Annotated in this window: 176 protein-coding genes, 8 tRNA genes and 4 pseudogenes (1 of these 188 only partly in view); 76 read left to right on the top strand and 112 right to left on the bottom strand. The window is 58.9% G+C overall.

Annotated features, from left to right (window positions below):
* From GF108_RS17630 to GF108_RS17620, 3 genes are all read right to left on the bottom strand, one after another.
* A partial coding sequence (locus GF108_RS17630; protein WP_153669408.1) for an elongation factor Tu occupies window positions 1-808 on the bottom strand: 808 nt, incomplete at its 3' end.
* A 235-nt stretch (window positions 809-1,043) separates the two neighbouring features.
* Window positions 1,044-1,117: transfer RNA gene (locus tag GF108_RS17625), tRNA-Gly, on the bottom strand.
* A gap of 25 nt (window positions 1,118-1,142) precedes the next feature.
* A tRNA-Tyr gene (locus tag GF108_RS17620) sits at window positions 1,143-1,227 on the bottom strand.
* A gap of 241 nt (window positions 1,228-1,468) precedes the next feature.
* Between GF108_RS17620 and rlmB the strand changes: the two genes are divergently transcribed.
* The 3 genes from rlmB to GF108_RS17605 all read left to right on the top strand — a co-directional run bounded on the left by rlmB (window position 1,469) and on the right by GF108_RS17605 (window position 3,613).
* The gene (rlmB, locus tag GF108_RS17615; RefSeq protein WP_153669406.1) at window positions 1,469-2,332 is read left to right on the top strand and encodes a 23S rRNA (guanosine(2251)-2'-O)-methyltransferase RlmB; all 864 of its coding nucleotides are present in this window, start codon (window positions 1,469-1,471) and stop codon (window positions 2,330-2,332) included.
* Window positions 2,333-2,423: 91 nt separating this feature from the next.
* Window positions 2,424-3,005 (top strand): cytochrome b, encoded by a 582-nt coding sequence (locus GF108_RS17610; protein WP_153669404.1) that lies wholly within the window; start codon window positions 2,424-2,426, stop codon window positions 3,003-3,005.
* Window positions 3,006-3,019: 14 nt separating this feature from the next.
* The gene (locus GF108_RS17605) at window positions 3,020-3,613 is read left to right on the top strand and encodes a YceI family protein (RefSeq protein WP_091921615.1); all 594 of its coding nucleotides are present in this window, start codon (window positions 3,020-3,022) and stop codon (window positions 3,611-3,613) included.
* An 18-nt stretch (window positions 3,614-3,631) separates the two neighbouring features.
* Here GF108_RS17605 and GF108_RS17600 read toward each other — a convergent pair whose 3' ends face one another.
* Complete coding sequence (locus tag GF108_RS17600; protein ID WP_153669402.1) at window positions 3,632-5,281, bottom strand: FAD-binding dehydrogenase; 1,650 nt, start codon at window positions 5,279-5,281, stop codon at window positions 3,632-3,634.
* 477 nt (window positions 5,282-5,758) lie between these two features.
* Between GF108_RS17600 and GF108_RS17595 the strand changes: the two genes are divergently transcribed.
* From GF108_RS17595 to GF108_RS17580, 4 genes are all read left to right on the top strand, one after another.
* Window positions 5,759-6,502 carry a LuxR family transcriptional regulator gene (locus GF108_RS17595; RefSeq protein WP_153669400.1) on the top strand — a complete coding sequence of 248 codons (744 nt, stop codon included), beginning with the start codon at window positions 5,759-5,761 and terminating at the stop codon, window positions 6,500-6,502.
* A gap of 81 nt (window positions 6,503-6,583) precedes the next feature.
* Window positions 6,584-7,246 carry an acyl-homoserine-lactone synthase gene (locus GF108_RS17590; protein ID WP_153669398.1) on the top strand — a complete coding sequence of 221 codons (663 nt, stop codon included), beginning with the start codon at window positions 6,584-6,586 and terminating at the stop codon, window positions 7,244-7,246.
* Window positions 7,243-7,446 carry a hypothetical protein gene (locus GF108_RS17585; RefSeq protein ID WP_153669396.1) on the top strand — a complete coding sequence of 68 codons (204 nt, stop codon included), beginning with the start codon at window positions 7,243-7,245 and terminating at the stop codon, window positions 7,444-7,446. The genes GF108_RS17590 and GF108_RS17585 overlap by 4 nt, the downstream gene beginning before the upstream one ends.
* Before the next feature lie 84 nt (window positions 7,447-7,530).
* Window positions 7,531-7,725 carry a hypothetical protein gene (locus GF108_RS17580; protein WP_153669394.1) on the top strand — a complete coding sequence of 65 codons (195 nt, stop codon included), beginning with the start codon at window positions 7,531-7,533 and terminating at the stop codon, window positions 7,723-7,725.
* Between the two features lie 29 nt (window positions 7,726-7,754).
* Here GF108_RS17580 and GF108_RS17575 read toward each other — a convergent pair whose 3' ends face one another.
* A complete protein-coding gene (locus GF108_RS17575; protein WP_370462204.1) occupies window positions 7,755-8,102 on the bottom strand; it encodes a response regulator in 348 nt (115 codons plus the stop codon).
* Between the two features lie 36 nt (window positions 8,103-8,138).
* A complete protein-coding gene (locus GF108_RS17570) occupies window positions 8,139-9,758 on the bottom strand; it encodes an ATP-binding protein (RefSeq protein WP_153669392.1) in 1,620 nt (539 codons plus the stop codon).
* A gap of 233 nt (window positions 9,759-9,991) precedes the next feature.
* On the opposite strand from GF108_RS17570, the gene blaOXA reads away from it, so the two are divergent.
* Window positions 9,992-10,807: a class D beta-lactamase gene (blaOXA, locus tag GF108_RS17565; RefSeq protein ID WP_153669390.1), complete on the top strand. Its 816-nt coding sequence runs from the start codon at window positions 9,992-9,994 to the stop codon at window positions 10,805-10,807.
* A gap of 33 nt (window positions 10,808-10,840) precedes the next feature.
* Here the strand turns inward: blaOXA and GF108_RS17560 are convergent, their stop codons facing one another.
* The 3 genes from GF108_RS17560 to GF108_RS17550 all read right to left on the bottom strand — a co-directional run bounded on the left by GF108_RS17560 (window position 10,841) and on the right by GF108_RS17550 (window position 12,655).
* Complete coding sequence (locus tag GF108_RS17560) at window positions 10,841-11,959, bottom strand: NADH:flavin oxidoreductase/NADH oxidase (protein ID WP_153669388.1); 1,119 nt, start codon at window positions 11,957-11,959, stop codon at window positions 10,841-10,843.
* A gap of 158 nt (window positions 11,960-12,117) precedes the next feature.
* Window positions 12,118-12,504 carry a DUF6632 domain-containing protein gene (locus tag GF108_RS17555; protein WP_153669386.1) on the bottom strand — a complete coding sequence of 129 codons (387 nt, stop codon included), beginning with the start codon at window positions 12,502-12,504 and terminating at the stop codon, window positions 12,118-12,120.
* A 75-nt stretch (window positions 12,505-12,579) separates the two neighbouring features.
* A tRNA-Thr gene (locus tag GF108_RS17550) sits at window positions 12,580-12,655 on the bottom strand.
* A 228-nt stretch (window positions 12,656-12,883) separates the two neighbouring features.
* Here GF108_RS17550 and GF108_RS17545 point away from each other — a divergent pair.
* The 4 genes and pseudogenes from GF108_RS17545 (at window position 12,884) to GF108_RS17535 (ending at window position 15,840) form a co-directional block, all read left to right on the top strand.
* On the top strand, window positions 12,884-13,657 hold the full coding sequence (locus GF108_RS17545) for an NAD kinase (protein ID WP_027231401.1): 774 nt from the start codon (window positions 12,884-12,886) through the stop codon (window positions 13,655-13,657).
* Between the two features lie 190 nt (window positions 13,658-13,847).
* Window positions 13,848-15,030, top strand: a pseudogene (locus tag GF108_RS17540) (DEAD/DEAH box helicase); the annotation flags it as partial.
* A 164-nt stretch (window positions 15,031-15,194) separates the two neighbouring features.
* Window positions 15,195-15,353: pseudogene (locus GF108_RS22770) on the top strand (ATP-dependent helicase); the annotation flags it as partial.
* A gap of 79 nt (window positions 15,354-15,432) precedes the next feature.
* The gene (locus GF108_RS17535; protein ID WP_370462203.1) at window positions 15,433-15,840 is read left to right on the top strand and encodes an NUDIX domain-containing protein; all 408 of its coding nucleotides are present in this window, start codon (window positions 15,433-15,435) and stop codon (window positions 15,838-15,840) included.
* A gap of 19 nt (window positions 15,841-15,859) precedes the next feature.
* On the opposite strand, the pseudogene GF108_RS17530 reads toward GF108_RS17535, so the two are convergent.
* Window positions 15,860-16,176 (bottom strand): annotated as a pseudogene (locus tag GF108_RS17530) (TfoX/Sxy family protein).
* Between the two features lie 57 nt (window positions 16,177-16,233).
* Complete coding sequence (gene sufA / locus GF108_RS17525; RefSeq protein WP_153669380.1) at window positions 16,234-16,608, bottom strand: Fe-S cluster assembly scaffold SufA; 375 nt, start codon at window positions 16,606-16,608, stop codon at window positions 16,234-16,236.
* A 118-nt stretch (window positions 16,609-16,726) separates the two neighbouring features.
* Between sufA and GF108_RS17520 the strand changes: the two genes are divergently transcribed.
* The gene (locus GF108_RS17520) at window positions 16,727-17,302 is read left to right on the top strand and encodes a hypothetical protein (protein ID WP_153669379.1); all 576 of its coding nucleotides are present in this window, start codon (window positions 16,727-16,729) and stop codon (window positions 17,300-17,302) included.
* Window positions 17,303-17,365: 63 nt separating this feature from the next.
* Here the strand turns inward: GF108_RS17520 and GF108_RS17515 are convergent, their stop codons facing one another.
* The 7 genes from GF108_RS17515 to GF108_RS17485 form a co-directional block, all read right to left on the bottom strand.
* Window positions 17,366-17,782 carry an SUF system Fe-S cluster assembly protein gene (locus tag GF108_RS17515; RefSeq protein WP_370462202.1) on the bottom strand — a complete coding sequence of 139 codons (417 nt, stop codon included), beginning with the start codon at window positions 17,780-17,782 and terminating at the stop codon, window positions 17,366-17,368.
* A complete protein-coding gene (locus GF108_RS17510; protein WP_153669377.1) occupies window positions 17,782-19,023 on the bottom strand; it encodes a cysteine desulfurase in 1,242 nt (413 codons plus the stop codon). The genes GF108_RS17515 and GF108_RS17510 overlap by 1 nt, the downstream gene beginning before the upstream one ends.
* Window positions 19,024-19,066: 43 nt before the next feature.
* Window positions 19,067-20,338: a Fe-S cluster assembly protein SufD gene (gene sufD / locus GF108_RS17505; RefSeq protein ID WP_153669547.1), complete on the bottom strand. Its 1,272-nt coding sequence runs from the start codon at window positions 20,336-20,338 to the stop codon at window positions 19,067-19,069.
* Between the two features lie 11 nt (window positions 20,339-20,349).
* Window positions 20,350-21,105 carry a Fe-S cluster assembly ATPase SufC gene (gene sufC / locus GF108_RS17500; RefSeq protein WP_027231410.1) on the bottom strand — a complete coding sequence of 252 codons (756 nt, stop codon included), beginning with the start codon at window positions 21,103-21,105 and terminating at the stop codon, window positions 20,350-20,352.
* 92 nt (window positions 21,106-21,197) lie between these two features.
* On the bottom strand, window positions 21,198-21,398 hold the full coding sequence (locus GF108_RS17495) for a hypothetical protein (protein WP_153669375.1): 201 nt from the start codon (window positions 21,396-21,398) through the stop codon (window positions 21,198-21,200).
* Window positions 21,398-22,924, bottom strand: a complete 1,527-nt coding sequence (gene sufB, locus GF108_RS17490) for a Fe-S cluster assembly protein SufB (protein ID WP_153669373.1) — start codon at window positions 22,922-22,924, stop codon at window positions 21,398-21,400. The genes GF108_RS17495 and sufB overlap by 1 nt, the downstream gene beginning before the upstream one ends.
* Window positions 22,925-23,094: 170 nt before the next feature.
* The gene (locus GF108_RS17485) at window positions 23,095-24,270 is read right to left on the bottom strand and encodes a cysteine desulfurase family protein (RefSeq protein WP_153669372.1); all 1,176 of its coding nucleotides are present in this window, start codon (window positions 24,268-24,270) and stop codon (window positions 23,095-23,097) included.
* Window positions 24,271-24,476: 206 nt separating this feature from the next.
* Here GF108_RS17485 and GF108_RS17480 point away from each other — a divergent pair, with 206 nt between their 5' ends.
* The gene (locus tag GF108_RS17480; protein ID WP_027231414.1) at window positions 24,477-25,151 is read left to right on the top strand and encodes an alpha/beta hydrolase; all 675 of its coding nucleotides are present in this window, start codon (window positions 24,477-24,479) and stop codon (window positions 25,149-25,151) included.
* Window positions 25,152-25,207: 56 nt separating this feature from the next.
* Here GF108_RS17480 and GF108_RS17475 read toward each other — a convergent pair whose 3' ends face one another.
* Window positions 25,208-26,338: an anhydro-N-acetylmuramic acid kinase gene (locus tag GF108_RS17475; RefSeq protein WP_153669370.1), complete on the bottom strand. Its 1,131-nt coding sequence runs from the start codon at window positions 26,336-26,338 to the stop codon at window positions 25,208-25,210.
* Window positions 26,339-26,438: 100 nt separating this feature from the next.
* On the opposite strand from GF108_RS17475, the gene tyrS reads away from it, so the two are divergent.
* Complete coding sequence (gene tyrS, locus GF108_RS17470) at window positions 26,439-27,692, top strand: tyrosine--tRNA ligase (protein WP_153669369.1); 1,254 nt, start codon at window positions 26,439-26,441, stop codon at window positions 27,690-27,692.
* 8 nt (window positions 27,693-27,700) lie between these two features.
* Here the strand turns inward: tyrS and GF108_RS22765 are convergent, their stop codons facing one another.
* On the bottom strand, window positions 27,701-31,021 hold the full coding sequence (locus tag GF108_RS22765; RefSeq protein ID WP_153669367.1) for a DUF3971 domain-containing protein: 3,321 nt from the start codon (window positions 31,019-31,021) through the stop codon (window positions 27,701-27,703).
* A gap of 200 nt (window positions 31,022-31,221) precedes the next feature.
* On the opposite strand from GF108_RS22765, the gene GF108_RS17460 reads away from it, so the two are divergent.
* Window positions 31,222-31,695, top strand: a complete 474-nt coding sequence (locus tag GF108_RS17460; protein WP_153669365.1) for a peroxiredoxin — start codon at window positions 31,222-31,224, stop codon at window positions 31,693-31,695.
* Window positions 31,696-31,813: 118 nt separating this feature from the next.
* Window positions 31,814-33,085 carry a M23 family metallopeptidase gene (locus tag GF108_RS17455; RefSeq protein WP_153669363.1) on the top strand — a complete coding sequence of 424 codons (1,272 nt, stop codon included), beginning with the start codon at window positions 31,814-31,816 and terminating at the stop codon, window positions 33,083-33,085.
* 10 nt (window positions 33,086-33,095) lie between these two features.
* Here GF108_RS17455 and prfB read toward each other — a convergent pair.
* The 3 genes from prfB to GF108_RS17440 all read right to left on the bottom strand — a co-directional run bounded on the left by prfB (window position 33,096) and on the right by GF108_RS17440 (window position 38,265).
* Window positions 33,096-34,224 (bottom strand): peptide chain release factor 2 gene (gene prfB / locus GF108_RS17450; protein WP_153669360.1). Its coding sequence is split into 2 segments (ribosomal slippage): window positions 33,096-34,154 and window positions 34,156-34,224, totalling 1,128 coding nucleotides; the frame shifts between segments, so codons are not numbered across the junction.
* Between the two features lie 104 nt (window positions 34,225-34,328).
* Window positions 34,329-36,788, bottom strand: a complete 2,460-nt coding sequence (locus GF108_RS17445; protein ID WP_153669358.1) for a penicillin-binding protein 1A — start codon at window positions 36,786-36,788, stop codon at window positions 34,329-34,331.
* Between the two features lie 271 nt (window positions 36,789-37,059).
* Window positions 37,060-38,265 carry an N-acetylmuramoyl-L-alanine amidase gene (locus GF108_RS17440; protein WP_153669356.1) on the bottom strand — a complete coding sequence of 402 codons (1,206 nt, stop codon included), beginning with the start codon at window positions 38,263-38,265 and terminating at the stop codon, window positions 37,060-37,062.
* A 704-nt stretch (window positions 38,266-38,969) separates the two neighbouring features.
* Between GF108_RS17440 and GF108_RS17435 the strand changes: the two genes are divergently transcribed.
* The 8 genes from GF108_RS17435 (at window position 38,970) to GF108_RS17400 (ending at window position 47,949) form a co-directional block, all read left to right on the top strand.
* Complete coding sequence (locus tag GF108_RS17435) at window positions 38,970-41,894, top strand: ribonuclease E/G (protein ID WP_153669354.1); 2,925 nt, start codon at window positions 38,970-38,972, stop codon at window positions 41,892-41,894.
* Between the two features lie 179 nt (window positions 41,895-42,073).
* Entirely contained in the window at window positions 42,074-43,465 is a 1,392-nt protein-coding gene (locus GF108_RS17430) for a M48 family metalloprotease (RefSeq protein ID WP_370462201.1), read from the top strand.
* 50 nt (window positions 43,466-43,515) lie between these two features.
* Window positions 43,516-44,307 carry a DsbA family protein gene (locus GF108_RS17425; protein WP_153669352.1) on the top strand — a complete coding sequence of 264 codons (792 nt, stop codon included), beginning with the start codon at window positions 43,516-43,518 and terminating at the stop codon, window positions 44,305-44,307.
* A gap of 124 nt (window positions 44,308-44,431) precedes the next feature.
* Complete coding sequence (gene aroQ, locus GF108_RS17420; protein ID WP_153669545.1) at window positions 44,432-44,875, top strand: type II 3-dehydroquinate dehydratase; 444 nt, start codon at window positions 44,432-44,434, stop codon at window positions 44,873-44,875.
* A 37-nt stretch (window positions 44,876-44,912) separates the two neighbouring features.
* Window positions 44,913-45,392 (top strand): acetyl-CoA carboxylase biotin carboxyl carrier protein, encoded by a 480-nt coding sequence (gene accB, locus GF108_RS17415; RefSeq protein WP_153669350.1) that lies wholly within the window; start codon window positions 44,913-44,915, stop codon window positions 45,390-45,392.
* Window positions 45,393-45,423: 31 nt separating this feature from the next.
* On the top strand, window positions 45,424-46,782 hold the full coding sequence (accC, locus tag GF108_RS17410; RefSeq protein WP_153669349.1) for an acetyl-CoA carboxylase biotin carboxylase subunit: 1,359 nt from the start codon (window positions 45,424-45,426) through the stop codon (window positions 46,780-46,782).
* A gap of 77 nt (window positions 46,783-46,859) precedes the next feature.
* Window positions 46,860-47,393 (top strand): leucyl/phenylalanyl-tRNA--protein transferase, encoded by a 534-nt coding sequence (gene aat, locus GF108_RS17405; RefSeq protein WP_246664015.1) that lies wholly within the window; start codon window positions 46,860-46,862, stop codon window positions 47,391-47,393.
* A 142-nt stretch (window positions 47,394-47,535) separates the two neighbouring features.
* Window positions 47,536-47,949: a VOC family protein gene (locus GF108_RS17400; protein WP_027231430.1), complete on the top strand. Its 414-nt coding sequence runs from the start codon at window positions 47,536-47,538 to the stop codon at window positions 47,947-47,949.
* Window positions 47,950-48,012: 63 nt separating this feature from the next.
* Here GF108_RS17400 and GF108_RS17395 read toward each other — a convergent pair whose 3' ends face one another.
* From GF108_RS17395 to gatB, 5 genes are all read right to left on the bottom strand, one after another.
* Window positions 48,013-48,402, bottom strand: coding sequence for a DUF2155 domain-containing protein (locus GF108_RS17395; protein WP_244532800.1), 390 nt, complete (start codon window positions 48,400-48,402; stop codon window positions 48,013-48,015).
* A 140-nt stretch (window positions 48,403-48,542) separates the two neighbouring features.
* The gene (locus tag GF108_RS17390) at window positions 48,543-48,947 is read right to left on the bottom strand and encodes an NADH:ubiquinone oxidoreductase subunit NDUFA12 (RefSeq protein WP_027231432.1); all 405 of its coding nucleotides are present in this window, start codon (window positions 48,945-48,947) and stop codon (window positions 48,543-48,545) included.
* Window positions 48,948-49,023: 76 nt separating this feature from the next.
* A complete protein-coding gene (locus GF108_RS17385) occupies window positions 49,024-49,512 on the bottom strand; it encodes a GNAT family N-acetyltransferase (protein WP_153669346.1) in 489 nt (162 codons plus the stop codon).
* Window positions 49,509-50,018 (bottom strand): GNAT family N-acetyltransferase, encoded by a 510-nt coding sequence (locus tag GF108_RS17380; protein WP_153669345.1) that lies wholly within the window; start codon window positions 50,016-50,018, stop codon window positions 49,509-49,511. Before GF108_RS17380 ends, GF108_RS17385 begins: the two co-directional genes overlap by 4 nt.
* Complete coding sequence (gene gatB / locus GF108_RS17375) at window positions 50,019-51,521, bottom strand: Asp-tRNA(Asn)/Glu-tRNA(Gln) amidotransferase subunit GatB (RefSeq protein WP_153669344.1); 1,503 nt, start codon at window positions 51,519-51,521, stop codon at window positions 50,019-50,021.
* Between the two features lie 218 nt (window positions 51,522-51,739).
* Here gatB and GF108_RS17370 point away from each other — a divergent pair, with 218 nt between their 5' ends.
* The 3 genes from GF108_RS17370 (at window position 51,740) to GF108_RS17360 (ending at window position 54,436) form a co-directional block, all read left to right on the top strand.
* Complete coding sequence (locus tag GF108_RS17370; RefSeq protein WP_153669343.1) at window positions 51,740-53,488, top strand: adenylate/guanylate cyclase domain-containing protein; 1,749 nt, start codon at window positions 51,740-51,742, stop codon at window positions 53,486-53,488.
* A 91-nt stretch (window positions 53,489-53,579) separates the two neighbouring features.
* On the top strand, window positions 53,580-53,963 hold the full coding sequence (locus GF108_RS17365) for a DUF6152 family protein (RefSeq protein WP_153669342.1): 384 nt from the start codon (window positions 53,580-53,582) through the stop codon (window positions 53,961-53,963).
* The gene (locus tag GF108_RS17360) at window positions 53,960-54,436 is read left to right on the top strand and encodes a DUF6644 family protein (RefSeq protein WP_370462200.1); all 477 of its coding nucleotides are present in this window, start codon (window positions 53,960-53,962) and stop codon (window positions 54,434-54,436) included. Before GF108_RS17365 ends, GF108_RS17360 begins: the two co-directional genes overlap by 4 nt.
* Here the strand turns inward: GF108_RS17360 and GF108_RS17355 are convergent.
* Window positions 54,433-54,876 (bottom strand): SET domain-containing protein-lysine N-methyltransferase, encoded by a 444-nt coding sequence (locus GF108_RS17355; protein WP_153669341.1) that lies wholly within the window; start codon window positions 54,874-54,876, stop codon window positions 54,433-54,435. The two genes, GF108_RS17360 and GF108_RS17355, sit on opposite strands and share 4 nt — an antisense overlap.
* A complete protein-coding gene (locus tag GF108_RS17350; protein WP_153669339.1) occupies window positions 54,873-55,502 on the bottom strand; it encodes a TetR/AcrR family transcriptional regulator in 630 nt (209 codons plus the stop codon). Before GF108_RS17350 ends, GF108_RS17355 begins: the two co-directional genes overlap by 4 nt.
* 92 nt (window positions 55,503-55,594) lie before the next feature.
* Here GF108_RS17350 and GF108_RS17345 point away from each other — a divergent pair, with 92 nt between their 5' ends.
* From GF108_RS17345 to GF108_RS17335, 3 genes are all read left to right on the top strand, one after another.
* Complete coding sequence (locus tag GF108_RS17345) at window positions 55,595-56,440, top strand: NAD(P)H-binding protein (RefSeq protein ID WP_153669337.1); 846 nt, start codon at window positions 55,595-55,597, stop codon at window positions 56,438-56,440.
* Window positions 56,437-56,925 (top strand): DUF1772 domain-containing protein, encoded by a 489-nt coding sequence (locus GF108_RS17340; RefSeq protein WP_153669335.1) that lies wholly within the window; start codon window positions 56,437-56,439, stop codon window positions 56,923-56,925. Before GF108_RS17345 ends, GF108_RS17340 begins: the two co-directional genes overlap by 4 nt.
* A 76-nt stretch (window positions 56,926-57,001) precedes the next feature.
* Window positions 57,002-57,784, top strand: coding sequence for a DUF4239 domain-containing protein (locus tag GF108_RS17335; protein ID WP_027231443.1), 783 nt, complete (start codon window positions 57,002-57,004; stop codon window positions 57,782-57,784).
* A gap of 11 nt (window positions 57,785-57,795) precedes the next feature.
* Here the strand turns inward: GF108_RS17335 and GF108_RS17330 are convergent, their stop codons facing one another.
* From GF108_RS17330 to GF108_RS17300, 7 genes are all read right to left on the bottom strand, one after another.
* Complete coding sequence (locus GF108_RS17330) at window positions 57,796-59,040, bottom strand: type VI secretion protein ImpB (protein ID WP_153669333.1); 1,245 nt, start codon at window positions 59,038-59,040, stop codon at window positions 57,796-57,798.
* 91 nt (window positions 59,041-59,131) lie between these two features.
* A complete protein-coding gene (gene recJ / locus GF108_RS17325; protein ID WP_153669331.1) occupies window positions 59,132-60,922 on the bottom strand; it encodes a single-stranded-DNA-specific exonuclease RecJ in 1,791 nt (596 codons plus the stop codon).
* Between the two features lie 77 nt (window positions 60,923-60,999).
* The gene (locus GF108_RS17320; RefSeq protein WP_153669329.1) at window positions 61,000-61,611 is read right to left on the bottom strand and encodes a hypothetical protein; all 612 of its coding nucleotides are present in this window, start codon (window positions 61,609-61,611) and stop codon (window positions 61,000-61,002) included.
* A 145-nt stretch (window positions 61,612-61,756) separates the two neighbouring features.
* On the bottom strand, window positions 61,757-62,740 hold the full coding sequence (glpX, locus tag GF108_RS17315; protein ID WP_027231447.1) for a class II fructose-bisphosphatase: 984 nt from the start codon (window positions 62,738-62,740) through the stop codon (window positions 61,757-61,759).
* A gap of 179 nt (window positions 62,741-62,919) precedes the next feature.
* Window positions 62,920-64,236, bottom strand: a complete 1,317-nt coding sequence (locus GF108_RS17310) for a homoserine dehydrogenase (protein WP_153669327.1) — start codon at window positions 64,234-64,236, stop codon at window positions 62,920-62,922.
* A 72-nt stretch (window positions 64,237-64,308) separates the two neighbouring features.
* Complete coding sequence (locus tag GF108_RS17305) at window positions 64,309-65,526, bottom strand: LL-diaminopimelate aminotransferase (RefSeq protein ID WP_027231449.1); 1,218 nt, start codon at window positions 65,524-65,526, stop codon at window positions 64,309-64,311.
* Between the two features lie 142 nt (window positions 65,527-65,668).
* Complete coding sequence (locus GF108_RS17300) at window positions 65,669-66,028, bottom strand: hypothetical protein (protein WP_153669325.1); 360 nt, start codon at window positions 66,026-66,028, stop codon at window positions 65,669-65,671.
* A 117-nt stretch (window positions 66,029-66,145) separates the two neighbouring features.
* Between GF108_RS17300 and GF108_RS17295 the strand changes: the two genes are divergently transcribed.
* The 3 genes from GF108_RS17295 to GF108_RS17285 all read left to right on the top strand — a co-directional run bounded on the left by GF108_RS17295 (window position 66,146) and on the right by GF108_RS17285 (window position 69,749).
* A complete protein-coding gene (locus GF108_RS17295) occupies window positions 66,146-67,966 on the top strand; it encodes an alpha/beta hydrolase (protein ID WP_153669323.1) in 1,821 nt (606 codons plus the stop codon).
* Window positions 67,967-68,325: 359 nt separating this feature from the next.
* Window positions 68,326-69,528 carry a YcbK family protein gene (locus GF108_RS17290; protein ID WP_370462199.1) on the top strand — a complete coding sequence of 401 codons (1,203 nt, stop codon included), beginning with the start codon at window positions 68,326-68,328 and terminating at the stop codon, window positions 69,526-69,528.
* Between the two features lie 145 nt (window positions 69,529-69,673).
* Window positions 69,674-69,749: transfer RNA gene (locus GF108_RS17285), tRNA-Glu, on the top strand.
* Window positions 69,750-69,869: 120 nt separating this feature from the next.
* Here the strand turns inward: GF108_RS17285 and GF108_RS17280 are convergent.
* Window positions 69,870-70,049, bottom strand: a complete 180-nt coding sequence (locus GF108_RS17280) for a hypothetical protein (protein WP_113280777.1) — start codon at window positions 70,047-70,049, stop codon at window positions 69,870-69,872.
* Window positions 70,050-70,369: 320 nt separating this feature from the next.
* Here GF108_RS17280 and sfsA point away from each other — a divergent pair, with 320 nt between their 5' ends.
* The 5 genes from sfsA to GF108_RS17255 all read left to right on the top strand — a co-directional run bounded on the left by sfsA (window position 70,370) and on the right by GF108_RS17255 (window position 74,546).
* Window positions 70,370-71,074, top strand: coding sequence for a DNA/RNA nuclease SfsA (sfsA, locus tag GF108_RS17275; protein ID WP_153669321.1), 705 nt, complete (start codon window positions 70,370-70,372; stop codon window positions 71,072-71,074).
* Between the two features lie 18 nt (window positions 71,075-71,092).
* The gene (map, locus tag GF108_RS17270; RefSeq protein WP_153669320.1) at window positions 71,093-71,923 is read left to right on the top strand and encodes a type I methionyl aminopeptidase; all 831 of its coding nucleotides are present in this window, start codon (window positions 71,093-71,095) and stop codon (window positions 71,921-71,923) included.
* A gap of 8 nt (window positions 71,924-71,931) precedes the next feature.
* Entirely contained in the window at window positions 71,932-72,732 is an 801-nt protein-coding gene (gene radC, locus GF108_RS17265) for a DNA repair protein RadC (RefSeq protein ID WP_153669318.1), read from the top strand.
* Window positions 72,733-72,827: 95 nt separating this feature from the next.
* Window positions 72,828-73,661: an AraC family transcriptional regulator gene (locus GF108_RS17260; protein ID WP_153669316.1), complete on the top strand. Its 834-nt coding sequence runs from the start codon at window positions 72,828-72,830 to the stop codon at window positions 73,659-73,661.
* Between the two features lie 129 nt (window positions 73,662-73,790).
* On the top strand, window positions 73,791-74,546 hold the full coding sequence (locus tag GF108_RS17255) for a 3-keto-5-aminohexanoate cleavage protein (protein ID WP_153669314.1): 756 nt from the start codon (window positions 73,791-73,793) through the stop codon (window positions 74,544-74,546).
* 29 nt (window positions 74,547-74,575) lie between these two features.
* Here GF108_RS17255 and tig read toward each other — a convergent pair whose 3' ends face one another.
* Complete coding sequence (tig, locus tag GF108_RS17250; RefSeq protein ID WP_153669312.1) at window positions 74,576-76,000, bottom strand: trigger factor; 1,425 nt, start codon at window positions 75,998-76,000, stop codon at window positions 74,576-74,578.
* A 642-nt stretch (window positions 76,001-76,642) separates the two neighbouring features.
* Between tig and GF108_RS17245 the strand changes: the two genes are divergently transcribed.
* The 4 genes from GF108_RS17245 to GF108_RS17230 all read left to right on the top strand — a co-directional run bounded on the left by GF108_RS17245 (window position 76,643) and on the right by GF108_RS17230 (window position 81,998).
* Entirely contained in the window at window positions 76,643-77,755 is a 1,113-nt protein-coding gene (locus GF108_RS17245) for an efflux RND transporter periplasmic adaptor subunit (RefSeq protein ID WP_153669540.1), read from the top strand.
* Window positions 77,752-80,919: an efflux RND transporter permease subunit gene (locus GF108_RS17240; RefSeq protein ID WP_153669310.1), complete on the top strand. Its 3,168-nt coding sequence runs from the start codon at window positions 77,752-77,754 to the stop codon at window positions 80,917-80,919. Before GF108_RS17245 ends, GF108_RS17240 begins: the two co-directional genes overlap by 4 nt.
* Window positions 80,920-81,002: 83 nt before the next feature.
* Window positions 81,003-81,449, top strand: coding sequence for a pyridoxamine 5'-phosphate oxidase family protein (locus tag GF108_RS17235; protein WP_153669308.1), 447 nt, complete (start codon window positions 81,003-81,005; stop codon window positions 81,447-81,449).
* Between the two features lie 466 nt (window positions 81,450-81,915).
* Window positions 81,916-81,998, top strand: a tRNA-Leu gene (locus GF108_RS17230).
* A gap of 26 nt (window positions 81,999-82,024) precedes the next feature.
* Here GF108_RS17230 and GF108_RS17225 read toward each other — a convergent pair.
* Both GF108_RS17225 and GF108_RS17220 read right to left on the bottom strand, forming a co-directional pair.
* Window positions 82,025-82,600 (bottom strand): GDYXXLXY domain-containing protein, encoded by a 576-nt coding sequence (locus tag GF108_RS17225; protein WP_153669306.1) that lies wholly within the window; start codon window positions 82,598-82,600, stop codon window positions 82,025-82,027.
* Window positions 82,597-83,709 carry a DUF2157 domain-containing protein gene (locus GF108_RS17220; protein ID WP_153669304.1) on the bottom strand — a complete coding sequence of 371 codons (1,113 nt, stop codon included), beginning with the start codon at window positions 83,707-83,709 and terminating at the stop codon, window positions 82,597-82,599. The genes GF108_RS17225 and GF108_RS17220 overlap by 4 nt, the downstream gene beginning before the upstream one ends.
* A 256-nt stretch (window positions 83,710-83,965) precedes the next feature.
* Between GF108_RS17220 and GF108_RS17215 the strand changes: the two genes are divergently transcribed.
* Window positions 83,966-84,112: a DUF1127 domain-containing protein gene (locus GF108_RS17215; RefSeq protein WP_081815883.1), complete on the top strand. Its 147-nt coding sequence runs from the start codon at window positions 83,966-83,968 to the stop codon at window positions 84,110-84,112.
* A gap of 158 nt (window positions 84,113-84,270) precedes the next feature.
* Here the strand turns inward: GF108_RS17215 and GF108_RS17210 are convergent, their stop codons facing one another.
* The gene (locus tag GF108_RS17210; RefSeq protein WP_153669302.1) at window positions 84,271-84,849 is read right to left on the bottom strand and encodes a hypothetical protein; all 579 of its coding nucleotides are present in this window, start codon (window positions 84,847-84,849) and stop codon (window positions 84,271-84,273) included.
* Window positions 84,850-84,987: 138 nt separating this feature from the next.
* On the opposite strand from GF108_RS17210, the gene GF108_RS17205 reads away from it, so the two are divergent.
* On the top strand, window positions 84,988-85,935 hold the full coding sequence (locus tag GF108_RS17205; RefSeq protein ID WP_153669300.1) for an aldo/keto reductase: 948 nt from the start codon (window positions 84,988-84,990) through the stop codon (window positions 85,933-85,935).
* A gap of 85 nt (window positions 85,936-86,020) precedes the next feature.
* A complete protein-coding gene (gene trmFO / locus GF108_RS17200; protein ID WP_153669298.1) occupies window positions 86,021-87,430 on the top strand; it encodes a methylenetetrahydrofolate--tRNA-(uracil(54)-C(5))-methyltransferase (FADH(2)-oxidizing) TrmFO in 1,410 nt (469 codons plus the stop codon).
* A gap of 127 nt (window positions 87,431-87,557) precedes the next feature.
* Here trmFO and GF108_RS17195 read toward each other — a convergent pair whose 3' ends face one another.
* From GF108_RS17195 to yajC, 4 genes are all read right to left on the bottom strand, one after another.
* Window positions 87,558-88,394, bottom strand: coding sequence for a phytoene/squalene synthase family protein (locus GF108_RS17195; RefSeq protein ID WP_153669296.1), 837 nt, complete (start codon window positions 88,392-88,394; stop codon window positions 87,558-87,560).
* A 12-nt stretch (window positions 88,395-88,406) separates the two neighbouring features.
* Window positions 88,407-88,796, bottom strand: a complete 390-nt coding sequence (locus tag GF108_RS17190; RefSeq protein WP_153669295.1) for an Mth938-like domain-containing protein — start codon at window positions 88,794-88,796, stop codon at window positions 88,407-88,409.
* A gap of 4 nt (window positions 88,797-88,800) precedes the next feature.
* Complete coding sequence (gene secD / locus GF108_RS17185) at window positions 88,801-91,068, bottom strand: protein translocase subunit SecD (protein ID WP_153669293.1); 2,268 nt, start codon at window positions 91,066-91,068, stop codon at window positions 88,801-88,803.
* A gap of 62 nt (window positions 91,069-91,130) precedes the next feature.
* Window positions 91,131-91,466 (bottom strand): preprotein translocase subunit YajC, encoded by a 336-nt coding sequence (yajC, locus tag GF108_RS17180; RefSeq protein WP_091921723.1) that lies wholly within the window; start codon window positions 91,464-91,466, stop codon window positions 91,131-91,133.
* A gap of 163 nt (window positions 91,467-91,629) precedes the next feature.
* Here yajC and GF108_RS17175 point away from each other — a divergent pair, with 163 nt between their 5' ends.
* Window positions 91,630-92,493, top strand: a complete 864-nt coding sequence (locus GF108_RS17175) for an ATP-binding protein (protein WP_153669291.1) — start codon at window positions 91,630-91,632, stop codon at window positions 92,491-92,493.
* Here GF108_RS17175 and GF108_RS17170 read toward each other — a convergent pair whose 3' ends face one another.
* The 15 genes from GF108_RS17170 to GF108_RS17100 form a co-directional block, all read right to left on the bottom strand.
* On the bottom strand, window positions 92,494-92,823 hold the full coding sequence (locus tag GF108_RS17170; RefSeq protein ID WP_153669289.1) for a type II toxin-antitoxin system HicB family antitoxin: 330 nt from the start codon (window positions 92,821-92,823) through the stop codon (window positions 92,494-92,496).
* Window positions 92,820-93,074 carry a type II toxin-antitoxin system HicA family toxin gene (locus GF108_RS17165; RefSeq protein ID WP_153669538.1) on the bottom strand — a complete coding sequence of 85 codons (255 nt, stop codon included), beginning with the start codon at window positions 93,072-93,074 and terminating at the stop codon, window positions 92,820-92,822. The genes GF108_RS17170 and GF108_RS17165 overlap by 4 nt, the downstream gene beginning before the upstream one ends.
* 143 nt (window positions 93,075-93,217) lie before the next feature.
* Window positions 93,218-94,537, bottom strand: a complete 1,320-nt coding sequence (locus GF108_RS17160) for a M23 family metallopeptidase (protein ID WP_153669287.1) — start codon at window positions 94,535-94,537, stop codon at window positions 93,218-93,220.
* Between the two features lie 193 nt (window positions 94,538-94,730).
* A complete protein-coding gene (locus GF108_RS17155) occupies window positions 94,731-95,384 on the bottom strand; it encodes a protein-L-isoaspartate(D-aspartate) O-methyltransferase (RefSeq protein ID WP_027231473.1) in 654 nt (217 codons plus the stop codon).
* On the bottom strand, window positions 95,381-96,139 hold the full coding sequence (surE, locus tag GF108_RS17150; RefSeq protein ID WP_153669285.1) for a 5'/3'-nucleotidase SurE: 759 nt from the start codon (window positions 96,137-96,139) through the stop codon (window positions 95,381-95,383). The genes GF108_RS17155 and surE overlap by 4 nt, the downstream gene beginning before the upstream one ends.
* A 17-nt stretch (window positions 96,140-96,156) precedes the next feature.
* The gene (serS, locus tag GF108_RS17145; RefSeq protein WP_153669282.1) at window positions 96,157-97,440 is read right to left on the bottom strand and encodes a serine--tRNA ligase; all 1,284 of its coding nucleotides are present in this window, start codon (window positions 97,438-97,440) and stop codon (window positions 96,157-96,159) included.
* A 64-nt stretch (window positions 97,441-97,504) separates the two neighbouring features.
* On the bottom strand, window positions 97,505-98,329 hold the full coding sequence (tatC, locus tag GF108_RS17140; protein ID WP_113280711.1) for a twin-arginine translocase subunit TatC: 825 nt from the start codon (window positions 98,327-98,329) through the stop codon (window positions 97,505-97,507).
* Entirely contained in the window at window positions 98,326-98,943 is a 618-nt protein-coding gene (tatB, locus tag GF108_RS17135) for a Sec-independent protein translocase protein TatB (RefSeq protein WP_153669280.1), read from the bottom strand. Before tatB ends, tatC begins: the two co-directional genes overlap by 4 nt.
* A gap of 58 nt (window positions 98,944-99,001) precedes the next feature.
* The gene (locus GF108_RS17130) at window positions 99,002-99,229 is read right to left on the bottom strand and encodes a twin-arginine translocase TatA/TatE family subunit (RefSeq protein ID WP_153669278.1); all 228 of its coding nucleotides are present in this window, start codon (window positions 99,227-99,229) and stop codon (window positions 99,002-99,004) included.
* Window positions 99,230-99,414: 185 nt separating this feature from the next.
* Window positions 99,415-100,140, bottom strand: a complete 726-nt coding sequence (gene scpB / locus GF108_RS17125; RefSeq protein ID WP_153669276.1) for an SMC-Scp complex subunit ScpB — start codon at window positions 100,138-100,140, stop codon at window positions 99,415-99,417.
* On the bottom strand, window positions 100,133-100,996 hold the full coding sequence (locus GF108_RS17120; RefSeq protein WP_172982663.1) for a ScpA family protein: 864 nt from the start codon (window positions 100,994-100,996) through the stop codon (window positions 100,133-100,135). Before GF108_RS17120 ends, scpB begins: the two co-directional genes overlap by 8 nt.
* Before the next feature lie 15 nt (window positions 100,997-101,011).
* Window positions 101,012-102,031: a beta-N-acetylhexosaminidase gene (nagZ, locus tag GF108_RS17115; protein ID WP_153669274.1), complete on the bottom strand. Its 1,020-nt coding sequence runs from the start codon at window positions 102,029-102,031 to the stop codon at window positions 101,012-101,014.
* A gap of 76 nt (window positions 102,032-102,107) precedes the next feature.
* Window positions 102,108-104,645, bottom strand: coding sequence for an SPOR domain-containing protein (locus GF108_RS17110; protein WP_172982662.1), 2,538 nt, complete (start codon window positions 104,643-104,645; stop codon window positions 102,108-102,110).
* A gap of 128 nt (window positions 104,646-104,773) precedes the next feature.
* On the bottom strand, window positions 104,774-106,531 hold the full coding sequence (gene argS, locus GF108_RS17105; RefSeq protein ID WP_153669270.1) for an arginine--tRNA ligase: 1,758 nt from the start codon (window positions 106,529-106,531) through the stop codon (window positions 104,774-104,776).
* A 63-nt stretch (window positions 106,532-106,594) separates the two neighbouring features.
* A complete protein-coding gene (locus tag GF108_RS17100) occupies window positions 106,595-107,803 on the bottom strand; it encodes a deoxyguanosinetriphosphate triphosphohydrolase (RefSeq protein WP_153669268.1) in 1,209 nt (402 codons plus the stop codon).
* Between the two features lie 168 nt (window positions 107,804-107,971).
* On the opposite strand from GF108_RS17100, the gene erpA reads away from it, so the two are divergent.
* From erpA to GF108_RS17085, 3 genes are all read left to right on the top strand, one after another.
* On the top strand, window positions 107,972-108,307 hold the full coding sequence (gene erpA, locus GF108_RS17095) for an iron-sulfur cluster insertion protein ErpA (RefSeq protein WP_027231485.1): 336 nt from the start codon (window positions 107,972-107,974) through the stop codon (window positions 108,305-108,307).
* 40 nt (window positions 108,308-108,347) lie between these two features.
* The gene (gene xth / locus GF108_RS17090) at window positions 108,348-109,127 is read left to right on the top strand and encodes an exodeoxyribonuclease III (protein ID WP_153669266.1); all 780 of its coding nucleotides are present in this window, start codon (window positions 108,348-108,350) and stop codon (window positions 109,125-109,127) included.
* Between the two features lie 237 nt (window positions 109,128-109,364).
* Window positions 109,365-111,701: a phosphocholine-specific phospholipase C gene (locus GF108_RS17085; protein WP_172982661.1), complete on the top strand. Its 2,337-nt coding sequence runs from the start codon at window positions 109,365-109,367 to the stop codon at window positions 111,699-111,701.
* A gap of 42 nt (window positions 111,702-111,743) precedes the next feature.
* Here GF108_RS17085 and GF108_RS17080 read toward each other — a convergent pair whose 3' ends face one another.
* The 7 genes from GF108_RS17080 to GF108_RS17050 all read right to left on the bottom strand — a co-directional run bounded on the left by GF108_RS17080 (window position 111,744) and on the right by GF108_RS17050 (window position 120,991).
* A complete protein-coding gene (locus tag GF108_RS17080; RefSeq protein WP_036814315.1) occupies window positions 111,744-112,538 on the bottom strand; it encodes a tetratricopeptide repeat protein in 795 nt (264 codons plus the stop codon).
* The gene (locus GF108_RS17075) at window positions 112,525-112,875 is read right to left on the bottom strand and encodes a hypothetical protein (protein ID WP_153669261.1); all 351 of its coding nucleotides are present in this window, start codon (window positions 112,873-112,875) and stop codon (window positions 112,525-112,527) included. Before GF108_RS17075 ends, GF108_RS17080 begins: the two co-directional genes overlap by 14 nt.
* Window positions 112,876-113,011: 136 nt before the next feature.
* Window positions 113,012-114,316, bottom strand: a complete 1,305-nt coding sequence (locus tag GF108_RS17070) for an OmpP1/FadL family transporter (protein ID WP_153669260.1) — start codon at window positions 114,314-114,316, stop codon at window positions 113,012-113,014.
* 393 nt (window positions 114,317-114,709) lie between these two features.
* Window positions 114,710-117,496: a valine--tRNA ligase gene (locus GF108_RS17065; RefSeq protein ID WP_153669257.1), complete on the bottom strand. Its 2,787-nt coding sequence runs from the start codon at window positions 117,494-117,496 to the stop codon at window positions 114,710-114,712.
* Between the two features lie 218 nt (window positions 117,497-117,714).
* Window positions 117,715-118,572, bottom strand: a complete 858-nt coding sequence (locus tag GF108_RS17060; RefSeq protein ID WP_153669255.1) for a PopZ family protein — start codon at window positions 118,570-118,572, stop codon at window positions 117,715-117,717.
* 206 nt (window positions 118,573-118,778) lie between these two features.
* Window positions 118,779-120,173 (bottom strand): TolC family outer membrane protein, encoded by a 1,395-nt coding sequence (locus GF108_RS17055; RefSeq protein WP_091945836.1) that lies wholly within the window; start codon window positions 120,171-120,173, stop codon window positions 118,779-118,781.
* Window positions 120,174-120,316: 143 nt separating this feature from the next.
* Window positions 120,317-120,991 carry a protein-L-isoaspartate O-methyltransferase gene (locus GF108_RS17050; RefSeq protein ID WP_153669253.1) on the bottom strand — a complete coding sequence of 225 codons (675 nt, stop codon included), beginning with the start codon at window positions 120,989-120,991 and terminating at the stop codon, window positions 120,317-120,319.
* Window positions 120,992-121,414: 423 nt separating this feature from the next.
* Between GF108_RS17050 and GF108_RS17045 the strand changes: the two genes are divergently transcribed.
* Window positions 121,415-121,966, top strand: coding sequence for a GGDEF domain-containing protein (locus GF108_RS17045; protein ID WP_051614898.1), 552 nt, complete (start codon window positions 121,415-121,417; stop codon window positions 121,964-121,966).
* A gap of 53 nt (window positions 121,967-122,019) precedes the next feature.
* Here the strand turns inward: GF108_RS17045 and GF108_RS17040 are convergent, their stop codons facing one another.
* Entirely contained in the window at window positions 122,020-123,471 is a 1,452-nt protein-coding gene (locus tag GF108_RS17040; protein ID WP_153669249.1) for an NCS1 family nucleobase:cation symporter-1, read from the bottom strand.
* Window positions 123,472-123,780: 309 nt separating this feature from the next.
* Here GF108_RS17040 and GF108_RS22760 point away from each other — a divergent pair, with 309 nt between their 5' ends.
* A complete protein-coding gene (locus tag GF108_RS22760) occupies window positions 123,781-124,950 on the top strand; it encodes an effector-associated domain EAD1-containing protein (protein ID WP_153669247.1) in 1,170 nt (389 codons plus the stop codon).
* A 140-nt stretch (window positions 124,951-125,090) separates the two neighbouring features.
* Here GF108_RS22760 and GF108_RS17030 read toward each other — a convergent pair.
* Window positions 125,091-125,164, bottom strand: a tRNA-Cys gene (locus GF108_RS17030).
* Between the two features lie 390 nt (window positions 125,165-125,554).
* Between GF108_RS17030 and GF108_RS17025 the strand changes: the two genes are divergently transcribed.
* Entirely contained in the window at window positions 125,555-126,220 is a 666-nt protein-coding gene (locus tag GF108_RS17025; protein ID WP_172982660.1) for a metallophosphoesterase, read from the top strand.
* A 78-nt stretch (window positions 126,221-126,298) separates the two neighbouring features.
* On the opposite strand, the gene GF108_RS17020 is transcribed toward GF108_RS17025, so the two are convergent.
* A complete protein-coding gene (locus GF108_RS17020; protein ID WP_036814496.1) occupies window positions 126,299-126,550 on the bottom strand; it encodes a hypothetical protein in 252 nt (83 codons plus the stop codon).
* A 235-nt stretch (window positions 126,551-126,785) separates the two neighbouring features.
* Between GF108_RS17020 and GF108_RS17015 the strand changes: the two genes are divergently transcribed.
* Window positions 126,786-126,860 (top strand) — tRNA-Asn (locus GF108_RS17015).
* 127 nt (window positions 126,861-126,987) lie between these two features.
* Here GF108_RS17015 and GF108_RS17010 read toward each other — a convergent pair.
* Entirely contained in the window at window positions 126,988-127,701 is a 714-nt protein-coding gene (locus GF108_RS17010; protein WP_153669243.1) for a DNA helicase, read from the bottom strand.
* Window positions 127,702-127,967: 266 nt separating this feature from the next.
* On the opposite strand from GF108_RS17010, the gene GF108_RS17005 reads away from it, so the two are divergent.
* The 3 genes from GF108_RS17005 to GF108_RS16995 all read left to right on the top strand — a co-directional run bounded on the left by GF108_RS17005 (window position 127,968) and on the right by GF108_RS16995 (window position 130,451).
* Window positions 127,968-128,276 (top strand): DUF6665 family protein, encoded by a 309-nt coding sequence (locus GF108_RS17005; RefSeq protein ID WP_113280697.1) that lies wholly within the window; start codon window positions 127,968-127,970, stop codon window positions 128,274-128,276.
* Window positions 128,277-128,445: 169 nt separating this feature from the next.
* Window positions 128,446-129,954, top strand: a complete 1,509-nt coding sequence (locus GF108_RS17000; RefSeq protein ID WP_153669241.1) for an NAD(P)H-hydrate dehydratase — start codon at window positions 128,446-128,448, stop codon at window positions 129,952-129,954.
* 77 nt (window positions 129,955-130,031) lie between these two features.
* Window positions 130,032-130,451, top strand: a complete 420-nt coding sequence (locus tag GF108_RS16995; protein ID WP_153669239.1) for a hypothetical protein — start codon at window positions 130,032-130,034, stop codon at window positions 130,449-130,451.
* A gap of 489 nt (window positions 130,452-130,940) precedes the next feature.
* Here the strand turns inward: GF108_RS16995 and GF108_RS22755 are convergent, their stop codons facing one another.
* From GF108_RS22755 to GF108_RS16975, 4 genes are all read right to left on the bottom strand, one after another.
* On the bottom strand, window positions 130,941-131,723 hold the full coding sequence (locus GF108_RS22755; protein WP_153669237.1) for a spore coat U domain-containing protein: 783 nt from the start codon (window positions 131,721-131,723) through the stop codon (window positions 130,941-130,943).
* A gap of 197 nt (window positions 131,724-131,920) precedes the next feature.
* Window positions 131,921-134,374, bottom strand: coding sequence for a fimbria/pilus outer membrane usher protein (locus GF108_RS16985; RefSeq protein WP_153669235.1), 2,454 nt, complete (start codon window positions 134,372-134,374; stop codon window positions 131,921-131,923).
* Window positions 134,349-135,017: a molecular chaperone gene (locus GF108_RS16980; protein WP_172982659.1), complete on the bottom strand. Its 669-nt coding sequence runs from the start codon at window positions 135,015-135,017 to the stop codon at window positions 134,349-134,351. The genes GF108_RS16985 and GF108_RS16980 overlap by 26 nt, the downstream gene beginning before the upstream one ends.
* A gap of 201 nt (window positions 135,018-135,218) precedes the next feature.
* Complete coding sequence (locus GF108_RS16975; RefSeq protein ID WP_153669231.1) at window positions 135,219-135,770, bottom strand: spore coat protein U domain-containing protein; 552 nt, start codon at window positions 135,768-135,770, stop codon at window positions 135,219-135,221.
* Window positions 135,771-136,305: 535 nt separating this feature from the next.
* Here GF108_RS16975 and GF108_RS16970 point away from each other — a divergent pair.
* Window positions 136,306-137,553: a cyclopropane-fatty-acyl-phospholipid synthase family protein gene (locus GF108_RS16970; RefSeq protein ID WP_153669229.1), complete on the top strand. Its 1,248-nt coding sequence runs from the start codon at window positions 136,306-136,308 to the stop codon at window positions 137,551-137,553.
* Window positions 137,550-137,912, top strand: coding sequence for an MmcQ/YjbR family DNA-binding protein (locus GF108_RS16965; protein ID WP_153669227.1), 363 nt, complete (start codon window positions 137,550-137,552; stop codon window positions 137,910-137,912). Before GF108_RS16970 ends, GF108_RS16965 begins: the two co-directional genes overlap by 4 nt.
* On the opposite strand, the gene GF108_RS16960 is transcribed toward GF108_RS16965, so the two are convergent.
* Complete coding sequence (locus GF108_RS16960) at window positions 137,909-138,400, bottom strand: Lrp/AsnC family transcriptional regulator (RefSeq protein WP_153669225.1); 492 nt, start codon at window positions 138,398-138,400, stop codon at window positions 137,909-137,911. The two genes, GF108_RS16965 and GF108_RS16960, sit on opposite strands and share 4 nt — an antisense overlap.
* A 151-nt stretch (window positions 138,401-138,551) precedes the next feature.
* On the opposite strand from GF108_RS16960, the gene ald reads away from it, so the two are divergent.
* Window positions 138,552-139,667 (top strand): alanine dehydrogenase, encoded by a 1,116-nt coding sequence (ald, locus tag GF108_RS16955; RefSeq protein ID WP_153669223.1) that lies wholly within the window; start codon window positions 138,552-138,554, stop codon window positions 139,665-139,667.
* 48 nt (window positions 139,668-139,715) lie between these two features.
* Here ald and GF108_RS16950 read toward each other — a convergent pair whose 3' ends face one another.
* The 9 genes and pseudogenes from GF108_RS16950 to GF108_RS16910 form a co-directional block, all read right to left on the bottom strand.
* The gene (locus GF108_RS16950; RefSeq protein ID WP_153669221.1) at window positions 139,716-140,189 is read right to left on the bottom strand and encodes a DUF1203 domain-containing protein; all 474 of its coding nucleotides are present in this window, start codon (window positions 140,187-140,189) and stop codon (window positions 139,716-139,718) included.
* Window positions 140,190-140,266: 77 nt separating this feature from the next.
* On the bottom strand, window positions 140,267-140,695 hold the full coding sequence (locus tag GF108_RS16945) for a hypothetical protein (protein WP_153669219.1): 429 nt from the start codon (window positions 140,693-140,695) through the stop codon (window positions 140,267-140,269).
* 203 nt (window positions 140,696-140,898) lie between these two features.
* Window positions 140,899-141,435, bottom strand: coding sequence for an N-acetyltransferase (locus GF108_RS16940; protein WP_036814320.1), 537 nt, complete (start codon window positions 141,433-141,435; stop codon window positions 140,899-140,901).
* Window positions 141,436-141,438: 3 nt separating this feature from the next.
* The gene (sseA, locus tag GF108_RS16935; RefSeq protein WP_370462198.1) at window positions 141,439-142,290 is read right to left on the bottom strand and encodes a 3-mercaptopyruvate sulfurtransferase; all 852 of its coding nucleotides are present in this window, start codon (window positions 142,288-142,290) and stop codon (window positions 141,439-141,441) included.
* Window position 142,291: 1 nt separating this feature from the next.
* On the bottom strand, window positions 142,292-143,035 hold the full coding sequence (locus GF108_RS16930) for an alanyl-tRNA editing protein (protein ID WP_153669217.1): 744 nt from the start codon (window positions 143,033-143,035) through the stop codon (window positions 142,292-142,294).
* The gene (locus GF108_RS16925; protein ID WP_153669215.1) at window positions 143,035-144,066 is read right to left on the bottom strand and encodes a cysteine synthase A; all 1,032 of its coding nucleotides are present in this window, start codon (window positions 144,064-144,066) and stop codon (window positions 143,035-143,037) included. The genes GF108_RS16930 and GF108_RS16925 overlap by 1 nt, the downstream gene beginning before the upstream one ends.
* Before the next feature lie 171 nt (window positions 144,067-144,237).
* Window positions 144,238-145,572 (bottom strand): DEAD/DEAH box helicase, encoded by a 1,335-nt coding sequence (locus tag GF108_RS16920; RefSeq protein ID WP_153669534.1) that lies wholly within the window; start codon window positions 145,570-145,572, stop codon window positions 144,238-144,240.
* Window positions 145,573-145,911: 339 nt separating this feature from the next.
* Window positions 145,912-147,100: pseudogene (locus tag GF108_RS16915) on the bottom strand (HPP family protein).
* A 123-nt stretch (window positions 147,101-147,223) separates the two neighbouring features.
* A complete protein-coding gene (locus GF108_RS16910) occupies window positions 147,224-148,087 on the bottom strand; it encodes a DMT family transporter (RefSeq protein ID WP_153669213.1) in 864 nt (287 codons plus the stop codon).
* A gap of 92 nt (window positions 148,088-148,179) precedes the next feature.
* Here GF108_RS16910 and GF108_RS16905 point away from each other — a divergent pair, with 92 nt between their 5' ends.
* Window positions 148,180-149,628, top strand: a complete 1,449-nt coding sequence (locus GF108_RS16905; RefSeq protein ID WP_153669212.1) for a PLP-dependent aminotransferase family protein — start codon at window positions 148,180-148,182, stop codon at window positions 149,626-149,628.
* Here the strand turns inward: GF108_RS16905 and GF108_RS16900 are convergent.
* Genes GF108_RS16900 through ade form a run of 4 tightly spaced genes read right to left on the bottom strand, consistent with a single transcriptional unit; the run spans window position 149,604 to window position 153,755 of the window.
* Window positions 149,604-150,140 carry a DUF1697 domain-containing protein gene (locus GF108_RS16900; RefSeq protein ID WP_153669210.1) on the bottom strand — a complete coding sequence of 179 codons (537 nt, stop codon included), beginning with the start codon at window positions 150,138-150,140 and terminating at the stop codon, window positions 149,604-149,606. The genes GF108_RS16905 and GF108_RS16900 overlap by 25 nt on opposite strands.
* The gene (locus GF108_RS16895) at window positions 150,137-150,685 is read right to left on the bottom strand and encodes a DUF1697 domain-containing protein (protein ID WP_153669208.1); all 549 of its coding nucleotides are present in this window, start codon (window positions 150,683-150,685) and stop codon (window positions 150,137-150,139) included. Before GF108_RS16895 ends, GF108_RS16900 begins: the two co-directional genes overlap by 4 nt.
* Window positions 150,685-151,944, bottom strand: a complete 1,260-nt coding sequence (ilvA, locus tag GF108_RS16890) for a threonine ammonia-lyase IlvA (protein ID WP_027231548.1) — start codon at window positions 151,942-151,944, stop codon at window positions 150,685-150,687. The genes GF108_RS16895 and ilvA overlap by 1 nt, the downstream gene beginning before the upstream one ends.
* Window positions 151,941-153,755 (bottom strand): adenine deaminase, encoded by a 1,815-nt coding sequence (ade, locus tag GF108_RS16885; protein ID WP_153669206.1) that lies wholly within the window; start codon window positions 153,753-153,755, stop codon window positions 151,941-151,943. The genes ilvA and ade overlap by 4 nt, the downstream gene beginning before the upstream one ends.
* 259 nt (window positions 153,756-154,014) lie before the next feature.
* Between ade and GF108_RS16880 the strand changes: the two genes are divergently transcribed.
* The 3 genes from GF108_RS16880 (at window position 154,015) to GF108_RS16870 (ending at window position 157,037) form a co-directional block, all read left to right on the top strand.
* On the top strand, window positions 154,015-154,992 hold the full coding sequence (locus GF108_RS16880) for a tripartite tricarboxylate transporter substrate binding protein BugD (RefSeq protein ID WP_091921795.1): 978 nt from the start codon (window positions 154,015-154,017) through the stop codon (window positions 154,990-154,992).
* Window positions 154,993-155,065: 73 nt separating this feature from the next.
* Window positions 155,066-155,527, top strand: a complete 462-nt coding sequence (locus tag GF108_RS16875) for a tripartite tricarboxylate transporter TctB family protein (RefSeq protein ID WP_027231552.1) — start codon at window positions 155,066-155,068, stop codon at window positions 155,525-155,527.
* Between the two features lie 7 nt (window positions 155,528-155,534).
* The gene (locus tag GF108_RS16870) at window positions 155,535-157,037 is read left to right on the top strand and encodes a tripartite tricarboxylate transporter permease (RefSeq protein WP_153669204.1); all 1,503 of its coding nucleotides are present in this window, start codon (window positions 155,535-155,537) and stop codon (window positions 157,035-157,037) included.
* A 5-nt stretch (window positions 157,038-157,042) separates the two neighbouring features.
* Here GF108_RS16870 and GF108_RS16865 read toward each other — a convergent pair whose 3' ends face one another.
* Together GF108_RS16865 and GF108_RS16860 are read right to left on the bottom strand one after the other, a co-directional pair.
* Window positions 157,043-158,548: a glycosyltransferase family 39 protein gene (locus GF108_RS16865; protein WP_153669202.1), complete on the bottom strand. Its 1,506-nt coding sequence runs from the start codon at window positions 158,546-158,548 to the stop codon at window positions 157,043-157,045.
* Window positions 158,549-158,635: 87 nt separating this feature from the next.
* Window positions 158,636-158,721: transfer RNA gene (locus GF108_RS16860), tRNA-Leu, on the bottom strand.
* A gap of 148 nt (window positions 158,722-158,869) precedes the next feature.
* On the opposite strand from GF108_RS16860, the gene GF108_RS16855 reads away from it, so the two are divergent.
* The 3 genes from GF108_RS16855 (at window position 158,870) to gpt (ending at window position 161,217) form a co-directional block, all read left to right on the top strand.
* On the top strand, window positions 158,870-159,622 hold the full coding sequence (locus tag GF108_RS16855) for a competence/damage-inducible protein A (protein ID WP_153669200.1): 753 nt from the start codon (window positions 158,870-158,872) through the stop codon (window positions 159,620-159,622).
* Between the two features lie 109 nt (window positions 159,623-159,731).
* Window positions 159,732-160,574: a universal stress protein gene (locus GF108_RS16850; RefSeq protein ID WP_153669197.1), complete on the top strand. Its 843-nt coding sequence runs from the start codon at window positions 159,732-159,734 to the stop codon at window positions 160,572-160,574.
* Between the two features lie 145 nt (window positions 160,575-160,719).
* Window positions 160,720-161,217: a xanthine phosphoribosyltransferase gene (gene gpt / locus GF108_RS16845; RefSeq protein ID WP_027231556.1), complete on the top strand. Its 498-nt coding sequence runs from the start codon at window positions 160,720-160,722 to the stop codon at window positions 161,215-161,217.
* A 3-nt stretch (window positions 161,218-161,220) separates the two neighbouring features.
* On the opposite strand, the gene corA is transcribed toward gpt, so the two are convergent.
* A complete protein-coding gene (gene corA, locus GF108_RS16840) occupies window positions 161,221-162,261 on the bottom strand; it encodes a magnesium/cobalt transporter CorA (protein WP_091945747.1) in 1,041 nt (346 codons plus the stop codon).
* Between the two features lie 244 nt (window positions 162,262-162,505).
* Here corA and GF108_RS16835 point away from each other — a divergent pair, with 244 nt between their 5' ends.
* Together GF108_RS16835 and GF108_RS16830 are read left to right on the top strand one after the other, a co-directional pair.
* Window positions 162,506-162,988 carry an NUDIX hydrolase gene (locus GF108_RS16835; protein WP_027231558.1) on the top strand — a complete coding sequence of 161 codons (483 nt, stop codon included), beginning with the start codon at window positions 162,506-162,508 and terminating at the stop codon, window positions 162,986-162,988.
* Window positions 162,989-163,599: 611 nt separating this feature from the next.
* Window positions 163,600-167,397 (top strand): vitamin B12-dependent ribonucleotide reductase, encoded by a 3,798-nt coding sequence (locus tag GF108_RS16830; RefSeq protein WP_153669196.1) that lies wholly within the window; start codon window positions 163,600-163,602, stop codon window positions 167,395-167,397.
* 119 nt (window positions 167,398-167,516) lie between these two features.
* Here the strand turns inward: GF108_RS16830 and GF108_RS16825 are convergent, their stop codons facing one another.
* Together GF108_RS16825 and GF108_RS16820 are read right to left on the bottom strand one after the other, a co-directional pair.
* Window positions 167,517-167,906: a nuclear transport factor 2 family protein gene (locus GF108_RS16825; protein WP_153669194.1), complete on the bottom strand. Its 390-nt coding sequence runs from the start codon at window positions 167,904-167,906 to the stop codon at window positions 167,517-167,519.
* A 127-nt stretch (window positions 167,907-168,033) separates the two neighbouring features.
* A complete protein-coding gene (locus GF108_RS16820; protein WP_153669192.1) occupies window positions 168,034-168,495 on the bottom strand; it encodes a nucleoside deaminase in 462 nt (153 codons plus the stop codon).
* Window positions 168,496-168,728: 233 nt separating this feature from the next.
* On the opposite strand from GF108_RS16820, the gene GF108_RS16815 reads away from it, so the two are divergent.
* On the top strand, window positions 168,729-169,856 hold the full coding sequence (locus GF108_RS16815; protein ID WP_153669190.1) for an LCP family protein: 1,128 nt from the start codon (window positions 168,729-168,731) through the stop codon (window positions 169,854-169,856).
* A gap of 9 nt (window positions 169,857-169,865) precedes the next feature.
* On the opposite strand, the gene arsC is transcribed toward GF108_RS16815, so the two are convergent.
* The 11 genes from arsC to GF108_RS16760 all read right to left on the bottom strand — a co-directional run bounded on the left by arsC (window position 169,866) and on the right by GF108_RS16760 (window position 179,883).
* On the bottom strand, window positions 169,866-170,288 hold the full coding sequence (gene arsC, locus GF108_RS16810) for an arsenate reductase (glutaredoxin) (RefSeq protein ID WP_153669188.1): 423 nt from the start codon (window positions 170,286-170,288) through the stop codon (window positions 169,866-169,868).
* A 78-nt stretch (window positions 170,289-170,366) separates the two neighbouring features.
* Complete coding sequence (dmeF, locus tag GF108_RS16805) at window positions 170,367-171,308, bottom strand: CDF family Co(II)/Ni(II) efflux transporter DmeF (RefSeq protein ID WP_153669186.1); 942 nt, start codon at window positions 171,306-171,308, stop codon at window positions 170,367-170,369.
* On the bottom strand, window positions 171,305-171,583 hold the full coding sequence (locus tag GF108_RS16800; protein WP_153669184.1) for a metal/formaldehyde-sensitive transcriptional repressor: 279 nt from the start codon (window positions 171,581-171,583) through the stop codon (window positions 171,305-171,307). Before GF108_RS16800 ends, dmeF begins: the two co-directional genes overlap by 4 nt.
* 161 nt (window positions 171,584-171,744) lie before the next feature.
* On the bottom strand, window positions 171,745-172,431 hold the full coding sequence (gene phoB, locus GF108_RS16795; RefSeq protein ID WP_027231564.1) for a phosphate regulon transcriptional regulator PhoB: 687 nt from the start codon (window positions 172,429-172,431) through the stop codon (window positions 171,745-171,747).
* Window positions 172,432-172,449: 18 nt separating this feature from the next.
* Complete coding sequence (phoU, locus tag GF108_RS16790) at window positions 172,450-173,175, bottom strand: phosphate signaling complex protein PhoU (protein ID WP_027231565.1); 726 nt, start codon at window positions 173,173-173,175, stop codon at window positions 172,450-172,452.
* Window positions 173,176-173,197: 22 nt separating this feature from the next.
* Window positions 173,198-173,971 carry a phosphate ABC transporter ATP-binding protein PstB gene (pstB, locus tag GF108_RS16785; RefSeq protein WP_244506641.1) on the bottom strand — a complete coding sequence of 258 codons (774 nt, stop codon included), beginning with the start codon at window positions 173,969-173,971 and terminating at the stop codon, window positions 173,198-173,200.
* Window positions 173,972-174,041: 70 nt separating this feature from the next.
* The gene (gene pstA, locus GF108_RS16780) at window positions 174,042-175,358 is read right to left on the bottom strand and encodes a phosphate ABC transporter permease PstA (protein WP_091945724.1); all 1,317 of its coding nucleotides are present in this window, start codon (window positions 175,356-175,358) and stop codon (window positions 174,042-174,044) included.
* On the bottom strand, window positions 175,355-176,821 hold the full coding sequence (pstC, locus tag GF108_RS16775) for a phosphate ABC transporter permease subunit PstC (protein ID WP_153669183.1): 1,467 nt from the start codon (window positions 176,819-176,821) through the stop codon (window positions 175,355-175,357). The genes pstA and pstC overlap by 4 nt, the downstream gene beginning before the upstream one ends.
* An 84-nt stretch (window positions 176,822-176,905) precedes the next feature.
* Window positions 176,906-177,949: a PstS family phosphate ABC transporter substrate-binding protein gene (locus GF108_RS16770; RefSeq protein ID WP_153669181.1), complete on the bottom strand. Its 1,044-nt coding sequence runs from the start codon at window positions 177,947-177,949 to the stop codon at window positions 176,906-176,908.
* A 408-nt stretch (window positions 177,950-178,357) separates the two neighbouring features.
* Window positions 178,358-179,146: an anti-sigma factor gene (locus GF108_RS16765; RefSeq protein WP_153669179.1), complete on the bottom strand. Its 789-nt coding sequence runs from the start codon at window positions 179,144-179,146 to the stop codon at window positions 178,358-178,360.
* The gene (locus tag GF108_RS16760) at window positions 179,143-179,883 is read right to left on the bottom strand and encodes a sigma-70 family RNA polymerase sigma factor (RefSeq protein ID WP_153669177.1); all 741 of its coding nucleotides are present in this window, start codon (window positions 179,881-179,883) and stop codon (window positions 179,143-179,145) included. Before GF108_RS16760 ends, GF108_RS16765 begins: the two co-directional genes overlap by 4 nt.
* A 310-nt stretch (window positions 179,884-180,193) precedes the next feature.
* Between GF108_RS16760 and GF108_RS16755 the strand changes: the two genes are divergently transcribed.
* The 3 genes from GF108_RS16755 to GF108_RS16745 all read left to right on the top strand — a co-directional run bounded on the left by GF108_RS16755 (window position 180,194) and on the right by GF108_RS16745 (window position 182,271).
* On the top strand, window positions 180,194-181,168 hold the full coding sequence (locus tag GF108_RS16755) for an MBL fold metallo-hydrolase (RefSeq protein ID WP_153669175.1): 975 nt from the start codon (window positions 180,194-180,196) through the stop codon (window positions 181,166-181,168).
* 22 nt (window positions 181,169-181,190) lie between these two features.
* Entirely contained in the window at window positions 181,191-181,646 is a 456-nt protein-coding gene (locus GF108_RS16750; protein ID WP_153669173.1) for a tetratricopeptide repeat protein, read from the top strand.
* A gap of 208 nt (window positions 181,647-181,854) precedes the next feature.
* Window positions 181,855-182,271: a hypothetical protein gene (locus GF108_RS16745; protein WP_153669170.1), complete on the top strand. Its 417-nt coding sequence runs from the start codon at window positions 181,855-181,857 to the stop codon at window positions 182,269-182,271.
* Between the two features lie 52 nt (window positions 182,272-182,323).
* Here GF108_RS16745 and GF108_RS16740 read toward each other — a convergent pair whose 3' ends face one another.
* The 6 genes from GF108_RS16740 to GF108_RS16715 all read right to left on the bottom strand — a co-directional run bounded on the left by GF108_RS16740 (window position 182,324) and on the right by GF108_RS16715 (window position 187,676).
* Window positions 182,324-183,112: a hypothetical protein gene (locus tag GF108_RS16740; RefSeq protein ID WP_153669168.1), complete on the bottom strand. Its 789-nt coding sequence runs from the start codon at window positions 183,110-183,112 to the stop codon at window positions 182,324-182,326.
* A 29-nt stretch (window positions 183,113-183,141) separates the two neighbouring features.
* A complete protein-coding gene (locus GF108_RS16735; RefSeq protein WP_153669166.1) occupies window positions 183,142-184,074 on the bottom strand; it encodes a DUF2950 domain-containing protein in 933 nt (310 codons plus the stop codon).
* A gap of 41 nt (window positions 184,075-184,115) precedes the next feature.
* On the bottom strand, window positions 184,116-185,603 hold the full coding sequence (locus GF108_RS22270) for a DUF3300 domain-containing protein (protein WP_210386091.1): 1,488 nt from the start codon (window positions 185,601-185,603) through the stop codon (window positions 184,116-184,118).
* 72 nt (window positions 185,604-185,675) lie between these two features.
* Window positions 185,676-186,005, bottom strand: coding sequence for a hypothetical protein (locus GF108_RS16725; protein ID WP_246663982.1), 330 nt, complete (start codon window positions 186,003-186,005; stop codon window positions 185,676-185,678).
* Between the two features lie 22 nt (window positions 186,006-186,027).
* Window positions 186,028-186,720, bottom strand: a complete 693-nt coding sequence (locus tag GF108_RS16720) for a L,D-transpeptidase (protein WP_027231578.1) — start codon at window positions 186,718-186,720, stop codon at window positions 186,028-186,030.
* Window positions 186,717-187,676 (bottom strand): glycine betaine ABC transporter substrate-binding protein, encoded by a 960-nt coding sequence (locus GF108_RS16715; protein ID WP_153669164.1) that lies wholly within the window; start codon window positions 187,674-187,676, stop codon window positions 186,717-186,719. The genes GF108_RS16720 and GF108_RS16715 overlap by 4 nt, the downstream gene beginning before the upstream one ends.
* A gap of 233 nt (window positions 187,677-187,909) precedes the next feature.
* Here GF108_RS16715 and GF108_RS16710 point away from each other — a divergent pair, with 233 nt between their 5' ends.
* The 3 genes from GF108_RS16710 to GF108_RS16700 all read left to right on the top strand — a co-directional run.
* Window positions 187,910-188,542: a response regulator transcription factor gene (locus tag GF108_RS16710; RefSeq protein ID WP_027231580.1), complete on the top strand. Its 633-nt coding sequence runs from the start codon at window positions 187,910-187,912 to the stop codon at window positions 188,540-188,542.
* Window positions 188,543-188,682: 140 nt separating this feature from the next.
* Window positions 188,683-189,948, top strand: coding sequence for an alpha/beta hydrolase (locus GF108_RS16705; protein ID WP_153669162.1), 1,266 nt, complete (start codon window positions 188,683-188,685; stop codon window positions 189,946-189,948).
* A gap of 9 nt (window positions 189,949-189,957) precedes the next feature.
* Window positions 189,958-191,034 carry the 5' portion of a hypothetical protein gene (locus tag GF108_RS16700; RefSeq protein ID WP_153669160.1) on the top strand. The gene runs 105 nt beyond the window's last position, so only the first 1,077 of its 1,182 coding nucleotides appear in the window; its start codon is at window positions 189,958-189,960; the stop codon falls past the right edge of the window.

Here is a 191,034-nt window from a genome sequence, read left to right as displayed (position 1 = left end):
CGCCGGCCTGGCCCTGGTCGAGCAGCTTGCGGAACATTTCAACGCCCGTCACCGTCGTCTTCGAGGTCGGACGGATGCCGATGATCTCGACTTCCTCGCCAACCTTGACGATACCGCGCTCGACGCGGCCCGTCACAACCGTGCCGCGGCCCGAGATCGAGAACACGTCTTCGATCGGCATCAGGAACGGCTGGTCGATCGGACGTTCCGGCGTCGGAATGTACTTGTCGACTTCCGCCATCAGCGCGCGAACCGCGTCTTCGCCGATTTCCTTGTTGCTGTCTTCAAGCGCGGCAAGCGCCGAACCCTTGACGATCGGAATGTCGTCGCCCGGGAAGTCGTACTTCGACAGAAGCTCGCGCACTTCGAGTTCAACGAGCTCGAGGAGCTCGGCGTCATCGACCTGGTCGACCTTGTTCAGGAACACGACGATGGCCGGAACGCCAACCTGGCGGGCCAAGAGGATGTGCTCGCGGGTCTGCGGCATCGGGCCGTCGGCAGCCGAAACGACGAGGATCGCGCCGTCCATCTGCGCAGCACCGGTGATCATGTTCTTCACATAGTCGGCGTGGCCGGGGCAATCGACGTGGGCATAGTGACGGTTGGCCGTCTCGTACTCGACGTGCGCCGTCGAGATCGTGATGCCGCGCGCCTTTTCTTCCGGCGCTGCGTCGATCTGGTCGTACGCCTTGTACTCACCAAAATACTTCGTAATCGCTGCCGTCAACGACGTCTTGCCATGGTCAACGTGACCAATCGTGCCAATGTTGACGTGCGGCTTGTTACGTTCAAACTTGCTCTTAGCCATAGCTGTCGTTCTCTCGTCATCACAACCGGCCTTGCGCCGGAACCATGTTTGTAGCTCAGACGAGACAGCAAGCCGTCCGTCAGCACATTCACCCGCTCAATCGCATGGCGATCGACCGGGTTCTGTCCAAGCTTGCTCGTTCATATGGAAAACACATGAGCGAAGTACAATGCTCAAGACAAAAATCGAAGAGCACCTCTGCGCGTTTTCACGCACATGTGGTGCCCCCTGAAACTGGAGCGGGTAGCGGGAATCGAACCCGCATATTCAGCTTGGAAGGCTGCTGCTCTACCACTGAGCTATACCCGCACATCATGGTGTTGGTCCCGGCGGATGGTGGAGGGGGTTGGATTCGAACCAACGTAGGCCAAGCCAACGGATTTACAGTCCGTCCCCTTTAACCACTCGGGCACCCCTCCGGTCATCGCCGATGGAACCACACCATAAGCACTCTCTCAAGCAGCCTGCCTGCGTTTGCCCTGGCCGCTGCTTGCGGAGGGCCTTATGCCGACTAGCCTACGTGGTGTCAACAGGTCACGGCAGAAAATGAATGGCTTGTTGAAACAAGCTGAAGAAATCTGCCTATCATGCCAGCAATGCCCGCGATTTTTGCCGAGATGTCTGTATCGCACCCATTGTCAAAAGGGTATATGTCCGGCCATGACCGAGCAAAAACCATCCCGAACGCCCAAAGATTCCCACTATGCGACGCTGCGTCGACAGTTTCGCGACCAGAAGGCAGGCGGCGCGCAGCAACCACAGCGCAGCCGGCGTCCCGCGGCGGAAGGCTCACAAGCGCCTGAAGGCCTCGTGCGGCTCTACGGGCTGCACACGGTGCGCGCGGCGCTCGACAATCCCAACCGACAGATCAAGCGCATGCTCGTTACGAAGAACGCTCTGGATCGCCTCGAGATCGGCGATTCGTCCGCGCTGCCTTTCGACGTCGAAATCGTCGATCCGCGCGCCATTGACCGCGAAACGGGCTCTGAGGCGGTGCACCAGGGCGTGATGATCGAGGCGAAGCCGCTCAAGGCACAATCCTTGAAAGCGCTGCAGGAGAGTTCGCTGCTATTGATTCTCGACCAGGTGACCGATCCGCACAATGTCGGCGCGATCATGCGCTCTGCCGTTGCTTTCGGGGCCGGCGCCATCATTACGACCGCGCGGCACAGCCCGCAGGAATCCGGCGTCCTCGCCAAGGCGGCGTCGGGAGCGCTGGAACTCATTCCGCATATCGAGGTCCGCAATCTTGCGGAAGCGATTGGCGAGTTGCACGAACTCGGTTTCACGACGATCGGGCTCGATTCGGAAGGTCCGCTTGAACTCGAACGAACGATGCAGAAGGGTCGAATTGCCCTTGTTCTCGGCGCAGAGGGCAAGGGGCTGAGGCAAAAGACGCGTGAGACGGTAACCCACCTCGCCCGGCTGGACATGCCGGGCGCGATCAAGTCGCTCAACGTTTCCAATGCCGCCGCGATCTCGCTTTACGCCGCGCAGCGCTTCCTTGCCGGCGATTCCGCTTAGATAAAAAGCCGCATTCGAATATAATCCGCGTCAGCAGTGTTCATCCTGCTCCAGTCGTCCCAAGTTCGGAGGGCTGGAATGGAGCACGCCCATGCTGCGCAACAGCAAAGAATCATTTGGCCTGATATCGATCCTGTTTCACTGGATCATCGGCCTCATCTTCATCGGCCAGATCGCTCTCGGCTATCTGATGGTGCGGATGAGCGATTTCACCCTCCAATTCAATCTCTACCAGTGGCACAAATCCTTCGGTTTCCTGATTCTCGGACTGTCTGCCCTCCGTCTGCTGTGGAAATCGGCCAATCAACGTCCGCGTGATCCCGCAACGCTGGGCCCGCTGGAGCGGGTGGCCGCGCATGGCGCGCACGTCATTCTCTACCTGAGCCTTTTCGTCGTGCCGCTGACGGGCTGGGCGATAGCCTCGAGTTCTCCCCTGCGGATACCGACATTCATGTTCGATCTCGTCGTCATACCGTCCTTGCCACTCGCGATTTCGGATAGCGCCGAGGCATTCTGGTCGGCGAGCCATGCCTGGCTTGCCTATCTCTCGGCGGCCGTTGCCATGCTGCATATTCTCGCGGCGCTCCACCATCACTTCTGGAAGAGGGACACAATCTTGCTGCGCATGCTGGCTCCAGGGGCCGTGCGAAACGGCGGCCGGCACGCAACCTGACAGGATCAAAAATCATGGAAACGAAACATGCGATTCTATCGGCGATCTCCGGCGCAAGCATTGCCGCGATCGTCGCCCTCACTCCAACGTTCGTGACAGCCGACACGCTCTCCGACGTTGCCGGACGCTACCGTATTCAGCCCTCCTCACGCGTGGGCTTTACGGTTTCGCAGGTTGGCGGCGGCGGCATCACGGGCGACTTCAAGAAATTCTCAGGCGTCTTTGCCTTGAACAGTTCCGATATAAAGCGATCCGAGATCGACTTCACGCTGTATCCGGAGAGCGTTTCGACCGGCGAGGCCCGGGTTGAAAGCTTCCTCAAATCCGACGCGGTATTTGATTCGGCAAATTTCCCGACCATCACCTTCAAATCGACGCAGATTACCCAGACCAGTTCCGATACCGCCCAGATATCGGGGATCCTGACGGCGCGCGGCAAGAGCAGTCCGGCAAATTTCCAGGCAAGTCTCGCCGATCACGGCAAGAACACCATCACCTTCCACGTGCAGGGTAAGCTGCTGCGGTCTCGCTATGGCATGGATGTCGGCACGCCGATTTATTCAAACGTCGTCCAGTTCGACATGACGATACGCGGACAGCGTTCCTGACAGAACGAAATGCGCTCGTTACACCGCCTTTGCCGCGGCTCGGCCGGCGGTGCGGCCGGAAAATATGCAGCCGCCGAGGAACGTCCCCTCGAGGGAATTGTAGCCGTGCATGCCACCGCCGCCAAAGCCTGCTGCCTCACCGGCCGCATAGACGCCTGCGAGTACCTCGCCATCCGCCTTGAGCGCTCTCGCGCTAAGATCGGTCTCGATGCCGCCAAGCGATTTGCGGGTGAGGATATTAAGCCGCACCGCAATCAGCGGACCATGCTTGGGGTCGAGAATTTTGTGCGGTGGCACCACGCGCACGAGGCGATCGCCGATATAGTTGCGCGCCCCGCGTATCGCCATGATCTGCACGTCCTTCGTGAAGGGATTGTCAACCTCGCGGTCGCGCGCTTCGATCTCGCCGCGCAGTTTCGCTTCATCGATGAGATTGTCGCCGGTAAGGGCGTTCATCCGGCGCACCAGATTGCCAAGATCCTTCTCGACGATGAAATCCTCGCCATTGTCGAGGAAGGCCTGGACCGGTGCCGGTACGCCTCCAAGCGCCCGTTTCAATACCTGCCGCCAACTCTTGGACGTGAAATCAGGGTTCTGCTCCGATCCCGACAGCGTGAATTCCTTCTTGACGATCGTATGATTGAGGACGAACCAGGAATAGTCGAACCCGCCTTTCATGATGTGGTCGAGCGTCGACAACGTATCGAAACCGGGCAGGCACGGAGCCGGCAGGCGTCTGCCTTCGGCATCGAACCATAGCGAGGATGGGCCCGGCAATATCCGGATAGCATGGTTGGTCCAGATCGGGTCCCAATTGTGCACGCCTTCCACGTAGTGCCACATGCGGTCGCTGTTGATCAGGTGAGCGCCGGCGCGCTCGGCAATCCCGAGCATAAGCCCGTCAACATGGTCGGGCACGCCGCTGATAAGGTGTTTTGGCGTGCCGAGGCGCCTTGGCCAATTACGGCGCACCAGATGATGATTACCGCCTATGCCGCCGCTTGCAACGATCACCGCCCCTGCCTTTAGCGAAAACGATGTGGAGACCGCGCGGGAACTCGGCTCGCTGCGCTTCACCTCGCTGGGCACGAGCACTTCGCCCTCGACGCCGTCGATCGTTCCGGCGCTCGACGACAGCGATGTCACCCGGTGCCTGAAGCGAAAGGAGACTAAGCCGCTGCGCTCGGCCTCCCGCGCCCGGCGGATGAAAGGTTCGACGACGCCGAGGCCGGTGCCCCAGGTGATATGAAAGCGCGGCACCGAATTGCCGTGACCCGTGGCGAGTGACCCGCCCCGCTCCGCCCAGCCGACGATCGGAAACCAGCGCATGCCCTGGGCATGCAGCCACGAACGCTTTTCGCCGGCAGCAAAGTCGATATAGGCTTCGGCCCACTGGCGGGGCCAATGGTCGTCCCGGCGGTCGAAACCGGCAGAGCCCAGCCAATCCTGCAGCGCCAGTTCACGCGAATCCTTGATGCGCAGGCGCCGCTGTTCCGGCGAATTGACGAAAAATAGGCCGCCGAACGAGCGCCAGGCCTGACCGCCAAGGGTTTGTTCCGGTTCCTGATCGACGATGATGACGCGCTTGCCGGCATCGGCCAACTCGGTTGCAGCCACCAAACCTGCAAGCCCCGCCCCGATTACGATGACATCCGCATCATACGCCATACTGATCTCCCCAAGGGCAAACGGGACCCGATTCGGATCGCCTCCAAGCCGCTTGCACCTAATTTTGCCCCGTGCAACCCAAACAAACTATTTATGTGGAGCGAGACGGCGTAAACCCTCCCCCAACCTTTTCCACTTATGCTATACTGCAATGGAACTTTTGGCCTCCGATCTAGTTAGGATGATATGAGCACAATTGTTGACTACCTACTCCCATGTTTGGTGTCATTCGCCCTCACTTACGGGATGCTCTATTTTGTCAGTACCGCACGTCCGCCGCAGCGCTAGCGGGTCCACTTCTTCACACCAACGAAGAGTATATCTGCCGTTGCATTCGAGGAATGCTATGGCGGTAGTCGTGCTCGGGTGACGGACCTGCTTCTGCTCCCATTTGCGCGTCTTAGACTATCGTTCAATACAGTTTGCCATAAACGAACTGTATTAAAGGTGGCGCAGGCGAATGAAGGATAAGAGCGCGTGACCTCCGCTACAGCGCATTCTATGAACCTCGATCGAAACTTCCTCAATCTGATCGAGGAGGCAACGTCGGTTCGTCATCACCCGCAGGTCCACGAACTGATCGGCCGCCTCGCGACAATCTACGAGCTGAGTTCCGTTGCCTATGTCGGCGTCAATCTTCCCGGGCCCGCTGGCGGAAATTGCTATGTCTCCACGACGTTTTTGCCGGATTGGATCGATCGCTATAACGATCAGAACTACTGGCAGCTCGACCCGGTCTTGAAGCAAGGCTTCTCGTCGATATTGCCTATCGATTGGGGCAAGTTCGACGTGACCAAGCCGCCATTGCGGCGTTTCTTTGGCGAAGCAGTGGAGTTCGGCGTCGGTAGGCACGGGCTCAGCTTTCCCGTTCGTGGCAGATATGGCGAAAAAGCTCTGCTTTCTGTTTCCAGCAATATGCCGCTCGGAAAATGGATCCGCTTCATGCCGTTCTGGACCCGCGATTTTCAGATCCTCGCTTTTCACATTCACCAGATGGTCCTGCGCGCCGAAGGCCACCGCGACCCAATGATAAAACTGTCGCCACGCGAGCTGGAGTGCCTGAAATGGTCGGCCGCCGGAAAGTCTGCGGGTGAAATCGGGACCATTCTTTCCTTGAGTGAAAAAACGGTGCGCTTTTATCAAGATCTTGCCCGGCGCAAGCTTGATGCAAAAAACCTTACCCACGCTGTCGCCAAGCTCTATTCGCTCGATTTACTCTGAGGATCAAAATACCCGAGTTCTCCGGTATGGCGCGGCCTTTGCCGTCGTCTAGACTGGCGCCGTATTAACGGGGTATTTCCCATGATTTATGTGATCGGCGCCGATGACTATATTTCGCATAACCATTTCCTCGACCAGATGTTTCGCCTTCGCGCCAGAGTATTCAAGGACCGCTTGAACTGGGACGTGCAAGTGCAAAACGGTCGCGAGATCGATCGGTTCGACACATTTGATCCGCTCTACTTGACCTCGATCAATGAACAGACCGGAAGGCTGCAGGGATCGCTCCGGTTGCTGCCAACCACAGGACCAAACATGTTGCGTGACGTTTTCGGCGCGCTCCTGCCCGATGGCGAGTTCATCGAAAGCCCGCTTATTTGGGAAAGCTCCCGCTTCTGCATCGACCCTGACCTTGCCGCCCCGCTCGACGGCCGGCTGAACAGCGTCACGACCGAGCTTTTTTGCGGTGTTGTCGAGGTCGGCCTCTTCGCCGGGCTGGACACCGTGGTTTCGGTCTACGATGCCCGCATGGCGCGCATTTTTCGGCGCGCCAACTGGGCACCGCGTTCCGTCGGCCTCCCCACATACTTTGGCGGCATCCTCACTCATGCCGGCATGTTCGAGATTTCGGACATCGCCCGCAAACGCCTGGTCAAAGCTGGTGATCGTCCCGACCCGGTGATCATGCAACTCAATCCCTCGCCCGCACTGTTCCTCAATGCACAGATGAGCAATCACCAATGAACGCCACGCGTAAAGAAAGTCTCGAATATATTGCCTCTTTGCTTCAGGAACTGGCGGATCTCGCCAAAGATCAGAAATTGCCGTTCCTCTCGTATCTGATAGAAATGGCCTACATCGAGGTAAGTGATCTGGTAAAGCAGCAAGTGTCTGGAAAGCACAATAGGCAATCAGATCGCTTCAACGGCTCCGACTTCCACTGAGCCGTATTCGACCAATTGCCAAGAGCGCCAAGGTGCGCAATGTGCTTAGTTGTGGGTCATGAAAGCTGCAACGCGGGAGAACATATGGCAACGGCGCGCAATGAAAATTTTGAACGACTTGAGGTGGCTAACAAAATCAGGATCGAGCTCGAGCGATTGAAAACAATCGCAGCGGCCGACGGCTGGTCGTCAGTCGTGACGCTCATTTCCATTGCGTTGGCGGAGGCCGAATTGCAGGTTGGAAGTTCGAGCCATTTGCTCACTCAAGGGGTTACATAACGGAAATTAAAATCGCCGACATGCGATTTCTAGAACGCGGCCAGAATACCTTCCAGCTCATTGAATTGGTAGGGTTTGCGCAGTAGCGGCCGATCGGCAAATTCCGGTGCGATATCTTCGAGCGAAAAACCGGATGAAAATGCAAAGGGAATGCCCTTATCGGCAAGCAAGCTGGCGATGGGAAATGAGTTTTCACCGTGCAGCGAGACGTCGAGGATCGCAGCGTCATATGCACCGGTTTCAACGAGGCCTATGCCTTCGCTCAAGGTAGAAGCAACATCCGGCACTTCAAAGCCCAGATCTTCCAGCATCTCCTGGATCATCATGGCGAGCAGACCTTCGTCCTCGACAACGAGAATTCTTGCCCCTTTGTTCACCGTCTAACTTTCCCCACTGTCACGATCCCACTATTCTTATCCAAGAACGTCTTTCAGTTTCAACGCCAGTTGATCGATCGTGAACGGTTTTGGCAGCAAATTGACGCCATGGTCAAGGACGCCATTGTGAACGATTGCGTTACGGGTATAGCCGGTCGTGAACAACACTTTTACGTCCGGCCGTTTCTGCCGCACGATATCCGCCAGTTGTCGGCCGTTGGTTTCGGGCAGCACGATATCCGTGAACAAAAGGTCGATATGCGGCAGCAACTCGATTTGCTGCAGGGCCTCTTTCGGTGTGCTCGCCTGGACGACGGTGTAGCCTAACTCACGCAGGGCATCGACCGTCATGTGCCGGACCTGCTCCTCATCCTCCACGACGAGGACAATTCTGGTGCCGTCGACAAGAGGCAGCGCCGTTTCCAGCGCATCTCCCGGTGCCGCGACATCCGCTTCGCCGTGATGGCGTGGCAGGTAGATTTTGACCGTCGTACCACGATCGATTTCGGAATAGATTTTGATGTGTCCGCCAGTCTGCTTGATATAGCCGTAGACCTGGCTGAGGCCGAGACCGGTCCCCTTCCCGGCGCCCTTCGTCGTGTAGAACGGATCGAACGCCCGCTCGATAACCTCCTTGGACATGCCGGTACCGGTATCGGTAATGCTGAGCATCACATATTGGCCGGGCTTAACCTCGTCATGCAGCCGCGCATAGCGATCATCAAGTTCTGCGTTGGCCGTTTCAATGGTCAGCTTGCCGCCACCGGGCATGGCGTCGCGCGCATTGATGCACAGGTTGATGATCGCGTTTTCCAATTGGCCGATATCCGCATGGGCCTTCCAGAGGCCGCCCGCCAGCACGGTCTCGATCTGGATATGCTCCCCGATCGTGCGGCGCAGCAGCTCGGACATGCCGCCGACGAGCTTGTTGCCGTCGACGGTCTCGGGCTTCAACGGTTGCTGGCGCGAGAATGCCAGGAGGCGGGCCGTCAAGGTCGCGGCGCGCTGGGCCCCCTCCTTGGCGTTCTGGATCGATTTTGCCAGGCGCGGATCCTCGGAGCCGGTGAGCCGTCGCGTCGCCATGTCGAGGCTGCCGATAATGATGGCCAGCATATTGTTGAAATCGTGGGCGACGCCGCCAGTCAGTTGGCCGATCGATTCCATCTTCTGCAACTGCCGGACTTTTTCCTGTGCCGCGACGCGCTCGTCCATTTCCGATCGCAGCTGGGCGGTACGGCGCTCCACTTTCGACTCCAGCGTCTTCGCGGCGTCCTCCAGTTGCTTCTGCAGGACCATCTGCTGCGCATGAGCAGCCGTAACCCGCTCCATCAGCGCAACGATGATCAACCCGTTGCAGAGAAAACCAATGAGTGCTGCCCATTGATCCGTGGTTTCAGGCAGGACGGAGTACACCGGATCGACAAAGAAATATTGCGCCAGGAACGCCGAAAGCGCCGTTGCAAGAACCCCCGGGCCCCATCGGCCGAGGAGGCTCGCAAGGAGAATCGCGGGATAGAAAAGCAGAAAATTGATGCCGCCGACATAAAGCCCGAGCCAGGCTCTGCAAACGAGCGAAACGGTAACGAGCACGACCGCAGTTGCGTAGCCGAGCCACGGACGCAGACGAATCGGATCGGTTGCAAGAAGCAAATTCATTTTTTGCAGATGCCCGGAAATATTCCCGGCCCCCATATTATACTAAGGATTGAAATGACACATGATTTGGCGCCCCGCAATAGGGCTGATCGCGCTGGTAAAACTTACCTGAAAGCCAAACTTGGGCAGGGTCTACACCCCAGCAGATCGTGGTGGTAACTTATATGCAATGTCCGTTGCTTAGCTTGGCAACTTGCACCCGGACCGAATAATCGAAAACAGCGGAGAATCTTTTGCAGAAGCTCAATCTTGCGGGGCTCGCCCTTCTGGCGCTCGGCTTTCAAACTGGCGTGTCGCAGGCGAAGAACATCTGCACCATCGTTGCCAATGCGTCCAATGGCAAAATCCTCGTGGAAAACGGCGATTGCAAAAGCCGGGTGACGCCAGCATCAACATTCAAGATCGCCCTGAGCGTCATGGGTTATGATTCCGGATTTCTCAAGGATGCCCACACACCAAGGCTGCCGTTTCGCGAAGGCTATCCGGATTGGCAAGGCGAGGACTGGAGACAGCCGACCGATCCGACTCGCTGGATGAAATACTCCGTCGTTTGGTACTCGCAGCAGATCACGCAGGCGCTCGGGGTCGATCGGCTGCGTCAATATGCGAACGCTTTCGGCTACGGCAACGCTGATTTTTCCGGCGATCCGGGTAAGAACAATGCACTGGAGCGGGCATGGATTAGTTCCTCACTGAAAATCTCGCCACTGGAACAGGTGCGCTTTCTTGAAAAGATCGCAAGCCAGAAGTTGCCAGTGGATCCGCGCGCCTATGAGATGACCAACAGGATCGTTGAAAGCAGCGAGGTGCCGGGCGGCTGGACCATCTCCGGCAAGACGGGAGGCGCCTACCCGCGCAAACCCGACGGCGCCTTCGACAGAAGCCGCGGCCTCGGCTGGTATGTCGGCTGGGCACGCAAAGGCGACGACACTCTGGTGTTCGCGCGGCTCACGCGGGACGAAAGTCGGCAAGCGACCTCGCCGGGGATTCGTGCCCGTGCTGCATTCCTGAAGGAGTGGCCGGCGCTTGCCGATGATTTGAAGCGTTGAGACGGGACGTACGGCCTCACGGGCTATTCGCCGCTATTTCTGGGCGGCGTTTCCGTCGAACAGGGTGCGGTACTGCCGTGGCTGCGACCGCAGATACTGGCTTGGTGCGGAAACCGTCTCGCCAAAATGTGCTGCCGCATGCCATGGCCAGCGCGGATCATAAAGCGCCGCCCTGGCAATCGCGATGAGGTCGGCATCACCGGTCACAAGGATCGCTTCGGCCTGTTCGAATTCGGTGATGAGGCCGACTGCGATGACCGGCATATGCGTCGCCGCCTTGACGGCGCGCGCAAACGGCACCTGGTAATTGGGACCAATTGCGATCTCCTGGTTGAATGCGAGCCCGCCGCTCGAAACATGGATGGCATCGCAGCCACGCTCTTCGAGGGCATGGGCGAAGGCGACCGTCTCTTCGATATTCCAGCCGCCTTCGGCCCAGTCTGTTGCCGACACGCGCATCGTGACTGGCTTCCCCGCCGGAAAGGCAGCACGGACTGTCTCGAAGATTTCGAGCGGAAAGCGCATGCGGTTTTCGAGCGACCCGCCATAGTCGTCCGTCCGTTTATTGGAAAGCGGCGACAGAAACTGATGCAGGAGATAGCCATGCGCGCCGTGGATCTGCACCGCCGCAAGGTCGAGCCGCGCCGCGCCCGCCGTGGCGTCGGCAAACGCCTTGCGCAATCGCGCCAGCCCGTCGCTGTCAAGCGCTGTCGGAACGTCGTAGCTGTCCTTGAAGGGAACGGCGCTGGGTGCAACCGTCTTCCAGCCGTTGGCATTGTCCGGCGGCAACTGGCTGCCGCCCTTCCACGGCAATTCGCTTGAAGCCTTGCGGCCCGCGTGACCGAGCTGGATGCCGATCGGCATGTCCGACCAGCGGCGAATGCCATCGAGGACGCGGCGCATCGCCGCTTCGCAGGCATCGTCGTAAAGGCCGACATCGCCGTAGGAAATGCGCCCCTCCGTCGTAACGGCGGTCGCCTCGATCGTCAGGAAGCCCGCGCCGGAATTGGCAAGGGTGCCGAGATGAATGAGGTGCCAATCGCTCATCTGCCCGTCTTGCGCGGAGTATTGGCACATCGGCGCAATGACGATGCGGTTGCTGAGACTTAGATCGCCGATCGACACGGGCGAAAAGAGCTTTGTTCCACTCATAGGACCTCCGAAAACCGCTTTATGTTCGAATGGCTTTGCCGCCACATGGTAGCGTAGTCCGGCACGGCTGGTAATGCACTTTTCGAACGCAGATAGTTCGATGATGTGCTGGAGAAGACCGGTTGCAGCGCGGCGGCGCGACCGTGCGAGACTTCGTTCTAGCGCTCCTTCGCTTCGCCGCCGGAATAGGTCAATCCACCGAGCACCGCAGCGACGAGCAATAGCGCTGGCACGTCGCCGAGCATATGACCGGAATGCGCACCGGGGCTGTAGGATTGGATCGCCATGATCAGCGCGTGCACGACACTCGACCAGATCGTAAAGTCGATGAGCGACCGATGTGCCATGGGATTTCGCGCCGCTCGAACCAGAAATATTCCAAGCGTCGCATAGATGCCCACGATCATCATGAAATAATGCGAAGCGGTCGGCGGGCCGTCATGCCACGCCCACCCTGACGGCCAGACAATCGCAAGCGGATAGAGGAGGCAAAATGCGACACCGAACACGACCAGGGCAATCTGCAAAATTTTCAGGCGTGACATGGGGCACTGCTTTGTTCAGGGAAAACGGCACGGTTTCGCGCTGCGGATGCTGTATAACGTCCTGACAAGTTTTAATGGTGCCCCCGGAGAGACTCGAACTCCCGACCCTCTGATTACAAATCAGATGCTCTACCAACTGAGCTACAAGGGCAGCGGCGTCCGCTTAGCATAAAGCTCGTTCCTGTAAAATTAAAAAATCGGCGGTGAAGCGATTTCGTCAACTTTTTTAGGCGTCGGCGGTTTTGCCAGATCAGCCCTGCCGTGCTACGCGGATAGCCCCGTGGGATAACATCGGCTGGTTGGAGCGAGGCCTAAATCGCGAGCACCTTGCCAGTTGAACAGCGCGCAATGAGGATCGACCGAGGATGAGCAGGCGGAAATGAACCGAAAAATAGAAACATTTGCCTTCGTTTCCTCAGGGACGCCCGATTCCGACGAGGCGATAAGCGAGCTTGCCCGGATCTATGGCCAGACCGAAGCGCGCAACGCCGACGTCATCGTCGCGCTTGGCGGCGACGGTTTCATGCTCGCCACGCTGCAGAACTACATGAACCAGGGCAAGATGATCTACGGCATGAACCGCGGTTCGGTCGGCTTTCTCATGAACGAGTATAAGGAAGAGGGACTTAAGGAGCGGATCGAGGCCGCACAAGCCGAAACCATCCGCCCGCTCAAAATGGTGACGGAGACGGCGGATGGCGAGAACTTCACAGCCTTTGCCCTCAATGAGGTGTCGCTGCTGCGCCAATCCTATCAGGCAGCGAAGATCCGCATCAGCGTCGATGGGCAGGTGCGGCTTGAGGAACTTATCTGCGACGGCGTCATGGTTGCGACGCCGGCCGGCTCGACTGCCTATAATCTCTCGGCGCAGGGGCCCATCATCCCGCTCGATGCGCGCCTTCTTGCGCTCACGCCTGTCTCGGCCTTCCGCCCGCGACGCTGGCGCGGCGCCCTTCTCCCAAACCGTGTGACCGTGCGCTTCGATATCCTCGAACCCGAAAAGCGCCCGGTCAATGCTGTCGCGGATCATACGGAAGTAAAGTCCGTCCTGTCGGTCACGGTTGAAGAAGCTTTGCAGATGCGCGCGACCATTCTGTTTGACAAGAACCATTCCTGGAACGAGCGAATTCTCAAGGAACAGTTCCTTTATTGACAACATTGGAATAAATTCGCGCCCAATTGTAACAAACTCTTAAATGTGACCTGCGCCAAGAGTTGACTTTTGCTCCCCTGCGCCGTAACGCCATTCAAGCAAAACGCTGTGCAATTCCAAAGACCAAGGCAATCCTGGTCGGATTATGGACAGGCGCAGCACCGACTGCAGATAGAAAGTTAAACCTCCGTTGACCACCTTTGCCGATCTGGGCCTTTCACCCAAAGTGCTCAATGCTGTAGAAGCAGCAGGATATACAATTCCGACACCGATCCAGGCTGGCGCCATTCCGCATGCGCTGCAGCGTAAGGACGTGCTCGGCATCGCCCAGACCGGAACGGGCAAAACCGCTTCCTTCGTGCTGCCGATGCTCACCCTGCTCGAACAGGGCCGCGCCCGCGCCCGCATGCCACGCACGCTCATTCTCGAACCGACGCGCGAACTCGCAGCGCAGGTCGAGGAGAACTTCGTCAAATACGGCAAGAACCACCGGCTGAATGTTGCCCTGCTCATTGGCGGTGTTTCGTTCGACGACCAGTTGCGCAAGCTTGAGCGCGGCGCTGACGTGTTGATCGCAACGCCGGGCCGCCTGCTCGACCATTTCGAACGCGGCAAGCTGCTGCTCAGCGCCGTCGACATTCTCGTCATCGACGAGGCCGACCGCATGCTCGACATGGGCTTCATTCCCGATATTGAACGCATCTGCAAGTTGATCCCGTTCACCCGGCAAACGCTGTTCTTCTCGGCGACGATGCCGCCGGAAATCACCAAGCTCACCGAACAGTTCCTGCATTCGCCCGCCCGCGTCGAAGTCGCGAAGGCGGCGACCACGGCCAAGACCGTCGAGCAGAAGCTGGTGAAGTCTGGGAAGAAGGATTGGGAGAAGCGAGCCGTGCTGCGCGACCTGATCCGCGCTGAAGACGAAGGCCTCAAGAATGCGATCATCTTCTGCAATCGCAAGAAGGATGTGTCGGAGCTCTTCCGCTCGCTCGTCAAGCATGAGTTCGATGCAGGTGCGCTGCATGGCGACATGGATCAGCGCGCGCGCACGACGATGCTTGCGAACTTCAAGGACGGGAAGCTCAAGATTCTGGTGGCCTCCGACGTCGCCGCCCGCGGCCTCGATATTCCGGACGTCAGCCACGTGTTCAATTTCGACGTGCCGATCCACTCGGAGGACTATGTGCACCGTATCGGGCGCACGGGCCGCGCCGGACGTTCCGGCAAGGCCTTCACCCTGGTGACGCCCGCTGACGTAAAGCACCTTTCATCGATTGAAAAGCTGATCGGCGAAGATATCAGCTGGCTCGACGGCGACCTCTCCACCCTGCCCGTTTCGACGGAACCCGAAGAGGCGCCGCGCCGCGGCCGCCGCAAGGCCGAGCCCAAGCGCCGGCCACGCAACGAAGGCCGCGAGCGCGAACGGCCCCAGTCAGAAATCGATATTCTCGCTGCCGCCGACAAGGCAAAGGACCCCGAAGAAGCGCCAGTCGTGGCCGAGGTCGCCGTAGCGCCGCGCAACGCCGACAAGCCGCACAGGGCAGCCATCAAGGCTGATAACGAACAGCGCCGCGGCAAGCCTTCACAAGCCGAGCCGCGCCGTGATCATCGGCGCGAGCGCGACGACCTTGGCTCGGCACCAGTCGGCTTCGGCGACGAAATCCCCGCCTTCATGCTGATCGACACCAAAATCTGAACCCAGGCAGTCTTGCCGAACCCCTTGCCCGTGAGCAAAGCTCAGGACCGGGATTCGGTTCAGACAGAAGGGGCTTCTCGTGCACACTCCGGGCGTCGGTTGCGGCATGGTCTTTTTGGATCGCGGCCGCATTCTCCTTCTGCAACGCAAGAAAAGCCCCGAGGCCGGAGCCTGGGGCATTCCCGGCGGCAAAGTGGATTTCCTCGAAACTGCCGAACAGGCCATACGCCGCGAAGCTCTCGAGGAGACTGGTCTTGAAGCCGGTATTGTCAGCTTGCTGGGCTTGAGCGAACAGCTCTTCCACGAAGAGCAACAGCATTGGCTCGGCATCCTGTATCTCGCAAAGACCTATACCGGCGAGGCCCGGCTGCTCGAGCCTGAAAAGCACCGCGGCATTGGCTGGTTTCCGCTCGGAGAGCTGCCGGAAAAGGTGACGATGCCGACGCTCCATGCCATCGACCTGTTGCGCGACCGAGCGGTCGTTTAGATAAATCCTGCCTCGGTATCTATTTCTTGGCGCGCAAAGATGCCTCATAAGCGCGCCGCGCCCACTCGCCATCATATCGGGATCGTCTATCGCCTCGTCCGGGATCGACCAGTAGGGCATGTCGACGGGCTTGTTCTTGCCGCTATAGCGCCATTGCCGACAGCCGGCGGCACTGAACGCGGGTGCCGAAACTGTATCAGCCTTGAGGAGAATCTCATCATCCACTTCAAGCGCGATGATCAAGCCATTGAAATAGATGCCTTTGCCGCCGAACATCCGCTTGATGGTCACGGGCCCGAGACCGGAGAAAAGATCATGAATCGCATCATTGTCCATGCAGGAACTATCGCAGGACAAGTACGGCGCGTCACGCCCGATTTGACAGGAGTAGTCTTAAGACGCGGCTGCAGCCAGCGCCTCAGGCTTTGCCGGCGTCAACTCGACTGATTCGCCGCAGCCGCAGGCCGACGTCTGGTTGGGATTGTTGAACACAAAGCCCGTGCGCAGCGTCGTCACTTCGAAATCCATCTGCGTGCCGAGGAGATAAAGCACGGCTTCCGGCGCTACATAGACCTTAACGCCGTCCTTCTCGACGACATCGTCACCCGGCTTTGCCTCGGTAACGAGATCGATCATGTATTCCATCCCTGCGCAGCCGCCCTTCTTGATGCCGACACAAATTCCCAGCGCATTCTCGCGCGTCGCGACAATCTCGCGGACGCGGTTGGCTGCAGCATCAGTCAACGTCATGACAGAAAAACGACCCATTTCTCATCTCTCTTCCTTGAGATCGCGGAACGATCACACAATACCATAGTTAATGTTACACAACCGTCACCGCAAGTGTTCAAACTGTCCCGGCCAACGATTGAGAGGCGGAGAGCCCATGAACCATCGCAATCTTCTCTACTGCAGCATCGCATTCGCCTTCCTTGCGCCAGCCTTCGCCTCGGCACAGGAAACGAAGCAGCCGGAACAAACGCAGGATCAGGGACAAACTCCGGCAAAACCCGCCGAACCCGCCGCCGAATCTCAAAACCAGACCCCGCCCGAGTATCTCGACAATCGCAGCACGCCGGAAACCCTGATCCGATCCTACTACAATGCCATCAACCGGCAGGAATATGCCCGCGCCTACAGCTATTATGCTCCAGACAATCCGCCCAAGCCTTTTGCCGAGTTTCAGAAGGGCTATGAGACCACGGCCTCGGTAAAAGTGCTCTTCGGCAAGGCCGAGGGCGAAGGCGCCGCGGGTTCCGCCTATTGGAGCAAGCCCGTTGCTATCGAATCGACCGACAAGGATGGCAAGACCGAAGTCTTCAACGGCTGCTATCGTTTGCGGCTCGCCAATCCGGCCATCCAGGGCGTGCCCTACGTCCCTATGTCGATCCTCGACGGAACGCTGGAGAAATCCGACAAGCCGCTCGAAGAAAGCGTTCCTGAGGGCTGCGAGGCGCCCTGACCAATTCATCGGACGGAGCCGAAGCCCGAGGGCTTGCGGCAAGCTATCCAAACAAGGAACGGCCTAATACCAGCCGACCGCAACCTGTGCCTCTTCCGACATCCGGTCGGGCGTCCACGGCGGATCGAAGGTCATCGTTACGTCGACGAAGCTGACGCCTTCGACGGCGCTGACTGCATCCTGCACCCATCCCGGCATTTCTCCGGCTACGGGGCAGCCCGGCGCCGTCAGCGTCATCTCGATCTTGACCGAGCGATCATCTTCGATATCTACCTTGTAGACGAGCCCGAGTTCATAGATATCGGCGGGAATTTCCGGATCATAGACGGTTTTCAGCGCACCGATGATGTCATCCGTCATCCGCGCCAGTTCATCGGCGGGAATAGCGGACGCCGACGCCGTGCCAACCGGCGTATGTACCGGATCGGCTGCAACCGTATCCTGCTTTTCAAGCGTTTCGACTTTATCGGCCATTATCATCACCCAAAGAATTTCCGCGCTTTCTCCAGCGCATCGGCAAGAACATCGATCTCGTTTCGCGTATTATACATGGCAAATGAGGCACGGCATGTCGACGTTACGCCAAATCGCTTCAGAAGCGGCTGCGCACAATGCGTACCGGCGCGCACCGCAACGCCGGCCCTGTCGATCACCATCGACACGTCATGGGCGTGAATGCCTTCGAGTTCGAACGAAATGATAGCGCCCTTGCCCTTGGCGTCGCCGAAAATGCGCAGTGAATTGATCTGCCGCAGACGCTCGTGGGCATAGTCGCGCAGATCTTCTTCATGCGCCAGAATTGCGCCGCGGCCGATCTTCTCGACATATTCGATCGCCGCACCAAGGCCGATCGCCTGGGCGATCGGTGGCGTACCCGCTTCGAACCGGTGCGGTGGATGGTTGTAGGTGACGATGTCTTCCGTCACCTCTTCGATCATCTCGCCGCCGCCCTGGAAGGGCCGCATCGCTTCAAGCTTTTCCTTGCGTCCGTAGAGCACGCCGATGCCCGACGGCCCGTAAATCTTGTGCCCGGTGAAAATGTACCAGTCGCATCCGAGATCCTGGACATCGACGGGCAGGTGCACCGCACCCTGGCTTCCATCGACCAGCACTGGAATGCCGCGTGCGTGGGCGATACGGACGATATCCTTGATCGGCGTCACGGTGCCAAGCACGTTCGACATATGCGTGATAGCGACGAGTTTGGTGCGCTCCGTGAGCCGCTTCTCGAATTCCTCGATATGAAACGCGCCTTGATCGTCGACCGGTACCCAGACGAGCTTGGCGCCCTGGCGCTCGCGAATGAAATGCCACGGCACGATGTTGGAATGATGCTCCATGATCGAGAGCACGATTTCGTCGCCCTCGCCGATATTCGGCATGCCATAGCCATAGGCGACGGTGTTGATTGCCTCCGTCGCCGACTTGGTGAAGACGATCTCGTCAACGGACGCCGCATTCAGAAAGTGCCGGACATTTTCACGCGCTTTTTCGTAGGCATCGGTCGCCGCATTGGAAAGGAAATGCAGGCCGCGATGCACATTGGCATATTCGTTGGAATAGGTATGCGTGATCGCGTCGATGACAGCCTGCGGCTTCTGCGCCGATGCACCATTGTCGAGGTAGACAAGCGGCTTGCCATAGACTTCGCGCGACAGGATCGGGAAATCGCGACGGATCGCCTCTACGTCGTAGCTGCTCGGAATGATCTTGGAGTCCATGATAGCCGCGTTATCCCGTTTTCCAGTTGACTTGGACGACCGCTCAGACGTGAGCGGCCAACCACTTGTCGAGGATGCCTTCAAGCGCTTCGACCAATTCCTCGTCTTGAAGCTCTTCGACGACCTCGGCCACGAATGCCTTGATCAGCAGCCCGCGTGCCTCGCTTTCGGGAATGCCGCGTGCCTGCAGATAGAACAGATGGTTCCCGTCGATTTCGGCAACCGTCGCGCCATGACCGCACGCAACGTCGTCGGCAAAAATCTCAAGTTCCGGCTTGGCGTCGAATTCGCCGTCGTCGGAAAGCAGGAGCGTGTTGCAGGCCATGCGCGCATCGGTCTTCTGGGCGATCTTGTTGACCTTGATCTGGCCCTGAAAGACGCCGCGCGCCCGGTCGGTCACGACGTTGCGGACGATTTCCACCGACGTCGTGTTCTCGACGAGGTGGCCGAGCGTCATCGTCACATCCGTATGGCTGTCGCCGCCGAGGAGATTGACGCCACGCAGCTGGAAGTCGCAGCCCTCGCCCTGGGCAAGCACGTGCACTTCCTGGCGAATGAGCTTGCCGCCAGCATTGACGACATAGAGGTTGAGCTTGGCGTTCTTGCCGATGGTGGCAATGAACTGAGCGAGCTGGGTCGACTGTTCGCCATGCTCGCGCAGGATGATCCAGGTAATTTCGCAATCGTCGGCAACTGTGACAGTGCTGATGCTCGTCGAGAAACCGTCGCCCTCGCCGCCTGCCTGGCGCTCGATGACCGTAGCCTTGGCACCCTTGCCGAATTTGACCGGAAACCGGACGTGGCCCTGGCCGCGCGTCTGAATATTCTGGAGTTCGAGCGGCGCACCAAGCTCGATGCCTTCGGCAACCGACACGGCCCAGCCATCAGTCACGTAGGCCGCGTTGATCTGGCCGATCGTGTCATCGCCATCACGGATGGCAAGTTCGCCGATCACCGATCCCTCCGACAGCTTTTCGCTGAACTTCTGGAATTCGACGCCATCAACTCTGGGCGCCACCAGGCTGACGCCGTTCGAAACCGCGGCAATGGCAGAGCCGGAAATAATCGGCAGCAATGCATTGGTGCCGGCTGCGCTGTCATAGGGCGCAACGCTGCGCAGCAGCGTCCGCAAATCGGTATAGTGCCAGGCTTCGACACGGCGCGAGGGCAGGCCCTGCTCCTTCAGCGCCTCAATGGCATTGTCGCGGGCGCTGGAGATCTCGCCATCGCCCGGCAGTTCGCCCATCCGGTCGACAAAGGCGTCGACCAGCGCGGCTTCCGCGGCCGTGGGCTGGCGTCTTGCGTGAACATTCATCATGACGCTCCTCAGGCTGCCTCGCCGATAATATCGGCGTAGCCGTTTTCTTCGAGGTGCAGGGCAAGTTCCTTGCCCCCCGACTTGATAACCTGACCCTTGTAGAGGACATGCACCGTGTCCGGAACGATATAGTCGAGCAGGCGCTGGTAGTGCGTGATAACAATTACGGCGCGATCCGGCGACCGTAGCGCATTGACGCCGTCGGCAACGATCTTCAGGGCATCGATATCGAGACCGGAATCCGTCTCATCGAGCACGCAAAGCTTGGGCTCGAGCAGTTTCATCTGCAGGATTTCGGCGCGCTTCTTTTCGCCGCCGGAAAAACCGACATTGAGCGGACGCTTGAGCATGCCGATGTCCATGTCGAGCGATGCGGCGGCGGTCTTGACGCGGCCGAGGAACTCCGGGATTTTCAGCGGTTCTTCGCCGCGCGCCTTGCGCTGCGAATTCATCGCCACCTTGAGGAATTCCATCGTGGCTACGCCCGGTATCTCCATGGGATACTGGAACGCGAGGAAAATTCCCTTTGCCGCACGCTCGGACGGGTCGAGATCGAGGATCGACTCGCCATTGTAGAGGATGTCGCCTTCCGTCACCTCATAGTCCTCGCGGCCAGCAAGAATATAGGAGAGTGTAGACTTGCCCGAGCCGTTGGGGCCCATGATGGCGGCAACTTCGCCGGCCTTGACGGTGAGGTTCAGGCCCCGGATGATCTCGGTGCCATCTTCGGCGATGCGTGCGTGTAGGTTTCTGATTTCCAGCATTTCATAGTTCCTTCGTATCCAGCGGGACCAGCAAACAGGCGATCCTCCGCTCAATTTCATGTCTAGGACGGATGACTCACGCCATCCTCAATTCAATTGTCGCCGCTCAGGCTTTTCAGGCGCTCGACCACGGATGCGAGCTCCTTGCGGGCCCGGATCAGTTCAGGTTCAAGCACACGTTCGGTCGCCGTGGACGAGCGCGCCAGCGTATCCGTCAATTCCTCGATGACTTCGCCAAGCTCTTCATAGCGCCGGCGCAACCTGTCGAGTTCTTCCTTCGTGGCGATGACCATTAACCGACGCTCCCCTCAAGGCTGATGCCGATGAGCTTCTGCGCTTCCACGGCAAACTCCATTGGCAGCTCCTGGATGACTTCCTTGACGAAGCCATTGACGATGAGCGCGATCGCCTCTTCCTCCGGAATGCCGCGTTGCATCACGTAGAACAGCGCGTCTTCGGAGATCTTCGAGGTGGTCGCTTCGTGCTCGAACTGCGCCGTGGCGTTCTTTGCCTCGATGTAGGGCACGGTGTGGGCGCCGCAGTCATTGCCGATAAGCAGCGAATCGCACTGGGTGAAGTTGCGCGCATTCTCCGCCTTGCGGTGCGCCGACACCTGGCCGCGATAAGTATTGTTCGACTTGCCCGCCGAAATGCCCTTCGAAATGATGCGGCTCGATGTGTTCTTGCCGAGATGCAGCATTTTCGTGCCGCTGTCGATCTGCTGATGGCCGTTGGAAACGGCGATCGAATAGAATTCGCCGCGCGAATTGTCGCCGCGCAAAATCACGGACGGATATTTCCAGGTGATCGCCGAGCCGGTCTCGACCTGCGTCCAGGAAATCTTGGAGTTGACGCCGCGGCAATCGCCACGCTTGGTGACGAAATTGTAGATGCCGCCCTTGCCTTCCGCATCGCCTGGGAACCAGTTCTGGACCGTCGAATACTTGATTTCGGCATTGTCGAGCGCAATGAGCTCGACCACTGCAGCGTGCAACTGATTCTCGTCGCGCTGCGGTGCGGTGCAGCCTTCGAGATAGGAGACGTAAGCGCCTTCCTCGGCGATGATCAGCGTCCGCTCGAACTGTCCGGTATCCCGCTCATTGATGCGGAAATAAGTGGAAAGCTCCATCGGGCAGCGCACGCCCTTCGGCACATAGACGAAAGAACCGTCGGTAAATACCGCGGAATTCAGCGTCGCATAGAAGTTGTCGGAGACCGGAACCACCGATGCGAGATACTTCTGCACGAGTTCGGGATATTCGCGGATCGCCTCCGAGATCGAACAGAAGATGACACCGGCCTTGGCAAGCTCAGCACGGAACGTCGTCACGACGGAGACGCTGTCGAACACGGCATCAACCGCGACCCGGCCTGACTTGTAGACGTTGTCGCTGACCTCTTCGTCGTCCGAATTGCTCGGTTCGCCCTGCTTGCGCACACCCGCAAGGATTTCCTGCTCTTTCAGCGGAATGCCGAGCTTCTCATAGGTACGCAGGAGTTCGGGATCGACCTCCGCAAGCGACGTCGGCCCGGTCTGGTTCTTCGGCCCGGCGAAGTACACCATGTCCTGGAAGTCGATCTTCGGATAGTTGACGCGCGCCCATGTGGGCTCTTCCATCGTCAGCCAGCGCTCGTAAGCCTTGAGACGCCATTCCAGCATCCATTCTGGCTCGTTCTTCTTGGCAGAGATAAAGCGAATGATATCTTCGTTGAGGCCCTTTGGCGCCTTATCCATTTCGATAAGGGTTTCAAAGCCATATTTGTACTGGTCCACGTCAAGGGTGCGGACCCGATCAATAGTTTCCTGCACGGCAGGCATTGGCGTTCTCCATCCACGCGGGGTTCAAGGTCCCGCAGTTGCAAACGTCAAGGCGTATGTCGTCTTGAATATTTGCTCCGTATGTAGTGCGCAATCGCGCGATTTAACACCCGGCTGACGCCGGATTTTTTCGGCTATCGACCGTAAACAGAGGTCGATAGCCGGAATTTCTACGCCGCATCCACGGCAACAGGTTTCGAACGGTCGCGGCGTGCGACGATTTTGGCCAATGCGTCGAGAAACGACGCAACGTCGCTTTCATCCGTGTCGGACGCTGTCGAAACTCTGAGGGCACCGGTGCCGCCACCAAAACCCATGGCGGCAAGCACATGGCTGGGGCCGACCTTGCCCGAGGAACAGGCGGACCCCGCCGATAGCGCGATTCCCGCAAGATCGAAAGCGATCTGCACGGTTTCGGCCTTCATGTCGCTCAGCGAAAAGAAGGTCGTATTCGGCAAGCGGTTGGCTCCCTCGCCATGGATGATCGCATCGGCCGCGATGGACTTGATGCCCTGCTCGATGGCGTCGCGCGTTTTGAGGGACCAGCCTCCGGCGTTCAGACGCCTGGTCGCGACCTCTGCCGCCGCGCCAAAACCTGCAATAACCGGCAGGGCTTCAGTGCCGGCCCGATGACCCTTTTCCTGGCCGCCACCGCGCACAAGCGCACGCGGCATGACCAGATCGGACACGGCCACAATGGCGCCGACACCCTTTGGACCACCGATCTTGTGTGAAGACAGGATGAGATAGTCAGCCGAAGTATCGGATATATTGAGCGCAATCCGTCCGGCCGCCTGAACCGCATCAACCACGAACAGGCCCCCGGTCGCTTTCACGACCTTGCCGATCTCGGCAGTCGGCTGGATAACACCGGTCTCGTTGTTCGCAGCCTGGACGGCCACCAGCGGCAGCCCCGCGCTTCGATCGTGGGCCTCAAGGGCGCGGCGCAGGAAATCAAGATCAAGGATGCCGTTGGCGTCGACAGGAACAATGGTGATCTGATCCGCGGGAAACTGGCCGCCTGCGAGAATGCACGGATGCTCGCTCGCACTTGCATAGAGATGGGAAAGGCGCATCGGCGCCCGTCCCATCATGAAATGCGGGGTCAGGAGGGTTGAAGCTGCCTCGGTTGCACCCGATGTAAAGAACACGTGGTCGGGCTTGGCGGCGACAAGCGCGGCGACATTCCGACGGGCGGTTTCCAAAATGGCCTTTGCCGCCCGGCCTTCCTGGTGAACGGACGATGGATTACCCGTCTGCATGAGCGCCTGGACGACAGCATCGCGAGCCTCCGGGATCAGCGGCGCGCTTGCATTGTAGTCCAAATAGGCGCGATTGCCGGCCATGGGTGGTCTTTGATCCTGTTCTTTATGAACACCGCGCTGCACAAAGCGCAATTTCCTTGAATTTTTGCCTCGGAACAGCCTATTAAGCCGCTTCGAGCAAAAATTCTATACCAGTTTTGAACGGTTCTAAACTGGTTTTATGGGCGCAGTTGGTTGCCGTCAAGTCCGGTCAACTACAACCGCCTGTGGCAAAGAGTGGAGTATACATGCCTGAAGTAATTTTCAATGGACCAGCGGGCCGTCTCGAGGGCAGATATCAGCCTTCGACGGAAAAAAACGCGCCGATCGCGATTGTCCTCCACCCTCATCCACAATTCGGCGGCACAATGAACAACAAGATCGTCTACGATCTGTTCTACATGTTCCAGCAGCGCGGCTTCACGACCCTGCGCTTCAACTTTCGCGGCATCGGTCGCAGCCAGGGCGAATTCGATCATGGTTCGGGCGAATTGTCGGACGCAGCCGGCGCGCTCGACTGGGTGCAGTCGCTGCATCCGGATTCGAAGACCTGCTGGGTGGCAGGCTACTCGTTCGGCGCGTGGATCGGCATGCAGCTCCTGATGCGCCGGCCGGAGATCGAGGGTTTCATCTCCGTCGCGCCTCAGCCCAACACCTATGATTTCTCGTTCCTCGCGCCCTGCCCCTCGTCCGGCCTGATCCTTCACGGCGATCAGGACAAGGTGGCACCGCCCAAGGACGTGCAAGGCTTGGTCGACAAGCTCAAGACCCAGAAGGGCATCACGATCACGCAAAAGACCATGGTCGGCGCCAACCATTTCTTCTCCGGCATGACCGATGAAGTCATTGCCGAATGTTCGGACTATCTGGACCGCCGCCTGAACGGCGAACTGGTTGAAGCCAAGCCGAAACGGCTGCGATAACGGGATTGAAGACTACGGATCCTCGGGACAGGCCCGAGGATCATGGTGAGCCCGATCTACCTCCGACCGGCAATTACCCCGCCTGACACCGGCGCTTTGCAACCCGTCGTCGTCGGCCAGGTCAAGGGCAGCCCGTAGAGGGCACGAACGGCGAGGTAGGCCCAGGCCTCCGCCTCCATCGAATCTCCATTGAAACCAAAATCTTCGGCGACGACGACCTTCGCGCCCGAAAGCCCCGCGCCGTCCGACAGGTCCTTCAGGATCGTTGCGTTCTTGCGCCCGCCGCCGCATATGATCCACAGCGACGGCGTTTCAGGTGCATAGGCACCCGCCTTCAATATGGCGTCGGCCGTCACTCTCGCCAGCGTTCGCGCCCCATCGGCAAGCTCGGCATCTCCGAGTTCCTCCAGGGTAAAATCATTGCGGTCTAGCGATTTCGGCGGCTGCAAATCGAAGAACGGTTTCGTCAAATAGCGTGTCACCGCCGCACCCACGATCTCGCCCTCGCTCGCGATGGCGCCGCCCGCATCATAGGCAATCCCGGCGCGGTCCTCGACCCACTGATCGATCAGCGTATTGCCCGGTCCCGTATCGAAAGCGATCGGATCGCCCTTTGAAGGCACGATCGTCACGTTGGAAATACCGCCGATGTTGACGAAGACCACCGGCCGGCCGTGGCTGAGTTCAGCGGGAACATGCCGCGTAAGCGCACTGTGATAGGCCGGCACCAGCGGCGCACCCTGACCGCCATGCACCATGTCGTTGGCACGCATGTCGTAGACGACGGGAATGCCAGTCACTTTGGCAAGAAGTTCGCCGTCGCCCAGTTGGACAGTCAAACCTTCGCCTGGTCGATGCAAAACGGTCTGGCCATGAAACCCAATAATATCAACATCTTTCAGATCGATCTTATAATCCGACAGAAACTGCTTCACGGCATCGCCGTGCCGCCGCGTCAGCTCTTCTTCGATCTGCGCGAGCGTTCCCGGCCGCTCATTGCGCCGCTGGATGGCCTTCGCCTCCCTGAGCGACGTTTCAATGCGGCGACGGAATGCCGTCTCGTAGGGCGTGAAGCCGGACGGCCCCCGCACGACATCGCCGCCCCCATCAGTTTCGACGAGCGCGATATCGATGCCGTCCATCGACGTTCCGCTCATCAGCCCGATTGCACGCCGTATTGCCGCCAAGACACTGCCTTTCTTGTGATTCGATTGAGAATGATGTTAAACGGCACCGTCTGTTAAGGCACATGCTTTGTGCCGTTTGATTCAATCAGGAAAATCCGAAATGTCTGCCTTCAAATCCGAGTTTCTGCACACGCTTTCCACGCGCGGCTTCATCCATCAGGTCTCCGACGAGGCCGGTCTGGATGCGCTTTTCGCCAAGGAAACCGTGTCTGCCTATATCGGCTTTGATCCGACGGCATCGAGCCTTCATGCGGGCGGCCTGATTCAGATCATGATGCTCTACTGGATGCAGAAAACCGGCCATCGCCCTGTCGCACTGATGGGCGGCGGTACCGGCATGGTCGGCGACCCGTCTTTCAAGGACGAGGCGCGCAAGCTGATGACGCCCGAGACCATTCAGTCCAACATCGATGGCATCAAGCGCGTATTCACCAATTATCTCACCTTTGGCGATGGTCCCCGTGACGCGCTGATGGTCAACAATGCCGAATGGCTTCTGCCGCTCAACTACCTCGAATTCCTGCGCGACGTCGGCCAGCACTTTTCGGTCAACCGCATGCTGTCGTTTGATTCGGTCAAGCAGCGGCTCGATCGCGAGCAATCGCTGTCGTTCCTCGAATTCAACTACATGATCCTCCAGGCCTATGATTTCGTCGAGCTCAATAAGCGCTACGGCCTGCGCCTGCAAATGGGCGGCTCGGACCAGTGGGGCAACATCGTCAACGGCATCGACCTCGGCCATCGCCTGGGAACGCCGCAACTCTACGCCCTCACCTCGCCGCTGCTGACGACATCTTCAGGTGCGAAGATGGGCAAATCGATGAATGGCGCCGTATGGCTCAACGCCGAACTCCTGAGCCCCTACGATTTCTGGCAATACTGGCGCAATACCGAAGATGCCGATGTGGAGCGCTTCCTGAAGCTCTACACGACACTGCCGCTGGATGAGATTAGCCGGCTTAGCGCATTGGGTGGTGCGGAGATCAACGAGACCAAGAAGGTTCTCGCCACCGAAGTGACGAGCCTGCTGCATGGCCGGAAGGCTGCTGAAGAAGCAGCCGAGACCGCGCGCAAGACTTTCGAGGAAGGCGCTCTTGCCACGAGCCTGCCGACAGTCGAGATCGCCGCAAGCGAACTTGAGGCCGGAATTGGTATCTTGACCCTTATTGTCAAGGCCGGGCTCGCCGCTTCCAACGGCGAAGCGCGCCGCCATATCCAGGGAGGCGCAGTTCGGATCAATGACGCCAGCATATCGGACGAGCGGGCTCAGGTCGGCGCTTCGGAGGTGACTGGCGATGGCGTGATCAAGCTCTCGCTCGGCAAGAAGAAGCACATCCTCATTCGCCCGGTCTGATCAAGTCCCTACTGGAACTCGAAGATCGAACGAAAGATGCCAGGAGCAATCACGGATATCGGGTTGACGATGATCTGCGGTTGCTTCAGCGGTCCCTGCAGCCGGTAGGTTATGCCGATGAGGCCGCGGTCGCGGCCATTGCCGAGGAACATGCCGAGGATCGGCAACTCGCCGAAGATTCGATTGATGCCGTAGGCCGGCATGAATGTTCCGGTCAGGTTCATGTTCCCTGCAGGATCGCTGAGAACGCCCTGAAACGTCGTGCCGATCGTCGGCCCACGGATCACGCCATTTGCAAGATTGATGTAGTTCGAGCCTTTCTCGATCTGCGAGAAGCCGCGATCGAACGTCACGCGCGACACGTCGATGTTCTTCTGCACGGCATCGTTGAGGCTCGTGCCGTTTGGCGAGGTTGACACCAGTTTGGCGAGCCGCGGCTCGTTCACGAGCGTGAAGTTCTGGGCATCGACCTGCCCGCGCAACGGCCCATCGCCTTTGGAGTCGAGGGCAACGCTAATGCTGCCTCCCTGCATCTTCTCGTAAAATCCGAAGAAGCGCAGCACCGCACCGGCTTCGCGCGACTGAAGGTTGATAGAGCGGGCGCCGCTCCCGGAACTATCCGTCGCAATCACCTTCTGGCCAGATTTGCTGATCGCGTTGAAGGCGAGACCCGAAACATTTGAGCCGACGCCCTCGTAGGAAAGCGAGACATTGCTGAAGGTTTCCTGATAAAATCCGACGACATTGTCGATGTCGGCATTTATCAGCACTCTCTGCTTGCCACCTGCCTCGCTGTTCTTCTGCTTCTTGTCCGTGATCTGGTTGAGCAAGGGCCGCGCGTCGAAGGCATTGCCCTTCACATCGACGCGGAAGCCATATTGCGTCCGCGCCACCTTGACCGTGATTTCGTCGCCGCGATTGAGCTTGACGTTATTGAAATCTGCCGAGCTCAAATCGCCGCCGACGACCTTGACATCGCCCTGGATGCGGAACGTGTCGCCCGCAATATCGAGATCCTTGATGATTGCCGTATCGCCGTCCTGCTGCAGGGCGAATTTTGCGGTGGCCTTCACACCGGCGCCCTTGGTCCAGCCGATTTGCGCCAGTTTTATCTCGGCCTTGGTCAAGTCCGCCGTTGCAACACGCGCGCCATCGGTACCCTTTGAAATATCGACCGAAATCGGGCCGGACAGCAGCGGGTCGAGCGCAGGAAACAGCGCGTTGCGTGTCTTGTCGTCGAGCCGCAGGGTGACGTTCTGCTCGCGCTTTGCCGTGTTGCCGCCCAGGGGTTCGAACAGTTCCACATCGGCGGGAATGCCGTTGAGTTTGGCTTCAGCATCAAGGCTCGCCCCCTCGCGGGTGACCGAAAGTGAACCACTTGCATCCGTGATCAACTGTCCGTCGATCTTCTTGGCGAGGTCGATGTTGGAGAGCGCCATCTCGGCGGTATATGTGAGGCTACCCGGGGGCGCGCGCCGCGTAATCGGGAATGAGACGAGCACGTGTGCCTTGACGTTCCCCTTGATGTCATCGGGCGTGAAGGGCAGGTTTTTTACGGCGTTTATGGGCTTGTAGCCGATGATTTCGGCGACGGCGGAAGCGTCGCCTGCAAGATTGAGGTCAAGATCGGCAAGCACCGGCCGTTGCGGTCCCCACGGGATGACCAGCGCGCCGCCGACAATATGTGCTTCGCGGTTGTTCGGGGTAATTGCAACGCCGTTCTCCAGGGAGATCGTCGTGCGCGCGCCGCGCACGCTGATCTTACCGTCGGCATTGCTGACCGGCGGCAGTTCACCGACGATATTGAAGTGCGAGCCCTGGACGGCAAAATCCGCCTGCAGTTCATCGGCTTCGAGCGGCGGCGGCTTGCCGGGGCCGTTGAACCGGCCCGCCGCGAAATTCAAGTCGATCCTGCTGTCACTGGTCGTTCCGCCGGAGAGATTTTCGAGAACCCACCGCCTCGCGCCGGTAGCGACCCAGACGGGCCATAACTGTTTGGCATGGGCAACGGGCATGTGTGGAATCTGCAGCGACATTTGCATGGCCGGCGTGCCATTGCCAAAAATCGCCCTGGCAAGACCCATCAACTCGCTGTCTTCGCCGGCACGTACGGAAATCTTCGGGATATCGAGCAATTTTTGCGAGGGCACGTATCGTCCCGACAAGCCGGCATCGAATGCCAGCGCCGGTTCGCTCGAGTCCTGCGGCGAGGACATTGCCTGGTTGGTACCGAGTTCGAACCGATAAGCCGGTTCCGCCGGATTTGTCGCGTCCGGGGTAATCGCGCCCGTGACGGTTCCCTTGAATGCACCAAAATGCAGCATCGAAGGCTTGAGATCGATCGCCTTCGACCCGGCAGCGTGCTCGAAATTGATCTGCGCAGCGACAGCCATATCGTCGACATTGCCGATTGAAACCGGCCCCTCGCCTATGTTGAGCGCACCCCAGACGCGGGCCGGCTCGCTCGCCGACCCGGCAAGACCGTCGAGCTTGATTTCGGCGAGATTGTCATAGGCAAGATAGGCGCCGTCAGGCTTAATGCCATCGACATCGGGCACAGGCGCATTGCCAAAAGTGCCTTGGAGAGGAATTTTGCTGATGTCGAGCGAAAACGCCTCGATTTTCGCGCCGACGGCCGAGCGCTTTGCCTGTGCGGCAATGGCGATTTGCTTGCCTCGCCACTCGACGGTTCCGTTGATGGCGACAGGCCCGCCAGTCTCTGACAGATCGAGATTGACGATCCGCAGTCGCTCCGGTGCACCGGCGATGGTGAAATCAAACGATGTGTCGGTGATTGTAATGTCGCGGGTCTCGCGCTGGTCGAGCAGCGACACCGCGCTTTCAAGTCCCGAAAAGATCAGGCGCGAGGCGCCATCGAGATCGACGAGACCCTGCGCGTCCCAGGGAACGAGGGTCATGAAATCGAAAGGTACCTTCGACGTCACCCTGATCTCGGCACCGTCGAGTTCGAGACGCTCGACCTTGACGCTACCCTGCAGCAGCGGCAGCGTCGCCAGACCGATCCGCACAGAACGGACATTGTTGATTTCGATGCCGCGCTTCGCGTCGGCAATGTTGACGTCCCTTGCCTCGAGGGCGACGTGATGGCGCTGGTCGAGTGATATCTGCGCCGACTGGATGGTTGCCGCAGTCTCCGGGCCGACAACCGATTTCAAGGCTGCCTGCGTGCGCCGGGTCAGGGCTTCGCCGCCTATGCCGACCCGCAGAACCGTAAAGGCTATGCCACCAAGAATGGCGACAAGAATGATGAACGAAAAGCAGGCGTTCGTTGCAATATGCAAACGCGAACGGCGCCGCGGCGTCGCCACGGGAGCCCTGCCGCGCTTATGAGCTGACGGGTAACGATGAAGTTTTGTGAAGTCGCGCTTCGTGAAGCGGACTTTTTCCGGTTTCTCTGTCAAATTCCCAAGCCAATTGAGGAATCATATGGGAAACCGTAGACGATTCCCTAGCCTCTGTAGTTGCGTAACTGAGGCGGGCATTCAATAATCAAAAGAAAGGCATTCATATGACAGTTCTGGACACTGGAAGCACCGCTCCGGACTTCACCCTGCCCCGCGATGGCGGCGGCGACATCACACTGTCCGCGCTGCGCGGCAAGCCGGTCGTGCTCTATTTCTACCCGAAGGACGACACCAGCGGCTGTACCCAGGAGGCGATCGAATTTTCCGGCCTTAAGCCGCAGTTCGAAGCGCTCGGCGCCACCGTTATCGGCATGTCCCCTGACGCCGTGAAAAAGCACGACAAATTCAAGACAAAGCATGATCTTAAGGTCGATCTCGTTGCGGACGAGGACAGGAAGATCATCGAGGCCTATGGGCTCTGGGTCGAAAAGAGCATGTACGGCCGCAAATATATGGGCGTAGAACGCACGACTTTCCTCATCGATGCGAGCGGAAAAATTGCCCGGGTGTGGAACAAGGTCAAGGTTCCCGGCCACGCCGCGGAGGTTCTCGAGGCGACGCGGGCGCTCAAAAGCTGATTTCTTCGCTTTTTCATTGCGAAATCAATGAGAATGCCCGGCTCTGTCAGGATTTATTAACCCTAACAGAGTGTAGTGATTTGCAGGAATTCAGCTGCGGATCGACGAACACACAGCCATGAAAAAGGTCAAGAGCTCCAGCATCTTCGGCACGATCAAGGAACCGCATACAATCATCATTGCGCGCGGCGAAACGATCCGCCATTTCAGCGTGAAGCCCTGGGCCGCGCTCCTCGGCGGGTCGCTAGCCGTGGGCTTTGCCGGAACCTACATCCTTGCCACATCCTACCTCGTTTTCCGCGATCAGCTCATAACCGGAAGCGTCGCCCGGCAGGCGCAGATCGAGCGCGCCTACGAGGATCGCATCGCCGCGCTCCGCACACAGCTCGACCGCGTTACCAGCCGCCAGCTTCTCGACCGGAAACTGGTCGAGGGCAAGGTTGCGGAACTTGTTCAGCGCCAGAAGCGCCTGACCGAGCAGCACCAAAAGCTTGCGCCCATGCTCAAACGCGCCGGCAATACCTTGCCGGCTGACGTTGCTCCACACCTCGCGATGGACAGCGACGCCGACAATATTGTCAGGTCCGAGGACGCCGATGCCTTCTATGGGATCGATCCGATCATCACCGGCCCAACCTCGACGACGCAAAAGCCCGCGCCGCGTGACGACAAGGCGAAAGCCAAGGTCAACAAGGCCGGACTGCTCGATTCCGTCGACCATTCGCTTGCGGCGGTCGAAACCAAGCAGTCCCGCCAGATGCAGACGCTGTCCAATTCGGCCTATGAAGCCGCCGACAAGATCCTCGACGCGCTTGCTGCGACGGGAATCAAACGGGCGGCCGGCGGTGAGACCGCCGGCGCCGGCGGCCCGCTCATTCTGGCAAGCTTTAAGCCAACCGCGCCATTCGACACGAAGCTCGCCGATTTGAATGATGCGTTGCATCGTCTTGAAGGCGCAAAGAAGCTGGCAAAGGCGGTCCCCATCGCCAACCCGGCGCCGGGCATGCCCGTATCAAGCTCCTTTGGCGTGCGCAGAGACCCGCTCATCGGCATGATGGCTTTTCACTCGGGCATGGATTTTCGCGCAATAGCGGGAACGTCGGTTCTTGCCACGGCCAACGGAACCGTGACTGCTGCCGAATATGCCGGCGGTTACGGCAATATGGTCGAGGTCGACCACGGCAACGGGCTCGTCACGCGTTACGGCCATATGAGCCAGATCCTCGTCAAGACGGGCCAGCGCGTCAAGCTCGGTGACGTTCTCGGCAAGGTCGGGAGCACAGGACGCTCAACCGGCCCGCACCTTCATTACGAGGTGCGCAGGAATGGCAACGCCGTCGATCCGACGACCTTCCTCGCCATCGGCCGGCAGATCGCTGCCGACCTCTAAAAATGCGGCTTTAGGCGATATCCTCGACGACCACGTCCGATCCATGAACGCGGTGCGCCAAGGCCGCTTCCATGAACTCGTCCACTGCGCCGTCAAGCACGTCCTGCGGGCTGGTGCTTTCGACACCGGTGCGCAGATCCTTCACCAACTGGTATGGCTGGAGGACGTAGGAACGGATCTGATGGCCCCAGCCGATGTCGGTCTTCGATGCGGAAATCGCATTTGCGGCTTCTTCGCGCTTTTCAAGCTCGGCCTCGTAAAGGCGAGCCCGCAGCATGGACCATGCGGTCGCACGATTTTTGTGCTGTGAACGTTCGGCCTGGCACTGTACGACGATGCCGGTCGCGATATGCGTGATACGCACCGCTGAATCGGTCGTGTTGACGTGCTGTCCGCCTGCGCCCGAAGCCCGGTAGGTATCGATGCGAACATCGGATTCGTTGACATCGATGGCGATGTTGTCGTCAACGACCGGGTAGACCCAGATGCTGGAAAACGACGTATGGCGGCGCGCATTCGAGTCGTAGGGCGAAATGCGCACCAGGCGATGAACACCGGATTCCGTCTTCAGGAGGCCATAGGCATTGTGGCCCTTGACGAGGATCGTAGCGGACTTGATACCGGCCTCTTCGCCATAGTGAACTTCGAGAAGTTCGACCTTCATGCCCTTGCGTTCCGCCCAGCGGGTATACATGCGAAGGAGCATATTGGCCCAGTCCTGGCTCTCGGTGCCGCCTGCACCCGAATGGACTTCGAGGTAACAGTCGTTGGCATCGGCTTCGCCCGAAAGCAGCGTGTCGATCTGGCGGCGATCCACATCCTGCTTGATGGCCCGAATTGCGGCTTCCGCCTCCGCGACGATCGACGCATCGCCCTCTTCCTCACCCATGGCGATGAGTTCGACATTGTCGTCCAGGGATTGGCTTAAGGTGCGGATGGAGTTGATGCCGTCTTCGAGCTGCTGGCGCTCGCGCATCAGCTTTTGTGCTTCCTGCGCGTCATTCCACAGCGACGGATCTTCGGCAAGCTGGTTCAGATAGCCCAGGCGTTTGATTGAAGCATCCCAGTCAAAGATGCCTCCTCAGCAGGCTTATGGCCTGCTTGATCTCGTCGACCAGCGTCTCGATTTCGGCGCGCATTGGCTGTCCGTTCCTTCTCTATGCTCGAATTTCGGCGGACCATATTGACTGGTCCGCGCGATGTAAAGTGTTCAGCTCTGCCTGAGATAGTGCGGGCCAGGCGGTCAGAAAAGACCGCCGCCACCGCCCTGAATGGCCCGGTTCACGTTTGGCGATTGCACCTCGACAGGTGAGCCTTCCGAGAACGTATCCATGCCGATGACCGAATAGGTGTCAGCAGGACCGGTGCCGGGCTTGAACGCTTCCATAATGACATTCGGGCCGTCCGGCGAGGCGCGCATGCCCGTCTTGCGGTCGATCGGGATGACCGTCATGCCCTCGGGTACGCGGAAATCGACGGAGCGCTGCCCCTGCAGGGCCGCTTCGGCGAATTCCTTGAATACCGGTGCGGCGAGGCCGCTGCCGGTAAAGCCATGGCCCATCGGCGATGGCGTGTCGTAGCCGAGATAGAGGCCGAAGACGAGGTCGGGCGTGAAGCCGATGAACCAGGCATCCTTCTCGTCATTGGTCGTTCCGGTCTTGCCGGCGATCGGACGATTGAGGCTCTTGAGGATCGTCGCCGTACCGCGCTGCACGACGCCTTCCATCATCGAGGTGATCTGATAGGCGGTCATCGGATCCAGCACCTGATCGCGGTCGTCGATCAGATCCGGCTCCGGCTGGTCCTTCCATTCGGTGGCCGTGCAGTTTTCACACTTGCGCTCGTCATGTTTGAACACGGTCTTGCCGTAGCGATCCTGAATGCGGTCGATCATCGACGGCGTAATCTTGCGGCCGCCATTGGCAATGATCGAATAGCCGGTCACCATGCGCAGCACCGTCGTTTCGCCCGAGCCAAGCGCCATGGCGAGAACCGGCAGCATCTTGTCATAGATGCCGAAACGCTCGGCATATTCGGCAACGAGCTTCATGCCCATGTCCTGCGCGAGGCGGACCGTCATCAGGTTGCGCGACTGTTCGATGCCGTAGCGCAGCGTCGATGGGCCGGCAAACTTGCCGCCATAGTTCTTCGGCGCCCATATGCCGAGGCTGCCGCCCTGGTCGATAGATATCGGACCATCAAGCACAACCGAGGCTGGCGTATAGCCATTATCGAGCGCGGCGGAGTAGACGAACGGCTTGAACGAGGAGCCGGGCTGACGCATCGCCTGCGTCGCGCGATTGAATTCGGATTCGGCAAAGGAGAAGCCGCCGACCATGGCAAGAACGCGTCCCGTATGCGGGTCCATCGCTACAGCGCCGCCGGCGATCTTCGGTACCTGGCGCAGCTGGAAGGCATCGTTGCTGCCCTCCTTCTTCTCAACAAAGACCACGTCGCCGACATTGAGCACGCCCTCGAGTGACTTTGCCGACGAGCGCTTGCCGTCGATGAGCAGCTTCAAGGCCCATTTTGCATCGGCCGCGTCGATCGTGCCCTGCTTGCGTTCGCTGACGACCTTGCCGGAAGTCTCGCGGTCGGGCTGCAGACCGATAGTCGCCTGCTGCGGCGTTACCTCGAGCACGACGGCAAGCTGCCATTCCGGCACGTCGGAAAACGCCTTGATCTCGGACAGCGGAATGCCCCAGTCGCCATTGGTTGAAATGGTCTTGAAGGCGCCGCGATAGCCGCGCGCCTCGTCATATTTGAAGAGCCCGTGCTGCAGCGCCTTGCGTGCCATGACCTGCAGCTTCGGGTCGAGCGTGGTACGAACCGAAAGACCGCCCTCATAGAGCGCGTTCTCGCCATATTTGGCGATGATCTGGCGGCGAACCTCTTCGCTGAAGTACTCGGACGCAAAGAGATAGTTGCCGGTGTGCCGCGGCGTAACGCCGAGCGGCTCGGCTTTCGCTTCCGTAGCTTCTTCCGCCGTCACATAGCCGTTCTCGGCCATGCGATCGATGACCCAGTTGCGCCGCTCAATCGCACGCTCCGGCTGGCGGAACGGATGGTAGTTGGAAGGTCCCTTCGGAAGGGCCGCGAGATAGGCAGCCTCCGCCACGGTCAGTTCATTCACCGACTTGTTGAAATATGTCAGCGCGGCGCCTGCAATGCCGTAGGAGTTGAGGCCGAAGAAAATCTCGTTGAGGTAAAGTTCGAGAATGCGGTCTTTCGAATAGGCCTGCTCGATGCGGAACGAGAGGATCGCTTCCTTGACTTTGCGGCCGATGGTCTGGTCATTGCTCAGGAGAAAGTTCTTGGCGACCTGCTGAGTGATGGTCGATGCGCCGACAGGCCGGCGCGTGCCGTAGTTCTGGATATTGGTAAGGACAGCGCGGAACAGTCCACTGATGTCGACACCCGGATGCTGATAGAAATTCTTGTCTTCGGCCGAAATGAAGGCAGCTTTGACCCGGTCAGGAACCGCCTGGATCGGCAAATAAAGCCGGCGCTCGCGCGCAAATTCCGCCATAAGCTGCCCGTCGGATGCATGAACGCGGGTCATGACCGGCGGTTCGTACTTTGCCAGAACTTCGTAGTCCGGCAGATCCTTGGAGATGCTGACGACATAAAGGGCCGCGCCAGCAGCGGCGATCAGCGCCATAACCGTGCCGATTCCGAAAAAATATCCGATCAAGCGTATCATAAGTATCCGGAACCCGTTTCACCAATTGGCACGTAAAATCAAAGCGAGCTTTCGATTCATGCAGATTGCGATGCAGGAATGGCCACAGTGAAAGCCAGCCCAAGTTCGGCATGTGCCAGGAGCGACGCCGAAAGCTCGTCGATGCCATTGATCGACAAATGTGACAAAGGCAAGGAAAACCCGTTTCCCTTAACAATTTAAATACCAAATGTGTAGTTTCGGCAACGCACGGGCGTGAGAATTTTCAATACAACCCTACCGTGCATAACTCCTAGTTGAGCGCGCCAGCCGTCTTCATTCCAGCAAATTCGCCGACCGCCGTGGCAAGTCTTTCGGCGACATGGCTCCGCCACGCCGGGTCGAGCATGAGCTTTTCGTCTTCCTGATTGGAGAGATAACCGATTTCAACCAGCACGGACGGCACATCCGGGGCACGCAGCACCTGAAAGCCGGCAAAGCGGTGCGGGTTGTTGATCATGTTCACATCTTTCTTGAGCGACTTCACCACGGTCTTGGCGAAACTCAGCGAGAAGTTGTGTGTCTCCCGGCGCGTCAGGTCCATCAATATGTCGGCGATTTCCGGCGCCTCGTTGTCGAAGGCGATGCCCGCCACGGCGTCGGCACGGTTTTCGCGGTCGGCCATGGCGCGGGAATCCGCATCGGAAGCCCGGTCGGAAACTGTGTAGACCGTTGCGCCGCGGATGTTGCCGCGATTGATCGTGTCGGCATGGATCGAGACGAACAGGTCGGCCTCGTACTGGCGGGCGATGCGCACGCGCTCGGACAGGCGCAGGAACGTATCGTCGTTGCGTGTCATCTCGACACGAATGCCGGAGATCTTCTGCAATTCGTCCCGCAACTGCTGCGCGAACATCAGCGTCACATTCTTTTCCAGGCTTCCGCCGGCACTCTCCGCGCCGCTGTCGATCCCGCCATGGCCGGCATCGACGACCACGGTGAACGGTTTCGGCGCCTGGCTTGCTTCACCGGGAGCGGCGGACGCCAATCGATCGCCGGTTGGCGTCGACGTCGTCGAGGCCGTCGTCTGGTTCTGCGTCTTCAATGCTTCCGCAAAGGCACGATCGGACGACGCGACGAGATCGGCGACAAGCCGGTAGCCGGGACTGTTATCGTTCTTGAGGACATCGATCCGTTCGACCGCAAAAGGACCCTTCAAGGTAAAGATGAGCCGCGAACGCGTTGCGTCGATCATCCCATAGCGCACATCGGTAATGAGACCCCGCGCCTCGGTCGATTTCTTGTCGAAGCCAAAAACCGTCTTTGGCATGTCGATCGCCAGGCGATGCGGATCGCCGAGCAGCATTGTCGAAATGTCCGGCTCCTGGTCGAAATTGATGACGACGCGTGTGCGCAGTTCGTCGCCGGCTGCCTGATAGGTCAAAGCGGCGAGATCGCCCGCCGCATGCGCGACAGCGCCGCCCTGCAATGAGACAACAAGGCCAAGAAATGCAGCCATGATTATCCGACGGAACACATTCACACCTTTGAAACTGAGCGGGCAGGCAATCCCCGCAAGCACCTCTCGGCCGACCAAACACGCACTGGAAGTCTGCTCAGGACCTATTATCTATGACTATTAGGTAAGGAGCCATGGTTAATAATCTCTTATTCAAGGTTATTTCGTTGCAGCCGCTGATGACACGATTATGAAGAAGGCCTTGTCATTAAGCGACACACCTCCTAAAAGCAAAGGTGAGTTACTTTCCGCCCTCCGGAATCAGCTCTTCGATGTCACCGCAAATGCCGGAAAGACAAGCGGAGCACAGACATGGCGGCGCGATGGCGAAGCTTCGCTGTAGGTAACCGACAAAAGGATTTGGCGCGCGCGGACAGGCATTGTCGGCAGCGCTTTGTGAACGGCAGATCGCGCAGACAAGGCGCATCGGGCCAGCCCCTAGCGGGGTGATAACAGTGGCGGCACAGCTGAAAAGCGTGCCATTCGTGAGGTCGTTTCGTCAGGAACAACAATGTTTGGTACAGATGTGACCATAACCGGCTTACAAGCCGCGGCTGCCTCAAGGCAGGTCCGCGCGTTGCCGCGTCTGTCTGTTTCTGCGAACTTTAATATATCCGGCAGATGTGAAGACGCGGCTCCAGATACCTTGAGGGTATCCGGGCTGTCTCGCGTTGTTAGCGTTGCAGCCGGGGAGAAGAATTATAATGTCGGACAAGATGCTAATCGACGCCTCCCACCAGGAGGAAACACGGGTTGTCGTGGTTCGCGGCAACCGGATTGAAGAATTTGACTTTGAGTCGGAACACAAGAAACAGATCAAAGGCAATATCTATCTGGCGCGTGTCACACGCGTAGAACCATCCCTCCAGGCTGCTTTCGTCGAGTATGGCGGTAATCGCCACGGCTTCCTCGCATTCAGCGAAATTCATCCTGATTACTATCAGATCCCGGTTGCTGACCGTCAGGCGCTGATCGAAGCGGAAGCGGAAGCGGCAAGCCAGGACGAAGATCACGAGGAACATGCAAGCGAGCAGCGCAGCCGCGATCGCAATGATCGCAGCTCGCGCAATCGCCGTCGCGGCCGTCGTGGCCCGCGTTCGGGCGAAGAATCGTCGAAGCTTGATGCCTCTTCGGAAGAGAACGCCGAGGAGAGTGCCGTCACGGACGAATCCTCTGAGGACGAAGCCGTCGTGGAAGTCGCTGCCGAAGAGGCGAGCGAAACCCAGTCCGACGAATCGAGCAGCCAGACGCGCGCGGCTTCGATCGATGCCGACGTGATTTCCGAAGCTGTCGTCGTCGACGGCGACCCAGAAGACACAGAGGACAACGAGACCCCGCGTTCGAAGAAGTCCGGTCGCCGCTCTGGTGACGACAAGGATGATGCGCACGACGAACTCGATGAAGTCGAATCGGTCGGTGCCGAGGATGCGATGGAAGAGGTGCCGACGCACCAGCGCTTCCAGCGCCGCCAGTACAACATTCAGGACGTCATCAAGCGCCGGCAGATCCTGCTCGTTCAGGTCGTCAAGGAAGAGCGCGGCAACAAGGGCGCAGCGCTGACGACGTATCTCTCGCTCGCCGGCCGCTATTCCGTGTTGATGCCGAACACTGCCCGTGGCGGCGGCATTTCGCGCAAGATCACCAGCGTACAGGACCGCAAGCGCCTCAAGGACATCGTCAAGGATCTCGAAGTTCCGAAAGGAATGGGCGTCATCCTGCGCACCGCCGGTGCCAACCGCACGAAGCCCGAGGTCAAGCGCGACTACGAATATCTGATGCGGTTGTGGGAGAACGTTCGAAGCCTCACCCTCGCCTCTACAGCGCCGACGCTGGTCTATGAGGAAGGCAGCCTCATCAAGCGATCGATCCGCGACCTCTATAACAAGGATATCACCGAGATCCTCGTCGCCGGCGAGAACGGCTACCGCGAGGCCAAGGACTTCATGCGCATGCTCATGCCGAGCCATGCCAAGGTCGTGCAGCCCTATCGCGAATTGACGCCGATCTTTGCCCGCAACGGCATCGAGGCGCAACTCGACCGTATGTTGCAGCCGCAGGTGACGCTGAAATCGGGCGGCTACATCATCATCAACCAGACCGAAGCGCTCGTCGCCATCGACGTCAACTCGGGTCGTTCGACCCGCGAACACTCGATCGAAGACACCGCGCTGCAGACCAACCTCGAGGCAGCTGACGAAGTTGCGCGGCAGTTGCGGTTGCGCGACCTTGCCGGCCTCATCGTCATCGATTTCATCGATATGGAGGAGAACCGCAACAACCGTGCGGTTGAAAAGCGGCTGAAGGATTGCCTCAAGGACGACCGCGCGCGCATCCAGGTCGGCCGAATTTCACATTTCGGTCTGCTCGAAATGTCGCGCCAGCGCATCCGCGCCAGCGTGCTCGAAAGCACGACGCAGGTCTGCGCCATGTGCGGCGGGACCGGACATGTGCGCTCGGCCTCGTCGATTGCGCTGCACGTCATGCGCTCGATCGAGGAATACCTGCTGCGCCATTCGCAGAACAATATCATCGTACGTACCACCGTTCCGACGGCGCTCTACGTGCTCAATCACAAGCGCCAGAATCTTGCCGATCTCGAGGCTCGTTTTGGTCTGACGATCAGCATCGAGGCCGATGATAGCGTTGGTGCACAGCACTTCGCCATCGACAAGGGTTCGATCGCACTCGGTCCCATCGTTCCGCTGGCGGAGACTCCGACGCTCGGTATCGCCGATGATTTCGAGGATGCCGACATTCCGGTCGAAGAAGCTGATGAAGTCGAAGACGTTCAGGCGGCTAATACGGCCCGCGTCGACGGCGACGACGGTTCGCGCAAGCGCCGGCGCAAGCGGCGGCGGCGTGGCGGACGTGACCGCCAGGAAGTTGCCGCGGGTGAGCCCGGTCAATCGGTTCGCAGCGACGACGATGCGGACGATGCTGATCAACCGCCCGTTCCAGGCGAGGATGCGGCCGCGAAGAAGGCACGCGAAGATGAGAACGAACGGCGTAAGAAACGTCGCCGTGGTCGCCGTGGCGGCCGCAAGAACCGCCGCGACGGCGATGACGGCGATAATTACATCGCTGCAAAAGCCGTCCCGGACGCGGAACCGGTTTTCGTAACCATACCGCTTCCCGATTTTGCCAAGGCAAAGACGATCGAGACGGTTGCCGATGAGGCCGAAGCTGCCTCCCTCGTCGCTTCGGTCGAGACACCTGCCGTCGAGCCAGTGGCCGAAGGGGTGATTGCGGTCATCGAAGAAGCGCCCGCCAAGAAGCCGGCCAAGCGCAAGTCGCGGGCAAAGGCTGCCGCCGAACCGGTGGAGGCCGCTGCCGAGCCAGTAGAAGCTGTCGCCGAAGCTCCCGCCAAGCCGAAGCGTGCACCGCGCAAGTCAACGAAGAAGGCCGTTGTCGAAGAGGCGGTTACTGCCGAGGAATCGCCTGCTCCGCAGCCGGAGACAGTCGAAGCCGAAGCGCCTGCGCAATCGCAGCCCGAGCCGGTCGCTGCCGAACCGAAGCAAGAGAAAGTTCCGAGCGAGCCGGTCGTTACATCTACCGTTGCTACGGAAAAGAAGAGCGAAGGTGAAGCGCAACCGAAGCGCGGCTGGTGGCAGAAGAAGGGTTTCTTCTGAGCCGCGGTCGATTGAATTGAAGACAAGAAGAACCGGCATTCGTGCCGGTTTTTCTTTATGAAAACCGGGATTTGGCTTGTGGCGCCGCAGATTTGCCGAATTGGGCAGATTTCACAAGGTGGGGAGGAGCTTGGGCTCCCTTTCATTCAAAGTTCGATTTCGATACCAATGGGACCATGATGACAATTCGCAGTTCGTGCCAATCGCTCGCGTCCCTGATGCGCCCCGCCCTCATCGCCCTGACCGCGGGCGCAATGGTGGTCGCCCAAGGTGCAGTCGCTCTTGCCCAGTCCCAATCATTGCCTATCGTCCGCGATGCCGAGATCGAGGCGCTGGTTACAGACTACGCCACGCCGATCATCAATGCGGCGGGCCTCGGCAAGCGTGCGATCAAGGTGGTCCTCGTCAACAACAGCAGTTTCAACGCTTTCGTTGACGGGCGCCGCATCTTCATCAACACCGGCGCGTTGCTGCAAGCCGAAACGCCCAATGAAATCATCGGCGTCATCGCCCACGAAACCGGCCATCTTGCCGGAGGCCACCAATTCAAGCTGCGCGAGCAATTGGCCAACGCCAAGACCATGGCCGTGGTAGCGGGTCTTCTCGGCGTCGGCGCTATCGTCGGTGGCGCCGCTGCCGGCGCGAGCGGCCTGTCGAAGGCAGGCGCCGGTATCGCGATGGGCGCGCCGGAAGTCGCGATGCGCAGCCTTCTCAATTATCAGCGCACGGAGGAGATGGCGGCGGATCGTTCAGCCATAACCTACCTTGCCGCAACCCAACAATCGGCCAAGGGCATGCTCACGACATTCGAGCGTTTCTCCAACGCACTGTCGCTGACGGGCACGCGCATGGATCCCTACCGCATCAGTCACCCGCTGCCGCGTGAGCGCATTGCCAACCTCGAGACGCTGGCCCGGGCAAGCCCCTATTTCGACAAGAAGGACAGCCCTGCCCTGCAGCAGCGTCACGATCTGATGCGCGGCAAAATCGCCGCCTATACCGGCGGGGGAGCCAGCGTCCTGCAAACCTTCCGCAAGGACCCGCAGAATATCGGGGCCCGTTACGGCGACGCGATCGCCACCTATCTCAACGGCTCGGCGCAATCGGCCTTGACGAAGCTTGACCCGCTGATCAAGGAGCAACCAAAAAACCCGTATTTCTACGAGATGCGCGGCGAAATGCTGTTAAAGCAAAACAAGGTGCAGGATGCTGCAAACGCCTTCGAGAAAGCAAGTTCACTCGATCCGCGCAAGTCGGGCCTGATCCGGATGAACTACGGCCGCGCCTTGATGCTGACGGGCACGCCGGCGAATCTCAAGATTGCCGTCGACGAACTCAAGACGAGCATTGGCCGCGACCGCGAATCCCCGGCCGGATACGCCTATCTGGCCCAGGCCTACGGGCAGATGGGTGACATGGCTCTCTCCGATCTCGCCAGCGCGAACGAAAAATTCTATTCGGGCAAGATCCAGGACGCTCAAATCTTCGCGACCCGTGCACAACGTGGCTTGAAAAGCGGCTCGCCCGAGTGGATACAGGCTCAGGACATTATCAGCGCCAAGCGCAAGTAGGATGCGGCAATCCCTCAGGGGACATAGTTTTTGAAAAAGGATACTCCATAATGGCAAAAGTCGCTCTGATTGGCGCAGCCGCAGGCCTCGTCAGCATCGCCGCATTGGCGCTCGGCTATCACGCAGGCCGGACCGATCTCATGGCCTCCGCACCGGACAAGACCGCGGTCACCGCTTCGACCACCGATCGCACCGAGATCGAAGGCATCGTGCGCAACTATCTGATCAATAATCCTGAGGTCATGCTCGAAGTGCAAACCGCGCTCAATACCAAGCAGGAAGCGGCGCAGAAGGAAGCCTCGACGCGGGTCATCGGCGAAAACAAGGACAAGATATTCCAGTCCGCCAATGACGCTGTCTTCGGCAATCCCACCGGCGATGTCACGATCGTCGAGTTCTTCGATTACAATTGCGGCTACTGTAAGAAGGCGCTCCCCGATATGGACGCATTGCTGAAGAGCGATCCGAACCTGCGCTTCGTCATGAAGGAATTCCCGATCCTCGGCGCCGATTCGACGCGGGCGCATATCGTCGCCAAGGCATTCAAGGCGGTCATGCCCGAAAAATATCTCGAATTTCACCGCGACCTTCTCGGCGGCGAAGGACGTGCGACCGAAGCTTCGGCCATGGCGATCGCCGTCAAGCTCGGCGCCAATGAAGCGCAGATCCGCGAAAAGATGAATTCGCCTGAGATCACAAAGAGCTTCCAGGAAACCTATGACCTTGCAAATAACCTCAGCATCACCGGCACTCCATCCTATGTCGTCGGAACTGAAGTAGTGCCCGGCGCCCTCGGTGCGGACGCATTGGCCGAGCGGATCAGCCATATTCGCAACAAATAGGTCTGAATATTTACTTCTGACTGCGAAAACCCGTTGTGGACAAGCAATAACGTGACTTTGCAGGCTTTTCGCTTGCCGATAAGCCGTCTATATGGGACCAGCATTTTCGAACCGTCCGGTAATCATGAAGCAAACGATCTTCGTCCTCAACGGCCCAAACCTCAACATGCTTGGCAAGCGTGAGCCGGGTATCTATGGCGCCGTGACTCTGGGCGACATCGAAGCCATGTGCCGGACCGAAGCCGAGGCACTCGGCTGCGAGATTGATTTCCGCCAGTCCAATCATGAGGGTGATCTGGTCAGCTGGATACAGGAGGCAGGCGAGCAGAAGGCATTGGTGTTGATCAATCCCGCCGCCTATACGCATACCTCCATCGCGCTGCATGACGCCATTAGGGCGGCATCGGTAACGCTGGTGGAAGTTCACCTTTCCAACATCCACGCACGCGAGTCGTTCCGCCACCACTCCTACGTTTCCTCTTTGGCCAAAGGGGTGATATGTGGCTTCGGGGCCGACGGCTACCTGATGGGCTTGCGCGCACTCATCAAGCTGGCAACGCCGCAGTAGCTGGCAGTGCCAATCAGAATAAGGGGCTTGAAAAAGCATGGCTAACAGAACCACCGGGATCGACAAGGTCATGATCCGCGATCTCGCGGAAATCCTGAACGATACGGACCTCACCGACATCGAAATCGAGCAGGGCGACCTCCGCATCCGCGTTTCGCGCCAGGTCACCGTGCAGGCGGCAGCCCCGCAGCCGTTTTATGCACAGGCGCCCGCGGCAGGTCCCGCTCCGGCAGCATCGCCCGCAGCGTCCGCGCCGGCGGCAGCACCCGCCGCCGATCCCTCGAAGAATGCCATCCCCTCGCCAATGGTCGGTACCGTCTATCTTGCGCCCGCACCCGGCGCACGCGACTTCATCCAGGTCGGTACCCAGGTGAAGGAAGGCCAGACGCTTCTGATCATCGAAGCAATGAAGACCATGAACCAGATCCCCTCGCCGCGCGCCGGCACGGTCACCGCAATCCTCGTAGCGGATTCCCAGCCCGTCGAATATGGCGAGCTGCTGGTCGTGATTGAGTGATGCCGGACCCCGTGGGTGAATCGAGAGCGTGATGTTTCAGAAAATTCTCATAGCCAACCGCGGTGAAATCGCCCTGCGCGTCCTGCGGGCCTGCAAGGAACTCGGCATTCAGACGGTGGCTGTCCATTCGACCGCCGACGCCGATGCCATGCATGTACGGCTCGCAGACGAAAGCGTCTGCATTGGACCGCCGCCCTCGCGCGAAAGCTATCTGAATATTCATCAGATCGTTGCCGCCTGCGAAATCACCGGCGCGGACGCCATTCACCCCGGTTACGGCTTCCTGTCGGAAAATGCCAAGTTCGCCGAGATCCTCGAGGCGCACAATATCACCTTCATCGGGCCCACCGCCGCGCATATCCGCGTCATGGGCGACAAGATCGAAGCCAAACGCACGGCGAAGCGGCTCGGTATTCCGGTTGTACCGGGCTCCGATGGCGGCGTCACCGACGACAAGGAAGCTGCGCGCATTGCGGCGGAGATCGGCTATCCGGTTATCATCAAAGCCTCCGCCGGTGGCGGCGGCCGCGGCATGAAGGTGGCGCTCAACGAGGACGAACTGTCGATCGCGCTCTCCACGGCGCGCACCGAAGCGGGCGCCGCCTTCGGCGACGATGCCGTCTACATAGAAAAATACCTGCAAAAGCCCCGCCATATCGAAGTCCAGGTCATGGGCGACGGAAATGGCAAGGCGGTACACCTTGGCGAACGCGACTGTTCCTTGCAGCGCCGGCACCAGAAGGTCTGGGAAGAGGCCAACTCACCAGCCCTGAACTCCGACGAGCGCGAGCGCATCGGCATGATCTGCGCGAACGCTATGGCCGATATGGGCTATCGCGGGGCCGGCACGATCGAGTTCCTCTACGAAAATGGCGAATTCTATTTCATCGAAATGAATACGCGTCTTCAGGTCGAGCATCCGGTGACCGAAGCGATTACCGGCATCGATCTGGTGCATGAGCAGATCCGTGTTGCCTCGGGCGGCGGGCTTTCGGTAACACAGGAGGAGATTCGCTTCTCCGGCCACGCCATCGAATGCCGCATCAACGCCGAAGACCCGCGCACCTTCACGCCCTCGCCGGGCAAGATCACGCATTTCCATACACCCGGCGGCCTTGGCATTCGCGTCGATTCCGGCGTCTATACCGGCTACAAGATCCCGCCCTATTACGACAGCCTCATCGGCAAGCTCATCGTTCACGGCCGCAACCGCGTCGAATGCATGATGCGCCTGCGCCGGGCGCTCGATGAATTCGTCGTCGACGGCATAAAGACCACACTTCCCCTCTTCCAGGATCTGATCAACAATCCTGATATCGCCAATGGCGACTATGACATTCACTGGCTGGAGAAATATCTGGCCGGAGATACCGCAGAAGAAGAGGCATGACGGGCAAGAACCCGGTAGAACCTTTCAAAATCGACCCCGCGTTGCTTTTGCGTGCCTACGCGACCGGGGTCTTTCCGATGGCCGAAGAGGCCGACAATCCGGAAATATTCTGGGTGCGCCCGGAAAAGCGCGGCATTATTCCGTTCGAGAATTTTCACGTCTCGCGCAGTCTGCGCAAGACCGTGCGCCAGGGTCGCTTTACCATCCGGCTCGACAGCGATTTCGCCGGCGTCATCGCCGGATGCGCCAGCGGGTCGGGCGAGCGTTCCCGCACCTGGATCAACCAGCCGATCCGCGAGGCCTATGGCAAGCTGTTCGAACTCGGTTACTGCCATACGGTAGAAGCCTGGCTTGACGGCCGCCTCGTCGGTGGACTCTACGGCATCGCCCTCGGGTCGGCCTTCTTCGGCGAAAGCATGTTTTCGCGCGAGCGCGACGCCTCCAAGGTCTGCCTCGTCCACCTTGTCGGTCACCTGATCGAGAAGGGCTTTACGCTCCTCGACACACAGTTCACCACGAACCATCTGGAGAGCTTCGGTGCAGTCGAGGTGCCGCGCCGCCAGTACCAGAAGATGCTGGAAAACGCACTGGCACAGTCCGCGGAATTCTGAACGGCGACATCCCGCTTCCACATTGTCGGTGTATGTTTTTTTCCGGCGGGTGCCGCGCAATTTTTTCTAAAAGAAAATGTCGACCCGGTGCGCACTCGTTCGTCTTAGGGAGGGAATAACCCGACGAACAAGGAGAATTGTCGTGAAGATCAATGCTTATCTGAACTTTGATGGAAAGTGCGAAGAGGCTTTCAACTTCTATGCCGGCGTACTCGGCGGCGAGATCGTCGCGATGATCCGTTTCGACGAAATGCCTGAAGGCAACGATATGCCGAAGGAACTTGCCAAGAATATCATGCATGCGACATTGCATATCGGCGACAATGTGCTGATGGCATCAGATGCACCGCCGCCCTATTTCCAGAAGGCGCAGGGCATGACGGTCGCCATCAACGTTGACACGCCTGCGGAAGCGGAGCGCATATTCTCTGCCCTGTCACAAGACGCGCAACACGTGCTGATGCCGCTCGGCGAAACCTCCTGGGCACAGCGCTTTGCGATGTTTACCGACAAATATGGGACACCCTGGATCGTCAACTGCCCGAAGCCGATGTAACTGATCGGATCGGACCGGCCGGCACGCTGGTGTCGGCCGGTTGAACGCAAATCTAGAGCGAAATCAGCTCTTTGCCGGTGCCGGCACATCCGACTTCTGCTTGCAGCTCTTCAGCCAGACATCGTAGACCGGATGCTCGACGGCATTGAGACCAGGGCTGTCGGCAAACATCCACCCTGAGAAGATGCGCCTGATCTTGCGATCGAGGGTGATTTCGTCGACCTCGACAAACGTATCCGTTTTCGGTGCCTCTGTATCCGGGCGCGTATAGCAGACGCGCGGTGTAAGCTGCAGCGCGCCGAATTGCACGGTTTCGCCGATATAGACGTCGAACGTGGTGATGCGGCCGGTAATCTTGTCGAGGCCTGAAAAGACAGCAATCGGATTGGTGATCTTTTCATCCGCCCGCGCCGGAGCAATCGCGGTGGCCGCAACAGCAGCGGCTGTGGCCATCACTCCAATCATCCGTGCAAACCTGGCGCGAAAGGGAACAGTCAGGGTCGAGCGGATCATTGCACTTCCGGGGTTAGCGGTGTCAGGGATTTCGATTCCAGCCAGTCGATAATGATCAATTGTGGCAGAAGAAGATCGGATCAGGCACCAGGCGTCCAGGCATCGTAATCGCCGGTGACGGTCGGACGATTGTCGCCATGGGCAATGGAGCCCTTGGGGCGATAAGCGGCTGGTGAACCGGTCAGATTGGGCTGGTGGCTCTTTTCCCAGCCATACGGCTTGTAATTTTCCTGCGATGGGGGCGTGTCGACCCGGTGGTGCATCCAGCCGTGCCATCCAGCCGGAATCGCCGAGGCTTCCGCATAACCGTTATAGACGACCCAGCGGCGCTTGCGCCCTTCCGAATCGAATGTGCTGAGGCCCTCGTAATAAATATTGCCGAGTTCATCCTCGCCGACCTTCGTACCCTTGCGCCAGGTAAAAAACCGGGTCCCGAGCGTCTGCCCGTTCCACCAGGTGAAAAATTGGGTGATGAAAGTCTTCATGGCAATCCTCGAACGATCTCGTTCAGCCTTTGGCAACTCAAGGGTTTATGGCGGTATCACCAAGGAATGGCAAGGGTCAAGTTGCCGCGTGAGCGGGCGCCAGCCGCAATTTGAAACCGGCATGGCTCTTCTCGAATCCGAGCCGCTCGTAAAAGCGGTGGGCGTCCGGGCGCTTGGCATTCGAGGTAAGTTGCACGAGCGCGATATGGCGCTCGCGCCCAACATCGAGACAATGTTCGATCAGCCTTGCCCCGATGCCCTTGCCGCGCATGTCGGAGCGTGTCTGCACCGCCTCGATCGCCATTCGTCGGGTACCACGGCCAGTCAGCGATGTTATGAACGTAACCTGCGCCGTGGCGACCACCTCGCCGCCCAGAATGCCGACGAAGAGCAAATCATTGGGACTGGCCTCGATAGCGGCGAAGGCCCGCTCATAGTCAGGCAACGCTGCAGGATCGGTCGTATCGCCATGGCCGCCGATTGCGTCGTCGGCAAACAGCGCGATCAGCGCGGGAAGATCGGCGCGCGTCGCTTCCCGGAAGGTAACATCTGTATCGACGTTCAAGGCGCCAGCTCATAGCCGGTCAGCGATTTTTCGAAAACAACGACCGAGATACCTGAATTAGGCTCGCCCCAATTCTCGATCCGGTTACTGGTCCGCTCGAATCCTCTGCTTTCATAAAAGCGGATAGCTTTCTGATTTGCCTCGATAACTTCAAGCTGCATCGAGAAGACGCCGGGAAACGCGCTTTCGACTTCGGCCAGCAGCAGCGAGCCGACGCCCTGCTTCTGGCGCTCGGGATGAACATAGAGCTGGTTGAGGATCGACAGCCTGTGATCCTTCTGCGAGGCATAGGCCATGCCGAGAATATCGGCACCGTCATCGGCGATGATGAATTCCGAATAGGGCTTGGCCAACTGCTTCTTCAACGCCTCCAGCGAATGATAGCGGCCGGTAATCGCCTTTACCTTCTCGGCTCCATATACGTCGTCATATGTTGCGTGCCAGGTTGTAACCAGCATTTCGTGGACGGCGTCGAGATCCTCTTTCGTGGCGCTGCGAACCCACATCTACTCGACAATCCCCAATTTCGCCTTGACGAGATCGCTGACCGCCTGCGGGTTGGCCTTGCCGCCGGTCGATTTCATCACCTGGCCGACAAACCATCCGGCGAGCGTCGGTTTCGCCTTTGCCTGTTCCACCTTGTCCGGGTTGGCGGCAATGACGTCATCGACAGCCTTTTCGATCGCGCCGGTGTCCGTCACCTGCTTCATGCCCCGGCTTTCAACCAGTTCGCGCGGGTTGCCGCCTTCGGTCCAGATAATCTCGAAGAGGTCCTTGGCGATCTTGCCGGAAATCGTGCCTTCCTTGATCAGGTCAAGGACAGCGCCGAGCTGGTCCGGCGATACCGGTGATTCCTCGATGCCCTTGCCCGCCTTGTTCAACGCCCCGAGGAGATCGTTGATCACCCAGTTGGCAGAAAGCTTGCCGTCGCGGCCCTTGGCTACGGCCTCGTAATAGTCGGCAATGGCCTTTTCGGTAACGAGGATCGACGCGTCATAGACCGACAATCCCTGCTCATTCACAAGGCGCAACTTCTTGTCGTCCGGAAGCTCGGGCAGATCGGCCTTCAACGTATCGACATAAGCCTGTTCGAACTCGAGCGGCAAAAGGTCCGGGTCGGGGAAATAACGGTAATCATGCGCCTCTTCCTTCGAGCGCATGGAGCGGGTCTCACCCTTGACTGGATCGAAAAGCCGCGTTTCCTGGTCTATGGCGCCGCCATCCTCGAGGACACCGATCTGGCGGCGGGCCTCATATTCGATGGCCTGTCCGACAAAGCGGATCGAGTTGACGTTCTTGATCTCGCACCGCGTACCGAATTCACCGCCCGGACGGCGCACCGACACGTTGACGTCGGCGCGCATCGAGCCTTCGTCCATGTTCCCGTCGCAAGTGCCGAGATAGCGCACAATAGTGCGCAGCTTCGTCAGATAGGCCTTCGCCTCGTCTGAGGAACGCAAATCGGGCTTCGATACGATCTCCATCAGGGCGACGCCGGACCGGTTGAGATCGACATAGGACATGGTCGGGTTCTGGTCGTGCAGCGACTTGCCCGCATCCTGTTCGAGATGCAGCCGCTCGATGCCGATTTCGATATCTTCGAAGTCGCCTTTGCGGTCAGGACCAACCGAGATGATCATCGCGCCCTCGCCGACGATGGGCTGCTTGTACTGCGAGATCTGATAGCCCTGCGGCAGGTCGGGGTAGAAGTAGTTTTTGCGGTCGAACACCGACTTGAGATTGATTTGCGCCTTGAGTCCGAGCCCTGTCCGGATCGCCTGGCGCACGCACCACTCATTGATCACCGGCAGCATGCCCGGCATCGCCGCATCGACCAGCGACACGTTGGCATTCGGCTCGGCGCCGAACTCGGTCGACGCACCGGAGAACAGCTTCGAGTTGGAGGTTACCTGGGCATGGACCTCCATGCCGACAACGATTTCCCAATCGCCTGTGGCGCCGGATATGAAACGCTTTGGGTCGGGCGTACGGGTATCAACTAAAGTCATGCTGCCTGTCATTCCTGGCTCATTCGTGTGTTCTATTGGCTAGTGCAATCCGCTCGGTCAGGCAAGTGTTTCTCATATGCGAAAGGCTGAAAGCCAAGCCCTAATCCCTCTGATGCAATAGCAAGCAGGGCAGACACGCAGTAATACACCGTCTTGGCGCATGCCAAACACCGTGATTAACTGAGTGCGTCAGATGGGGATCGGGGGCGACACCTGATATGGCAGATGAACGTGTCAAACGACGACTCGCTGCGATTTTCGTCGCCGACGTGGTCGGCTATACGCGCCATATGGAGCGGGATGAGGCCGGCACCCTCTCTCGCCTGAAGGCCCGGCGCCGCGATGTTCTCGACCCGCTGCTGCTCCGTCACGAGGGGCGCCTCGTTAAAATCCTCGGCGACGGAATTCTTGCAGAATTTGCCAGCGCCGCAAGCGCGGTTCGCTGCGCCGTGGAACTGCAGCGGGACATGGCCGCGGCCAATGAAGGATTGCCCGAGACCCGCCAGTATGTGCTGCGCATCGGTATCAGCCTTGGCGACGTCATCGTCGAGGGCAAGGATCTCTACGGTAACGGCGTCAATCTCGCCGTAAGGCTCGAAAGTCATGGCAATGCCGGCGACATAACGATCTCGTCCAACGTATTCGATCAGGTCTGTCGTGAGGTCGTTGCGGAGTATGACGATCTCGGGCCGGTTTCGATGAAGAATTTCGCCAAGTCGGTCCATGCTTACCGCGTCCGGCCGTGTCCGCAGCAGCCACCAGAAGCGGATGGCGGCCAGTCCACGCCATTGTCGCTGCCGCCACGGCCGTCCATTGCGGTACTGCCGTTCAATACGATGGGCGCCAATGCCGAGCATGGCGCCTTCGCCGATGGGCTTACCGAAGACCTCATTACCGAGCTCTCGCGCACGCCCGGCCTTTTCGTCATCGCCCAGCATTCAGCCTTTGCCTACAAGGGAAAACCAGTGGACGTCCGCCAGATCGCTACCGAGCTTGGCGTACGCTACCTGCTCGAAGGAAGCGCCCGCCGTTCAGCCGAGAGAGTGCGCGTCAACGTTCAACTCGTAGACACGCTCGGCGGCGGTTACCTGTGGGCCGAGCGATACGACCGTGAGATCGAGGATATTTTTGCGGTGCAGGACGACGTGGCCGCAAGGATCGTGGAGGCGCTTGTTGGACGACTTATCGTCCTGCCCATGCGCAATCGCCCAAAAAGCATGGAAGCCTATGATCTTTGCGTACGCGCACGCTCGCTTGGCTGGAATTCAGCCGGATCCCCTGAAGCCATCTACGAATCCATCGTCCTGCTGCAGCAGGCGATCGCAATCGATCCATCTTACGCCGAAGCCCATGGCTGGTTGGCATTCAATCTGTGGTCCACTTGGGCAAATGCCATGGATGCTACCGGGGACAACCGCAGACTGTCGCTTGAAATGGCTAAAAAGGCAGTGGCCCTCGATGCCAATGACGCTCAAAGTCGCTGGATATTGGGTTATCTCCTTGCCTATGAAGGGCGATGGTCGGAATCGGATGCGGCGTTCGATGCAGCGATCGCAATGGATCGTAACTCGGCGGACGCGCTGATCTTTCGTGCAGAACTTCTGGCGTTTGCCGGACGAGCGAGCGAAGCCATGGACGTCATGGAACAGGCGTTCCGGCTAAATCCGCATCCGACCGCCTCCTATTATTGGGAACAGAGCCTCGTATATTACGTCGCCGGGCAATATGAAAAAGCGATCGAAACCGTGCGCGGCGGCCCCGCATACCGCACTGGAGCCCGGCGCATTCTTGCTGCAAGTCTTGCGCAGGCTGGAAATCTCAACGAAGCCCGCCAGGAGGCAGCGCTTTTCATGGCCAACAACCCCAACTTTTCCATCGGAAAGTGGGCGGCATCGCAGCCCTTCCGCGATCCGGAGACGCGGCAATTGTTTGTCGAAGGATATAGCAAGGCCGGGCTGCCCGAGTGACGCTGCCCGGCCTTCACAAGACTGTTGTTTGGCCTTCCCGCTAATCGATGGGATAGTTTGACCTGTCAGGCAATTGAAAAGGGAGGCAGCCATGCAGGCGTTGTTAGGCCGAATTTTCAGTGGTGCCGCCGTTGCAGCGATATTCGCCACCGGCGCGCTCGCACATCACGGCTGGTCGTGGGCCGAAGCCGACCAGATCGAACTTCGCGGCATTATCCGGGAAATCTATATTGGGCCGCCGCACCCGACCCTTGATGTCGAAACCGCGAGCGATGGGCTTTGGCGCATCGAACTTGCCAATCCTAACCAGACCACGCGCGCCGGATTCATCGAGGGGTCGGCAAAAGAAGGTGATGAAATCATCGCGCTCGGCAACCGTTCCACTGACCCGCAAGAGAAACGCATGAAAGCGGTGAGGATTTCGGTCGCGGGCAAGACCTATGATCTTTATCCCGAGCGTATAAAAACGCAGTGAACAGCGTTTTCGTCGAGCTCCTGCAGGGGCTTTCCGAATGGCCGGTCGCCGTGCTGCTGCGGCGCTATCAGATTGCCTATCTGATCGCCAACGCGGTCCATATCATATCCGTCGGCCTGCTCATCGGCGCCATCGTCACGCTTGATCTTCGCGTTCTCGGCCTGTTCAAGCAGTATCCGGTGAACATGCTTGCGCCGCCTCTCATCCGCGTAGCGGCAACGGGCGTCGCGCTTGCCATGCTCACGGGTTTGATCCTGTTCTCCGTGCGGCCGGTGGCATACATCAACAACCCTGCCTTCCTTGCCAAACTTGCCTTGATCGCGCTGGGCCTGGGCAATGCATTGCTGCTCAGCCGGAGCCGGACCTGGCGGTTCGAAAAGCAAGTGCCGGGCGGAGCGCGCGTCGCCGCGCTTATATCGTTGACCGTCTGGATATGCGCCGTCATTGCGGGACGCTGGATCGGCTTTATCTAGTCGTCGTCCTGCATGAATGTCGTATCGTCCCGTTGCATGTAGCCATCGGGTACCGGCTGCGCCGCATAGTCGAGCGTCAGTTCTTCGCCTGCGGCGATGGCGCGTGTTGCCCGCATGGTGCGATAGTCGGCGCCGATCTCGATATTGGGATTGAAACTGTGGTTGATAAAGCCGTAGCTCGTGCGCAAGGGACGAACCAGCAGCATTTCGCCCGGCAGCGCGTTCCACTCCATTTCCGTCAGCAAGACCGGGTAGCGCTTCGCTTCCACCAACTGACCATCGAGGACACAAAGTACCTCGTCCCTCGCCCAGGCGCGGCTGGTGAAAAGCCCCCGCCCCTGCAGCCCGCTCTTTGCCACGTATGTATCGGGAATAGTCTCGATAAGCGCTTCGCCGTTGAGGAAGATTTCGGCGCAGGTATCGATCGTCGGCTTGCTCATTCTTGATCCATCTCCCGCAAGACCATGTTCTTGAAGTGCTCAACCAAGGCATCGCCCTCCGCCCGCTCGACCGAGATGGCAAGGCGCATCGTCGCTTCGCCAAGCTGCATGATGAGAAAACTCGACCGCTCGAGTTCGGTCCGGTCGGCAACGGGATTGACGCGTGCCCGGGCACTCGCCAGTACCGCGCCATTGATGCGGCTATCGGCAAGATCGATATCGCGCAGCGCCTTGTCGGCCTGCATGCCGGACCAGATATCGCGCATTACCGGCTCGGCGAGGAACATAGCGTAATAAATATCGATCAGTTCGCCGAACGCCCGGCGTAAACCCACCTTGTCGCTAACCCCGTCCAGTCCTTCGGCAATGCATTGCTGGCCGGCCACATTATAGCGCTCCGCCAGCGTCCGAATGATTGCCGCCTTGTCGGGGAAATACTGGTAGAGCGAACCGATCGATATGCCTGCCATTTCGGCGACATCGCTCATGCGCATGGCATCGCTGCCGCTTTTTTCAATCAGCGCCGAGGCGCACGCCAATATGCGCTCAACTCGTTCGCGGCTCCGTTTCTGTGTGGGTTCGCGCCGCGTCCCCGACTCTGTTGCCACGATGCCAGTGTCATTCATGAGTATTCCTCACATTTTTCTTGACTCCTATAATATGAGGATTTATCACTTTTGCAAATATGAGACTTCCTCATATTTAATGGGAGCTGAAAATGACAACGTTTCATAGTTCGAAATTTCCTGTTCTGATCGTTGGCGGCACGGGCAAGACCGGTCGACGCGTGGCCAAGCGCCTTGCCGCCCTCGGCCTTCCCGTCCGCATCGGTTCGCGCCAAGGCACTCCGGCCTTCGATTGGGAAAATCCCGACACGTGGGCTGTGGCACTGGAGGGTGTGTCGGCGGGCTACATCACCTACTACCCGGATCTAGCCGTGCCGGGCGCCGCGGATGCCGTCGGTGAGCTTGCCCGCCTTGCCGTTCGCAAGGGCGTGAAGCGTCTCGTTCTCCTTTCCGGACGCGGAGAGCCGGAAGCCCAACGCGCCGAACAGGCTTTGCAGGCATCGGGGGCGGACTGGACCATCGTACGCGCCAGCTGGTTTGCGGAGAACTTCAGCGAGAGCTTCTTTCGCGAACCGATCCTTGCCGGTGACTTTGCGCTGCCGGTGCAAGGCGTGCGCGAACCCTTCATCCATGCCGATGACATCGCCGACATCGTCGTCGCCGCGCTGACGAATACCAGGCACATCGGCGAGCTTTACGAGGTCACGGGCCCGCGCCTGATCACATTTGCCGAGGCCACCGCGGAAATCGCCAAGGCGACGCGCCGGGATATCCACTTCACCCCGATCCCCCACGATGTCTTCATGCAGGGGCTGGCGGCCGATGGCGTTCCGGATGATGTCGCGGCGTTGATCGATGAGCTTTTCCGGTCGGTTCTGGATGGGCGCAATGAGTATCTCACCGATGGCGTGCAGCGGGCACTCGGCCGGGCACCGCGGGATTTTGCCGATTTCGCCCAAGCAGGCGCTGCGGCCGGCGTATGGGAGCAAGCGAAATGATTGCTCTCATTCCAATCCTCACCCTTCTTGCCGCCCTTGGCAGCGGTCTGATGGCCGGCCTGTTCTTCGCGTTCTCGAGCTTCGTCATGGCGGCGCTCGCACGCCTTCCCGCCGATCAAGGCATTGCCGCCATGAACTCGATCAACGTGACCATTCTCAACCTCAGCTTTGGCGTCGCCTTCTTCGGAACAGCTATTTTGTGTCTTGGGCTTGGCGTGGTCGGATTTCTCCGCTGGTCCGAACCGGGGTCGATGTGGCTGGTTGCGGGAAGCCTGCTCTTCCTGATCGGCACGATCGCCGTGACGATGATCTTCAACGTGCCGCTGAATGATGCGCTTGCCACCGCCAACCCCGCGAGCCCCGAGAGCGCAGTGCTCTGGACGCGTTACCTTGCCGAATGGCTACCGTGGAACCATGTCCGCACGCTCACCAGCGTAGCGGCATTGATCAGCTTCATCCTGGCCTTTGCCCGACAGTCAGCCTGACCAAACCTCATCTCCTGTCCTTTTTCCGGAAACACAGTAGATTAATCAGGCAATTGCGCTTGTTCCGGGGGAATACATGGCATTTGAGCTTCTTGTCGCGGTGCTGTTCGTTGGCGGAACGATAACCCTGACGCTCATCGCCTATTTCCTGATGCGCCTCATTACGGGCGGCGATCCCGATGGCCAGGAACGCGATCTGGCAAGTTCGATCATCTTCCGCGTATCGGCATTGCACGGACTGATCCTGGCTCTCGTCTTTGCGCAGGAGATGATCGACTACCAGCAGCTTCGCAATGAAACCGCGACCGAATCCAACGCCATTGCCGATATCTACTTCGACGCGGGCCGCTATGGCGGCGGCCATGCCGGGGCGATCCAGACGCCGCTCAGCGAATATATCAGCGTGGTGGTCGACAAGGAGTGGGCGATCCTCGGCGCCACCGACCGCCTGACCCCGGAGGCCTGGGCGAAGTGGGACGCAGCCTATGCGGCCGTGCTTGATCTCGAACCGACGAACAAGCGCGAGGAAAGCCTGCGCAACCACATGCTTGAGCGTCTCTACACAGTTGCCGAAAGCCGGACCAAGCGGGAAAGCAATGTCGCCGACTCAATGAGCGGCATCTTCTGGTTCGCGGCTCTCTCTGGCGTCGTGTTCATCGCGCTCGCCTATTATTCCTATCCGCCGCAGCGACGAAATATCGTTCTCATCTCCATGTTCGGCGCCTATACCGGCATTATTCTGTTTCTAATTTATGCCTTCTCCAACCCCTATAGCCCGCCCGCAGCTATGAGCCCCGGCCCGCTTCTGCGCCTCCAGGAGCAGATCCGCCACTCGATCTCGCAACCACCGCAGACGTAACGAAGCGTCCCTCAAAAATCCTCGGCTGCAGGTATTCGGCCAAATGCGATCTTCGATCCTATGTAGTTTCCGGGCCCATTCGCTGGACCAAGGTTCAGCGCCCTTGATCCGTGTCTTACCCTGATCGTGTCGAGAACATCCGACACCCGCTCCCACTGACTCTGCGCTTTACGGCTGTCACGGGTATCGAACAGGTCGCGACTGGCTTCCTGCTCCTCGGAGAGCTCATGCAGGACGACGGTAACCGAACTGATGTTTTTCATCTCGCCTGCCATCACAAATTTCTCATGCAATTCATTGAGTGCATTGAGAAAAGTATGATCGTCGCGCGCCGGCCCGAATCGCTTGTCCATGCTTGTGCGGTTTTCGCGGCGCGTACCCACGGTGTAGGTCAGCGCCCCGGCGCGATGATGTGAACGGCGCAGCCTTCGTGCCGCGCTCATTGTCAAAAGACGCGCACATTGCAGCACCTTTTGCGGCGCCCGCCAGTCCGGAGGCAAATTGCGCCCATGGCCGAACATGCGCTTGATCGTTTCCGGCCTTTCGACGGAGTAGCCGTGCAAGGCGGCAACGAAGCGTTCGCCTTCGACGCTGTTCCAGATCGCCCGCGCATGCTTGGGCGCAAGTGCCCAAAGGCCGGCAATATCGGTGACGCCTGCCTCTGTGAGACGCGTCTCCATGCCCTTCGAGATACCCGGCAGGTCGCGCAAGGCGAGACCAAGCAATTTCCCCGGCAGATCCGCATGGTCGAGAACCACGAAGCCATCCGGCTTCTCCATCTCCGCCGCAATCTTGGCGAGCAGTTCATTGAACGAGATGCCGATCGAACAGGTGAGCACCGGACCAAACTCGTCGCGCAACGATCGCTTGATGCGCGACGAGAGCTCCGCTGCCTGCCGCGCTTCGGATTCGAGCAGCGTGCAGGCCAGTTCGTCGATCGAGCGCACCGCGGCGATCGGAACGCACCGCTCGATGATTTCAAGAATGCGGTTGTGCAGGCGGACGTAGACATCAGGCCGCGCCTCGATGAACACGATGTCCGGGCATTTCTCCCGCGCCTCACGTACTGAAGTGCCCGTCTTGATGCCGAATGGCTTGGCTTCGCGGCTTGCGGCGATCACGCTGGTATAGGGAGAATCGAGCGGAACGACAGCTATTGGCCTTCCCTGCAACGCCGGGTTGAGTTGCTGCTCGGCGCTCGCAAAGAAACTGTCGAAATCCAGATAAAGCTTTTCAGGATGGGTCGGCTTGCGCATGTTCCGGGCTCTCACATTGAGAACAAAAATAGAACATTTGCTCCGGAATTAAAACAGTAATTTTGGAAATTGCGAAGAAGAGAAGCTCCGGTCAGGCAGCACGCGCCGCATCGAGAATGCGAAACTGCGTGGTTGTCGAACCATTCCAGTGGTTGAGGGAGAGATTGCCCGCAACGTGGATGGTTTGGCCGAGATTTTTGAACAGGAAATCGCCGAGCGGGCCTCCGACAGCGCGAAACGCCATGGCATTGATCCGCGAGCCATCGGCACTGACGAGTGTTACGCGCACATGGCCGCTTCCCACTTCCCGCGCATCGGTCAGGCGGTGATGCGGCAGCACAAGCACCGGTTGTGGATGCCCCGAACCGTAGGGACCAGCCCTCTCCATCAGGTCGTGCAAGGCCACGGTGGCGCCGGCGGCGCTGAGCGCTCCGTCGATTTCCAGCGATTCATTGCCGCGCAATTCCCCGACCATGGCCGCTGCATTCTCTTCAAAAAAGGCCCGCAAGGCGCCGAGCTTGCCGCGTTCCACCGTTATGCCGGCTGCCATGGCGTGCCCGCCGCCCTTGACGAGAAAGCCTTGTTCGACCGCGCCGCGTACCAGCCTTCCGAGATCGAACCCGTTGATAGAGCGCCCGGAGCCCGCGCCGGTCCCATTGGCATTGAACGCGATGGCAAAAGCCGGACGCCGGGTTTTTTCTTTTAGCCGAGCCGCGATCAGCCCGACGATCCCCGGATGCCAGTCGTCATTCGCGGTAACGACGATGGCGGGGCCAGCGGCCGCTGAAAGTTCGGTCATTGCCTCCGCTTCAGCCTGTTCCAGCATGGCGGTTTCCATCGCCTGGCGTTCTTGGTTGAGGCGGTTGAGTTCCTCGGCAATGCGTAGCGCTTCGTTTGGATCGTCCAGCGTCAAGAGACGCGCGCCGAGGCCGGCATCACCTATACGCCCGCCGGCATTGATGCGGGGGCCGATCAGATAAGCGAAATGAAAGGCATTGAGCGGTTCACCGATCCGCGCAACACGCGCGAGGGCCGCAAGGCCGACATTTTGCTGCGCCCGCGCGACAAGCATGCCCTTGACGACGAAGGCACGATTGAGTCCCCGCAGCGGCACGACATCGCAAACGGTCGCAAGCGCGGCAAGGTCGAGCAATGAGAGGAGGTCGAACGGGGGCGCGCTCGCGCCGACACCCTGTTCGCGCATCGCGCGCAACGTCTGCACGAGCGTCAGGAACACGACGCCTGCAGCACAAAGGTGGCCCTGCCCCGAAAGATCGTCCTCGCGATTGGGGTTGACCACGGCAAGCGCGGCAGCCGGCAACGCGCCGCCAAGCTGATGATGGTCGAGCACAACGACATCGGCGCCCGCAGCCTTCGCAGCCTCGATGGCGGCCGCGCTGTTGGTTCCGCAGTCGACCGTTACGATCAGGCTCGCCTGCTGCGCGAGTTCCTGCATCGCCGCAGGATTGGGACCGTAGCCTTCGAAAATCCGGTCAGGGATATAGATGCGGTTGGCGATGCCATAATGGCTGAGGAACCTGGACAGGATCGCCGAGGAGGCCGCCCCGTCAACGTCGTAGTCGCCGAAGATGGCGACCTTTTCGCGGCCCGCAATTGCCCGCGCGATGCGTGCCGCGGCAATTTCCATATCTGTCAGCGATGTGGGATCCGGCATGAGGCTTTTCAGCGTCGGGTCCATGAAGGGAACCGCCTCGTCGAGCCCCACACCCCGGCCGGCCAACACGCGGGTCACGATATCCGGAAAACCATGGTTCTGCGCCATAGCGAGCGCAATGTTCGCCTCGCGCTGGGCGAGTCGGTCCACCCATTTCAGGCCGGTTGCCGATTTTTCAACGCCGAGGAAGAGCCGTGCCGATGTCATTGCATCGTTCAATCACCCGGCGACTGCGAAAGCAATGCTTCGAAAGGCCTATCCAACGCCAATCACGACAACGGGTGTCAGTTGCTGGCAGGAGGCAGCGCAAGTTCGCTGATGGCTGAGGCCATGGCGGAGGCAAAATCGGCAAGTTGCCGGTCGACGACCTCCTTGGAACTGAGGCGATAGTTCATTACGGGCTGAATAAGCATGTAGCGCCCGAGCACGCCGGTGGCGCAGACGAGAAAATCGTCCTTCTTCTGGGGATCATCAGAGCTGACACAGGCCATGGCGCGGTTGCCGTAGCCTATATTGGTCCGCTGCGCCACCTGGTTGGGCTGGCTCGAATGGTATTGGAATGCCTGGTCGAGCAAGCTGCGCACCACGGGATCATCCGGGCCGTCCTTGACCGGGTACATGCCGGCAACATTGCTGGCACGGACCCCGTTGACCGAGACGATCGCCCGCGCATCCACGCCGCCATATTCGACAGTCGCGCTGAAAGTCTGCGGATCGGCATTGCGGCTGATGACGGTGAAGGGGCCGGAGGTATCAGGCAGACCGACGAGGATATCGCGCGAATGGTAACCTTGAATGAGATCCAGGTCCGTTTCCTGCGCGTGAAGCGGAGAAAACGGCACTAAAACCAAAAGTATCGACAATATATTGCAGACAATTCCGTAATGGATATTCATGCCTGACCCGTCGCGAAGAGGTACTCATATGACAAAATACCAAAAAACACGTGATCCCAATAGGGTAGAGTGAAATCAGCAGTAATTATCGTAAAAAAGCTGCCCGTCCCGAAAGAGACCGGCAGCTTGTTGTGAAGGCGCGTCATTACTGAAACTTGGCCATGTCCTGATGCTTGGCCTTGATCTCGCGCACCGTCTGCGAATGTGAACGCATGACGACCGTATGGGTCTGGATGTAATCGCGGGCAAACTTGACGCCGCTGAGCATGTTGCCGTCGGTCACGCCCGTGGCGGCAAAGAGCACGTCGCCCTTCGCCATTTCTTCCATCGTATAGACCTTCTTTGGATCGGAGATGCCCATCTTGGCGGCCCGAGCGATCTTGTCGTCGCTGTTGAGCTGCAAACGCCCCTGCATCTGGCCGCCGATGCACCGCAGCGCCGCCGCGGCAAGTACGCCCTCGGGAGCACCGCCAATGCCGAGATAGATGTCGATTCCGGTCTCGTCCGGATCGGTCGTATGGATGACGCCGGCAACGTCGCCATCACCGATCAGGCGAATGGCAGCGCCAGTCGCACGCACTTCCTCGATCAGGCGCGCATGCCGCGGGCGGTCCATGATGCAGGCGGTGATTTCGTTGAGCGGCACGCCCTTCGCCTTGGCAACGGCGGTGATATTCTCGATGGCAGGCGCGTCGAGATTAATGATTCCGGCCGGATAACCCGGACCAACGGCGATCTTTTCCATGTAGACGTCGGGCGCATAGAGAAGATTGCCCTTCTCGGCTATCGCGATGACCGCGAGGGAGTTGGGCAGGTTCTTGGCGCAGATCGTCGTCCCTTCAAGCGGGTCGAGGGCGATATCGACGGCGGGACCGTTCCGCGTGCCGACTTCTTCGCCGATGTAGAGCATAGGCGCCTCATCGCGCTCGCCCTCGCCGATCACCACGGTTCCGGCAATCGGGAGCCGGTTGAGCTCCTGACGCATCGCATCGACAGCGGCCTGATCGGCTGCCATCTCGTCACCCCGGCCGCGCAGGCGTGCAGCAGCAACGGCTGCGCGCTCGGTAACGCGCACCAATTCGAGGGTAAGGATGCGATCGAGACCATTTTGTTCGGAGGTTTTCAGCATAGTTTTTCCTGCGTTGGTGTGGCGACGCCGTATTTTGGGATCGCCACGGCTCTCCTTAGCATCGGTATGCAAACCTTTTGTCAAAGTCGCATCGATGCGGCAAGGGCTCGCAAAAAAGCTAATCGATTAAACGCCCTAGGCGCAGTTTCTTCCAATGGTTGCGGCCGCGCGAGGCGGTCTCAACCCGCCCGTTCGATGCGGATCATCTGCGGTTTGTCGGTCGCGTGGCCATCCTTGACGATCCCCTCGAGCGCTTTCTTCACCGCAGCTTCGGTGGTCTCGTGCGTCACCAGAATAACCGTCTTGGTCGCTTCCGGCTGGTTGTCGGCGCTCTGGCGCTGGACGATGGATTCGAGCGAGATGTCGTTGTCGGCCATGCGCTTGGCGATAGCGGCAAACACGCCGGCGCGGTCGTGCACCGTAAGGCGGATGAAGTAGCCGCCTTCGTGCGAGCGCATCCGCGCCCGCTTGTAAGGCGCCAGCGCCTTCGCCGGTGTACCGAACACAGGACCGTGCTGGAAACCCGGCCGGCTTTTGGCAATATCGGCAAGGTCGCCGATAACGGCCGAGGCCGTCGGTGCGCCGCCGGCGCCAGGTCCTGACAACAGCAGTTCTCCGAGAAGATCGGTTTCAATCGCGACCGCATTGGTGACGCCGTGGACCTGCGCAATAACCGATTCGACCGGCACCATCGTCGGATGGACGCGCTGCTCGATGCCGCTGTCGGTTTTCAGGGCCACGCCCAGCAACTTGATGCGATAGCCGAGTTCGTCGGCCGCCTTGATATCGGCGAGCGAGATGTTGCTGATACCCTCGAGATAGATGTCGTCTGCGGAAATCTGGGTGCCGAATGCAAGGCTCGTCAGGATTGCGAGCTTGTGTGCCGTATCATTGCCCTCGATGTCGAAGGTCGGGTCCGCTTCCGCATAGCCGAGACGCTGCGCATCGGCGAGACAGGCATCGAACGAGATACCCTCTTCCCACATGCGCGTGAGGATATAGTTGCAGGTGCCGTTCATGATGCCATAGACGCGCGAAACAGTATTGCCGGTGAGCGACTCGCGCAGTGCCTTGATGACAGGGATGCCCCCGGCGACCGCCGCCTCGAAGTTGAGGAGAACGCCCTTCTCTTCCGCGATCTTTGCCAAGGCGACGCCATGCTTGGCAAGCAGCGCCTTATTGGCGGTGATGACGTGCCGGCCGGATTTCAGCGCAGCCTCCACGGCAGCACGCGCCGGTCCTTCGTCACCTCCGATCAATTCGATGAAAACGTCGATGTCGTTTGATTTGGCGAGCGCCACCGGGTCTTCGAACCAACTCGCCGAGGAAAAGTCGACGCCACGGTCGCGCTTGCGGTCACGCGCCGAAACGGCAGTAACCACGATTTCCTTGCCGCACTGGCGAGTGAGCATTTCGCCCCGGTCACGCAATATTTTCAGAACGGAGGCACCAACCGTACCCAGTCCGGCGATACCCACGCGCAGCGCTTCACTCATCATGCAATTCCCTGAAATTTTGCTGAAACGGCGCCGGATGGCGCCGTCGATTTTACTGCGAACGCCGCCAGATCAACGACGAACGTTCAACGGGATGACGTTGTGCAGTTTTTCGTCGGCCGTGGCAAGAAACCGCTTCAGACTGCGTGCGGCCTGACGTATCCGGTGCTCGTTCTCGACCAGAGCGATGCGAATGTAGTCGTCGCCATGCTCGCCGAAACCGATGCCGGGGGCGACCGCAACGTCAGCGTGTTCGATCAGCAGCTTGGAAAACTCGAGCGAGCCGAGGCTGCGGAATTTTTCCGGGATCGGCGCCCAGGCGAACATGGTCGCCGCAGGCGGAGGTACATCCCAGCCTGCCCTGCCGAAGCTGTCGACGAGAACGTCACGCCGGCGCTTGTAGATGCCGCGCACTTCCGCAATGTCGGAGCCGTCACCGTTGAGTGCAGCGGCCGCCGCAACCTGGATAGGCGTGAACGCGCCGTAATCGAGGTATGATTTGACCCGAGTCAGCGCCGCGATCAGCCGCTCATTGCCGACGGCAAAGCCCATGCGCCATCCGGGCATCGAGAAGGTCTTCGACATCGAGGTGAACTCGACCGCGACATCGATCGCGCCCGGCACCTGCAAAACCGAGGGAGGCGGCGCGCCGTCGAAATAGATCTCCGAATAGGCGAGATCCGATAGAATGATGATCTCGTTCTTGCGGGCGAAGGCGACGACATCCTTGTAGAAATCGAGCGACGCCACATGGGCGGTCGGATTGGACGGGTAGTTCAGAATAAGTGCGAGCGGCTTTGGAATGGAGTGGCGAATGCCGCGCTCCAACGCCGGAATGAACTGATCGTCGGGCTTTGCCGGAATGGAGCGGATGACGCCGCCCGACATGATGAAGCCGAAAGCATGGATAGGATAGGTCGGATCGGGGCAAAGCACGACGTCGCCCGGAGCGGTAATCGCCTGCGCCATGTTGGCGAAGCCTTCTTTCGAGCCAAGGGTCGCAACGACCTGCGTGTCAGGATTGAGCTTCACGCCGAAGCGCCGCTCATAATAGGCAGCCTGGGCGCGGCGCAAACCGGGGATGCCTTTCGATGCCGAATAGCGATGCGTGCGCGGGTCCTGCACGGCCTCGCATAGCTTGTCGACAATGCCCTGGGGCGTCGGCAGGTCGGGGTTGCCCATGCCGAGATCGACAATATCCGCACCCGCCGCTCGCGCGCTCGCCTTCAGGCGATTCACCTGTTCGAAAACGTAAGGCGGGAGGCGGCGAACTTTATGAAATTCTTCCATAGGCTGGGTCCGGTTAAAAGGGTTAATTATGCGCGTCGCGCTATACAACGAAACGCTACAGCGGTCGAGCAATCATTGCGGGCATTCGCGCCGGCGATCGCCGACAGCCTCCCACCTCATTGTGGGAAAGATGCGGCCAAAACTAGGGCGTTGTCTTCTTGCCTTCGATTGCCGTCAAATCGTCCTGCTGCTGCTTTATCAGCTTCTGCAAATCCGCCTGCTTCTTGGCAGCCGCCGCCGGATCGGCCGAGGGACCGGATTGCGCGGCTGTCTTTGCCGCCGTCGTCCTGTCGATCAGCGCCTGCTTCTCTTCCGGGGTAAATTGCGTCGTCTCGCCTTTGGGGTCCGGCGTAAAATGCGGATAGGTGCCGGTATTGACGGGTCCGGTCAGCGGCGAATTGGCCATGACCGGCTGCGCCGAGTTGTTTGCGCAGGCGCCGAGCCCCGAAATCAGAACGGCGCCGAATGACAGGCGCATGAGGTTTTTGACCGGCAAGTTCATTTTATGTCCCGATTGCGAAAAACGAATTCATAATGACGATAACAATTGCACGTTAGAGGGATAGCACCAATTTATGATATGATGTCAATATTGTGCGACATGGGAGGAAGTGCCTGCATGGACAATCAAGGGGACAAGACAGGCAAAGTGCCGAACCTTGATAATTATGTCATCAAGGATCCAGAGGCGTTTGCCCGCAATGTCGCCCACATGATCGAGCAGGCCGGCAAGGCCGCATCCGCCTGGGTTGAGCCGCGAGAAAAGGGCCTGAAGCGCGATACGCTTGCCGACCCCGTGACCGATGTCGTCAAAACCCTCTCCAAGGTTTCCGAATATTGGCTCGCCGAACCGGCGCGTGCGCTAGAGGCCCAGACCAGGCTTTTCACCAGCTACATGGCCATCTGGTCGAACTCCATTCGCCGCATGAGCGGCGAAGACGTCGACGACGTCGTCACGCCCGACAAAGGCGACAAACGCTTTGCCGACGAGGATTGGGGCAAGTACGCCTTTTTCGATTTTCTCAAGCAGGCCTATCTCGTCACGGCCCGCTGGGCGGCCGAACTCGTCGAAAACACCGAAGGGCTCGATGAGCATACGCGGCATAAGGCCTCCTTCTACGTCAAGCAGATCACGACCGCGGCCTCGCCGAGCAATTTTCTTATGACCAATCCCGAGCTCTATAAGGAAACAGTCGCCAGCAACGCGGAAAACCTTGTCCGCGGCATGAAGATGCTCGCAGAAGATATCGCCGCCGGCGGCGGTGACCTCAGGCTCCGCCAATCCGACACCACGAAATTCTCGCTTGGCGAGAATGTAGCCACCACGCCGGGCAAGGTCATCGCGCGCAGCGAAGTCGCCGAGATCATCCAGTATGAGCCGACGACGGAAAGGGTGCTCAAGCGCCCGCTTCTCATCTGCCCGCCCTGGATCAACAAATTTTACATTCTCGATCTCAACCCGGAAAAATCATTCATCAAATGGGCAGTTGATCGGGGACACACGGTCTTCGTCATCTCCTGGGTCAATCCAGACGAGCGCCATGCTCACAAGGACTGGACGGCCTATATCAATGAAGGGCTGCGCTTTGGCCTCGACACCATCGAAAAAGCCACGGGCGAAAAAGGTGTCAATGCCATCGGCTATTGCGTCGGCGGTACGCTGCTGAGTGCGGCGCTTGCGCTTTTTGCCAGAGAGGGCGAGGACCGCATCAAGAGCGCGACGCTCTTCACCACACAGGTGGATTTCACCCATGCCGGCGATCTGAAGGTTTTCGTCGATGAAGACCAGATCAGTGCATTGGAAAAGGCGATGTCTGCCGAGGGCTACCTTGAAGGCACGCGCATGGCGACGGCCTTCAACATGCTGCGCTCCGGCGACCTTATCTGGCCCTATGTCGTCAACAACTACATGCGCGGCCGCGATCCCCTACCCTTTGACCTTCTCTATTGGAACGCCGACGCGACGCGGATGAGCGCAGCCAACCATTCCTACTATCTGCGCAATTGCTATCTCGACAACAATTTGGTGCGCGGCATGATGCAACTCGCCGGCGAAAATCTCTCCCTCGCCGATGTCAAGATTCCGATCTACAACCTTGCGGCCAAGGAAGACCACATCGCTCCAGCTCTCTCGGTCTTTACCGGGTGCAAGTTTTTTGGTGGGGATGTCACCTATGTCCTCGCGGGTTCGGGCCATATTGCCGGCGTCGTCAATCCGCCGGCCAGGAACAAATATCAATATTGGACCGGCGGCGCGCCCGTGGGCAATTTTGATGACTGGATCGCCAAAACCCGGGAGCACCCGGGTTCCTGGTGGAACCATTGGGAAAAATGGGTCGAATCACAGGCTCCAGAGCGCGTTTCCGCACGCAAACCCGGCGAACAAAACGTTGAAATTCTGGCCGAAGCACCAGGAACCTATGTTCGCGTCAGGGTGTAGGAAAGAGTTGATTCGAACCGGCGGGAGCCGCCAAAGCACAGGTGAAGACAATGGCAAAAAAGCGGCCAATCACGTTTTCGCCTCATTCTATCTATACTGGACGACTTGTGCAGATACCTAAAAGTCTTTAACTCTGGCGACTCTACGCCGGTGTTTTTGCACTTAGACAAAACTTCGCGAGCTTTCTGCTCTTATAAAAGCGGTCTCCACGATCCACGGAAATCGCGAAAGACGAGACGGGGGAATCGTTGAAAATACTGCCAGCCTCAGTTTCTGCCTTGCGGGCGAGTACCGTCGCATGCGTCGTTGCGCTCTCTGCATTCGCAGCAACCTCCTGCACCACTGGCACCAGTCCCAGCGTGACCTCCGCACTGACCAGCGCTGCCGAATCGACACAGACTGCCGAAGCCAAGTCCACCTCAGAACACGGTATGCCCTCCACCGGCACGGCGACAGTATCGCCCGAAGCGCTTGCGCTTGCCGGCAGCACCGAAGCCAATGCCCTGCAAGCCGTGAAGGATGCAACCAAGCCAGCCGACGCCAAGGCCGCTGCGGCAGTCGCGTCGACAGAACAGCAGGCAGCGGCCGCCGCACCGGCCGAAGCGGCTCCGCAGCAGAAAACCTCGCTCTTCGGTTCGATCGCGCCGGCAAAGCCGGAAGGCACCGTAGATGTCGCCAGCGCCGCAGCAGCGGCAGCTCCGGCCAAGACTTCGCTCTTCAGCAACAGCATGCGCGGTGAAGGCGCACCAGCGCCGCAAAAGGCTGCGCCGAAGCCTGCCGAGGCCGCGGAAGAACCGGCCAGCGCCGAGACGGCGAAGCCCGACGAGGCTGCAGCCAAGGCTGACGTCAAGCCCGCCGAGACCAAGGCGGCGGCTGCCACCGCCCCGAACAAGGACAGTGGTCTTCTCCTTCGCCTTTTCGGCAACAGCCAGAACAGGCCAGCGGCGAGCCGCCAGGTTGCCATCATCCAGCCAAGATCCCAACCGCAGCTTCGCTCGGCCGAGCCTCCGGTCCAGACGGCATCGGCCGCGCTTCCCTCGGCCGAATCATTCGAAGGCAAGACCGAACACCTGTCGTCCTTGCCCGGCGTTCGCCCGAATGCCGGCATTCAGATCATGCAGCGCGACAGCCTTTACGAAGACGATGACGTCGAGGCCGCGCCGGCACAGGTGATTCTCGCCTCGGCTGCGGGCCTCGCGCGTCTCGCCCCGAACGGCTTGAAGGTGCAGCGCGAGAATGTGCAGGTCGCATGTCTCAAGCCGCAGCTCGTCGGCTTCCTCAAGTCGATCGAGCGCCGCTTCGGCAAGGCGGTAATCGTCACCTCCGGCTATCGCAGCCCGCCCTACAACCGCCTGGTGAATGGCGCCAAGGCCTCGCTCCACATGTCATGCGCCGCCGCTGATATTCAGGTGCCGGGCGTTTCCAAGTGGGTACTGGCCAATTTTGCTCGCTCCATGCCGGGCCGTGGCGGCGTTGGAACTTATTGTCACACCGAATCGGTCCATGTGGATATCGGACCGACCCGCGACTGGAACTGGCGCTGCTCGCGTGGCCGTGGCTAGCCGCACCGCGAAAACCGCCTCGTCCTTACACGCTGTCCTGTGTCGGCTAACGCGCAAGTTGAACAATCTTCATTTTTTTGAAAAAAGAATGCTCAATGGGGTTGCGGCGCAAAAACTGTTTCACTATAAGCCGCTTACCTGCGGGGCGCCCATCGTCTAGCGGTCTAGGACGCCGCCCTTTCACGGCGGAAACAGGGGTTCGATTCCCCTTGGGCGTACCAGGTTTTCTTCCTGGAAATTCAGAACCTTGAAGCGCAAAGCTCGTTTGCTTTTGTGGCGTGTATCCTTTGCAGACGGCCAGCCCTCCGCGAGCTGGCCGCACGATTTGGCGCTTACACGACTCAGTTGGAGGGCGCAGGCTTTGCTGGCTCGGGTGCAGGTGTCGCTGGCGCCGGAGCCGGTGTGGTCGGCTCGGATGTCGTGGCAGGCGCGCTGGTTTCACCCTCTTTCGGCTTGTTGTCGCATGCGGCCAAAGTGAGCGCGGCGACGGCTGCGACGGGTAAGAAAAACTTGAAGTTCATCATGTTCTCTCCTGTTTGTTTCGTCCCCATACATAGAATGGGTCAGCGACAGCGGTTCGAACACCCCGGCATTTTCAAGCTTTATCACGCGCTGTTAGACAAAGTTATGAGACCGATATCGGCGGCTGACCTATCATCAGCTTACTGCCGGGACTCATTTGCCGGCAGTAGGGTTCGGTTTACCTCCACTCGGACCCGATTCTCCCACCCCAGAGCAAACTAACCTGCCTTTATAGGCAGGTTTTTTTATGCGGCATCGGTTGTCACTGGGACCGTTCACGCTGATTGCCGTCTTTTTGCGCTTCGGCTAAACCCAGATCATGAATTTCGCTTCACCCCTCGTTACCGGCAGGCTGGTCCAGCGCTACAAGCGCTTTCTCGCCGATATCATTCTCGACGACGGCGGCGCTGCGATCACGAGTTCGGTCCCCAATACCGGGTCGATGCTTGGCCTCACCGATCCCGGCATTCCGGTCTGGCTCTCGCTCTCCGACGGCGCGAAACGCAAATATCCGCACACGCTACAGATGGTCGAAGTTGGCGGCACGATGGTCGGCATCAATACCGGCCTGCCCAACCGGATCGCGGAAGAAGTCATCCTTGCCGGGATGATACCCTCGCTCTCGGGCTATGCCGAGCTGAGGCGCGAGCAGAAATATGGCGCGAACTCACGTATCGATATCCTTTTGCGCGGCCCCGGTCGTCAACGGGCCTATGTCGAAGTCAAGAACGTCCATTTCTCCCGCAAAGCCGGCCTTGCCGAATTCCCCGATTCGCCAACGGCGCGCGGCGCAAAACATCTGGACGAGCTCGGAAACATGGTTGAAAATGGTTTTCGCGGCGTAATGCTTTATGTCGTCCAGCGCGGGGATTGCGAACGACTGAGGATCTGCGGCGATCTTGACCCGGTCTACGCTATGGCTTTTGATCGGGCAATGAAGCGTGGGGTTGAAGCATACGCTGTAAAATGCCACATCACGCCCACGGGCATTGCTGCAATAAGCACGATGCCAATTATCGATTGATGCCAACCGGACTTTACTATGGTCACCTATCTCGACGCACAGAACGCGCCTCTTAAGAATACCGGCCAGATCCGGCTGCACGGCCCGGAAGGGTTCGAGGCAATGCGCAAGGCTTGCCAGCTGACAGCACGCTGCCTGGATGAGCTGGCATCGATCGTGGCGCCAGGCGTCACGACCAATACGATCGACCGGTTCGTGTTCGAGTTCGGTGCCGACCATGGCGCCCTGCCCGCGACGCTCAACTATCGCGGCTACACCAAATCGAGCTGCACGTCGATCAACCACGTGGTTTGCCATGGCATCCCCGATGACAAGCCGCTGCGCGAAGGCGATATCGTCAATGTCGACGTCACTTATATCCTCGATGGCTGGCACGGCGATTCAAGCCGCATGTATCCCGTCGGGCAAATCAAGCGCGCCGCTGAACGCCTGATGGAAGTCACGCTTGAAAGCCTGATGCGCGGCATTGCCGCCGTTCGGCCGGGCGTGCGCACCGGTGCCATTGGCGCTGCCATCCAGAGCTATGCCGAAGCCGAGCGTTGCTCGGTCGTGCGCGACTTCTGTGGCCACGGTGTTGGCCAGCTCTTCCACGACGCACCCAACATCCTTCACTACGGCACGCCGAATGAGGGTATCGAACTGCGCGAGGGAATGATCTTCACGATCGAACCGATGATCAATCTCGGCCGGCCGCATGTGAAGGTGCTTGCAGATGGCTGGACGGCGGTGACACGTGACCGCTCGCTCACCGCGCAATACGAACACACTGTCGGCGTCACCAGCACGGGCTGCGAGATATTCACTCTCTCGCCGGCCGGCCTGTTCGCGCCCGGACTGAACCTCGGATAGGATCGGCAATGAGCGAAGAAAAGCCGGAACCGACTTTCTTCCTCAACGAACCCTCCGCAAAATCCACCCCTAAACAACCAGTCGTTGAGCCTTATTCTGCTTCGCACAACGCGCGGCCGAAGCAGTCGGGCAATGACACGCCGCATTATGTCGGTCATCGCGACCGCATGAAGGAGCGCTTCGAGAAGGTCGGCCACGATGGTTTCGCCGACTATGAAATGCTTGAGATGCTACTCTACCGCTCTGTCCGGCAGGGCGACACCAAGCCGCTTGCCAAGGCGCTCATTGCCCGTTTCGGTTCGCTGGGGGAAGTCCTGGGCGCGCCCGAGCACCTGCTGCGCGAAGTAAAGGGCTGCGGCCCTGCCGTCACTTTCGACCTCAAGCTGGTATCCGCGCTTTCGCATCGCGTCATCCGCAGCGATATTCGTGAGAAGACGTTGCTGACTTCGTGGAACAAGGTCATCGAATATTGCATCGCCGCGATGGCCCACGCACCCCGCGAGCAGTTGCGCATCCTGTTCCTCGACAAGAAAAACGCGTTGATTGCCGATGAGGTGCAACAGGTCGGCACTGTTGACCACACACCTGTCTACCCGCGGGAAGTGATCGCACGGGCTCTGCACCTTTCCGCCAGCGCGATTATTCTCGTGCACAACCATCCGTCCGGAGACCCGACGCCTTCCAAGGCGGACATCGAGATGACACGGACCATCGCCAATATCGGCACGCAGATGGGCATTGTCGTCCACGACCACATTATTGTGGGCAAGAACAGCCATGCCAGTCTCAAGGGATTGCAACTTTTCTGAGAATTGCCAGACAATATCCTGTTCGACCGCAAACCCGATCAAATGAACCATTCTGAAAAGTCCTATTCAGGTATCGTGCTTGAATGGAGATTTGAATGAACACGGTCGAAAAAGCGATCTGGTACATCGAAGGGCATTTTTCCGGGGGTATAACCCTGGACGACATCGCCGCTTCGGCGGGCCTGTCGCGTTTCTACATGTCACGTGCCTTTGCGGCCGTGACAGGCTGTTCGGTCAGCGGCTACATCCGGGGCCGCCGGCTCAGCTCGGCCGCCCGGCTTCTCAGCGAAGGTGCTCCCGATATTCTCTGTGTTGCTCTCGGGGCCGGTTACAATTCCCATGAAGCATTCACCCGCGCCTTCCGCGATCAGTTCGGCATGACGCCGGAACAGGTTCGTGCGCAAGGCCATGTCGAAAACATCCCACTGGTGGAGGCTATCAAAATGGACGAAACATTGGTCGTAAATCTGGAAGAACCGCGTGTCGTTGCAGGCAAGCCCCTTCTCGTCGCCGGGTTGGGCGCGCGCTACACTTGCGAGAGCAGCAAGGCGATACCGTCTCAATGGCAGCGCTTTGCACCCCATATCGGGTATATTGCCGGTCAGGTCGGCGACATTGCCTATGGCGTTTGCTGCAATAGCGACGATGAGAACAACTTCGATTATATCGCCGGCGTCGAGGTCAGGGATTTCTCCGAAATTCCCGACACGTTTAGCCGTGTCCGTATTCCGGCCCAGAAGTACCTCGTTTTCACGCATCAGGATCATATCTCGACGATCCGAAGCACGTTCATGACTATCTGGGGCAACTATCTTCCGGAGTCCGGCCATGAGGTCGCCGATGCTCCCAATTTCGAGCGCTACGGGCCGGAATTCGATCCGAGAACCGGAAATGGCGGGCTCGAGATCTGGATACCTGTGAAGTCCTGATTATCCTCGCTGGTGGGCCAGCGGCAGCCGGCCCGCCGCAACCATGCGCCGCTCCAACCGTTATTGCTGACAGATGGCTGTTAGCAGGTTTGCTAAGATCAGCCGCCTTGGCAAGATGGGAGCTGACACATGCTGCAAGCCTGCCTCAACGGCGGTCGTAACCGCGATTTTCACGCTGCCGTTCCCTTTACGGCAGACGAGCTTGCCCGCGACGCCGCGCTTGTCGTGGCGGCAGGCGCCGGCGAACTTCACATACATCCGCGGGATCTGGATGGTAACGAAAGCCTTGTCGCCTCTGATATCAGCGCCGCGATCCGCGCCGTACGTGAAAGCGTTCCGGAGGTACCGATCGGCGTTTCGACACATTGGCGCATCCCGCCCGGCGGCAAGGCGCGCCAGGCCCCGATCGCGCAATGGCAGGAACTTCCCGACTATGTATCGGTCAATCTGATCGAAGAGGATGCTGCCGAGATCATGGCGCTTGTCTGGGACAAGGGCATGGGCGTCGAAGCCGGCCTATGGTCGATAAGCGACGCCGAGCGCTTCATCGCCCTTCCTGATGCCAAGAAGTGCTCGAGAGTGCTCATTGAAGTCAATGAACAGGATTTTGATGAGGCAATGGCAGTGGCAACAGGGATCATATCAGTGCTGGAACAGGCGAAATTCGAGCTTCCCATTCTGCTGCACGGCGATGAAGCGAGTGTCTGGCCGATGTTCAACCTGGCAATTGCGCGCGGCTATGATGGACGCATTGGCCTCGAGGATGGCAAGCTCCTTCCCGAAGGCAAGGAAGCCGAGGACAATGCCGACCTGATCCGGGCTGCGGTGGTCCTGGCGCATGGCGGCGATACGCTTCTCGGCACCGCAAATGAAAAGGGCGGCTGACGCCGCCCTTTCCCGATCGATGGTGAGGCTTATGCCTCGTCGTCAGTCTTCTTCTTGGCGGCCTTCTTCGGCGCTGCCTTCTTTGCAGGCTTCTTGGTCTCTTCCGACTTGGCATCCGCCTCATCGTCGGCCATCAGCTCTTCCTTCGTCACCTTCTTGTCGGTGACCTTGATGTTCGAAAGGAGATGGTCGACCACCTTCTCCTCGAAGATCGGCGCGCGCAGATTGTTTACGGCTTCCGGCGTCTTGCGGAAAAATTCGTAAATCTGCTGTTCCTGGCCCGGATAGCGGCGAACCTGGTCGTAGACGGCGCGCTGCAGTTCTTCTTCCGTTACCTCGATGCCGGCCTTGTTGCCGATTTCGGAAAGGACGAGGCCGAGGCGGACGCGGCGTTCGGCAAGCTTGCGATACTCTTCGCGCGCTTCTTCTTCCGTCGTGTCTTCATCTTCGAAGGTCTTGCCGGCTTCCTGGAGGTCGTGACCGATCTGTGCCCAGATGTTGTTGAACTCGGCGTCGATCAGGCGCTCCGGCGATTCGAACTTGTATTCGCCGTCGAGCGCGTCGAGAATCTGGCGCTTGACCTTCTGGCGCGTAAACGTGCCGTACTGGCTCTCGATCTGTTCGCGGATGACCTGGCGCAGGCGGTCGGCGCTTTCGATGCCGAGCTTCTTTGCGGTCTCGTCGTTGATTTCGAGTTCGCCCGGCTTGGCGACTTCCTTGACCGTGACATCGAAGGTTGCGTCCTTGCCGGCAAGGTGCGCAGCACTATATTCAGCCGGGAACGTCACGTTGATCTGTTTCTCGTCGCCAGCCTTGACGCCGATGAGCTGATCCTCGAAGCCGGGGATGAACTGGCCGGAACCGAGGACGAGCGTCGCGTCGGTGTCGGCGCCGCCATCAAACGGAACGCCGTCGACTTTGCCGAGGTAGTCCATCGTCACGCGATCGCCGCTCTCGGCCTTGCCCTTCTTCGTCTCGAAGGTCTGGGCGGAGCTGGCAACGCGCTTAACCTGCTCTTCGACTTCCTCATCGCTGACATCGACGACTTCGCGGGTTACGGTGATGTTCGACGCGTCCTTGATCTCGATGGCAGGAAGAACTTCGTAGTTCAGCGAGAATTCGAAATCGGCTTCGCCGCTCAAAACCTTTTCCGCTTCCTTCTCGTCCTCGGTCATTACGACTTCCGGCTGAGTAGCGGATTTTTCGTTGCGGTCGGCAAGAATGGACCGCGAGGAATCGCTCAAAATCTCGTTGACGACTTCGGCCATGAACGACTTGCCGTACATCTTGCGCAGATGGGTCATCGGCACTTTGCCAGGGCGGAAGCCATTGATGCGCGCCTTGGCGCTGGCGCCCTTGAGGCGTTCGGAAAGCTTTGCTTCCAGATCCTTGGCCGGAACGACGACCTTGATCTCGCGCTTCAGCCCTTGATTGAGCGTTTCAGTAACCTGCATGTCCAAACCTTCACTTTTTTAACATTTGTCCCGCCGTTGCCGGCTCGTTGGCCTAAATTGCGGGAGAAAACTGCCTGCCCTTGCGGCTTCCGGTGCGGACGAAGAGATTTACTCACCATCCACGTTGATTTTATTGCCTAATTCCAGTGCAACTCTCGATTTGCGACACGAATTCTAGCACAGAATGTGGCACAAAGTTGCGAAAGAGATTGCACCCTCACCGACTGGTCGCTCCCTTTACTTGCCTTGCGGGCAAAAATCAATGGCGCAGCCCGGTTGCTGCTTCGAGAAAAATGCCCGTTTTGCAAGGCGTTTAACCTTCAAATACCACTCGCGATTGCAAGGTGACAACCAATTCGAACTATGCAAGTCTGGATTCGTGGGGTTTTGAGACAGGTTGTATCCGCGTCGCCCGGCTGGGCGCACGAGCGTATCTGGTTGAATTGCTCCGCCTGAGCGTTGAATTCTGACTTTGCGTAACTAGACCCGATCGTCCGATGATTTGCAGTGTCAGCCGCTCCATCCGGTTGATTTGTCCTGGAATTCATCCCGCGTGGCCGTTCGGTGTCCGATTGTCTTGGAGGCCTGCCCTTGTCACGAACGTTCATTTCCGCCGTTAAGCTCGGCCTTGCAGCCGCTATTATGACCGCAACTTCAGCTTTGGCGCAGGAGGCTGCCGCCCCGCCTCCACCACCAGTATCGGTTGCAAAACCCATTGTTCGCGATGTGATCGACGCTGATGAGTTCATCGGCCGGTTCGACGCCGTCGATCAGGTCGCTGTGCGCTCGCGTGTGTCGGGCTATCTCGATACGGTGCATTTCAAGGACGGTGCGCTCGTCAAGAAGGGCGATCCGCTGTTCACGATCGACCAGAGGCCGTTCCAAACTGCTCTCGATCAGGCACAGGCGGCGCTCGAGGTCGCAAAGACCACCCTTACCTACGCCGAAGCCCAGTACAAGCGCACTGAATCGCTGACCGGGAGCGGCACCCTGTCGGTATCGACGCTCGACGACCAGCGCCGCGCCTATCTCGCCGGCCAGGCGAGCGTGCGTGGCGCGGAAGCCGCGGTCGCTCAGGCGAAGCTCGACATGATGTATACCGAAATCACTGCGCCGCAGGACGGACGCATCGATCGCAGGCTGATTTCCGTTGGCAACCTCGTCAATGCCAATGACACGATCCTGACGACGATCGTCTCGCTTGATCCGATCGACTTCTATTTCGACGTCGATGAGCGCAATCTGCTTTCCTATGCCCGTTCGGCGCGCGAGCGGGGCAGCGACCTTCAGGAAGGCGGCGGCGGGCTGGATGTCACGGTTCGGCTCACGGACTCGAAGGAACCACCGGTCAAGGGCAAGCTCGACTTCTCCGAAAACCGGCTCGATGCCCAGACAGGCACGATGCGGGTGCGAGCCCGCTTCGCCAATCCGGATTTTGTCTTGCAGCCCGGCCTGTTCGGGCGCGTCGAAGTCTCCGCCTCCAACACCTACAAGGGCATCCTCGTCCCGGATGATGCGGTTGGCGCGGACCAGAACGAGCGCATCGTCTACACAGTAAGCGAAGACGGCACGGTCACGCCGAAGCCGGTGCGGCTTGGGCCCAAGCAATATGGCTATCGCATCATTCGCGAGGGTCTGACCGGCGACGAGACCATCGTCGTCAATGGATTGATGCGTATCCGTCCGGGCGTCAAGGTCAAGCCAGAACTCGTTACGCTGCCACCCGAAGCCAAGGCGACGGGGGTCGGCCAATGAGATTCGCGCATTTCTTTGTCGACAGGCCGATCTTTGCATCCGTCCTGTCGATCTTGCTGTTGATCGTGGGCGGCATTGCCTACACGCAGCTTCCCGTCGCCCAATATCCGGAAATCGCCCCGCCGACGATCGTGGTGCGCACCTCCTATCCCGGCGCGGATGCGCAAACCATTGCCGACACGGTGGCGACGCCGATCGAGCAGGAAGTCAACGGCGTCGAGAACATGCTCTACATGTCCTCCTATTCGACCGCAGACGGGTCGATGGCGCTGACGATTACCTTCAAGCTCGGCACCGACCTCGACCAGGCGCAGGTGCTGGTCCAGAACCGCGTTTCCATCGCCGAACCGCGGCTGCCCGAGGAGGTGCGGCGTCTCGGCGTGACCACGACGAAGAGTTCACCCGACCTGATGATGGTCATCCACGTGCTTTCGCCGAACAACCGTTATGACCAACTCTATGCGTCCAACTATGCACGCACCCGCATTCGCGACGTCCTCCTGCGGCTCGACGGCGTTGGCGATCTGACCATCTTCGGCGAACGCGAATATTCGCTGCGCATCTGGCTCGACCCGCAGAAGCTTGCTGCCTACGGCATGACGGCAAGCGACGTCGTCCAGTCGCTGCGAGATCAGAACGTGCAGGTTTCGGGCGGCTCGATCGGCGGGCCGCCGACGTCGGGCAACAGTGCATTCCAATACACAGTCACGACGGAAGGGCGTTTCAGCGACGCGAGGCAATTCCGCTATGTCATTGTCAAGGCTTCGGATACCGGTCGCCTCGTCCAATTGCAGGATGTGGCGCGCATCGAGCTCGGCGCCAAGGACTATGTGACCAACAGTTATCTCGACGGTAGTCCCGCCGTGGCACTCGGCATTTTCAGCCGGCCCGGCACCAACGCTTTGGCAACCTCCGAAACCATTCAGGAGACGATGAAGGAACTCGCCAAGGATTTCCCGGACGGACTGACCTACAACATCGTCTACAACCCGACCGAGTTCATCTCTGAATCGATAAACGAGGTCTACAAGACCATCATCGAGGCCGTCATTCTCGTGGCTCTCGTCGTGCTCGTGTTCCTGCAGTCCTGGCGGACCGCCATTATTCCCATCGTCGCCATTCCGGTGTCGTTGATCGGAACGCTCGCCATACTCCTTGCTTTCGGCTTCTCGCTGAACATGCTGACACTGTTCGGCCTCGTCCTCGCCATCGGCATCGTCGTCGATGACGCGATCGTCGTCGTCGAAAACGTCGAGCGTAACCTTTCGTCCGGCATGACGCCGAAGCAAGCGGCCCACGTCACCATGGATGAGGTCGGAACGGCGGTCGTCGCCATCTCGCTTGTGCTCATTGCCGTGTTCGTGCCGACTGCCTTCATTCCCGGCATTTCCGGCCAGTTCTATCTGCAGTTTGCCATCACCATCGCCGTCGCCACGGCGATCTCGGCGCTGAATTCATTGACGCTCTCCCCGGCCCTTGCGGCAATCGTCCTGCGCCCGCACGGGCATTCGCAATCGAGAAACCCGCTCGCGCGTGCCGGCCGCTTCCTTGCCAACGGCTTCAACACCGGCTTCGACCGAATGGCACATGGCTACTCGTGGATCATTCGCCATCTTGTCGGCTCGACTGTCGGCCTTCTGGCCTCGCTGCTCGTCTTCGTGGGTCTCCTCGCCGGCACATGGTACATGGCCAATATCGTACCGCGCGGGTTCATTCCGACAATGGACCAGGGCTATGCCATCGTCGTCGTCCAATTGCCCGATGGCGCGTCGCTGGAGCGCACCGATGCTGTGATCAGGCGTGCCTCGGACATCGTCCGTAGCGTTCCCGGTGTAAGCCATGCGGTGGCGTTCGCTGGCTTCAGCGGCGCCACCTTTACCAATGCGTCGAATGCGGGCGTGGTGTTCGCGCCGTTCAATTCGTTCGAGGAGCGACTTCCAAAGGGTGAGACGGCGCAGGCAATCATCGGCCAGCTCTTCACCAAGATGCAGAGCATCCAGGAGGCTTTCATCATCGCCGTGCCGCCGCCATCGATCCGCGGCATCGGCAATTCCGGCGGCTTCAAGATGCAGATTCTCGACCGCGACAATCCGGACATGCGCCGCATCCTGCCTCTTGCCTATCAGATGATGGGTGAAGCCAACAAGACGCCGGGACTTACCGGGGTTTTCACGACCTTCTCGGCGTCGAGCCCGCAATATTTCCTCGAGATCGACCGCGACAAGGCGCGGGCGTTGAACGTCCCGATCCCCAACATTTTCGAGACGCTGTCGATCAACCTCGGCACCTCTTATGTCAACGATTTCAATGCATTCGGGCGCGTTTATCAAGTACGGGCGCAGGCGGACCAGCAATATCGCATGGACCGGGCCGACATTCTGGCGCTGAAGGTGCGCTCGGCGACGGGAGCTTTGGTGCCGCTCGGAACCTTGATCGAGATAAGGGACACAACCGGACCCTCGCTGGTGCAGCGCTACAACATGTATGTTTCGGTGCCATTGCAGGGCAACCCGGCGCCGGGCATTTCGACTGGTGATGCACTCGACAAGATGGAACAATTGGCGGCACAGACGCTGCCGGTCGGAACGACATTCAACTGGACAGAACTCGCATTCCAGGAGCGCAGCACCGGCAATACGGCGATCTACATCTTCGCCCTGTCGGTCATTTTCGTTTTCCTGGCGCTTTCCGCTCAGTATGAAAGCTGGATCCTCCCCCTTGCGATCATCCTGATCGTCCCGCTCGCCGTGCTCGCAGCGCTAATCGGCGTGCATCTGCGTGGCATGGACAACAATATCCTGACCCAGATCGGGCTTGTGGTGTTGATCGGCCTGGCGGCGAAGAACGCGATTCTGATCGTCGAGTTTGCGCGACAACACCAGGACGACGGCGCGACACCTGTCGAAGCGGCAATCGAGGCAAGCCGTTTGCGCCTTCGCCCGATCCTGATGACCGCATTTGCATTCATCTTCGGCGTGGTCCCTCTGATGATCGCAACAGGGCCCGGTGCGGAAATGCGTCAGTCGCTGGGGACGGCCGTGTTCTCGGGCATGCTCGGCGTTACGTTCTTCGGGTTGTTCCTGACACCAGTCTTCTACGTGGCGCTGCGTTCATTCGGGCGCAAGCGCAAACCGGCTGTGGAGGCTCCGGCGCGGGGCTTCTAGTCCCGCTTGATTACCGGCTTGCGTTAAGGGTCGGCGGGCATCATGCTGGTGCGCGCTGACTTATCATTCATGCGGAGCGAGAGATGATCATTACCGAAATGTCGCGGCAGGAAATCAAGGAACTGCTGACCCGGGCCAGCATCGGCCGGCTCGCCTGCGCCAAGGATGATCAGCCCTACATCGTCCCGCTTCGCTTCGTCTACAATTCCGTCTACCTCTATTCCTTCACCACTGTTGGGCGGAAAATCGAGTGGATGCGCGAGAACAACAAGGTCTGCGTTGAGTTCGACGAGATCGATGCGACCAATAGCTGGAAGAGCGTGGTCGTTACAGGCAGGTTCGAAGAGATCACCAAGGAACATGGCGATGAGCGCAACATGGCCCATGATCTCCTGAACAAGAAAGCCGAATGGTGGGAGCCTGGCTACGTGAAGACAGTCATTCGCGAACAGGAACGACCGCTTGACCCGGTTTACTTCCGCATCGCCATAACCGAAACGACCGGCCATAAGGCGGTCAAGGAGCGTTAGACGGAGCTCGCACATTCCCCTTTTCATAAGGTAGAAGAATGTGATCCTGACCTGCGAGCTGGTGCAACCAACGATACCCCTTAGACGTTGTATGACTGAGGGACCAATCAAAAGGAGCACCACCATGGGCGGAACGTCCAATCAGCATTTCGTGCGCAGGATGCCAACTGCTTCTGATCATCTCATCGATACGATTCGGCAGGCGACGCCAAAACCAAAATTCAACCCGGAACGCTTGTCGGACGTCTTGAAGCGCTCCAAGGGGGCTTTTTCGATTACGAAGAGCCGCCCATCCGCCAAATAGGCGTAGCTGGCTAAAATTGGCCCGCCCAAGTCCCATGTCAGCGGGCATGCCTCGCGTGGCCCCCGCACGCCAATCTTCTTTGGAACAACCCCTTTTTCCTTTGACGGCAGAAATCACGATGCTATAGAGACCGGCGCTTGGGGTGCGGTAACGCCTCCATCTGCGGATGTGGCGAAATTGGTAGACGCACCAGATTTAGGTTCTGGCGGGAGACCGTGGGGGTTCGAGTCCCTCCATCCGCACCATAGCGCTTGACGCACAGTCGCCATCGTCAGTAGATCGGCTCCTCGTAGAGAACTTCTCCGTTGTTTTTCAGAGCGCGAATTTGCGCATCTCCCGACGGCGAAACCGCGATGACAGCCTCAATCCTGCGTTCCCGCTGCTGGTCTTCGATCACGCGCCCTTCGCCCTCCGGCACATAATAGCGCTCGATCCCGTATTGGATGTGAAGATCGTGATAGATCGCGGCATTGGCGTAACCGGAGGTGCGGCCGCGCAGCTGTATTTCACCGGGCGCCAGATCCTCGCGCTTTTGCCACGAGGCGCTGCTTATGCCCCAAGCACTGTCATCCGCCTGCTTCAACGCTACATAGATATCGGCGAACCCGGTTGACGTCGGCGGCGTCCCAGTCACCTTGTTGGCCTCGATTGTCGCGATGCCGTAACCAAGTGTGACATAGTCGCCGCGCAGGAAATCATGTGGATCGACCGGCTCGGTAAGGAGCGTGATATTGGTGCCGCTGCGCAGGATCGACGCCCGCTGTGCGACCATGGCGTAGAGGGCTCCGGACTGTAAAATTGCCACAACGGCGCCGAGCAGGATCAGGCGATTTACCTTCAGGATCATGCCGTTGCTTCCTTTTTCGGATTCTTTCTTTGAAGTCTTCGCTCCATTCTGACGACGAAGGCCGCCAGCAACAAGACGAGGATGCCGGCAGTCAGGAAGAAGCCCGCGGTGCCTATCAATGTACCGATCGTCTTGAACGCCAGGTACAGCACCTCAAGCGATAAGACAGTGTAGGAAACCCAGCGCACGGCAAGGTTCCGGTGCCCCGAAAGGGCGAGGCCCGCGACGGAGCATCCCAAAATCGCAAAGCCGATGACAACCTGATTGGTAACCCCTTCGCTGAATTCGTCGAACTGGAAGAAGATGAGGGCGATGACCAGCATGATGAAGCCATATCCGCCGATGGCCTCGCTCCAGCCGGTCAGCTGCTGGGTCGCCCTGCTCCGCAGTGCATCCGCGAGGAAGAGTGCCGCGCCGAGAACGGCCGCAATCCAGAGAATCGCCTGATCGTCCAGATCGAACCGGACCACGAAGACATAAGCGATGAGGAGAATGGCAATGAAATGTCGCGCCTGCTTCGCCTTGGTCCACCAGACAAGTCCCGCGCAGATGATTGCAAGCACAGGCACCAGCCAGATGTAGTTCCAGTGGTCTGGAGTCGATGGTTCGAGCGAAGCGAAGAGGTAGAACCCGGTAATTGCGACGCTGGTGGACGTCAGTACCTTTGATCGCAGCAGGAGGGCTGCCACCATCGTGCCCGCCACCCAAAGAAGCGCCGCATCGGTGGTATCTCCCGAGAGGTGGTACATTTGGCCAACCAGGCCGATACCGGCACCGAATGTGATGGCGGCGATCAGGTAAAGCGCCTCGCTGAATATCCTGTCACCCAGGCTTGCCCGCCAGGCGCCGCCGACATAGCCGGCGCCGATCACCGATATGATAAGACCCAGCCGAACAAGGCGCGGCATGAGTTCCCAATTGGCTGCGACGAGGGAGACAATGGCCGCGCCCAGCAAAACTGCGCCGAGAACTGCAAGGACGCCGCCAAGCCCGAGACCGTGTCCCCTGCCGTCCATGTCTTTGCGCAAGCGTTCGGCCGTTGTCTCATCGATCAGACCGTCCCGCTGCCAGCGCGCAATGTGTTTCTTCACGCCAATGGATATCGCCACGGTCTGCTCCTGAATCGCTGCAACGAGTCTTTAGTATAGCGAGGTGGCGGTCATCCTCCTATGGCGATCCTGCGTGCCCGCAGCGCCACATTCACGACATTTGTGCGCCGCAACAATTAACATCGATTAATGTTGCAATGCAGCAATTGCATAGCTGATCTGCAAACTTGGCTCTGCAACTTTCAGGAGCCGTGCACTATCTTCCACTCAACGATCAAGAGTGATCAAGCAAACAACAACCAAAGTGGTGATTGAAATGAACCTTATCCGCTCCTACAGCAACTGGCGTCGTTATCGCGACACGGTTTCCGAATTGAACCGCCTGTCGTCCCGCGAACTCAGCGATCTCGGCATTGCCCGTTCGGACATCCCGTACGTCGCCAAGAAGTCCGCAATTCGCTAATCGCATAAAGAATATCGCCGGGGCTTATCCTCCTCCCGAAGCCCCCGCGATCAAAGGCCGATACTCCTCCTCCCTGATCGGCCTTTATCAAACGACACCCACCGCACCTCCTCCCGCGGTGGGTGTTGTTATTTCAGGCCCCTCCAGCGCATTGAGCCCTAGCGGACGCCGCCATATCCCCTGCTTTTCCATTCCGCGAGCGTCATGACGTCTGGAGCGCCGCCTCCCGGCTCGTACCAGGAATCGACTGCCCAAAGCGTACCGCTGCGGTCTTTCAGAACAGCGGTGAAGTGGGGATAGCGCCCGTCGAAAAAGCTTCCGCGCGAATCCCGCCGGGCAACGGTGTGGAACTGCAACAGGCCTGCACCCTGCAGATAGCGCAGGAAATGATCGGTATTCGTGGATTCGTCCACGCAATCCATCTGGCCGCGCTCGCGTCCCTTGCCAAAATCCATCTTCGGCCGATCGACGACGCCAATCACCTGCGTGTTGCGTTGTTCGAATACTTGAACCGCCCGGCGAACCGCCGCGCGCTCGCTCTCTGGCGATTTGCGGCCAGACGCCATGATGGAGGCAATGCGAGAACGGTCGGTGCCGGTCAGCGTCACATTGGTCTTAAAATAGCAGCCATAACCGTGGCAAACGCTGAAGCTCAGCGCCGTGGCGATGGATGCGGGACTGCAAAGAATGAGAAAAAGAAAACAGAAGACGAGTTTTTGTGAAACTTTTGTTTGCATGTGCCAACACTAACAATTGTTTTCACCGAAGCCCAACAGATTTGCATAATATGGTTGCTCCCGGAATGCTCACCTGGCAACAGCCGGCGCCGCACCCTAAATCACCCCTGGCGCACCTCACCCAATCGGAGAATGATCATGCAACAACGCCGTCTCGGCCGAACCGGCCTTTCCATCGCCCCGCTCGTCTTTGGCGGGAATGTCTTTGGCTGGACCGCAGACAAGAAGACATCCTTCGACCTGCTTGATCGCTTCGTCGATGCCGGCTTCAACGCTGTCGATACGGCCGATGCCTATTCGCGCTGGGTGTCCGGCAATGAAGGCGGCGAATCCGAAACCATCATCGGCGAATGGATGAAATCGCGCAAAAATCGCGACAAAATTGTCATTATCACCAAAGTCGGCTCCGACATGGGACAGGGCAAGAAGGACCTTTCGGCTGCCTATATCGCCAGGGCGGCTGAGGCTTCCTTGCGCCGGCTGCAGGTAGATGCGATCGATCTCTATCTTTCGCACTGGCCGGATCCGGAAACACCCTACGAGGAGACCCTCGGCACCCACGCGGAACTCCTGAAGGCGGGCAAGGTCAAGTCAATCGGCGCATCCAATCTCGATGCCCAGCAACTGCGAGCAGCGCTCGACGTTTCCAGGGAAACTGGCCTGCCGCGCTACGATGTGCTCCAACCGGAGTATAATCTCTACGACCGCAAGAGCTATGACGGACCGCTGCGGGATCTCTGCATGGCCGAAGATATCGGCGTCATTACCTATTTCAGCCTCGCGCGCGGATTTCTCTCCGGCAAGTATCGCAGCGAAGCGGACCTTGGCAAAAGCGCGCGCGGCGGCGGCATCAAGGATTATCTCAATCCGCGTGGATTCCGCATTCTCGCCGCACTTGACGATATTGCCGCCAAGCACAAGGCGAAGCCCGCGGAAATCGCCCTCGCCTGGATCATGCAGCGCGAAGGCGTGACCGCCCCGATTGCCAGCGCGACGTCGCTCGAACAGTTGGACAGCCTGATCAAGGCGGCTTCGCTCAGCCTCAGTGCCGAAGACGTTGCCGAACTCGACAAGGCCAGCACCTGATCGCTTGGATCGAAAGCCGCCGCATTGCACCGTGCGGCGGCTTTTGCGCATTGATGCGGGCGGTCAAAGCGTTTATTGGAAAGCCATGTCCATCAAACCTGTACACATCATTGGCGGCGGTCTCGCCGGTTCCGAAGCCTCATGGCAACTGGCGCAAGCCGGGGTGCCTGTCATCCTGCATGAAATGCGCCCCGTGCGTGGCACGGATGCGCATAAGACCGAAGGTCTGGCCGAGTTGGTCTGCTCCAATTCGTTCCGTTCCGACGATGCCGAGACCAATGCGGTCGGCGTGCTTCACGCCGAAATGCGGCTTGCCAATTCGCTGATCATGGCCGCGGCCGACGCCCACCAGGTGCCGGCCGGCAGCGCCCTTGCCGTCGACCGCGACGGTTTTTCCGACAAGGTCACCGCAATCCTCGAAGCGCATCCGCTCATCACGATCGTGCGCGAGGAGATTACCGGCCTGCCGCCAGCAGACTGGGACAAAGCCATCATAGCGACCGGGCCGCTGACGGCTCCTTCGCTTGCCGAGGCCATCGGTCGTGAGACCAGCGCCGACGCCCTCGCCTTTTTCGATGCGATTGCTCCGATCGTGCATTTCGATTCGATCGACATGAACGTCTGCTGGTTCCAGTCGCGCTACGACAAGGTTGGACCGGGCGGCACCGGCAAGGATTACATCAACTGCCCGATGACCAAGGAGCAATACGAGGCCTTCGTGCAGGCCCTGATCGCCGGCGACAAGACGGAATTCAAGCAGTGGGAGGGCACGCCCTATTTCGACGGCTGCCTCCCCATCGAGATCATGGCGGAACGCGGGCCGGAGACGCTGCGCCACGGTCCGATGAAGCCCATGGGGCTCACCAATGCGCACAATCCCACCGTCAAGGCCTATGCAGTCGTGCAACTGCGCCAGGATAATGCGCTTGGCACGCTCTACAACATGGTCGGCTTCCAGACGAAGCTGAAATATGGGGCGCAGACCGAAATATTCCGCATGATCCCCGGGCTCGAAAACGCCGAGTTCGCGCGCCTCGGCGGCCTGCACCGCAACACCTACCTGAATTCGCCCACCCTCCTCGATCCGACGCTGCAATTGAAAAGCCGGCCAGGCTTGCGCTTTGCCGGCCAGATAACCGGCTGCGAGGGATATGTGGAATCGGCCGCCATCGGTCTCCTCGCCGGCCGGTTCGCCGCCGCCGAACGACTGGGCCAAGCCGTTACGCCGCCGCCGGCAACGTCGGCATTCGGGGCGCTTCTCGGCCACATTACCGGCGGCCATATCGTCACCGATGAAGAGCCGGGGAAGCGCTCCTTCCAGCCGATGAACGTCAATTATGGGCTCTTCCCGCACATCGAGACACCGAAATCTGAAGGCAAACGCCTGCGCGGCAAGGAAAAATCCAATGCGAAGAAGCGCGCCATGAGCGCCCGCGCCCTCGCCGATTGTCGCGCTTGGCTCGGATTGCCGGCGATTGCCGAGGCTGCGGAGTAGCGAGCTACTTTAAATCGGAGTTGCGTTCCTCAAGGGGCTCACCCCTCAGGACGACCGCCCAACTTCCCGCTTGTAGGGGAGATATCCGGCAAGACCGGGGTTGAGCGTCCTCGATCGGCCTTCCATGTTAACTGACGGAAGCCTTCAGCATCGCCCACTGCCGGCGCAGCGGCGTGATATCCGCAACTTCGTTTGCAGCATCAGCGCCCTTTGCCTTCAGCTTTTTCAAATAGATGCGCGTAAGCCGCGCCGGGAGATATGCAGGACGCAGGCTGACGCGCAGCTCCTTCGCGCCGGCTTCAAACTTTGCCAGATGGTCTGTCGCAAGCGCAATCATGGCAGCGACTGCGCGCGCGATCGCTTCTCCATCCGAACCATCGAGGAGATTCTGCGGGCTGCAGCCGACTGCTGTCAGTATGTCGGCCGGGATATAAATCTGGCCGCGCCGCCGGTGCAGGGGCAGGAGCCGCAGCAGGCCCGCAATCGCCTGCGCAACGCCAGCATGTCCCGCCGTATCCGCCTGCTTCAGCGCGGCATCCTCATCGAGCACCAACGATGCCAACTGGATCAAGGCCGACGCGGTCTCGCCGCAATAGCCCTCAAGATCATTGCGGCTGGGCATCGGGTCGTCATAAAGGTCGAAAATCCGGGCTTCGCAATAATTGTCGAAAGCCTGCCGCGGCAGGTCGTGGGTCTTGATCGTCTCGAGGAGCGCGGCGGCCACCGGATTCGCCGAGGCCGCACCATGTTCGGTGCCGTTGATAAGATCGCGCCACCATTGCAGCCGTACCTCGCCGGGCAACGGATCATGGATCAGGTCGCGAATGCGAGCGATCTCCGCATTGAAGGCATAAATCGCCGCCAGCGCGCCGCGTTTGTCCTCGGGGGCATAGAGGATCGAGACATAGCGGTCAGGGTCCGCATCGCGCAGGAACTGCATGCAGTAGGTTTCATTGGCGTTCATTGAGATGCCGCCTTAATCGACGGCGATCAAGGCAGCCGCCACCGCCCGATCTTCGGCCAGCAAGACATTATAGGTGCGCACTGCCGCGCCCGTGCTCATGGGATCGGCGGAAATGCGGTATTTGCGCAAGGCGTCGCGCAGTTCCTGCGGCAGCCGGCGCAACTCCGTGCCTGTGCCTACCAAAAGGATCTCGATATCATCCGCCTGCTCGATCAGGAGCGACAGATCGGCAGCCGTCACGATCGGCGGCGTTTTCGGCTCCCAGCCATGGATGCCTGATGGAAGACACAGGATCGAGCCACGATGTGACATGTCAGCAAAGCGAAATCCGCCATTGCCATAGGCATCGATCGGCGCGCGCCCCGGAAAATGGGCGTCCCGGATTTCAATGCCCTTGGCCAAGTCTCTAAACTCCGTTCTGCTCGGACGCCACCCTCGTGGTGTCATCGACAACGTCGCGGCCCTTGAGCCCGAACAACATCAATAGCGGACCGGCCACGAAGATCGAGGAATAGGTCGCAACAATGATGCCGACGGCAATCGTCAGCGCGAAGGAACGCACGTCATCGCCGCCATAGATGTAAAGCATCAGGAGTGCGAGGAAGGTCGCAAGCGAAGTCAGGATAGTACGCGACAAGGTTTGATTTATCGATGCATCGAGAACGGCCGACAGCGACATGGTATTGCCATGGCGCCTGAGGTTTTCGCGGACACGGTCATAAATCACCACTGTATCGTTGAGCGAGTAGCCGACGATGGCAAGAAGCGCCGCAATGCTCCAGAGATTGAATTCCATCTGAAAGATAACAAACATGCCGACGATGAGCACGACGTCGTGGATCGTGGCAAGGATAGCGCCGAGCGCAAAATGCCACTCGAAGCGGAACCAGACATAGGCAAGGATGGCGACGAGCGAGAGGACCACGGCGAGCACACCCGCCTGCGACAATCCACTCGATACGGACGGGCCGATGACATCGACACGGCGGAAATCGTAGTCGTCCTGCAGTTCGCCGCGGATCTTTACGCCGACGGTCTGCTCGGCATTCTCGCCCTCGCCCTGGCTTCCAACCGTTATCAAGGCGCGGTCGTCCGACTTGAACGGTTCGATTTTAACCTCGCCGATGTTCAGATCATCGAGCCGGCTATAAACATCGTCGAGGTCGATCGGCCCTTGCCGCGACTGGATTTCGACCAGCGTACCGCCCTTGAAATCGATGCCGAAATTCATGCCGACAACGGCAAAGAGGACGATGGCGGCAATGCTCGACAGCGCCGAAAAACCGAGGGTCAGGCCGCGCAATTTCATGAACGGAATTCTGGTGTTGTTCGGCACGAGCTTGAGCGGTGCGCCAGGCACTTCCTTTGGCTTCGAGCGTTGCACCCAGATCGATATGAGCCACCTGGTCAACGTGAATGTCGTGAACAGCGTCGTTACGATGCCGATCGTCACCGTGAGTGCGAAGCCGTGCACGGGGCCGCTGCCGAGAATGAACAGGACGAGCGCTGCAATCAGCGTGGTCACGTTGGCATCGACAATTGTCGCGAGCGCCCGGGAAAACCCGGAGTCGATGGCCTGGATGACCGAAAAACCCGCCCGCCGGTCTTCACGGATGCGTTCATAGATGAGGACGTTCGAATCCACCGCCATGCCGATCGTCAGGACGATACCGGCGACGCCGGCAAGGGTCAGCGGCGCGCCGAAGAGGGTCAGCACTGCAAGGATCAGGAGGACATTGACGACAAGCGCAACGCTGGCGATGACGCCGAGGAAGCCATAGGTCAGCAGCATGAATAGGATGACGAGCGCGGCGCCGATCAGGGCCGCAATCTTGCCGGATGATACGGCTGCAGCGCCAAGGTCGGTACCGATCGTGCGCTCTTCGATCACGGTAACATCGGTCGGCAAGGCGCCCGCACGCATGACGAGCGCAAGATTGCTCGCGCCGGAGAGGTCGAAGTTACCGGTAATCTGCCCGGTATTGCCGGGAATGGCCTCGCTGATCACCGGCGCCGACAGAACCTGATTGTCCAGGACGATCGCAAAGGACTGCCCGACATTGGCTTTCGTCGCCTTGGAGAAGCGATCGGCGCCGATGCTATCGAGCCGGAACGTCACCACCGGCTCCTGTGACGCTGTGTCGATACCGGCCTGCGCGTCGACAAAATTCTTGTTCGAGACGAGCGGCTCGGTCTTGACCAGATATGGAACCGGCGGATCGTCGAAGGAATAGACGACCTCATCGCCTTCCGGCGGTGTGCCATCGACTGCCTTCTGAGCCGGCATCGACGAATCCACCATCTGGAAGGTGAGTTCGCCTGTCAGGCTCAAAATGTCCTTGAGGAGTTGCGAATCGTAGAGGCCCGGCACCTCGACAAGGATGCGCCCGTTGCGCTGACCCTCGACATTCGGATTTGTATAGCCGAGTTCGCTCAGGCGCCGCTTCAGCACCGCCATCGTCGCGTCCGTATCGGGGAGATGGTCCTTGTCGACCTGCAGGCCGATGCGCGATCCGCCTTCGAGATCAAGCCCGAGGGCCAGCTGCTTCTTCGGCAGCCAGTCCGGCAGCTTTACCAGTTGATCCTGCGTGAACAGATTGGGAAGAGCCAATATGACGGCTGCCAGAACAACGGCCCAAATGAGTACGGTCTTCCAGCGGCTGAAATAGAGCATTCGGCAATAACCTTCGGCATAGAATCAACAGGGCGGCTCCGTGGCCGCCCCGTAACTATGCCTTATTTCTTGTTATCGGCAACCGGTTCGCCCTTGACCCGTACATCGGCGACCATGCCGCGCAACACCCGTGCCTTGACGCCATCGCCGATCTCGACATCGAGTTCGCCCGTATCCTCATACACCTTCACGACCTTGGCGATGAAACCGCCGCCGGTGACGATCGTGTCGCCGCGGCGAATTGCCTTCAGCTGTTCCTCGCGCTTCTTCGCCGCCGTGCGCTGCGGACGGATGATGAGAAAGTACATGATCACGAAGATGAGGATGAATGGCAGAATGCTCATGAGCATTTCCGGTGCGCCGCCGGCGGCCTGTGCATATGCAGGAGTTACGAACATTGAGACAAACCTCCAGAGAAGACATATTTTGATTATACCTGAGCCTGCGCAATACAATGTTTGCGTTGGCAAAAGCAACCGTACAAAACCGTGAGGGCGGCTTTTCGATTTATCGTCAACATGATAGTTGCAGGTGCGCAGGTAAAGCAAAGGCTGGATGGGAATGTCGCGGGAATTGCTGACGGATAAACTTGACCGCTTGATTAAGGTGCTGGAGCGAATGGCGCCGCCCGAGCCGCAGGCAGTCGACCTGGATAGCGCCGACTGTTTCGTGTGGAATCCGGACCATCTCTCCTTCGATCCAGTAACCAGGGTCAATCGCGTCGATATCTCGCTGATCCGCGGCGTCGACACTGTCCGCGATATCCTTTTCGACAACACCAAGCGTTTTGCCGAAGGCTTCCAGGCCAACAATGTGCTCCTGTGGGGCGCGCGCGGCATGGGCAAATCCTCGCTGGTCAAAGCGGTGCACGCCTCGGTCAATGCTGCAGCGGGCGATAATGGCGCGCCCCTAAAGCTTGTCGAGATCCACCGTGAGGACATTGACAGTCTCCCTGCCCTCATGGCGGCGATCAAGGACACCGACTACCGGTTTATCCTGTTCTGCGATGATCTTTCCTTCGACCATGACGATACGTCCTACAAGTCGCTGAAAGCTGCACTGGAAGGCGGTGTCGAGGGCCGGCCGGACAATGTCATCTTTTACGCGACATCCAATCGGCGGCACCTCTTGCCGCGCGACATGATCGAAAACGAGCGCTCGACGGCGATCAATCCGTCGGAAGCGGTGGAGGAAAAAGTGTCCCTTTCCGACCGTTTCGGCCTGTGGCTCGGATTTCACAAGTGCAGCCAGGACGATTACCTGGCCATGATCGACGGCTATGCCGCGCATTTTGACCTTGGCGTCGAAAAGGGCGAGCTCCACGCCGACGCCCTGGAATGGTCAACGACGCGCGGCTCGCGTTCGGGGCGTGTCGCCTGGCAGTTCACTCAGGATCTCGCTGGGCGGCTTGGGAAGAAGCTGTAGTCAGCTCGCCGCCTTGTCCAAAGCCTCTTCGGCCCATTGGTTGAGGCTTTTCCCGGCGCGTTCCGCCGCCAGGACTGCGCGGCGATGAACTTCGGGCTTCACCCGAAACATCATCTTGCCCGAGTAGGGCTTCTGCGGCTCCTTGCCGATCTTGGCGCAAGCCTCGATATAGTCCTCCACCGCTTCATGAAAAGCCGCTTTAAGGTCGACGACTGTATCGGCATGAAAGCCGACGCCGTCGCTTATATCGGCGATTTTGCCGAAAAAGATTTCATCTTCGTCATCATACTCTACCCTCGCAGTGTAATTCTTGTAGTGCATGACGTTCATGGTTCGATTCCAATTCTTTCCAGAAAGGCCCGGGCGGCGCGGACTTGATAGCGCTTTGCTTCCTTAGTGGGATGAGGCCTGTGAAAGCTTTCCAGTTCACCATCCTTTTCAAATTTGACACGCGAGCCACTGCCCTCGATCGCCCGTGCCCCGACGCTGACCAGCAAGCTTTCGATATCCGACCATGCTATCGAGCCAGAGACCGGGTTAGAAAAGACAGCGAGCAGGGTTCGCCTATGCCTGCTATTCATCAAAATACCTCTTAAAATATATTGCTTGCAAGCATTGAATGCTAGCATAATCGTCAATCTAAAATGCATAACCCCCGAAAGTTGATATCCAACTTTCGGGGGCCAAATTACATAACGGCTTTGAGCTCTCGGTCGAAGCCTGATCAGGATTCGAGATATTTCGACGGATCAACCGGCGTCGAGTTCTTGCGCACCTCGAAGTGCAATTTCGGCTGGGTGGCGTTGCCGGTCATGCCCGACTTGCCGAGTTCCTCGCCGCGCTTGACCTTCTGTCCGCGCTGGACATTGAGCTTGCTGGCATTGCCGTAGACGGTGACAAGGCCGTTGTCGTGGCGCACGAGCACGGTATTGCCAAACTCCTTCAAGCCGTCGCCCGAGTAAATGACGACGCCATTCTCGGCAGCTTTGATCGGCGTGCCTTCGGGTACCGAGATATCGATGCCATCGCTGCCCTTGCCGTAATTGGCGACGACACGTCCACGCACCGGCCAGCGCATGCCGGTGACGCCGGTCGCCGATGGTGCTGCGGCCACGTCCTTCTCCGCATCGTCGATGACCTTCTCGCTCGCCTGCGGCGGCGTATACGGCTTGGCCTGGCCGTCGGGCTGGGCATTGGCCGGAGTTGCTGCAGTCGGCGCGGCGTTGGCGACAATCTTGGGTTGTTCGGCGGGCGGCGTCGATGCGGTCTTGACCTGGTCGACCGCGCCCTTCGACTTCATGTTATTGGCGACATTCTGCGCAAGCGAACCGCTGGAAGGCGGAATGATCAGCGACTGACCGATACGGACGGTACCGTCGGTCATATTGTTGGCCTGCTTGATGGCCTCGACATTGGCGCCGGTCTTGCGCGAGATCGCATGAAGCGTATCGCCGCTCTGCACCGTATAGGCACCGTTATTATTAGCCGGCGTCTTTGCAGACGTAGAAGCGTTGGGCTGCGTTGCTTTTACCTGCGGCGCTTGCGGCATTACGGCAACTTTGTTGGCAGAATTGTGGGCTGGCTGGGCAGGCATGCGTGCTTCACGTCCGTCGGGGGTCTTCAAAGTATTTGTGCTGGAGCCAAGCGGTGCCGCCCGCATGGGCTGGACCGGTTCAGCGGATGCCATCTGCTGGCTGCGCGCCGGAGCGCTGGCAACCGGAGCAAGCGCAGGACGCGAGGGCTGCGACGATACGGGCGGCAAGGCCGACGCACTGGCTGCGCCAACTGGCGGCAGGTTGCCGCGCTGAACTTTTCCGCTGCCGACCGAAGCGGTCTGCGTCGAATCGACCGGCGGCGTATAGGGCTGCGGGCCGTTGTTCTGCGCCATGACGGAGCGCTGGTTATCGCTGTAGCCGGAGCTGAAATCGGCGCTGGTGAAGCGCTGCACGCCTGAGCTGCAACCTGCAGCCAATCCAGCAACCGTAAGAATAGCGGCATTTAGAGCCAGCCGCCGTGACGCTTTGTCTAATGTACTCAAACGCATCGCATGTCCCGCCCGTACTCAATACAAGTTTATTGACGCCATTAGATCGCGTTAATGTTACCCGACGGTTAAAGTGCTCATAAAATTTGCGAAAAATTCACCAAACCCGTAAAGGGTTGCCCTTCGTCGGCTTAGAGATAGCCACGCGGGGGAGCTACGAGCTGCGCCGAGTGCACGTAGTTGATTACGTCTATCAGAGCGCGGCGGAAAGGCCTTCGAGAAGCGGCAGGAAACGCACCGGCATCATGTCCTGGCGCTCGAAACGGCTGCCGATCTTCGAAAGGCGGGCCATGACCTGCCTGCCCTCAAGCGCGCCGATCGGCGCGATCATCACGCCGTTCGACGACAAGAGGTCGACGAACTGGCGCGGCAGGCTCTCGAACGAGCCCCAGACAATGATGCGGTCAAACGGCCCGTCATTGGCAAGGCCATGCCTGCCATCGGCATGTTTGACGAAGGTGTTCTCGATCTTCAAAGCTTGCAGCCGTTGCTGGGCAAGCTCGGCAAGCGTTTTGTAGCGCTCCAGCGACAGGACACGGCCAGCAAGGCGCGCCATGACGGCGGCTGTGAAGCCAGTACCGGTACCAACCTCCAGCACGCGGTGCGTCGGCTCGAGATCGAGCGACTTGATGAGCTGCGCCTGCAGGTCGAGCCCTTCCATGAACTCGCCGCACTCGATTGGCAGCATCCCCTGGCCATAGGCCAGAGTACCAAGATTGCCATTGACGAACGCCATGCGCGGCGTCGCCTCGAAGGCTCCGAGCAGGCGTTGGTCGGTGTTGCCGAGCGAGCGCATGCGCAAAACGAACGCGGCAAACCCCTCCCGTTCGGACAATGCAGGCTTCATGCGAAGGCATCCTCCAGCGCCGCACGCGTTTCGTGCGCGGTGAGGTCGAGCTGGAGGGGCGTTATCGAGATGAAATTCTTGCGGATCGCCGCGACATCGCTGTTCTCGGCCGGCACATCCTTGCCCCGCCCGTAGCGCAGCCAGTAGTAGGGCAGACCACGTCCGTCATGACGCTCTTCGATGGCGAGGCCATGGGAAAGCTTGCCCTGCACGGTCACCCGCGTCCCGGCGACAGCGCCGGCGTTGCAGTTCGGGAAATTGAGATTGATGAGGACGCCCTTCGGCAATTCGACGCCGAGCAGCTTCTTCAACAGGTCCGGCGCATGCGCCGCCACGACGTCCCAGGGCAGCACCCGGGCATCGCCCTCAAGGCCATATTCCTGCGACAGCGCAATCGACCTGATGCCGAGCAGCGTGCCTTCGATGGCCCCGGCGATGGTTCCCGAATAGGTGACGTCATCGGCTGTGTTCGATCCCGCATTGACACCCGAGAGGATAAGGTCAGGCGGCTCGGGCATCAGACGCTTCACGCCCATGATCACACAATCCGTCGGCGTGCCGCGCAGTGCAAAGTGCCGCTCGTCGATCCTGCGCAAGCGCAGCGGATTGGAAAGCGTCAACGAGTGCGCAAGACCGCTCTGGTCGGTTTCCGGCGCGATCACCCAAATATCGTCCGAGAGGCTTCGGGCAATGCCTTCGAGCACACTCAGACCTTCCGCATGAATTCCATCATCGTTGGTCAGAAGTATGCGCATTGCCCTATCCTTGCCTGTTAAGCGGCTCTTTCGATTCGTGTCAGCCCACCCATATAGGGCACGAGTGCTTGAGGAACCGTAACGCTGCCGTCCTCATTCTGGTAATTTTCGACAACCGCGATAAGCGCGCGCCCGACCGCGACACCGGAGCCATTCAGCGTGTGGACGAAGCGCGTCGACTTCTCTCCTTCCGGCCGGTAGCGCGCATTCATGCGACGGGCCTGGAAATCGCCGCAGACCGAGCAGCTCGAAATCTCGCGGTAGCTCCTCTGCCCCGGCAGCCAGACCTCGATGTCATAGGTCTTCTGCGCGCCAAAGCCCATGTCGCCCGTGCACAGCGTCACGGTGCGGAACGACAGATCGAGACGCTTCAGAACCTCCTCGGCGCAGGATGTCATGCGTTCATGTTCCTCGATCGAACGATCCGCATCGGTGATCGACACCAACTCGACCTTCATGAACTGGTGCTGGCGCAGCATGCCCCGGGTATCGCGCCCGGCCGACCCGGCTTCCGAACGGAAGCATGCGGTCAATGCGGTCATGCGCAGCGGCAGGTCGCGTATGTCGAGGATTTCCTCGCGTACGAGATTTGTCAGCGGCACTTCGGCGGTCGGGATGAGGTAGCGGCCTTCGGTCGTTTGGAACAAATCCTCGGCAAATTTCGGCAATTGGCCCGTCCCGTACAGAACCTCGTCATTGACGAGGAGCGGCGGGCTCACTTCCATGTAGCCGTGCTCTTGCGTGTGCAGGTCCAGCATGAACTGTCCGAGCGCCCGCTCGAGCCGTGCAAGCTGGCTCTTCAGCACCGTGAAGCGGCTGCCCGAAAGACGCGCGGCGCGTTCAAAATCCATGTAGCCGAGCTGTTCGCCGATCTCGAAATGCTCCTTCGGCTCGAAGGCGAAGTTCTTCAGCTGCCCAATGCGGTGAACCTCGACATTATCGGACTCGTCCTTGCCGACCGGCACGCTCTCGAGCGGAACATTAGGCAGCACCGATAGCGCATCGGTCAGCGCACGGTCGAGCTGACGCTCTTCCTCTTCGGCCGACTGCAGGAACAGCTTTATGTCGGCGACCTCTGCCTTCAGCCGATCCGCAGTCGCCTGGTCCTTGGCGCCCATGGCCTTGCCGATTTCCTTGGACGCAGCGTTGCGGCGCTCCTGCGCCTCCTGCAATTTGCCGATATGCTGACGGCGCTTCTCATCGAGCTCGATCAGGCGGGACGACGCTGGCTCATTGCCTCGTTTGGCCAGAGCTGCGTCAAGCGCTTGCGGATTCTCGCGGATCCATTTGATGTCGAGCATGGGAGTAAAGCCGTCTTGGATGCGTGGTAAAATGGGCCCGAAGACCCGGCGAAATCGGAGAGTGTCAGGAGGAGACTTCGCTTGAGCCCGATTGCGCTTCGGCTTCGGCCGCTGCACGCTTCCTCTCGACCAGACGCACCATCCAGATCGAAATCTCGTAGAGAATGATCGTCGGGAGCGCAAGACCGATCTGGCTGACCGGATCCGGCGGCGTAATCACGGCGGCAACGATGAAGGCGATAACGATGGCGTATTTGCGCTTCGACTTCATGCCGTCATAGCCAACGAGACCGACGCGGGCCAGCAACGTCGCAACGACCGGAAGCTGGAACACCAGGCCGAACGCGAATATCAGCGTCATGATCAGGCTGAGATACTCGGAAACCTTGGGCAGGAGCGAGATCTGTACTTCTCCTGCGACGCCTTGCTGCTGCATGGCGAGGAAGAACCACATCACCATCGGTGTGAAGAAGAAATAAACGAGTGCCCCGCCCATGAGGAAGAGGATCGGTGACGCAACGAGAAACGGCAGGAATGCCATGCGCTCATTGCGGTAGAGGCCAGGCGCGACGAATTTGTAGATCTGCGAGGCGATTACCGGGAAGGCTAGCACGATGCCACCGAACATGGCGATCTTCACCTGCGTGAAGAAAAATTCCTGCGGCGCGGTATAGATCAGCTGAGCCTTGGCCGGATCGAAACCCGCCCAGCCCACGGCCCATTGATAAGGAATAACCAGAAGATTGAAGAGCTGCTTGCCATAGTGGAAACAGCCGAGGAATGCGACGAAGAACGCAACGAGCGCCCAGATCAGACGCCGGCGCAATTCAATGAGGTGCTCGATCAGAGGCGCTGAGCTCTTGTCGATTTCGTCGTCGGACTTGTTCAAGATTGTTTCCCCGTATCGCCAGTCTTGGCGCGCGGCTTGGCCGTTGTCTTTGCGGGAGCCTTTGCAGCCTTGGAAGCGGCGGTCTTGGCGGATGCGGCCTTGGCGGGTGCGGCCTTCGCTTCGGTTGCCTTGGCCACCGCCGGCTTTGCCTTCCGTACAGCCGGTTTCTTTGCCGGAACTTCAGTCTTGGGCTCGGCGACAGTCGAGGCGGCGGCCTGCGTCGCTGCTGGCAATGGTTCCATCACCTGCGGCTGGAGCTGTGCTGCGCCGGGCGCGCTCGGATCGGGAATGGCAACGTTATCCTTGGCTGATGCAGCCACGTCCTTGAGACTTGAGCGAATATCCTCGCCCATCGTCCTTACCGGATCGAAAACCTTGCGGATATCGCTGCGCGGATCGAGGCTTTTAGCGTCGTTGATGATGTCGCGGACATCGTCAAGCTCCGCTTCCTTGAGCGCCTCGTCGAACTGGCGGCGGAATTCTCCGGCCGTTGCACGAAATTTCGCTGTTGCCTTGCCAAAGGCGCGTATCATCTTCGGCAAATCCTTCGGACCGACCACCACGATCAGGACGATCACGATAACCAGGATTTCCGACCAACCGACTTCAAACATTCAACATGCTCCAGCGCGGCAAATCCGCCGCGCCCATGACGAGGCTAATCATTGCCGATCAAGACTTGGTCGTCTTTTCCTTGACCGAGTTCACCGGCTGGCCAGTCTGGTTGTCGATCGTCTTCGAGCCTTCGGCCGTTGCTTCGTCTTCATCGCTCATGCCGCTCTTGAAGTTCTTGATGCCCTTGGCAACATCGCCCATCAGTTCCGGAATTTTGCCGCGACCGAACAGAAGAAGCACGACTGCAAGCACGATAAGCCAGTGCCAGATTGAAAAACTACCCATAATTTCCTCACATTCGCCCAATGGTTCGGGCTGATCTATGCCTTTTCCCCGTGCTTTTCAAACACTAGAGCTGCTTGCTCTTTCACATTCATGTAAGCGACGCGCAAGGCCCAAGTTTAAAACCCGCACAAAATCTTGCGTGACGGGTTGTTTAGGCCACATTATCCTTAAGTCCAAAGCTTGTCTCAATCATGTTCGACGCGCGGCGTCAAAAGACCAAGCTCCTCAAGATCGATGTCCGTCAGCGGATCCTCATCCTCGGTCAGCTCATCCGGATCATTGGTCGGAACGGGCACGGCGAAATTTGCCGGCATGCGCGCCGACAACAAGCCTGCCCCGCGCAGTTCATCGATGCCCGGCAGATCGCGCACCTCCTGTAGGCCGAAATGATCGAGGAATGACGCCGTGGTGCCATAGGTGATCGGCCGCCCCGGCGTGCGTCTGCGGCCGCGGAACTTTATCCAACCCGTTTCCATAAGGACGTCGAGCGTTCCCTTCGACGTTTCGACGCCGCGAATATCTTCAAGCTCCGCGCGCGTCACCGGCTGGTGGTAGGCGATGATAGCCAAGACCTCGAGCGCCGCCCGCGACAGCTTCTTCTGCTGCACCGCCTCGCGGTTCATCAGGAAGGCGAGATCCGCCGCGGTCCGAAACGCCCAGGCGCCGCCGACCTGACGCAGGTTGATACCGCGCTTTGCATAAAACTCCTGAAGCTCGCCGAGGAGCGCCGGAACATCGACGCCTGACGGCAGCCGCTCCTGCAACGCCTTCTCGGTCACGGGTTCAGCGGACGCAAACAGGATCGCTTCCACCATGCGCAGAGCCTCGGAAATCCCGATCCGCGCTGTCCAACTCGCGCCCGGCTCCAGGATTTCGTCGTCTTCCAGCGAGTCGTGAATGTTGTCAGCCATTGACCACATCCTCCATCGGCTCGAAATAAGGCTCGGTCGCCTTGGTCTGCCGATTGCGCAGATAGATCGGATTGAAGGCGCCGGTCTGGCGAATTTCTAGATGGCCTTCGCGCACCATTTCAAGGCTTGCCGCAAAGGAACTCGCGATTGCAGTTGCTCGTTCTGCCGGCGAGACGATAAATTCCAGGAGATACTGGTCGAGAGCGGTCCAGTCCTTCATTTCGCCGACAAGGCGCATGAGGATTTCTCGGGCATCCTTCAGCGACCAGACACTGCGCCGCGCGATCTGCACCTGCGACACCGCCTGCTTCTGCCGCTGCGAGGCGTAGGCCGTCAAAAGCTCGTAGAGCGTCGCGGCATAAGTGTTGGTCTGGTCAACTATGACTGCTTCGGGCATGCCGCGCGCAAAGATATCGCGCCCGAGCCGCGGGCGATTGACGAGCTTCATCGCCGCATCGCGCATCGCTTCGAGGCGCTTCAGCCGGAACTGCAGGGTTGCAGCCAGTTCCTCGCCACTTTCGCCGTCATCGCCCGGCGACTTGGGGATCAGCAGCTTGGATTTCAGATAGGCAAGCCAGGCGGCCATGACGAGATAATCGGCCGCAAGCTCAAGCCGCAAAGCCTGCGCCTGGCGAATGAAGACGAGATATTGTTCGACGAGCGCGAGCACGGAAATGCGCGCAAGATCGACGCGCTGGTTGCGCGCCAGATGCAGCAACAGATCAAGCGGCCCTTCGAAGCCCTTGATATCAATGACCAGCAAAGGCTCACTGACGCCGCGATCGGACGGACTGTCCCAAAGCGCCTCCATGGGCGCTCCGTTATTGCCGCTTAGCTTCTGTTCCGTCGCTGCCAAAAGTCTCTCACGCTTCTATGCCACCGCCTCGAAATAGCGCTGGAATTCTTCCCGGAGTTCCTCCTCATTGGAGGCATCCGGCCGCTTCCTGTATTCAATTGCCCGCTTTGCACGCTCGAATGCCTTGCCTTCGAGCTCCGGCGTACACGATGCAACTGCCCGCATCTGATCCATGATGCCATGGCAATGAAGCACGATATCGAGTCCGGCGGCAAAGATTGCTTTGGTGCGATCGAAATAATCCCCAGAAAGTGCGTTCATGGAGATGTCGTCGCTCATCAGCAGCCCGTCGAAGCCAATATGGCCACGTATAACCTCTTCGACAACCTTTCCCGACGTCGTCGCCGGATTCTTCGGGTCTATGGCGGAGAAGATCACATGCGCGCTCATCGCCATCGGCAAATCCGCAAGAGCGCGGAACGGTGCAAAATCATGGTCCGCCAACGCATCGAATGGTGTCGTTACTGTCGGCAACTCATGATGCGTATCGGCAAACGCGCGGCCGTGGCCCGGCATGTGCTTCATGACCGGCAACATGCCGCCGGCGATCAGTCCGTCCGCTGCGGCGCGGCCCATGGCCGTGACGATCTCAGGCTCCTTGCCATAGGCACGGCTGCCGATGACGTCGTTAGCGCCCTCGACCGGAACATCGAGTACAGGGAGGCAGTCAACATCGATCCCGCGTTTCAGAAGGTCGAAGGCGTGCAGGCGCGACAAGAGCCATGCCGCGCGCAGCCCTTCTTCCTCATTTTCGCGATAAAGCGCCCCGAGGGCCGAACCGGAAGGATAATTGGGCGCCAGCGGTGGACGCAGGCGCTGCACGCGCCCGCCTTCCTGGTCAATCAGCACGAGCGCATCCTCGCGATCGACGAGATCGCGCAAGTGCGCGCACAGATCCTCGATCTGCGCCGGTTCGCTGACGTTGCGGGCAAACAGAATAAAACCCCACGGGCGCTCATCGCGGAAAAACGCAATTTCGTCTGGGGTCAGTTTCAATCCGGCAGTGCCGGCAATCCATGCTTTTGATTCGCTCATGCGAGAAGTCTACTTCCTCAATCTAAAAAAGGAAAAGGCGGCCGGAGCCGCCTTGTCTCATTCGTTGTAGGGCCGATCACTGCGTGACGAAGCAACTGCCACCGGCAGACTTGTATTTCGTGCATAGATTGATCGCGTCAGCCTTGGATCCTGCCGGGATGCGCACCCGGAAGAACGTGCCCTTGCCGGCAATCTCGGCCTGCTTGATGTCAACGCCGCGACCGCCGATCACACCTGCATATTTCTGCGAGAGCGATGCATAGGTCTTCTGTGCGCCTTCGACGTTCGGCTGCGATGCGATCTGGATCAGGTAGCTGCCCGCTGCCGGGGCAGCAGAGGCGACCTGCTGTCCTGCGGCATTCTTTGGCGGCACGCGGTCGACGATGTCGACCGGCTGATCGGCGGGGCGATCGACAACCGGTGCATTCCGAGGCGCCGCCGACACGGAGGCGACCGTTTCCTGCGTGATCTTCTTGGTCTCGACCGCCTTCGGCGCAACTTTTGCGGCGACAGGCGCCTTGGCGGGCTTTGCCGGCTCCGGTGCAGCGGCCTGCGCCGGGGCGGCAGGTGCATCATTGCTCTCGACCAGATCGCCAATGGCATCGTCACCCGAGGTATCGGCCATCTGCGGCGCGGTCGGAGCGTCGTTCGCTACGGCCGCAGCCGCCGGACGATCGACCGGAGCAGCGGCGGGACCGCTGCTGAGCGCCTGATCATTCTGCGGGATCGATGCGACCATCGTTCCGTCCGGCTTGACGACCATGGTCTGGACCTTGCGCGGCGCCAGCGTATTCGTATTGGCCGCCGGCTGCTGATCGTTGGCTGCGGTATCCTGCTCGGCCGGATCGACCCGTGCATCGACCTTGTCGGTCGCCGGATCCTCGGCATCTTCATCGGCGGCTAGATCGACTGGATCTTCGCGCGTGGTCACGAGCTGATCCTGCTTTGGCGCCGTCGGTGCAGCCGTTGCATCCTTGTCGTAGACTGCCTTGTCCTGATTGGGCACGATTGCCGTACTGGTCGTCTCGGGTTGAACCTTGATCGGCGTCTTGTCGGCCATGATCACAACCGGGTCACCGCCCGCACCGCCGGTCCACTTATAGGCAACGGCGCCAGCGACAGCGACGAGCACCACGGCAGCGGCCACACCCGGCACGAACAGGCTGCTGCGGCGCTTCGCCTGCTTTTCGCCGTAAGGCGTTGCGGCGATATCGACGTTGTCGCGGCGAGGATCGTAGCCGAAATCATTGTCGTCCTCGGGACCATAGGCCGGCGTCGTGTGATGCTGGCGGGCACCCGCGGCTGCCGCACCCATGGCGGCGACACCAGCGGCGGCCGCATAACCAGCCGGACTATACTGGCCCTGCTCGGCCTTGTTGCCAAACACATCGGCAAAGATGTCGGCGTATTCGTCTTCTTCGGGCTCGGCTTTCGCCGCAGGTTCCTCAGCGACTGACTGGCTCGAACGCACCTCTTCGGCCTCGATCGATCCGAAGACTTCGGCAAATTCACTCTCGAGCTCGCCGAGCGCATGATGTTCGGGAGCATCGTCCTCGTAATGCACTTCCGGCAGGTCGAGCGCTTCGGTGAAATCGACGCGATTTTCCGTTACCGAGATCGTGTCGACGTCAGGGGCAGCATCGATCGCCGATGCGGCCCGGTCGAGTTCATCTGCGTAGTCATGCAGATCGTGAACTTCGGGAAGCTTCGGTGCGCTCGCGACCGGCATCGCAACCGGAACTTCGAGCTGCTCGCGGACGGGTGCCACTTCTGCAGCCGGCTCGACAGCCTGATAGAGCGGGAACACCGGCTGGCTCTCGGCAACTTCTTCCTCGGCCTCGGCCGAAACGTCAAAATCGTCGAACGCCGCCATCAATGCCTCAGAGTCGAACTCGTCGTCAGCTGTCTGGGGCTGCTCATCGGTGGCTTCGTAGCTCTGCTGCGTCGGTTCCGGCGCGTTGTAGGCGACCGGTTCGGGCGCCCTGTAAACGGCAGGCTCCGGGGCTGGCTGGTGAGCGGCCGGCTGCTGATAGGACATCGCCCGAGCAATCGACGGGGCGGGATGCTCCGCACGGCCGGTCATCTGCGCCTGCGATCCATAACCCCAGGAGGCAGTTGCCGAACGCTGCACCACGGGTTGCGGCGATCCAGCGAGAAGGTTCTCGAGTTCGTCTTCGAGGCTCATCGATGGCGCATCGACCACCGAACGGCCCTCACCTGCCTCATTGTCAGCATAAGAAAGGTCGGGCTCGTAATCGGCATAATCCGGTTCGGCATAGGCCGTGAGGGGTCCTGACGCCGCTTCATGACGGCCGTAATTCGGATCGCTTGCGAGTTCGCGCTCGATGGCTTCCTGAAAATCGTCCACCGCATGGCGATCGTCATCCGCCTGCTGCTGGTGATCAGGAACTTTCGCAGCGGACTGCACGGGCGCAGGCTCGTCGAAGCCTCCCATGAGTTCGCGTTCGAGGTCCAAGGCAAAGGCGTCGTTCGACGCGGCATCATGCCCTTCATCGGGCGTTCCCATGATACGGGAAAGCTCCATCAAAGGATCGTCATTACCGAATCGCGAATCATCCTGCCGGTGAGAACGCTGAATAATATTGTCCGCCATAGCGTTAATCCTGTACTCAACTGTGGGACGTCCGCAAACGTCTCGCATTGGCCTTACCAGCGCAATGTGGGCAAAAGTTGTCAGAATTGCTACGCTTTTCGGCGGTTTATACCGTGTTATACCCGCTTTTAGCGCATTTCGGTCGGAGCGTCCGCACCTATTATTGTCAATCCGGACGCCAAGACTTTCGAAACAACCTGAACCAGCCCTAGCCTGGCTTCTGACAAGTTTGGATCGTTAACCTTAATAAAACGTAAGTCCGGATTTTCCGTGCCTCTGTTCCACTGCGTATGCAGCGCGCTGGCAAGGTCATAAAGGTAGAATGCGAGCCGGTGCGGCTCCTGATGGAGCGCCGCTGTCTCGATCAGCCGGGGATACTCGGCCAGCTTGCGGATGAGCGCGATTTCGCTCTCGTCGGTCAGCAAACCGAAGTGCTGCGCGCTGCCCGCCAATGCTTCTTCGCCAATACTCATCTGCTCCATCGCCTGCCGGAAAACCGAGTGGCAGCGGGCCGAGGCGTACTGGACATAGAACACCGGGTTGTCCTTCGAATGCTCTGTCACCTTGGCAAAATCGAAGTCCAGCGGCGCATCGTTCTTCCGGTAAAGCATCATGAAGCGGACGGGATCGCGTCCCACCTCCTCGACAACATCGCGCAGCGTCACGAACTCGCCGGAACGCTTCGACATGCGAACAGGTTCGCCATCGCGAAAGAGCTTTACCAACTGGCAGATGAGCACCGTAAGCTTGGCAGTGCCGCCTGAAACGGCGCGCGCCAGCGACTCGAGCCGCTTGATATAACCGCCATGATCGGCGCCCAGCACATAGATCATCTCGTCGAAATGACGGTCATACTTGTCCTTGAAGTAAGCAACATCGGCGGCGAAGTAAGTGAACTGCCCGTCAGACTTTACCAGCGGCCGGTCGATGTCATCGCCGACATCGGTCGAACGGAACAGCGTCTGCTCGCGATCTTCCCAATCTTCCGGAAGCTGGCCCTTCGGCGGCGGAAGTTTGCCCTTGTAGACATGACCCTTCAACGTCAGGTCGTTGATAGCCGACCGGATCAGCTTCGCATTGTTCGCATGCAGGGTCCGCTCCGAGAAGAACACGTCGTGATGCACATTCAGCGAAGCAAGATCATCGCGGATCATCGCCATCATGGCATCGATCGTCCGGTTCTTGACGATGGCAAGGGCCTCTTCTTCCGGCATTTCCAGTAGTTTGGTGCCGAAATCGCTTGCAAGCGCCTGGCCGACGGGAACGAGATAGTCGCCCGGATAGAGCCCGGCGGGAATTTCGCCGATCTGCTCGCCAAGCGCTTCGCGGTAGCGCAACATCACCGAATTTGCCAGAACGTCGATCTGCGACCCGGCATCATTGACGTAATATTCCTTGGTGACGTCATAGCCAGCAAACTTAAGAAGATTCGCCAGGGTGTCACCGACGACGGCGCCGCGGCAGTGGCCGACATGCATCGGTCCCGTCGGATTGGCCGAAACATACTCGACGTTGACGCGGTGCCCGTAGCCAAGCTGCGAGCGCCCATAATTGAGGCCCGCGCCTTGCATGATCGCCAATTGCCGGTGCCAATAGGAGTCTTTCAACCGCAGGTTGATAAAGCCTGGTCCCGCGACATCGACGCTGCCCACATCGGGATCGCTCTTTAGCGCCTCTCCTATCCGCACGGCGAGTTCGCGCGGATTCTGCCCAACTGCCTTGGAAAGAACCATGGCGGCATTGGTCGCGATATCGCCGTGGCTCGGATCGCGCGGCGGCTCGACGCCCACGCGGGACAGATCGATTTCGCTGCCTTGCGCAGTCTTGAGTTCAAGCGCTTGCAGGGCTTTTTTTATCCGCGCGTCGAAATCGGCGAAGATGTTCATGACGTCATACTCGTTTGGGTTTTAGCAGGGTCTAGCGGTTAGCTACCGCAATTTGCGCCCGCATTAAGCTAAATCGGGCGTATGGTCAAACAGGCGTCGGTGTTCTCGCACAGCATAGGTGTCGGTCATGCCGGCAAGAAAATCGGCGACGAGCCGGGCCCGCATGATCGCACCCCCCTGTTCACCCTCCTCCCGCCAGCCCTCGGGCATCGATTGCGGGTCGGCGAGATAAGCATCGAAAAGCTCGCGTACAATCCTGTCCGCCGATCTGCGCACCCGCATGACGCTGTCGTGGAAGTAGAGATTCTTGTAGAGAAATGCCTTCAGCGATTTCTCCTCTTCCCGCATCGAAGCGGAGAACCCGACAATGGCACGACCCGCAGCATGAACATCGCCAATATTGCGCGGCCTGACCGCGTCAAGGTTTGCCTGCGCCGCCCGAATGACATCTTCAACCATGATCGTGATCTGACGCCGCACGATCTCGTGCGACGTGCGTACATCGTCAAGCGATGGGTATTTCTGCCGGACCGCACGCAGGATGCCGCCGGTAATGGCAACATCTTCCAGGCTGTCAAGCGAGAGAAGTCCAGAACGCAACCCGTCATCGATGTCGTGGGCATTATAAGCGATATCATCGGCAATCGCAGCGCACTGCGCCTCAAGCGAAGCGAAGTTCGCAAGTTCGAGGTCGAACCTTGCATTGAACTCGACAATCGGCGCGGGGACAGGATGCTCGAGCCCCTCGCCCTTTGCATTGGTCAGCGGCCCATTGTGCTTGACCAGCCCTTCAAGGGTTTCCCAAGTGAGGTTCAGCCCGTCGAAATCGGCATAGCGCTTTTCAAGGTTCGTCACGATCCGCAGTGACTGCGCATTGTGATCGAAGCCGCCAAAATCGCGCATCCTTTCGTTGAGCGCATCTTCGCCCGTGTGGCCGAACGGCGTGTGGCCAAAATCATGGACCAGCGCGATCGCCTCGGCGAGATCCTCGTCGAGCCGCATCGAGCGCGCCAGCGCCCGCGCAATCTGCGCAACCTCTATCGTATGGGTCAGGCGCGTGCGGTAGTGGTCGCCTTCATGGGCGATGAACACCTGCGTCTTGTGCTTCAGCCGGCGAAAAGCCGTCGAGTGAATGATCCGGTCGCGATCGCGCTGAAAAACCGTACGCGTCGGGCTTTCGCTTTCAGCAACCAGCCGTCCGCGGCTCTTTTCGGGGTCGCAGGCATAGGGCGCCCTTTCCCTATACCCGAACCCGATACCCTGCATGGACATTCTCGAACTTCCCTCACGCGCAGCTCCCAGTTGGCAGGAACGCGCGCGCCGTTGACTTCACAGTCGCCAATTCTTAGCTATGCTATATGATGAATGGCAAGGTGTGACATGATAATGTCGATCCGGCCAAACAGGGTGCGGAGTAATCCGCGAAGGAAGCTTGAGCGAATGACCGAAGCCGTAAACATTTCCGTATCCGATGCCGCTGCAAAGCGCATATCGGCTATCCTGAAATCCGATCCCGAGAAGACGGCGCTGCGCATCTCGGTCGAGGGTGGCGGCTGCTCCGGGTTCTCCTACAAATACGATCTGGTCGATGCCCAGGACGCAGACGATATCGTCATTGAAAAGCTTGGCGCAAAGGTGCTGATCGACGCGATTTCCCTGCCCTATATCGGCGGTTCGGAGATCGACTTCGTCGACGACCTGATGGGTCAGTCGTTCCAGATACGCAATCCCAACGCCACGGCGTCCTGCGGCTGCGGAACGAGCTTCGCAATCTGAATTCCCGTCATTGCCGCCGTCGCAACCCAGAGCGGATCCCATGAAAATCGTTACCTGGAACATCAACGGCGCCAAGGCGCGCATCGACGTCCTGACAACATGGCTGCAGGAATCCAATCCTGACATCGTCTGCCTGCAGGAGATCAAATCTGTCGATGATTCCTTTCCACGCTTCGAGATCGAAGCGCTCGGCTATCATGTCGAAACGCACGGCCAGAAGGGATTCAACGGCGTCGCAATTCTCTCCAAGAAATCGCCCGATGAGGTGACGCGCGGCCTTCCCGGCGATGACAGCGACGAACAGGCACGGTTCATCGAGGCGGTGTTCTCGACCGAGCGAGGCACGTTGCGTGTCGTGTCGCTTTATCTGCCGAATGGCAATCCGATCAACACGGAAAAATTTCCATACAAGCTGAACTGGATGGCGCGACTTGAACGCTGGGCCGAAGCGAGGCTGGCGCTGGAAGAGCCGCTGATCCTCGCTGGCGACTACAACGTCATTCCCGAACCCATTGATGCAAAAAACCCGGAGGTCTGGGTGAACGATGCGCTGTTCCAGCCAGAAACCCGTCAGGCGTTCCGCCGCCTCGAAAACCTCGGATTCACCGATGCCGTTCGCAATGTCAGCGAAGAAGCTGGCATTTACACCTTCTGGGACTACCAGGCCGGGGCCTGGCAAAAAAATAACGGCATCCGCATCGATCACCTGATGCTGTCGCCGGAAGCAACCAATCTCCTCGAATCCGCAACCATCGAGAAGCATGTGCGTGCCTGGGAAAAACCCTCCGACCACGTACCCGTAGCGATTTCAATCGCCTAACATCATGTATTGGCAACGCGCGGTATAATATCTCTGAAACAAACCTGAAATATTTCTGAAACAATTCTTTTAGAATCGTGCGGCATCACGCACGCCTCCAAGTCCACATAAACTATAGTCGCATTGACGGATTGATGTGCCGTTCCGTATGGGGTGCGCACACTTACGGCAATATTTATGCCGTTCATTTCAAGCAAGCATTTTGCATCTGAACGTTATGACGACTGGAGATTGAATTTGAGCGATAATCGCACGCACAGGCAGATGAGCCGCCGCAAATTCATGGAAATGATGGGTGTGAGCGCGGGCGGCGTCGCGGGGCTGAGCATGTTGCCGCCGGCCATCCAGCAGGCGCTGGCAATCGAGCCGAACAACGCGACCGGCACGATCAGGGATGTCGAGCATGTCGTGATCATGATGCAGGAGAACCGGTCATTCAATCACTACTTCGGAACCTATAACGGTGTACGCGGCTTTACCGACCCGCGGCCCGTGGTCTCTCCAGCTACCGGCAAGGACGTATTCCGTCAGCCGATTACCGACAGTCTTTCCAACAAGGACGGCAAGCGCTGCGGCGTGCCCTTGGGGACGAGCGAAGTCCTGCCCTACCCGATCGACTACGACAAGACGGGCGAAGGCCTGCGCGGCACTGACCATGGCGTCACCAGCGGCCAGTCCTGCTGGAATCACGGCCGCTACGACAACTGGATCGCCGCAAAGGGCGATGTCCTGACGATGAGCTACCTGCGCCACAAGGACGTAAGCTATCACCGCTATCTCGCCAACGCCTTCACCGTTTGCGATTATTACTTCGTATCCTGCCATGGCGATACGATACCGAACCGCCAATTTCTGGTATCAGGCGCCGCCGCCAATCCTGCCTTGAAAAATCCGAAGGTGATTTGGCCGTCGTGGGACAGAACGCCGGCCGTGCGCGTTGTCTCCGACTGGACGACCTATCCGGAGCGCATCGAGAAATTCAATGCAGAGCGGACTGATCGTGGACGGAAAATTACCTGGCGCACCTACCAGGGCGGCACAGGCAAACCTGGCGAGCCGACCGATTGCTACGAGGAAAACAACCTTGCCTATTTTGCCGCCTATAACGACCAGCCCGTAAAGGGGTGCTACTGGGTGGATGGCGTCTGCTACAAGGATGGCAAAGCATATACGGGCAGCCTGGACAATCTCTCGACGCTTGTCCGAAACGGCGTCACAAACCGTTCGATCGCACAGATGCGCGAGGATGTCCTCAACAATCAGTTGCCCAATATCTCATGGGTCGTGGCGCCCGCTAAAAACTGCGAACACCCATCCGCGACAGTGACCGACGGTGCTTACTATATCAACGAGGTACTGAGCGCTCTGGTCGCCAATCCCGAGGTGTGGAGCAAGACGATCTTCCTGCTCAACTACGACGAGAACGACGGCCTGTTCGACCACGTTGTGCCACCCATGCCTGTCGATGAAAAGGGCCCGGGCAAGATGTCGCCCTCGCTGTTGAATGGCCTCGACCGCGAACTGTACAACCACGAGAATGAATGGGTCGGCCAGTATATCGGCTTCGGACCGCGTGTGCCGATGCTGGTAGTCTCGCCATGGAGCAAGGGCGGGTGGGTGTGCTCGGAAGTATTCGACCACACCTCCACGTTGCGCTTCCTCGAAGCGCGCTTCGGCCTAGAGAGCGACAAGACGGGCGTGGAAAACCCGCTCTACGAGAGCAATATCACGCCGTGGCGCCGGGCGATCGTCGGCGATCTTACCTCGGCGTTCGACTTCGCCAAGAATGATGCTGCCTTCGTGGCCTATCCGAAAGGCGGGCCATTCGTGAACAAGAGTGGAAAGTTTCCCCCGAATGTGCCGCTCACCAATGCCATGCCGGAACTGGAAAACCCGGTAGCGACGTTTGGCACAGACAATACCAGCAATCCCGATTTCTCCCGGAGATCCCGGCCGCTCCCCTACGAGTTTCACGTCAACGGGCATTTGGATGCTGCAAAAAAACAGCTGGTGGTCGATTTCGTCAACGCGGGCAAAGCGGGAAGCTGTTTCTACGCCTACGACTATGTGCTCAAGGATCAAAAGCCGCGCCGCTATTCGGTGATCAAGGGGGAACCGTTGCAGGATGCGTGGGATGTGACCGACAAGGGCTATAACCTCGCCATCCATGGGCCGAACGGCTATCTGCGCCAGTTCAAGGGCGCCCTGACAGCCGAACTCGAAGTCGATCCTGAAGTCGAAATCCTGTATCAGGCAAACGGTGACGTGACGCTCAAGTTGGTCAATGCCGGAACAAAGGACCAGATTCTCAAAATTACGGTTCTTTATGACAAGATCGGATCGGCCGATCGCACCCCATCTACGAAAACGCGCCCGCTCAAGCTTCTGACCTGCGTCCCGCAGTTCGAGGAGATCAAAACGCGGTCAGGCTGGTACGATATTTCGGTGGAATTGGTCAATGAAAGCGGCAAGTCCGATGGCATCTATCTGCGCCGGTTTGCAGGTCATGTCGAAACGGGCGCCGCGAGCGTTACCGACCCGTTCCTGACCTTCAACAATGTGGAGACGGCTTAGGCGAGAATAGACCTGCCCGGGCAATTTTGCGCGGGCAGGCTTTCAGAAATCGCCGGTCTTGATGATGTCCTCGGCAAGCACCATTGCTGTCCGCCGGTCGGCTTCGTCGGAAATCGAGAATGCCTGTTCCTGGATATCGCCGATCCAGGCGCGATCCTGCTTGCTCGCGTGTTCGAGCGCAGCGGTCATCATGGCGAGGCCGCGTACGGTCTTGCCGGCCTGGAACAGAAGATTGCCGAGCATGGCCTGCGCGCCGGCATTGCCTTTCTGCGCGGCGAGACGGAACCAGCGGGCGGCTTGATTGGGATTGGACTGCCCGCCCTCGCCCTTCATCAGCATCTTCCCGAGTTCGAACTGAGCGTCGGAATCACCGAAGTTGGATGCGGCCTGCATGTAAAGGTCGCGGGCAGCGCTTGGATTGGCCCCGACCGGTGAATTCGGGATGCCGCGCTTCAGGTAGCCTGCGAGCGCCACAAGGGCGTCAGCGACGTAGCTCTCGTTCTGCGTTCCCTGGTCAGCGCCCTCGCGAATGACCTGCTCGAACATCTGGTAGGCCTGGTAGTCATCTTCCTTGACGCCGTCACCCTCGGCATACATGCGGGCAAGTTTCCAGTTAGCGCCCTGATGGCCCTTTTCCGCGGCGAAGCGCAGCGCTTTGACTGCCTCGTCCTTGTGCCCGTTCTTATAGGCTGAAAAACCGAACTTGAAGAGCGCGAAGGGACTGGAATCCTCCTTCACCTCATTCTGTGTATCGAATGCAAAGCAGGGCGCCGTCATGGCGCTCATCAGAAGGCCAATCCCGATCAGGGGTGCACGAAGACGATCAGCAATGACCATGGCAGCAATCTTCCTTCGCCCGGATCAGTTGTGTCGCTGCATCAATGCGCGCCATCGCAACCTTGCGGGCCCAATCCCCGCCGCGCTGCTCTGACAGGGCAGCCATGGCCGGAACCTCAATATCCTGCACATCATTCCAGCAATCATTTGACAGATTTCCGGCAATACTGGGGCTGTCAGTAAAATGATGGCGAAACGTCAGACGACGATCTGAAAAACTGCCATGCGGAATAAGTATTGCGTCCATCATTTCCCCGTGCGGAACATCAGCACTATTACTCGATGTTTTTCCGCCGCCCATTCGAGGTGCGCTGGGTTTGTGGCGCAAAATGGGCAAATTTGTTCCCCGAACCCGTGCGGAAGATCATGCCGGACAAGTGTTGCTGAATCGTCACAAAATCAGTGACCTAGCGGACATGGCGCAACAAAAAGCCCGGCACATGGCCGGGCTCTTTTGGGCGCGCGGGTTCTGATCAGAACTTGACCTTGCCGGAGATGGACAGAGCAGTCACAAGATCATCGCCGAAGTCATAGGACACGTCGGTGCCGCAAGTCTGATTGCCCGGGCATGGCGTAGGGCCGTAGGAACCGGAGGTAAGCATACCGACGGCACCGCCCACACGCAGTTCGACATTCTTGTTGGGAGCGTAGGCAACACCGCTCGACAGAAGATAGGTGTCCGTCTGGGTGGTCAGGCCCGTTGAGGTACCGCGGTCCCAGCTGAGCTGCGCGGAGGCTGACCACTGATCGTTGAACTTGTGGCCAAGGCCCGCAGAGACAGTCCAACCATCCTGGAACATCAGGTCAAGCGAGGTCAGGCGGAATGGCGAGCTCGGACCGCATGAACCAAGCGACTTCGTCGAAGTCGGGCAGAAGGCGATGACTTCGAGAACGCTCCAGTCAACCCACTTCACCGTACCGAAGGCGAGCCAGTCCGGAGCAATACCGGTCTGCCAGTTGAACTGGACCGACTGCGGCATGGTCGCGGTGCCGTAGACATCCGTGATCCGGCCGACGAATGGATTGCGCAGCGCGCCCGCCATGACGCCAGGAATTTCCGTCAGGTCCACCGTGCCGTTGATCTGGCCGAGATCGATCTCGGCATTGTAGATCAGGCTGGCGCGAAACGCGTATTCTGGAATTTCGTAGGCAGCACCAACGCGCCAGCCAACACCGTCTGCCTCAAGATCAAGAAGTCCACTTCCGTCAAAGCCGGCAGCCGCAGGTCCAAGTGCGCCCTGAATAATGGCCGGCCCAAGAACGAGGCGGCGCTTGAAGCCGGAGACTTCCTGGTACGATACGCCGCCGATAGCGCGCAGTTGGCCTTTGCCTACGTCAAAGCGATAGGAGCAGGTCAGGCCATAATCATGGCTGCGGATCTTGGTCTCGATGTTCTGGTTGGCACCTACCCAATCATAGCCGGGGTCGGTGTGAACGCCCCACGGTTCGGCGTAGCTGGCAAGACAGTCGGCATCGTCGGTGAGGCCGACCTTCACGCCAAAACGCGGAACCGTATAGTCCGGGGTTTCGTCCACGGATGTCGCGCCGCCGCCAATGCCGTTCGATCCAAGACCGTCGCGCGGATTGGTATCAACCGCATTCTTGATCCGCCGTTCGGGCATCACATAGATGGCGCCGGCTTCCGAAGCGAAGCGGCCCGGTTCGAACAACAGATCCCAGTTATAACCTCCGCGCTCGAGCCCCCCGGCCTGAGCAGCGGAGGCCACACTTGCCAAGAGCAATGCCCCGCCCACGATTTTCGATATTGCCCCTGACATAAAACCCCTCCCGAAGTCCAAAAAGCACGCTGAACATCAATACGGTTCAGCAGAATTGTTACTAATACGTAATAGGTAACAAAGCTCGCAGAACGTGCAACGACTTTAAGGGAGGACTCTCTTTGGTTGAATTAACGGGTTTTTGCAAAACCACGAAATTTGCCGCCTCGACGCGACGCTTTTCGCAATTTTCCAAACTAATCCGAAAGGGTTACGGCCAAAAAGGACGGTTTTCGCGTCAAAGTTGCCGTTGTTGCGCAAATGCAACGACGTAGAAAAATGACGAAATTGGGGTAAATGACAGGCGAAAATGGGAAGTTACCCACAACCGCCATCGGGGAAAGCCGGAGCCAAGCCGAGGATTCGCTCGGGTAAGCGAATCCTCGTTGTGGGTTATTCGACGTCGCGGACACGCTGAATTGCAGCCTCGATCTTTTTAGCCGCAGCTTCGAGTTCAGCGAGACGCTCGCGCTCAGCGGCGACGATTTCCGGCTTGGCATTGGCAACGAATTTCTCATTGCCGAGCTTCCTGTTAATTTTTTCGAGCTCGTCGGCAATCTTGCCGGCTTCCTTTCCGAGCCGCGCCACCTCGGCATCGACATCGATAAGGCTGCCAAGCGGCAGGCAAGCAGTGGCTTCGCCGATAACGAATTGCGCTGAGCCCTTCGGCACATTATTGCCGATCGTGATCGAATCGACGCGCGCCCGCCATTTGATCGAGGCCTCGTGCCGCTGGAGCCGCTCGCGCGTGGCTTCGTTGGCTCCGACGACGACAAGTGGCGCAACCGCCGCTGCCGGGACGTTCATTTCGGCCCGTACGGAGCGAATGCCGGTGACAAGATCTATCAGCCAGTTGATATCGGCAGCGGCTTCAGCATCGAGGAACTCCGGCTGCGGCCATGGAGCATGGCAAAGCAGCGTATCGCGGGTCTGGCCCTCTCCAGCCGTATGGGCCCAGAGCTCCTCGGTCATGAAGGGCATGAACGGGTGGAGCAGCTTGTAGATCTCGTCGAGCACATAGGCAGCGCAAGCCTGCGCTTCCGCCTTCGCTTCGGCATCCTCGCCATTGAACACCGGCTTCAATAGTTCGATGTACCAATCGCAGAACTGGTTCCAGACAAAGCGGTAGGCTGCGCCCGCCGCTTCGTTGAAGCGATAGCTGGTTATCCCGTCGGTGACGTCGCGCACTGCATTGGTCAGTTCGGTCAGGATCCAGCGATTGACCGTGAGCTTGGCATCCTGGGGGCGGAACGACGGGTCACGCTTGACGCCGTTCATCTCGGCAAAGCGCGTCGAGTTCCACAGTTTGGTGCCGAAGTTGCGATAGCCGGCAATACGGCTCGGGTCGAGCTTCACGTCGCGCCCCTGCGCCGCCATGATGGCAAGGGTAAAGCGCAACGCGTCTGCGCCGTATTCGTCGATAAGGTCGAGCGGGTCGATGACATTGCCCTTCGACTTCGACATCTTGGCGCCGTTCTTGTCGCGGACGAGAGCGTGCACGTAAACCGTATGGAACGGTTCTTCATTCATGAAGTGCAGGCCCATCATCATCATCCGGGCGACCCAGAAGAAGATGATGTCGAAACCGGTGACGAGCACATCGGTCTTGTAATAGGTGGCAAGTTCCGGCGTCGTGTCCGGCCAGCCAAGCGTAGAAAACGGCCAGAGTGCCGAGGAGAACCAGGTGTCGAGCACATCTTCGTCGCGCGTCAGGATTTCACCGGGCTTGAAGTTCTCCAAGAGGTCTTCGACATAGGCCTTCATCGGGCCTTCATGGGCTAGATAATGCTGGATAGCGGCGCTCAGTGCTTCTTGCTCGGTACGCTCGACGAAAACCTGGCCATCGGGACCATACCAGGCCGGGATCTGATGACCCCACCACAGCTGGCGGGAGATCGTCCAGGGCTGGATATTTTCCATCCAGTCGAAATAGGTCTTTTCCCAATTCTTCGGAACGAAATTGGTCCTGCCTTCGCGCACGCTCGCGATCGCCGGCTTGGCGAGTTCGGCTGCGTTCACATACCATTGGTCGGTCAGGAACGGTTCAATCGGCACATCGCCGCGGTCACCATGTGGGACCATGTGCGTATGTTCCTCGATCTTTTCGAGGTAGCCGCCCTCCTCCATCATGGTCACGACCAGCTTGCGCGCAGCAAAGCGATCCTTGCCGTCGAGTACATGGATGAGTTGGGTGAGGTTTCGCGAAGGCTCGAGGCCTTCCAGGAAATCGTCATTGTCCTTCAGGTGTATCGAGGCATCGGTATTGAGGATGTTGATCTGGCGCAGATCGTTGCGCTTGCCGACCTCGAAATCGTTGAAGTCATGAGCCGGCGTGATCTTGACCGCCCCGGAACCTGCTTCCGGATCCGCATAGCTGTCGGCGACAATCGGAATATGCCGGCCGACGAGCGGCAGCACGACATTGTTGTCGACCAGCGCATGATATCGCGTGTCGTCCGGATTGACGGCAACACCGGTATCGCCAAGCATGGTCTCCGGGCGCGTGGTAGCGACGACGATGAACGTGTGCGGGTTTTCCGGGTCGAACGCGACGTTCTCAAGCGGATAGCGGAAATGCCAGAGATTGCCCTTGATCTCCCGCTGCTCGACTTCGAGGTCCGAAATCGCGGTAAGCAACTTCGGGTCCCAATTGACGAGGCGCTTGTCCTTGTAGATGAGACCTTCCTTGTAAAGTGTTACAAAGACTTCGAGAACCGCCTTCGATAGACCTTCGTCCATGGTGAAGCGTTCGCGCGACCAATCGCATGAAGCCCCGAGGCGCTTGAGCTGTCCCGCGATGATGCCGCCGGACTCCGCTTTCCATTCCCACACACGTTCGACGAACTTTTCACGTCCCATGGCGCGGCGCCCGGGAAGCTGGCGTTCCATCAACTGGCGCTCGACAACCATCTGGGTCGCAATGCCGGCATGGTCCATTCCAGGCTGCCACAGAACGTTCTTGCCGCGCATGCGCTCGAAGCGCACCAGAATATCCTGAATGGTATTGTTGAGCGCATGGCCCATATGCAGCGAGCCAGTGACATTGGGCGGAGGAATGACGACGGCAAAAGGATCGGCGCCCGGTCTCGAACCGGCCCCGGCCTTGAAGGCCCCGGCCTCGTCCCAGATTTCTGCGATCTTCGGCTCTATGGCCGCTGCGTCATACGTCTTCTCAAGCATGCAAATGGTCCGTCATTTCGCGGAAAGGATTGGCTACGGTGTAAACCGAATGCCTGCCTATAAGTCAATGATGCTTGTCGAACGCGCGCCCGGCACTGCTCGTAGAATCATTGGGCTTCTTACCCAATGGCATGCGCAATGTGGCGCATTTTGGTTCAGCGAGCGCATCCTCGCCCGCGCGGTGCAGCCTCGCCGAAAATGCGATTGAATTGGAAGGCCTAGGCCCGCCGCCCACCACGTGCGACGCGCTCGATCTCCTCGCGCACCAGACGCTCGACCAGCGTCGGCAGGTTATTGTCGAGCCAATCCTGCAAGAGCGGGCGCATGATCTCCTGCGCAATCTCGTCAAAGGAGCGGCGCTGCTCATTGCGCACGGCAAACGACAAATTGTCAAAAGCGGCGCTGACTTCGCGCTCCGCTGCTGCGGAAAGGATCGGCTCCAGCGCCTGTTCGAGATTGAGCGAGACCGCCTCGTCCGGATTTGCGCTACGCACGTCTTCTTGTTCCTTCGTTGGCTCGGCCAGGTACTCGGTCACTGCGGCAGGTTCTACCCGTGGCGTAACCGGCGGCCTGACATCTGCGATCGGCTCGAACTCCGGTAGAAGAGCTCGAGCCTCCTCGATACTCATCTCAGTCACTGGCTGCTGGAGATGGGCCGGAACATCCACAACGGGCGCCGACACGACAGTTTCGTTCGCTTCAGCCTGCGCCGCGTAGCTGGCGGTTGCCTGCTCTGTCGCATCTTCGGCGGGTAGTTCCATCGGTTTCGCCTGGGCAATCTCCGGTTCGCTGGCTTTCGCCTGCACCGGTGACGCAGCCCTGCGCAAGGGCGCTTCAAAGGTCGGCCTTGCGCTGGCAACAGGAGGCTTTAATGCGATACCCTCGCGCGGCGGCAAGACGGGCTCCTCGCTGACGGGGGGCTCGGAGCGCGCTACAGGCGAAGCGACGTCGGTGTTGACTGCTTTGGGCGGCACATCGTCGGTCCGCGTCGTATCGCTTTCTTCAATGATACGACGTATCGATGCGAGAATCTCCTCCATCGAAGGTTCCCGCGCGACGCTGGATGATTGTGCCATAATACCCTTGCCCACTACATCTTGTTCCGTTGCGCTGCAACGAATCTGCATTCAGTGTAGAGGCTCGGATTGAGTTTGAGAATCCCTGCGCGCGGTGTTTGGCGCTAACCCACAGATTTTCTGGAGGCGATTGTCGGAGACCTGAAATGAATTTGCCGCCAGGCGATCGACCTGACGGCAAATAATCAATCAGAAACGGAGAAGAGTTAGCGGCCGTCTGGTGTCCGCAAGCCGATCCACTTGTCCTTGACCGCATCGTAATGCTCTTCAGGCTTGTACTCTGCAACCTGGAGTCCAATCTGCATCGCGGTCAGGCGACCCACGGCGGAAAGAACCGCATAGCTCGTCACCACGCTGTCGCGCTCCGCTTGCGCGAGATTGATCTGGCCAGTCAGAACATCAGCCTGGGCATTCAAGACGTCGAGCGTTGTCCGCTGTCCGACCTTGCGCTCTTCGATGACACCGTTCAGAGCGAGCTGGGCGGCGGCAACAACCGAACGCTGCGCAACAATCTGCGCCTTGGCGGACTCCATCTGCGAATAGGCTTGGGCGATTGCCTGGCGCACGCTGTCGCGAGCGACGTCAACTTCGATACGACGCTGGCCCAACGTTTCCTTTGATTGGCGCACGAGCGCGGAGGTTCGGCCGCCATTATAGATCGGGATCGTCACCTGTATGCCCGCCGAAGCAGACGTTCCGTCGGTTGTTCCCGAACTGATACCACCGGAAAAAATCTCGTCGCGTTGGATAGTGCCATTCAAGCCGATCTGCGGCAGGAGTTGACCTTCATTGGCCTTCACATTGTAGCCCGCCGAGTCGACAGCGTACTGTGTGGAAAGGATCGCGGGGTGATTGTTGGTGGCAATGGAGAATGCCTGATCCATCGATTTCGGTACGGCTTTCGTTGCCATCGCCGCTGCCGCAAGCCTGCCCGGAGCGTCACCGACGATCTGGATATAGGTCGCCTCTGCGGTCTTCTCGTCGGACTTTGCAGCATCGAGCGTTGCAATCGCGGAAGCCTTTGACGCCTCTGCCTGCGCAACGTCCGTCCGGGTGCCCTCGCCAACGTCGAAACGCGCCTTTGCGGCGCGCAACTGTTCATCGAGGAACTCGAGGTTCTTCTGGCGCAAAATGACGATCTGCCGCGTCAGATAGACGTTCATATAAGCCTGCGCAGCGCTGAAAAGCAGGTTCTGCTCGTTATTGCGCAGGTTTTCGCGCGCGGCCAACACCTGGGTTTTCGCAGCCTTGATGTTGTTGCTTACGGTAAAACCGTCGAAAAGCACCTGATTCACCGAAACGCCGAATGTACCAACATTCGAAGTGCCGCTTGGGCCGCCATCCAGGCGGCGATTGGTGGACGTCAGATCCGCCGTCGCAGAAACGATCGGGCGGTAGCCGGACTTCGCGACTGCAACGCCCTCATCGGTAACGCGCACGCCGGCCCTGTCTGCGTTCAGCGAAGCATTGTTGTTATAGGCCTTGGCCATCGCGCCAAAGATCGTCTCTGCCATCGAAGGCGTTGTGGCCAACACCGTCGCTGACAATAGCGCTGCGGTTAGAACTCGCTTACCCGCTTTGAACACCATAAGCCCCTTCATTCTCTAACTCTCACGTTTAACCGAACCGATTGGTTCGACAACATGTGGTTCAATAACTGCCAATTGCCAAGATGGCCACAGGCACAACTTCCGATGTGCAACAAAATTCAGCTACAGTTGCACATTTGTCTCATCGCCCGCAGTCAGAACTCGAACGCAGCAACCTTCTCAAATCCAGGAAGCGGTTTGACCGCGGCATTGAAGGCACGGCGCCCGGAAACAATCCCCTCATTCTTTCCGTAGAGCATAGCCTTGCCCGCGTTTCCGGTCCCCACGACCACCGCGAGTCGTCCCCCCTCCTTCAATTGGTCGAATAATGTACCAGGAACTTCGTCCACGCTACCCTCAATAATGACTACATCGTAGGGCGCTTCGGCCGGATATCCCTGCTTCAGCGGCGCATTGACCAGAACAACGTTGTCGAAGCCGAGCGCAGGCAAGGTTTCGGCGGCCTTGTCGGCCAATTCCTTGTCGCTTTCGAGAGCTATCACCGAGCTTGCGATTCGCGACAGGACAGCAGCGGAATAGCCCGTGCCGCAGCCGATATCGAGAACGACATCGCCGGGCTGGATATTACAAAGCTGTACGAGTTTCGCGAAGGGAGACGGCTCCATCAGATAGCGCGGGCCCGATTCGGCACGATCCGAGGCGAGCAGCACATCCTCGTCGATATAGGCCAGCAGCTGACGCGCGGCCGGCACGAATTTTTCCCGTGGAACGTCTAGAAAAGCCTGCAGAACGGCCTTTGCGGTCACATCAGTCGTGCGCAACTGATTGTCGACCATCTTGATCCGCAGGTCTTCGAAATTCGGTGTCATTCTCTACAAGCTTTCCTGGCAAGGCGCTTGCAACCACTACGCTTTGCAAGCGCGTAACATGCTTCTGGCGAATCCCCATCAAACCCGCCGTCTGTCAAGCTGATGGTCCTTCGCAGGATCACCCTCTCACAGAAGTTACTATTTTACTTAAAGGGTGTGGCAAAAAATTCCGTTAGCGTCAATGAATGACTAATGCGCTTCGGACTGCATGACCCAATTTGTTGGAGGATTGCGGCGTTCGTGCACCACTTGCCCATGCGCAAAGCCGGGCGGAGATCATAGCCAAATGACGCCGGGAGCGTGCCTCGGGTACGGTTGCTTAACCCTTGGCCGAATGCGGGATTGAACGTTGGGCGCCCACCTGTCATTGTCCACATGGAACGCGGAGGATGCGTCCACATGGACGATAGGAAATCGAGGCAAATGATTGAGGTCAAAGGATTCGGCGATGTTCCGTTCACGCAGGACGAGTTGACCGGACTGGCCGACCGCGCCGCGCTTGAAGAACATCTCGACAGCCTGTGCGGCACCTATGCGGACAGCGATTTCGACGATCGTCTGCAGTTCGCAATCCTGTGCATCGACGTCGACGGCTTCGGCAAGTTCAATGAGCGCTACGGCCGCGCCGATGGCGATACCCTGCTGCGGTTGGTAGCCGACCGGCTCCAGTCGTGCATGCGCAGGAACGATGTCGTATATCGCATTGCCGGCGACGAATTCGCCATCATCCTTTTGCAAGTAACCGCCAATGAAGTTGCGAACATCGCCGACCGCATCATCGGCACCGTATCCGAACCGCTCGATCTCGGGCGCGCGGAACCGGTCACGGTCACCGTCAATGTTGGCGCAGCACTGGCGCCGCGCGACGGCGACACGCCGGAAAGCCTGCTCTGGTGTGGCGACGCAGCGCTCTACATCGCCAAGAAGGCCGGCAAGGGCGTTTACCGCAGATACTCGGAACGACGTTCGAGTTGAAAGATCCCGGCATGCCCCGCTTCTCGCAGTAACCCTCGACGATAGCCTGCGATTCAGGTGGCGAAAGCCGGTTTGGCGCGCGCTCCCATGCGCAGCATGAAATACACGCCGCCACCGATCGCCACGCCGAAGAACCAGCCATAGGTTCCCCACCAGGATGGCAGAATACTGGTGAAGGTCGGAAGTATCGAAGAGAACAGGACGCCGGCCGCGAAGGCAATGAATGCATTTGTATGCCACCCACCCTGGAAACGGAATTCCCCGTTTTCCTGGTAAAGCGCGTTCACATCCAGGACGCCTTTGCGTATCAGGTAATAGTCGACCATCATGACGCCGAAGATCGGGCCCATGGTCGATCCTATGAAGTTGACGAAGTGGGCAGCACCCGTCTCCCACGGCGCGAATGGATAGAGCAACAGGGCGATCAGTGCCGCGATATAACCGCCGCGCTTGAAGCTGATCTGCCGTGGAAAGGCGTTGGAAAAATCGAAGGCCGGGGAAACGAAATTCGCCACCACATTGATGCCGAGTGTCGCAACGGCAAAGGTAAGAGCTGCCAGCAGCGCCAGGAACCAGTTGTCGAACTTCGCTGAAATGCCATCGGGGTGTAGAAGCACTTCACCATAGACCGTGTATGCGGCTGTCGTGGTGATGCCGGCCACGAGGCAGAAGGCGAGCAAATTGATCGGCAGGCCCCAAAGATTGCCCTTGCGCAACGTTTTCACATCCTTCGCGTAGCGTGAAAAGTCACAGAAATTGAGATAGAGCGCGGCGAAATAAGTGATCCATGTAGCCGCCACCGCTGCGAGCGCGGCAACTGAACCGGGTTCACCCGGAACGCCCGCATCCTTGGTCTTTTCCAAAAGCACATCGCGCGGAATTTCGCTGCCGAACGAGAATGTCCCCGCCTTGATGACCAGATAGATCGCAAGGAAAAGCATCATGATCCACACCGCAGGACCGGCCCAATCCTGAAACCTGCGGACCGTTTCCATGCCGCGCTGGATGATCATCAGCTGCAGCGACCATATGATCACATAGCAGATGACTTCCAGCGTCGAATGGCCGAGCATATGGCTGTTCTGGTGGAAGTTGAGCATGGCGTCATTGCGGATCAACAGCGCGACGATGGCGCCCGAGGCCGCTGCGGTCTGTGCACCATACCAGAAGCATGCCACCACGGCCCGCACCAGCGCCGGCACGTTTGCACCGAACGTGCCGAACGACGCTCGGGCGAGCACAGGGAACGGCACGCCCGTCTTGACGCCGGCATTGCCGACGAGGCTCATGAGGAAGAAAATCACCAGAGAGCCGAGGCCAATGGCGATGATGAAATTGAGGAAACTCCCGCAAAGAAGAAAAAGACTGGCCGCGAGATAATAGCCCCAAAGACTGTGAACGTCCGACGTCCACACGTTGAAAATACTGAAGGCACCCCACTTTCGTTCCGTGGCAGGTGCCAGATCCTCATTGTGCAATGCGGGTGAAGGATTGCTTAGAGACATATCGCCTTCCTAATTCAGACGGGATATCGAATAGTTCAATGCCCTCGGCATTGAACGCTGCAACCCCAATCAACCCCTCCAACAATTGGGAACGCTGATTGGTTTCGCAGAGCATAGCCAACAGTTGAGCCATTTCCTATTCTATTGTGCGCAGGCTAAATACTTCTCCACAATCGTATTTGCACTGACGAGCCTTGTGATGGCGATGAATTGCGGCACGACGTCTGCGCATACGGCTGTGTTACGCAAAAAGCCGGCTCTGCAACGCTCGTGCAATCGAGTATATTGAGCGGAAGGGGGCGCGAACACGTGTTCAAGTGGCGTCGATCAGTCTGGATTAGCGTAGGCATCATCTCGCTACTTGCGGTAGCCACGGCCTTGACTGTCTTGAGTTTCCGGTATGATGGAGCCGAAGGCCGAAAAGCAACGCTCAATCGCGAGGAGATAACGCCAAACGATAAGGGCACGACGTTCCCTAACGCTGACGGCGCGTTCGGTGATGTGAATGCGAAACCGCCTCCAGACGCCTATCCTGCCAAAGGGCAGGTAAGCACCCGCCTGGACGAACGTGGCGAAACCCTCAAGGCCCTCCCCGTCGGCAAGATTGTGTTGATTGCTCCCGGAGAAATGACGGTCCAGGAAACGCGGACCGTGAGTGCTCGCGTCGGAGTCAACATTTCTGACGAGGTTCTCATGGGAACGGTGACCCATGATGAACAGACTTCGTTAAAGACGTTGCGCGTTTCGACAGAAATGGAAGCCCAGCTGGAGGGCAGCTCATTCCGTATCGTGCCGATCAGTGAGCGGGTTCAGCCAATTGCCGAAGGGGATTTTCCAACAGTTTGGAAATGGCAGGTGACGGCGCTTAACGAGGGAGATCAAATTCTGGAAGCTACTCTTTATGCGCTCATTCCTGACGGCGATTCTACAGCACGCCTGCGTATCGACAGCTATTTCGGAGAAGTCTCCGTCAAGGTGAAGCCTGCGTCCTGGGGCGAAGTGTTTCTCAAGACGCTGGTTCCACTCCTGGCGTCGCTTGTAGTGATCGGCGGGATCATAGTCTTGGTCGCACGCGTGCGACGGCGCAAAGCACCTTTGTTACCGCAAGGAGGGGCCGCGTCCTTCGTCAAAAGCTCCCAAACGGTCAGCGACCCAGCTTCTGTCGACTATACCACGGTCAATTGGGACGATATCTCCGGCAAACAGCAGAAAGTCCTTCGCGAATCGATTGTGCGCACGTTTCCTAAAGCCGCGGACTTCGACTTGTTCCTCGCGAACGAACTCAATAAAGGGCCGATGGGACTGAAAGTCAGTGATGGCGGATTTGAGCAACAGGTCCATGACTATCTGCTTTATGTCCAAGCCGAGGGATGGACCCTCGATCTGGTTCGAGCCCTCCAGGAGAAGCGCTTTCCGAGCACCAGGCATCTCGTCGAGCAAATTCGAGCGACTGCAAGCATCGACGCTCAACTCAATTGACGAGGCTACAGACCTGATGCTTGAGGAAATGTTCGGTTGAAAGGACACCAAGCCACACCCTATGGGTGAAGCGGTGGCCCATGCTGCCACACCCGACAAAAATCAAACATTTCAGAAATTTGGAGCGGAGCCGGACAAGTTGGAGGCCTCGCCCGGAATCGAACCGGGATACAAGGATTTGCAGTCCTCTGCGTAACCACTCCGCCACGAGGCCTCAACTGCAGTCGAAGCACGGAATAACCCGTTGAAACTCCGGTGCTGTTCTCTATGAGACCGAAATCGCTCCGTCAAGCCATTCCGAACAAATTCCTCATCCCATTCCGAACAGGCGTTCTCGCATCGTTCCTGATTGGTTAAAATTGGCTCTGTGACCACCCGGCTTGCCTTCACAAAAGTGCTTCCATACTAATGGGAAATCTTCACCGGTCGCCCGAGGCTTGCGACTTCAGGCAGGTATCCCATGGCAAAGAAAAAGAACGCATAGTGCTGTGGACAGGAGATGCGATAGCGCGCGCCTCGACTCACCGCCGACGCCGTGGTTCCAAACACAGGTACTATTGCGCAACTGCACAATCTACTTGGCGAGACGTTGGGGATGGGCAGCGTGACCAAAGTCCGCTTCATCGGTGATGTACACGGCAAGTATGACGGATACAAAGCCGCAATCAAAAACGTGCCGTTCAGCATTCAGGTTGGCGACATGGGTGTTGGCTTCCGGACAATCAGATACGGCGAAGAAGTTTGGGCAAGAAACCCTCCATTCGATAGGATGAGCAAGGGACGGCACCTGTTCATAAGGGGCAATCACGACAACCCCGAGGTCTGCCGTCGCCACAAATACTGGATCCCGGATGGCACAGCGGTGGATGGCATCTTCTGCCTTGGCGGTGCAGTTAGTATCGATCGCGCCTACCGCACGGAGGGGCGGGACTGGTGGTCAGACGAAGAATGCACGACGGCCGAGTTGCAAGACTGTGTGAGCCGATACGTAGAAATGAAGCCAGAGATCGTATGCACACACGAATGCCCCGAATCTATCGCCGGCGAAATCATGGCTGCCGTCAACAAAACCAAGGTTGCGGACGGCTCACGCACGCGGCAAGCCTTGGAGACAATGCTTGATCACCACCAGCCTCGATATTGGGTGTTTGGCCATTGGCACGAGTCTATGATTTTTCAGCGTGGGCGAACGACGTTCCAGTGCTTGACCGAACTGGAATTTGTCGACGTTGATGTTGCTGATACGGGCAGCGAGGTTCATGCAATCTGATACGCACGCCATGTCGCTTACAAATCACTCCCGCCATAGGTGCGTACACGGAAAGCCCGACTGTATGCGGCCAAGTCATCACGTGCCAGAGCCGTCTTTCTTGTTCGCGGCATTCCCCTTCCAGCGGCGTCCGAGCTTTACCTCCAACTGACGCCGCTTGCGCCGCACCAGGGCAGAATCATGCGACAGGACGACGAGGCCGAGCGGAATCATCCAGAACCCGAGAACCGGGAGAAAACCCAACGTACCGCCAGCGACAAGCGCACCGCCAAGCGTGCGACGCATTGCCACCGATTGCGGCATGGGTACGTGGCGGCCGAGAATGCGCATATGCCGGCGCTTGACCCGGGCCTTGTGCGCCTCCTCGGCGTGTTCCTTGTTGTCTTCCGGGCGCGCAGCCAAAACTTTTCCCATCATCTGGACGTGTTTCGACCGGATGTAAGAAGCCGGGCCGGCCATGTCATCCTTCCATTATGCACATTTGCGGAAAAAAAAATCGAAATGGTCCTTTGCAAAAGCGAAACCCTTTTGCTATAGGCCACATCGCTGATGACTGAGTAGCTGTTCCCCGGTAGCTCAGCGGTAGAGCAACCGGCTGTTAACCGGTTGGTCGCTGGTTCGAATCCGGCCCGGGGAGCCACTTCCAAGCACAATCCCAGACATTCATTGCAGTTTTTTGAAGGCCGGCGAGCTTCGCGTACTTACGTGTCGGGCCATATGCAACGCCGGATCCGGTTGATTTTACCGGCCTGCGGCATCGGCGTTTACTAATTTATGGTCTGGAACCGCACCGCTCCATTGCTCAGAAACACTGCCTTGTCGAATAAGGCGAGATCGAGCGGATTGGGCAATCGAATATCTCGCAGATCGGGACAGGGTTTCAACGATGGATCGTATGACCGGTCGATCTGCGAAATGAAGACGATGATCAGCCCTCGTTGCCGTGCAAACCCTCGCAGCGCTTGCACCTGTGTCGTCAGATCCGGTCTGTCGCGCTTTTGATCGAGTAGCTGCAGATAATCGATGACGGCCAATGTCCCATTTGGAGCCTGTGCCAGTCGCTCGATGATGTAATCGGCGCAAATGGCATTGGAGTGGTCCAGTTCGAAACTTTGATCAAATAGCGTGGGATTGACTCCGATGGCGCGCAAGCGATCGACGACGTCCTTTGCCGTGTATTCGAGCGTAAAGAACGCGCTTTGCCGGCCCGCCTTCATCGCTTGAACGGCCAGCCTGAGACCCATCAGCGTCTTGCCCTGGCCGGGCCGCGCGCCGATCAATACGAGGTCGCCCGGATCCAATCGGGAAAACAACTCGCTGGCCGGCAAGCCTGCAGGCGCTGTGGCTGCGAGCAAGCTCCAGCGCGTAAACCCTTCCCTCGCCGCGATCTGATCGAGCGCCTTATGCAGGGGAATGCCGAGTTCGCGTGCGAGGTTTTTGGCCTGACGCTTCAAATGGAAAACGGGTGCCGACAATTTCATCTAAATAACCTCCTATTGCGAGCATATGCTGCAGTCCCTCCTTATGCGTCGTGCTCGAACAGTCGGTTTCAAAAATCTTCACCCTGCATGAATGATGCTTTCCCGAATGGAGGGGGGAGGCATGGGCTTTGCCGAAGCCGATTCGTAGCCGATTCTGCGTGGCAGCGGCAAGCCGTGCGGGGCGAACAATGCACCCTTGCGATGCGGCTGCTCGTATGCTCGAATTATGATCGTCGCCCTTCGATGACCCTTGTACCGAGCTGCCCATGTCGTTTCGACCGCCACAAAACACTTCATCCGGTCTCGATCGCGGAGCGCCGCCGAGCGCGATCGACATGGAAATCATCGCTGAAATGGCAGCGGCGCTGGGCCGCGCGGGACAGAAAGTCGAACAGGCGCTGGAGCAACTGAACGCAGCCTCGGATACTGAACGCGCGGCGCGCCTGAAGGCAGCGGCGAAAGCAGTGCACGCCTATTTCATCCAGCGCGAACTTTGCGGGCTGCGCAGACATGACGACGCGATCAACCACTATGGTATCCCGCGCGCCGTGCTGGTGCGGCTGGGCGCCGACTAGGATTCATAGACCAACGAATACGCGTGGCGCTGCCGCCTGTTGAACTTTGCCGGCCTTGCCGCGTTTTGGAGGCTGCGGAGCGTGCTTCCAACACCGGCTTCGCTTGAACCGGCTTCATTTCGCCGGGATTTGTTCTAGTCTCGAGCGAAATGTTCAAGGGAAAGCGCGAATGGCATATGAGATCTTGACGCCGGCCGAAATGAACGAGGCCGACCGGCTCAGCATCGCTGCCGGACCGGGAGACGGGTATACGCTGATGCTCCGTGCCGGCGAAGGCATCGCAAGCCATCTCCTTGCCCATCATGGCGATGCAACTGCGTTTCACGTGCTTTGCGGGCCCGGCAATAATGGCGGCGATGGTTATGTGATCGCCCGCGCGCTAAACGACAGCGGCGCCAGCGCCTTCGTTTGGTCGGACGGCGCGCCCAAGGCCGGCACCGATGCCGCCCGCGCACTTGCGGACTGCCCGCTACGTCCTCGTTCAATCGATGGCTTCGCGCCCCAGTCCGGCTCTGTCGTCGTCGACGCCTTGTTTGGCGCCGGGCTGGACCGGCCGGTCACCGGCAAGGCTGCCGAGGCGATCGAGCGCGCCAATCGAGCGCCGGTGCGCCGGGTAGCCGTCGATGTACCTTCGGGGCTCGATGGCGCAACCGGCCTGCCGCTCGGCACTGTCTTCCATGCGGATAGCACGATCACATTCTTCAGAAAAAAGCCTGCGCATTTGCTCTATCCGGGCCGCGCGCTGTGCGGCGATCTTATCGTCCACGATATTGGCATCAGGGATGAGGTGCTCGCCGCGATCGCGCCGCGCTGCTTCGAGAACGCGCCCGGCTTGTGGCGGGGCCAACTCCCCTCGCCTGATTTCGACACCCACAAGTATCGTCGCGGCCACGCCGCCGTATTCTCGGGCGGCGCCACGTCAACGGGAGCGGCTCGGATTTCCGCCACGGCTGCCGCCCGCAGCGGCGCGGGCGCGGTCACGGTCCTTTCTCCAGGTGAGGCACTTGCGGCCAACGCAGCGCATCTGACGTCGATCATGCTCAGCCGGTGCGACCATGGACAGGATCTCGCTGACTTTATCGAAGCGCGCCAGCCGACCGCCTTCGTTATCGGGCCCGGCTTCGGTATTGGCGAAAAGACGCGCGCCCTTGCGCTTGAGCTCCTTGACAAGGCGCCCGGACACTTCGTCTTCGATGCCGATACGATCACATCGTTCAAGGACAAGCCGGATATGCTGTTTGCCGCGACCCGGCGTCTGCCGGAAGTGCGCCTGGTGCTTACGCCGCACGAAGGCGAGTTCAAGCGCCTCTTCCCTGATCTCGATGCTGAGGCTATGCCCTCAAAGCTGGAGCGGGCACGCGCTGCAGCTGCGCGCGCCAACGCAATCATTATCTATAAGGGCGCCGATACCGTCATTGCAGCGCCAGACGGGCGCGCCGTCATCAACAGCAACGGTACGCCCCTTTTGGCGACCGCAGGTTCGGGCGATGTGCTTGCGGGGCTCAACGCAGGACTGATGGCGCAGGGCATGGCGCCGTTTGCCGCGGCCTGCGCGGCGGTTCATATCCACGGCGCGGCGGCCCATGCACTTGGCTTTGGGCTGATTGCCGAAGATCTGCCGCGGGCAGCGGGGATAGTTCTAGCCTCTCTGATGGAAACCGCAGAGGAGAGCAAATAACCGGGCCGGAGGCGCCGATCCCGGTACGCCTGACAGGAATGCCACGCCACTCAAGGCGTCAATTATGGAGTTACAGTATGAAACCTTCGCTGCTGCTGACAGCCCCTCTCCTTCTCGCCGCTTTGACCGGTTGCGCGGGGATCGACTACGCAAAATCCAACTATGGCGGCCTGCCACAGCAACAATTTACGGCGAGCAACGGCCAGTCGTTCCAGATCATCGACAATCCGCAGCGCAACCGCTTGATGATTGGACCGGGTGGCGGCGGGGGGGCGACGCAAGGTTTTGTCAAGGGCCTTGCGGGCGGCGTAGCCGGCGGTCTGGTGGCGACGCCACCGGTAGTCTACCGCGACGCCGCCGAGCAGTTCCTGCGCAGCACCGGGCGAAACTGTACGGCTCAGGACGTGACCGCGATCATGGATCCGCGCTATGAGGTTCGCTACACCTGCATCGGCGGGCGAACCAACCAGGATCGATTGTTGGGACCGGCCCAATAGTTCGACGCCCGCATTAACCCGGTCTTTACCTTGATCGTTCACCTTGTTCCCGAGCGCGAAAAGGTGTTGCGTACGCGCTTCCCGTTTTAATCGATGCACGTCATCATTCTGTCGTAATAACAGGGTAGTGAACGTTCTCAAGCGAACAGCTTATCTTCGTCTTTGACCACGGATGTACTGGCACTGATGTAGAGGTAAGTTTAGGAAGGTCGGGTCGCTCCCGGCCTTTTGCTTTTCTAAGATCTGCATCGAATATTTGGATACACGCGTATCGTGTATTAGACGCAAATGTCGTTCATTACGGAGTCCCAGCGCCAGATCGCTAATCGTTTTCTCGTCGCGACGGCGAGGTATTCCGGAACCTGCCACCGCGGCACATGAGGGCGGCTTGCTGCGTCACCAAGCTCATCGCTTGCTACCCGCTTCGCTTTGATCGCACCGCCGCGCCTAAACCCGCGTCCAGTCCACCGTTGGCGCTGCTGCTTGTTGCTAGAATTCGATCGTCACCAGAACCGTGTCGGAATACTTTCCCGCCGGCTTTTTGTTGAGCGGTTCAGTAATTCGGCCGTGTACGGGAACCTTTGTTTGAAGGCCGGTGCCGGTTCCTTTGACAGCGTCATTCTCTCTCCACCGTGCGCTGGCGGAAGCATCCTTATACAGTTCATAGGCGACGGAGGTCTCCTTCGAGCCTTCCATATACATCCTACGGACTTTCGAACTTCTTGGCTCGCCATTGTCGATCGCGATCCGGTATTTCGCCTCTGGCGAGCACTGTACGCTCAGCGCGGTTGAGGCGCGCAAATTTTTCCAGTCCGTGACAGGCGTCACAACACCGAAATCAAGATCACCCATCACGCCCAGCTTGCAGCTCGGCTTTATCTCGACGATAAGCGGGCGTATTGTCGTCAAACGGACCATTTGAGGGGGTACCGCCGACGAGCAAGAGGGATTGGCACCTTCGCTGAACATGCCATACCATACATCAAGATGGAGATCTGTTTGATAGGTACCGTCCTTGACCCAACGGCCAGGCGGGATCTTCACCGTCCAATAATCGTACATGTATTCCAAAGAACCATCCGTGCCCTCCATATTCAAGAGATAGGTGTCGTAGCTGCTTTTGGCGGCAGACTGGCCGTGATTCAAAATTTCGAACGCGAGTTTGTCACCGTCTTTGGATTTCAGGGTCAGGTCGTCGGTCTCAGCTAGTTTCGCGCATGTAAAAAAAGCTGAACCTACGTTTGCCCGCGCGATATCGCAGTAGATACTCACCGGGGAAGGTGACGATGGCCGACTCGCCGCTCATGGCCTCGAGTTCTATTGTATCCGGTTGAGTTGAGCAGGTCGCGGATGCGTTGGCTGCAGCCGGAACCACCCACATTCCCAGGAGGAATACGAGGCAAACCAATAGCGTTCTCATAAAACAAGTCTCCTCGCACTTTTTCCTTTGCCTTGCAAACCGCGGCGCTTCATTGGCATCGAACGCCTCCAATACGCACCTGTTGCCCTGGTGTCGGCTGGTACTCAAACTCTGCTGTGCAAGTTGCCCCATCCGCCAGATGAATGGACGCGGCGTTGTTTGCCTTGAGACCCTGGATGAACGCCTGTCCGTCATAACCGACGACAAATGCATCATCTTGGCCGTTGAGACTGCCGGCCAACCCGGCCTGGAGCGGCTGGCCAGCGGCATCGACGAAGGAAACAACAGCCGCCTCCGGGTCTTCCTTGACGCCGAAATCGACGACGACCCCACTTTGCTGCGCCGGAACGACGATGGTGCGCGTCGAATCGATCGTAGCATCGACCGGAAGATTGGTCGTATCGATATCGATACGGTTTTCCTCGTAGGAATTCAGGTTTGGAACAATGATGCGTCCGGACTTGTTCGTGCGTCCGATCACCCGGTTGTCCGAACGAACCTCGACATCGGGAGCACCAACCTTGACCACGGCAAAGGCATCGTCGAGACGATTGGTGGCGAAAACCCCGCCGCCCGCGACAGCAATTGCACCATCGACCCAAAGGTTGCCCTGTGCGGTGTCGTCATACTGGTTTACCTGACCTTCGATTCTCGCATATTTCGATCGATAGCTGGCTGATGCCGACCGATTTGCGGCATCGCTCTCGCGGTCTCTGAGGCTCCAGCCGTAGCTGCCTTCCCGCTGCGTTTCATGTTTCGTCAGAGCCGTCGTGACGGCCAACCCGTCAGGGGATTGTTCGAGTCCTGTGTTGAGACCAATGCCATTGTCGAACGGGATCGACAGGCCGGCGAAAATACCGAAACTGTCGCTGTCGTTTAGGTCGGTAAACGCGGATGCATAGAAAGAGGTGCTCTTGAACATTGCCTGGCTATAGGAAATCCCGGCAATACTGCTTTTCTCGCCCGTATCGGCCTCGATATGCGTGAAGGACAGGTTGAGGCTTGCCCGTTCGATCGGCGTTGGAACGCTCAAGGAAGCCTGGATGGTGCGGCGGGGTACGCGCGGGCTGTAGATTTGCGTGTAACCGGTAAATATGTAGCCGCTGCTGCTTAAATCGACGCCGTCATCGGCCGAGATAGAAGCGATGTCGTCATAGCTTCCGAAGGTCTGCTGGACATTGCCATAGAGACTGTATGAACCAATATCGAATTGCAGCCCGCCATTGAGGAGCATGCCCGTACCATCCTCGTAGTGGCTGCCGGCAGCCGCCAGCGACAGCGCACCATAGCCGCCTACCGAAAACACGGCGCCGGCGCCGCCATTGATCAGGCCCGCCCCGCCCTCGACATGGGATTGGAGCGTAAGCATATCCGTGGCCCCGTAGCGCGCCGTCGCGCTTCCGACCGGCTCGCCGAAATAGTCGTTCGATTCGGTGCCGAAGTTACGCCGGGGAAAACCACCGTCGACCGAGAAGTCGATGAGACCCTGTTTCAGCATGTCCGCGGTATTGTAGAATGGCAGCGATGTTCGCGTTTCACGCCCGAGCGTGTCACGCACGACGACCTGCGCGTCGCCATTTCCCGTATATGCCGGAAGGTTGGTCACACTGAAGGGGCCAGCGGGCACGTCCATCGAAAACGTCTTGGCGTTGCGCGTATAGACTTCGAGTGTCGATGGGACAGCCGCTGTGCCGGTAAAGCCCGGCATGGGCAAGGTCACCAGATCCGAACGCAGGCGGAAATTCCGCGAAACTTGCATTCCGCCGAGATAGACGGGGCGCGTCCACGAAAGACCGCCCGATATGAAGTCGCCGACTTTGTAGGTGACGAGGCGGTTCTGGTCCGAGTAGGTCCAGAGCGTATTCAGACGCTCGACGCCGCCGAGCTCGCCATCGGACAGGCTGGCGGTAAAAGACTGGCTGAGCGTGCCGAAACGGCTGAAAATGCGCCCGTCAAAGCCACCCGACACGCCGCGAAACGTCTCGAACGAACCATCAAGCATGTTGTCGGTGCTCGAAAACAAGGAATAATTGAGCACAGCTCCCGTACTCGCCGCAGCAGGCTGCCGCTTTTCTGTCGGGTTGGCGTCGATAATTTTGGGCAAACGCGCAGCGTCCGTGGCCACGATGTAAACCATCTGGGTCTCGCTCACCACGCGATAGGAAACGCCTGCGAGGTCGTTGAGACTGATTACATCGTCCGCCCCTTTGCCTTTCGGCGGACGCAAGCCGAGTTCCTTGAGTTCACCGGCCTTGGCGCTGAGATGTCCGTCCCGCGCCTGCTCAAAGGCGCCGAGCAGGCCGGTGGACACGTTGTTGATAAAGACTTCGAGCTGCAGTTCCTGGGCCGTGTGCGATTGCAGAGTTCCCAGTTCCGGTTGTAGTCCGGTTGCAGCCGGGATGATCGGGGTCGAGCCTTGCGCCGGCTGCTGAGCAGAAGCAAGTGTATTAAGTACAAGTGTTCCGGTTATCGCAAAGCTAATTGCGTATAGGAACCGTCGCATCGATTGCGCCCCTATCGCTTTGAGCCCGGATCTGAACGTTGCCCTTCAAGGGACCTTTCACCAGCCCCAGCGCAAAGTCGGCGGTAGACCCGCCCTGCACATAGCCGACAAGGCCTGACTTGCTGGCAACAACGCGGCCGCCCGAGAGAATTTTGAGATCGGAGATGCGTGCGGTGATATCGCCGGCGTTGGAGCCGGTCACGACCAGGCCCCTCAGCGTCTGCTTGACGCTCCAGCTTACCTTGGCGTCGACCGCATCCTTGTTGTGAAAAAAGACCGGAACTGAGAAACGCAGCGCAAAACCTACCGTGCCGGCCTTGGCTTTCCTCGCGTCAGGAATTTCGTCGATCAAGATCCGGTAGCGTTCTTCGCCGACGACAGGGGCCTTGCTGACGCGAACCACACGAAGCACGTATTGGCCACCTGCAGGTACTTTCGCCGCTGGGGGACTCGCAACTACATCAGGCGTCGGGTCAAGCTTCTCGACGCCATTGACGGTCGACCAGCGGAACACCCGGACCTGAATGTTTACCGGCTCATCGTCGCCGTTGGTCAACGTGAGCTTGCTGGCGACCTGCGGGGCGGAAATGTCGAGCTTTATGGGCATGACCGTCAGTGACGACGCCGCAGCCCAGGTTGACATCGACAACCAAAGACAAACTACACCGATCAAAGAAAAGAATGGCATCTCATACCGCAACATCGATAAAAATAACCTACAAATGCAATGTATTAAATGATTTATTCAGTAATATTACTGAAATATACGCAAAATCGGACGGATATATTTCACAGAACAAAACGATGCGAGCAGCGAGACAAATCCCCCTGCTCGCTTAAAGAATTAGTAGGTGAGAACGATCTGTACCGTATCGGTATAAACGCCGACCGGGGTTTTGCTGGTGATGTCGGTCTTCTTGACCACGCCATAGATCGTCACTTCCTGCGGCGTGTCGTTGGCCAGGTTGTTGATGGTGAGCGGACCGCCAGACACGGCGCCGACAGGACCCCAGGCTTCGCCATAGTAACCATTCTTGTAGAGCGAATAAGCAATCTTGTTTGTGCCGCTCTGCACATAACGTTGTTGAGTTCCGTCGGAGTGCAGACCGTAGCTAAGCCCGAGCGTCGGGGCAACGGCACCAGGGCCGGTTGCCGGTTTGTAGCCACTGCAGGATACGCTGACACGAGCCGAACGCTGAATGTCGTTTGTCGGCGTTCCGGCAACCTGGCCGAAGTCAAGCGTCGCACCTTCGAGAAGATTTGCGGTACAACCGGATTGGATTTCAAGCCGAACATTGAGTTCCGAAGTCTGGCTGGCAGCAAGTGCCGAACCGGTCGACGAAGTGGCTGCGACCACGAAGAGGGCAGCAGCGAGGCGTAGTGTTTTAGTGCTCATTGGTGGTGTCCTCAAATCAGATACGTATGAAAAATTTTGACCCCTATTTATTGGGGTATTTAAATTACCGTTGACGTGAGTACGGCAATAGTTTTGTCATAATTTTATTTGGAACGACATGATTCAATAAATTTACGACAAAATGGCTGAATATATTAGATCAGATGATCAGGTCATAGTTTTATTGCAAAATATTATGATACTTTAGTCTAATATCAACCACAAAAAATCGCGTTTTGTTTCGTTTGTACTATTGCGATGATATATTCGAACGTAAGCGAACGTTCATATGCCGGCTAAGCGAAGCTCGAATGACGTTAATCGTTGTCGAATACTGGTGGTCCATCGCCTTGATGCTCAGAGCCGCCAATCCCTTGCTCGCGCGAGTTGATATTGGCGCTTTCGAAACACGAGTAGCTTACGAACTACATTCACACCGCGCCATCACTCGCTTGCGTTTTAGAACCACTGGATGCAACTTAAACGTTTGATAACATGGGCCAACCAACAGGCCGCCAATTGGAAGATCGACGGCATGACGCAAACATCTCTCGCCACCCCCGATGCCCAGTGCCTCACGCCTGAAAATGTCGGCGCCATGCTGAAGGGACTCCCTCTGAAGGCCCAGGCTGCACTTCGCGCCGCGGTTCACCTGCCCCGAGGAACGCTGGCGATCACAACCCCCAATGGCCAATTGTTCAAGGTTGGCGGCCGGCAGGCGGGGCCAAATGCGTCGGTCATTCTTCACAATTGGAACCTCCCGGGCCGCGCCTTCTCGGGCGGTACGATTGGCCTTGCGGAGTCCTATATGGACGGCGATTGGGAGAGCCCCGATGTCGCGACCTTCCTCGAACTCTTCGTCGTCAATGAAGAGGTCGGCGAAAACCTTGCCGGCGGCTCGAACTTTGTCCTGAACACGGTCCAGCGGATGCGGCATTGGCTCAATGACAATACCCGCAGCCGTTCGCGCAAGAATATCTCGGCGCATTACGACCTCGGCAACGCCTTCTATCGCGAATGGCTCGATCCGACGATGACCTATTCGTCGGCCCTGTTTGCCGAAAACACCACGGACCTCGAAAGCGCCCAGAACGCCAAGTATCGCGCCCTCGCCCGCAATATCGGCATTACCCCCGGCAGCAGCGTGCTGGAAATCGGCTGCGGCTGGGGTGGATTTGCCGAATTTGCCGCGCGTGAGATCGGCGCGCATGTGACCGGGCTCACGATCAGCCGCGAACAATACGACTATGCGCGCCAGCGCATCGAACGCGCAAAGCTATCCGGCAAGGTCGACATCAAATTCCAGGATTACCGCGACGAGACCGGCAAATACGACCATGTCGCGTCGATCGAGATGTTCGAGGCGGTGGGCGAAAAATATTGGCCGGTATTCTTCGGTAAGGTGAAGGACTGTTTGAAGCCGGGCGGCAGCGCCGGCCTGCAGATCATCACCATCAACGACAAATCGTTCGATCGCTACCGCAAGCGGCCGGATTTCATCCAGCGTTATGTTTTTCCGGGCGGCATGCTGCCGACGCCGGAAAGGCTGAAGCGGCTCGGCAAGGATTTTGGTCTCGACCTTTACCGCGAGCACGTGTTCCCGCAGGACTATGCGCGAACGCTCGCCGAATGGCGCCAGCGCTTCTGGGACTCGTGGGACCGCCTGCGTCACCTTGGTTTCGACGGTCGTTTCAAGAAGCTCTGGGAGTTTTACCTGTTCTATTGCGAGGCCGGCTTCCGCTCCGAATACATCGACGTGCGCCAGGTCTTCTACAAGTCATGACGGACAGCAGCCTGGATAAGGCATTCGAACGCATCTGGAACGTGGCGAGTGGGCTTGGATTGCCCGAACTCATACAGAGCACGACGCATGGAACACCTTCCCTGAAAGTGAAGACGTCGTTCATCGGTCGTCTCAAGGATGCCGACACCTTCGCCATCCACTGTCCGCTCGAGGAAAAGCCGCTCCTTATGGAGAGTGTCCCGGAAATCTACTTCGAAACCGACCACTACAAGGGTTGGCCCTATATCCTGATGCGCCTCGGCCATGTTTCTGATGCAGAACTTGGCCATCGCATCAAACTGGCCTGGCATACCAAGGCGCCTGCCAAGCTGCGTAAAGCTGTGGAAGCAAAGCTTTAGCGCTCGCCTGTCGTTTCGATCAGCGCCGTCTCGACCCCGAGCCCGGTCCGGTCCGCGACTTCGCGCAGCGCAAAGGACGAATTTATCTTCGTCACATGCGGCATCGCCGAAAGCCAGAATTTGTGGATTCGCTCGTAGTCCTCGAGATCTTTCGCGGCGATCCGCAGCAGATAGTCGTATTCGCCCGACATCAGATAGCAGACAAGAACATTGGGGCAGCGTTTCACCGCCGTCTCAAACTCCCGCAATTGCTTGTCTGCCTGCCCGGACAGCGAAATATTGACGATGACGATGACCGGATGCCCGAGCATCTTGTTGGAGAGCCGCGCGTGATAGCCGCGGATGACGCCGGATTTCTCCAGAATGTCGAGCCGGCGCGAGCAGGCCGATTGCGACAGGCCGACCTTCTCCGCCAGCGTCGCATTGGACATGCGTCCATCCTTCTGCAAGCTGTCGAGAATCGCGATATCGATCCTGTCCAATGTCATTCTTCGCGCTTTCCGCTTTCAATTGCCGATCTTGCGCAAGAATATTCGAATTTTTGCCTTCCGTCGAGCCGTCTTGGCAAGGACATGCGACAGGATTCGTGATGAAATATTTGCCTCAAAAGGGAACTCAAAAACACTAACAGGAGGCGTTATGCGCGTTGGCTGCCCGAAGGAAATCAAAAACCATGAATATCGCGTCGGTCTCACTCCGGGGGCCGTACGCGAATACATCGCTCATGGCCACACGGTCATCGTCCAGTCCGGAGCTGGCATTGGAATAGGCGCCGACGACGGGGCCTACCAGGCAGCAGGCGCGAAGATCGCCAAGACTGCCGAAGAAGTCTTTCAGCAATCCGACATGATCGTGAAAGTGAAAGAGCCGCAGCCCTCCGAATGGGCGCAGCTGCGCGAAGGCCAGCTTCTCTACACATATTTGCATCTCGCTCCCGATCCGGAACAGACCAAGGGTCTCCTGGCATCCGGTGTGACGGCGATTGCCTACGAGACGGTTACGGATGATCGCGGCGGCCTGCCGCTGCTCGCGCCAATGTCGGAGGTCGCCGGCCGTCTTGCGATACAGGCGGGTGCAACGGCCCTGCAGAAGGCCAATGGCGGCCGCGGCGTTCTTCTCGGCGGCGTGCCGGGGGTCCTTCCGGGCAAAGTCACGATCATCGGCGGCGGGGTCGTCGGCATCAACGCGGCCATGATGGCGACCGGTCTTGGCGCTGATGTCACGATCCTCGACCGCTCCATTCCGCGCCTGCGTCAGCTCGACGACCTTTTCCGCGGCCGTATCCACACGCGCTATTCGACGATCGAAGCCCTCGACGAAGAGGTCTTCTCGGCGGATATCGTCGTCGGCGCCGTGCTCATTCCTGGCGCCGCGGCGCCGAAGCTCGTCACCCGCGAAATGCTTTCAGGCATGAAGGAGGGTGCTGTCATTGTCGATGTCGCCATCGACCAGGGCGGCTGCTTCGAGACATCACATGCGACCACCCATTCCGAACCGACCTATGAAGTCGACGGGATCATCCACTATTGCGTCGCCAACATGCCGGGCGCTGTGCCGGTCACTTCGGCCCATGCGCTGAACAATGCGACACTGCAATATGGCCTGCAGCTGGCCGACCGTGGCGTCAAGGCGCTGGTCGACAACCCGCATCTGCGCAATGGCCTCAACGTCCACAAGGGGCGGATCACCAACCAGGCCGTTGCCGAAGCGCTGGGCCTGGAGATGGTCGAAGCCAAGGCCGCCATTGCCGCCTGACGCATCGCTGCATCAATATCAAGGAGCCCGGACCTGTGCCGGGCTTTTTCATGGCAGTTCGATCCGGCACTGGAAGCAATTGTTGCGCGCAGAGCGCATATGCACATAGGCGACATCGTCTCGCGCGAGTAATTCCGCCGCGCGGTTGGCAATTGCCTCGGTTCGGATTACCCCGCCCGTTCCATAGACGATACGGTCCTGGCAGGTATAGCCGCGCAAGATGTAGTCGCTGGTCTCGCGAAACATCGCCGGCATTTCCTCTGTTTCCGGGTACCGCTCGCATTCATCAGCATGGAGAAAGACCGGCCCTGTTTCCGCGTATGGTTGCGGCGCTGGAAACGGTCGATGCGACAGGACCAGATATTTGTCGCCAGCCGCAATGTTCTGCAGGCAATGGCGGCACGGCATGCCATCGCCGTCAGATAGGTGGGTTTCGGGTGTCTGGCCATTGGCATCGGCTCCGCCCTGCTGGTAGTGGCGAGCGAGCGTTGTGGACATGGCAATATAGCGGATCGCGGTCATCGGTGTCTCCTTTGTTGCGAGCAAGAAGACACCGAACGAGCGAGCCGAGCCACCCGATTCATGCGGATGTTGGCCGGCTAGTTTGCGACCTCGATGTGAAAGGTGACGTAGCCGTAAACATCGCTGCCCGCGGCCTTGGCAGCAACGACGACCCGGTCACTCCCCACAAAACCGGGCGCCGGCTTATAGAACAGTCCGAGTTGCGGCACCTTGTGCGAATTGCACTTGGCAAGAAAGTGCCCGGACGCATAGGTCGGATTGCCTGTGAAGCGTTGGATTCTGACCGTACCATGCGCAGGTTCCGTGACGACTTTCAACGAGCCCGGGTTTCGACCTGAACAATCACCGTTCACTTTGTAAAATCCGGCAAGTCCGGTTTCCTGTCCGGCTTTCGCGGACACCTTGGCGCTTCCCGACCCTTCCTTGGTCGTCGAGAGTTCGGAAGGGACACAACCAGAGAGCAAGGCCATGGCGATCATGGAATAAAGGGCACTGCGCATCGCCAAGATAATTTTACCTCCCAGAACGAATCTATTTGCGTTCATAGGGGGTTATTGGCGTTTTCTCTATTCGGTGCGCGTCGAATTCCACAGGATGGTTATTAGAACGTGGCAAGCCTGGGTTCTTCGTCCTGCGGTGGGCTTTCCGCCATAGTCCTCGGGCGAGAGCACGAGGGACGGCGGAGAGCATTTGGGGATGAGGCTGTGCCTTAAACCCACGCCTCGATTTCAGCCTCGGCGAAGCTGACCGGATGAAACCCCATCCGCTGGTACATCTGCAAGGCACGCGGGCTGTCGAGCGTATTCGTTTCGATGATGACCTTCTGCGGGTCGCTCATCCACGCCGTCGAGATCGCCTCGTTGAGAAAAAACCTGGCAAGACCGCGGCCCTGAAATTCCGGGATCAGGCCGAAATAGAGAATCTCCGTGACGCCTTCTTCCTCGCCGGTGACGAGCTCGAAGAAGCCGGCTGGAGAACCGTCCGCGTAGAGAACGTGGATATCGACATTGTCGCGGTGAATGATAGCGGCGAGCGCTTTGTCATCGAGATGGCGGTGGACCGACCAATGATGCGGCTTGCCTACCTGCTCATAGAGGAACCGGTAGAAGGGTAATGAAATCCTTGTCGCCCGCATGATTGCCAGCTTGAAACTGACGGGCGTCGGAACGGATTGCGTCGGGCGATCGGTCAGTTCGAGATGCGTTACCCGGGTCTTGAGCATGCGGGGCTTGGGATTGTCGGCCATGGCTTACGCTTCGCCCGTTACGACCGGAGTATCCTTGTGGGCGCCCCACTCCGACCACGAGCCATCATAAAGCAGATTGTCCTTGTGGCCGAGCGATTCGAGCGCGAGGGTGATAACGGCTGCGGTGATCCCCGAGCCGCAACTCGTCACGATCGGACGGGACAAGTCCACGCCCGCCTCGTCAAGGACATGCCGCAACCCGCTGAGGTCCTTGAGGTAACCCTTATCGGCAAGGCTCGAGGAGGGTACGCTGCGCGCGCCCGGCATGTGGCCCGAGCGCAGCCCAGCGCGTGGTTCCGGATCGGTTCCGACGAAGCGGCCGGCGGAACGCGCATCGGCAATCTGACGCGAGCCGCTATCGACGATCTGTCGCATCTGCTCGAAACTTGCGACCTTGCCGGCATCGAACTTTTCCACGAATGCAGAGGGCGCGATCTTGGTCACCGCGTCGGTGACCGGGCGGCCCGAAGCCTTCCAATTGTCAAAGCCGCCATCGAGCACGAAGACTTTCTTCGCGCCCATGGTGCGGAACATCCACCACACCCGGGGCGACGTGTACATGCCGGGCCCATCATAGACGACGATCGTATCCTCGTTGGTAATGCCCATGCTGCTGACGGCAGCCGCAAAGGCTTCCGGCTTCGGGAAAGTATGCGGCAGGGCAGAATCGGGATCCGACAACTGCTCATGGTCGAAGAAGACAGCGCCTGGGATGTGGGCTGCCTCGTACTCGGCCTTGGCATCGCGGTTCTGGAACGGAAAGTACCAGGATGCATCAAGGATGCTCAAGCCGGGCTGATCGAGGCGCTCCTCAAGCCAATCCGGCGAAACGACAAAGGCGCTTTTGTCCGACACGTCACTCTCCCTCCGGCAAGGCGCCGAACCTGATGCGGAAACGCCGGTTCTCCTTGCCCTTCTTTTCGATTTTGCCGATATGGATTGCTCCGACCTCGCCGGTGGTCGCTACATGGGTTCCGCCGCAGGGCTGCGAATCGATCACCGCGTCCTTGCCGATGCACACCAGCCGGATACGTCCCGTGCCCACGGGCGGACGGACATTCTTCGACTTGATCAGGCCCGGATTTGCCGCCAGTTCCTCGTCGGTGATCCAGCGGGTGAATACCGGGTGATTGGCGTTCACCAGTTCCATCAGCTTGGCCGTTACGCCCTCGCGCGTTACCCCCACCTCCGGCAAATCGAAGTCGACGCGGCTGTCTTCGCTGACCGCAGCTCCTGTGATGGGAAACGGGCACACGACACTCAAGAGATGGCAGGCCGTATGCATGCGCATCAGCCTGTAGCGGCGGTCCCAATCGATGCGAAGCAAGAGCTTCTCGCCGACTTCAGGCACAGGCTGCTCCGCGGCCGGCACATGGATGATCTCTTCCTTGGTTTCGCCCGTCACCGTTGCGGCGATGGCGATGCTCGATCCGTCGGGCCGGATGAAGGCGCCGGTATCGCCGGGCTGGCCGCCCGAGGTAGCATAGAAGACCGTCCTGTCCGTAAGAATGCCGCCGCGCTCGTTGACGCCGACAACCGTCGCCTCAATCTCCTTGAGGTAGGAATCATCGCGAAACAGGATCGTGGTATCGTAAGCCATTATGAATTCTCGAACGGGATGGAAATGTCGGACTTGGTCTCCATCCACGCCGGCACCGGCAGGTCCTTGGATCGCAAGAATTCGGGATTGAACATCTTCGACTGATAGCGGTTGCCATAGTCGCACAGCACCGTGACGATGATATGCTCCGGGCCGAGATCGCGTGCCATGCGGATGGCGCCGGCAATGTTGATCCCCGATGAGCCGCCGAGGCAAAGCCCCTCTTCCTGCACGAGATCGAAGACCACGTCGAGAGCTTCCGCATCCGGAATCTGATAGGAAAAATCAGGCTTGAAGCCTTCAAGATTGGCTGTCACCCGCCCCTGCCCGATGCCTTCGGTGATCGAGTTGCCCTCGGCCTTGAACTCGCCGGTGGTATAATAGGAGAACAATGCAGCGCCGAGCGGATCGGCGAGCCCTATCTTGATCGACGGGTCGCGCCCCTTCAGCCCTTCCGCCACCCCGGCAAGCGTGCCTCCGGAACCGACTGCGCAAATGAACGCGTCGACCTTGCCGTTGGTGTCGCGCCATATTTCCGGTGCGGTTGTTTCCACATGCGCCTGACGATTGATCACATTGTCGAACTGGTTGGCCCAGACTGCACCGTTCGGCTCGGACTTCGCCATCTGCTCCGCCAAGCGCCCAGAAACCTTCACGTAATTGTTCGGATTACGGTAAGGGACTGCCGGCACTTCAACGAGTTCGGCGCCGAGGAGGCGAAGGGCGTCCTTCTTCTCCTCGCTTTGCGTTTCGGGGATGACAATGACTGTGCGATAGCCGAGCGCCTTGGCGACCATGGTGAGCCCGATACCGGTGTTACCGGCGGTCCCTTCGACGATCACGCCGCCCGGACGAAGCAGGCCGCGCCTTTCCGCGTCGCGAATGATGTAGAGTGCCGCGCGATCCTTCACCGATTGCCCCGGATTGAGAAATTCCGCCTTGCCGTAGATTTCGCAGCCAGTGAGATCGGAGGCTTTCTTGAGGCGGATGAGCGGCGTGTTGCCGATCGCGTCGATCACTGAATTCAGCATGGCACAAGTCCTTCAATCTGCAGGGCTTGAACCTATTTGTCCCGGGCGGGCCGTTCAAGCGCAGAATTCAATCGGCCACGTGAATTGTCTGATTACGCTGCAGGATGCCAGAAAAAGAATGGCCGCCGGCACGTTTATGCCGGCGGCCCTTATACGTTTCAGACGCTACGCTCAGGCAGCCTTGGCGCCAAAGCTGCGGCGCTTGTTGCGGCGGAACGGACGCTTTTGCGCCGGGGCGCCGCCATCATTGCTCCAAATCTTCTCACCACGCGCCTCGCGTGGCTTGCTGGCTGCCTGGCCGCGATGCGGCTTCTTGCCCGGTGCACCGCTGCCGCCTTCGCGGCGCGGCGGACGCTGGTCGCTATTAGCAGCACGGGCCGGCAGGCTCGAAAGATCAACCGGCGAATCGGCCATCGGCAAACGCATGCGCGTAACGCGCTCGACGGCCTTCAGCTTGACGCTCTCTTCGGCCGGATCGTAAAGCGTAATCGCCGAACCCGATGCGCCATTACGCCCGGTACGGCCAATGCGGTGAACGTAGCTCTCGGGCTCATCCGGCAGGTCGAAATTGATGACATGGCTGATGCCGACAACGTCAATGCCGCGCGCCGCGATATCGGTCGCAACGAGAATGCGAACGGAACCGTCCCTGAAGCCGTTCAACGCCCGCTGGCGGGCATTCTGCGACTTGTTGCCGTGAATGGCGGCAACTTCATAGCCGTCCTTCTCAAGGACGCGCGTTACCGCATCCGCGCCGTGCTTGGTACGGGTGAAGACGATGACCGAAGCCAGCGCCTCATCCTTCAGCATTGCCGAAAGAACCTGCTTTTTCTGCTTCGTCGGAATGGCGTGTACCACCTGCTTGATCTCGGCCGCGGTCGTGCCCTGCGGCGCGACTTCGACGCGAACCGGGTCGCGCAGCAGGCCCTGGGCCAGCGTGGCGACTTCCTGGGGCATCGTTGCCGAGAAAAGTGCGGTCTGGCGGTCGCGATGCGTGCCCTTGGCGATGCGCTTCACATCGTTGATAAAACCCATGTCGAGCATGCGGTCGGCTTCATCGAGCACGAGCCAACGCGTCTCGGAAAGATCGATGCAGTTTTCGCGCACGAGATCGGTCAAGCGGCCCGGCGTTGCTATGAGGACGTCGACGCCCGGCTGCATCTTCTTGATCTGGGAGATGCGCGAGACGCCGCCGAGAACAAGCGCTGTCGAAATATGCGCGCCCTTCGAGAGCTTGCGGATCGTTTCTTCGATCTGCACGGCAAGCTCGCGGGTCGGGGCGAGAATGAGGGCACGGGCGGTCTTGCCCTTGCGCTTGTCGCCAAGACCCATGATCTTCTGCAGGATCGGCAGGCTGAAGGCAGCCGTCTTGCCCGAACCCGTCTGGGCGATGCCGAGAATGTCCTTGCCGGACACCTGTGCCGGAATAGCCTGTTCCTGGATTGGTTTCGGCTCTGCCATGCCGGCCGCTTCGATGGCCTTGAGAAGGACCACGTTCAGGCCCATTGCGGCAAAGCCGTTTGTTTCTGGAGTGTTCAATTCAATCTTCTTTCACTGACCGGCGCGAATCTTCGCGGGTCACAAACGCATCGCAGGGCGCAACCTGCATGCACAATTTATGGATGAACGACGAGACGCGGAGGGAAGCACCGCCGGATTGGCGGGCCCAAGCGACTTGCGCAGCCGTGCCCATCGCCTTTTGCGGATGGGACTGAAGACGCCACAAGTCCAAATTCTGGAAGACCGGATCAAACCGGCCCAAGCGCCTGAACCGCATATGGGCCTTATCGCGCCAAAATGCAAACGAATTATTGTGCGGCGCAAAAACAGCGTCTGAGGTGCCGGTTAGCCGGCAAGTGAAAGCGGTTCGGGCTTCTGCCTGTCGTTGAGGTTACGGGCGTAGAGCGCAGCGATAAGGTCGGATTGGGTAACGATGCCCAACACGCGCCCTTCCGCATCGGCGACCGGCAAATGATGGAGGCCGCGATCGGCCATCGCCGGCACGAGTTCCGTGACAAGCGTGTCGGGTCTGACAAACTGAACCGGCGCCGTCATGATGTCCCGCAACCACGCGCGGCTGTTTTTGGACGACGCCGATAATGCTGCCAAACTTGCCGACAATGCCCGGTCTAAGCGCGGTTCGGGACGGCCATGCGGCCCGCTGCATGAAATCCGTTTGCGTCACGATACCGATCAGCCTGCGCTCGCTGTTGACGACGGGCAGTGCCTTTATCCGATGCCGGCGCAACAGGGCGAAGGCGCGCCGCACGGACGTCTCGGGCGCGACGCTGACCACGTCGCTTGACATGATCTCTTCGCAGCGTATCTCGCCGAAGCGGCGATGGTAGGCGTGCATTTGCGCCCGATGCAGGATGGAATCGAGATCGTCCGGGCTCACATCGATCAGTTCGTCGTGCTGCCCCAAGGCAAATCGAAGGTCGCCGGGCGTAAATCCAATGCGCTCCGACGGAATTGGATCGGCGGTATCGTGGATATTCTTGGCCGCCGGTGGCGCCAGATGCGGATAGCGCCGGCCGGTCAGATTGTTGTAGGCGATGGCGATGACGAGCAGCAGAAGCGAGTTCAGCCCCACCGGCCAGATGACGAAGCTATAGCCGAGATCGTGGACGACCGGACCGCCCAACACGGCAGTCAGCGCAACCGCTCCGCTTGGCGGATGCAGCGATTTAGTCAGCATCATGACCGCAATCGCCGCGCCTATGGCAGCGGCCGATGCAATGACAGGGTCAGGAATCCAGATCGCGCAGGTCACGCCGATCAGGCAGGCGAGTATGTTGCCGCACAGTATCGACCAGGGCTGTGCCAGCGGACTGGACGGAACGGCAAAGAGAAGCACCGCCGAGGCGCCCATTGGCGCGATGAGCAAGGGAACGCTGGAGGTCGGGCCAAGGGCGGCCTCGCTGACGATGCCGGTTGCGAGTATGCCGAGGAAAGCGCCGATGCAGGCGCGCAAGCGCTCCATGCCGCTCACGGGGGCAAGCGCAGGCAGGAATCGCTTCAGGTAATTAGCCAGGGCATTCATCGAGGGTGCAGCATCCAGCATCACGGGAGTGCGTCAGGCGATAACCGGTCGATGCGGCCCTGGCAAAGGATAAGTTTGCGCGTGGGCACACAGGAAATAGAAAATCTGTCCAACCTATCGCGCAAAGCGCTTGGCACCGACAACGCAGGCGATCACACCAACCGTAGCCAGGATCATCGGCCAGCCGACATGCTCGCCGAGCAGGGTTGCCGCAAGGACGAGGCCGAAAAAGGGCTGCAGCAGTTGCAGTTGCCCGACTGCGGCAATGCCACCCTGCGCAAGTCCGCGATACCAGAAGATGAAGCCGATCAGCATCGAGAAGAGAGAGACATAAAATAGACCGAACCAGGCAGGCCCGCTTATGCCCTGCCACTCGCCGGGCATGACGTATAGCGTCAGCGGCAACATGACTGGCAGCGAGATGACAAGCGCCCAGCATATAACCTGCCAGCCGCCAAGGCGGCGCGACAACTTTGCTCCTTCGGCATAGCCAAGACCGCACACGACGATTGCTGTGAACATCAAAAGATCGCCAACGAGCGATGCCCTGACGTTCTGAGTGAGAGCAAAACCGACGACGAGCAGGCTGCCGAGGCAGGAAAACAACCAGAACAGCGGGCGTACCCGCTCGCCGCCGCGCCAGACTGCAAAGATGGCGGTTGCGAGCGGCAGAAGGCCGATAAAGACGATCGAATGCGCAGACGTCACATGACGGAGCGCCAGCGCGGTCAACAGTGGAAAGCCGACGACAACGCCGAGCGCCGTCACGACAAGCGAAATGAGATCGGCCTTGTCCGGACGCTTTTCGCGAAAGGCGAGAAGCAGCGCCAGCCCGAGCAATGCCGCGATTGTGGCCCGGGCACCCGTCAGAAAGATCGGATCGAACCCGGATACGGCCGCGCGGGTCGCCGGCAGCGATCCGCTGAAGATAAGTACGCCCACGAAGCCGTTGATCCAGCCGCTCGCCATCTTGTCCATATTGATTCCCACTGCCTGCATTTGTGGGAACTTTCTGGCGTCGGAAGGATGGATTTTCCAGAGACGGTCCGGTACAATTTCGTCAAACTGTAATGGATACAAATGCAGTACAGATGGATGTAACCACGCATATTGCGGGCCCGCGGGGCACGCTGGTCGAACAGGTGATGGACGAGATCCGTCAGCGGGTGATGCGGCGCACGCTCGCACCGGGAGCCAAGCTGCCATCAATTCGCAGCCTTGCAGGCACAATGGGCGTTTCGAAATCGACAGTTGTCGAGGCCTATGACCGGCTCACCGCGGAAGGCGCCATCCAGTCGCGGAGAGGCTCGGGCTTCTACGTGGCCGGCCATCTGCCGCCGCTCAGCCTGACAGAAATTGGCCCGCGTCTCGACCGTGCCATCGACCCGCTATGGGTGTCGTGCATGTCGCTTGAGGCTGGCGAAGACGTGGCAAAGCCCGGCTGCGGCTGGCTCCCCGCCGAATGGATGCCCGAGGACGGCATTCGCCGGGCCTTGCGGACACTGGCGCGGGGCGAGACTTCGGCCCTTACCGATTACGCCTCGCCTCTCGGGCTGCATCCCTTGCGTCAACTGCTTTCGCGCCGCATGGCCGACCATGGCATCGAAGCCGCGCCGGACCAGATCATGCTGACAGAGTCAGGCACGCAGGCAATCGATTTGATCTGCCGGTTCCTCATCGAGCCCGGCGATGCGGTTATTGTGGATGATCCCTGCTACTTCAACTTTCACGCCCTGCTCAAAGCGCACCGTGCCAAGATCATTGGCGTGCCCTTTACGCCGTCGGGTCCCGATCTTGAACGCTTTGCCGCTGCGCTCGAGGCGAACAGGCCGCGCCTCTACATCACCAACGCGGCATTGCACAATCCTACCGGAGCGACCCTCTCACCAGTCGTAGCCCACCGCCTGCTGAAGCTTGCCGAGCAATATGGCCTGACGATCGTCGAGGATGATATCTTTGCTGACTTCGAGCAGGAGTCCGCTCCCCGTCTTGCCGCATTCGACGGTCTCGAACGGGTGATCCACATCGGCAGCTTCTCGAAGTCGCTATCCGCATCGGTGCGCTGTGGCTTCGTCGCGGCGCGCCGCGATTGGATCGAGGCCCTGGTGGACATGCGTGTCGCGACCTCCTTCGGCGCTGGCCGCATTTCGGCGGAACTGGTCTTCCTGATGCTCAAGGATGGCGGCTATCGCAAGCACATCGACGGGTTGCGCACGCGCCTGGCGCGCAGCATGGGTGAAACCCTGTCCCGGTTGAAATCCGCGGGCGTTACGCCGTGGATCGATCCGCGCGGCGGCATGTTTGTGTGGTGCAAGCTGCCGCAAGGTGCGGATGCGGCGGCAGTCGCACAGTACGGGCTCACCGAAGGCGTGATCTTTGCACCCGGGCAGGTGTTCAGTCCCTCGCCTGGCGCAAATGCCTACATGCGCTTCAATGTTGCGCAATGTTCCGACCCGCGCATTTTCCGAACTCTCGAAGATGCGCTCGCTCGGGCTCAGATGGCGCCTGCCATCTCCTGAAGCGTCAGAACCGTGCGCCAGTTGCGCGCCGTCAGCGGCACTTTCAAAACCTTGTCTAGCGCTTCCGCCAGCTTCGAGGTGCCGAAACCGTCGGGCGTGTAGAGATAGAGCACGCGATTGCTGACGGTGAAGCTCTCGGATCCGCGTGCCCTCGTCTCAAGCTCTGTAAGAGCAGCATCTGTCGGTTCGCTATCAAGGATTACTGCATGCAGTGATTTCGGATTTTCCTTGGCCTGCGGATAGGGATTCTTAGCGACCATGCAATTCCATTCGTCGATACTGCGAAGCGAGACGCGAGACTCAAAGCCGAACGTCTTTGGAAAGAGATCGGCAATCATCTTTTCGATACGCGCTGCGGTCTGGTTCGATTTGAAGACGACATTACCGCTCTGAATATAGGTCTTCACGTCCGCCAGACCCGCCTCCTCCAGCGCGCTGCGCAACGTCTCCATTTTGACGAGCTTGTTGCCGCCGACATTGATGCCGCGAAACAGCGCGATATAGACCGTCATTGCGTTTCCCCCTCCAGCCGCTCGGCCAGATCCCCCAATTTCAGCACTGTATTCCAATTGCGCGCCGTCGCGGCAACCTTCAGCGTCGATTCAATTTTGCCATGCAGTTTCGACTGCGATGCCCCCTGCGGCGGATAGTAGTAAAGGACCTTGCCCAGAATTTTGAATTGTTCCGGCAACCCCGCCGCCTTCCGCTCAAGGGCCTGGACCGCCTCCTTTTCAGGCTCCTTCTCCAGAATGAACGCGTGGAGTTTGTTGCCCTCGGCCGCGTGCTGCGGGAACGGATTGCCGGCAATGAGGCTCGACCATTCCTGCCGGTCGAGGATCATGGTTGCCTTGGAGAACGCAAAGTTTTCCAGTGCGATAGAAGCTACTCTTTGCAAGATGGTTTGCCGCTGAAGCTCCGACACCAAAACGACATTGCCCGTATTGATATAGGTGGCGACCTTGTCGAAGCCGTCATCGACCAGCGCGTCCTTCAGCGGCTTGACGGGCAAGAGGGTTGCCCCGCCCACGCCACGGAACAGGACGATATAGGTCGTCATCAGATGATCAGTCCGGCAATCGCCTCATTGTCGGTAATATCCTGATAGGCCCAGCCCGCCTCATCGAAGCGTTTGAACAGAATGTCGAAATTGACCTTGTTCTTGGTCTCGATGCCAATCAGGACCGAGCCGAAATTTCGCGCCGACTTCTTCAGGTATTCGAAGCGCGCGACGTCGTCCTCGGGTCCGAGAAGATCGAGAAAGGAGCGCAATGCGCCGGGGCGCTGCGGAAAGCGGAAGATGAAATACTTCTTCAGACCTTCATAGCGCAGCGATCGCTCCTTCAGTTCCGGAAGCCGCTCGAAATCGAAGTTGCTGCCTGAAACGACGAGGATGATCCGCTTGCCCTTGAGTTCGCTCTTCTTGAAGTCCTTGAGCGAGTCGATGGCGAGCGCACCGGCCGGCTCCAGTACGATGCCTTCGATATTGAGCATTTCGAGGATCGTCGAACTCAGGCGGTTCTCCGGAATCAAAGTCACAGCGTCCGCTGTGAAGCCTTTGAGAATCTTGAAATTTTCGCGCCCGATCTCGGCCACTGCAGCGCCATCGACAAAATTGTCAACGGTGTCGAGCTTGACGCGCTTGCCCGCCTCGAGACTTCGCTTGAGGCTCGGCGCGCCAGCCGGCTCAACGAAACGAAAGCGCGTTTCCCAGCCGAGTTCGCCGAGATAGCGGGTAACGCCGCCAGATAAGCCACCCCCGCCGACGGGGAGGATCATCAAATCCGGCTTGCGCTTGTCCGGTAGCTGATGGGCAATCTCGAACGCGACCGTCGCCTGTCCGGTGATGATATCGTTGTGGTCGAATGGCGGCACCATGACGGCACCCGTTTCGGCGGCATAATCCTGCGCGGCGACATAGCATTGGTCGAATATGTCGCCGACAAGGCGGATCTCGATAAATTCGCCGCCGAAGGTACGCGTCTTGTCGATCTTCTGCTGCGGTGTCGTCACCGGCATGAACACGACGCCCTTCTTGCCGAAATTCCGGCAGATAAAAGCGAAGCCTTGCGCATGATTGCCCGCGGAGGCGCAGACAAAGCTGGTGTCTTCGCCTTTGTGCTCGTTCAGGTAATGCGCGATGAAATTGAACGCGCCCCTGATCTTATAAGAGCGAACCGGCGACAGGTCCTCGCGTTTAAGCCAGATCTGCGCACCATACTTATGGGACAAATAGTGATTGAGTTGCAGCGGCGTTTCTGGAAAAAGGACGCGCATTTTTTCCGCCGCGCGCTCCACGGCCTTGATGAATGCAGTCATAGGAACAGGTCAACCTTCTCGAATGTCCTGACGTCGATAATGCCGACATCGGAAATACGCAATTCCGGTATCACGACGAGAGCGAGCAAGGAATGCTGCATATAGGCGTTGTTGAGGCTGCAGCCCATGGCGCGCATGGCCTTGACCAGTTTGTCCGCCTGCTCGGCAACGACCTCGGCCCGCTGATCCGACATCAGGCCGGCAATCGGCATCTCGACCAGCGCCAGTTCGCGCCCCTTCGAGAACAGCACCACGCCGCCGCCGACCTGGCCGAGCCGATTGGCAGCCTTGGCCATGTCTTCCTTGTTCGTACCGACGACGATCATGTGGTGGCTGTCATGTGCAACCGTGGATGCCATAGCGCAATCAAGCGTATAGCCGAAGCCTGAAACGAAACCGTTGACCACTGCGCCGGTACCGCGATGGCGCTCGACCAGCGCGATCTGGCAGACATCGTTGCGCCGGTCCATCTGCACGATATCGTCGGAGACGGTAAGATCGGCTTCAAGCGCACGTGTCGGCGCCTGGTTCTCGATCACTCCAATCACCCGGGCCGTGACATGCTTTGCGGGCTTCGGCGCCTTGATGTCAAAGTCTTTCGCCGCAAGCTTCTTGCCGAGCTTGATCGTGTTCTTTGCGAACGCCAGATAATTGTAGGGCGGGATCTCGGCGAGGAGCTTGCCCTTTTCGGCCACATGCCTGCCGCGCGCATAGACGCGGTCGATCGTCAGGTTGGCAAGATCCGAAACGATGAGGAAATCCGCAAGGCGTCCCGGGGTGATGGAGCCAATCTCGCGCTCAAGGCGGAAATGCTGGGCGGTGTTCAACGTTGCCATCTGGATCGCAGTCACTGGCTTCAGGCCCTGCGCGATCGCATGGCGGACGACGCGGTCCATATGACCTTCATGCACGAGCGTTCCCGAATGGCTGTCATCGGTGCAAAGAATGAAATTGCGCGGATCGAGCCCCTGCTCGGTCACTGCCTTGATCTGGCTGGCAACGTCATACCAGGCAGAGCCCAGCCGCAGCATCGCGCGCATGCCCTGGCGGACGCGCGCAATTGCGTCGTCCATGCGCGTTCCTTCATGATCGTCCTCCGGGCCACCCGCAACATAGCCGTGGAAAGCCCGTCCAAGCTCGGGCGAAGCGAAATGACCGCCCACCGTCTTGCCGGCGTTCATGGTCGCATCAATGCCGCCGCGCATCGTGGCATTGTTGCTGGCGACGCCCGGAAAATTCATGACCTCGCCGAGACCGATGATATTCGGCCAGGTCATGGCTTCTTCGATATCCTGCGGACTGATGGCGGCGCCGGCATTTTCAAGGCCCGGGGCTGACGGAACGCAGCTCGGCATCTGCACATGGACGTTGATCGGCATCGCGAGCGCTTCGTCATGCATGAGGCGCACGCCTTCGAGCCCAAGCACATTGGCAATCTCATGCGGATCGATGAACATCGAGGTCGTGCCATGCGGTATCACGGCGCGTGTGAATTCGGTCACCGTCACCATGCCGCTTTCGACGTGCATGTGCGCATCGCAAAGACCAGGGACGAGGTAGCGTCCGCCCGCATCCACCACCTTTGTCTTCGGTCCGATACAGTGCTCGACACCATGCCCGACAAAGGCGAACCGGCCGGCCGCGACGGCTATATCCATGCCTGCAATGATTTCACCGGAATAAACGCTGACGAGGCGACCATTGCGCACCACGAGATCGGCATGTTTGCGGCCCATCGCGACATCGACCAGCAAGGATGCTGATTCCGTCCAGGACTTGGGCTTTCCGCCATGATTTGCTTGCTTGACCATTAAACTGCCTCTGATGCTTGGTGGTGCGAACAAACCTATACTAAAGCCTAAGGCATAGTGGGTTTGTTCACAGTCGCTCTGTCAAAAATATTCACGAACCCCATGAATTGCTTGACATACCGGCCGTGGTTTCGTCCGATAGACTGGATGCTACGCGCCGAAAGCGACGCTGCCAATATCGGGAGGAGAAAGATATTGGCAAGCTTCGGCGCCATGGTTCGTTTCGAGTAATTTCAAGAATCGTCTGGGAGGAACAAAGATGCACAAACTCATCTCTTCGCTGGCTGCCACGGCTGCCTTCGCCCTTATCGCCGGCGGCGCCAATGCCGCTGGCTATCCCGAGCGCAGCATAACCATGGTCGTGCCCTTTGCTGCAGGCGGACCCACCGATACCGTTACGCGCCTCGTTGCCGAATCGATGTCGAAGGATCTCGGGCAGCAGATCGTCGTTGAGAACGTCGGCGGCGCCGGCGGCACGCTGGGCGCCTCGCAGGTCGCCAAGGCTGATCCCGACGGCTACACCCTCCTCCTGCACCATATCGGCATGGCAACGAGCGCCACGCTGTACCGCAAGCTTCCCTATGACACGCTGAACGCCTTCGAATATGTCGGCCTCGTCACCGACGTGCCGATGACCATTGTCGCCAAGAAGGATTTCGAGCCAGCGGACATGAAAGGCCTCGTCGAATATGTGAAGGCCAACGCTGACAAGATTACCCTCGCCAACGCGGGCATTGGTGCGGCTTCGCATCTGTGCGGCATGCTGTTGATGAGCGAGATCAAGACGTCGCTGGTAACGGTGCCTTACAAGGGAACCGGACCTGCCATGACCGACCTTCTCGGCGGCCAGGTCGATTTGATGTGCGACCAGACCACGAACACGACCAAGCAGATCAAGGGCGCGACGGTCAAGGCCTATGCCGTGACCTCGGCCAAGCGCCTTGATGCCCTCCCCGATCTGCCGACGGTTGCGGAAGCTGGCCTGCCGGGCTTGCAGGTCGGCATCTGGCACGGCATCTACGCGCCGAAGGGAACGCCGGCGGATGTCACCGCGAAGCTCTCAGCATCGCTGCAGAAGGCGCTGAAAGACCCGAATGTCGTCGCTCGCTTTGCCGAACTCGGCACCGTACCGGTCACCGACGCCGAGGCTACGCCTGACGGGCTCAAGTCGAAGCTTGAAAGCGAAGTTTCCCGCTGGAAGCCGATCATCGAGGCCGCGGGCCAGTACGCCGACTAGAACTATTCGCCGGTTCAGGTCCTCATGGGCCTGAGCCGGCCCATTACAAAGAATTTATTGGTACGGGGGACATATGAAATCCTTGAGTTTCAGTATGCGCGACCTGATATGCGGCCTGTTTTTCATCGCAGTCGGTCTCTTCTTCGCAATTCAGGCCTATGGCCTCGATATCGGAACGGCCTTCAAGATGGGTCCGGGCTATTTCCCTCTGGTCCTCGCCGGCCTGCTCGTCATTTTCGGGATCATCGTGATCATCCAGGGCACGCAGGTCGAGCATGAGCCGATGGGTCCGATCGCCTGGCGCGGCATGCTTTTCATCCTGCCAGCTCCCATTCTTTTCGGCCTCACGGTGCGTGGACTTGGCTTTGTGCCTTCCCTGTTCCTGTCCGGCCTGCTCGCCGCCTTCGCCAGCTCGAAGATGCGGCCTGGAACCGCCCTTCTCCTCGTCAGCGGGCTGACACTTTTTTCGGTAATTGTTTTCAGCTACGCGCTTGGCCTGCCCTTCCGGCGGTTCGGCCCCTGGCTCGGACAGTGAGGCCAAGATGGAACTGATCGACAATCTCACGCTTGGCTTCGTTACCGCGGGACACCCGTGGAACCTGTTCTTCTGCCTGATCGGCGTTATTCTCGGCACGCTGATCGGCGTATTGCCGGGCATCGGCGCGACCGCGACGATCGCCATGCTTCTGCCGCTCACATTCCAGCTCGAGCCGGTCTCTTCCCTGATCATGCTCGCCGGCATCTATTACGGCGCGCAGTATGGCGGCTCGACGACGGCGATCCTGATCAACATGCCCGGGGAATCGTCCTCGGCGGTCACCGCCATCGACGGCTACCAGATGGCGCGCAAGGGCCGCGCCGGCGCAGCGCTCGCGATAGCCGCCATTGGCTCGTTCTTCGCCGGTACCGTTTCGACGATCCTTGTCGCCGTCTTTGCGCCGCCGCTCACCGCCGTGGCGCTGCAATTCGGTTCAGCCGAATATTTCTCGCTGATGATCGTCGGCCTCGTCTCGTCCATCGCGCTTGCCCATGGCTCGGTCATCAAGGCGCTTGGAATGGTGGTTCTCGGGCTTCTGCTTGGGCTTGTCGGCACCGATATTTATACGGGTACGCCGAGGTTCAACCTCGGGATCCTCGAACTCTCCGATGGCCTGAATTTCGTCGCCCTCGCCGTCGGTGTCTTCGGCATCGCCGAGATTCTGCGCAATCTCGAAAACGAGCATGAGCGCGACGTCATGATCAAGAAAGTGACCAATCTCTGGCCGACGCGCGAGGACTGGAAGGCCATGACTGCGCCGATCCTGCGCGGCACGGCGATCGGTTCGGCACTTGGCATCCTGCCCGGGGGCGGCGCAATTCTCGCTTCCTTCGCCTCCTATACGGTGGAAAAGCGCATCTCGAAAACGCCGGAAGAGTTTGGCAAGGGCGCCATCGCCGGCGTTGCAGGACCGGAATCCGCCAATAATGCCGGCGCGCAAACGTCGTTCATTCCGATGCTGACCCTCGGCATTCCGGCCAATCCGGTCATGGCGCTGATGATCGGCGCGATGATCATTCAAGGCATCGTTCCCGGCCCCAACGTTGCCACGGAACAACCGGCGCTGTTCTGGGGCATCATCGCATCGATGTGGATCGGCAATCTCATGCTGATCCTGCTCAATCTGCCGCTGATCGGCCTTTGGGTGAAGCTGCTTACGATCCCCTATTATATGCTCTTCCCGGCGATCATCGCGTTCTGCTCGATCGGCGTCTACAGCGTCAATTCCAATGTATTCGATCTCTACGCCGTCGCCTTTTTTGGGCTTCTCGGTTACGGGCTCTCGAAACTGCGCTGCGAACCGGCGCCGCTTCTCCTCGGCTTCGTGCTCGGCCCGCTGCTCGAGGAACACCTTCGCCGCGCCATGATCATGTCGCGCGGCGACCCGACGACATTCGTGACGCGGCCGCTGAGCCTCGGTCTGCTGCTCCTTGCGGCTGCCGTCCTCGTCGTCGTGCTCCTGCCGAGCATCCGCAAGAAGCGCGACGAGGTCTTCGTCGAGGATTGAGGTGCCTAAGGCTCTGCCGGACCTGGAACGAGGACGTAGCTTACGGCCTCGTTCCGATCCGGATAATTCCTGAAGTTGAGCGAAATGTGCCGCACATCCGTGGGCGGTGTGGGCACGCCGGCAGCGCTCATCAAGGCCATGACGCCAGGATTGAGACCCTCACCGAACCAGACGAAGAGCGCCGGAAACTTTATTCGCGCCGAGGCGTTCGGCATCTCCATGTGCACTGGCGTGAGTGACGTATCATAAAGCCGCAAATTGCCGGGGAATTGCGGGCCGTCGGAAACAACCGACTGATAGCTGCCCTCGGCACGTGTTGTGGCAAAAAGCTTCGCATAGTCGAGCTCGCCGATATAGGGATCTTCACCGTCGCGGGCGTAGAGCATGTTGATGGCGAGGCCCGGAATGACGATGAGGCCGCAGATCGCCCCGACCACGGCAAAGCGCTTCAGGGGAAGATCTGATCTGATGAACCGGTCGAGCAGCACGGCAAGATACAAGGGCGACAGGAACAGGACCGGCTGCAGCCAGCGATCCTTGACCTCGGCAGCGCCGCTGATCAAGACGCCGACCGCAACGCATGCGAGCGCGAACCAGATGAGCCGCGCAACGAACTTTTCCCCATCGGTCGCGCTGGAGCGCGCTGTCACCCGGTCGCGGCGGCTGCGCCACCAGGCAATGCCGAAGAACGCCAGCGCGACGCCTGAGAAAAGCACGCTGTTGAGGAGCACCTTCCATTCGCCGTGAAGACGGCTGAAGAGAAAATGGCCGCCCGCGTTCATTTCGAACTTGTGCGTCCGCGCAAGCAGGTTTTCGGTATGGGCGAGCGCCCAGAGGCCCGTCGGCGTGACGGCAACAACGAAGGCGAGGACAGCAACGATCGTTGGACGCGAAAGCAGCACCGCACGATAGGACGGGATGGAAAGACCAGCCAAAATCAAAGCGATAAGAAAGAAACTTGCATTGAATTTACCAAGAAGGCCGGCGGCGATGCCGAGCCCGAGCAGTACCGCCGAATGCCAGGACCGCGACTTGATATGCCAGGCAAATGCGAGGAAAGCCCAGGCGCAACCGGTCGTTCCGCCGACGGAGTGGGTGAGCGTGCGCTGCGATTCCCACGAAATTTGCGGCAGCATGAACATGCCCAGCATGCCTGCGGCGGCGACCATGCGCGACAGCCCGAGGAGCCTTGCGCCAAAATAAACGCTGGCAAAGAGGCTCGCGAGCATGCTGAATTTGACGAGATAGATCGTAAAGAGACTGATGCCCAGAACATCGCCGGCTATGCTGTTGATCCACGTATAGAGCGGCGCTTGCGAGCCGCCATAGCCCCATTGCAGGGCCCCGACATAGGCGAGTTGCTCGGCGTCATCGACCCCTGCCCCATTCGAGATCATCGTCAGGAAGAATATCTGGAAGGCGAAATAGCAAAGCACGAACAGCATCGCTGGATTGCTCGCGGCGAATGACTTGATCCTGGTGGTCGGGGTCTGTGCTGAAATGGCCGGCATCATCTTCTCTTGGCGTTGGAAGTGCCGCTTTTATGCGATGTTGGATTCCAAATCCACCCGCCATGCCTCGCCTCACGCAAGCGTGCATGGTGCGGACGGCGGGGATCGAACCCGCATGACCTGTGGCCGAGGGATTTTAAGTCCCTTGCGTCTACCAGTTTCGCCACGTCCGCGCGCTTTGCTTTTCAACGGTTCAAGCGATTCAGTCAATCGTTGATTTGCCGTCGCCGGCCTTCCACGGGAAGAGCAACGACGCCCATCGGAAATGGCTTGCCGCAGGCCCCGCCTGCAATTACCGTCGCCGTCCGATAGGAGAATCTGATGTCGAACGAAGTCGTGACCGCTGCCATGCTTGCCATCGGGGATGAATTGCTCTCCGGCCGGACAAAGGACAAGAATATCGGCCATCTCGCCGATATCCTGACGGCGGTCGGCATTGACCTTGAGGAGGTGCGCATCGTCCCCGACGAGCAAGAGCGCATCGTCGAGGCGCTGAATGCGCTGCGTGCCCGCTATGACTATGTCTTCACCTCCGGCGGCATCGGTCCTACGCATGACGACATTACCGCCGATGCTATCGCCAAGGCATTCGATGTGCCTTGCGAACATGATGCCAGGGCCATGAAGATCATGGGCGACAATTATGCGGCGCGCGGCATCGAGTTTACCGAAAGCCGCCAGCGCATGGCCCGCATGCCGCGCGGATCGGAGCATATCGCCAATCCGGTTTCAACGGCCCCGGGCTTTCATATCGGCAATGTCTATGTGATGGCCGGCGTTCCATCGGTTTTTCAGGCAATGCTCGACAACGTCTTGCCGACTTTGCGTGTCGGCCAGCAGTTGTTGTCACGCTCGGTCAATTGCCCGTTTGGCGAAGGAACAATCGCCACTGCGCTGCGCGATATCCAAACCGCCCATCCCGATACGATCATCGGTTCCTACCCGAAATATGAAAATGACAGGTTCTCGACCGAACTCGTCATCCGGGCTCGCGATAAGGAAAAACTCATCGCCGCGGAAACCGCGGTCAGGAATATGGTCGAGGGCTTGTCGGCATCGCAGCTTGGACGCTGATACACATCGAATTGACGCCAGCTTACGGAAAACGCAAAGAAATTCTTGTGTTTAAGGGGTATAATACTGTCAGATGCGCCGAGCGGCGCAAGATATGATGGAGACCACTATGGCATTTCGCACGATCATCGCATTCATTCGCAGCGAACGTGAAGCAAAGAGAGTGATCGATGCCGCAAGACTGATTGCTTCGTCGAGTGAGCGAACCCACATCATTGGTCTCTATACGATCCCCTCGCCGATCGTTTACGCCGACCCTACCGGCTTTGCCGATACGACGCTGTTTGAAGCGCATGAGCAGCGGCACAAGGAAAATTCCGAGGCGATCACCAAGCTTTTCAATGCCGAAATGGGGCGCGGCAAGATCAGCCATGAATTTCGCATCGTGCGCTCGGAAAGCAGCAGTCCTTCCGCAGGGGTCACCCAGAGTGCGTTGCGCGCCGATATCATCATTGCCGGTCAGCCTGACCCGAACGATCCCGACAGCGTCAACGATGTCACCGATCCGCTTGTGATGGAAAGCGGCCGGCCGGTGCTCTTCGTTCCCTACAAGGTCAGCATCCCTGAACGGATCGATCATGTGGTGCTTGCCTTCAATGGCAAGCGCGAGGCGTCGCGCGCCGCGTTCGATGCGCTTCCCCTGCTTCTCAAGGCGCACTCCGTCGATATCCTGTGGATCGATCCCAAGAAGCCGGTCGATCCCAGCCTCGAAATCCCGGGCACGCCGCTTTCCGATGCGTTGCGGCGTCACGGCGTGAACGTCACGCCCCACATCGTCGACTCTCATGGTGAGGCCACTGACAAGGTGTTGCGTCGCCGCATTGCCGAAACCAATGCATCGCTGTTCGTGATGGGTGCCTATAGCCAGTCGCGCCTGAAGGAATGGGTGTTCGGCGGCGTGACCAGTTCGATCATGGCAGACATGCCATGCCTGACGCTGATGTCGCGCTAGCGCCCGCAATACACATATTTCGAGTAGTCGCGATGGGCCAACATCGCATGCCGCTTGCCATCGGCCGGCATTTGCCGCTATTGCGAAATGCATTCCGAGCGGATTTCCGCTATTTTATCGATCCAGCCTTATTGGAGTGCGCGCCATGTCCCTGCCCGACAAAGCTTTTCCGGTCTCCTGGGACCAGTTTCATCGCGACGCGCGCGCCCTCGCCTGGCGCGTCGCCGGGATGCAGCGCGAATGGCGCGCCATGGTGGCGATCACGCGCGGCGGGCTTGTTCCAGCAGCGATTATCTGCCGCGAACTCGGCATAAGGATGATCGAGACAGTCTGCATCGCCTCCTACCATGATTATGACGAGCAGGGCGATCTCAAGGTGCTGAAGGATGTCGATGCGCGCCTCCTCGAAAATGAGGGCGAAGGCATTCTCGTTGTCGACGACCTCACCGATACCGGCAAGACGGCGGCTATCGTCCGTTCGATGATGCCAAAGGCCCATTTCGCCACTGTTTATGCCAAGCCCAAGGGCCGCCCGCTCATCGATACGTTCGTTACGGAAGTCTCGCAGGATACCTGGATCTATTTTCCCTGGGACATGGGCCTGACATATCAGGAACCGATAACCAAGGGACACCGTGGCTGATCGCTAGAGCCAGCCGCTCTTGCGGAACCGCCAGAAGAGGATCAGGCACACGCACAGCATCAGTGCCATGATCCAGTAATAGCCGTTCGGCGAGTCGAGTTCGGGCATGTATTTGAAGTTCATGCCGTAGATCCCGGCAATTGCCGTCGGCACGGCGAGGATTGCCGCCCATGCGGCGAGCCGCTTGGAAATAATCGTCTCCTGGCTTTGGCCGACGAGCAGGCTCGCCTCGAAGGCGAAGGCGAGAACCTCGCGCAAACCGTCGATCTTTTCCTGCACCGTGCGCACATGATCTGTCACATCGCGAAACAGGGGCTGCATCGCGGTCTGTATCTGCGGCAGGTCCGTATTGCTGAGCCGCCCGCATACATCGACCAGTGGACCAATGGCGTTGCGCAGGCGCAAAAGATCGCGCCGAAGCATGTAGAGCCGCTCCAGATCGCTGCTGGTCATGGGCTTGGTCAGGACGCGGTCTTCGATCGACTCGACCTCGTCATGGATCGACTCGAGCACCGGCATGTAATTGTCCACGATGAAATCGAGAATGGCGTAGAGGATGAAATCCTCGCCCTTGGCCAGGGCGTAGGGCGATGTTTCCCAATGTTGGCGGACGGCCGTGTAGGACGTTGAAGGTCCGTGACGGACGCTGACGAGATAACCCTTGCCGACAAAGACATGGGTCTCGCCGAAAGCCACCCGATTGTCGATGAGTTGCGCTGTGCGCGCCACCACGAAAATCGCATCGCCATATTGCTCGAGCTTCGGCCGTTGGTGCGCGTGCTCGGCATCCTCTATCGCAAGGCTATGCAGGCCAAACTGGTTCTGTACCCGGTGCAGGAGTTCGCCGTCAGGCTCGAGAAGCCCTATCCACACCACATGTCCGTCTTTCTTGGACCAGTTGCCAGCCTCATCGATCGGAATATCGGCAATACGCTTGCCATTGGCGTAAACACACGAGGCAATGACGCTCGAACGGCCGGTGTCCGCGGTCGAAGTGTGCGAATGAGGTAAATCGTCATCGAAAGACGAATGTTGGGAAACCATTGCACCTCCGATCGCGTTGAACGAACAGATTATCGCGTGTAGCGATCCCTTTCCAGTTATCACTTGGTCGTGTGGTTGGTTGGCCCTGCAATTAGAATGGTGGATCGTGAGATTTTTGCACTGCTGTTCAAAAAATCGTCACAAGTGGCGTATAAGCAACCTGTAGTTGGGCCGAAACACTTGTGAATTCGGAGAATCGGTCCACATTAATAGAAAATAGTAAGACTAAAGTACGAGCGGAACATTGAACGTAACCTACCTGGATGAGATCGTGACCGACAAGCGAATTGAATTGCCAAACGGCAAAATTCGCCAGGTGGCGGCGCTTGTCTATCGTACGAAGAAGAGCAAGACGGAAATCTTGCTGGTTACGAGCCGGGGTACCGGCCGTTGGGTGTTGCCCAAGGGCTGGCCGCAGGTACGCAAGACTTTCGCTCAGTCCGCACGCACCGAAGCCTATGAGGAAGCGGGCGCACGCGGCGATGTCGCGCCCTTCTCCATCGGCACCTACACCTACAAGAAGAGCGACATGTGCGACGGCGAGAATGGCGACTTTATTGTCGACGTTTTTCCGATGCATTTTTCCCGGCAGGAAAAGAACTGGCCGGAGCGCGGCCAGCGCCGCATCGAATGGATGAGCGTGGCCGCCGCAGCAGAATGCGTCGACGAGCCCGAATTGCGCGAGCTTATCGCCAGCTTCGATCCTGCAATCCTGGACCTTCACTAGTTTCAAGCGCGCTGATTTCCGCTGACTTGACGATCGTCGTCGTTTTTCGCGACGCCTATCCACAGGCGTTTTTTCCGCAAGGTTCTCCCCGTTATCCACATATGTGACACACAAGATATTGCGGTCACAAATATGTAAAAAACTATGCCTTGACGCTCACGCCCGAGTCATTTTTTATGATCGACGGCGTTGCGTTCGTGGCGTGGCCGGCGTGTCTGTTACCGGTCTTCTTACCAGTTTATGCAGGTTTTTCCGCAGCTTGGCCTGTTGTGCCAAGGCGTCGGCGAAGCTATGCCCGGATGGACAACTTCCTTCCAACTGCTGGCAGATATTTCTTGGGTAAACGGCAATTTAACACTATATTTAGTGTTTACAGGGTAGAGTGAATACCAGATAGTGTGAGCACATCATAAAGATGAATCACACGACAGGCGTCAAAAAAAGGGCCGCCAGGCCCGGAAATCATGCGGGCGACCGCGCCGATGACGGGTCGAGGAAATTCGGCTGGCTCCAGACCGCTGGAGCCGCATAGGGCGGACATGTGTCCATAGCTGCGCGTCTCTTCACAGGGAGCCCGATGGACACTATATATAGAGACAAGGACGAGAGAGATGCGGATAGAACGGCGTTTTACCAAAGACAATCAGTCAGCCTATGCGGACATCGAATTTCGTGTAGCGACGAGTGAGATCAAAAATCCTGATGGATCCGTCGTGTTCCGTCTTGAGAATATCGACGTTCCGGCCCAGTTCAGTCAGGTGGCTGCCGATATTCTGGCCCAGAAATATTTCCGCAAGGCCGGCGTGCCGGCCAAGCTGAAGAAGGTCGAAGAGAACAACGTTCCGTCATGGCTCTGGCGCTCGGTTGCCGACGAAGAGGCGCTCGCGGCACTGCCGGCAGATGCGCGCTATGGCTCGGAAATGGACGCACGCCAGGTCTTCGACCGCCTTGCCGGCACTTGGACCTATTGGGGCTGGAAGGGCAAGTACTTCGACAGTGAGGAAGATGCCCTCGCCTTCCGCGACGAACTTGCCTACATGCTCGCGACCCAGCGCGTCGCGCCCAATTCCCCGCAATGGTTCAACACCGGCCTGCATTGGGCCTATGGCATCGATGGCCCCGGCCAGGGTCATTATTATGTCGATCCCGAAACCGGCAAGCTGACAAAATCAAAGTCCGCCTACGAGCATCCGCAACCGCATGCCTGCTTCATCCAGTCTGTTGCCGACGATCTCGTCAATGAAGGCGGCATCATGGATCTGTGGGTGCGCGAGGCGCGCCTGTTCAAATATGGCTCGGGCACCGGCTCGAACTTCTCCTATCTGCGCGGCGAAGGCGAAAAGCTTTCGGGCGGCGGCCGCTCATCCGGCCTGATGTCGTTCCTGAAAATCGGCGACCGCGCTGCCGGCGCCATCAAGTCGGGTGGCACGACGCGCCGCGCCGCGAAGATGGTCGTCGTTGACGTCGATCATCCGGATATCGAGGAATATATCGACTGGAAGGTCAAAGAAGAGCAGAAGGTTGCCGCGCTTGTGACCGGCTCGAAGATCGTTCGCCAGCACCTGACCGCGATCATGAAGGCTTGCGTCAATTGCGAGGCCGACAATGGCGATTGCTACGACCCGACCAAGAATCCGGCGCTGAAGCGCGAGATCAAGGCCGCGAAGAAGAACCAGGTTCCGGAAAACTATATCCAGCGGGTCATTCAGTTTGCCCGGCAGGGTTACACGGACATCGACTTCAAGACCTACGATACGGATTGGGATTCGGAAGCCTATCTCACCGTTGCCGGCCAGAACTCCAACAATTCGGTTTCGCTGAAGGATGAGTTCCTGCGCGCCGTCGAAGGCGATGGCAACTGGAACCTGACCGCCCGCAAGGACGGCAAGGTAATGAAGACGCTGAAAGCCCGCGACCTCTGGGAAAAGATCGGCTACGCCGCGTGGGCCTCGGCTGATCCGGGCCTGCATTTCAATACGACCATGAATGATTGGCATACTTGCCCCGCCGCAGGGCCGATCCGCGCGTCAAATCCGTGCTCGGAATATATGTTCCTTGACGATACGGCCTGCAACCTCGCCTCGATCAACCTCCTCACCTATCGCGGCAAGGACGGAAAGTTCGACGTCGTCGGCTACGAGCATACGGCCCGTCTGTGGACCATCGTCCTCGAAACCTCGGTGATGATGGCGCAATTCCCTTCGAAGGAGATCGCACGGCTCTCCTACGAATACCGCACGCTCGGCCTCGGCTATGCCAATATCGGCGGCCTGCTGATGACCTCCGGCATTCCCTATGACAGCGCTGAAGGCCGCGCCATCGGCGGTGCCCTCACCGCGATCATGACCGGCGTTGCCTATGCGACCTCCGCCGAAATGGCGAAGGAGCTCGGCACTTTCCCGGGCTATGCGCCGAATGCCGCCAACATGCTGCGCGTCATTCGCAACCATCGCCGCGCTGCCCATGGCGAAACCCAAGGCTACGAGGCGCTTTCGGTAAACCCGGTCGCCCTGATCGCCACCGACTGCCCTGACCAGGACTTGATTGCCCATGCGAAATCCGCCTGGGACCAGGCACTGGCGCTCGGCGAGAAGCATGGCTATCGTAACGCCCAGGCAACCGTCATCGCACCGACCGGCACGATCGGCCTTGTCATGGATTGCGACACCACCGGTATCGAGCCCGACTTCGCCTTGGTGAAATTCAAGAAGCTTGCCGGTGGCGGCTACTTCAAGATCATCAACCGCGCCGTACCGGAAGCCCTGCGCACGCTCGGCTATACGGAAAGCCAGATTGCCGAGATCGAGGCCTATGCGGTTGGCCATGGCAATCTCAACCAGGCGCCCGGCATCAATCCCGGCTCGCTGAAGGCGAAGGGATTTACCGACGAGATCATCGCCACGTTGAACACTGCGCTGAAGTCGGCCTTCGACATCAAGTTCGCCTTCAACAAGTGGACGCTGGGTGAAGATTTTGCCAGAAACGCTCTCGGTTTCACCGACGAGCAACTCAATGACATTTCCTTTGAGATGCTGCCGGCTCTTGGCTTCTCGAAGAAGGAAATCGAAGCCGCCAATATCCATGTCTGCGGTGCAATGACGCTCGAAGGCGCCCCCTTCCTGAAGGAAGAGCACTATCCGGTGTTCGATTGCGCCAATCCCTGCGGCAAGGTCGGCAAGCGTTTCCTCTCGGTCGACAGCCACATTCGCATGATGGCCGCCGCCCAGCCATTCATTTCCGGCGCGATCTCCAAAACGATCAACATGCCGAATGAAGCAACGGTCGACGATTGCAAGTCCGCCTACATGCTCTCGTGGAAGCTGGCACTCAAGGCAAACGCGCTCTACCGCGACGGTTCCAAGCTTTCGCAGCCGCTCAATTCCTCGCTTATCGCCGATGAGGACGAGGATGAGGACGATGCAGTCGAGGCGCTGATCGAGGCACCAACCGCGGCACGCGCCGTGCAGGTCACCGAAAAGATCGTCGAGCGCATCGTCGAGAAATATATCCATGACCGCGAGAAGCTGCCCAACCGGCGCAAGGGCTACACGCAGAAGGCAGTTGTCGGCGGCCACAAGGTCTACCTGCGCACCGGCGAATTCGACGATGGCCGTCTCGGCGAAATCTTCATCGACATGCACAAGGAAGGCGCCGCCTTCCGTGCAATGATGAACAACTTCGCCATCGCCATCTCGCTCGGCCTTCAATATGGAGTGCCGCTCGAGGAATATGTGGAAGCCTTCACCTTCACCAAGTTCGAGCCGGCCGGCATGGTTCAGGGCAATGATGCGATCAAGAACGCAACATCGATCCTCGATTACGTCTTCCGCGAACTTGCCGTTTCCTATCTCGACCGTCACGACCTCGCCCATGTCGATCAGTCTGACTTCTCGAACACTTCGCTCGGGCGTGGTATTTCCGAAGGCAAGGCGGAACCGGTATCGAAGGGCCTGACGCGCGGCGCTTCGCTGAAAGTGGTCTCGCCGGGCAAGGCGGACCCAAAGGGTTTTAGCAATGCAGGGGGTCAGGGTGCGGTAAGCGCTCCGAAGGCAGCTGCGTCATCAAATGTCACGACCCTTGCCGCCCGCTCCGCCGTCGCCGTCGCTGCCAAACCGGCCATCGCCGCAGTCAGCGAGGAATCCTCGGCCTTCAAGCGCGATTATGAAGAACGCGCCAAGGGCGAGGCCGAGGCCAGCGCCGCTTCCGCGCTCTTCGAGAATGAGGATGCAGAAGCTATCGCCGAGGAAGCGAAGGCCGAAGCAAAGAAAATCATGTCGGACCGGCGCATCAAGTCGATGATGCAGGGCTACACCGGCGACAACTGCTCGGAGTGCTCGAACTTCACGATGGTGCGCAACGGCACCTGCCTGAAGTGCGACACATGCGGCGCAACCAGCGGCTGCAGCTGATAGGTTCGACTGCAGCGCTCATTCTCCGGCACAATCGGCTGGACAATGTTCAGAACAAGCAAATTCATCTCCGGTCGTTTTCACGGCCGGAGATGAAAATTTTCAGACGAACGGGTTCGCTACTTCAGAAACGTCTCGCTGTGCGCGTGACACTCCCAACCATTTGATCCGCGAATCCAAACCGAACTATCTGCGGCCCGCATTTTCTGCGATTTGCCATTCATCGTTACATTCTGCTCGACCGTGTAGGCGATAAGCGCGACATCAGGCGACGGCGTCGAAACCTCGACATCTGCGAAATCATAGGATTCCAGGCTCCAGTTGCCGTCCTCGGTCATCTGGCCCATTTTCTTTTTGCCGATGCGCATCACACCTTGGGCGCCGGTAACAAGAGCCGGATCCGCAGAAAGTTCCGCTGTGCGGCCGCCGTCTTTCGCCTTCATCGCATCCCAATAGGATTTTTCGAGAGCTACGATGTCATCCTTCGTTGGCATCCTGCGAGCGGTCATGGCCTCGTCCTCCGATGGTGTATCATCGAAAAACGCTCAGTGATGCCCCAGGTTCCCGCTACCGTCGCTGCGCGGGTGCTCGCCTTCTCAGGACAAGACCCGCAGCCATTACAGAATGACGCGGATGTCAGCGCCTTTGGTGGTCCTGCCAAACGTGATACAGCTTACCATCGCCCACGGGCGAATGCGTGTATGACAGCCCCGCTTGTTCGTCGATTGGTTTCGCCAACTCTTTTGCTATGACGGCCGTAGAGAGGCCGAACGGTTCTGCCTGTTCATTGGAATAAGCGAACGTGATATCGCCAATACCGGCCATGCGTATGGCTGCGAGGCACATGGGACAGGGTTGGCCGCTTGCGTAGACCGAACAGCCGTCCAGACGTGGAGATTGCAATGCAAGCCCGGCAGCACGGAGGGCCAGGAGCTCGGCATGCGCTGTTGGATCGTTGTCGGTCTGAATCCGGTTGACGCCGCGCGCGATGACCTTGCCGTCCTTGACGACCACCGCCCCGAAAGGGCGGCCACCCGTTTTTGCATTGTCGAGTGCAAGGGCGATAGCCTCTTCGAGAAATTGATTGATGTCCGTCATAGTGCGATAGCGCCTTCCTTCAATTCGCGCCTCTCAGCATAGTCGTTCTGCCGCGTGTCGCAACGGCCTGGCCATCTCCTTGCGGCGTTAGCACACTCTGGGCATGGCAAATGTCTTGTTCGAATTCTCTGGCATTCGCGTTGTTGCTTGTGCGATGGGCATCGTTAAAACGGAAATGTTAGTTGGCTTGGCCCGGATAATGATTACCTTGGCTTGTTCTACTGGAGAATTTTGTGAGTGACGGATTGATCAACAGCGCGCCGAAGCCTGAGGGCGATCCTCAACGTCGCCGGCGGCTGCATTTGCTGCTCGCTTCCGTCACTTGCCTGATGCTTGTAATCCTGCTTGCCATTTGCGGAATGTATTGGAAGTTCACGAGCAATTTGCGGCACTTCGAGGTTGCTGAAGCCGACCTCGGCAATCGTCGACCGGCCAAGGCATCGCCTGATGCGCTCAACATACTGATCGTGGGTTCGGACCAGCAAACCGCTTCCGTCGCCAATCCCGGCGAGCGCAGCGACGTCCTCATGCTCGCGCATCTTTCGGCCGATCGCAGCGAGTTGAATGTCGTGAGCTTCCCGCGCGACCTGCTCGTACCCCTTCCGACCTGCTCCGGCCGCGAGGGCCTGCCCGGCCAGCGGGCGCACCTCGGTATGATCAACTCGTCCTTCATGTTCGGCGGCATCGGTTGTACCTGGAAGACCGTCGAAACACTGACAGGCATAAAGATTGATCACGTGATCAAGGTCGATTTTAGCGGCTTCAGGCGGATTGTGGAGGCCATTGGCGGCGTCGAATATTGCATATCCGAACCAATCCACGACAAGCTTGCCGGGCTGGACCTCGCTGCGGGATGCCAGACGCTTAATGGCGAAGAAGCGCTAGGCTACGTGCGCGCCCGCTACAGCATAGGCGACGGCACCGATATCGGACGCATTCATCGCCAGCATGAATTCTTTGGTGCCATGGCCCAAAAACTGCTCGGAGCGCAACTGGCGAACCCTGTGCGGCTCTTCACCTTCATGGATGCCGCGACGAAGTCCGTCATCACCGACCCGGGTTTCAGTCCGGGCGTCATGCGGGAACTCGCCTTCGCCGTCCAGCATCTTTCGTCTGAAAATATACACTTCATCACCATGCCATGGCACTATTCGACAGCATCCCCCGGACGGGTCGAGTGGGTCGAGAAGCCTGCAAAGCGGCTTTTCCGCTCGATAGCCGCCGACAAATCCCTGATGGATACCGAGTTCACGCGGGCCAAGATCGGCGAGCCGCAAGATTCCACGACCAAGCCCTGCGGGGCCAGCCGCGCTGACCACTGCGCCGAAATTTCGCAGGCCGACGGCGTTGCTCGTCCATAACATCGAGGCTCAGCGTACGCGATTGCCCGAGCTGTCGATAACGACCTCACCGTCCTCCTTGGAAAACGAGCCCTTCTGCGCATCTGGCAGAATCTCAAGCACAATTTCTGAAGGGCGACTGAGGCGCACGCCTCTTTCGGTCACGACGAAAGGACGTTCGATAAGGATCGGATTGGCCATCATCGCGTCGAGAAGCGCATCGTCGTCCAGCGAAGCATTGTCGAGGCCAAGCTCGACATAGGGCGTGCCTTTTTGGCGCAAGGCCTGGCGCACGCTAAGGCCTGCTCGGCTGATCAATTCCTTCAGGGTTTCCCGGCTCGGCGGCGTCTTGAGATATTCCACGATAACCGGCTCGATTCCAGCATTGCGGATCATGGCGAGTGTGTTACGCGAGGTGCCGCATTTCGGGTTGTGGTAAATCGTGACAGTCATTCATGGCTCCCGGCTATTCGAATGTTCGGCGCACGCGGGATCTTCAAAGCGCCGCGTGTGACACACCTGAATCGAAATTTACGCTGCCTTCGGCTCAACCTCAACGGTCACATGCGACAACTCATGGATATGTGCGAGTTTGGCGCGATAGGACGACGGCGCTTTCGGATCGTCGCTCAAAAGCGAAACAATGGCACCGTGATGCCCCGGGCCAAGCTGCCAGACGTGCAGGTCGGTAATCACGTCGCCCTCCTTTTCGATGGCGCCACGTATTTCGTCAGGCAGGTCTTCGCCCTGAGGGACATAGTCGAGCAACACGCCGCCGGCATCGCGGATGAGACCCCATGACCATCTGGCGATAACAAGAGCACCGACAATTCCCATGGCCGGATCGAGCCAAAGCCAGCCGTAAATGCTGCCGGCGAGAAGGGCGATGATGGCGAGGACGGACGTGAGCGCATCGGCAAGAACATGCAGATAGGCGGCGCGCAAATTATGATCGTGACCGTGGTGATGACTGTTATCGCCATGGTGGCCGTGGTGATGATGGCTATGGTCGTCGCGCAAGAGCCAGGCACAAACAAGGTTGACGGCAAGGCCAAGCACGGCAACGGAGATCGCCTGCGGAAAGCTGATCGAGATGGGGTTGGCAAGGCGTAGGAAACTCTCCCAGCCGATCAGCAGTGCAATAAGCGCGAGGATTACGGCGCTGGCAAAACCCGCGAGATCGCCGAATTTTCCCGTGCCAAAGGTGAAACGCGGGTTGCTGGCATTCTTCCTTGCATAAAGATAGGCCAATGCTGCGATCAGCATCGCCGCTGCATGTGTCGACATATGCCAGCCATCGGCGACAAGCGCCATCGACCCGAAAACCGTTCCCGCCACGATCTCCGCAACCATCATCGTCGCGGTCAGCGCGATCACAAACCAGGTGCGTCGTTCGTTGCGCTCGTGATCGTCACCCAGAAACACATGGGCATGCGTGCCTTGAGGCAAATGGATCGCGTGATCGTGGCTCATTTCAGATACATCCTTACAACGTCGATGAGGTCCGCGGCGCCCTTGGCCCGTTCGCTGTCCGTCTCGGTTCCGGGATCGACGACGTGCATGCGAATATGATCCTCGATGAGTTCACCCATCAGGCCGTTTACCGCGCCGCGCACCGACGCCACCAGGTTCAAAATGTCACCGCACGGCATTTCCGCTTCGAGCGCACGCTCGACGGCCTCCATCTGCCCCTTGAGACGACGGACCCTTGCGAGGAGTTTTGATTTTTCCTTGGTGGTATGAGACATAATATAGCCCCCTACCCTATATTTGCGTAAATTTCAAGTCCAAGATACCTGAGGACTGAGGGTTCAAGGACATCCTCGACGGACTGCAAAATACCGAAGGGCGCCGCAGCAGCCATTTAGCGCTGATGCGGCGCCCTTATCAGAATCGGAATAATTGGGGATCAGCCGAACGAATAGCCGGCGCCACGTACCGTGCGGATCGGATCTATCGAACGTCCGATATTGATCGCCTTGCGCAGGCGACCGACGTGGACGTCAACGGTGCGATCATCTACATAGATGTCCGCACCCCAGACATTGTCGAGCAGCTGGCCGCGCGAAAAGACCCGTCCGGGTGATTGCATGAGAAATTCGAGCAGCCGAAACTCCGTGGGGCCAAGTTTCAGCTCGCGCTCCTTGCGGAAGACGCGGTGCTGTTCGCGGTCGAGCTTGAGATCGCCGAAGCTCAGCACGTGCGAAAGCAGGCTGGGATTGACGCGGCGGAGCATGGACTTGATGCGCGCCAGTAGTTCAGGCGTCGAAAACGGCTTGACCATGTAATCGTCGGCACCGGTCGAAAGGCCGCGAACGCGTTCGCTCTCCTCGCCGCGGGCAGTGAGCATGATAATTGGCAGGATCTCGGTCTCGCGCCGCGCCCGCAGGCGGCGGCAGAGTTCGATGCCCGACAGGCCGGGCAGCATCCAGTCGAGGATCAGAAGATCCGGAACGTTCTCGCGCAGCGCAATTTCCGCTTCGTCGCCACGTGCGATCGTCTCGACAACATAGCCTTCAGCTTCAAGATTGTAACGGAGGAGGACGCTCAGGGCTTCCTCGTCCTCCACAACGGTGATTTTGGGAGCTATTGCCATATCAAGCCTTCAGTTGAATTAGGACTCGGTCGTTTCATCCACGATAATAGTATGCGTCTGGTCTTCCTTGGGACGTTCCGCCGGCAGTTGCGAACCGGTAACAATGTAATAGACCGTCTCGGCAATATTGGTGGCGTGGTCGCCGATGCGCTCGATATTCTTGGCGCAGAACAAAAGATGCGTACAGGCGGAAATGTTGCGCGGATCTTCCATCATATAGGTCAGCAATTCGCGGAACAGCGACGTATAGAGCGCGTCGATTTCGTCGTCGCGTTCGCGCACAATGTTCACCTGCTGTACCGAGCGCGTCGCATAGGCGTCGAGCACGTCCTTGAGCTGGGTCAAGGCAAGTTCGGCGATTGTCTGCAAGCCGCGGTAGACCGAGAGCGTCTGGCGGGTATCGGTCACGGCAACGACGCGCTTGGCAATGTTCTTGCCGAGATCGCCGATGCGCTCGAGATCGGAGGAAATACGGATCGTCCCGATGACTTCACGCAGGTCGATCGCCATCGGCTGGCGCTTGCCGATGATGGTGATGGCCTTTTCATCGATCTCGCGCTGACCCGCGTCGAGGATCAGATCGTCCGAGATGACGCGCTGCGCCAGCGCATTGTCGGAATTGACCATGGCGGCGACCGCCTGTTCGACCATGCGTTCGGCATGACCGCCCATCTCGGCGATCTTGTGCGTCAGGAACTTCAGTTCGTCATCGTAAGAGCGCACAGTGTGCTGCAACTCGGTCATGTGCTTTGTCCTCGTTCCTGCGTCAGCCGAAGCGTCCGGTGATATAGTCCTGGGTGCGCTTCTCGGTGGGGCTTGTGAACATCATTTCCGTATCGCCGACCTCGACAAGATTGCCGAGATGGAACATGGCCGTGCGCTGCGAAACGCGCGCTGCCTGCTGCATTGAGTGGGTGACGATGACGATGGTGTAGTTTTCGCGCAATTCGTCGATCAGTTCCTCCACCTTTGCGGTGGCGATCGGATCAAGCGCCGAGCACGGCTCGTCCATGAGGATCACTTCCGGACTGACGGCAATGGCGCGGGCAATGCACAGACGCTGCTGCTGGCCGCCGGAAAGACCCGTGCCTGCTTCATGCAGGCGATCCTTCACCTCGTCGAAAAGGCTGGCGCGGCGCAGGCTTTTCTCAACGATTTCATCAAGTTCGTGGCGACCCTTTGCGAGCCCGTGAATGCGCGGGCCATAGGCGACGTTCTCGAAAATCGACTTCGGGAATGGGTTGGGCTTCTGGAATACCATGCCCACCCGGGCGCGAAGTTCGACGACATCGATCTTAGGATTGTAGATATCCTCGTCATCGAGCGTGATCTTGCCGCCGATCTTACAGCCTTCGATGGTGTCGTTCATGCGGTTGAGACTGCGCAGGAACGTCGACTTGCCGCAGCCCGAAGGGCCGATCAGCGCCGTCACCATCTTTTCCGGCACGTCGAGGCTGACACCGAACAAGGCCTGCTTATCGCCGTAGTGAACAGTGACTTCCTTGCCTTGCATTTTGATTGCGTTGGGCTGGGCGCTCATCTTGTCGTTTACCGCCTTTTCGAGATTTCGTTCCGTCATAAGGTTCATAACTAGGTCCTCTCTCGAACAGTTACCAGCGGCGCTCGAAGCGGCGACGCAGAAGGATGGCCGTGATGTTCATGACCGCGAGGAAGAGAAGCAGCACGATGATAGCACCGGACGTCCGCTCGACGAAGGCGCGCTCCGCTTCGTTGGCCCACATGTAGATTTGCACGGGCAAGGCGGTCGAAGGATCGAGCGGCGTTACCGGATTGTTGGCGACGAAAGCCACCATGCCGATCAAAAGCAGCGGCGCGGTCTCGCCGAGGGCATGCGCCAGGCCGATGATGGTACCGGTCAAAATGCCGGGTGCGGCGAGCGGCAGGACGTGATGGAAAACCATCTGCGTCTTCGACGCGCCAATGCCAAGCGCCGCCGCGCGGATGGACGGGGGCACGGCACGCAGCGCGGCGCGCGTCGCAATAATGATTGTCGGCAGCGTCATCAGCGTTAGTACCAGACCGCCGACCAGCGATGCCGAGCGCGGCATATGCAGGAAGTTGATAAAAACTGCGAGGCCGAGCAGACCGAAGACGATCGACGGGACCGCCGCAAGATTGTTGATATTAACCTCGATAATATCGGTCAGGCGGTTCTTCTTGGCGTATTCCTCAAGATAGATCGAGGCGGCAACGCCGATGGGCAGCGAGAGGCCGAGCACGATCAGCATCATATAGAGCGAACCGATGAGGGCGACGCTGAGACCCGAGGTTTCAGGACGGCTTGACGCGCCATAGGTGAAAAGACCGGTGTTGAAGCGCTGCGCCATGGCGCCGTCAGCCTTCAGCTTGTTCATCCATTCGACCTGCTTGTCCGAAACCTTGCGGCGCGACTGGTCGACGCTCAGATCGATCTGGCCCTTGAACGCGGAGTCGATATCGGCGCCCGTCAGCACCCAGACATTCTGCGTAGTGCCGATCAGATTAGGATTTGCAACAACGAGCTCACGCAACTGGCCGCGCACGCCATCGGAGAAAAGCTTCCCGAGTTCGCGCAAGCCGGGCTTGTCGGTCTGGGCGACCCCGAGCTTTTCCGCCAGTGCATTACGGGCGAGAACCGGATAATTGGCGGTCAGAAGCACGTTCGGATCGGTGGCACGCTTATTGTCCGGATCGATGATCTTCGGATCGAGATTGATCGCAAGATTGACCTCGGTCTGCCAGAACGCGGTGTAGCCGTTGGAGAACACGGAGAACAGCAGCGCAATGAGGAAGAAGATGCCGATCGCTATCGCTGCGATGCCATAAAGCTTGAACCGGCGTTCGGCAGCGTAGCGACGCTTGAGTCCAATGTCTCGCCGGGCGGGACGTGCCGATGCAGCAGCGGGATTGAGGGCTATGTCGGTCATTCGTACTGCTCCCGATACTTGCGGACGATGTAGAGCGCGAAAATGTTCATGCCCAGCGTGATGAAGAAGAGCGTGAGACCGAGAGCAAAGGCCACGAGGGTTTGCGGCGAATTGAACTCAAGGTCTCCTGTCAGCTGGTTGACGATCTTGACGGTGATCGTCGTCATCGCCTCGAACGGATTGATGTTGAGGTTGGCGGCAACGCCGGCTGCGAGCACGACGATCATCGTTTCGCCGATGGCGCGTGATGCTGTCAGGAGCAGCGCGCCGACAATGCCCGGAAGCGCGGCCGGCAGGACGACGCGGCGGATCGTTTCAGAACGGGTCGAGCCCAGGCCGAGCGATCCGTCGCGCAGCGACTGCGGCACAGCCGTGATGATGTCGTCGGAAAGCGACGAGACGAACGGGATCAGCATGACGCCCATGACGATGCCGGCGGTGAGCACGCTCTGCGCCTGGATGAAGGCATAGCCGCCGGAAAGCGCCGCGCTGAGGTCGCGCAGGAAAGGTCCAACGGTGACGAGGGCGAAAAAGCCATAGACGATGGTCGGGATGCCGGCGAGCACTTCGAGCAGCGGCTTGACGACGGAGCGCACGCCGCGGGTCGCATATTCAGCCATGTAGATCGCCGAGAAGAGGCCGACCGGGACAGCGAAAAGCATGGCGACGAAAGCGATGTAGAGCGTGCCGGCAAGGAGCGGGATCAGTCCGAACTGGCCCTGCGATCCGCCTGAGCCGGCCGCGGCAAAGCGCGGATCCCATACGGTGCCGAAGAAGAAACTTGCCGGCGAGACCGACTGGAAGAAGGTGAGCGTCTGGAACAACATTGACAGGATAATGCCGACGGTTGTCAGAATGGCGATCGTGGAGGCAGCGAGCAGAGCACCGAGGATGACGCGCTCGACATTGTTGCGCGCCCTCGCCCGAACATGAACCCCCGACAGGCCATAAAGCGCGCCACCGACTGCCAGAAGGAGTGCAATGATGCCTCCGATGTAGTTCGCGCGCTGGGTGTTCTTGTTCCACTCAACGGCGATCGGGATCATATAGTCCTGACCGTCGGGCGCGAGCGCCACACCCTTGGCTGAAAGCAGCGGGCGCAACTCGGCGAAGGTCTGGGGAAGATTTGTCATCTCATCGGTCGTCAGCTTCCCGAGGCCGCGGGCAATGCCGCTGACCATGCCGAGTTCGAGGCTTTGGCTGGCGATAACGGTGTCAGCCGTACGCACTGGCAGTTCGGCAATCGCGGAGCGCTCGAGGTAGATATTGGTCGCGCCGGCCCAGACGACCAGGAACAGGATCGCTGGCAACGCGGAAGCCAGGAATACCCACCAGGCATGGTAGTGCGGCAGGGAGTGCGGCTTTACGCTTCCGTCATTCTTGCTGACAGCGCGCTGGCCCCCAAGGAAGTATCCGATAACGCCGATCGCAAGGATAATGACAAACACCAATGACGTGGACATCAAACTTTCCCCGATCTGTCCTGTAATTCAGTTTGAATTCGAAACGGGACAGGGGCGGCTTGCGCCGCCCCATACCTTAGGAATTTAGTTCTTCATCGTGGTCCCGGCGGCGAACGCGTCGCGCTGGGCCTTACGTTCTGCTTCCGGAGCCGGTACGAGACCGTATTCAGCAAGCGGGCTGTCTTCGCCGATCATCTGATCGCCGAGGAAGAAGTCGACATATTCCTTCAGGCCCGGAATAACGCCGAGATGCGCCTTCTTGACGTAGAAGAACAGCGGACGCGAAACCGGATACTTGCCCGAAGCGATCGTCTCGGTGCTCGGAACAACGTCCGAAACCGTCGCGACTTTCAGCTTGTCGGCATTGTTTTCATAAAAAGCGAGGCCGAATACGCCAACGCCGGTCTTGTTGGCGTCGATGCGGGCGAGCGTCTCGGGATAGTCGCCGTCGATATCGATGGCCTTGCCGTCCTTGCGGATCTTGACGCAGGCAGCAGCCGAAGCCTTCTCGTCGAGGCCGAGCTTCTTGATTGCGTCAGCAGCGCCGGAAGCCTTGCACCCGCCCGTCATCAGCTTCTCTTCGAAAACTTCACGGGTGCCGTGCTTTTCACCGGGGATATAGGCAGCAATGTCCCAATCCGGAAGGTTCGGGTTGACCTGGTTCCATTTGGTGTTCGGATTGTCTACGAGCTTGCCGTCAACAACGATCTGAGCGGCGAGAGCGGTGTAGATGTCCTTCGGGACGATCTTCCAGTCCGGACCCTTGATGTCGGTGGCGAAAACGATGCCGTCATAGCCGATGCGGATTTCCTCAACGTCCTTGACGCCAGCGTCAACACAGGACTTCAGCTCGGTGTCCTTGATCGGGCGCGAAGAGTTGGCAATGTCGATCGTGTCTTCGCCGACGCCCTTGCAGAATTCCTTGATGCCTGCGCCAGAACCACCGGATTCAACAACTGGCGTCTTGAAGTTCGGGAAGGTCTCACCGAACGTTTCGGCAACAATCTTGGCATAGGGCAGCACGGTCGAGGAGCCAGAAACCTGAATCTGGTCGCGGGCAGATGCACCCACCGTCGATGCGGCCACCGCAATTGCAAGCACTGCGGCCGTGGAAATTAGCTTGTTCATAGGAGCAGCTCCTGTTGGTTTAATTCGTGTGACGCCTCTAACGTCGGCTGCGGTCTATAGAAGCTTTATTACAGTCATATGACAGCATTGTAACAGTTATGTTGCAGGAGTTGCGTGGGCCCGCATCTAGCACGTGAATCGAAAATCACACTGAAACCAAAACCTTATTAGTCTACTGAATTGGGTGTAGATGGGCGCAATGGAATATGATCAATGATTCCAGCAGCTTCTCCGGATAAAATTGCGACAGGCGGCGACAACCCGGCCAAGTTCCCGCAGAACAGGAACTTAGCCAGCTTAACATGCCCGGTCACGCTCGAAAGTTTCGCTAAATTCTCTGAGCCCGCAATAAGGCTGTCACAATCGTGTGCGCGTCGTTGAGGGCATCAAAAAGAGTGGGCGAACGTTCTAGCCGGATTTCTCGACAGCATTGGCAAATAGGTCGCGAAACGCTCGGAGGTCGGACGGATTGACGTCGGAAACCGCCCAAAACGTCAGGCCATCCTCATACCATTTGATCAGATTATACCCTTCCCGCACGCTTTCGCTGCTTGCCGCTGGTGCGGATGGCCACACGAACACGTTGATAACATGGGCGTTGCGTCGGTAGACGAGCGCCGCCACGACCTTGCCGTCAATGTAGTCCATGCGGCCGCCGACGAGGGGAAAGCCATGCGCCGAAAGATCGACCACCGGCGGCGAATAATCGACCTTCCCGTTGAACCACGGCTTCACGGTGTGCTGGTCTGAAGTCAGCACGTCGGTCAGATGGCTGACCATCAGGGAGCGGACATGGCTGGCGAGGATTTGATCCTGCAGCGACGTTTGCGTCGGCGGCAGCGAGAAGACCAAGAAGAGGCTCGCCGCCAGGGCGGCAAAGGAAGGAATATAGCTCCAGCGCTTGGTGAATTGCAGCAGCCGCGCAGCCCAGTGATTGCCTTGCGCGCGCGCCCCGCTTTGCTCGTGCGTAATTGCTGCGAGAATTGTCTCGCGAACCTGTGGCGGCATCGTCCAACGAACATTGTCCTGGGACATCATGTGCTTCAGCGATCGGACGTTGTCGAGTTCCCTTGCACAGTTCGCGCAGGTCTGGAGATGCTCTTCGAATGCGAGTGCATGGACCGCATCGAGTTCGTCATCGATATAACCGTGCATCATCACAAACCAATCCGGGCAGGCGTGAGAGGTCTTGCTCATTTTGCTGCCTCCTCATCGCCATTTTCGTTGCGCCAGCATCGGCCGAACTCCCGTCGCGCCCGGGCGAGCCGCGACATCACGGTTCCAATCGGCACATCGATGATATCGGCGATCTGGCGGTAGGAAAGCTGTTCGAGCTCTCGCAACACCAGTATTTCCCGCAGGTCGTTGGCAAGCGCGTTGATGATGGAGCGAACCCGCTCCGATTCGGACGCGCGGATAAGCACGTCTTCCGGCGTATCTTCCTCCGACGCTATGTCGGACGCCTCGGCTCCGGCTTTGTCGGAATGCGCAGATTCGGCAAGTGGCGCCTCGAACCGGCGCTTGCGACCCCGCTCCTGCTGCCACGCAAAGTAGCAATTCCTGACGATGGCAAATATCCAGGCGCGGGCATCGCCGCCGAGATAGCCGTCGAAATTGCGATAAGCCCGCAAAAAGGCGTCCTGGACGATATCCTGCGCGGCGTCGCTATCGCGGCTGAGATAGCGTGCGAAATTATAGGCGGCGTCCAGTTGCGGAAGCATGAGTTGGTTGAAGCGGGCCGTACGGGCCTCGTCCACGATAGGCGTTCTTGCAACTGCCGACGAAACCATAAGCAGCGTGGTATTCGCCCGTGGCTTAAAACCACGGTCGCCCTTATTCCTGAAATCGAATAGCCCGGACAGCCAGGTGAAGGCCGGATATTGCGGCAGCAAAGTCGATGTAAGCGCCATGCGCATGCCTCGTACGGTTGTCATTTTTGCCTACTGAACATCGAGCGGCAAAAGCCGCATTCACCAGGTAGATCGTTCTGCCGCGTGAAATATTCTCCAGATCGATGATTTTTTTGAGACGCCCTCGTTTTTGGGACGGGCCGAAAATGCCAGCGTGACCGCCCTCTTTCGGACAAACCAAATATATCTATTCAATTCAATGACTTGATGGATTTTTCGGCTTGGAGCGAGAATAAAATCGCCTTCCATTCAGTCTCCTTGTTTAGCGGATCGAACCGTCGATCGGACAAAGTTCTCCGCCCGGAATGAACCATTTCACGAAGGAGACGAGCACATGTTTGATATTACACGCCGCACAGTCCTTGGAGCGGCCGCCTCGGCCGCCGCCTTCGGCCTCGCGCGCAAATTGGAAGTCACCCTGCCCGCGCGTGCCGAAGCGCAAGTTGAACCGGCAACCGGTTTCTACAAATACAGGGTCGGATCCATTGAAGTGACCGCCATTTATGACGGCATCTGGCGGAAGCCGCACGATCCGGCGTTCATCAAGAACGCTTCGGTCGACCAGACGAAGCAAGCCCTGGCAAAGGCCGGGCTTACTACCGATTTCATGCCGATACCGCTCACCGTCGTCGTCCTCAAGGTCGGTGACCGCCTGATCATGATGGATGCAGGCTCAGGCGTCGGCCAGTGGCAGGCCAACGCAACGCATTTGCCGGCAAATATGAAGGCCGCTGGCATCGACTATACCAAGATCGATACGTTGATGATTTCGCACTTCCATCCCGACCACGTCTGGGGTCTCATGGAAAAGCAAACCAACGCCCCGATCTTTCCCAACGCCGAAATCATCGTCAACGACGCCGAGTATCAGTGGTGGACGGACCCCGGTCGGGTCGACAAGCTGGCCGAGGGCCGCAAAGCGGCAGGACGGCGCATCGCCTCGGTGTTCCCCACCTGGAAGAACTGGAACCGCGTCGAGAATGGAGCCGAGGCAGCCCCCGGCATCCAGATGATCGCCGCGCCCGGCCACACGCCCGGACATTCAGTGTTCCTCGTCACCTCGGGCAGTGAGCAACTCATGGTGTCGGCCGACACGATGTACGTGCCCGCGTTGCTGGCGCCGCATCCGGAGTGGCAGGGGAGTTATGATCAGGACGGTCCCATGGCAATCGCCACCCGGCACAAGCTCATCGACCGCGTAATCGCCGACAACATCAAGATCTGCGGGTCGCACTTCCCATTTCCGGGATCGGGAACCTTCGTAAAGGACGGCAACGCCTATGCCTTTACCCCGACCGTTCAAGCCTGACCAAACAAAGGAGCATGAAATTATGATCAAGCACGTACTTATCGGCCTGCTGACACTCGCCGCCACCACGGCTTTCACGCCGCTCGGTTCGATAACGCCGGCCTACGCGGTCGACAACATCGAGCCGGACCCCGCGGTTGACCTTACCTCGGTTCGCTCGAAGATCGATGCGAAGGACTATGCCGGCGCTTTGGCCCAGCTTCGCGACCTGGCCGAGACCGACCAGCAGGCTGATGTCTACAACCTCCTCGGGTTCACCTTGCGCAAGACCGGCGACTTCGACACCGCCCTCACCTATTACGACAAGGCTTTGCAACTTGAACCGGATCATAAGGGCGCCCACGAATATCTCGGCGAGCTCTATGTCGAGACCGGCAAGATGGACAAGGCGCAGGAGCAGCTTGCCTCGCTGACCAAGCTATGTCCGGCTGGTTGCGAGGAACTGGATGATCTGCGCAACTTCATTGCGGCGAGGTGAACCAATGCCGCGGGCGGTTACTTGCCGCCCGCGACGTGCGTCGACAGCATTTTCCGTCGCGATATATGCAACCATTCCTTGCAGTAAATGAGCCGGAAGCCGTTGACAGGGTTGGCTTTCCGTAGCGGTATATCGATTGGCAGCGCCAAGTCCGGCAAGAACTCGGATCCCTATCGCGCCACCACTAAAACAAATCGGAGTGAACTCGATGACGGGTAGAATGAGCAAGGTCGCGCTCTTGGGCAGTGTGATCAGCCTTTGCATGGCAACGGGCGTGATGGCTGCGACGATAAAGGAATTGCAGGGGGCCTGGACCATGGACGGCACCAAATGCGAGGATACCTTCACCAAAAAGGGCAAGTCCACGGTATTCAAGGATAGAACGGCATCAACGTCCACCGGATTGCTGGTCACGGGAAGCAAGGTCGCAGGGCCCAACGCGATCTGCACAACAAAGAGCGTTCGCAAGCAGAAGGACCGGGTTTCGGCCAATCTCAGCTGCGTCGACTCGATGATCCAGAATGATATGACGGTCACGTTCAAGATCGTCGACGCAAAAACATTCCAGCGTTACGATCCGTTCGGCGACAATATGTATGTCACCTACCAGAAATGTGACATGTGAATAGACAAGGGCTCGCCGCTATAATGCGCGCGAGCCCTTTGACGTTTCCTGATCAGAAATGCAAGACGACGCCGAGGATCGGGCCCTGCTGGACGACGTCGAAAACAAAACCGTCATCGCTGTAGTCGACTCCGAGGGCACGGTAGCCTGCTACGGCCGATACCTTCTCGTTGAACGAATAGCCGATCCCGCCTGCAACGTCCCAATCAAGGTTTGCCTGGCCGCCACCAACCAGGCCCCAGCCTGTTAGATAGATATTGTTGGTAAGCGAATATTTGCCACGCACGCCGGCAAGTGCATCAACCCATGTAGCACTGTCGCTTCGATCGACGCCGTCAAGTATGCCGCCGTTGAATGAAATCTCAGTCTTGGCGTACCAGAGACGGGCAGCTGCGACGAGGTCCAGATTGCCTCGGTCGTTTTGCAGCACCGAATAGCCGCCGCCGAGCAGGCCGGCAAACGTTTCGGAAGACACACCGACGCTATCCGCCAATATTCCTCGCGGTGTCCCCGATGCGTCTGAAATCTTGCTGTACATCACGTCGGCAAAAATGCTGTACCGGTCGTAGCGCGCTTCGCCGATTGTCATCGCGGCAAAGTCGAGCTCGTCCCAGACATCACTGAAACTCATATCCGTATGTACGGGCGGGAGGCCGAAGACGCCCGTATCGCCGGACATTCCCGCCGCCCAGAAGTAGGGACTGACCGCGAAGGTCCAGCCGTCCTTCTCGACCTGGTTCACTTCCGGCGCCATGGCGGAGTAAATATCAGCGGCGCGTACCGGGCTGGCGGCGAGCAGACCTGCAGCCAGTACGGACACAAGTGCGATAGGATTTTTCATGTCATTCCCCCGAGTTCTGCGCAAAGCACTCAATCCTCGACCGGTTCCCATGACTTGTCAGGATTGAATGACCTTATCTCCTTTGCGCGCTTATCGGTAGCCGGGCCAAGGTCTTTTTCGTAGATGGTGCCATGATGGCTCACAACAAATGTCTTGACGCCCGTTTCGTCATAGACAGCCGGCCAGGCGATCAGCGCGTAACCTGCGATCATGTTGCCATTGATGACGAAATCATACTTGCCGCCGGCGATGTTATCGCCCTGCGACCTGAGTATTCTGTAGCGATAGCCGAAATACCCATGATCCGAGGCAGGAGCGCCCTCGATCTTGCTTGCTTCGCCGAAATTGCCGGCAGGGCTCTCCTCGCCGCCTGCCGATGGCCAATAAAGTCCATCCTGCTTGCCTTTGTCGCTTATGAGCTTTTGGGCAAATTCAAGCACGCCATCGCCGTCGTGATCGCTTTGGGCGTAAAGCACCTGCGCGGCGACGTAATTGCGCATGGTCTTTATGGCTTCAAGTTCGTTTTCACCGATTCGCCGCGCCAAGACCTCTTCGAGGCCGGCAAGCGTATCAAACTGCCAACCGGCATCATGCTTGACCAGCGGAAATGGGAAGGGCCAGTCGAGATTTCCAAGGATGACGGTCTTTGAGCCATCCTCGCGATCCTTGAGTTCGGCACGCTCCTTCGATGCCTTCTGGAGATCGCTCAGCCGGTCGTCGAAATCATCGGATTTCTTCGCAGCCGCTGCGTTGAGGCCCAGAACCTTTGCCAAGGCATCCACATCCTTTGCATCGAGGTCTCTCTTCAAGGCATCGAGCGCTTCGCCCGGTTCCTTGAACGTTTGCGGCTCAGCGCCGACAAAACGCTGCAAGGAGGGTTCCGCCGCAAATGACGGTGCAGAGGGGGCCGCCAGGGCAATAAAGGCGGAGGCAAGCAGTATTTTGAAAGTGGTCCTGTACATATCGAAATCCCTTCAAGGAATGCGCAATTGGTGTTGAGCGATCAGCGATGGAAACGGCCGCCGCCGCCGTGAAAACCACCACCACCGCCGTGGAAACCACCGCCACCGCCGTGGAACCCGCCACCACCACCGCCTTGGAAGCGGCCACCGCCGCCCTGGAAGCCACCGCCACCCTGGAAGCGCTGTCCGCCGCCACCGCCACCGAGGCTCAGATTGCCCCGTTGCGAGGCAGAGCGGGCGTCGCGACCCGGTCCGTAATTGCCGAGGGCGCTCGGCTGCCTTGGGCGATTGTCGACGCGGCCAGCGGCCTTCTGCGCATTGGCACGCACATTGCCCTTGTTCTGACCAATGTTCCTGTTTCCGGCCTGGTTTTGTAGCTTGCCTGCGAGATCGCCGCCTCCAGCCTGATTTTGGAGCTTTCCAGCAAGATTGCCGCCGCCGGCCTGTCCCTGGAGCTTGCCAGCGAGATTGCCGCCCTGCCCCTGCAGCTTGCCGGCAAGATTGCCGCCGCCCTGCTTCAGCTGATTCTGGACGTCGCGCCGCACATCAGAACTCTGCAGCCGCGATCCGACGCCGGCAAGGCCGCCTCCAGCGCCAAGATTCTGCAAGCCGCCGTTTTTGAGATCGAGACGGTTCGCATTGTTTTCGCGCAGATTGTTCGTGATCGAATCGCGATCGAAATTGAACTTGCTGTTGTCGAAATTGAGATTGTTGATGTTGTTTCTGTCGAAATGGAAATCGTCGCGGTTGAAGTTGTTGACGTTGATGTTGACGTCATTGCCTCCCCACGAATGCCAGTTATTCCAATCGACGGCGGCACCGAACGCGACCCCGGTCACGAAGCCGGCCCAGTACGGCGCGTAAGGATAATAATAGGACGGATAGGGGTCGCCGTAGACAATGGGCGCGGCCGCGACATAGGTAGGGCTCGTCAGGATGACGGGATCATAGGTCGGAACGTAGGTCACTTCCTTCTTGGCCGGGCGGATGATCACATTGTCGTTCTTGGTTTCGACGACGACCTTGTCGTTGGACTTGATCGTGCCATTTGCAACCGCCTTGTCACGCAAATCCTGGATGGCGACGAGCACGTCCTTCTGCTGATTGACGACGGCGGTTTCGAGCTGCTGCGTCCAATCAAGGTCGTCGCTCATCATCTTCAGGACCGTCGGATAATTGAGGAGCGATACCACGCTTCCATCCCATGCAGCGTCCGGCTTTGCGTTCGGCTTGTTCTGTTCGACAAACCGCTCGGCCTGAACGATCTGCAGCGGGTTGAGGCTGGCCGACAATACCAATGCGACAAGATCGTCGGGATAGAGCGCGATCCGCGCAACGAGGATTTGCAGTTCGTCCGCCGTCATCAGCACCGGCGCTTCTGCGGCGGGCGTTGCAGGCGTTGCGGCTGGCGCCGCCGCCGGTGCAGGTGCGGCGGCGGTCTGTGCGAAGGCATGGTTTAAATCAGGTCCGGAAAATAAAATGAATGCGACTGATGAAATGAGGGCAATCGTCTTGTAGTGCAATGGCATTCCGGCATCTCCTTGGTGGTTCGCTTTCGCGACAGGCAATTTCATTGCTTGCTTATGGTTACGTAAGAATACTCACATCTTTTCGAGCGACAGCACCTGCCCCGTCTGGTCGATCAGGCAGGTCGAGCGCTGACCCTTTGCCTCGAGTATGATCTGGTATTTCCCGCCGTCGAGCGCGCTCGAACTGACCGGCAGCACCGAAGCGTGATTGGCGCCGAACTTTTGCGTCGCGGCGTTGGCACAGGCGACCTGCAGGTCGGCTGGAGCAGTCTGCTGCGTATTTCTCGCCATGTTTTCTGGCGCAGGCGTATTCGATACGCATCCCCCGAACGTCAAGGTGCCAGCGGCAAGCGCAATCCAGACAAGCGTTTTCGTGTATTCCCGATCAGACTTCCAAAGCATCGTGTCCCCCTGCTCCAGTTGCTTAAACACCTTTGTAAAGTGAAGCGCCCTGCATGAGCACGATCACCTTGGCGCCGACCTGTATCTGTGAGGCAAGATCGACGATATCGTCATTGTTCATCCTGATGCAGCCCGACGAGACGTTAAGTCCGATCGACCAGGGTTCAGGCGTGCCGTGGATGCGGTAGATGGTGTCCTGGTCGCCATCATAGAGATAGAGCGCCCTTGCGCCGAGCGGATTGTCGGGCCCGCCGGGCATGCCGCCGGCAAACTTGACGGCGTTCGGATCGCGCGCCACCATTTCTGCGGGCGGAGTCCAGGTCGGCCACTCGGCAATGCGGCCGACGCGGACGATGCCTGCCCAACCAAACCCGTCACGGCCGACACCGATACCGTAGCGAACAGCCTGACCACCGCCTTTGACCAGATAAAGGAAATGCTGGTTGCCATCGATGATGATCGTTCCAGGCTTTTCGGCCGTGCGGAACGTAACCATTTGCCGGCGGAACGCTTCCGGAACCTGGCCGTTGGCGGCGTAGTATTTGCGCGCCTTGCGGCTGTCGTAGGGTATCCAGGTACGCGTCTTCACATCGTAAATCTGGGTCTTCGGAACTTGCGCGAAACCAAGTCCGAACGGAGCGACCAGAACCAGGCTTGCCACCGCCACCCCGGCAACGAGCTTCGCCCTCAAAGGATTACGCAGGTGCATGGTCATTGCCCTCCCCCCTTTACCCACTTCGCGATACGATCCGGGTTCTTTTCCACCCAGGCCTCGGCGTAGTCTTCCGGCGTCTGGCGGTCGACTTCCACCGCATAGCTCATGTCGGTGATTTCCTCGGGCGTGAAATCGATGCTTTCGAGGAACTTGGTCACCTCGGGCTTGCGCGTTGCCAACGCCTTGGCATAGGCGATGTGAAAATGCGCCTTGTCCCATGCGACGGGCGCATTCGATTTGGCGAGCCAGTCGGGATCGTCGGCGGGAAGGACGACATGCCACTTGGCTGGGTCGAAGGCTGGCTCATCGAGCTTGACGATATCATGCAGCTTGAAGACGACGTGCGGGCTATAGCAGGCGAAGACCACGGGCTTGTCCGCAGCCTCGGCCGCATCCACTGACGCCATGCCCATATCCTCGGGCATTTGCAAAAGCTGCAGGTCCTTGTCGTAACCATAGCTCTTAGCGCGGATTTGCTCGATGGCCGTCGACGACCAGGTTTCGGCGCCGACCCACATCTCGCCCTTGCCATCGCCGTCGGTATCCAGCGCGGCGGTCTTCTTGGCGTCCAAGAGATCGGTCACCGAGTGAATTCCGGTCTTTTCGACCGTCTGCTTGGTCGTGCAGATGCCCTGCCAAGCATCGACGCCAGTATCGGCGAGTTGAACCTTGTCGGCATATTTGGTGACGAGAGAATTGAGGTTCGGCAGCCACACCTCGGGATGCACGTCGACCTCGCCCGACGCAAGGCCGGCAAAGGCGATCATCGTACCCATCTCGCGAACCTCGACGTCGAGGCTCAGTTCCTTCTTCAGGGCGCTCTTTATGATGTTGGCCGTTACTTGGCCCGAAGGCCAGTTCGGCATAGCGACCACAAGATCGGCGGCCGCGGCCAGTCCGGACTGCCCCATTGCCAGCAGCAACGTCAACGCTGCGGTCTGTCCCAACCGTGCCATCCTCTTTCGCAGCGGCGGTCCCCCCAAGCCAAGCTCATCCACAGATTGCAAATGGCTCCCGAACGATCGTTGACTCATGTTCAGCGCTCCCGCTGTTTTCGTTGCGCGCATTAGCCAACATCGCGTCCGTTACCGGAAGTACGTAACAGTTAATTTTTGCCGCATCGTCGTTTCCAGTGTAGGGGTAAACCGTGCCGGCGAGATGATCGTGGCAGATGAATACGAGGATTGGCATGACACGAATTCTGATCGCGGACGACCATGAGATCGTCAGACAGGGCGTCCGCGCGATCCTGTCGAAGCGCGATCGCTGGGAGGTCGTGGCGGAAGCCGGCGACGGTCGCGACGCCGTCGAACAGGCGCGCCTCAGTGAGCCTGACATCGCCATCCTCGACTATGCCCTGCCTTTCATCAACGGCGTGGAAGCGGCGCGCCAGATCAGGCTGCACAGTCCCAAAACCGAAGTCCTCATCTTCACCCAGCATGACAATGAGGCGTTGCTGCGCAGCATCCTTGAGGCCGGCGTTCGCGGCTACCTCCTGAAATCGGACGCAACGCTTTATCTCGTACAGGCCGTCGAGGCCCTGGAACATCGCCAGCCGTTCTTCACCAAAACCGTCTCGGACATCCTGGTCTCGTCCTATCTCGCCAAGGCGGACGCTTCGCCGAGTGTCCTGACGTCGCGCGAAACCGCAGTGGTGAAGCTCATCGCCGAGGGGCACAGCAACAAGGAGACGGCAGCAATTCTCGGTCTCAGTGAAAAGACAGTGGAAAGCCATCGGGCGGCCTCGATGCGCAAGCTCGATGCGAAGTCGACCGCCTCGCTGGTTCGCTACGCGATTCGCAATCGGCTGATCGAAGCTTGACCGGATGGCCGTCGCATGAGCTTTAACAAACTGACATTTTCATCCATTACTAGCTCAAGCCAGCATGTACACAGTGTCGTCGTTCGGCGCGTATCGTTTTGTTTTAGTCCGGAGCAATCCGCCTGTTTGAAAGCATGACCATGGTTCGTCGATCTTCGAAAGCACTTTTGTTCCGGTCCGTCCGCACATTCTCCCCCGCCATTATTGTCCTTGGTTTGGCCCTTGCCGGATGCGCAGGGCACCCCAAAGGCGTGATGGCGCCGGTCATGACCACCGGCGCGACCGGTGGCTCGTCTGTCGATATGCTGGTCGTGACAAGCCGCGTGCCCTCGGACGATCCGGCAACGCTTTTTACCGGCGAGCGTAGTCCAAAACCCTACCTCACCGATATTACGGTCTCGATTCCCTCCGACAAGATTCGCAAGCCCGGCACCGTTCAGTGGCCGAAGCGGCTACCGCCCAATCCGAAGACCGACTTCGCGGTCACCCACGTGAAGGAATTGAATTCGGTCGCCGAAGGACGCGCCTGGTTCCGCGAGCATGTTGTCGGTGGCCATGCGCTGGTCTTCGTGCACGGGTTCAACAATCGCTATGAGGACTCCGTTTTCCGCTTTGCCCAGATCGTGCACGACTCCGGCGCACAGGTGACGCCGATCCTCTTCACCTGGCCCTCGCGCGCCAGCGTCTTCGACTACAATTACGACAAAGAGAGCACCAACTATTCGCGCGTCGCCTTCGAGCAAACGTTGCGCACGCTCGCCAACGATCCCGAAGTCAAGGATATCACGGTCATGGCCCACTCGATGGGCACCTGGCTTGCCATGGAGTCGCTGCGCCAAATGGCAATTCGCGACGGACGCGTAGCGCCGAAGATCGACAATGTGATCCTCGCTTCACCGGATATCGATGTCGATGTGTTCGCGCGGCAATTCACCGAGATGGGAGAAAAGCGCCCGAAGTTCACGATTTTCGTTTCGCAGGACGACCGCGCTCTCGCCGCGTCGCGTTTCATCTCCGGCGATGTGCAGCGGCTTGGAGCCATCAATCCGGCGGAGGAGCCCTACCGCTCCAAGCTGGAACACGCAGGCATCACCGTTATCGACCTCACCAAGGTGAAAGCCGGCGACAGCCTCAACCACGGCAAGTTCGCCGAGAGCCCGCAAGTGGTCCAGCTTATCGGCCAGCGCCTCGTGACCGGACAGACGCTGACGGACTCCAACGTCTCGCTTGGACAGGGCATCACGGCAGTCGTTGCCGGCTCGGTCAGCACCGTCGGCAATATCGCCGCGAAAACCGTTGCGGCGCCCCTGACCGTGATTGAAGAGCCGAAGCGCATGCCGAAGAAGAGCGACGAACTGGGTTCTACCTTGGGCAGCCCGACACCATCGAAGGAACTGAGCTACTAGGGTGATGCGATGACCGACGATCACAAGGACGGCCAGCAGTTCCTCATTGCGCGTGGGGGGCCGTTCTACGATCTGCAGCTGCAAGCGAAACTCGTCCGTCGCCAGGACCTTAAACCCACGCTGCGTGCCGCCCTTTTCGTGGCGCTCAGCTGGGGTGTGCCGCTGCTCTTGAGCTTGGTCGCAGGCACTGCTTTCGGGCCGCTTGCCGAGCGGCCTTTTCTGCTCGACCCCGGACCTTGGGCCCGCTTTTGCCTTGCCATCGGCCTGCTGGTGCTTGCCGAGACCCAGATCGAGAACAATCTTCGCGAAGGTGTGCGGAACTTCTTTTCGGGCCCATTGCTTCCCGAAGCATCCAGGGCCGCGGCCAGCGCTGCCGTTGCCAAGGCGCTTCGGCGGAGGAACGCGCCGGCCGGTGACCTGGTCAGTCTCTTTCTGGCGATCCTCTCCTCCTTCCTCCTCTACCACAACATGCAGGACCAGCCACTGGCTTCCTGGGCGGCGACCGTGGGGCCGGAAGGTCCGACACCGAGCCTCGCGGCCTGGTGGGCGGTTGCCGTCAGCAACACGCTATTCTGGTTCCTCGCCGCCCGCGCATTCTGGCGCCATATCATCTGGTCGATGCTGCTTGCGGATTTTTCCAAGCTGGAAACGCGACTTGTCGCAACGCACCCGGACGGCCACGCCGGCCTCGGTTTCGTCGGCCAATACCCCAACGCCTATGTGCTTTTTACGGTGGCCGTCAGTTGTGTGATCGCAGCATCGGTGACCCACGAGGTGCTGCATGGCAGCTTTACCGTCACTGCAATCGCCCAGGTGATGGGGCTCTGGCTGGCCCTCATTTTCGCCTATTTCGGCATACCGCTCGCGGGCTTCATAGCGCTACTCGCCAACTTCAAGAAGCGCGCGCTGCGTGCGGCGAGCGAACGCGGGACGGACTTCCAGCGGCAGATCGAGCGCAAGACATTCGGCAAGAATCTCGTGGCCGATGACGGCAAGGCGCTGGCCGACGATGAGCTCGGCGATCCCGGCAAATTCTACGACGCCGCCAAGAAGCTTTCACCCATGCTGGTGACGCGCTCCACCCTG

Source organism: Phyllobacterium sp. SYP-B3895, from assembly GCF_009647635.1.
In the GTDB taxonomy this organism is placed as follows: Bacteria; Pseudomonadota; Alphaproteobacteria; order Rhizobiales; family Rhizobiaceae; genus Phyllobacterium; species Phyllobacterium pellucidum.
Note: the sequence above shows the minus strand (reverse complement) of the source record. Positions and strands in the feature narration are given on the sequence as shown.

Bases quoted from the DNA above. Each gene is read 5' to 3' on its own strand.
- rlmB (WP_153669406.1), top strand. From the start codon at position 1,469: ATGACCGAGCAAAAACCATCCCGAACGCCCAAAGATTCCCACTATGCG.
- GF108_RS17610 (WP_153669404.1), top strand. From the start codon at position 2,424: ATGCTGCGCAACAGCAAAGAATCATTTGGCCTGATATCGATCCTGTTT.
- GF108_RS17605 (WP_091921615.1), top strand. From the start codon at position 3,020: ATGGAAACGAAACATGCGATTCTATCGGCGATCTCCGGCGCAAGCATT.
- GF108_RS17600 (WP_153669402.1), bottom strand. From the start codon at position 5,281: ATGGCGTATGATGCGGATGTCATCGTAATCGGGGCGGGGCTTGCAGGT.
- GF108_RS17590 (WP_153669398.1), top strand. From the start codon at position 6,584: ATGATTTATGTGATCGGCGCCGATGACTATATTTCGCATAACCATTTC.
- GF108_RS17585 (WP_153669396.1), top strand. From the start codon at position 7,243: ATGAACGCCACGCGTAAAGAAAGTCTCGAATATATTGCCTCTTTGCTT.
- GF108_RS17580 (WP_153669394.1), top strand. From the start codon at position 7,531: ATGGCAACGGCGCGCAATGAAAATTTTGAACGACTTGAGGTGGCTAAC.
- GF108_RS17570 (WP_153669392.1), bottom strand. From the start codon at position 9,758: ATGAATTTGCTTCTTGCAACCGATCCGATTCGTCTGCGTCCGTGGCTC.
- GF108_RS17560 (WP_153669388.1), bottom strand. From the start codon at position 11,959: ATGAGTGGAACAAAGCTCTTTTCGCCCGTGTCGATCGGCGATCTAAGT.
- GF108_RS17555 (WP_153669386.1), bottom strand. From the start codon at position 12,504: ATGTCACGCCTGAAAATTTTGCAGATTGCCCTGGTCGTGTTCGGTGTC.
- GF108_RS17545 (WP_027231401.1), top strand. From the start codon at position 12,884: ATGAACCGAAAAATAGAAACATTTGCCTTCGTTTCCTCAGGGACGCCC.
- sufA (WP_153669380.1), bottom strand. From the start codon at position 16,608: ATGGGTCGTTTTTCTGTCATGACGTTGACTGATGCTGCAGCCAACCGC.
- GF108_RS17520 (WP_153669379.1), top strand. From the start codon at position 16,727: ATGAACCATCGCAATCTTCTCTACTGCAGCATCGCATTCGCCTTCCTT.
- GF108_RS17515 (WP_370462202.1), bottom strand. From the start codon at position 17,782: ATGATAATGGCCGATAAAGTCGAAACGCTTGAAAAGCAGGATACGGTT.
- GF108_RS17510 (WP_153669377.1), bottom strand. From the start codon at position 19,023: ATGGACTCCAAGATCATTCCGAGCAGCTACGACGTAGAGGCGATCCGT.
- sufD (WP_153669547.1), bottom strand. From the start codon at position 20,338: ATGAATGTTCACGCAAGACGCCAGCCCACGGCCGCGGAAGCCGCGCTG.
- sufC (WP_027231410.1), bottom strand. From the start codon at position 21,105: ATGCTGGAAATCAGAAACCTACACGCACGCATCGCCGAAGATGGCACC.
- GF108_RS17495 (WP_153669375.1), bottom strand. From the start codon at position 21,398: ATGGTCATCGCCACGAAGGAAGAACTCGACAGGTTGCGCCGGCGCTAT.
- sufB (WP_153669373.1), bottom strand. From the start codon at position 22,924: ATGCCTGCCGTGCAGGAAACTATTGATCGGGTCCGCACCCTTGACGTG.
- GF108_RS17485 (WP_153669372.1), bottom strand. From the start codon at position 24,270: ATGGCCGGCAATCGCGCCTATTTGGACTACAATGCAAGCGCGCCGCTG.
- GF108_RS17480 (WP_027231414.1), top strand. From the start codon at position 24,477: ATGCCTGAAGTAATTTTCAATGGACCAGCGGGCCGTCTCGAGGGCAGA.
- tyrS (WP_153669369.1), top strand. From the start codon at position 26,439: ATGTCTGCCTTCAAATCCGAGTTTCTGCACACGCTTTCCACGCGCGGC.
- GF108_RS17460 (WP_153669365.1), top strand. From the start codon at position 31,222: ATGACAGTTCTGGACACTGGAAGCACCGCTCCGGACTTCACCCTGCCC.
- GF108_RS17455 (WP_153669363.1), top strand. From the start codon at position 31,814: ATGAAAAAGGTCAAGAGCTCCAGCATCTTCGGCACGATCAAGGAACCG.
- GF108_RS17445 (WP_153669358.1), bottom strand. From the start codon at position 36,788: ATGATACGCTTGATCGGATATTTTTTCGGAATCGGCACGGTTATGGCG.
- GF108_RS17440 (WP_153669356.1), bottom strand. From the start codon at position 38,265: ATGGCTGCATTTCTTGGCCTTGTTGTCTCATTGCAGGGCGGCGCTGTC.
- GF108_RS17435 (WP_153669354.1), top strand. From the start codon at position 38,970: ATGTCGGACAAGATGCTAATCGACGCCTCCCACCAGGAGGAAACACGG.
- GF108_RS17430 (WP_370462201.1), top strand. From the start codon at position 42,074: ATGACAATTCGCAGTTCGTGCCAATCGCTCGCGTCCCTGATGCGCCCC.
- GF108_RS17425 (WP_153669352.1), top strand. From the start codon at position 43,516: ATGGCAAAAGTCGCTCTGATTGGCGCAGCCGCAGGCCTCGTCAGCATC.
- aroQ (WP_153669545.1), top strand. From the start codon at position 44,432: ATGAAGCAAACGATCTTCGTCCTCAACGGCCCAAACCTCAACATGCTT.
- accB (WP_153669350.1), top strand. From the start codon at position 44,913: ATGGCTAACAGAACCACCGGGATCGACAAGGTCATGATCCGCGATCTC.
- accC (WP_153669349.1), top strand. From the start codon at position 45,424: ATGTTTCAGAAAATTCTCATAGCCAACCGCGGTGAAATCGCCCTGCGC.
- aat (WP_246664015.1), top strand. From the start codon at position 46,860: ATGGCCGAAGAGGCCGACAATCCGGAAATATTCTGGGTGCGCCCGGAA.
- GF108_RS17395 (WP_244532800.1), bottom strand. From the start codon at position 48,402: ATGGCCACAGCCGCTGCTGTTGCGGCCACCGCGATTGCTCCGGCGCGG.
- GF108_RS17390 (WP_027231432.1), bottom strand. From the start codon at position 48,947: ATGAAGACTTTCATCACCCAATTTTTCACCTGGTGGAACGGGCAGACG.
- GF108_RS17380 (WP_153669345.1), bottom strand. From the start codon at position 50,018: ATGTGGGTTCGCAGCGCCACGAAAGAGGATCTCGACGCCGTCCACGAA.
- gatB (WP_153669344.1), bottom strand. From the start codon at position 51,521: ATGACTTTAGTTGATACCCGTACGCCCGACCCAAAGCGTTTCATATCC.
- GF108_RS17370 (WP_153669343.1), top strand. From the start codon at position 51,740: ATGGCAGATGAACGTGTCAAACGACGACTCGCTGCGATTTTCGTCGCC.
- GF108_RS17365 (WP_153669342.1), top strand. From the start codon at position 53,580: ATGCAGGCGTTGTTAGGCCGAATTTTCAGTGGTGCCGCCGTTGCAGCG.
- GF108_RS17355 (WP_153669341.1), bottom strand. From the start codon at position 54,876: ATGAGCAAGCCGACGATCGATACCTGCGCCGAAATCTTCCTCAACGGC.
- GF108_RS17350 (WP_153669339.1), bottom strand. From the start codon at position 55,502: ATGAATGACACTGGCATCGTGGCAACAGAGTCGGGGACGCGGCGCGAA.
- GF108_RS17345 (WP_153669337.1), top strand. From the start codon at position 55,595: ATGACAACGTTTCATAGTTCGAAATTTCCTGTTCTGATCGTTGGCGGC.
- GF108_RS17340 (WP_153669335.1), top strand. From the start codon at position 56,437: ATGATTGCTCTCATTCCAATCCTCACCCTTCTTGCCGCCCTTGGCAGC.
- GF108_RS17335 (WP_027231443.1), top strand. From the start codon at position 57,002: ATGGCATTTGAGCTTCTTGTCGCGGTGCTGTTCGTTGGCGGAACGATA.
- GF108_RS17330 (WP_153669333.1), bottom strand. From the start codon at position 59,040: ATGCGCAAGCCGACCCATCCTGAAAAGCTTTATCTGGATTTCGACAGT.
- recJ (WP_153669331.1), bottom strand. From the start codon at position 60,922: ATGACATCGGCACGGCTCTTCCTCGGCGTTGAAAAATCGGCAACCGGC.
- GF108_RS17320 (WP_153669329.1), bottom strand. From the start codon at position 61,611: ATGAATATCCATTACGGAATTGTCTGCAATATATTGTCGATACTTTTG.
- glpX (WP_027231447.1), bottom strand. From the start codon at position 62,740: ATGCTGAAAACCTCCGAACAAAATGGTCTCGATCGCATCCTTACCCTC.
- GF108_RS17310 (WP_153669327.1), bottom strand. From the start codon at position 64,236: ATGAGTGAAGCGCTGCGCGTGGGTATCGCCGGACTGGGTACGGTTGGT.
- GF108_RS17305 (WP_027231449.1), bottom strand. From the start codon at position 65,526: ATGGAAGAATTTCATAAAGTTCGCCGCCTCCCGCCTTACGTTTTCGAA.
- GF108_RS17300 (WP_153669325.1), bottom strand. From the start codon at position 66,028: ATGAACTTGCCGGTCAAAAACCTCATGCGCCTGTCATTCGGCGCCGTT.
- GF108_RS17295 (WP_153669323.1), top strand. From the start codon at position 66,146: ATGGACAATCAAGGGGACAAGACAGGCAAAGTGCCGAACCTTGATAAT.
- GF108_RS17280 (WP_113280777.1), bottom strand. From the start codon at position 70,049: ATGAACTTCAAGTTTTTCTTACCCGTCGCAGCCGTCGCCGCGCTCACT.
- sfsA (WP_153669321.1), top strand. From the start codon at position 70,370: ATGAATTTCGCTTCACCCCTCGTTACCGGCAGGCTGGTCCAGCGCTAC.
- map (WP_153669320.1), top strand. From the start codon at position 71,093: ATGGTCACCTATCTCGACGCACAGAACGCGCCTCTTAAGAATACCGGC.
- radC (WP_153669318.1), top strand. From the start codon at position 71,932: ATGAGCGAAGAAAAGCCGGAACCGACTTTCTTCCTCAACGAACCCTCC.
- GF108_RS17260 (WP_153669316.1), top strand. From the start codon at position 72,828: ATGAACACGGTCGAAAAAGCGATCTGGTACATCGAAGGGCATTTTTCC.
- GF108_RS17255 (WP_153669314.1), top strand. From the start codon at position 73,791: ATGCTGCAAGCCTGCCTCAACGGCGGTCGTAACCGCGATTTTCACGCT.
- tig (WP_153669312.1), bottom strand. From the start codon at position 76,000: ATGCAGGTTACTGAAACGCTCAATCAAGGGCTGAAGCGCGAGATCAAG.
- GF108_RS17245 (WP_153669540.1), top strand. From the start codon at position 76,643: ATGACCGCAACTTCAGCTTTGGCGCAGGAGGCTGCCGCCCCGCCTCCA.
- GF108_RS17240 (WP_153669310.1), top strand. From the start codon at position 77,752: ATGAGATTCGCGCATTTCTTTGTCGACAGGCCGATCTTTGCATCCGTC.
- GF108_RS17235 (WP_153669308.1), top strand. From the start codon at position 81,003: ATGATCATTACCGAAATGTCGCGGCAGGAAATCAAGGAACTGCTGACC.
- GF108_RS17225 (WP_153669306.1), bottom strand. From the start codon at position 82,600: ATGATCCTGAAGGTAAATCGCCTGATCCTGCTCGGCGCCGTTGTGGCA.
- GF108_RS17215 (WP_081815883.1), top strand. From the start codon at position 83,966: ATGAACCTTATCCGCTCCTACAGCAACTGGCGTCGTTATCGCGACACG.
- GF108_RS17210 (WP_153669302.1), bottom strand. From the start codon at position 84,849: ATGCAAACAAAAGTTTCACAAAAACTCGTCTTCTGTTTTCTTTTTCTC.
- GF108_RS17205 (WP_153669300.1), top strand. From the start codon at position 84,988: ATGCAACAACGCCGTCTCGGCCGAACCGGCCTTTCCATCGCCCCGCTC.
- trmFO (WP_153669298.1), top strand. From the start codon at position 86,021: ATGTCCATCAAACCTGTACACATCATTGGCGGCGGTCTCGCCGGTTCC.
- GF108_RS17195 (WP_153669296.1), bottom strand. From the start codon at position 88,394: ATGAACGCCAATGAAACCTACTGCATGCAGTTCCTGCGCGATGCGGAC.
- secD (WP_153669293.1), bottom strand. From the start codon at position 91,068: ATGCTCTATTTCAGCCGCTGGAAGACCGTACTCATTTGGGCCGTTGTT.
- yajC (WP_091921723.1), bottom strand. From the start codon at position 91,466: ATGTTCGTAACTCCTGCATATGCACAGGCCGCCGGCGGCGCACCGGAA.
- GF108_RS17175 (WP_153669291.1), top strand. From the start codon at position 91,630: ATGTCGCGGGAATTGCTGACGGATAAACTTGACCGCTTGATTAAGGTG.
- GF108_RS17170 (WP_153669289.1), bottom strand. From the start codon at position 92,823: ATGAACGTCATGCACTACAAGAATTACACTGCGAGGGTAGAGTATGAT.
- GF108_RS17165 (WP_153669538.1), bottom strand. From the start codon at position 93,074: ATGAATAGCAGGCATAGGCGAACCCTGCTCGCTGTCTTTTCTAACCCG.
- GF108_RS17160 (WP_153669287.1), bottom strand. From the start codon at position 94,537: ATGCGTTTGAGTACATTAGACAAAGCGTCACGGCGGCTGGCTCTAAAT.
- GF108_RS17155 (WP_027231473.1), bottom strand. From the start codon at position 95,384: ATGAAGCCTGCATTGTCCGAACGGGAGGGGTTTGCCGCGTTCGTTTTG.
- surE (WP_153669285.1), bottom strand. From the start codon at position 96,139: ATGCGCATACTTCTGACCAACGATGATGGAATTCATGCGGAAGGTCTG.
- serS (WP_153669282.1), bottom strand. From the start codon at position 97,440: ATGCTCGACATCAAATGGATCCGCGAGAATCCGCAAGCGCTTGACGCA.
- tatB (WP_153669280.1), bottom strand. From the start codon at position 98,943: ATGTTTGAAGTCGGTTGGTCGGAAATCCTGGTTATCGTGATCGTCCTG.
- GF108_RS17130 (WP_153669278.1), bottom strand. From the start codon at position 99,229: ATGGGTAGTTTTTCAATCTGGCACTGGCTTATCGTGCTTGCAGTCGTG.
- scpB (WP_153669276.1), bottom strand. From the start codon at position 100,140: ATGGCTGACAACATTCACGACTCGCTGGAAGACGACGAAATCCTGGAG.
- nagZ (WP_153669274.1), bottom strand. From the start codon at position 102,031: ATGAGCGAATCAAAAGCATGGATTGCCGGCACTGCCGGATTGAAACTG.
- GF108_RS17110 (WP_172982662.1), bottom strand. From the start codon at position 104,645: ATGGCGGACAATATTATTCAGCGTTCTCACCGGCAGGATGATTCGCGA.
- argS (WP_153669270.1), bottom strand. From the start codon at position 106,531: ATGAACATCTTCGCCGATTTCGACGCGCGGATAAAAAAAGCCCTGCAA.
- GF108_RS17100 (WP_153669268.1), bottom strand. From the start codon at position 107,803: ATGTCCATGCAGGGTATCGGGTTCGGGTATAGGGAAAGGGCGCCCTAT.
- erpA (WP_027231485.1), top strand. From the start codon at position 107,972: ATGACCGAAGCCGTAAACATTTCCGTATCCGATGCCGCTGCAAAGCGC.
- xth (WP_153669266.1), top strand. From the start codon at position 108,348: ATGAAAATCGTTACCTGGAACATCAACGGCGCCAAGGCGCGCATCGAC.
- GF108_RS17080 (WP_036814315.1), bottom strand. From the start codon at position 112,538: ATGGTCATTGCTGATCGTCTTCGTGCACCCCTGATCGGGATTGGCCTT.
- GF108_RS17070 (WP_153669260.1), bottom strand. From the start codon at position 114,316: ATGTCAGGGGCAATATCGAAAATCGTGGGCGGGGCATTGCTCTTGGCA.
- GF108_RS17065 (WP_153669257.1), bottom strand. From the start codon at position 117,496: ATGCTTGAGAAGACGTATGACGCAGCGGCCATAGAGCCGAAGATCGCA.
- GF108_RS17060 (WP_153669255.1), bottom strand. From the start codon at position 118,572: ATGGCACAATCATCCAGCGTCGCGCGGGAACCTTCGATGGAGGAGATT.
- GF108_RS17055 (WP_091945836.1), bottom strand. From the start codon at position 120,173: ATGAAGGGGCTTATGGTGTTCAAAGCGGGTAAGCGAGTTCTAACCGCA.
- GF108_RS17050 (WP_153669253.1), bottom strand. From the start codon at position 120,991: ATGACACCGAATTTCGAAGACCTGCGGATCAAGATGGTCGACAATCAG.
- GF108_RS17045 (WP_051614898.1), top strand. From the start codon at position 121,415: ATGATTGAGGTCAAAGGATTCGGCGATGTTCCGTTCACGCAGGACGAG.
- GF108_RS17040 (WP_153669249.1), bottom strand. From the start codon at position 123,471: ATGTCTCTAAGCAATCCTTCACCCGCATTGCACAATGAGGATCTGGCA.
- GF108_RS17020 (WP_036814496.1), bottom strand. From the start codon at position 126,550: ATGCGCATTCTCGGCCGCCACGTACCCATGCCGCAATCGGTGGCAATG.
- GF108_RS17010 (WP_153669243.1), bottom strand. From the start codon at position 127,701: ATGAAATTGTCGGCACCCGTTTTCCATTTGAAGCGTCAGGCCAAAAAC.
- GF108_RS17005 (WP_113280697.1), top strand. From the start codon at position 127,968: ATGTCGTTTCGACCGCCACAAAACACTTCATCCGGTCTCGATCGCGGA.
- GF108_RS17000 (WP_153669241.1), top strand. From the start codon at position 128,446: ATGGCATATGAGATCTTGACGCCGGCCGAAATGAACGAGGCCGACCGG.
- GF108_RS16995 (WP_153669239.1), top strand. From the start codon at position 130,032: ATGAAACCTTCGCTGCTGCTGACAGCCCCTCTCCTTCTCGCCGCTTTG.
- GF108_RS16985 (WP_153669235.1), bottom strand. From the start codon at position 134,374: ATGCGACGGTTCCTATACGCAATTAGCTTTGCGATAACCGGAACACTT.
- GF108_RS16980 (WP_172982659.1), bottom strand. From the start codon at position 135,017: ATGTCAACCTGGGCTGCGGCGTCGTCACTGACGGTCATGCCCATAAAG.
- GF108_RS16975 (WP_153669231.1), bottom strand. From the start codon at position 135,770: ATGAGCACTAAAACACTACGCCTCGCTGCTGCCCTCTTCGTGGTCGCA.
- GF108_RS16970 (WP_153669229.1), top strand. From the start codon at position 136,306: ATGACGCAAACATCTCTCGCCACCCCCGATGCCCAGTGCCTCACGCCT.
- GF108_RS16965 (WP_153669227.1), top strand. From the start codon at position 137,550: ATGACGGACAGCAGCCTGGATAAGGCATTCGAACGCATCTGGAACGTG.
- GF108_RS16960 (WP_153669225.1), bottom strand. From the start codon at position 138,400: ATGACATTGGACAGGATCGATATCGCGATTCTCGACAGCTTGCAGAAG.
- ald (WP_153669223.1), top strand. From the start codon at position 138,552: ATGCGCGTTGGCTGCCCGAAGGAAATCAAAAACCATGAATATCGCGTC.
- GF108_RS16950 (WP_153669221.1), bottom strand. From the start codon at position 140,189: ATGACCGCGATCCGCTATATTGCCATGTCCACAACGCTCGCTCGCCAC.
- GF108_RS16940 (WP_036814320.1), bottom strand. From the start codon at position 141,435: ATGGCCGACAATCCCAAGCCCCGCATGCTCAAGACCCGGGTAACGCAT.
- GF108_RS16930 (WP_153669217.1), bottom strand. From the start codon at position 143,035: ATGGCTTACGATACCACGATCCTGTTTCGCGATGATTCCTACCTCAAG.
- GF108_RS16925 (WP_153669215.1), bottom strand. From the start codon at position 144,066: ATGCTGAATTCAGTGATCGACGCGATCGGCAACACGCCGCTCATCCGC.
- GF108_RS16920 (WP_153669534.1), bottom strand. From the start codon at position 145,572: ATGGGCCTGAACGTGGTCCTTCTCAAGGCCATCGAAGCGGCCGGCATG.
- GF108_RS16910 (WP_153669213.1), bottom strand. From the start codon at position 148,087: ATGGACAAGATGGCGAGCGGCTGGATCAACGGCTTCGTGGGCGTACTT.
- GF108_RS16905 (WP_153669212.1), top strand. From the start codon at position 148,180: ATGGATACAAATGCAGTACAGATGGATGTAACCACGCATATTGCGGGC.
- GF108_RS16900 (WP_153669210.1), bottom strand. From the start codon at position 150,140: ATGACGGTCTATATCGCGCTGTTTCGCGGCATCAATGTCGGCGGCAAC.
- GF108_RS16895 (WP_153669208.1), bottom strand. From the start codon at position 150,685: ATGACGACCTATATCGTCCTGTTCCGTGGCGTGGGCGGGGCAACCCTC.
- ilvA (WP_027231548.1), bottom strand. From the start codon at position 151,944: ATGACTGCATTCATCAAGGCCGTGGAGCGCGCGGCGGAAAAAATGCGC.
- ade (WP_153669206.1), bottom strand. From the start codon at position 153,755: ATGGTCAAGCAAGCAAATCATGGCGGAAAGCCCAAGTCCTGGACGGAA.
- GF108_RS16880 (WP_091921795.1), top strand. From the start codon at position 154,015: ATGCACAAACTCATCTCTTCGCTGGCTGCCACGGCTGCCTTCGCCCTT.
- GF108_RS16875 (WP_027231552.1), top strand. From the start codon at position 155,066: ATGAAATCCTTGAGTTTCAGTATGCGCGACCTGATATGCGGCCTGTTT.
- GF108_RS16870 (WP_153669204.1), top strand. From the start codon at position 155,535: ATGGAACTGATCGACAATCTCACGCTTGGCTTCGTTACCGCGGGACAC.
- GF108_RS16865 (WP_153669202.1), bottom strand. From the start codon at position 158,548: ATGCCGGCCATTTCAGCACAGACCCCGACCACCAGGATCAAGTCATTC.
- GF108_RS16855 (WP_153669200.1), top strand. From the start codon at position 158,870: ATGTCGAACGAAGTCGTGACCGCTGCCATGCTTGCCATCGGGGATGAA.
- GF108_RS16850 (WP_153669197.1), top strand. From the start codon at position 159,732: ATGGCATTTCGCACGATCATCGCATTCATTCGCAGCGAACGTGAAGCA.
- gpt (WP_027231556.1), top strand. From the start codon at position 160,720: ATGTCCCTGCCCGACAAAGCTTTTCCGGTCTCCTGGGACCAGTTTCAT.
- corA (WP_091945747.1), bottom strand. From the start codon at position 162,261: ATGGTTTCCCAACATTCGTCTTTCGATGACGATTTACCTCATTCGCAC.
- GF108_RS16830 (WP_153669196.1), top strand. From the start codon at position 163,600: ATGCGGATAGAACGGCGTTTTACCAAAGACAATCAGTCAGCCTATGCG.
- GF108_RS16825 (WP_153669194.1), bottom strand. From the start codon at position 167,906: ATGACCGCTCGCAGGATGCCAACGAAGGATGACATCGTAGCTCTCGAA.
- GF108_RS16820 (WP_153669192.1), bottom strand. From the start codon at position 168,495: ATGACGGACATCAATCAATTTCTCGAAGAGGCTATCGCCCTTGCACTC.
- arsC (WP_153669188.1), bottom strand. From the start codon at position 170,288: ATGACTGTCACGATTTACCACAACCCGAAATGCGGCACCTCGCGTAAC.
- dmeF (WP_153669186.1), bottom strand. From the start codon at position 171,308: ATGAGCCACGATCACGCGATCCATTTGCCTCAAGGCACGCATGCCCAT.
- GF108_RS16800 (WP_153669184.1), bottom strand. From the start codon at position 171,583: ATGTCTCATACCACCAAGGAAAAATCAAAACTCCTCGCAAGGGTCCGT.
- phoB (WP_027231564.1), bottom strand. From the start codon at position 172,431: ATGGCAATAGCTCCCAAAATCACCGTTGTGGAGGACGAGGAAGCCCTG.
- phoU (WP_027231565.1), bottom strand. From the start codon at position 173,175: ATGACCGAGTTGCAGCACACTGTGCGCTCTTACGATGACGAACTGAAG.
- pstB (WP_244506641.1), bottom strand. From the start codon at position 173,971: ATGAGCGCCCAGCCCAACGCAATCAAAATGCAAGGCAAGGAAGTCACT.
- pstA (WP_091945724.1), bottom strand. From the start codon at position 175,358: ATGACCGACATAGCCCTCAATCCCGCTGCTGCATCGGCACGTCCCGCC.
- pstC (WP_153669183.1), bottom strand. From the start codon at position 176,821: ATGTCCACGTCATTGGTGTTTGTCATTATCCTTGCGATCGGCGTTATC.
- GF108_RS16770 (WP_153669181.1), bottom strand. From the start codon at position 177,949: ATGAACAAGCTAATTTCCACGGCCGCAGTGCTTGCAATTGCGGTGGCC.
- GF108_RS16765 (WP_153669179.1), bottom strand. From the start codon at position 179,146: ATGAGCAAGACCTCTCACGCCTGCCCGGATTGGTTTGTGATGATGCAC.
- GF108_RS16760 (WP_153669177.1), bottom strand. From the start codon at position 179,883: ATGACAACCGTACGAGGCATGCGCATGGCGCTTACATCGACTTTGCTG.
- GF108_RS16755 (WP_153669175.1), top strand. From the start codon at position 180,194: ATGTTTGATATTACACGCCGCACAGTCCTTGGAGCGGCCGCCTCGGCC.
- GF108_RS16750 (WP_153669173.1), top strand. From the start codon at position 181,191: ATGATCAAGCACGTACTTATCGGCCTGCTGACACTCGCCGCCACCACG.
- GF108_RS16745 (WP_153669170.1), top strand. From the start codon at position 181,855: ATGACGGGTAGAATGAGCAAGGTCGCGCTCTTGGGCAGTGTGATCAGC.
- GF108_RS16740 (WP_153669168.1), bottom strand. From the start codon at position 183,112: ATGAAAAATCCTATCGCACTTGTGTCCGTACTGGCTGCAGGTCTGCTC.
- GF108_RS16735 (WP_153669166.1), bottom strand. From the start codon at position 184,074: ATGTACAGGACCACTTTCAAAATACTGCTTGCCTCCGCCTTTATTGCC.
- GF108_RS22270 (WP_210386091.1), bottom strand. From the start codon at position 185,603: ATGCCATTGCACTACAAGACGATTGCCCTCATTTCATCAGTCGCATTC.
- GF108_RS16725 (WP_246663982.1), bottom strand. From the start codon at position 186,005: ATGCTTTGGAAGTCTGATCGGGAATACACGAAAACGCTTGTCTGGATT.
- GF108_RS16720 (WP_027231578.1), bottom strand. From the start codon at position 186,720: ATGACCATGCACCTGCGTAATCCTTTGAGGGCGAAGCTCGTTGCCGGG.
- GF108_RS16715 (WP_153669164.1), bottom strand. From the start codon at position 187,676: ATGGCACGGTTGGGACAGACCGCAGCGTTGACGTTGCTGCTGGCAATG.
- GF108_RS16710 (WP_027231580.1), top strand. From the start codon at position 187,910: ATGACACGAATTCTGATCGCGGACGACCATGAGATCGTCAGACAGGGC.
- GF108_RS16705 (WP_153669162.1), top strand. From the start codon at position 188,683: ATGGTTCGTCGATCTTCGAAAGCACTTTTGTTCCGGTCCGTCCGCACA.